Origin of the sequence: Rufibacter hautae, from assembly GCF_008271695.1 — a bacterium.
GTDB lineage: Bacteria > Bacteroidota > Bacteroidia > Cytophagales > Hymenobacteraceae > Nibribacter > Nibribacter hautae.
The window spans coordinates 1,210,003-1,439,120 of the sequence record NZ_VKKY01000002.1; the positions used below are offsets into that span (position 1 = coordinate 1,210,003).

General features: G+C 51.2%; 216 protein-coding genes, 3 tRNA genes, 1 other RNA gene and 1 pseudogene (2 of these 221 only partly in view). 116 read left to right on the forward strand and 105 right to left on the reverse strand.

From position 1 onward, the window contains the following. Positions 1 to 61, reverse strand: the start of a protein-coding gene (locus FOA19_RS13845) for a peptide MFS transporter (RefSeq protein ID WP_149091387.1). It extends 1,523 nt beyond the left edge of the window; the window shows 61 of its 1,584 coding nt (coding positions 1–61); the start codon lies at positions 59 to 61; its stop codon lies beyond the left edge, outside the window. 219 nt (positions 62 to 280) lie between these two features. Between FOA19_RS13845 and pckA the strand changes: the two genes are divergently transcribed. The 3 genes from pckA (at position 281) to FOA19_RS13860 (ending at position 3,425) form a co-directional block, all read left to right on the forward strand. Continuing rightward, on the forward strand, positions 281 to 1,894 hold the full coding sequence (gene pckA, locus FOA19_RS13850; RefSeq protein ID WP_149091388.1) for a phosphoenolpyruvate carboxykinase (ATP): 1,614 nt from the start codon (positions 281 to 283) through the stop codon (positions 1,892 to 1,894). Between the two features lie 124 nt (positions 1,895 to 2,018). After that, complete coding sequence (locus tag FOA19_RS13855) at positions 2,019 to 2,732, forward strand: 16S rRNA (uracil(1498)-N(3))-methyltransferase (RefSeq protein ID WP_149091389.1); 714 nt, start codon at positions 2,019 to 2,021, stop codon at positions 2,730 to 2,732. 27 nt (positions 2,733 to 2,759) lie between these two features. Next, entirely contained in the window at positions 2,760 to 3,425 is a 666-nt protein-coding gene (locus tag FOA19_RS13860; protein ID WP_149091390.1) for a DUF4159 domain-containing protein, read from the forward strand. A gap of 158 nt (positions 3,426 to 3,583) precedes the next feature. On the opposite strand, the gene wrbA is transcribed toward FOA19_RS13860, so the two are convergent. Continuing rightward, positions 3,584 to 4,210 carry an NAD(P)H:quinone oxidoreductase type IV gene (wrbA, locus tag FOA19_RS13865; protein WP_149091391.1) on the reverse strand — a complete coding sequence of 209 codons (627 nt, stop codon included), beginning with the start codon at positions 4,208 to 4,210 and terminating at the stop codon, positions 3,584 to 3,586. A gap of 417 nt (positions 4,211 to 4,627) precedes the next feature. On the opposite strand from wrbA, the gene smc reads away from it, so the two are divergent. Further along, the gene (gene smc / locus FOA19_RS13870; protein ID WP_149091392.1) at positions 4,628 to 8,188 is read left to right on the forward strand and encodes a chromosome segregation protein SMC; all 3,561 of its coding nucleotides are present in this window, start codon (positions 4,628 to 4,630) and stop codon (positions 8,186 to 8,188) included. A 384-nt stretch (positions 8,189 to 8,572) separates the two neighbouring features. Here smc and FOA19_RS13875 read toward each other — a convergent pair whose 3' ends face one another. The 5 genes from FOA19_RS13875 to FOA19_RS13895 form a co-directional block, all read right to left on the reverse strand. After that, positions 8,573 to 9,058 carry a 1-acyl-sn-glycerol-3-phosphate acyltransferase gene (locus FOA19_RS13875; protein ID WP_223808896.1) on the reverse strand — a complete coding sequence of 162 codons (486 nt, stop codon included), beginning with the start codon at positions 9,056 to 9,058 and terminating at the stop codon, positions 8,573 to 8,575. 142 nt (positions 9,059 to 9,200) lie between these two features. Then, positions 9,201 to 9,818, reverse strand: a complete 618-nt coding sequence (locus FOA19_RS13880) for a hypothetical protein (RefSeq protein WP_149091394.1) — start codon at positions 9,816 to 9,818, stop codon at positions 9,201 to 9,203. 133 nt (positions 9,819 to 9,951) lie between these two features. Beyond that, on the reverse strand, positions 9,952 to 10,719 hold the full coding sequence (locus tag FOA19_RS13885; protein WP_149091395.1) for a patatin-like phospholipase family protein: 768 nt from the start codon (positions 10,717 to 10,719) through the stop codon (positions 9,952 to 9,954). 3 nt (positions 10,720 to 10,722) lie between these two features. After that, a complete protein-coding gene (locus FOA19_RS13890) occupies positions 10,723 to 11,565 on the reverse strand; it encodes an MBL fold metallo-hydrolase (RefSeq protein WP_149091946.1) in 843 nt (280 codons plus the stop codon). A 54-nt stretch (positions 11,566 to 11,619) separates the two neighbouring features. Next, the gene (locus FOA19_RS13895; RefSeq protein ID WP_149091396.1) at positions 11,620 to 12,567 is read right to left on the reverse strand and encodes an acetyl-CoA carboxylase carboxyltransferase subunit alpha; all 948 of its coding nucleotides are present in this window, start codon (positions 12,565 to 12,567) and stop codon (positions 11,620 to 11,622) included. A gap of 233 nt (positions 12,568 to 12,800) precedes the next feature. On the opposite strand from FOA19_RS13895, the gene FOA19_RS13900 reads away from it, so the two are divergent. The 3 genes from FOA19_RS13900 to FOA19_RS13910 all read left to right on the forward strand — a co-directional run bounded on the left by FOA19_RS13900 (position 12,801) and on the right by FOA19_RS13910 (position 14,178). Continuing rightward, positions 12,801 to 12,874: transfer RNA gene (locus tag FOA19_RS13900), tRNA-Asp, on the forward strand. 466 nt (positions 12,875 to 13,340) lie between these two features. Beyond that, positions 13,341 to 13,670 carry a hypothetical protein gene (locus tag FOA19_RS13905; protein WP_149091397.1) on the forward strand — a complete coding sequence of 110 codons (330 nt, stop codon included), beginning with the start codon at positions 13,341 to 13,343 and terminating at the stop codon, positions 13,668 to 13,670. Positions 13,671 to 14,104: 434 nt separating this feature from the next. Beyond that, positions 14,105 to 14,178 (forward strand) — tRNA-Asp (locus FOA19_RS13910). Positions 14,179 to 14,720: 542 nt separating this feature from the next. Here FOA19_RS13910 and FOA19_RS13915 read toward each other — a convergent pair. Further along, a complete protein-coding gene (locus tag FOA19_RS13915) occupies positions 14,721 to 15,161 on the reverse strand; it encodes a hypothetical protein (RefSeq protein WP_149091398.1) in 441 nt (146 codons plus the stop codon). 650 nt (positions 15,162 to 15,811) lie between these two features. Further along, positions 15,812 to 17,485, reverse strand: coding sequence for a L,D-transpeptidase family protein (locus tag FOA19_RS13920; protein WP_190300405.1), 1,674 nt, complete (start codon positions 17,483 to 17,485; stop codon positions 15,812 to 15,814). Between the two features lie 278 nt (positions 17,486 to 17,763). On the opposite strand from FOA19_RS13920, the gene FOA19_RS13925 reads away from it, so the two are divergent. Then, positions 17,764 to 19,572, forward strand: a complete 1,809-nt coding sequence (locus FOA19_RS13925; RefSeq protein ID WP_223808897.1) for a M1 family metallopeptidase — start codon at positions 17,764 to 17,766, stop codon at positions 19,570 to 19,572. An 84-nt stretch (positions 19,573 to 19,656) separates the two neighbouring features. Here FOA19_RS13925 and FOA19_RS13930 read toward each other — a convergent pair whose 3' ends face one another. Next, positions 19,657 to 20,151 carry a YciE/YciF ferroxidase family protein gene (locus tag FOA19_RS13930; protein WP_149091400.1) on the reverse strand — a complete coding sequence of 165 codons (495 nt, stop codon included), beginning with the start codon at positions 20,149 to 20,151 and terminating at the stop codon, positions 19,657 to 19,659. 178 nt (positions 20,152 to 20,329) lie between these two features. Here FOA19_RS13930 and FOA19_RS13935 point away from each other — a divergent pair, with 178 nt between their 5' ends. After that, the gene (locus FOA19_RS13935; RefSeq protein ID WP_149091401.1) at positions 20,330 to 21,211 is read left to right on the forward strand and encodes a cyanophycinase; all 882 of its coding nucleotides are present in this window, start codon (positions 20,330 to 20,332) and stop codon (positions 21,209 to 21,211) included. A gap of 51 nt (positions 21,212 to 21,262) precedes the next feature. Here FOA19_RS13935 and FOA19_RS13940 read toward each other — a convergent pair whose 3' ends face one another. Further along, positions 21,263 to 22,204, reverse strand: coding sequence for an isoaspartyl peptidase/L-asparaginase family protein (locus FOA19_RS13940; RefSeq protein ID WP_149091402.1), 942 nt, complete (start codon positions 22,202 to 22,204; stop codon positions 21,263 to 21,265). Between the two features lie 186 nt (positions 22,205 to 22,390). Here FOA19_RS13940 and FOA19_RS13945 point away from each other — a divergent pair, with 186 nt between their 5' ends. From FOA19_RS13945 to FOA19_RS13955, 3 genes are all read left to right on the forward strand, one after another. After that, positions 22,391 to 22,780 carry a DUF3127 domain-containing protein gene (locus FOA19_RS13945; protein WP_149091403.1) on the forward strand — a complete coding sequence of 130 codons (390 nt, stop codon included), beginning with the start codon at positions 22,391 to 22,393 and terminating at the stop codon, positions 22,778 to 22,780. Between the two features lie 146 nt (positions 22,781 to 22,926). Beyond that, entirely contained in the window at positions 22,927 to 23,775 is an 849-nt protein-coding gene (locus FOA19_RS13950) for an SDR family oxidoreductase (RefSeq protein WP_149091404.1), read from the forward strand. 42 nt (positions 23,776 to 23,817) lie between these two features. Continuing rightward, complete coding sequence (locus tag FOA19_RS13955; RefSeq protein WP_149091405.1) at positions 23,818 to 24,441, forward strand: RNA-binding domain-containing protein; 624 nt, start codon at positions 23,818 to 23,820, stop codon at positions 24,439 to 24,441. A 17-nt stretch (positions 24,442 to 24,458) separates the two neighbouring features. Here the strand turns inward: FOA19_RS13955 and FOA19_RS13960 are convergent, their stop codons facing one another. From FOA19_RS13960 to FOA19_RS13970, 3 genes are read right to left on the reverse strand one after another with little or no spacing between them, the layout of a single operon-like run. Continuing rightward, on the reverse strand, positions 24,459 to 24,647 hold the full coding sequence (locus tag FOA19_RS13960; RefSeq protein ID WP_149091406.1) for a hypothetical protein: 189 nt from the start codon (positions 24,645 to 24,647) through the stop codon (positions 24,459 to 24,461). A 43-nt stretch (positions 24,648 to 24,690) separates the two neighbouring features. Next, positions 24,691 to 25,467, reverse strand: coding sequence for an ABC transporter permease (locus FOA19_RS13965; RefSeq protein WP_149091407.1), 777 nt, complete (start codon positions 25,465 to 25,467; stop codon positions 24,691 to 24,693). Positions 25,468 to 25,469: 2 nt separating this feature from the next. Then, positions 25,470 to 26,432 carry an ABC transporter ATP-binding protein gene (locus FOA19_RS13970; protein ID WP_149091408.1) on the reverse strand — a complete coding sequence of 321 codons (963 nt, stop codon included), beginning with the start codon at positions 26,430 to 26,432 and terminating at the stop codon, positions 25,470 to 25,472. Between the two features lie 205 nt (positions 26,433 to 26,637). Here FOA19_RS13970 and FOA19_RS13975 point away from each other — a divergent pair, with 205 nt between their 5' ends. The 4 genes from FOA19_RS13975 (at position 26,638) to FOA19_RS13990 (ending at position 30,559) form a co-directional block, all read left to right on the forward strand. Further along, positions 26,638 to 27,687, forward strand: a complete 1,050-nt coding sequence (locus FOA19_RS13975; protein ID WP_190300406.1) for a sensor histidine kinase — start codon at positions 26,638 to 26,640, stop codon at positions 27,685 to 27,687. Between the two features lie 17 nt (positions 27,688 to 27,704). Continuing rightward, on the forward strand, positions 27,705 to 28,433 hold the full coding sequence (locus FOA19_RS13980) for a LytR/AlgR family response regulator transcription factor (RefSeq protein ID WP_149091410.1): 729 nt from the start codon (positions 27,705 to 27,707) through the stop codon (positions 28,431 to 28,433). A gap of 258 nt (positions 28,434 to 28,691) precedes the next feature. Then, positions 28,692 to 29,570, forward strand: a complete 879-nt coding sequence (gene dapA, locus FOA19_RS13985; protein WP_149091411.1) for a 4-hydroxy-tetrahydrodipicolinate synthase — start codon at positions 28,692 to 28,694, stop codon at positions 29,568 to 29,570. Positions 29,571 to 29,602: 32 nt separating this feature from the next. After that, positions 29,603 to 30,559 (forward strand): alpha/beta hydrolase, encoded by a 957-nt coding sequence (locus FOA19_RS13990; RefSeq protein WP_149091412.1) that lies wholly within the window; start codon positions 29,603 to 29,605, stop codon positions 30,557 to 30,559. Positions 30,560 to 31,332: 773 nt separating this feature from the next. Here FOA19_RS13990 and FOA19_RS13995 read toward each other — a convergent pair. Beyond that, positions 31,333 to 32,070 (reverse strand): (Fe-S)-binding protein, encoded by a 738-nt coding sequence (locus FOA19_RS13995; protein WP_149091413.1) that lies wholly within the window; start codon positions 32,068 to 32,070, stop codon positions 31,333 to 31,335. 5 nt (positions 32,071 to 32,075) lie between these two features. Next, the gene (locus FOA19_RS14000) at positions 32,076 to 32,927 is read right to left on the reverse strand and encodes a hydroxymethylglutaryl-CoA lyase (protein ID WP_149091414.1); all 852 of its coding nucleotides are present in this window, start codon (positions 32,925 to 32,927) and stop codon (positions 32,076 to 32,078) included. A gap of 109 nt (positions 32,928 to 33,036) precedes the next feature. Here FOA19_RS14000 and FOA19_RS14005 point away from each other — a divergent pair, with 109 nt between their 5' ends. Then, positions 33,037 to 33,702, forward strand: coding sequence for a DNA-3-methyladenine glycosylase family protein (locus tag FOA19_RS14005; RefSeq protein WP_149091415.1), 666 nt, complete (start codon positions 33,037 to 33,039; stop codon positions 33,700 to 33,702). Between the two features lie 72 nt (positions 33,703 to 33,774). Here the strand turns inward: FOA19_RS14005 and FOA19_RS14010 are convergent, their stop codons facing one another. Beyond that, positions 33,775 to 34,692: a DUF58 domain-containing protein gene (locus FOA19_RS14010; RefSeq protein WP_149091416.1), complete on the reverse strand. Its 918-nt coding sequence runs from the start codon at positions 34,690 to 34,692 to the stop codon at positions 33,775 to 33,777. Between the two features lie 189 nt (positions 34,693 to 34,881). Beyond that, complete coding sequence (locus FOA19_RS14015; protein WP_149091417.1) at positions 34,882 to 35,082, reverse strand: hypothetical protein; 201 nt, start codon at positions 35,080 to 35,082, stop codon at positions 34,882 to 34,884. 129 nt (positions 35,083 to 35,211) lie between these two features. On the opposite strand from FOA19_RS14015, the gene FOA19_RS14020 reads away from it, so the two are divergent. Next, positions 35,212 to 35,544, forward strand: a complete 333-nt coding sequence (locus FOA19_RS14020) for a DUF3276 family protein (RefSeq protein WP_149091948.1) — start codon at positions 35,212 to 35,214, stop codon at positions 35,542 to 35,544. Positions 35,545 to 35,772: 228 nt separating this feature from the next. Here FOA19_RS14020 and FOA19_RS14025 read toward each other — a convergent pair whose 3' ends face one another. Together FOA19_RS14025 and FOA19_RS14030 are read right to left on the reverse strand one after the other, a co-directional pair. Then, positions 35,773 to 36,519 (reverse strand): DNA-formamidopyrimidine glycosylase family protein, encoded by a 747-nt coding sequence (locus FOA19_RS14025; protein ID WP_149091418.1) that lies wholly within the window; start codon positions 36,517 to 36,519, stop codon positions 35,773 to 35,775. 72 nt (positions 36,520 to 36,591) lie between these two features. Further along, positions 36,592 to 37,578: an aldo/keto reductase gene (locus tag FOA19_RS14030; RefSeq protein WP_149091419.1), complete on the reverse strand. Its 987-nt coding sequence runs from the start codon at positions 37,576 to 37,578 to the stop codon at positions 36,592 to 36,594. Between the two features lie 221 nt (positions 37,579 to 37,799). Here FOA19_RS14030 and FOA19_RS14035 point away from each other — a divergent pair, with 221 nt between their 5' ends. From FOA19_RS14035 to FOA19_RS14050, 4 genes are all read left to right on the forward strand, one after another. Continuing rightward, positions 37,800 to 41,198 (forward strand): S41 family peptidase, encoded by a 3,399-nt coding sequence (locus FOA19_RS14035; protein ID WP_223808898.1) that lies wholly within the window; start codon positions 37,800 to 37,802, stop codon positions 41,196 to 41,198. A 271-nt stretch (positions 41,199 to 41,469) separates the two neighbouring features. Then, positions 41,470 to 42,567 (forward strand): redox-regulated ATPase YchF, encoded by a 1,098-nt coding sequence (ychF, locus tag FOA19_RS14040; protein WP_149091420.1) that lies wholly within the window; start codon positions 41,470 to 41,472, stop codon positions 42,565 to 42,567. Between the two features lie 277 nt (positions 42,568 to 42,844). Then, positions 42,845 to 44,338, forward strand: a complete 1,494-nt coding sequence (locus FOA19_RS23725) for an OmpA family protein (protein ID WP_149091421.1) — start codon at positions 42,845 to 42,847, stop codon at positions 44,336 to 44,338. 84 nt (positions 44,339 to 44,422) lie between these two features. Beyond that, positions 44,423 to 44,947, forward strand: a complete 525-nt coding sequence (locus FOA19_RS14050) for a DinB family protein (protein WP_149091422.1) — start codon at positions 44,423 to 44,425, stop codon at positions 44,945 to 44,947. Positions 44,948 to 45,057: 110 nt separating this feature from the next. On the opposite strand, the gene FOA19_RS14055 is transcribed toward FOA19_RS14050, so the two are convergent. Further along, on the reverse strand, positions 45,058 to 47,208 hold the full coding sequence (locus FOA19_RS14055; protein ID WP_149091423.1) for a dipeptidyl-peptidase 3 family protein: 2,151 nt from the start codon (positions 47,206 to 47,208) through the stop codon (positions 45,058 to 45,060). Positions 47,209 to 47,448: 240 nt separating this feature from the next. On the opposite strand from FOA19_RS14055, the gene FOA19_RS14060 reads away from it, so the two are divergent. From FOA19_RS14060 to FOA19_RS14080, 5 genes are all read left to right on the forward strand, one after another. Next, positions 47,449 to 48,948 carry a hypothetical protein gene (locus FOA19_RS14060; protein WP_149091424.1) on the forward strand — a complete coding sequence of 500 codons (1,500 nt, stop codon included), beginning with the start codon at positions 47,449 to 47,451 and terminating at the stop codon, positions 48,946 to 48,948. 149 nt (positions 48,949 to 49,097) lie between these two features. Continuing rightward, positions 49,098 to 49,568, forward strand: coding sequence for an Mpo1 family 2-hydroxy fatty acid dioxygenase (locus tag FOA19_RS14065; RefSeq protein WP_149091425.1), 471 nt, complete (start codon positions 49,098 to 49,100; stop codon positions 49,566 to 49,568). 196 nt (positions 49,569 to 49,764) lie between these two features. Beyond that, on the forward strand, positions 49,765 to 50,142 hold the full coding sequence (locus tag FOA19_RS14070) for a hypothetical protein (RefSeq protein ID WP_149091426.1): 378 nt from the start codon (positions 49,765 to 49,767) through the stop codon (positions 50,140 to 50,142). Positions 50,143 to 50,243: 101 nt separating this feature from the next. Continuing rightward, entirely contained in the window at positions 50,244 to 52,538 is a 2,295-nt protein-coding gene (locus tag FOA19_RS14075) for a TonB-dependent receptor (RefSeq protein ID WP_149091427.1), read from the forward strand. Between the two features lie 118 nt (positions 52,539 to 52,656). Continuing rightward, the gene (locus FOA19_RS14080; RefSeq protein WP_149091428.1) at positions 52,657 to 53,910 is read left to right on the forward strand and encodes a sialidase family protein; all 1,254 of its coding nucleotides are present in this window, start codon (positions 52,657 to 52,659) and stop codon (positions 53,908 to 53,910) included. Between the two features lie 189 nt (positions 53,911 to 54,099). Here FOA19_RS14080 and FOA19_RS14085 read toward each other — a convergent pair whose 3' ends face one another. Continuing rightward, positions 54,100 to 56,637, reverse strand: a complete 2,538-nt coding sequence (locus tag FOA19_RS14085) for an ABC transporter permease (RefSeq protein WP_223808899.1) — start codon at positions 56,635 to 56,637, stop codon at positions 54,100 to 54,102. 217 nt (positions 56,638 to 56,854) lie between these two features. Further along, the gene (locus tag FOA19_RS14090) at positions 56,855 to 57,538 is read right to left on the reverse strand and encodes an ABC transporter ATP-binding protein (RefSeq protein WP_149091429.1); all 684 of its coding nucleotides are present in this window, start codon (positions 57,536 to 57,538) and stop codon (positions 56,855 to 56,857) included. Positions 57,539 to 57,690: 152 nt separating this feature from the next. On the opposite strand from FOA19_RS14090, the gene FOA19_RS14095 reads away from it, so the two are divergent. Further along, positions 57,691 to 58,368, forward strand: a complete 678-nt coding sequence (locus FOA19_RS14095; protein ID WP_149091430.1) for an arylesterase — start codon at positions 57,691 to 57,693, stop codon at positions 58,366 to 58,368. Between the two features lie 351 nt (positions 58,369 to 58,719). Next, positions 58,720 to 58,890 carry a YciI family protein gene (locus FOA19_RS23570; RefSeq protein WP_223808900.1) on the forward strand — a complete coding sequence of 57 codons (171 nt, stop codon included), beginning with the start codon at positions 58,720 to 58,722 and terminating at the stop codon, positions 58,888 to 58,890. Positions 58,891 to 59,116: 226 nt separating this feature from the next. Here FOA19_RS23570 and FOA19_RS14105 read toward each other — a convergent pair whose 3' ends face one another. The 9 genes from FOA19_RS14105 to FOA19_RS14145 all read right to left on the reverse strand — a co-directional run bounded on the left by FOA19_RS14105 (position 59,117) and on the right by FOA19_RS14145 (position 68,295). Then, a complete protein-coding gene (locus FOA19_RS14105; protein ID WP_149091431.1) occupies positions 59,117 to 59,872 on the reverse strand; it encodes a hypothetical protein in 756 nt (251 codons plus the stop codon). 539 nt (positions 59,873 to 60,411) lie between these two features. Continuing rightward, positions 60,412 to 61,425, reverse strand: a complete 1,014-nt coding sequence (gene aroF / locus FOA19_RS14110; RefSeq protein WP_149091432.1) for a 3-deoxy-7-phosphoheptulonate synthase — start codon at positions 61,423 to 61,425, stop codon at positions 60,412 to 60,414. Positions 61,426 to 61,536: 111 nt separating this feature from the next. Beyond that, entirely contained in the window at positions 61,537 to 62,313 is a 777-nt protein-coding gene (gene trpA, locus FOA19_RS14115) for a tryptophan synthase subunit alpha (protein ID WP_149091433.1), read from the reverse strand. Continuing rightward, on the reverse strand, positions 62,300 to 63,496 hold the full coding sequence (gene trpB / locus FOA19_RS14120; RefSeq protein ID WP_149091434.1) for a tryptophan synthase subunit beta: 1,197 nt from the start codon (positions 63,494 to 63,496) through the stop codon (positions 62,300 to 62,302). Before trpB ends, trpA begins: the two co-directional genes overlap by 14 nt. Positions 63,497 to 63,565: 69 nt before the next feature. Then, positions 63,566 to 64,201: a phosphoribosylanthranilate isomerase gene (locus FOA19_RS14125; protein ID WP_223808901.1), complete on the reverse strand. Its 636-nt coding sequence runs from the start codon at positions 64,199 to 64,201 to the stop codon at positions 63,566 to 63,568. A gap of 142 nt (positions 64,202 to 64,343) precedes the next feature. After that, a complete protein-coding gene (gene trpC / locus FOA19_RS14130) occupies positions 64,344 to 65,165 on the reverse strand; it encodes an indole-3-glycerol phosphate synthase TrpC (RefSeq protein ID WP_149091952.1) in 822 nt (273 codons plus the stop codon). Positions 65,166 to 65,179: 14 nt separating this feature from the next. Then, complete coding sequence (gene trpD, locus FOA19_RS14135) at positions 65,180 to 66,166, reverse strand: anthranilate phosphoribosyltransferase (protein ID WP_149091435.1); 987 nt, start codon at positions 66,164 to 66,166, stop codon at positions 65,180 to 65,182. Further along, positions 66,163 to 66,786: an anthranilate synthase component II gene (locus FOA19_RS14140; RefSeq protein WP_149091436.1), complete on the reverse strand. Its 624-nt coding sequence runs from the start codon at positions 66,784 to 66,786 to the stop codon at positions 66,163 to 66,165. Before FOA19_RS14140 ends, trpD begins: the two co-directional genes overlap by 4 nt. Before the next feature lie 96 nt (positions 66,787 to 66,882). After that, a complete protein-coding gene (locus FOA19_RS14145; RefSeq protein ID WP_149091437.1) occupies positions 66,883 to 68,295 on the reverse strand; it encodes an anthranilate synthase component I family protein in 1,413 nt (470 codons plus the stop codon). Positions 68,296 to 68,703: 408 nt separating this feature from the next. Here FOA19_RS14145 and FOA19_RS14150 point away from each other — a divergent pair, with 408 nt between their 5' ends. Further along, positions 68,704 to 69,645, forward strand: a complete 942-nt coding sequence (locus FOA19_RS14150) for a DUF2279 domain-containing protein (protein ID WP_223808902.1) — start codon at positions 68,704 to 68,706, stop codon at positions 69,643 to 69,645. Between the two features lie 165 nt (positions 69,646 to 69,810). Here FOA19_RS14150 and FOA19_RS14155 read toward each other — a convergent pair whose 3' ends face one another. Next, positions 69,811 to 70,470, reverse strand: a complete 660-nt coding sequence (locus FOA19_RS14155; RefSeq protein ID WP_149091439.1) for an acetoacetate decarboxylase family protein — start codon at positions 70,468 to 70,470, stop codon at positions 69,811 to 69,813. Positions 70,471 to 70,688: 218 nt separating this feature from the next. Here FOA19_RS14155 and FOA19_RS14160 point away from each other — a divergent pair, with 218 nt between their 5' ends. After that, positions 70,689 to 71,648, forward strand: a complete 960-nt coding sequence (locus FOA19_RS14160) for a Smr/MutS family protein (protein ID WP_149091440.1) — start codon at positions 70,689 to 70,691, stop codon at positions 71,646 to 71,648. 107 nt (positions 71,649 to 71,755) lie between these two features. Here FOA19_RS14160 and FOA19_RS14165 read toward each other — a convergent pair whose 3' ends face one another. Further along, positions 71,756 to 73,609 (reverse strand): pyruvate kinase, encoded by a 1,854-nt coding sequence (locus tag FOA19_RS14165; RefSeq protein WP_149091441.1) that lies wholly within the window; start codon positions 73,607 to 73,609, stop codon positions 71,756 to 71,758. Between the two features lie 278 nt (positions 73,610 to 73,887). On the opposite strand from FOA19_RS14165, the gene rnpB reads away from it, so the two are divergent. From rnpB to FOA19_RS14215, 10 genes are all read left to right on the forward strand, one after another. Then, an RNA gene (rnpB, locus tag FOA19_RS14170) (RNase P RNA component class A) lies at positions 73,888 to 74,276 on the forward strand. 197 nt (positions 74,277 to 74,473) lie between these two features. After that, on the forward strand, positions 74,474 to 75,367 hold the full coding sequence (locus tag FOA19_RS14175) for a bestrophin family protein (protein WP_149091442.1): 894 nt from the start codon (positions 74,474 to 74,476) through the stop codon (positions 75,365 to 75,367). Between the two features lie 247 nt (positions 75,368 to 75,614). Then, the gene (locus FOA19_RS14180; RefSeq protein ID WP_149091443.1) at positions 75,615 to 76,244 is read left to right on the forward strand and encodes an START domain-containing protein; all 630 of its coding nucleotides are present in this window, start codon (positions 75,615 to 75,617) and stop codon (positions 76,242 to 76,244) included. A 343-nt stretch (positions 76,245 to 76,587) separates the two neighbouring features. Beyond that, the gene (locus tag FOA19_RS14185) at positions 76,588 to 77,478 is read left to right on the forward strand and encodes a prephenate dehydratase (protein WP_149091444.1); all 891 of its coding nucleotides are present in this window, start codon (positions 76,588 to 76,590) and stop codon (positions 77,476 to 77,478) included. Further along, positions 77,475 to 78,668, forward strand: coding sequence for a pyridoxal phosphate-dependent aminotransferase (locus tag FOA19_RS14190; RefSeq protein ID WP_149091445.1), 1,194 nt, complete (start codon positions 77,475 to 77,477; stop codon positions 78,666 to 78,668). The genes FOA19_RS14185 and FOA19_RS14190 overlap by 4 nt, the downstream gene beginning before the upstream one ends. Continuing rightward, positions 78,665 to 79,768 (forward strand): chorismate mutase, encoded by a 1,104-nt coding sequence (locus FOA19_RS14195; protein ID WP_149091446.1) that lies wholly within the window; start codon positions 78,665 to 78,667, stop codon positions 79,766 to 79,768. The genes FOA19_RS14190 and FOA19_RS14195 overlap by 4 nt, the downstream gene beginning before the upstream one ends. Positions 79,769 to 80,143: 375 nt before the next feature. Next, entirely contained in the window at positions 80,144 to 81,808 is a 1,665-nt protein-coding gene (locus FOA19_RS14200; protein ID WP_190300407.1) for a family 16 glycosylhydrolase, read from the forward strand. Positions 81,809 to 82,079: 271 nt separating this feature from the next. After that, positions 82,080 to 82,961: a phytanoyl-CoA dioxygenase family protein gene (locus FOA19_RS14205; protein ID WP_149091447.1), complete on the forward strand. Its 882-nt coding sequence runs from the start codon at positions 82,080 to 82,082 to the stop codon at positions 82,959 to 82,961. Positions 82,962 to 83,061: 100 nt separating this feature from the next. Continuing rightward, entirely contained in the window at positions 83,062 to 83,820 is a 759-nt protein-coding gene (locus FOA19_RS14210; RefSeq protein ID WP_149091448.1) for a DUF1835 domain-containing protein, read from the forward strand. A 138-nt stretch (positions 83,821 to 83,958) separates the two neighbouring features. Then, complete coding sequence (locus FOA19_RS14215) at positions 83,959 to 84,435, forward strand: hypothetical protein (RefSeq protein WP_149091449.1); 477 nt, start codon at positions 83,959 to 83,961, stop codon at positions 84,433 to 84,435. A 244-nt stretch (positions 84,436 to 84,679) separates the two neighbouring features. Here FOA19_RS14215 and FOA19_RS14220 read toward each other — a convergent pair whose 3' ends face one another. Both FOA19_RS14220 and FOA19_RS14225 read right to left on the reverse strand, forming a co-directional pair. After that, a complete protein-coding gene (locus FOA19_RS14220) occupies positions 84,680 to 87,448 on the reverse strand; it encodes an outer membrane beta-barrel family protein (protein ID WP_149091450.1) in 2,769 nt (922 codons plus the stop codon). Between the two features lie 32 nt (positions 87,449 to 87,480). Then, on the reverse strand, positions 87,481 to 88,212 hold the full coding sequence (locus FOA19_RS14225) for a GLPGLI family protein (RefSeq protein ID WP_149091451.1): 732 nt from the start codon (positions 88,210 to 88,212) through the stop codon (positions 87,481 to 87,483). 263 nt (positions 88,213 to 88,475) lie between these two features. On the opposite strand from FOA19_RS14225, the gene FOA19_RS14230 reads away from it, so the two are divergent. The 8 genes from FOA19_RS14230 to FOA19_RS14270 all read left to right on the forward strand — a co-directional run bounded on the left by FOA19_RS14230 (position 88,476) and on the right by FOA19_RS14270 (position 100,605). Continuing rightward, positions 88,476 to 89,804 carry a PQQ-dependent sugar dehydrogenase gene (locus FOA19_RS14230; RefSeq protein ID WP_149091452.1) on the forward strand — a complete coding sequence of 443 codons (1,329 nt, stop codon included), beginning with the start codon at positions 88,476 to 88,478 and terminating at the stop codon, positions 89,802 to 89,804. A 110-nt stretch (positions 89,805 to 89,914) separates the two neighbouring features. Then, positions 89,915 to 90,910 carry an alpha/beta fold hydrolase gene (locus tag FOA19_RS14235; protein ID WP_149091453.1) on the forward strand — a complete coding sequence of 332 codons (996 nt, stop codon included), beginning with the start codon at positions 89,915 to 89,917 and terminating at the stop codon, positions 90,908 to 90,910. 21 nt (positions 90,911 to 90,931) lie between these two features. Then, positions 90,932 to 91,183, forward strand: a complete 252-nt coding sequence (locus tag FOA19_RS14240) for a hypothetical protein (protein ID WP_149091454.1) — start codon at positions 90,932 to 90,934, stop codon at positions 91,181 to 91,183. A gap of 200 nt (positions 91,184 to 91,383) precedes the next feature. Then, positions 91,384 to 94,254, forward strand: a complete 2,871-nt coding sequence (locus tag FOA19_RS14245; RefSeq protein WP_149091455.1) for an outer membrane beta-barrel protein — start codon at positions 91,384 to 91,386, stop codon at positions 94,252 to 94,254. Positions 94,255 to 94,330: 76 nt separating this feature from the next. Then, positions 94,331 to 94,870, forward strand: a complete 540-nt coding sequence (locus tag FOA19_RS14250) for an SRPBCC family protein (protein ID WP_317132038.1) — start codon at positions 94,331 to 94,333, stop codon at positions 94,868 to 94,870. Between the two features lie 168 nt (positions 94,871 to 95,038). After that, positions 95,039 to 95,872: a hypothetical protein gene (locus FOA19_RS14255; protein WP_149091457.1), complete on the forward strand. Its 834-nt coding sequence runs from the start codon at positions 95,039 to 95,041 to the stop codon at positions 95,870 to 95,872. Between the two features lie 283 nt (positions 95,873 to 96,155). Then, positions 96,156 to 99,098 carry an FAD-binding and (Fe-S)-binding domain-containing protein gene (locus FOA19_RS14265; RefSeq protein WP_149091459.1) on the forward strand — a complete coding sequence of 981 codons (2,943 nt, stop codon included), beginning with the start codon at positions 96,156 to 96,158 and terminating at the stop codon, positions 99,096 to 99,098. Between the two features lie 214 nt (positions 99,099 to 99,312). Beyond that, the gene (locus FOA19_RS14270) at positions 99,313 to 100,605 is read left to right on the forward strand and encodes a hypothetical protein (RefSeq protein WP_149091460.1); all 1,293 of its coding nucleotides are present in this window, start codon (positions 99,313 to 99,315) and stop codon (positions 100,603 to 100,605) included. 588 nt (positions 100,606 to 101,193) lie between these two features. Here the strand turns inward: FOA19_RS14270 and FOA19_RS14275 are convergent. Both FOA19_RS14275 and FOA19_RS14280 read right to left on the reverse strand, forming a co-directional pair. Further along, positions 101,194 to 102,393 (reverse strand): porin, encoded by a 1,200-nt coding sequence (locus FOA19_RS14275; RefSeq protein WP_223808903.1) that lies wholly within the window; start codon positions 102,391 to 102,393, stop codon positions 101,194 to 101,196. A 135-nt stretch (positions 102,394 to 102,528) separates the two neighbouring features. Further along, complete coding sequence (locus FOA19_RS14280; protein WP_149091461.1) at positions 102,529 to 103,161, reverse strand: alpha-ketoglutarate-dependent dioxygenase AlkB; 633 nt, start codon at positions 103,159 to 103,161, stop codon at positions 102,529 to 102,531. Between the two features lie 597 nt (positions 103,162 to 103,758). On the opposite strand from FOA19_RS14280, the gene FOA19_RS14285 reads away from it, so the two are divergent. From FOA19_RS14285 to FOA19_RS14320, 8 genes are all read left to right on the forward strand, one after another. Further along, on the forward strand, positions 103,759 to 105,555 hold the full coding sequence (locus tag FOA19_RS14285) for a class I adenylate-forming enzyme family protein (RefSeq protein WP_149091462.1): 1,797 nt from the start codon (positions 103,759 to 103,761) through the stop codon (positions 105,553 to 105,555). Between the two features lie 401 nt (positions 105,556 to 105,956). Next, positions 105,957 to 106,328, forward strand: a complete 372-nt coding sequence (locus FOA19_RS14290; protein ID WP_223808904.1) for a DUF1569 domain-containing protein — start codon at positions 105,957 to 105,959, stop codon at positions 106,326 to 106,328. A gap of 277 nt (positions 106,329 to 106,605) precedes the next feature. Continuing rightward, positions 106,606 to 106,848 carry a hypothetical protein gene (locus tag FOA19_RS14295; RefSeq protein ID WP_149091463.1) on the forward strand — a complete coding sequence of 81 codons (243 nt, stop codon included), beginning with the start codon at positions 106,606 to 106,608 and terminating at the stop codon, positions 106,846 to 106,848. 89 nt (positions 106,849 to 106,937) lie between these two features. Continuing rightward, positions 106,938 to 107,375: a VOC family protein gene (locus FOA19_RS14300; protein ID WP_149091464.1), complete on the forward strand. Its 438-nt coding sequence runs from the start codon at positions 106,938 to 106,940 to the stop codon at positions 107,373 to 107,375. A gap of 309 nt (positions 107,376 to 107,684) precedes the next feature. Beyond that, positions 107,685 to 108,455: a poly(ethylene terephthalate) hydrolase family protein gene (locus tag FOA19_RS14305; RefSeq protein ID WP_223808905.1), complete on the forward strand. Its 771-nt coding sequence runs from the start codon at positions 107,685 to 107,687 to the stop codon at positions 108,453 to 108,455. 250 nt (positions 108,456 to 108,705) lie between these two features. After that, a complete protein-coding gene (locus FOA19_RS14310; RefSeq protein WP_149091465.1) occupies positions 108,706 to 109,071 on the forward strand; it encodes a DUF2200 domain-containing protein in 366 nt (121 codons plus the stop codon). Between the two features lie 446 nt (positions 109,072 to 109,517). Further along, on the forward strand, positions 109,518 to 109,952 hold the full coding sequence (locus FOA19_RS14315) for a hypothetical protein (protein ID WP_149091466.1): 435 nt from the start codon (positions 109,518 to 109,520) through the stop codon (positions 109,950 to 109,952). 65 nt (positions 109,953 to 110,017) lie between these two features. Then, positions 110,018 to 110,602, forward strand: coding sequence for a c-type cytochrome (locus tag FOA19_RS14320; protein ID WP_149091467.1), 585 nt, complete (start codon positions 110,018 to 110,020; stop codon positions 110,600 to 110,602). 78 nt (positions 110,603 to 110,680) lie between these two features. On the opposite strand, the gene FOA19_RS14325 is transcribed toward FOA19_RS14320, so the two are convergent. Continuing rightward, positions 110,681 to 112,519 carry a glycoside hydrolase family 10 protein gene (locus FOA19_RS14325; RefSeq protein ID WP_149091468.1) on the reverse strand — a complete coding sequence of 613 codons (1,839 nt, stop codon included), beginning with the start codon at positions 112,517 to 112,519 and terminating at the stop codon, positions 110,681 to 110,683. A 251-nt stretch (positions 112,520 to 112,770) separates the two neighbouring features. On the opposite strand from FOA19_RS14325, the gene FOA19_RS14330 reads away from it, so the two are divergent. From FOA19_RS14330 to FOA19_RS14350, 5 genes are all read left to right on the forward strand, one after another. After that, positions 112,771 to 113,598: an ion transporter gene (locus FOA19_RS14330; RefSeq protein WP_149091469.1), complete on the forward strand. Its 828-nt coding sequence runs from the start codon at positions 112,771 to 112,773 to the stop codon at positions 113,596 to 113,598. 79 nt (positions 113,599 to 113,677) lie between these two features. After that, positions 113,678 to 114,025 (forward strand): MmcQ/YjbR family DNA-binding protein, encoded by a 348-nt coding sequence (locus tag FOA19_RS14335; RefSeq protein ID WP_149091470.1) that lies wholly within the window; start codon positions 113,678 to 113,680, stop codon positions 114,023 to 114,025. Positions 114,026 to 114,721: 696 nt separating this feature from the next. Further along, positions 114,722 to 115,807: a 3-oxoacyl-ACP synthase III family protein gene (locus FOA19_RS14340; RefSeq protein ID WP_149091471.1), complete on the forward strand. Its 1,086-nt coding sequence runs from the start codon at positions 114,722 to 114,724 to the stop codon at positions 115,805 to 115,807. Between the two features lie 49 nt (positions 115,808 to 115,856). Next, the gene (locus tag FOA19_RS14345; RefSeq protein WP_149091472.1) at positions 115,857 to 116,993 is read left to right on the forward strand and encodes an FAD-dependent monooxygenase; all 1,137 of its coding nucleotides are present in this window, start codon (positions 115,857 to 115,859) and stop codon (positions 116,991 to 116,993) included. A 264-nt stretch (positions 116,994 to 117,257) separates the two neighbouring features. Further along, positions 117,258 to 118,145 carry a DUF3822 family protein gene (locus FOA19_RS14350; protein ID WP_149091473.1) on the forward strand — a complete coding sequence of 296 codons (888 nt, stop codon included), beginning with the start codon at positions 117,258 to 117,260 and terminating at the stop codon, positions 118,143 to 118,145. 173 nt (positions 118,146 to 118,318) lie between these two features. Here FOA19_RS14350 and FOA19_RS14355 read toward each other — a convergent pair whose 3' ends face one another. From FOA19_RS14355 to FOA19_RS14365, 3 genes are all read right to left on the reverse strand, one after another. Then, entirely contained in the window at positions 118,319 to 118,951 is a 633-nt protein-coding gene (locus FOA19_RS14355; RefSeq protein WP_149091474.1) for a cytochrome c oxidase subunit 3, read from the reverse strand. A gap of 204 nt (positions 118,952 to 119,155) precedes the next feature. Continuing rightward, the gene (locus tag FOA19_RS14360) at positions 119,156 to 119,509 is read right to left on the reverse strand and encodes a hypothetical protein (RefSeq protein WP_149091475.1); all 354 of its coding nucleotides are present in this window, start codon (positions 119,507 to 119,509) and stop codon (positions 119,156 to 119,158) included. Positions 119,510 to 119,512: 3 nt separating this feature from the next. After that, the gene (locus FOA19_RS14365) at positions 119,513 to 119,719 is read right to left on the reverse strand and encodes a hypothetical protein (protein WP_149091476.1); all 207 of its coding nucleotides are present in this window, start codon (positions 119,717 to 119,719) and stop codon (positions 119,513 to 119,515) included. Between the two features lie 161 nt (positions 119,720 to 119,880). Between FOA19_RS14365 and FOA19_RS14370 the strand changes: the two genes are divergently transcribed. After that, a complete protein-coding gene (locus tag FOA19_RS14370; RefSeq protein WP_149091477.1) occupies positions 119,881 to 120,624 on the forward strand; it encodes a TapB family protein in 744 nt (247 codons plus the stop codon). A 66-nt stretch (positions 120,625 to 120,690) separates the two neighbouring features. Further along, positions 120,691 to 121,188: a DUF4920 domain-containing protein gene (locus FOA19_RS14375; RefSeq protein WP_190300408.1), complete on the forward strand. Its 498-nt coding sequence runs from the start codon at positions 120,691 to 120,693 to the stop codon at positions 121,186 to 121,188. A gap of 116 nt (positions 121,189 to 121,304) precedes the next feature. On the opposite strand, the gene FOA19_RS14380 is transcribed toward FOA19_RS14375, so the two are convergent. Together FOA19_RS14380 and FOA19_RS14385 are read right to left on the reverse strand one after the other, a co-directional pair. Beyond that, entirely contained in the window at positions 121,305 to 121,721 is a 417-nt protein-coding gene (locus FOA19_RS14380) for a hypothetical protein (protein WP_149091479.1), read from the reverse strand. A 93-nt stretch (positions 121,722 to 121,814) separates the two neighbouring features. Continuing rightward, complete coding sequence (locus FOA19_RS14385; protein ID WP_149091480.1) at positions 121,815 to 122,603, reverse strand: alpha/beta fold hydrolase; 789 nt, start codon at positions 122,601 to 122,603, stop codon at positions 121,815 to 121,817. A 486-nt stretch (positions 122,604 to 123,089) separates the two neighbouring features. Between FOA19_RS14385 and FOA19_RS14390 the strand changes: the two genes are divergently transcribed. Then, a complete protein-coding gene (locus FOA19_RS14390; RefSeq protein WP_149091481.1) occupies positions 123,090 to 123,806 on the forward strand; it encodes a 3-ketoacyl-ACP reductase in 717 nt (238 codons plus the stop codon). Between the two features lie 112 nt (positions 123,807 to 123,918). Here FOA19_RS14390 and FOA19_RS14395 read toward each other — a convergent pair whose 3' ends face one another. Both FOA19_RS14395 and FOA19_RS14400 read right to left on the reverse strand, forming a co-directional pair. Next, on the reverse strand, positions 123,919 to 125,064 hold the full coding sequence (locus tag FOA19_RS14395) for a DEAD/DEAH box helicase (protein WP_149091482.1): 1,146 nt from the start codon (positions 125,062 to 125,064) through the stop codon (positions 123,919 to 123,921). 62 nt (positions 125,065 to 125,126) lie between these two features. Beyond that, positions 125,127 to 125,645 carry a gluconokinase gene (locus FOA19_RS14400; protein ID WP_149091483.1) on the reverse strand — a complete coding sequence of 173 codons (519 nt, stop codon included), beginning with the start codon at positions 125,643 to 125,645 and terminating at the stop codon, positions 125,127 to 125,129. Between the two features lie 388 nt (positions 125,646 to 126,033). Here FOA19_RS14400 and FOA19_RS14405 point away from each other — a divergent pair, with 388 nt between their 5' ends. From FOA19_RS14405 to FOA19_RS14420, 4 genes are all read left to right on the forward strand, one after another. After that, positions 126,034 to 127,131 (forward strand): hypothetical protein, encoded by a 1,098-nt coding sequence (locus FOA19_RS14405; RefSeq protein ID WP_149091484.1) that lies wholly within the window; start codon positions 126,034 to 126,036, stop codon positions 127,129 to 127,131. Between the two features lie 136 nt (positions 127,132 to 127,267). Further along, complete coding sequence (ligA, locus tag FOA19_RS14410; protein ID WP_149091485.1) at positions 127,268 to 129,319, forward strand: NAD-dependent DNA ligase LigA; 2,052 nt, start codon at positions 127,268 to 127,270, stop codon at positions 129,317 to 129,319. Positions 129,320 to 129,595: 276 nt separating this feature from the next. Further along, on the forward strand, positions 129,596 to 130,603 hold the full coding sequence (locus FOA19_RS14415; RefSeq protein ID WP_149091486.1) for an amidoligase family protein: 1,008 nt from the start codon (positions 129,596 to 129,598) through the stop codon (positions 130,601 to 130,603). Continuing rightward, complete coding sequence (locus FOA19_RS14420; protein WP_223808906.1) at positions 130,591 to 131,532, forward strand: gamma-glutamyl-gamma-aminobutyrate hydrolase family protein; 942 nt, start codon at positions 130,591 to 130,593, stop codon at positions 131,530 to 131,532. Before FOA19_RS14415 ends, FOA19_RS14420 begins: the two co-directional genes overlap by 13 nt. A 212-nt stretch (positions 131,533 to 131,744) precedes the next feature. On the opposite strand, the gene FOA19_RS14425 is transcribed toward FOA19_RS14420, so the two are convergent. Continuing rightward, positions 131,745 to 133,670: an OmpA family protein gene (locus tag FOA19_RS14425; RefSeq protein WP_223808907.1), complete on the reverse strand. Its 1,926-nt coding sequence runs from the start codon at positions 133,668 to 133,670 to the stop codon at positions 131,745 to 131,747. A 3-nt stretch (positions 133,671 to 133,673) separates the two neighbouring features. Then, on the reverse strand, positions 133,674 to 134,255 hold the full coding sequence (locus FOA19_RS14430) for a 7-carboxy-7-deazaguanine synthase QueE (RefSeq protein ID WP_149091956.1): 582 nt from the start codon (positions 134,253 to 134,255) through the stop codon (positions 133,674 to 133,676). A 565-nt stretch (positions 134,256 to 134,820) separates the two neighbouring features. Between FOA19_RS14430 and FOA19_RS14435 the strand changes: the two genes are divergently transcribed. From FOA19_RS14435 to thrC, 3 genes are all read left to right on the forward strand, one after another. Beyond that, positions 134,821 to 136,227, forward strand: a complete 1,407-nt coding sequence (locus FOA19_RS14435; RefSeq protein WP_149091488.1) for an aspartate kinase — start codon at positions 134,821 to 134,823, stop codon at positions 136,225 to 136,227. Between the two features lie 113 nt (positions 136,228 to 136,340). After that, on the forward strand, positions 136,341 to 137,306 hold the full coding sequence (locus FOA19_RS14440) for a homoserine kinase (RefSeq protein WP_149091489.1): 966 nt from the start codon (positions 136,341 to 136,343) through the stop codon (positions 137,304 to 137,306). After that, positions 137,303 to 138,622 (forward strand): threonine synthase, encoded by a 1,320-nt coding sequence (thrC, locus tag FOA19_RS14445; protein ID WP_149091490.1) that lies wholly within the window; start codon positions 137,303 to 137,305, stop codon positions 138,620 to 138,622. Before FOA19_RS14440 ends, thrC begins: the two co-directional genes overlap by 4 nt. 92 nt (positions 138,623 to 138,714) lie before the next feature. Here thrC and FOA19_RS14450 read toward each other — a convergent pair whose 3' ends face one another. The 7 genes from FOA19_RS14450 to lepA all read right to left on the reverse strand — a co-directional run bounded on the left by FOA19_RS14450 (position 138,715) and on the right by lepA (position 147,456). Beyond that, positions 138,715 to 139,596: a bifunctional 5,10-methylenetetrahydrofolate dehydrogenase/5,10-methenyltetrahydrofolate cyclohydrolase gene (locus FOA19_RS14450; protein WP_149091491.1), complete on the reverse strand. Its 882-nt coding sequence runs from the start codon at positions 139,594 to 139,596 to the stop codon at positions 138,715 to 138,717. 386 nt (positions 139,597 to 139,982) lie between these two features. Beyond that, on the reverse strand, positions 139,983 to 141,530 hold the full coding sequence (locus tag FOA19_RS14455; protein WP_149091492.1) for a DHA2 family efflux MFS transporter permease subunit: 1,548 nt from the start codon (positions 141,528 to 141,530) through the stop codon (positions 139,983 to 139,985). 3 nt (positions 141,531 to 141,533) lie between these two features. Further along, entirely contained in the window at positions 141,534 to 142,574 is a 1,041-nt protein-coding gene (locus tag FOA19_RS14460; protein WP_149091493.1) for an HlyD family secretion protein, read from the reverse strand. 18 nt (positions 142,575 to 142,592) lie between these two features. After that, positions 142,593 to 143,966, reverse strand: coding sequence for a TolC family protein (locus FOA19_RS14465; protein WP_223808908.1), 1,374 nt, complete (start codon positions 143,964 to 143,966; stop codon positions 142,593 to 142,595). Further along, the gene (locus FOA19_RS14470) at positions 143,950 to 144,594 is read right to left on the reverse strand and encodes a TetR/AcrR family transcriptional regulator (RefSeq protein ID WP_149091494.1); all 645 of its coding nucleotides are present in this window, start codon (positions 144,592 to 144,594) and stop codon (positions 143,950 to 143,952) included. Before FOA19_RS14470 ends, FOA19_RS14465 begins: the two co-directional genes overlap by 17 nt. A 265-nt stretch (positions 144,595 to 144,859) precedes the next feature. Then, entirely contained in the window at positions 144,860 to 145,618 is a 759-nt protein-coding gene (locus FOA19_RS14475) for a DUF4184 family protein (protein ID WP_149091495.1), read from the reverse strand. A 50-nt stretch (positions 145,619 to 145,668) separates the two neighbouring features. Next, on the reverse strand, positions 145,669 to 147,456 hold the full coding sequence (gene lepA / locus FOA19_RS14480; RefSeq protein ID WP_149091496.1) for a translation elongation factor 4: 1,788 nt from the start codon (positions 147,454 to 147,456) through the stop codon (positions 145,669 to 145,671). A 310-nt stretch (positions 147,457 to 147,766) separates the two neighbouring features. On the opposite strand from lepA, the gene FOA19_RS14485 reads away from it, so the two are divergent. Then, positions 147,767 to 148,324: a DUF1003 domain-containing protein gene (locus FOA19_RS14485; protein ID WP_149091497.1), complete on the forward strand. Its 558-nt coding sequence runs from the start codon at positions 147,767 to 147,769 to the stop codon at positions 148,322 to 148,324. A gap of 65 nt (positions 148,325 to 148,389) precedes the next feature. On the opposite strand, the gene FOA19_RS14490 is transcribed toward FOA19_RS14485, so the two are convergent. After that, positions 148,390 to 149,016 carry a trimeric intracellular cation channel family protein gene (locus tag FOA19_RS14490; RefSeq protein ID WP_149091498.1) on the reverse strand — a complete coding sequence of 209 codons (627 nt, stop codon included), beginning with the start codon at positions 149,014 to 149,016 and terminating at the stop codon, positions 148,390 to 148,392. A gap of 289 nt (positions 149,017 to 149,305) precedes the next feature. On the opposite strand from FOA19_RS14490, the gene FOA19_RS14495 reads away from it, so the two are divergent. The 3 genes from FOA19_RS14495 (at position 149,306) to FOA19_RS14500 (ending at position 153,931) form a co-directional block, all read left to right on the forward strand. After that, positions 149,306 to 152,716: a methylmalonyl-CoA mutase family protein gene (locus FOA19_RS14495; protein ID WP_149091499.1), complete on the forward strand. Its 3,411-nt coding sequence runs from the start codon at positions 149,306 to 149,308 to the stop codon at positions 152,714 to 152,716. 358 nt (positions 152,717 to 153,074) lie between these two features. After that, a complete protein-coding gene (locus FOA19_RS23680) occupies positions 153,075 to 153,203 on the forward strand; it encodes a hypothetical protein (protein ID WP_262713906.1) in 129 nt (42 codons plus the stop codon). Between the two features lie 104 nt (positions 153,204 to 153,307). Further along, positions 153,308 to 153,931 (forward strand): FKBP-type peptidyl-prolyl cis-trans isomerase, encoded by a 624-nt coding sequence (locus FOA19_RS14500; RefSeq protein WP_149091500.1) that lies wholly within the window; start codon positions 153,308 to 153,310, stop codon positions 153,929 to 153,931. A gap of 220 nt (positions 153,932 to 154,151) precedes the next feature. Here FOA19_RS14500 and FOA19_RS14505 read toward each other — a convergent pair whose 3' ends face one another. Beyond that, the gene (locus FOA19_RS14505) at positions 154,152 to 154,463 is read right to left on the reverse strand and encodes a hypothetical protein (protein ID WP_149091501.1); all 312 of its coding nucleotides are present in this window, start codon (positions 154,461 to 154,463) and stop codon (positions 154,152 to 154,154) included. A gap of 483 nt (positions 154,464 to 154,946) precedes the next feature. On the opposite strand from FOA19_RS14505, the gene FOA19_RS14510 reads away from it, so the two are divergent. Next, positions 154,947 to 156,905 carry a KUP/HAK/KT family potassium transporter gene (locus FOA19_RS14510; RefSeq protein WP_149091502.1) on the forward strand — a complete coding sequence of 653 codons (1,959 nt, stop codon included), beginning with the start codon at positions 154,947 to 154,949 and terminating at the stop codon, positions 156,903 to 156,905. A 105-nt stretch (positions 156,906 to 157,010) separates the two neighbouring features. Here FOA19_RS14510 and FOA19_RS14515 read toward each other — a convergent pair whose 3' ends face one another. Then, positions 157,011 to 158,807 carry a M61 family metallopeptidase gene (locus FOA19_RS14515; RefSeq protein ID WP_149091503.1) on the reverse strand — a complete coding sequence of 599 codons (1,797 nt, stop codon included), beginning with the start codon at positions 158,805 to 158,807 and terminating at the stop codon, positions 157,011 to 157,013. 125 nt (positions 158,808 to 158,932) lie between these two features. On the opposite strand from FOA19_RS14515, the gene FOA19_RS14520 reads away from it, so the two are divergent. Then, positions 158,933 to 159,535 (forward strand): C40 family peptidase, encoded by a 603-nt coding sequence (locus tag FOA19_RS14520; protein WP_149091504.1) that lies wholly within the window; start codon positions 158,933 to 158,935, stop codon positions 159,533 to 159,535. 612 nt (positions 159,536 to 160,147) lie between these two features. Here FOA19_RS14520 and FOA19_RS14525 read toward each other — a convergent pair. Beyond that, positions 160,148 to 160,516 (reverse strand): hypothetical protein, encoded by a 369-nt coding sequence (locus FOA19_RS14525; RefSeq protein WP_149091505.1) that lies wholly within the window; start codon positions 160,514 to 160,516, stop codon positions 160,148 to 160,150. Positions 160,517 to 160,633: 117 nt separating this feature from the next. Between FOA19_RS14525 and FOA19_RS14530 the strand changes: the two genes are divergently transcribed. After that, on the forward strand, positions 160,634 to 161,065 hold the full coding sequence (locus FOA19_RS14530; protein ID WP_149091506.1) for a DUF2147 domain-containing protein: 432 nt from the start codon (positions 160,634 to 160,636) through the stop codon (positions 161,063 to 161,065). 133 nt (positions 161,066 to 161,198) lie between these two features. On the opposite strand, the gene FOA19_RS14535 is transcribed toward FOA19_RS14530, so the two are convergent. The 3 genes from FOA19_RS14535 to FOA19_RS14545 all read right to left on the reverse strand — a co-directional run bounded on the left by FOA19_RS14535 (position 161,199) and on the right by FOA19_RS14545 (position 165,079). Then, entirely contained in the window at positions 161,199 to 161,669 is a 471-nt protein-coding gene (locus tag FOA19_RS14535) for a hypothetical protein (protein WP_223808909.1), read from the reverse strand. 220 nt (positions 161,670 to 161,889) lie between these two features. After that, the gene (locus tag FOA19_RS14540) at positions 161,890 to 163,878 is read right to left on the reverse strand and encodes a M1 family aminopeptidase (RefSeq protein ID WP_149091508.1); all 1,989 of its coding nucleotides are present in this window, start codon (positions 163,876 to 163,878) and stop codon (positions 161,890 to 161,892) included. 103 nt (positions 163,879 to 163,981) lie between these two features. Continuing rightward, the gene (locus tag FOA19_RS14545) at positions 163,982 to 165,079 is read right to left on the reverse strand and encodes a T9SS type A sorting domain-containing protein (protein ID WP_149091509.1); all 1,098 of its coding nucleotides are present in this window, start codon (positions 165,077 to 165,079) and stop codon (positions 163,982 to 163,984) included. A gap of 415 nt (positions 165,080 to 165,494) precedes the next feature. Here FOA19_RS14545 and FOA19_RS14550 point away from each other — a divergent pair, with 415 nt between their 5' ends. Both FOA19_RS14550 and FOA19_RS14555 read left to right on the forward strand, forming a co-directional pair. Next, a complete protein-coding gene (locus FOA19_RS14550) occupies positions 165,495 to 165,806 on the forward strand; it encodes a hypothetical protein (RefSeq protein ID WP_149091510.1) in 312 nt (103 codons plus the stop codon). Between the two features lie 449 nt (positions 165,807 to 166,255). After that, positions 166,256 to 166,453 carry a hypothetical protein gene (locus tag FOA19_RS14555; protein WP_149091511.1) on the forward strand — a complete coding sequence of 66 codons (198 nt, stop codon included), beginning with the start codon at positions 166,256 to 166,258 and terminating at the stop codon, positions 166,451 to 166,453. A gap of 268 nt (positions 166,454 to 166,721) precedes the next feature. Here the strand turns inward: FOA19_RS14555 and FOA19_RS14560 are convergent, their stop codons facing one another. From FOA19_RS14560 to FOA19_RS14620, 14 genes are all read right to left on the reverse strand, one after another. Next, complete coding sequence (locus FOA19_RS14560) at positions 166,722 to 167,327, reverse strand: hypothetical protein (RefSeq protein ID WP_149091512.1); 606 nt, start codon at positions 167,325 to 167,327, stop codon at positions 166,722 to 166,724. Between the two features lie 70 nt (positions 167,328 to 167,397). Then, complete coding sequence (locus FOA19_RS14565) at positions 167,398 to 167,979, reverse strand: hypothetical protein (RefSeq protein WP_149091513.1); 582 nt, start codon at positions 167,977 to 167,979, stop codon at positions 167,398 to 167,400. A 27-nt stretch (positions 167,980 to 168,006) separates the two neighbouring features. Further along, complete coding sequence (locus FOA19_RS14570; RefSeq protein WP_223808910.1) at positions 168,007 to 168,303, reverse strand: hypothetical protein; 297 nt, start codon at positions 168,301 to 168,303, stop codon at positions 168,007 to 168,009. A gap of 204 nt (positions 168,304 to 168,507) precedes the next feature. Next, on the reverse strand, positions 168,508 to 168,798 hold the full coding sequence (locus FOA19_RS14575; protein ID WP_149091515.1) for a hypothetical protein: 291 nt from the start codon (positions 168,796 to 168,798) through the stop codon (positions 168,508 to 168,510). A gap of 134 nt (positions 168,799 to 168,932) precedes the next feature. Further along, positions 168,933 to 169,577 carry a hypothetical protein gene (locus FOA19_RS14580; protein ID WP_149091516.1) on the reverse strand — a complete coding sequence of 215 codons (645 nt, stop codon included), beginning with the start codon at positions 169,575 to 169,577 and terminating at the stop codon, positions 168,933 to 168,935. After that, positions 169,459 to 170,463 (reverse strand): hypothetical protein, encoded by a 1,005-nt coding sequence (locus FOA19_RS14585; RefSeq protein ID WP_190300442.1) that lies wholly within the window; start codon positions 170,461 to 170,463, stop codon positions 169,459 to 169,461. The genes FOA19_RS14580 and FOA19_RS14585 overlap by 119 nt, the downstream gene beginning before the upstream one ends. Positions 170,464 to 170,495: 32 nt before the next feature. Continuing rightward, entirely contained in the window at positions 170,496 to 171,434 is a 939-nt protein-coding gene (locus FOA19_RS14590; protein WP_149091518.1) for a SprB repeat-containing protein, read from the reverse strand. Between the two features lies 1 nt (position 171,435). Continuing rightward, positions 171,436 to 171,849: a DUF6712 family protein gene (locus FOA19_RS14595; protein ID WP_149091519.1), complete on the reverse strand. Its 414-nt coding sequence runs from the start codon at positions 171,847 to 171,849 to the stop codon at positions 171,436 to 171,438. Between the two features lie 9 nt (positions 171,850 to 171,858). Then, a complete protein-coding gene (locus FOA19_RS23395; RefSeq protein ID WP_190300409.1) occupies positions 171,859 to 172,011 on the reverse strand; it encodes a hypothetical protein in 153 nt (50 codons plus the stop codon). After that, positions 171,992 to 172,393: a hypothetical protein gene (locus FOA19_RS14600; RefSeq protein WP_149091520.1), complete on the reverse strand. Its 402-nt coding sequence runs from the start codon at positions 172,391 to 172,393 to the stop codon at positions 171,992 to 171,994. Before FOA19_RS14600 ends, FOA19_RS23395 begins: the two co-directional genes overlap by 20 nt. A gap of 39 nt (positions 172,394 to 172,432) precedes the next feature. After that, positions 172,433 to 173,359, reverse strand: a complete 927-nt coding sequence (locus FOA19_RS14605; protein ID WP_149091521.1) for a hypothetical protein — start codon at positions 173,357 to 173,359, stop codon at positions 172,433 to 172,435. A gap of 3 nt (positions 173,360 to 173,362) precedes the next feature. Beyond that, positions 173,363 to 173,941, reverse strand: coding sequence for a hypothetical protein (locus FOA19_RS14610; protein ID WP_149091522.1), 579 nt, complete (start codon positions 173,939 to 173,941; stop codon positions 173,363 to 173,365). 113 nt (positions 173,942 to 174,054) lie between these two features. Next, the gene (locus FOA19_RS14615; RefSeq protein ID WP_149091523.1) at positions 174,055 to 174,537 is read right to left on the reverse strand and encodes a hypothetical protein; all 483 of its coding nucleotides are present in this window, start codon (positions 174,535 to 174,537) and stop codon (positions 174,055 to 174,057) included. Between the two features lie 19 nt (positions 174,538 to 174,556). Next, entirely contained in the window at positions 174,557 to 174,880 is a 324-nt protein-coding gene (locus tag FOA19_RS14620; protein WP_149091524.1) for a hypothetical protein, read from the reverse strand. A 93-nt stretch (positions 174,881 to 174,973) separates the two neighbouring features. On the opposite strand from FOA19_RS14620, the gene FOA19_RS14625 reads away from it, so the two are divergent. From FOA19_RS14625 to FOA19_RS14635, 4 genes are all read left to right on the forward strand, one after another. Beyond that, positions 174,974 to 175,546, forward strand: coding sequence for a hypothetical protein (locus FOA19_RS14625; RefSeq protein ID WP_149091525.1), 573 nt, complete (start codon positions 174,974 to 174,976; stop codon positions 175,544 to 175,546). A gap of 6 nt (positions 175,547 to 175,552) precedes the next feature. Next, the gene (locus FOA19_RS23400) at positions 175,553 to 175,714 is read left to right on the forward strand and encodes a hypothetical protein (protein ID WP_190300410.1); all 162 of its coding nucleotides are present in this window, start codon (positions 175,553 to 175,555) and stop codon (positions 175,712 to 175,714) included. A gap of 83 nt (positions 175,715 to 175,797) precedes the next feature. Continuing rightward, positions 175,798 to 176,268, forward strand: coding sequence for a hypothetical protein (locus FOA19_RS14630; RefSeq protein ID WP_149091526.1), 471 nt, complete (start codon positions 175,798 to 175,800; stop codon positions 176,266 to 176,268). Between the two features lie 138 nt (positions 176,269 to 176,406). Continuing rightward, positions 176,407 to 176,712 carry a hypothetical protein gene (locus FOA19_RS14635; protein WP_149091527.1) on the forward strand — a complete coding sequence of 102 codons (306 nt, stop codon included), beginning with the start codon at positions 176,407 to 176,409 and terminating at the stop codon, positions 176,710 to 176,712. Positions 176,713 to 176,747: 35 nt separating this feature from the next. On the opposite strand, the gene FOA19_RS23405 is transcribed toward FOA19_RS14635, so the two are convergent. The 4 genes from FOA19_RS23405 to FOA19_RS14645 are packed head-to-tail and all read right to left on the reverse strand — an operon-like array spanning position 176,748 to position 177,759. Continuing rightward, a complete protein-coding gene (locus FOA19_RS23405) occupies positions 176,748 to 176,897 on the reverse strand; it encodes a hypothetical protein (protein WP_190300411.1) in 150 nt (49 codons plus the stop codon). Positions 176,898 to 176,948: 51 nt separating this feature from the next. Continuing rightward, the gene (locus FOA19_RS23765; protein ID WP_149091958.1) at positions 176,949 to 177,179 is read right to left on the reverse strand and encodes a DUF4468 domain-containing protein; all 231 of its coding nucleotides are present in this window, start codon (positions 177,177 to 177,179) and stop codon (positions 176,949 to 176,951) included. Positions 177,180 to 177,185: 6 nt separating this feature from the next. After that, a complete protein-coding gene (locus tag FOA19_RS23685) occupies positions 177,186 to 177,308 on the reverse strand; it encodes a hypothetical protein (protein ID WP_262713907.1) in 123 nt (40 codons plus the stop codon). A gap of 7 nt (positions 177,309 to 177,315) precedes the next feature. Next, entirely contained in the window at positions 177,316 to 177,759 is a 444-nt protein-coding gene (locus tag FOA19_RS14645; RefSeq protein ID WP_149091528.1) for a hypothetical protein, read from the reverse strand. A 354-nt stretch (positions 177,760 to 178,113) separates the two neighbouring features. On the opposite strand from FOA19_RS14645, the gene FOA19_RS14650 reads away from it, so the two are divergent. From FOA19_RS14650 to FOA19_RS14660, 3 genes are all read left to right on the forward strand, one after another. Beyond that, complete coding sequence (locus FOA19_RS14650; protein ID WP_149091529.1) at positions 178,114 to 178,641, forward strand: hypothetical protein; 528 nt, start codon at positions 178,114 to 178,116, stop codon at positions 178,639 to 178,641. Beyond that, the gene (locus FOA19_RS14655) at positions 178,613 to 179,713 is read left to right on the forward strand and encodes a hypothetical protein (RefSeq protein ID WP_149091530.1); all 1,101 of its coding nucleotides are present in this window, start codon (positions 178,613 to 178,615) and stop codon (positions 179,711 to 179,713) included. The genes FOA19_RS14650 and FOA19_RS14655 overlap by 29 nt, the downstream gene beginning before the upstream one ends. Before the next feature lie 500 nt (positions 179,714 to 180,213). Next, positions 180,214 to 180,885: a class I SAM-dependent methyltransferase gene (locus FOA19_RS14660; protein ID WP_149091531.1), complete on the forward strand. Its 672-nt coding sequence runs from the start codon at positions 180,214 to 180,216 to the stop codon at positions 180,883 to 180,885. Positions 180,886 to 181,092: 207 nt separating this feature from the next. On the opposite strand, the gene FOA19_RS23410 is transcribed toward FOA19_RS14660, so the two are convergent. Beyond that, positions 181,093 to 181,266 (reverse strand): ribbon-helix-helix domain-containing protein, encoded by a 174-nt coding sequence (locus tag FOA19_RS23410; RefSeq protein ID WP_190300412.1) that lies wholly within the window; start codon positions 181,264 to 181,266, stop codon positions 181,093 to 181,095. Between the two features lie 210 nt (positions 181,267 to 181,476). On the opposite strand from FOA19_RS23410, the pseudogene FOA19_RS23575 reads away from it, so the two are divergent. The 3 genes and pseudogenes from FOA19_RS23575 (at position 181,477) to FOA19_RS14680 (ending at position 183,215) form a co-directional block, all read left to right on the forward strand. Next, positions 181,477 to 181,965, forward strand: a pseudogene (locus FOA19_RS23575) (ATP-dependent Clp protease proteolytic subunit). A 44-nt stretch (positions 181,966 to 182,009) separates the two neighbouring features. Beyond that, positions 182,010 to 182,543: a hypothetical protein gene (locus tag FOA19_RS14675; protein ID WP_149091534.1), complete on the forward strand. Its 534-nt coding sequence runs from the start codon at positions 182,010 to 182,012 to the stop codon at positions 182,541 to 182,543. A 12-nt stretch (positions 182,544 to 182,555) separates the two neighbouring features. Beyond that, the gene (locus FOA19_RS14680; RefSeq protein WP_149091535.1) at positions 182,556 to 183,215 is read left to right on the forward strand and encodes a hypothetical protein; all 660 of its coding nucleotides are present in this window, start codon (positions 182,556 to 182,558) and stop codon (positions 183,213 to 183,215) included. On the opposite strand, the gene FOA19_RS14685 is transcribed toward FOA19_RS14680, so the two are convergent. From FOA19_RS14685 to FOA19_RS14725, 9 genes are all read right to left on the reverse strand, one after another. After that, the gene (locus FOA19_RS14685) at positions 183,197 to 183,403 is read right to left on the reverse strand and encodes a hypothetical protein (protein ID WP_149091536.1); all 207 of its coding nucleotides are present in this window, start codon (positions 183,401 to 183,403) and stop codon (positions 183,197 to 183,199) included. The two genes, FOA19_RS14680 and FOA19_RS14685, sit on opposite strands and share 19 nt — an antisense overlap. After that, positions 183,400 to 183,954, reverse strand: a complete 555-nt coding sequence (locus tag FOA19_RS14690) for a hypothetical protein (RefSeq protein WP_149091537.1) — start codon at positions 183,952 to 183,954, stop codon at positions 183,400 to 183,402. The genes FOA19_RS14685 and FOA19_RS14690 overlap by 4 nt, the downstream gene beginning before the upstream one ends. Positions 183,955 to 184,119: 165 nt before the next feature. Then, positions 184,120 to 184,932: a hypothetical protein gene (locus FOA19_RS14695; RefSeq protein ID WP_190300413.1), complete on the reverse strand. Its 813-nt coding sequence runs from the start codon at positions 184,930 to 184,932 to the stop codon at positions 184,120 to 184,122. An 81-nt stretch (positions 184,933 to 185,013) separates the two neighbouring features. Continuing rightward, positions 185,014 to 185,238: a hypothetical protein gene (locus FOA19_RS14700; protein ID WP_149091539.1), complete on the reverse strand. Its 225-nt coding sequence runs from the start codon at positions 185,236 to 185,238 to the stop codon at positions 185,014 to 185,016. An 18-nt stretch (positions 185,239 to 185,256) separates the two neighbouring features. Beyond that, positions 185,257 to 186,090 (reverse strand): hypothetical protein, encoded by an 834-nt coding sequence (locus FOA19_RS14705; RefSeq protein ID WP_149091540.1) that lies wholly within the window; start codon positions 186,088 to 186,090, stop codon positions 185,257 to 185,259. Then, positions 186,087 to 186,512 carry a hypothetical protein gene (locus FOA19_RS14710; RefSeq protein ID WP_149091541.1) on the reverse strand — a complete coding sequence of 142 codons (426 nt, stop codon included), beginning with the start codon at positions 186,510 to 186,512 and terminating at the stop codon, positions 186,087 to 186,089. The genes FOA19_RS14705 and FOA19_RS14710 overlap by 4 nt, the downstream gene beginning before the upstream one ends. A gap of 239 nt (positions 186,513 to 186,751) precedes the next feature. Then, positions 186,752 to 188,041 (reverse strand): hypothetical protein, encoded by a 1,290-nt coding sequence (locus FOA19_RS14715; protein ID WP_149091542.1) that lies wholly within the window; start codon positions 188,039 to 188,041, stop codon positions 186,752 to 186,754. After that, positions 188,041 to 188,385 (reverse strand): hypothetical protein, encoded by a 345-nt coding sequence (locus FOA19_RS14720; protein WP_149091543.1) that lies wholly within the window; start codon positions 188,383 to 188,385, stop codon positions 188,041 to 188,043. The genes FOA19_RS14715 and FOA19_RS14720 overlap by 1 nt, the downstream gene beginning before the upstream one ends. 153 nt (positions 188,386 to 188,538) lie before the next feature. Beyond that, positions 188,539 to 188,967 carry a hypothetical protein gene (locus FOA19_RS14725; protein WP_149091544.1) on the reverse strand — a complete coding sequence of 143 codons (429 nt, stop codon included), beginning with the start codon at positions 188,965 to 188,967 and terminating at the stop codon, positions 188,539 to 188,541. Positions 188,968 to 189,179: 212 nt separating this feature from the next. Between FOA19_RS14725 and FOA19_RS14730 the strand changes: the two genes are divergently transcribed. Further along, the gene (locus FOA19_RS14730) at positions 189,180 to 189,638 is read left to right on the forward strand and encodes a hypothetical protein (protein ID WP_149091545.1); all 459 of its coding nucleotides are present in this window, start codon (positions 189,180 to 189,182) and stop codon (positions 189,636 to 189,638) included. A 15-nt stretch (positions 189,639 to 189,653) separates the two neighbouring features. Here FOA19_RS14730 and FOA19_RS14735 read toward each other — a convergent pair whose 3' ends face one another. The 5 genes from FOA19_RS14735 to FOA19_RS14755 form a co-directional block, all read right to left on the reverse strand. Next, the gene (locus tag FOA19_RS14735) at positions 189,654 to 189,854 is read right to left on the reverse strand and encodes a hypothetical protein (RefSeq protein WP_149091546.1); all 201 of its coding nucleotides are present in this window, start codon (positions 189,852 to 189,854) and stop codon (positions 189,654 to 189,656) included. Between the two features lie 23 nt (positions 189,855 to 189,877). Further along, the gene (locus tag FOA19_RS14740; RefSeq protein WP_149091547.1) at positions 189,878 to 190,336 is read right to left on the reverse strand and encodes a hypothetical protein; all 459 of its coding nucleotides are present in this window, start codon (positions 190,334 to 190,336) and stop codon (positions 189,878 to 189,880) included. Between the two features lie 58 nt (positions 190,337 to 190,394). Then, on the reverse strand, positions 190,395 to 191,090 hold the full coding sequence (locus FOA19_RS14745) for a terminase large subunit (RefSeq protein WP_149091548.1): 696 nt from the start codon (positions 191,088 to 191,090) through the stop codon (positions 190,395 to 190,397). A 100-nt stretch (positions 191,091 to 191,190) separates the two neighbouring features. Further along, positions 191,191 to 191,577, reverse strand: coding sequence for a phage terminase large subunit (locus FOA19_RS14750; protein ID WP_149091549.1), 387 nt, complete (start codon positions 191,575 to 191,577; stop codon positions 191,191 to 191,193). Next, positions 191,577 to 191,888 (reverse strand): hypothetical protein, encoded by a 312-nt coding sequence (locus FOA19_RS14755; protein ID WP_149091550.1) that lies wholly within the window; start codon positions 191,886 to 191,888, stop codon positions 191,577 to 191,579. Before FOA19_RS14755 ends, FOA19_RS14750 begins: the two co-directional genes overlap by 1 nt. A gap of 499 nt (positions 191,889 to 192,387) precedes the next feature. Here FOA19_RS14755 and FOA19_RS14760 point away from each other — a divergent pair, with 499 nt between their 5' ends. The 4 genes from FOA19_RS14760 to coaD all read left to right on the forward strand — a co-directional run bounded on the left by FOA19_RS14760 (position 192,388) and on the right by coaD (position 197,298). Then, positions 192,388 to 193,278 carry a tyrosine-type recombinase/integrase gene (locus FOA19_RS14760; RefSeq protein ID WP_223808949.1) on the forward strand — a complete coding sequence of 297 codons (891 nt, stop codon included), beginning with the start codon at positions 192,388 to 192,390 and terminating at the stop codon, positions 193,276 to 193,278. A gap of 172 nt (positions 193,279 to 193,450) precedes the next feature. Next, positions 193,451 to 195,595 (forward strand): sensor histidine kinase, encoded by a 2,145-nt coding sequence (locus FOA19_RS14765; RefSeq protein WP_149091552.1) that lies wholly within the window; start codon positions 193,451 to 193,453, stop codon positions 195,593 to 195,595. 31 nt (positions 195,596 to 195,626) lie between these two features. Next, positions 195,627 to 196,364: a response regulator transcription factor gene (locus FOA19_RS14770; protein WP_149091553.1), complete on the forward strand. Its 738-nt coding sequence runs from the start codon at positions 195,627 to 195,629 to the stop codon at positions 196,362 to 196,364. A gap of 442 nt (positions 196,365 to 196,806) precedes the next feature. Next, positions 196,807 to 197,298: a pantetheine-phosphate adenylyltransferase gene (gene coaD, locus FOA19_RS14775; protein WP_149091554.1), complete on the forward strand. Its 492-nt coding sequence runs from the start codon at positions 196,807 to 196,809 to the stop codon at positions 197,296 to 197,298. Here coaD and FOA19_RS14780 read toward each other — a convergent pair. After that, positions 197,249 to 197,980, reverse strand: coding sequence for an NUDIX hydrolase (locus tag FOA19_RS14780; protein WP_223808911.1), 732 nt, complete (start codon positions 197,978 to 197,980; stop codon positions 197,249 to 197,251). The two genes, coaD and FOA19_RS14780, sit on opposite strands and share 50 nt — an antisense overlap. A 56-nt stretch (positions 197,981 to 198,036) precedes the next feature. Between FOA19_RS14780 and pyrE the strand changes: the two genes are divergently transcribed. Together pyrE and FOA19_RS14790 are read left to right on the forward strand one after the other, a co-directional pair. Then, a complete protein-coding gene (pyrE, locus tag FOA19_RS14785; RefSeq protein ID WP_149091555.1) occupies positions 198,037 to 198,675 on the forward strand; it encodes an orotate phosphoribosyltransferase in 639 nt (212 codons plus the stop codon). 257 nt (positions 198,676 to 198,932) lie between these two features. Then, positions 198,933 to 199,430, forward strand: coding sequence for a metallophosphoesterase family protein (locus FOA19_RS14790; protein ID WP_149091556.1), 498 nt, complete (start codon positions 198,933 to 198,935; stop codon positions 199,428 to 199,430). Positions 199,431 to 199,531: 101 nt separating this feature from the next. Here FOA19_RS14790 and FOA19_RS14795 read toward each other — a convergent pair whose 3' ends face one another. Beyond that, positions 199,532 to 199,711, reverse strand: coding sequence for a hypothetical protein (locus tag FOA19_RS14795; protein WP_149091557.1), 180 nt, complete (start codon positions 199,709 to 199,711; stop codon positions 199,532 to 199,534). A gap of 76 nt (positions 199,712 to 199,787) precedes the next feature. Here FOA19_RS14795 and FOA19_RS14800 point away from each other — a divergent pair, with 76 nt between their 5' ends. After that, positions 199,788 to 200,816: a threonine aldolase family protein gene (locus FOA19_RS14800; protein ID WP_149091558.1), complete on the forward strand. Its 1,029-nt coding sequence runs from the start codon at positions 199,788 to 199,790 to the stop codon at positions 200,814 to 200,816. A 73-nt stretch (positions 200,817 to 200,889) separates the two neighbouring features. On the opposite strand, the gene FOA19_RS14805 is transcribed toward FOA19_RS14800, so the two are convergent. Further along, complete coding sequence (locus FOA19_RS14805; protein ID WP_149091559.1) at positions 200,890 to 202,404, reverse strand: hypothetical protein; 1,515 nt, start codon at positions 202,402 to 202,404, stop codon at positions 200,890 to 200,892. Between the two features lie 202 nt (positions 202,405 to 202,606). Between FOA19_RS14805 and FOA19_RS14810 the strand changes: the two genes are divergently transcribed. From FOA19_RS14810 to FOA19_RS14875, 14 genes are all read left to right on the forward strand, one after another. Next, positions 202,607 to 203,332 (forward strand): hypothetical protein, encoded by a 726-nt coding sequence (locus FOA19_RS14810; RefSeq protein ID WP_149091560.1) that lies wholly within the window; start codon positions 202,607 to 202,609, stop codon positions 203,330 to 203,332. Between the two features lie 350 nt (positions 203,333 to 203,682). Next, entirely contained in the window at positions 203,683 to 203,925 is a 243-nt protein-coding gene (locus FOA19_RS14815) for a hypothetical protein (protein ID WP_149091561.1), read from the forward strand. A gap of 377 nt (positions 203,926 to 204,302) precedes the next feature. After that, entirely contained in the window at positions 204,303 to 205,337 is a 1,035-nt protein-coding gene (locus tag FOA19_RS14820; RefSeq protein ID WP_149091562.1) for an aspartyl protease family protein, read from the forward strand. After that, complete coding sequence (locus FOA19_RS14825) at positions 205,328 to 206,809, forward strand: glycogen-binding domain-containing protein (RefSeq protein WP_149091563.1); 1,482 nt, start codon at positions 205,328 to 205,330, stop codon at positions 206,807 to 206,809. The genes FOA19_RS14820 and FOA19_RS14825 overlap by 10 nt, the downstream gene beginning before the upstream one ends. Positions 206,810 to 206,879: 70 nt before the next feature. Continuing rightward, the gene (locus FOA19_RS14830; protein WP_149091564.1) at positions 206,880 to 207,587 is read left to right on the forward strand and encodes a hypothetical protein; all 708 of its coding nucleotides are present in this window, start codon (positions 206,880 to 206,882) and stop codon (positions 207,585 to 207,587) included. A gap of 189 nt (positions 207,588 to 207,776) precedes the next feature. Then, positions 207,777 to 209,399 carry a CTP synthase gene (locus tag FOA19_RS14835; protein ID WP_149091565.1) on the forward strand — a complete coding sequence of 541 codons (1,623 nt, stop codon included), beginning with the start codon at positions 207,777 to 207,779 and terminating at the stop codon, positions 209,397 to 209,399. Positions 209,400 to 209,414: 15 nt separating this feature from the next. Beyond that, a complete protein-coding gene (yidC, locus tag FOA19_RS14840) occupies positions 209,415 to 211,238 on the forward strand; it encodes a membrane protein insertase YidC (protein WP_149091566.1) in 1,824 nt (607 codons plus the stop codon). A gap of 850 nt (positions 211,239 to 212,088) precedes the next feature. Further along, positions 212,089 to 212,769, forward strand: coding sequence for a metal-dependent hydrolase (locus tag FOA19_RS14845; protein WP_149091567.1), 681 nt, complete (start codon positions 212,089 to 212,091; stop codon positions 212,767 to 212,769). 8 nt (positions 212,770 to 212,777) lie between these two features. Continuing rightward, positions 212,778 to 213,557 (forward strand): ParA family protein, encoded by a 780-nt coding sequence (locus FOA19_RS14850; protein ID WP_149091568.1) that lies wholly within the window; start codon positions 212,778 to 212,780, stop codon positions 213,555 to 213,557. Between the two features lie 23 nt (positions 213,558 to 213,580). After that, a complete protein-coding gene (locus FOA19_RS14855) occupies positions 213,581 to 214,507 on the forward strand; it encodes a ParB/RepB/Spo0J family partition protein (RefSeq protein WP_149091569.1) in 927 nt (308 codons plus the stop codon). A 1-nt stretch (position 214,508) separates the two neighbouring features. Then, on the forward strand, positions 214,509 to 215,162 hold the full coding sequence (locus tag FOA19_RS14860) for a DUF5683 domain-containing protein (protein ID WP_149091570.1): 654 nt from the start codon (positions 214,509 to 214,511) through the stop codon (positions 215,160 to 215,162). A gap of 4 nt (positions 215,163 to 215,166) precedes the next feature. Continuing rightward, on the forward strand, positions 215,167 to 215,886 hold the full coding sequence (gene dapB, locus FOA19_RS14865; RefSeq protein WP_149091571.1) for a 4-hydroxy-tetrahydrodipicolinate reductase: 720 nt from the start codon (positions 215,167 to 215,169) through the stop codon (positions 215,884 to 215,886). A gap of 10 nt (positions 215,887 to 215,896) precedes the next feature. Then, complete coding sequence (gene lepB, locus FOA19_RS14870; protein WP_149091572.1) at positions 215,897 to 217,003, forward strand: signal peptidase I; 1,107 nt, start codon at positions 215,897 to 215,899, stop codon at positions 217,001 to 217,003. 290 nt (positions 217,004 to 217,293) lie between these two features. Continuing rightward, positions 217,294 to 218,016: a class I SAM-dependent methyltransferase gene (locus tag FOA19_RS14875; protein ID WP_149091573.1), complete on the forward strand. Its 723-nt coding sequence runs from the start codon at positions 217,294 to 217,296 to the stop codon at positions 218,014 to 218,016. A 128-nt stretch (positions 218,017 to 218,144) separates the two neighbouring features. On the opposite strand, the gene ung is transcribed toward FOA19_RS14875, so the two are convergent. Continuing rightward, positions 218,145 to 218,807 (reverse strand): uracil-DNA glycosylase, encoded by a 663-nt coding sequence (ung, locus tag FOA19_RS14880; RefSeq protein ID WP_149091574.1) that lies wholly within the window; start codon positions 218,805 to 218,807, stop codon positions 218,145 to 218,147. Between the two features lie 106 nt (positions 218,808 to 218,913). On the opposite strand from ung, the gene apaG reads away from it, so the two are divergent. Further along, positions 218,914 to 219,300, forward strand: coding sequence for a Co2+/Mg2+ efflux protein ApaG (apaG, locus tag FOA19_RS14885; protein ID WP_149091575.1), 387 nt, complete (start codon positions 218,914 to 218,916; stop codon positions 219,298 to 219,300). 29 nt (positions 219,301 to 219,329) lie between these two features. Then, positions 219,330 to 220,100, forward strand: a complete 771-nt coding sequence (locus FOA19_RS14890; protein ID WP_149091576.1) for an O-methyltransferase — start codon at positions 219,330 to 219,332, stop codon at positions 220,098 to 220,100. Between the two features lie 77 nt (positions 220,101 to 220,177). Here the strand turns inward: FOA19_RS14890 and kdsA are convergent, their stop codons facing one another. Together kdsA and FOA19_RS14900 are read right to left on the reverse strand one after the other, a co-directional pair. Next, positions 220,178 to 220,990 (reverse strand): 3-deoxy-8-phosphooctulonate synthase, encoded by an 813-nt coding sequence (kdsA, locus tag FOA19_RS14895; protein WP_149091577.1) that lies wholly within the window; start codon positions 220,988 to 220,990, stop codon positions 220,178 to 220,180. Between the two features lie 173 nt (positions 220,991 to 221,163). After that, positions 221,164 to 221,781, reverse strand: coding sequence for a methyltransferase domain-containing protein (locus tag FOA19_RS14900; protein WP_149091578.1), 618 nt, complete (start codon positions 221,779 to 221,781; stop codon positions 221,164 to 221,166). A 105-nt stretch (positions 221,782 to 221,886) separates the two neighbouring features. Here FOA19_RS14900 and FOA19_RS14905 point away from each other — a divergent pair, with 105 nt between their 5' ends. Further along, positions 221,887 to 222,828, forward strand: a complete 942-nt coding sequence (locus FOA19_RS14905) for a hypothetical protein (RefSeq protein ID WP_149091579.1) — start codon at positions 221,887 to 221,889, stop codon at positions 222,826 to 222,828. Between the two features lie 149 nt (positions 222,829 to 222,977). On the opposite strand, the gene cphA is transcribed toward FOA19_RS14905, so the two are convergent. The 4 genes from cphA to rpsA all read right to left on the reverse strand — a co-directional run. Continuing rightward, positions 222,978 to 225,617, reverse strand: coding sequence for a cyanophycin synthetase (cphA, locus tag FOA19_RS14910; protein ID WP_149091580.1), 2,640 nt, complete (start codon positions 225,615 to 225,617; stop codon positions 222,978 to 222,980). A 40-nt stretch (positions 225,618 to 225,657) separates the two neighbouring features. Then, positions 225,658 to 226,557, reverse strand: coding sequence for a cyanophycinase (locus tag FOA19_RS14915; protein WP_149091581.1), 900 nt, complete (start codon positions 226,555 to 226,557; stop codon positions 225,658 to 225,660). A 686-nt stretch (positions 226,558 to 227,243) separates the two neighbouring features. Beyond that, a tRNA-Cys gene (locus tag FOA19_RS14920) sits at positions 227,244 to 227,314 on the reverse strand. 135 nt (positions 227,315 to 227,449) lie between these two features. Then, positions 227,450 to 229,118, reverse strand: the 3' portion of a protein-coding gene (gene rpsA / locus FOA19_RS14925) for a 30S ribosomal protein S1 (protein WP_149091582.1). Its footprint extends 224 nt past the window's final position; the window shows 1,669 of its 1,893 coding nt (coding positions 225–1,893); the start codon falls outside the window, past its right edge — the gene reads right to left on this strand; it ends in the stop codon at positions 227,450 to 227,452.

The window sequence follows — 229,118 nt, forward strand, 5'->3', positions numbered from 1 at the left end:
CTCCGTAGGGAATGTTATGCTTACTGACTTGGTCATTAAGCGGATGAACTCTCTGAGACATAAATAAAGGATTAAAGTATTGTTTGTTTAAGAAGAGGGTTTTACCACAAAAGGTAAATATACCATAATCGCGCCAGAAGGGCAAACCTCCCCCGGGGCCAACCCCCATTTCAATTAATTTTGCAAAAAGGATAACATACGTTAGTTTTTTTATAATTTTGAAAATCAAAATTCTTATCAACTCTTCCGTTTTGAAAATTTAAAAATTAAACCTTCCTTTATGAAAGAAATTGGCAAAAAGTCAGGCACCATGGAATTATCAGGCGTAGGGATTGTGCAAGCGAAAGAGGTCCTTTGGAACCTATCCCCCGCAGAGTTAGTGGAAGAAGCTCTGAAGAACGGGGAAGGCTGCCTCACGGACAATGGGGCGCTGATGTGCGACACCGGCACCTTTACCGGCCGGTCCCCCAAAGACCGCTTTGTGGTAAGGGATGCAGAGACGGAGAATTCTGTATGGTGGGGCGATGTGAACATTGCCTTTGACCCAGCCAAGTTCGATGCCCTGCACCAGAAGATGCTGGCCCACCTGGAAGGCCGCCGTTTGTACGTGCGCGATGCCTATGCGGGCGCTCACCCAGAATACCGGCTCAACCTCAGGATCATCAACACCATGGCCTGGCACAACCTTTTCTGCCACAACATGTTCCTCAGGTTAACAGAAGAAGAACTTGAGCACCATACCCCCGAGTTCACTATCATCAACGCCCCGGATTTCATGGCTGATCCGGCTGTGGACGGTACCCGCCAGAGCAATTTCGCCATCATCAACTTCAGCCGCAAGATGATCCTGCTGGGCGGCACGGGCTACGCCGGTGAGATGAAGAAAGGTATTTTCTCGGTGCTCAATTACCTGCTGCCGCATACCCGCAACACCTTGTCTATGCACTGCTCAGCCAACGTAGGCCAAGACGGCGACACGGCCATCTTCTTCGGGCTGTCCGGCACGGGCAAGACCACCCTTTCTGCCGATCCTAACCGCGGCTTGATTGGGGACGATGAGCACGGCTGGACCGAGGACAGCGTCTTCAACTTTGAGGGCGGATGCTACGCCAAAGTCATTGACCTCACCCGCGAGAAAGAGCCGCAGATCTGGGACGCCATCCGTTTTGGGGCCATTGTGGAAAATACACGCTTTAAACCCGGCACCCGCACCGTAGACTATACAAACAATTCCGTTACCGAGAACACCCGCACCGCCTATCCTATTCACCACATTGACAACGCGGTAGAACCCTCTAGAGCTGATATTCCCAAGAACATCTTCTTCCTCACCGCCGATGCCTTCGGGGTGCTGCCTCCAATCTCGCGTTTGAACAAGTGCCAGGCCATGTACCACTTCATCTCGGGCTATACCGCCAAGGTAGCCGGCACTGAGGTGGGCGTAACAGAGCCGCAGACCACGTTCTCGGCTTGTTTCGGAGCCGCGTTCCTGCCATTGCACCCCACTACCTATGCCGAGATGCTGGGTAAGAAGATGACCGACCACAACGTGAACGTATGGCTGGTGAACACCGGCTGGACCGGCGGGGTGTACGGCGTGGGTTCTAGAATGAAACTGAGTTACACCCGGGCCATGATCACCGCCGCCCTTAATGGCGATCTGCAGTATGTGTCTTTCAAGAAGCATCCGGTGTTTGGCGTGGAGATGCCCACCACCTGCCCTAACGTACCCGCAGACATCTTGGATCCGCGCAATACCTGGTCTGATAAAGACGCCTACGACCATAAAGCCAACGACCTGGCCAAAGCATTTGTCAAGAACTTCAACAAATACGCAGACTACGCCAACCAGGAAATCCTGGCGGGCGCCCCTGAGATTGCCGTTGAAGCCTAAGATCTTAATTATTTCCTTCACCTTATTAAAGCCTTCCATCCTATGGAAGGCTTTTTTTATTTACCGCGTCACCCTGAAAGTTTTTGCCGTATTTTTGAGAAATCGGCTCTTAAACTTTACCCTAATGCACCTCTTCTTCACCCCAGACCTGCAACCCACAAACACGTCTTACACCTTGTCTGGGGAGGAGTCCAAGCATTGCGCGCGGGTGTTGAGATTGGGCCAGGGCGATGCGGTGACACTGGTAGACGGCCGGGGCGGATTATTTGAAGCGGAGATTGCAGAGGCTAACCCTAAGAAGACCAAATTAAGCATTTTACAAGTTCACTCAGAGTACCAGAAGCGGGGCTATAGCATCCATGTGGCGGTGGCGCCCACCAAGAACATGGACCGCATGGAGTGGTTCGTGGAAAAGGCCGTGGAGATGGGCATTGACGAGATCACCTTCCTGCAATGCGCCCGTTCTGAACGCAAAAACCTTAATCTAGAGAGGCTGGAGAAAATTGCCATCAGCGCCATGAAGCAATCGGTGAAAGCGTATCTGCCTACCCTGCACCCGTTGACCCGCTACGCGGATTTCCTGCAGCAGCCCATTGCTGGACAACCGTTCATCGCGCACCTGGTGGAAGGCCAGGAACGACACTCGTTGGCTAAAAGCGTTTCCGGACAGGATACGTACACCATTTTAATAGGCCCGGAAGGGGACTTCAGTCCGGAGGAAGTGGCGCAGGCATTGGAGGCCGGTTATAAACCCGTTACATTGGGCCAAAGTCGGTTACGGACCGAAACCGCGGCCTTGGCCGCCTGCCATACCATTCACGTGCTTCTAGACGTTTAATGTTTTAAGCTTCTTTTCTGAAATACCATGCAAAAACGGCTTCTTCTCTGGTGTTTGCTTTTCCTACTGGCTGCCGGCACATCCTGGGCCCAACGCCCTAGTTTCCGGATTGCCCGCCTCAAGTACGGCGGCGGCGGCGACTGGTACGCCAACAAAACCTCCTTGCCCAACCTGATCTCTTTCTGCAACCGAGAGCTGAAGGCCAACATCGCGCCGCAGGAAGAGACCGTGGAGCCCGGCAGCCCCGAGTTGCTGGACTATCCTTTCGTGCATATGACGGGCCACGGCAACGTGATCTTTACGGAGGCCGAGGTCCAGAACCTGAGGAAGTATCTCACCGGCGGCGGCTTCCTGCACATAGATGACAACTACGGCTTGGACAAGTTCGCGCGCCGCGAAATGAAGAAAGTCTTCCCCGAACTTGATTTTATTGAGTTGCCCTTCAACCACCCTGTTTATCACCAGAAATTCGATTTTCCCAGAGGTCTGCCCAAAATCCATGAGCACGACAACAAACCGCCGCAGGGTTTCGGGATTATCTACCAGGGCAGATTGGTGTGTTACTATTCTTATGAGTGTGATTTAGGAAACGGTTGGGAAGACCAGTCGGTGCACAATGACCCGGCCGAAAAGCACCAGGCTGCCCTGCGCATGGGCGCTAACCTGATCTCGTACGCCTTGACTAATTTTTAGCGTAAACGACTATCAACTAGTTATTTATTAGCTAACAGGTTTTTACAAACTTTAAGTGCGTTTCGCATAATTCAACCGTTTTTAAAATCATAAATAGAAAAGGGCCAGTTGCAAAAAGCAGCTGGCCCTTTTCTATTATAGGTCTTGGCTTGTTCAGGTTAGCCTTGCACGCCTTGTGTTAAGCCTTGTTTCACCCAGGAGGCAACCATTACCGTACGTCTGGCTTGGTGCTCTACAGCGCCGCGGGCGTCTGGAGAGATGCTTCCGTCCTGCCCTACCGTAACACTGGTGCCATAAGGGTTACCGCCCGCCGGGAAAAGCGACTGATCGGTGTAGCCGGGTGCGGCGATGATGGCTCCCCAGTGGTACATGGTCGTGTACAGGGCCAGCGTAGTAGCCTCTTGCCCGCCGTGCGGGTTCTGGGCGGAGGTCATGGCGCTCACCACTTTGTTAGCCAGTTTGCCATGGAACCACAAGCCGCCGGTACTGTCCAGAAATTCTTTCAGCTGCGCCGGCACGTTTCCGTAACGCGTGGGCATACTGAAGATGATGGCATCGGCCCATTCTAGATCATCCAGTGATACCACCGGTACATCTCTAACGGCCTCAGTATGCGCTTTCCAGGCTGGGTTCTTTTCAATGGCCTCGGGCGGAGCCAATTCCTGAATCCGGAGAACCTTCGCCTCGGCGCCGGCGGCTTTGGCACTTTCCGCGGCCCACTGAGCCAGTTGGAAATTTGTACCGGTAGCGCTATAATAGATGACCGCTAATTTTACATTTGCCATAATTATATATAAATGGTTAGAAAATGTGAATGCACTTCCTGAGTCCTGGCTTCTCGCCAGCACATGTCGTTTTCTATACGGGGTTATGTACCTACAGTTATTTTGAATCAGGTTTAAACTGGTCATACTCTTATAGTTGCAACCAAGCAGGTCTTGCAAGCGAGCGGTGACTGAACACTTTCGCCGATCTCAGGGTTATGTCTTCCAACTTAGGTGGACATAGAAGGCAGGAAGATAAGTTGGTACAAGGAGGTTTAAGGACGAGGTTCTGCCGGCCCAATTGATTTCTGATTTGAAGCTAGTTTCCGGAAAATGGCCCTAAAACAAACATCCTCCTCAATCCAGCTCCTGAATTGTTTAACTCAACACTCTTTTTTGTATTTTTGAAGTTGGGGTCGGGTTTTCTGGCCGATGCGTATGGAATTAGCAAGATTAGAGATCAAAGGCTTCAAGAGTTTCGGCGACAAAGTCACCATCAACTTTGACAGCGGCATTACGGGAATCGTAGGGCCCAACGGCTGTGGCAAGTCCAACATCGTGGATGCCATCCGGTGGGTGCTGGGCGAGCAGAAGACCCGGAACCTACGCTCCGACAAAATGGAGAGCGTGATTTTCAACGGGACCAAAAACCGGAAGCCGCAGCAGATGGCCGAGGTGTCGCTCACGTTCAACAACAACAAGGGCATCCTGCCCACCGAGTACTCGCAGGTGACCATCACCCGCCGCTACTACCGGTCCGGAGAGAGCGAATACCTACTCAACAACGTCACCTGTCGCCTTAAAGACATCAACGACCTGTTCCTGGACACTGGGATCGGCTCTGACTCCTACGCCATTATCGAGCTCAAGATGGTGGATGACATCCTCACCGACAAAGACAACTCGCGCCGGAACCTGTTTGAGGAAGCCGCCGGTATCTCTAAGTTCAAGGTGCGGAAAAAACAGACCCTAAAAAAGCTGGAGGAGACCGATGCTGACCTGGAGCGCGTGGAAGACGTGTTGTTTGAGATTGGCAAAAACCTCAAGAGTCTGGAGCGCCAAGCCAAAACAGCCGAGCGTTACCTCAACCTCAAAGACGAATACAAAAAATTGAGCCTGGAGTACGCCCGCCGCAACATAGGCCACCACCAGGAAGCCTTGGAGCGGCTGGAAAACGAACTCCAGAAAGAAACTGACCGCAAAGGCTCCTATTCTGAGGAATTGGCTATTCTGGAAGATACCCTGCAGGAGCAGAAAACCCTACTAGACCGCACCCAGCACGAGCTGCAGAACAAGCAGAAAGAAGTCAACGACCATACCAGCCAACTGCGCCAACTGGAGAACGACATCAAGCTCAAGAGCGAGCGCAACATGTACTTGCAGGAGCGCGTGAAAACCCTCCACACCCAGATCAACCAGGACACCACCAACATCAACCAGACCGAGCAAAGCCTGGGCCAACTGCAGAACGATTTGGAGCAGATCCAGGAAGAACTGCTGATTTCAGAGGAACAGCTGGGCCTGACCAAAAAAGAGCTGGAGCATGTGAACCAGCAGAAAGCCGATCTGAACAAGCAGCTGCAGGAGAAAACCATGGCCCAGCGCCAGGTGCAGAACGAGGCGTTCACGGTAAACAAAAGCATTGAGATTACGCAAGTGCAGATCCAGAGCCACCGTCTGGAGCTGGAGCGCCTGCAGGAAATGGAAGGCCACGAGAACGAAATCGCGCAGCAGCACGAAGCCTCTCTCGCCGACACCAAGATCCTACTGGAAGAGGCCCAGGAAAACCTGGCCGAGCTGCAGGAAGCGGAAAACCAGCTGCGGGCGGAGATGACCCAGACGGAGGAGACGCTGCACGAGCATCGGCAGCACCTCATTGACCTGAACCGCGAGCACGACGCCAAGAAAAACCAGTACAACCTGATGAAGTCGCTGGTGGACAACCTGGAAGGTTTCCCCGAGGCCATCAAATTCCTTTATAAATCTGAGAACTGGGAAAAACCTGCCCCGCTCCTCTCCGACATCATCTCCTGCGACCCCGAGTACAAAAACCTCATTGAGACGTACCTGGAGCCGTACATGAACTTCTTCGTGGTAGACTCGCCGGAGGAAGCCGTGGAAGCCATTGAACTTTTGAAGGAGCAGAACAAGGGCCGCGCCAGCTTCATCATCCTCTCAGAGGTAGAGGAAATGGAGATCCCGGATACTATCAGCACCCCTAAGTACAAAGCTGCCTTAGAAGTGGTGGCCGCCGAGGAGAAGTACCATTCCCTCCTGCGCTTCATGCTGAGCGAAGTCTACCTCACGGATTCCGCTGAAACCGAGCTTTACCTGAACGACGGCCGCACCTACATTCTCACCGATGGCACCGCCATTAAGAAGCCACTGAGCTTAGCAGGCGGATCTGTGGGCTTGTTTGACGGAAACCGGCTGGGCCGCAAGCAGAACCTGGAGCAGTTGGCCGAGGAACTGGAAGAGCTGCAGGAAGAGCAGGAAAAGATCAAGTTGAAGATCACTACGCTGCAGCAGGTGCTCCAAAACCAGAAGGAATCTACCCAACAGGAACAAATCAGGCTGCAAGAGCGCGACATCAACAACCTGCAGCAGGAACTGGTGAGCCATAAGGTACGGTATGAGCAATTCCTGTTGAACCAGCAGAACCAAGCCAGCAAGAAAGACGAGCTCTTCGAGAAAATTCAGGACCTGGGCGACAAGCTCGCCGACCTGATGCCTGATGCCGAGAGCAAGAACCTGGCCTTGAAAAGCTTTGAGCAAGAGCTTTCCGGTTTAAGCCAGGTTTTGGAAAAACAGAACGAAATCATCACCGAGGTGAGCGGAATCTTCAACCAGGAGAACATCAAGTTCCACCAGTTAAAGAACCGCCTGCAAAGCATTCAGCAGGAATTAGCCTACAAGCAGAAGACCGTCATGAACCACCAGGAACGACTGGTGCAACTGCAGGACGAGTTGAACCGCGCCGAAGACGAGACCGTTTCCCTGGACCAGTTTGTGGAAGACCAGAACCACCTTCTGGAGGAAGGTATGGTAGCCCGCAAGGAAATGGCCCGCGAGCTGGAGGAGATTGAGAAAACCTATTTCATACTGCGCGGCGAGATTGACGAGAAAGAGAAGAATATCCGGGAGCTGCAGCGCAAAAAGCAGAACACTGATGAGGTCTTCCAGTCCATGAACCAGGCCATCACCGATACCCGCATCAAACTGGTGGCGGTGATTGAGCGCTTGTCCGCGGAATTCAACATGAATCCCGACGACCTGGCCGAAGCCCCTACCGAGAAACTGGACATCAGCAACGAGGAACTGAGCCAGCAGGTGCATGCGGTGAAACAGAAACTGGAGAACATCGGGCCGGTGAACCCGATGGCCGCCGAGGCTTACCAGGAAATCGACACCCGCAATCAGTTCATCCTTACCCAGAAAAATGACCTGCTGGATGCCAAGACCCAGCTAATGGACACCATCGCGGAGATTGACTCTGTGGCGAAGGAGAAATACCTGGCTGCCTTTGACCAGATCAAGGAGAACTTCATGCGCGTGTTCCGGTCGCTCTTCTCTGATGAAGACACCTGTGACCTGTACATCGCGGACCCCAGCAACCCGCTGGAATCGAAGATCGAGATCATGGCTCGTCCGAAGGGCAAGCGTCCGTTGACCATCAATCAGTTGTCGGGTGGGGAGAAAACGTTGACGGCCATTTCGCTGCTGTTCGCCATCTACCTGCTCAAGCCGGCGCCTTTCTGTATCTTTGATGAGGTAGACGCCCCGCTGGACGATGCCAACATTGACAAGTTCAACAACATCGTGAAGAAGTTCTCCAATGACTCGCAGTTCATTGTGGTGACGCACAACAAACGCACCATGGTCTCCACGGATGTGATCTACGGTATCACCATGCTGGAAGTGGGCGTGTCGCGGGTAATCCCCGTTGATTTACGAGACCTGGCTCCAGAACCTGAGACTGAAGCGGCCTTATCTGCCTAGAATATCAGTATAGATTTAAACGCGTCTGCCGTTTAGGGCCTGGTTTGTGAAAACAGGTTCTAAACGGCAGTCGCGTTTTTAGTGGAATAGAGTTTCAAGATGCATTTTACTTTCTGCCCTCTTGTTCTTCCCTCTTTGTCATCTTAGTTTGGTACCTAGAATAACGTAGAGGAAAACTTATAGCCGTTGTGCGCAAGATTCTTCCAGAATGACATGGACGGGAAAAGGTTAGGTTATCTCCGGCAATCTAAGCGGCGGAGGCAAGCGCAAGGGCAACCACAAGGGATTGCCCCTACAAAAGATAAATCCTTAAAATAAAAAAGTGTTTTCAGACCGATTTATATAAAACAGTCTAAAAACACTTTCCTTATTTCTGTAGCATGTTTACCGAACGCCTTGGCTCGGGAATTTAGGAGTCACGGTGCGGTAGAACGCCAAGATTTTTTGCATGTCGGCGTCAAAGTCTCCGGTGGGGTAAATGGTTGGCCCGATGCCGGCCTCTTTTTTGGCGTAGTCCAGGTAACCAAGCATAATGGGAACACCAGCGCCTACGGCTGTGTGGTAAAAGCCTTTTTTCCAACGAGGTTGATACTTTCTAGTTCCTTCTGGCGTGACCATCATCACCATCTCCTCATGTTCTTTGAAGATGTCAATCATGGCGGCGACCAGGTTGTTGTTCTTTTTCCGGTCTACGGGCACGGCGCCCATGGAGCGCAACAAAGCACCCATCGGGAAAAAGAAGGCTTCCTTTTTAATGGTGAGCTTTACCGGAACATCCATGAGGTAAAAAGCGGCGCGGGCGTAGACAAAATCCCAGTTACTGGTGTGCGGGGCGGCCACCATAATGGCTTGTCTCAACCCGGGAGGCATGGCTCCTTTCAACTTCCAACCTGCAACTCTAAAGATGACCTTTGCTAAAGCCTTTCCAAACATAACTTATAAGTGAGTCCAACAACAATATTACAAAAAAACCAGCCGTTCAGCTGGTTTTCCTTTATATTATGTTTACCGATTACCGGGTCAACTGAAACTTTCGCTCCCTGAACAGGTACACCTGCAGGCCTACGTTCACCGATGGTCCCCATTCCGTCACCTTGCGGTTCGCCTCGGCGGGTCTTTTTTCCTGGTAGTAAGAAAACATGAGGGCCGGCTCCACGGCTACTTTGGGGTTAATGAAAATGATGTACCCCACGCCGCCTCTGTATTCCGCTAAATCTGTTTTGTTCACGTTAGGCCGGTTGTTAATTCCTATGGCGGCGCTGGCCTCTCCAAAAAGTCCGTTGTTCAGGTAATAGCGCACGAACGGACCAGCCAGGATGTTGGTAGACTGGGTAGGCACCTGGCCAGACATCTTCTCTTTGTAATGGTAAACAGATCCTTTAAGTCCCACTGCAAAATCGCTCAGCACAAAGTACCCTACCTTGGCATCCATGTCATACTGCTGCCGGTGCCCCGAGATGGGTTCACTGTTACTGGTAATGTTGATTCGTTTATAGGAACCAGACACACTTCCGCCCAACATGAGGGAGCGCTGGAAAATTTTGGCGGGCACCAAGGTACCCCGGTTTTCCTGGGCCCAGGCCTGCGTAAATACCAGAAGGAGAGCACTTAAGTAGAGGAACTTTCTCATATAGTCAAATAAGGTGGAACCTAATACCCTTAAAACGGGCGAACCTATCCTTTATTTTGACTAATACGGAGGAGCACCTTTAAGAAATTTGATAATTCAAACTATCTTGTAGGATTATAAAAATATATAAATTTTATATTTTTATCCCTAAAACCGCCTCTATTTCAGGTTGTAAGCCCAAGGTATACTCGTAGCCTACGTTGTACAATTCTTTGGCTTTTTTCAGGTCATAAATATGGAACCCACTAAGTTTTGGTGGCTCCAGCAGCAGGTCACAGAGGGCAATACGGCTTTGAATATTGGCATGTAGCGCCAAGTTAAAGATTCGTTCGGTCACCTGTTTAATGCTGTTGATCTCGGCATGGTGTGGTGGAGGGTTCACGTGCACCCCGATGATTTTATCGCATTCGCCAGTAATGCACTCCACTGGTAGGTTATTGACGATGCCCCCGTCTACCAACAGCCTTTTCTCCAATTGCATAGGCCTGAACAGCACCGGCACCGCTGATGTAGCTTTCAAGGCATCTACCAGCGATCCCTGCGTGAAATAGACTGTGCTGCCTTCAACCAAATCCAACGCCGAGATGATGAGTTTGACGGGGAGTTCCTCAAAGGTGCGCCCTCGCAGGTGCTCCTCGAAAATCCGGTGCAGGGCTTGGGTGTGGAGAATACCCCGGTTCAGGGCCGGTCTGATCAACCTGGGCAGCGGCAACCCGCAGACCATTTCCAATACTTCGGTTGGTGCGTAGCCGGCCGCAAAAAAAGCCCCGGCTATGGCCCCGGAGCTAACCCCTGAGATGGCGTGAATGGGAATCTTCATTTCGGCAAATGCCTGCAAAACCCCTAAATGGGCTACTCCCCTGGCGGCCCCACCAGACAAACATAGTCCTAATCTGTGCATTCTTTACAAAGCCGACAAAGGGAAAACCTGGTCTACCCTTACTCCTTTGTCGGTATGCTGTACGGTGCAGCACTCGTTTTGGACATCGTGCTCAAAAAATAAAACCCACTTTTCATCGGCGGCCTGCTTCAGGAATGCTTCCTTTTCCTGCAACGTCAGCAGTGGCCGAGTGTCATACCCCATTACGTAAGGCAACGGCAAGTGCCCCACTGAGGGCAACAAATCGGCGGCAAATACCAGGGTATGGCCTTTGTACTGGAGCTTGGGGAGCATCATTTTGTCGGTGTGGCCATCGGCGTAGAGCACGTCAAAGCCGGGCAAAAACTTTTCCTGGCCCACGGTCAGAAACTCCAGTTGGCCGCTCTGCTCAATGGGCAAGATGTTCTCTTTGATGAAACTTGCCTTTTCCCTGGGGTTGGGCTGGGTGGCCCAGTGCCAATGGTCCTTGTTGCTCCAGTAGCGGGCTGTAGGGAAAACCGTTTCCAGGGTGCTGCCGTCTTTGCCGTAGCGCACAGATCCGCCGCAGTGGTCAAAGTGCAGGTGCGTGAGAAAAACATCGGTGATGTCTGAAAACCCGAAGCCGGCTTCTTTCAGGGACTTCTCTAAGGAGTAATCGCCGTGCAGGTAATAGTGGCTGAAGAACTTGGCGTCTTGCTTGTCCCCGATGCCGTTGTCAATCAATACCAACCGGTCACCGGTCTCCACCAAAAGGCAGCGCATGGCCCAGGAACAGAGGTTGTTTTCGTCTGCCGGGTTCGTGCGCTGCCAGATGGATTTTGGCACCACCCCAAACATGGCGCCGCCGTCTAATTTAAAATTACCGGTATGGATGGGGTAAAGCGTCAATGCCATGCAAGGTGGTTTTATAGCCTGTTTTTAGAAAAGAGCCTGTAAACGGAATTACTCAGATACCACGCCCATCTCCCCGAACTTCTCAATGCGTTGCATGATGCGTTCTTCCGAAGAAAGGGCCTCCAGTTCTTCCAGGGTGGAAAGGATCTTTTTCTGCAGGGTTCTCACCATCTTCTCTGGGTTCACGTGCGCGCCTCCCAGTGGTTCTTTGATGATGCCATCCACCAGCTTATTGCCCAGCATGTCTTTGGCGGTAAGTTTAAGGGCCTCTGCGGCCTGCTCTTTGTAGTTCCAGCTGCGCCATAAAATAGAAGAGCACGACTCCGGCGAGATCACCGAGTACCAGGTGTTCTCCAGCATGTAGACTCTATCCCCAATGCCAATCCCCAGGGCTCCACCCGAGGCGCCTTCCCCAATGATAATGCAGATTACGGGTACTTTGAGCATGAACATCTCTTTCAGGTTACGGGCGATGGCCTCTCCCTGGCCTCTTTCCTCGGCTTCTAGTCCTGGGAATGCGCCGGGCGTGTCAATGAAGGTGATGATGGGCTTGTTGAATTTCTCGGCGAGTTTCATCAGGCGCAGCGCCTTGCGGTACCCCTCGGGGTTGGCCATCCCGAAATTCCGGTACTGACGCTCTTTGGTGTTGCGGCCTTTCTGCTGGCCAATGAACATGACGGTTTTTCCGTTGATCTCGCCAAACCCGCCCACCATGGCTTTGTCATCGCGCACGTTGCGGTCGCCGTGCAGTTCCACGAAGGTGGAAGACAGTCCTTTGATATAATCCAGGGTGTAAGGTCTTTCAATGTGACGGGAAAGCTGCACCCGCTGCCACCGGGTAAGGTTGGCGTAGGTTTCTTTCTTCAGAGACTTTATTTTTTCCTCCAGAGCTACAACTGCCTCGCTTACGTCTACCTGGCTCTCAGAGGCCAGTTTCTTCATTTCGGCTAGTTTCCCTTCCAGAGAAGCAATAGGTTGTTCAAAATCTAACAGCATAGTAATGCCCCTTACGTTTAGCTAAAGTGTGACTACAAAGGTAAACGAAACTTGCAAAGTTTAGTAGCACCAGTTTTTTCAAGTTTAGATGAATTTTTTTCGTTTGAAAATGAACCCGTTACCTCCAAAAGCGGTTTTCTTTTGCTCTTTTTTAGGAAAGGCTGTTGTGTGGTAACATTCTGCCCCCCATATTTGCATCATCAAACGGGGACAATAGGTCTCCAGAAGATGTTGGTCCGGTAGTTCAGTTGGTTAGAATGCCGCCCTGTCACGGCGGAGGTCGCGGGTTCGAGTCCCGTCCGGACCGCAAAAGCCCCTCAAAAACTTGAGGGGCTTTTTTTATGCTTTGGAATGTTTGATTGCTGCTTCCTTTTCCTTTGCAACTCCTTCTACCGCTTCACTTACCTTTTTATCAATTCTATTCTGGCGGCCTTTTTAACGTTGTTCTTCATTAGGTAGTCAAAGTCCTCCTAAGGGTAATAAGTCAGGAAATTGGTTTCCACCAAGACGCCGGCGTTATTAATGAAATGTAGGAGAGCATATAAGCTAAACCTCAATATTTAGGTAATGAAAATGGTAGAAGTACTTTGTTTGTTTTCATCTATATTAAACTTCTACATGGCTTATAGAAACTCAGAAATAAGCATATCTTTGTCATACAGTAAATCAGCACCCTTTCTCCCCCAAGTAACTGCCGATCAACTAGTAGCAAATCTCTTCCTGATTAGAAAAGATATTTGACATATAACCTCAAAACAGAATTGTACAAGGCAATGGAAACACAGGAGAAAAGCTTAGAGGAGTTGCAGGAGATTCTGGCAAAGCTGAATTTATTGAAGGCGGAGGAAGCAGAAACGGCATCGATGCTACTGGCATATCTGCATAATTCCTTGGATGTATTCAAGTACATGTTCCGAAACGGGTATACTGAGGAACAACCCAGCCACGTGATCAATTACTGCATCATGAAACTTGAGTTCGCCAAAAAGCAGATTGAGAACGAAGAGGTGGAAGAAGGGCTTGCCTTCACCAAATCTGTAATCATGTTCTTCATAAAAGAAACTACTTTGGCAGAACTTACCGAAGAGCCAGAAACCTTCTAAGCACCACTATTAGCACCATCACCAACCCTCCTCCTTCTTATTACAACAACTATATTCTAGGCAGTAAAGAGTAGCTTAAATAGGCCAAAGCCATCTTAGAACTATATGGCCGGTAAATCTGCTAGTAACTAGGCAGTTTGTATTCCTAATTTATTGTTGGCTTTATTTCCCATTATATATAGAGAAGGAAGAGTAATCCTTGTTGATGGTTTGGCTTTTTTATTAATATGGAGTGAATTCACCTTTGATTGAGTTAGAACCAGTTACAAAGTAGCAAGGTGAATAAGGCATACTTTTATAAAAGAACGCTTAAAACAGAAACTAAAAGGTGATGGATAAATTTTAACGTTTTAGAAACTTTCGTTTGCATCGTAAAATATAAACCTACATATTTGCAGCATCAAAACGGAGACAGCTGGTCTTCAGAAGATGTTGGTCCGGTAGTTCAGTTGGTTAGAATGCCGCCCTGTCACGGCGGAGGTCGCGGGTTCGAGTCCCGTCCGGACCGCAGTTTACAAGAAAAGCTCCTTTGCTACATGCAGAGGGGCTTTTTTGTTTTAAGGCATTTCCCTCCTATCAATATCCTTTGCCAACGATTAACTTTCCTTAATCACTAAGCCACACTACTTGGAATTTGTCTTCATCCTTTTGAGCCTCTTTTCTAAATAACTGCTCAAAACAGCTATTCATGCTAAAACCTACGATAGGTAATTAATAAGGACAGAGTTTCTGCTTCCTCAATTTCAATAGCTTACTGAAAGACCATTCTAATCACTCAATTTACAACTTGAAGTAAAATAATTAGGAAACCGAACAGAGAAGGTGGGTGAAACCAAAAGTGCAAGCAAATCAGCTTTGACTAACCCACTGTTAATTTAAGACCCTTTCACATAAGTAAACAGGAAACTTCAGGAAAGAAGCACTTTGACCTTCCTAAGTTGTTATAATGATAAAGGGCAATCAAATTAGGTTAACAATCTTTTTCTATTTCGATATAGGAAAATGCCTTCAATTAAAAGGGCCGCCCAAATACTCCCTTGGTTTTTACAATCAAGAAGGTTCGTAACTCTCAAAACTTCCATCTGAGTAGAGCAGCATCACCTTTACTACTTCCCTCTTTGGTGAAAAGAGGATTTCATCCTGTACTTTTTTCATCACATCCGACTTTTGCACTTCATGCTTTATTTGTCCAATTCTCGAGGTTTTCACTTCGTGAGCATCGAGGAAAGGTTGCACTTTTCTTTCCTGGGAAGATCCTGGATCCATTGCTAATCCATTTAGCATCTCTCCTTCCCCAGAGATTAACCAAAGCGCCGATACTTCAGGGAATCGGCTTAGGATTTTCTGGACTACCTCTAGACTGGCTTTGTTCCTGGCAGAAAGTATATGGCTGATGACAGGACGACCCACTTCAATCTCATCGGCAAAAGCAGCGGGGCCTAAAGCACACCAGCTGATAACTTCCTGAATTCTTGTTAACAGATCAGACACTTATTAAGAGTAAAATGGTGAAACAACTGTAACAGCAATCTTTTACATTGATATAGATTTTGGATAACTGTACCTAAAACATTCCCCTATCATACATTTTCGGATTACCTATTTATCGCAATAAGCTACCAGCTAAAAGCTATGTAATTATGCTTAAGCTACAGGCAGTATTTACAAGCACTAATATACAAAAGTAAACTAAATTTCACATTTTACAATTGTATATTAAGTTTACAAAAGTAACTTAAAGGCAAAATTTACAATTGTTGTATCCTAAATATTGACTATTTACATAATGCCCCTATTTAGTTTATCCACCTAGTTCAAATAAGGATTTTATGCAGTATGCACATTGTTGCAGGCTCTATATTCTAGTAAATTATTTATAATCAATTCTGTATAACCAAGGAGATTTCCACTATTTATCTGATCTTCTAACAGGCTTGTAGTTTATCTTTCAACTACATACCATGGCCTGGAGACCTACATCATGTGCTGTTCTTATTCTACTCTACATTTTAGTAGTTGCACAAAACCTGTACTACCAAATTGTAAAGTACCCTAAAAGTAAGAAGCCCCGGGGCTGCTCAAAGTTTGAGCAGCCCCGGGGCTTCTTACTTTTGCTAGGCTTAGTTTAAGCCTTATAGAGATTATCTAAAATAAGCCATTTCTAAATCACGGTCATGGCCGTAGATATCATCACGGAAATTCACGACTCCTTTGTCATCTACCCACGCGGTGAAGTACACAATGTACACCGGCACCTTAGCCGATAAGTTCACGTACTTTTCCTGACCTCCGTGCATGGCGGCATTGATGGTAGAGGGAGTCCATTGTTTCTGATCCTTCAACAGGTACTGAGCCAGCTCAAAAGGCTTTTCAATCCGGATACAGCCATGGCTGAACCCGCGCTCCGTTTGGTTGAACAAATGGTCGGCGGGGGTGTCATGCAGGTACACGTTGTGCTCATTCGGGAAAATGAACTTCACGAAGCCTAAGGGGTTCTTCTTGCCCGGACGTTGACGCACCCGATATTTGAAATCCTTGTCAACAGAATACCAATCTACGGATGACGGGGACACCACTTCTACTTTATTGTTCCCTATATCTTTCACCAACTCCATGTCGTTTTTGGCTAAGTAATTAGGGTTGTTTGCCTGGGCAGGGGCGATCTCCTCTTCCAGGATTTGCGGCGTGATGTTCCAATAAGGATAGAACACAATGTACTCTAACTTATCACTAAAGACAGGGGTGGCGTGCATCTCTTTCCCTACCACTACTTTCATGTTCATGACATCCTTGCCTTTCTCCACCACGTGCAGCATGTATTCCGGAATGTTGATGAACAGGTAACGGTCCTCGAACCGTTTGGGTACCCAACGCCACCGCTCCATGTTCACGATGATCTGGTCAATTCTTTCCTCTATAGGAATGTTCATGACGCGCAGGGTCTCTCCTCCTACCACCGCGTCTGGTTTCAAGCCATGACGAATCTGGAAGTTCTTTACCGCAGTAGCCAGGGCATTGTCATACATTCTGCTTTGGGGAGTATTCTCGGCTGGTTTGCCCAGGATTCTGTGCCGAAGAGTGAGTACCGCGGCAGCGGAATCCCCAGGTTTGATCATTTTAGAAGCCAACTCAATCTTAGGCCAGCCTCCTTGCTGTTTCACCTGACGGTATTGTTTTAAGGCATCGCGCAAACGAATGTAGTCGGGGTGCAAAGCCTCAAACTCGTAGTAAGGGTAGCGGCTTTCGCGCTCCTTTAAAATAGTTTGCAGGGCCTTGTTCAGCTTGATTTTATTTTTCTTCACCTCCCATTCAATGTTATCCATGCTGCGCGGGTCCACCGTGCCGCGGTAGAAGTCGCTGGCATAAGTGAAGTAAGAGGCCGTAAGGGTCACATCCAGTTCCTCTTGGAGTTTATGGCGCACCGAGTCATTCTTCGCCTGCTCCAGGTTCTGGAACATCTGCTTCAAATCTTTTCTGGCGTAATCTTGAGGGTTCAAACCCTCTTCGTGGGCCTTGTTCAGAACCTCCACAAATTTGAAGGCCTGCGGCACTAACTGGCCGTCTTTAAACCAGGCAAAACGGTATTGCCGCTCCCGGTAGAAAAGCTTCATCAGGTCCAGGTGTTTCTTGAATTCAGCATCGCTTCTGGTGAAAGACACCACGTACACGCTATCGGTTTGCTGCGGGAAATCTTTGGCCGCCGCCAAGGCTACCTTCTTCTGCTGTTTATCTCCAGACTTGGCACAGGCGGTCATCACCAGCAGGCCAACAAGGAAAAACAGGAAAAGAGGTAAAACAGGTCTATTTGATTTCATAAGGGTTGTTCCTATCATTGAATTGTAGTACTTATACTTGCCTGGCCCAGAAAAGTTAAGCGCAGGAAACCTAATAAAATTGGATAAAATCAATAAAGATGTACTTACATATAAGTGGCACCAGATAGTCACGTGGTGCATCTCTAAACCGGATTCAAACGCGAAACATGAAACACCAAAGCTCCTTCACATTTCTCTGGTGCTCCTACATAAAACAGGCGCTTACCATTTGAAAAGCTCCGTATGTCTATGATCAACCTTGAACTAAACTTCTAAAAATGGATTTTAGCAATAACCTTACCAATCCCTTCCCTGAAGATCCGCACAGCTTCTCTACCCCCAATGCGGCCCATATGCACCATGTAGATTGGGACCTGCAGGTTGATTTCATGCAGAAGAAGATCACGGGCAGCGGCGTGTACCACATAAGGCATCAACAAGCCCCGGAGGTCATATTTGACGTGCACCACCTTAAGATTACGGGTGTTTGGCTGGAGGATGAACCGCAAGCTGTGGATTTCTCCTTCACCCAGGAAAAACCGTTTTTGGGCCAGGGTTTGAAAATCCCGCTAAAACCAGGCACACAGAAAATCAGGATTGCGTTTGAGACTACCGCCGAGGCAGCGGCCTTGCAGTGGCTGGAGCCTGAACAGACAACCGGTAAAAAGGAGCCTTTTCTTTTCACGCAGTCGCAGGCGATTCTGGCCAGAACCTGGCTCCCCTGCCAGGACAGCCCCAGTGTCAGGTTCACCTATACGGCCCGGGTGCAGGTTCCGCCGCACCTTTTGCCCCTGATGTCCGCCGATAATCCGCAGGAGAAAAACGAGGACGGGGTGTACTTCTTCCGGATGGACCAGCCCATTCCCTCTTACCTTCTATCATTGGCGGTGGGCGACTTGGCCTTCGCGCCTTTGGGCGAGCGTTGCGGGGTGTATGCGGAGCCCGGTAGCCTGAAGGCCGCCGCCTATGAATTCGCCGAAACGGAACAAATGCTGCTGGCCGCCGAGAACCTGTACGGACCTTACCGCTGGGGACGCTATGACCTGCTGGTGCTTCCGCCTAGTTTCCCCTTCGGGGGCATGGAGAACCCTAAACTCACCTTCGCCACGCCTACCATCATTGCCGGAGACCGTTCGCTGACCAGCCTGGTCGCGCATGAACTAGCCCACTCCTGGTCGGGGAACCTGGTGACTAATGCCACTTGGAACGATTTCTGGCTCAACGAGGGCTTCACCGTGTACTTTGAGCGCCGCATCATGGAAGCGCTGTACGGCCCTGAGTACGCCCAAATGCTCCACACCCTAGGCTACCAGGATTTACAGCACACGTTGGAAGAACTGAGCCAAAAACCGCAAGACACCTGTCTGAAACTGAACCTGGAGAACCGTGATCCGGACGAAGGCCTGACGGAGATCGCCTACGAGAAAGGCAACCTGTTCCTGTGCCGGCTCGAGGCGCTGGTAGGCCGCGCCCGCTTTGATGCCTTCGTGAACAAGTATTTCGGCACGTTTCAATTCACGTCTATGGACACAGATCGTTTTGAGCAGTTTTTGGAAAAGGAGCTCCTAAACGGAGACGATGCGGTAAAGCAACAGCTAAACGCCGAAGCCTGGATCCACTCCCCGGGTATTCCCGAAGGCATTGTTCCTTTACAGGCCAGGCTCTTTGAGAAAGTGGCCGCTGAACTACAGCGATGGGAAACCGGGACCCCAGCCAACCAACTCGCAACTGAAAACTGGAGTACCCATGAGTGGCTGTACTTCCTGAGCAACTTACCCAAGACCCTTGCCCATGCCAAAATGCGTGAACTAGACAATGCTTTTGGCTTCACCGCCTCGGGCAACGCCGAGATCCAGGCTGAGTGGCTGAGGCATTCCATAAAGCACGGGTACAAAGAGGCCTATCCGGCGCTGGAGGCTTTTCTGGTGCGGGTAGGTCGCCGTAAATTCTTGATGCCGCTGTACAAGGCCTTGCTGGAGACTGAAAGTGGAACTGACTTGGCCCGGGAGATATACCGGAAGGCTCGCCCCAACTACCATTCCGTATCCACCAGCTCCCTGGATGCGCTGATCCAGGCTACACCATAACCTAAAAAACAGCGCAGCCCGCTGGTTTTGAACCAACGGCCTGCGCTGTTTTGGTGAGGTGTTTTTGGTGTGTGTAAGGGATGATTAGTGGTTTTCGGCTCTCCGGTTCACGGCGGTTTCCGCAATCATGGTCAGCTTCTCATCGGTCATTTTCTCCTCGTTCAGGATTTCCTTCAGGTGGTTCAGGACCTCAGTATGGCCCAGGAATTTGGCGTAGGTGCAGGCGGTTCCGTAACCGGCAATCTCATAGTGCTCCACGCGCTGGGCGCAGGCGATGATTCCGGCATCCATTACTTCCTGATCGGCGTCATGTTTCATGAACTCACGGGCTTCTTTGATGATACCCTCCATGGCCATGCATTTTTCACCACCGCCGCTGATACCCAGAATCTGGAAACAGTTCTCCAACCGGGCTATCTGCTGCTCTGTCTCCCGCATGTGGGTTTCCAGGGCATTGGCCAGCTCGGGGCTAGAAACCATTTCCATCATTTCGGGCATTGCCTTCAACAGTTGCTGCTCAGCATTATAGAGATCCTTCATCTGGTGGATGAACAAGTCATTCAAGGATGTTAATTTCATAGCTCTTCTATTTAGTTAAAAAATCAAGCGTGTCATTTTTATACGGTCTTGGAGAAGGGTAGTTCAGTGGATGGGAGAAGATTCTAGGCTTATTTATGTACCTTGGCTTAGTCTGTCCGTTACCAGCAGTACACCGTATAAGCAGCAATCAAAGCTTTACCAGTAAATAGTAGCATACATGACCAAACTTGAGCTAGCCCCCAAAGGCATTCTCATCGCCGTAGGCGGAAACGAAGACAAAGGCACCTACCCTCGAGATAAAAAGCAGTTTCACCTCAATTTCTTTGAACTGGGCATTCTAAAGCGCATTATTGATGCCATGGGTGGCCACGAGGCGCAGGTAGAGATTATTACCACCGCGTCTATGATCCCCGAGGAGTTGGGCGCCCTTTACCTGCATGCGTTTGAGGTGTTGGGCTGCAAGAAAGTGAGCGTTATGGACATACGGGAGGAAATTGACGCCCAAAAGCCCGAGTACCTGGAGCGGCTGAAAAAAGCCAGCGGCGTCATGTTCACCGGCGGCGACCAGTCCCGCCTGTTCCGGATCTTCTCAGGCACGGCCTTTCACCACATTCTGCTGCACCGCTACCACCACGAGAAAGGCTTTGTCATTGCCGGCACCAGCGCGGGCGCCATGGCCATGTCAGACATCATGATCAAGGGAGGCAGCAGCCAACGCTCCCTTTTAAAAGGCTCGGTGAAACTTGACCGCGGACTGGCCTTTCAGGAAAACGTCATTTTTGACTCCCATTTTGTAAAACGGGGTAGATTCGGGCGGCTGATGGAGGCTGTGGCCACGCACCCGTTCAAGATCGGCATCGGGCTGGGGGAAGATACCGGCGTCATGATCACACAGGGCAATGTCATTGAAACCATCGGCAGTAATCTGGTCATTGTGGTGGATGGGCATCACATCAAGCACAACAACGCCTCTTACGCCGCTCCGGGTACGCCCCTCTCCATTGAGAACTTCCGGATGCACGTACTGGCCTTCGGGAATTACTATGATATCCGGGAGCGCCGCTTCTTTGTGGGGGCGAAGCAACTGGCCAATGAATAGGCGACTACATAGTTTTAAAGCCGATTTTAAAAAATTAGCCTTGAAACAGCGTCAGTCCTGGTAAATGGCCACGACCGGCTCTTGGCCAGCCACCCAACTGCCGCGGTACATGCCTTCTGAGTTGAAGGGCAGCGCCACGTTTCCTTTGGCATCCACAGCGATGAGCCCGCCTTCTCCGCCCATCTTTTTGAGTTTGTCCATCACCACCAATTCAGAGGCTTGGGTCAGCGACAGCCCTTTGTATTCCATGAGGCAGGAAATGTCATAAGCTACCACGCTGCGCATGAAGAACTCGCCGTGGCCGGTACAGGAGACAGCGCAGGTGCGGTTGTTGGCGTAGGTTCCTGCCCCTATAATAGGAGTATCCCCGATGCGGTTGAAGTTCTTATTGGTCATGCCGCCGGTAGAAGTAGCCGCCGCTAGGTTGCCGTGTAGGTCCACCGCCACGGCCCCTACCGTCCCGAATTTTTTCTCTTTCGCCTGGGAATGGTCCAGCATGTACACGTCCGAATCTCGCAGGGCTTGCCACTGGTCATAGCGCTGCTGGGTGAAAAAGTACTCATCCGGTTCAAAGGCGATGCCCCGGTTCCGGGCAAATTCCTCGGCGCCTTGCTGGCACAGCAGCACGTGGTCTGAATGGCGCATGACCTCATTGGCCAGCCTAATGGGGTTGCGTACATTCCTCACCCCGGTGATGGCCCCGGCCCCCAGGGTTTTGCCGTCCATGATGGCGGCGTCCATCTCGTGGGTACCGCGCTTGTTGAACACAGAACCCCTCCCGGCATTGAACAAGGGACAATCCTCCAGCGAGACCACGATGGCTTCCACGGCCGCCAAGGCAGATCCTCCCTTCTGCAGAATGGCATGGCCTATGGCCAAAGCTTCGTGTAAAGCCAGCCGGTACTCCTGGTCCATTTGCTGGGTTAAGGAGGCTCTGGTGATGGTTCCGGCGCCGCCGTGCAGGGCAAGGGCAAATCTTTGCTTGTTCTCCATATTTCTGGTGTCCTTTGGTTCAGGGAGTTATGAATCAGACTTAAAAAACTATCCTTTACAGCCCCAGGCGCGCCCTAAAGAAGGCCCCGGATGGTTGATAAATTTAAGTCCGGCTGGTGGAATCTTAACCCCCTATTCTTTGTATATTTGTATAGTTACTTTACTAATCTATTAAAACTATCACCTATGTCTTTTGATGTACAAGGAAGATTGCACGAAATCTTTGACGAAACCCAAGTGAGCGAAAAATTCCGTAAACGCGAATTCGTTTTGGAGATCCCAGACGGCTCTTATACGCAATATGCCAAGTTTCAGCTTACCCAAGACAAGTGCGGTATTCTTGACAACTACAAAACAGGCGATGAAGTGAAGGTTGCCTTCAACCTGAGCGGGAAACCCTTCACCAAGAACGGTACCACCATGTACTTCACCAACCTGCAGGCCTGGAGAGTAGAGCACGCCGGAAGCGCCGCCCAGCCGCAAGCGTCAGGAGGAAACCCTTACGCCGCTCAGCAGCCGGTTAAATCCAGCTCGTCTTTCATCAGCGATGACATGGACAACGATCTTCCTTTCTAAGTTTGATCCTTCGTTAAAATCTATAGAATGCGGCCTCCCAAAGGGCCGCATTTTTTATGCCCTCAGGATTCCTTTCCCGGAAGACAGCGAAAAGTAGGTTTTTTCCGTAGTGCCCAATATCCAGGTAAACTGGAGCAGCAGCGCACATGGCAACAGACAAAGAAACGAAGGTAATGATAGTCACCGGGGCAAGCTCCGGAATTGGGAAGGCCACCGCAGAAGCATTGGCCAAAGAAGGCGCTCAGGTGGTGATGGTCTGCCGGAACGCTCAAAAAGGGGAACAGGCCATTGCCGACATCAAAAAGAAGGTGCCCGATGCCTCCCTTGACCTCTACCTGGCGGACCTTTCTTCCTTAGAAGAGGTAAGACGCGTAGCCCAGGACCTGAAGGAGAACTACCCGGTCATTGATGTGCTCATCAACAACGCCGGCCTCATTCCCGGTCACCAGGAAACCACGCCAGACGGTTGGGAAATGGCTTGGGCCACAAACCACCTGGCTCCTTTCCTGCTCACCAACCTGCTCATGGACTCTCTTTTGGCTTCTGAGCAGGGCCGCGTGATCAACGTGACCTCAGAGGCGCACCGCTTGGGCCAGATAGATTTTGAACACGCAGGCAAACCCGTGAAGTACAGCGCCATCACCGCCTACGCAGACTCCAAGCTGGCCAACATCCATTTCACTTATGAGCTGGCGCGCCGCACCGAGTTCACCAACCTGACCGTCAACTGCCTGCACCCGGGCGTGGTAGCCACCAATTTCGGGAGCAACAGCAATTTCTTTATCAGGAGCCTCTTTCGGTTTAGCCGGCTTTTCATGAAAACGCCCGAAAAAGGTGCCCAGACCACCGTGTACCTGGCCACTTCTCCGTATCTTAAGTTTATAAGCGGCAAATACTTCAAGAACAGCAAACAGGTGAATTCAGCCGCCGATTCCAACAACGCGCACGTAGCCCGCCGCCTGTGGGACCTTAGTGCCGAACAAACCGGCTTTTAGCCTGTTTTTGATAAATCACCGCTAAACCAACACGTCGGTTACATGCAGGAAATGTATCTGTTGATTCTTCAGGGCGAAGGCGAGAAATTGGAGTTCAAGAAAACCATCACCCACCCGGCCCGTATCGCGCGTACCTTGGTTTCCTTCGCCAATACCCGCGGCGGCCAGATTCTGGTAGGCGTGCAGGACGACGGCACCATCTGCGGCGCCGATCCCGAGGAGGAAAAATACACGCTGGACAAGGCCATCCATTCTTTCTGTGAACCGCCGGTACAGGTGATCTACGAAGAAGTGGATATGGACGAGGGCACCATCCTGAAAGTCATCATCCCGGAGAGCGACACCAAACCGCATTTGGCCAAGGTGAAGGAAGACGACTGGCGCAGCTACATCAGGGTCAAGGACGAGAGCGTGCAAACCAGCAAAATGGTAGAGAAATCGCTCACGCTGGAACCCGCCACCGAGAGCATTGAAGACGTGGTGGACCACCAGCAGCAGCGCATCCTGGAGTTACTCAAAAAGTACCGCAAACTCACCATCAAGGATTTCATGCACATGGCCAACCTTTCCAAACAGCGAGCCCGCCGCCTATTGGTGTACATGGTGCTGCAGGGCCAGATAAGGATGCACGACAAGGAAAAAGAGCCGTTCTACACCTTAAGCTAGACTTTCAATATATTGCCTCAAGGCCACACGAAGGAGAAGAAGCCACTGGTCTCCACCTCCTCTACTTTTTGCGTGAGGTCTGCCAGGTACATGGACTCGTTTACTTTTTCCTGGTGCAGCTCCAGCGCCAACTGGCCGTCTGGGTCAAACCACGCGGAGGCCCAACCTACCACCACTCCTATCCCAAGCGTAAATAAAACCTTCATAGCTGTCTGTTTTTAAGCTGATTTAAGGAAAACAAGGCATAAACTACCGGACCTCGCGGCGACAGGAATCCCACAGTCCCACCAGGAAAACCAACCCGCTGGCGGCCAGGCTGTACCACATCTGCGGCACGAACCACGCGGATCCTTTCGCTTGGAAAGCCGCCGCCGAGAACGTGGGCCAGCTGTACGGATAGTACCCGATGTGCTCCCAACGCGACCCAATCAGGAAAGCGAGCGTGAACAGAATGCCTAAGCCAATGCTCAAAGCGATACTCTTGAACCGGAAACTAAGGCAGAACTGCAGTGTGAAGATGCAAAGGGAGCCCACCAGAATCCGGAAAGCCCCCAGGCTGATGCTCTGCACGTGGTGGAAGTTCTGGAAACCCAACTCCGGCCGAAGCCAGCCCAGCAGGTAACCGCCTCCCAGCATGCCCAGCCAGAAAGTACCATAAGCCAGGATTACCAGCGCCAGCAACAGCAGGTACTTGTTCAGAAACACCGTCCACCGGGGCACGGGCAGCGCGTACAACTGCTTCCACCCCCCAGATTGGTGCTCAGTGCCGTTCACCAGGGCCGTGAGCAAGGCCAGAAACAACGGAACGAGCAGCTGCGCCGTGGCCAGGAAATTGTTCGTTGCCCAAACTAACCAAGGATCAGAATTAGACTTCAGGAACAGGTGTCCCTTGAAGAAAAACACCAGGAACGTCATGCCTACTATTGAGAGCGGCGCCAGCAAAGCCAGCCACAGCGCCCAGGTGTGTTTGATTTTCAAGGCTTCCGCCGACAAGCCTCGGCTTGCAAAAGTGAGTGCGGTGTTCATGGTTAGGCTTGCAGGAATGGTTGAAGATGGAGGCTGGCGGAAGAATCAAAGGCGGGAAGCTCTGTCATGGAAAGGAACACTTCCTCCAGGCTTTGGGCGGAAAACGCCAGGTTATATACCGCCACGCCGCCTTCTACCAGAAACTGGTTCAAGGCCGCAGCCTCTTCTTTTTCCTGCACCGCTACCCGCAGTCTTTGGTTGTCCAGGGTTTCTACGGCGTGGCCTAAGTAAAGCAATATCTCTTTCGCCAGCAGCACGTTACCCACTTCCACCTCAACGGTTCTGGCTTGCTGCGTGGCTTTCTGCAGTTCCTGTATCCTTCCCTGGAACCTGAGTTGCCCCTGGTGGAGAATGCCCACGTGCGTCACCGTTTTCTCCATCTCGCTGAGCAAGTGGCTGGACAAAAAAATGGTTTTACCGTGCTCCTGGTTTAGGTCTTTGAGCAGTTCCCGCATCTCCCTGATGCCGCTGGGGTCCAAGCCGTTTGTGGGCTCGTCCAGAATCAACAACTCGGGGTCAGGAAGCAAGGCCAGTGCAATGCCCAGCCGCTGGCACATTCCTAGCGAGTACTGTTTTACCGGTCGGTGGGCGTCTTGCCGCAGGCGAACAATCTCCAGCACCTCGTCTATGCGGCTTTTCTTCAAACCAAGCATTCTGCGCATGACCTCCAGGTTGTCTCTTCCCGAGAGATGCCTGTACAGGCTGGGCGTTTCTATCAAGGCCCCTACCCGCTGTAATACCTGCACCCGATTGCGCTCCAACTCCATCCCAAATAACCGGATGGTTCCGGCAGTTGGTTTTAACAGTCCTAAAAGCAACCGAATGGTAGTTGTCTTGCCGGCGCCGTTGGGTCCCAGGAAACCGTAGATGCTACCCTCCGGAATGTCAAGGTCCAGGTCTTTGAGTATCTCCAGAGCGCCGTAGCGGCAGTGAAGCTGGTGGGTGGATATGAGCGGTTCTTTCATGGTCTTGCGGGTTGGATAGTCCAAATGAACACCTTCCCTTCGCCTGCTGCAACTAAACTATACCAACGGCCCGTCCACCGGGACCAACCCCGGGATTCTCCCCCTCAACCCTTTCGTCGATACAAAACCAGGCTTGGTCTAGTTCTTGGGAAATGTGCAGGATAAGCTCCGCTGAATGGTTAGTTTTGGGCTCGTTTCTAAGAAAATGATGAAAAAACGGCTTCCGGTTCTATTGCACCTGTTACTTTGGTTTGCCCTGTTGGCATTCGCCCTCTGGGTGCATTTCAGGGTAGACCGATTGGATTTGCCTTTGTCCTGGGTGGCTATGGACGTGGTGCAGACCTTTGCGTTTCACCTGGCGCTCTTTTACTTCAATTGGTTTGTATTGCTCAGGATTTTGGCCAAAGGCAACGTGCTAGGGTATGCTCTAGCGGTGGTTTCTACCATCGCCCTTTTCGCGGCGGTGCGCAGCCCCATTGAGGTGTTCCAGATCACGCAGGAGGCGAGCGTAACCCCCAAAATGGCCGAGCAGATTGCCAAGCACCCCAGCATGCTGGACTTCAAAACTCAAATGATGCAACTGGGCGTCATGGGCCTGATGAACGTCTTTTTAAGCTCGGCTCTTAAAGTAACCGGAGACTATCTGCGCACGGAGCGGCGGCGCAAGGAACTGGAACTGCAGCATACCACCACCGAGCTGGATCTGCTCAAGGCGCAGGTAAACCCCCACTTCCTATTTAACACGCTAAATAACATCTACTCACTCGCTTACCAGAACGCACCCTCAACGCCAGATGCCATTCTCAAGCTCTCTCTCCTACTCCGGTACCAGCTCTATGAAACCAACACGCCCGTGGTACCGCTGGCCCGCGAGTTGGAGCACGTTGAACACCTCCTTGACCTGCACCGCCTCCGGCTCACCCAACCAGAGTTGCTCACGCTGGAGGTTCAGGGAGACATCTCAGGGCTTTTACTGCCGCCCATGCTCCTGATGCCGCTGGTGGAGAACATGTTCAAGCATGGCCTTTCCTCGGCACCCATGCAGGTGCACCTGTCAGCCCAAAACGGAGCGCTGACCTTTACCACCAGAAACCGAATCAAAGCCCTAGCCGGTACCCAGGACAACTACGGCGGCATAGGATTGCAGAACCTAAAGCGCCGACTAGAACTGCTGTACCCCGGAGCCCACACCATTTCTACCTGGCAGGAGGACCAGGATTATATCGCGGAGCTTTCCTTGACCAGACTTTCCTAAACCGCTACCTTCACCAGATGCAACTGACCTGCCTCGCCATTGACGATGAACCGCTCGCGCTGGACATCATGCGCTCCTACATCGGGAAGATTCCTTTTCTACAGTTGGTGCAGACCTGTTCCAGTGCCCTGGAGGCCATGGCGGTTTTGCAGCGGCAACCGGTAGACTTGCTGTTCCTGGACATTGAGATGCCTGAGATCACCGGCGTGCAGTTTGTGCAGTCGCTCTCGCACCGGCCAGCGGTCATCTTCACTACGGCCTATCCGCAGTATGCCCTGGACGGTTTCACCCTGGATGCGGTGGATTACTTGCTCAAGCCCATCCCCTTTGACCGGTTCTTCAAGGCGGTGAACAAAGTCTACGAGCGGGCCCAACTGCAAGCCGCCACTCCCTCACCTTCTTTGCCAGTTCTGCCCCAGACAGACACCGAGGATTTCATCTTTGTGAAGGCAGATTACAAGACCTTGCGGGTAAACCTGAAAGACATTCTTTTCATTGAAGGTTTGAAGGACTACGTGATCATCCACACGGTAAGTCGCAAGATTATCACGCTGTTATCCATGAACAAGATCATGGAGAAAATACCCGAGCAGGACTTCGCGCGCGTGCACCGGTCCTATATCGTGTCGCTGGCGCACATTGAGAGCATTGAGAAAGGCCGGCTCAAGATCAAGGACCAGGAAATCCCTATTGGCGACAGCTACAAAGAGGTTTTCATGCGCTGGGTGGAAAGCAAGAACCTTTAACAGACCGTTTGTTTTAGGTGTGTTTTCCCAAAATCAGTCCTAAAAAGACTTTTCTAACCAAGGGTAAAAGGTGACCATTCTGGCTGGATTTCTGTAGCATCAGCGCTGTTTTCAAGATTTCGATTTAGGGCCTCTTTTCTGAAAACAGGAGCTAAACGGCTCTTCCATAAGTCCTGAACAAACGTTTGTCACTCGTACGGATTACCGATGCAATCCTGTATCTTTGGGCGCTTTTAAAAATCCTTCAAAACAACAGACATGCAAGCATTAAGAGGAACAGGTGTGGCCTTGGTAACTCCCTTCCAAGCCGATCTTTCCGTAGACATTGAAGCCTTCGGGCGCCTGATTGATTTCAACATTGAGAATGGCGTGGATTACCTAGTGGTGAACGGCACCACCGGCGAATCGGTGACCACCTCACCCGAAGAAAAAACCCAGCTACTGGCTTTTGCTAAGGAACGCATTGCCGGCCGCAAACCACTGGTATATGGCCTGGGCAGCAATGACACGCACTATGTGCTGGAGCAACTCAAAAAAATAGATTTCACCGGCGTAGACGCCATTTTGTCGGTTTGCCCTTATTATAACAAACCCTCGCAGGAAGGGGTGTTCCTGCATTACACCGCCATTGCCGATGCCTCTCCCGTGCCGGTGATTTTGTACAACGTGCCCGGCAGAACCGGCATCAACATCTCCGCGGCTACTACCCTGCGCCTGGCCAAGCATCCCAATATCATCGGGACCAAAGACGCCAGCGCCAACATGGAACAGTATATGACCATTCTGGAGGAAAGACCAGAGGGGTTCCTGGTGATCTCCGGCGATGATATGCACACCGTTCCGTTGATCTCCGTGGGCGGGGATGGCATTATCTCCGTGTTGGGCAATGCGTTTCCAGAACGGTTCAGCCGTATGACGCGCCTGGCCCTGGAAGGCAACTTCACCGAGGCCGGGGCGCTACAACGTTCCTTCGGGAAAATCAACCCGCTTATGTACGAAGAGGCGAACCCTGTGGGCATTAAACTGGCCTTGAAGGAAGCCGGTATCTGCGAGCCCTTCGTTCGCCTACCCCTGGCTCCTGCCTCTGCCAGCCTGGTGGAACGCGTGCAGGTTGCGGCGGCTCCTCTATTACGGTAAGCTTAGTTTTAAGCCCATTTTTCAGGAAACAGATGAAAAACCCTCTGCTGCTGGCGCTTATGCTATTTTGGCTAGTGACCAAATCCTATGGTCAAACGGAAGCGCCAGCCGTTGGGGCGCCAATTGACCTGGAAACCCAGAAAGGCACCATCAAAGGCACCTTGCTCCTGCCCGCCACGGCCGGAAAGATGCCGGTGGTGCTGCTTATTTCAGGCTCCGGTCCCACCGACCGCGATGGCAACAATCCCGCCATGAAAAACAACAGCCTGAAAATGGTGGCCGAGGCCTTTTACGCGCAGGGAATCGCCTCGGTACGATTTGACAAACGCGGAATTGCAGCCAGTAAAGAAGCGGCCCTGTCAGAGTTCGATCTCCGGTTCGATCATTACGTGCAGGATGCCGTCGCTTGGATCCAGAAGCTGAAAGGCGACCCGCGGTTCAGCAAAGTAGTGGTGCTGGGCCACAGCGAGGGTTCTCTTATTGGCATGGTCGCTGCCCGCCAAGCGCAAGCCGATGCCTTCATCTCTGTTTCCGGCGCCGGCCAATCCGCCGATAAGGTCCTCCGGCATCAATTGCAGGGTCAGCCACCCATGGTGAAGGAAGCCGCTTTCCCTATCCTGGACCAACTGGCGCAGGGCAAAGCCGTGCCGGAAGTTACCCCCATGCTGGCCTCGCTGTTTCGGCCCAGCGTGCAGCCGTATCTTATCTCATGGTTCAAGTTTGATCCGCAGGTAGAGCTGGCCAAATTAAAGATTCCAGTGTTGGTGGTACAAGGAACGGCAGATCTGCAGGTGAGTGTGCAGGACGCCCATTATCTTATGGGTGCAGCAGGCAAAGGCCAACTCGTTCTCCTTGACAACATGAACCATGTGCTCAAGGAAACCACCTCTGACCGCAACGCCAACCTCAGCACCTACTCCAATCCTTCTTTGCCGCTGGCCGCTGGCCTCACGCCCGCACTGGTGACGTTTGTGAAGGCTGTTAAGTAGAGGAAATCAGGCAGTGAGAAGACTATTCAGAACTTACCACAGGCAATTCACCTTCGAGTTTCACCAACCGAGGAAACTGATTCGAGAGTATATCTTACACCAAAAGCACCGAAACAAAAGCTTACTAGACGCGCTCACCGCCTTTCCGCTCGTCTACAGCCAGGTCACCATTACCGGAGACAACCTATTGGAGATCAGTATTCCTCAAAAAGGGAGGATTGTGATTTCCCTAATCAGCAACCAAGATAAGTTGAGCACTCGAATGGATTGCGAGATCATTCCCTACTTTAACGGGAACATCTATGGGTTTTACTTCTTTAATATCTTTCTCACCCTACTATCAGCCATCGGTCTTCTCCTACAAACCAACTGGTTTATGGTGACTGGGCTTATATGCACTTGGGGTTTACCCTTTATAATCTTCCACTTGACGAGAAAATGGAACATAGACCAACTAAGGGAGGAGTTGGAGGGCTTTGTAAAAGATATTAGCCTGCAGACAAGCAAAAAGAAATCTAGCTACAGGTCCTCCTGAAAAGATCTTGTGGGCTAACGTTTATTGCTTTTCTCCAGGTCTTCTGAATTCAGCGCCACCGTTTTAACAAGTCTGCCCGATTAGGGGCTGTTTAATTGAAAACAGCCCCTAATCGGGCAGACTTGTGTTTGGGGCAACGTTTAGCTAAAGCACACTTAATTCGCCCTCACGATCCTTTCAGGATGACAAAAATCAGGGAACACCTATAAATAGTAGGTAACCAGATTAGGAGGACTATCTACCAGCCGCTGGTCAACACATCAGCGATGTGGAGGACTTTGATGGGCTTGCCTTGTTTGCGGCTGTAGGCGTCCAGGTGCATGAGGCAGCTGGTATCGGTAGAGACAATGTACTCGGCGCCGGTGCTGAGGGCGTTCTCTACCTTCTGTTCTCCCATGGCCACGGAGATGGATTCAAACTTCGTGGCGAAAGTGCCCCCGAAGCCACAGCAGGTCTCGGTGTCTCGCATTTCGGTCAGTTCCAGGCCTTGCACCATGCCCAAAAGTCGGCGCGGACCTTCTTTGATGCTGCACTCGCGCAGGGCGCTGCAGGAATCATGGTAGGTGACTTTGGCATCCAGGCGGGCACCGGGGATTTCCTGCACTTGCAGCACATCGGTGAGGAACTCGGTTAACTCCAAGACTTTGCGCTCCATGGCGCGGTACCGCACGAAGTTGGAAGAGGTCATGAAGATGTTGGAGTAGGCGTTCCGGATCATGCCCACGCAGGAGGCCGAGGGCGCCACAATGTAGTCGCTGTCCTCTGAGGAGAAGTCTTCCAGGAACTTGTCTGCCACCTGGCGGCACTCTTTTTGGTAACCGGCGTTGTAAGCGGGCTGTCCGCAGCAGGTCTGGTTAGTGTTGTAGCGCACGGTGCAACCCAAAGACTCTAACAGTTTCACCATGTTCCAGGCCGTCTGCGGAAACAGCTGGTCTATGAAACAGGGAATAAATATATCAACTACCGGCTGTGCCATCTGGTTTAATGCAAGTGGAATACATGGGATGCCTGGGCCAGGGACCGGCCAAGCGCCGCTTGGTTCAGGTTCAAAGGTACGCCTTTCTCCTGTAAATAAGAGAGCATTTTCTCGGTGGGCATGTTGCCTACCAGATCGTCTTTGGCCATGGGGCAGCCGCCATATCCCAGCAAAGCGCCGTCCATGCGCCGGCAGCCGCTTACGTAGGCAGCCTCCACCTTCTCGCGCCAGGTATTGGGTTTGGTATGCAGGTGCGCCCCGAACTCAATCTGCGGGAAAGCCGGAATCAGCGTAGAAAACAAATCCTGGATTGTGCCCGGATCAGAGACCCCAATCGTATCTGACAGCGAGATGATCCTGATGTCCAGGGCCGCCAGTTTTTGGGTCATCTCCCCCGCTAAGGCAGGCTCCCAGGGTTCCCCATAAGGATTCCCGAAACCCATGGACAGGTACAACACCAGTTCTTTGCCATGTTTTAAGCACAGCTCCTGCATCTGGGCCACTTCGTCCAACGCCTCAGCGATGCTCTTGTTGGTGTTGCGCCGCTGGAACTCCTCGGACAAAGACAAGGGAAACCCGATGTACCGGATTTGGGGCTGCTCCACTGCCTGTTGGGCCCCGCGAAGGTTAGCTACAATGGCCAGAAGTTTGGTTTGCGATACGGAAGTAACAAGTTGGGCCAGCACCTCGGCGGTATCCGCCATCTGCGGAATCGCCTTAGGTGAGACAAAAGACCCGAAATCAAGGGAATCGAACCCAACCTCCAGCAGGGTTTGCAGGTACTTCACTTTTTCCTGGGTAGGCACAAATTGGGACAAGCCTTGCATGGCATCGCGGGGACACTCAATTATTTTCATAGGACAAGTTTAGTCATTGTGGCGCGCTTTGGCGCCAGCTTTCGGCTAGAATATTTGCCCTAGCATACGGATTACCCGGCACAACGCTTATTTTGCAGAGGCGGTGCCGATGACCGTCCGCCTAAAACCTACCTCCAGCACCATGGCCAACGCGCACGCCTCCCTTTTCCGGCAAGATCCTATCCTGTACCAACTGGTATTGCAGGCATCAGAGATTAAAATATCTGATGCTTCGCGGCCCATTTACGAGGCGCTGTTCAGTTCGGTCATCTCGCAGCAACTATCGGTGAAGGCGGCGGCCACCATCAAGGCGCGGTTTCTGGCCTTGTTTCCGGAAAACTATCCAGATCCGGGTTTGGTCCTTTCCCTCTCGGTGGAGCAGATGCGGGCGGTGGGGCTGTCGCGCCAGAAAATAGGCTACCTGCAGAACATCGCGGAACACAAAGCCGCCGGCAAACTGGAAGACGACCAACTGGCGCACCTCCCAGATGAGGAACTCATCACGCAGTTAATAGAGATAAAAGGAATCGGCCGCTGGACGGCAGAGATGATTCTGATGTTCGCGTTGCACCGCCCCGATGTCATGCCAGTGGATGACCTGGGTATTTACAACGCCATGAAACGCCTGTACAGCCTAGAGGACGCCCACAAAAAAGCCCGGGCCAATATGATGAAACTTTCAGAGCCGTGGCGCCCCCATCGGACACTGGCCTGCCGTTACCTGTGGCAGTCCTTGAACAATGTGCCGGAGGTGAGTTCTGAGATTAAAGAATAAAGTCCTGAGTCTTGCGTTCTGAGTCCTGAGTTATTTAGGGGCTGTTTTTAAGAAATCGGCCATAAATCAGGTTTACCGCACTTTCTGGCGTTTGACAAGGTAGGCTTGCAGGACTTTGTCGATGGGCTCCTTGAGGTCCACGGAAACCAGGTCAATGCGGTACTGGCCGCAGCGCAGTTTCAGTTCGTTCTTGAATTGCTGCATGGCCTTCACATAGGCGTCCCTGATTTCGGCAGGCTGCACTTTTATTTTCTCGCCGTTCTCCAAGCCATGGAACATGAAAGGCTTATCGGGGAAATGGAATTCTTCCTCCGTCTCTGCGTGGGTGATGTGGAACAGAAGCACCTCGTGCTGTTGGTGCCGCAGGTGTTGCAGGGCTAGGAATATCTCATCTAACTGCTCGTATTGGCTAAGTAGATCACTGAATAAGATCACCAGCGAGCGCTTGGGCAACTGTTGGGCCACGTGGTGCAGCATGGAAGCCACCCGGGTTTCCTTCTGCGGCGGAGCGGGTTTCTGCAATTGCTGTTGCAGGGCCAGCAAGAGCGTATGCAAATGCGCACCGGTAGATTTGATGGGCGTCTGGAACTCAATACCGTCGGCGAAGGTGGTGAGTCCTACGGCATCGCGCTGCCTCTGCAGCAGGGTGGCCAATGCGGCGGCGCTCAGCACCGCGTAAGAAAGCTTCCCGTAATTATTAATGGGGTAATACATGGACCCAGACACGTCTAAAAGAAGCTGGCAGCGCAGGTTGGTCTCCTCCTCGTAGCGTTTCACGAAGAGCTTTTCGGTACGGGCGAAGACTTTCCAGTCCATGTGCCGGGTACTCTCGCCGGAATTGTAGAGCCGGTGCTCAGAGAACTCCACCGAGAAGCCGTGGTACGGCGATTTATGCAGGCCCGTGATAAACCCTTCCACCAACCGCTTGGCCAGAAACTCCAGGTTCTGGATGTTCCGGACACTGTTTAAATCAACGTCTATTCTACTCATGCGTCTTTGTTTACTTTTTGGCTTGGGCCAAGGTGGTTTTCTTGTTTATTGTATTGAGCTTCACCTTCCCATATATTCCCCTATGATGCCCTGATGTTGGCGGCTTTGCGGGAAACATTCATCACGTCACCAGATTTGCGGCTCATGCGGTCCTTGATCCCTCCCACAACGCGGCAGCCGTTCTCCAGATTATACCCCTGTACGCAGGAAATTAGAGGCAAGGTGCCGTGAGCGGCAGTGAGTTCTGCAGGTGGAAGGTTCTCCGCTGTAGGTGTTGTGCTCGGGATGAGAGGCAGCAAAGAAGGTGGCCTCCCCTACTTTCAGCTTGGTCTCGGCGAAGCTTGTCCAAGGCAGCATGCTGAGAGATAGCCAGAATTGCTTTATTCTCATGTAGTTTTGTTCATTACAAACATTAGTACATTCGAATTTACCTATTAAAATTAATCTTAAAAATTTTTAGATGTGAATCTGTTGCTTTAAATTGGCTACTTCAAATAAATAAGGAACCTTCAAGTTATGGTGGAAGAGAACAACGACAAAGCAGAAATCTACTCGCAGAGAGTAAGGGCAGGAAAGCGCACCTATTTCTTTGATGTGAAATCAACCCGCTCCAATGATTACTATCTCACAATCACTGAGAGCAAAAGAAAATTCAAGGACGACAACTACTCTTACGAGAAGCACAAGATTTTCTTGTACAAAGAAGACTTTGCCAAGTTCATGGAAGCGTTGCAGGATACCGTTAACCATGTAAAAGGTGAGTTATTGTCTGAAGAGGCACTGGCGGAACTTGAGCGTTTAGACCATGCTCAATCTGAAGCTGCGGTGGATGAAGAACTAAAGTGGGAATAGTTTCCCCTTGATTCTCCTCAAGCTCATGCCTCGCGTGAGCTTTTTTTATGCTTTCCTGCGTTCTTAAGCCGTTTTTACCAAAACAGCCTTAAAATCTCCGTCCTGTTACCTAGCCGAAGGTTCCTCCTCCAAACTAAAAGCAGCTAGGTATATAACAGAAGGAGGTTGGTTTGGTATGTCCGAAAAAGACTTCTTTGGTCCTTTGTTTCTTGGTTTCCTAAAGGCCACTTAGCCTGTTACGGGATGAAACAAGACCTGGCACTTCTCACAGAAGTACCCGGACCTCTGCCCCTTCCCTATTTTTTCTTTGCGTAAGGGAAGGTGGTCTCGGGGACATTCTTTCTGTTGGTACACCAGCCAGTGTTCTTTTACGGTGCCTTCTCGTTTGCTGTCCAGGTACCGGAAGCTTTGCGTCACGCATTCCTGGATGATGCTTCTGAGGATGGCTTCTGGGATATGGTCTACCTGACTCTCGGGGTGCAGCCGGGCCCTGAACAGCACTTCGTTCTTGATACCGTTCCCCACCCCCGCCAGGATGTTCTGGTCCAATAGCGCGTCACAGATAAGTTGGGTAGGCTGGCGCATTAATTTCTGTAAGGCTTTCTCCTGGTCAAAAGATTCACTCAGCACGTCCGTACTCCAGTCATACATTCTTTCTAATGGCTCTTGCAAGTACCGGCAATCACAAGCGTAGAAGTTGAGGTCACCGTCTTCAAAGGAAAGCCCTAGCTCCAGCGGCCTGTTGACCTCTCCGTTTATGGCGTACTTTCCGAAAAACATCAGGTGAACGCGCACCACGTTCTCCTGAAAGCAAAACAGGATTTCCTTGCCAAAGGTCTTGATCTGGGTAAGTTCCTGCCCTTTCACAAGATCAAACGGGATGTTCCTGGTTTTACCTTTTACCTCCAGTACAACCTGACCGATGAACTGCTCGGTTTGTTCTTTCACGAAAACCATTTGAGGACCTTCGGGCATAGGCTACTTTAAAAAAAATCCCTGCTGCACTGCCCACCTCGGCAGAACAGCAGGGATTCTGGTGGAATGATCTTACACGTTTAAGTTGCCCATCTGCGGGGCGGCATAGCGCTGTCCGGCGGCTACGCCTTTGGGTGCGATGAACTCAATTTCTTCCAGCTCCTCCAGGGATAACGAAACCTGCAACGCACCCACGTTCTCTTCCAGGTACTTTCTTCTCTTAGTACCGGGAATGGGAACAATGTCCTCGCCCTGTGCTAAAAGCCACGCCAAAGCCAATTGACTAGCCGTACAGCCTTTTTTAATGGCCATCTCCTCTATCTTCTGCACCAGATCCAGGTTCTTCTGGAAGTTCTCTCCCTGGAATCGGGGTGAATGCCTGCGGTAGTCATCTTCCGGAATGTCTTCCAGAGTTTTGAATTGACCTGTCAGGAAACCACGTCCTAACGGACTGTACGGCACAAACCCGATTCCCAGTTCCCGGCAGGCGGGCAGAATCTCATCTTCCACGTCGCGGCTCCAGAGCGAATATTCAGTTTGTAGGGCACTGATGGGGTGCACACTGTTGGCTTTGGCGAGCGTAGCGGCTGAGGCTTCGGACAAACCTAAGTACCGCACCTTGCCTTCTTTCACCAGCTCGGCCATGGCGCCCACGGTTTCTTCAATGGGTGTCTGTTTATCTACCCGGTGCTGGTAATACAGATCAATGTGGTCTACGCCTAACCTTCTCAAACTGGCCTCGCAGGCTTTCCGCACATAGTCCGGGGTCCCGTTGATGCCCATGAAATTGCCTTGCGCATCACGCACGTTCCCGAACTTGGTGGCCAATACCACTTGGTCGCGCCTATCTCTGATGGCTTTACCCACCAGTTCCTCGTTGGCTCCTACCCCATACATATCGGCGGTGTCCAGGAAGTCAATGCCCAGGTCCAGCGCGTGGTGAAGGGTGGCAATGGATTCCTGGTCATCACGGTTGCTGTAGAAGTCAGACATGCCCATGCAGCCCAACCCTAACGCCGACACGGTTAACCCCTGGGTACCTAATTTTCTTTTTTCCATAGGTGTATTCACTTGATTGAACAAACGCAGAGTAATCTTTTCTTTACGAGTCCTTCTTATTTGTGGCTGTTTTTGACAAAACAGGCGCTAAACGCCAGGGGTGATTGGGCCTGCTTTCCCTCATAGGTCCTTATTTCATTTAAGGGTTTTATTTAGGCTATGAGTTACCTAAGTCTTGGCAAAGTATTTCTATATTCAAGAAATCTACTAAACCCCTTTCTATGGTGATAAAGAGACTCTTACAAATGACGGTGTTGGGCAGCGCGTTGTGTGCTTTACCGGCTACAGGCCAGGCACAAGGCACGCGGCTCCTGCGCCAGCCCACCCTTAGCGCGAACCATATCGCCTTTGTCTATGCCAATGACATTTGGGTAGCCGAACGCCAGGGCAACAACATCAATCTGGGCTTCGCCCGAAGGCTTACCTCAGATGAAGGCGCTGAAACGAACCCGCATTTTTCACCGGATGGGAAGTGGCTGGCCTTTACCGGCCAGTATGACGGCAATTCTGATGTGTATTTGGTTCCGGTAGAAGGTGGCCAACCCAAGCGCCTGACCTGGCACCCGGGCAGTGATGAGGTCACCGGCTGGACCCCAGACGGCAATTCGGTGCTGTTTGTCTCGGAGCGAGATGGGTACCCAACAGCTGATTCAAAGTTCTTCACCGTGTCCATAAATCAGGGCATGCCCGAGGCGTTGAAAATACCGCAGGCTTACAACGGAGAGTTGTCAGAAGACGGGCGGTTTGCGGCTTTCCAACCCATAGAGTTCTGGGACCCGGAATGGCGAAATTACCGCGGTGGCCAAGCCCAACCCATCTGGATTGTAGACCTGAAAAACTATGCGTTGCAGCAAACGCCCCAGGCCAATAAAGAGCGGCACACCAGCCCAGTGTGGCTTGACGGCATCGTCTACTTCTTGTCTGAACGGGATTATGCGAACAACATCTGGTCTTATAACCCGCAGACCAAAGAAGTAAAACAGCATACCTTTCATAAGCAGTTTGACACCAAGAACCTGGATGCCGCCGCGGGCATGCTGGTCTACGAACAGGCGGGTTACCTGCATCTGCTCAACCCCAAGACCAACGAGACCAAGCAGCTCACCATTGAAGTCCGCGGCGACTTTGACTGGGCCCGTCCCAGGTGGGCAGATATTTTGCCTACGAAGTTAATCAATGCCTCTTTAAGCCCCGGCGGAAAGCGCGCTTTGTTTGAATCAAGGGGCGAGGTGTTCACTGTTCCCAAAGAAGAAGGCGATTGGCGGAACATCTCCCACTCTCCGGGGGCTGCGGACCGCTATCCTACCTGGTCCCCAGACGGTACCAAGATTGCCTGGTTCTCTGATGCCACCGGCGAATACCAGCTCATGATCGGGGACCAGGAAGGGCTTTCCAAGCCCCGCAGCATCGCCATTCCGAATCCCACGTTCTTCTTCAAGCCGGAGTGGTCGCCTAACAACCAGTATGTAGCCTTCACCGATACCGATTACAACCTGTGGTACGTGGAAGTGGCCTCGGGCAAAGTGAAGAAAGCAGATACCGAAGGCTACGCCCACCCAGACAGAACCTTGAACCCGGTTTGGTCGCCCGACAGCAAGTGGCTGGCCTACACCCGCCTGCTGCAAAATCAGTTCAAGGTGGTGAAGGTGCACAACGTAGAAACAAACCAGAACTACCAACTCACCGATAAGATGGCCGATGCCCTTTCTCCGGTGTGGGACGAGAGCGGCAAGTACCTGTATTTCCTGGCCAGCACCAACTACGGCCTGAACACCGGCTGGCTGGACATGAGCAGCTATGACCGTCCGGTTACCCGCAGCTTGTACATGATCGTGCTCTCTAAAGACACGCCTTCGCCGCTGCTGCCCCGCAGCGATGAAGAGGTAGCCCAGGCAGAGGAAACCCCACCTCAGAAACCTACCACCGGCTTGCAGGATACGCCACCCCAAAACAGAAAAGCAGAACCTAGAACCAGAAGCGGGCAGAAAGGCGAAGCAAAGGTGGTGAAACCTACGGTGCAGGTGAAGATTGACATGGAGGGTCTGAGTCAGCGCATTATCCCCATCCAGGTACCGGAGCGCAATTACACTGCCCTCCTCGCAGGGCCTGAAGGCCAGGTCTTCTACCTGGAAACCGTGCCCAACCAGGAAGGAGAAAACCTGCATAAGTACAGCCTCAAAGAGGTGAAGTCCACTGAGTTCCTGACGAAGATCACAGACGCTTCCATTTCCTTTGATAGGAAGAATCTGCTGTACCGCAGCGGCAGTTTCTGGAGCATTGTGTCTACGGCGGCCGTTCCCAAAGCTGGCGAGGGCAAGTTGAAACTCACCGACCTCAAAGTGAAAGTAGACCCTGCCGCGGAATGGAAACAGATCTTTCGGGAAGGCTGGCGCTACCAGCGCGATTTCCTGTACGTGAACAACGTGCACGGAGCACCCTGGAATAAAATCTATGAATGGTATAGCCCCTGGCTGGAGCACGTACGCCACCGCTCAGAGCTGCATTACTTAATAGATATTTTGGGCGGCGAAGTTTCCGTAGGTCACTCCTACACCTCAGGCGGCGACTTCCCCGAGGTGAAACGCGTACCCGTGGGCTTGTTAGGTGCCGACTATGAAGTAGACAAAGGGTTCTACCGCATCGGCAAGATCTACAATGGCGAAGCCTGGAACCCAGACATGCGGGCTCCGCTTCGGGCACCGGGCCTCAACATTAAGCAAGGCGACTATATTCTGGAAGTGAATGGCGTGCCGGTAAAAGCCCCCGAGAACCTCTACAAATTCTTTGAAGCTACCGCAGACCGCCAAACCGTGCTGCGCATCAACAGCAAACCAACCTTGGAGGGGTCTCGCCTGGTGACCGTGGTGCCTGTTCCCAGCGAAGCCAACCTCCGCCGGATTGCCTGGGTTGAAGGAAACCGCCGCAAAGTAGACGAACTCTCGGGCGGCAAACTGGCCTATGTGTATGTGCCTAATACCGGGCAGGGCGGCTACACTTCCTTTAACCGGTACTACTTCGGGCAGCAGGACAAACAAGGTGCCATCATTGATGAACGCAACAACGGCGGAGGCTCCGCCGCCGACTACATGGTAGACATCATGGGCCGCGAGCTGCACGGCTATTTCAACAGCAAAGTAGGTGACCACCGGCCTTTCACCACGCCTATGTCTGGCATCTGGGGACCAAAGGTGATGATTGTGAATGAAATGGCGGGTTCTGGCGGCGACTTGCTTCCGTTTTTGTTCCGGAAAATGCAAATCGGCCCCATTGTAGGCACCCGCACCTGGGGCGGCTTGGTGGGCACTTGGGACACCCCTCCTTTTATAGACGGCGGCCGCATGGTGGCCCCCCGCGGCGGATTTGTGGATGCTAACGGGAATTGGGCTGTGGAAGGCGAAGGCGTTGCGCCAGACATTGAGGTCCTGAACAAACCCGCCGACGTGATTGCCGGGAAAGACCCGCAGTTGGAGCGCGCCGTGGCCGAAGCCCTGGAACTTCTAAGAACCAAAGAGATAAAACTGAAGCCTGAACCAGCCGCCCCAGTTAGGTGGCGCCGACCAGAAGGCTGGGAAAAAGAAGCCGGTTCACTCTCCAAAGAAGTGGGTTCCTCTACTAAATAAGAATTGGTAACCAAAAAGCGGCTGTTCCTAATCGGGCAGCCGCTTTTGTCTTTTCATTATAAGCCTTTTCAAGCCCTGATTTTAAAAAACACGTCTAAAGCAGACCTCAACAAATGGTACTTAAAACCTGCCTCAGAAGCCTTTTACTATTTAGGCGGTGGACCGCTTAGGAATCTGTATATTTGCACCCGCTTCTAAAAAATAGTCTTAGGATAGGCCAACAGACCAGAAGCAGATACATCAACCTTGATTTTAGACCAACCTTATCAATATGGGACTTCGTTGTGGAATAGTGGGTTTGCCAAACGTAGGTAAATCTACGCTGTTCAATGCCTTGTCAAATGCCAAAGCCGAATCGGCTAACTACCCTTTCTGTACCATTGAACCTAACGTGGGCGTGATCACTGTGCCAGATGAGCGGTTAAAGGTGCTGGAAGAACTGGTGCACCCAGAGCGCGTGCTGCCTACCGTGATGGAGTTCGTAGACATTGCCGGTCTGGTAAAAGGTGCCAGCAAAGGCGAAGGCTTGGGCAACAAGTTCCTGGCCAACATCCGGGAAGTAGATGCCATCATCCACGTGATCCGCTGCTTCGATGATCCTAACATTGTGCACGTGGCCGGTGGCGTTGACCCTGTGTTTGACAAAGACGTGATTGACACCGAGCTTCAGCTGAAAGACCTGGAGTCTATTGACAAGAAGATTGCCAAGGTAGAACGCACCGCCAAGTCTGGTGATGCCAAAGCCAAGAAAGAGTTTGCCAGCCTGCAGCGTTTCAAAGACCATCTGGAAAGTGGCAAGAACGCCCGCTCTTTAGATTACTCTGAAGAAGACCTGGAAGCAATTGAAGATTTGCAATTGCTGACCATTAAGCCGGTAATCTATGTTGCCAACGTAGACGAGGAGTCTATCCAGACCGGGAACAAATTCCTGGATGCCTTGAAGGAGCACGTGAAGGATGAGAACGCCCAGGTGGTGGTCATTTCCGCGGCCATTGAAGAGCAGATTGCAGACTTCACCGAGCCAGAGGAAAAAGAGATGTTCCTGGCTGAGTACGGCTTAACCGAGTCTGGTCTGAACCAATTGATCAGAGCCTCTTACTCCTTGCTGGACCTGATCACCTACTTCACGGCTGGGCCCAAAGAAGTACGCGCCTGGACCATCCGCAAAGGCTGGAAGGCTCCGCAGGCGGCTGGTGTCATCCACACAGACTTTGAGAAAGGCTTTATCCGGGCCGAGGTCATCAAACTGAAGGATTATGTAGAATATAAAACCGAAGGCAAGATCAAAGAGGCCGGTAAAATGGCGCTGGAAGGAAAAGACTACGTGGTGCAAGACGGCGATATCATGCACTTTAGATTCAATGTGTAATTGATTACTAGTACTTTATAGAAAAAGGGGAGCCGATGGCTCCCCTTTTTCATTTTACCGATTTGTATAAACCTACCCTCTTGGAAAGGCTCTCCTCAACGAAAGAAGCCTAATTTTTAGTATTGGAAGTAGAATAAAAATAACTTTTACAAAAATTAATCGTCTCATTATATGGGACTTACTAAATATTAGAATTCCTTTTTATTGATAAAAGGAAACATTTTGCCGTAAAACCTGTAAATATGTGCAGATTACTATATTACAACTCTCTAAAACTATGAAAAAAACCTTACTTAAAGCTTCTGTACTCGGCGCGATGCTGCTGTCTATGGTTGCTCCATCGGAAACAATAGCGCAGTCTGCCGACAGACCTTGGGGCTTATCGCTCTACGGTAGCGCCAACCAGGCCCGGACAAACATGAGAAATGATATCTGGGATATGAGCAATTCTTCATGGGGTGGTGGTTTAGGCATTAACCGGTACTTGTCGCCTTCTTTCGATGTGGCCTTGCAGTTGAACTATTTCAACCTGAAGCAAGATGCCAACAACGTAACCTACAACGTAACTGGTTTCGGGCCGGGCCGTTTTGACGACGAAGTTGGAACCGCTAACCTGGGTCTTAAACTGAAGTTGAACAACGGCAAGATCCTGAGCGAAACTGCTTTCCTGCAGCCTTACCTGATTGCCGGTATTGGTGCCCAGTACGCCAGCGTAGAAGCCTACCTGCCGGTAGCCAGACCAGGCGGAACCAATGAGTTCAAGTACGATGAAGGCATGCTGCGCATGAACTACATGGGTGGTGCCGGTATCGGTTTCAAAATCACCGAGGGTATCAGCATTTTTGCCCAGTCTACCCTCAACTACCCAAGCACTAACCTGCTGGACGGTATCTCTCCTGCTGGGTCAGATGAGCTGAACGACCGTTACCTGCAGCACCAATTCGGTCTTACCTTCGGTTTAGGCAAAGCCACTGATACAGACGGTGACGGTGTTTCTGACCGCCGCGACAAATGCCCAGACACTCCGGCTGGCGTGCAGGTAGACAAAACCGGTTGCCCGCTTGATGGCGATGGTGACGGTGTTCCAGATTACCAAGACAAATGTCCTACTGAAGCCGGTACTGCTGCTTTGGAAGGCTGCCCAGACAAAGACGGCGACGGTGTGCGTGACTCAGAAGATGAGTGCCCAGACCAAGCTGGTCCTGCTGCTACAAGAGGTTGCCCAGATGCAGACGGTGACGGTGTAGCTGACAAAAACGACACTTGCCCTAACACTCCTGCCGGAACTCGCGTTGACGCCAGCGGATGTCCAGTAGTAGTTGACCGTGACAATGATGGTGTAAACGATGATGTTGACCGTTGCCCAGATGTTGCCGGTTCTGCCGCTAACATGGGTTGCCCAGGCTTAGATGTGGAAGACAGCACCTACATGGCCCGCGTTCCTAAGATTGAGTTTGAGTTCAACAGAGCCGTTCTGAAGAGAACTTCTTACCCAACTCTGGACAGAATGTCAACCATGTTGTCTAAATATCCGCACTACAACCTGCGTATCTCTGGCCACGCTGACCACATTGGTTCTAACGAGTACAACCAAGAGCTTTCTGTTCGCAGAGCAGACGCCGCTAAGTCTTACTTGACAAACCAAAAAGGAGTAGCTTCTGACCGTATCATCACCGAAGGATTCGGCGAAGAGCGTCCGGTTGCCCCTAACACCACCAACGCCGGCCGTGCTAGAAACCGCCGCGCTGAGTTCCGCCTCTTCATCCAGTAATGGAAGAGTGGCTTGATTGAAAGCTAGAAAATGCCCAGCCGTTTGGCTGGGCATTTTTATTTTAGGCCTGATTTTTTGAAAACGATGGAAAAAGAACAGAAACCAGAAGTCTGGCTGCGCGGTCCTCTTCCAGATGTACCCGCGCCGCTGCAACCAGTGGCCCATGCCCTGCTCCAGGCCCGGGAAGAAGTGCAGAGATACCTGGCCGGGTTCCCCGATCACCTGCTTTGGGAAATACCCGCAGGGGTGGCTTCGGTGGGCTTTCACCTGCAGCACCTTGCGGGAGTACTGGACCGTCTCTGCACCTATGCCCGCGGAGAGACCTTATCTGAGGCGGCCCTCGCTTACCTGAAATCAGAAGGAACTCCTCCACCAAACGGCACCACTACAGAAGATTTAAGGCTGATTTTCGATAAACAGGTAGAAAACACCTTGCAGCAACTGAAGCAAACAGGTCCTGAGACGCTAACCCAGTTCAGAGGCGTAGGTAGGGCGCAGCTACCGTCTACGGTAGGCGGGCTGCTCTTCCATGCCGCGGAGCACACGCAGCGCCACGTAGGCCAACTGCTGGTCACCACCAGAATCCTGCTGGCCGATGTGCTCCAATGAAAAAAAAGCTATTCATCCCGTTACCTAAGTCTAGAAACAGAAAATGCCTGAACTGAGTCAGGCATTTTCTGTTTACGGGCCGTTTTGCTAAAACAAGGCCAAAACGCAGGTTAGTTGTAGTGAGGCAGGACGTTGTATACCTCGCCGTACTCCAGCATTTGCTGCGTGAAGTTTTCTGGGTAAACCAGCAGCACGTCTACCACCTTTCCGTCTTTCACCACCGGGGTAAGTTTTGGCTGGATGAATCCTTGGTACGGGGCAATATTCAGTTTGCTGTACCGCTGCAGCACCTCTTGGTGCAGGGCTTTGTCTACGTTCACTCCGTAGGTCTCCACCAGGTTCTGGGCAGCTTTATAATCGCCTTCTGAGGTGATGCGCTGGGTCTCGCGCAGCAACTGCCCAAAAAGGTCCCGCAGCTTGGCGTAGTCGTTGATCTTGAAATAGGTTTTGCCCTGGCGGCTCACGCGCTCAATCACCTTGTCTTTCTTGCCTTTCTCGTACGCCCAGGCGGCCACCATTTGGCGGTTGCGCATATGGTCTTCCTCAATCTTCTCACCGGGCGCTAGGCGCGATAACTGCGTCATAAGCCCGTTGCGGATGTAGGCATCATACTCGGCTTTGCCCACCTCCAGAGAAGGCATCACGCCAATCTGCACCAGTTTGGGATCTAGCACATAATACAGGGCCACCAGATCGGCACGGCCTTCTTCCATGGTGCTGGCGTAGTTCTTCAGGGTCTGCTTGGGCGTTCCCACCCCGGGATTGATCTGCCCGGAGGCGTGGCCTATCACCTCGTGCATGTCGGTATGGAGGTCGCCGGCAAGCGAGGCGAACTTCTTGCCGCGATCGATCTCTTCCTGGTTGAAGGCGAACTCGCTCAGGGCGCTGCCGCCCGTGTTGGCCGACTCAGTGTACGCGTGCACGATGTTGCCCAGGTTCACCGACTTGGAGCCGTGCTCTTTCCTGATCCAATTGGCGTTGGGCAGGTTGATCCCGATAGGCGTTGCTGGGGCCGCATCGCCGCTTTCTACCACCGTAGTGATAACTTTGGCCGTGATGCCTACCACGTTCTTTTTCTTGTGCTGCGGCAAGAGCGGCGAGTTGTCTTCAAACCACTGGGCCTGGTCGCCTATGGCTTTGATGCGTTTGGTCGCCTCCACGTCCTTGAAAGACACCACCGATTCAAAGGAGCCCTTAATCCCTAAAGGATCGTCGTAGACCTCAATAAACCCGTTCACCACGTCAATCTGCGAATCCACGTCCTTGACCCAGGCAATGTTGTACTCGTCAAACACCTTCAGGTCGCCGGTGCGGTAGAACTCGGCCAGTTTCTGCAAGGCCAGACGCTGCTGATCGTTCTCAGCTACGGTGACGGCTTTGTCCAGCCAGAACACAATGCGCTCAATGGCCGGCCCGTACATGCCGCCCACTTTCCAAGATTTCTCCACCACCTGGCCGTTCTCTTTCACCACCTTGGAGTTGAGGCCGTGTGAAACTGGGCGCGGATCGTTCTTGTTGTCTTTTTTGGCGTAGAACGCCTCCACTTCTTTCTGGGTGAGGCCCTCGTAGAAATTTACCGCCGAGGTTTTGATCAGGTCCTGCCCGGCGGATTTGTTTACCTGCTTGGCATCCAGGTTTGGGTCGAACAAGATGGGCGTGATCCATTTGATGAAGGTTTCCACGTTCTCGCCGGGCTGCAGGGGCAATTGATTTGCCGGCACCTTCCGGATTGAGGCGGCCAGGAACTCCTGGCTGAACTCAGGCATGATCTTGTTGGCCGAGTAATGGTGGTGGATGCCGTTGGAGAACCACACACGCTTGGTATACTCCATGAACTTCTGCCAATCCACGGACGTGGAGCGGTCGCGCTTGTTCTGCACCAGGGCGTCCAGCGTGCGCCTGATGCGCAGATTGTGCTTGTAGTTCTGGTCATAGATGATGTCGCGGCCAGAGAGGGCGGCTTCATAGAGGTAATACAGCAACTCCTTCTGTTTGGCGGTCAGGTTCTCAAAACCTGGCACGCGATAGCGCAGGATACGCAGATCAGCAAACTGCTCAGAAACGTAATTGAAGGCAGTATCCTCCACTATGACCTGGGGCGGGGAAGTGCGGGAGATGGGACCGATTTCCTGGTTTTTGACGATGCTGGATTCACCGGGCATCATGGCCGGAGAGGAAGCTGCCGTGGTTTTCTTGCCGCAACTACCGGCCAGCAAAGAGGCCAGCAGCAGCGCCGATGCGGCTATGGGGGTTTTCTTCATGTTATTTTCTAAGGTTTGATCCTTTAAAAGTAAGGAATTAGGAACTGGCAGGCAAAAACCGGTCCGGCTGGGCTATTTTCTTGACTCTTTCTAAGTTTTAGATCCACTTTTGAGAAATCCATCTCAAAACGTCAGCCTTAAGTTCCTTTGCGCAGAAAATGCTCCAAAAATCGAGAGAATGAAATACCTTTAAAAGCAAAAGAAACTGGCGGGAGCAATGACGACTGCCACACCCTCTACATGGAGCCTCGGACCACCCTTTCCCTGAACAGCCGTATTCTTCCTTTCTTCTTGATTGTGGCCTTGTTCCTGGTATATGCGTTGCTTCCTACCCAAAACTCCACCTCAGACGCTTATGATTACGCCGCCAGCGTAAAGTGGCAAGTAGATCTTTGGCGCCCCCACCACCTGTTTTACAATATCACCGGCCTGGGATTTCACAACTTCTGCCAGGCCCTGGGATGGAGGGCGCAACCGCTAGAAGTACTCAAATTGATGAACAGCTTGGCAGCCGGAGGATGTCTGCTGGTGCTCTGGCGCATTCTGGCCCAGCTACAGTCAACTGCCAACATACAGACCGGATTGCTGTTGGTGGCAGGTGCCTCTTTTGGTACCATGCGCTACGCCACCGAGAATGAGACCTACCTCCTGCCCATCTTCTTCTCGCTGCTTGGCTCCTATTTTATGCTACGCCAACAAAGGCAAGGCAAATGGATGGATGTTGTTTGGAGTAGTTTCTGGGCGGCTTTTGCCTGCCTGTACCACCAGGTGCATTTCTTCTGGTGGCTGGGTTTAGGCCTAGGTTTTCTGGTTTCGGGTCAAAAACGGGGTAAACTGACTATGGCGTTTCTGCTGCCGGCTGTCCTCGTACCGCTGGCTTATGCCTTGGTAATGCATCTGCAGGAGTATCCCTTTTCCCAATTCCAGCGGTTCGTTTTCCAGGACTTTTATAAAAACAGCGTGGAAACGACCGTATCAGCCCAAAACTTTCTGCTCACCTTCATCTCATTTATAAGAACGTTTTTTGAGGTGCACGGCCGAATGTACTTCTTATTGAAGCAGCATTTAGTTTACATAATTCCTGCAATAGTCACTTTCATCATTGCATTGGCCTTGATCAGTAAGATGTTTCTTTATCGGACTAAGCCAGTTCTATTACAGAAGTTATTTTTCCAGGTTCACCTGATCATCTTAGGCTTGCACATGCTGTTTGCCTGGTATGCGGTGGGCAACGCCGAGTTCATGGTCATAGTACCTTTTCTGGTGGCTATTCTGGCGGGTTGTTTTAGATGGAAGAACCATGCCTCCTTTTGGTTGGTGGGCGCCGCTTTATTCCTTTGGAACATGGCCTATGCTGTGGTACCGAACCACTTGTACACCTACACGAACCAAGCCTGCGTTTACCAGGTGGTGCAGCAAAAACCTGGGGCCTTGCTCCTGCTGCAAGACAAGAATGCGTTTGAAGCTTACCACTTTTACCAATCCGGTAAGTACTATCCCAACGCTTATGAAAGCTGGGCATCAACTGAAGTTTTGACCTCTGCCTTCACCCAGGCCCAGCTAAGGAGACAACTTATTTACACGGATTACTCTCCAGCAGATTCGGTGCTCAACCGCGCCTGGTTCATGCGACACAGGCCACCTTCCTCCTTTTTCCAACAGTTCCGGTTAGAACCTGTTACCTCCTGCCCCACCCTTTTCGGCGACAAAGGTTTAAAGCAGATTTTTGAAAAGCCATAAACGGCACATTAGAAGTTTATTAACATTTAAGATTTTACATCGCCTGAAAACACCAAAAGACTTTTATAGCTGTTGAGTAACAGGAATTTAGGGCTGTAAAAACGCTTTACTTCCTTCAATGGATTTTGTACATTGAAGCAAAAAGCACTATGGCTGCCATCCACCAACTGCTTGACGAGTATGCCGAGAGCCACCGCAACGGCACGAACAAACTCATCCATTGGATCTGCGTCCCGGCCATCATGATCAGCCTGTTGGGTTTGATCTGGGCCATCCCTGTGCCCGATTTCCTGGAGAACCTGCCTTTTCTCTTCAATTGGGGCATATTGTTCGTCCTCCTTTGTATGGTGTACTACTTCCTGCTCTCGCCCAGTTTGGCCTTGGGCATGGTGCTGGTCACCTCGTTCTTCCTCTGGATTGTGTACCAACTGGACCAGGTGCAAAGGCTACCGCTCTGGGCCTTATGCCTTATCATCTTCGCGGTGGCTTGGGTGGGACAGTTCATCGGGCATAAAATTGAAGGGAAAAAGCCCTCTTTCCTGAAAGATGTCCAGTTCCTGCTCATCGGGCCGGTGTGGCTCCTGAGCTTTATTTATCAGAAAATAGGTCTAAAATACTAAACGCCTACCCTCCTCAGGTCCAGCTTTTCCGTGCATTGATTACTTTTCAACTAGCGAGTTAGGTTTTGAGCCTGTTTTAATGAAACCAGCCAAAAAACCAATTTTACCAAAGACAAGGCCACCCTTCGGTTATTAAGGCCGTCTTGGTTCCAGAAGTTTAAAGATGCTTCTTTACCTTTGCGCTGATTCAGACCCCTTGAAAAACCTTGCCACCATACTGCTTCTGTCGGTGATGCTAACCCAGGCATTCAGCAAATTTTTCATTGTCCTGGACTACGAGGCCAACAAAGACTTCATCTCCAAGGTCCTATGCATTAACCGCGAAAAGCCCCAGCTGCACTGTAACGGGAAATGCTACCTCATGAAAAAACTCAAGAAGGCCGAGCAGACGCAAAACCCTGGCAGAGACAAAACCCAGAAGCAAAAGCAGGAAATCACGCTGTATTATCAGCCTTTCATTGCCACCATTCCTTGCCTCATCAAGACACCTACGGGTTCCCTAGCACCCGTTATGGAAGGAAGACCGGTTGGAGTCCATATTTCCGTCTTCCACCCACCCAAGTTGACAGCCTGAAAAATATTACTTCGGTTTTCCTGAGCCGAAGCGGATACCCGTACCCGGATTTTCCCCGGTGTTGCTGCTATCGCTGTTTTTCTTACTGTAAATAACTTTTCATGCAAAAAAGACTTTTTGCCGGCATCTGTACGCTCCTGATGCTGGCACACTATGCCCATGCCCAATTCACGGTAAAGGGCCGGGTGCTGGATGCCTATACCAAAGAGGCCTTGGTGGGCGCCTCCGTCCAACTGGGCCAAAACACCACCGGAACCATCACCGGTTCTGATGGGTCCTTCGCCCTCCAAACCATGCAGAAGCCCACTTCTTTACTAGTTTCTTACCTGGGCTACAACCCAAGACAAGTTCCTTATCAAGAGCAATTTACGCTGGTTTCCTTAACGCCCACCTCTAACCAACTAAACCAGGTCATAGTCTCGGCTAGCCGGCAGGCCCAGAGCAGAACCGAGGCGCCGGTAGCCATCAGTATCCTCTCCAGCCAGGTGTTGCAGGAGACCAAGGCCACCACCCTGGATCAGGTTTTGAACAAGGTGAATGGCGTGTACATGGTGAACCTGGGGAACGAGCAGCATACCATGGCCATTAGGCAGCCCATTGGCTACAGCAGCCTTTTCCTGTACCTGGAAGACGGCATCCCCATTCGCACCGCCGGTGATTTCAACCACAATGCGCTCATTGAGATCAACATGGCGGCCCTGAAGAACATTGAGGTGATCAGAGGACCCGCTTCCTCGCTGTACGGGAGCGAGGCCATTGGTGGGGCCGTCAACTTCATAACCCAAGCCCCGGCTCCGGTGCCTATGGCCAAAGTACAGGTAGAAGGCAGCAACCAGGGCTACAGAAGAACCGATTTCAGCGTGTCCAACACCTTTGGGAAGGTGGGCATCTTTGCCGGGGGCTATTACGCCGCGCAGCGGGACGGCATCATCAGCCACAGCGATTTTGACAAACTGGCGTTCACCCTGCGGGCCGATTACCGCATCAAACCCAGAACCAAGCTCACCACCTCCGCCAGCCTGGTAGACTACAAAACCGACCAGACCGGCGGCCTGGACAGCACCCGATTTTATAAGAAGGAATACAGCAGCCTGCACACCTTCACTTACCGCAAGGTCAACGCCCTGCGCCTCAGAAGCACCCTGGAACACGCTTGGAACGATCAAAACCAAACCCAGGCCACGCTGTTCTTCCGGAACAACGCCATCGGGCAGAACCCGTTTTACGCCATCGGGAACGTACAGGGAAACGCCCGCAAAGCCAAAGGCGAGATCAACGAAGACGCTTTCTCTAGCTACGGCCTCATTGCGCAGCACCGCAAAATCTTTTCGTTTCTGAACGCGAGCCTGATTGCCGGCCTGAGCGCCGATTACAGCCCCGCCACCTACACCGCGCGGTACATTGCCATTGACCGGGACGAAAATGGCCTGTACACAGGCTATACCCCTTCAGATTCGCTCCTCACCCACTACTCCGTGGACTTGCTGAACACAGCCGTTTACGCCCAAGCCGAGCTCTCTCCGCTGGAGCGCCTGAAACTAGTGGCTGCCCTGCGGTACGATCGGCTGGACTATACCTTCGACAACTACCTGCCGTCTTCCTCCTTCACCGGCGCACCCGATGAGGAGAACGGCTACCGGCAATTTTCGCCCAAGCTGGGCCTGACCTATGATTTCGGGAAAAGCAACGGGGTGTACGCCAACTACAGCCTGGGCTTCGCGCCGCCGCAGATCACGGAGCTGTACCGCGGCGTGAAAGTACCCACCCTGCAACCCTCTGATTTCCGGAGCTACGAAGTGGGCGGCTGGTGGAGTTTCCTGCAGCACAAAGCCTATCTGGAGGTGAGCCTGTACCAGATGGACGGCAAAGACGAGATCATCTCGGTGCGGCTGGACGACGGCTCTTACCAAAACCAGAACGCCGGCCGTACCCGCCACCGAGGCCTTGAATACACCCTGAACTACGCTCCCTCCGAGGCGCTTTCCATTAGGGTGAGCGGCACCAATGCCCGGCACTGGTTTCTGGATTACGTAGAGCGCGGCGCAGATTATTCCGGCAACGAAATGGCCACCGCCCCGCAGTTCATCGGCAATGCCGAGGTCACCTACCGTCCGGTTTTCCTGAAAGGGATGCGTTTTGGTGTGGAGTGGCAACGGGTGGGCAAATACTACATGGACCCTCTAAACTCTGAGACCTACGGCGGCTACCATCTTTTCAACGCCCGGGTGGGGTACGCCTTCAAAGGCTTTGAGGCCTGGATCAATGCCATTAATCTAACCGATAAACTCTACGCTACTACGGTAGATAAATACTCCTACGGCAAGAGTTACCGGCAAGGCGTGCCTCGCACCTTCAACGTGGGCGTGGGGTACCAATTTATCGGAAAAGGTGGTTGATAACTTACCACACCCACTTACCTTTTTAGTTGAACAGGATTGTGTTTTGTAGCTGATTTACAAAAAGTAACCTAGAAACAAGATCATTCCATTTTATACATTTTCTCTAACGGATTCTATGCATTTCCCATATCGCCTTTCCATCCTTTTGTTCTACTTCTGTCTCCTATCAATTGTAGGTTGTCAGTCCAAAGCTGGGCAAGATTTACCGCAGGAAAGCAGGATTTCTCAGGCAAACCTGAAAGCCTCTTGCCCTTACCTCACCAAGGACCACCAAGGCAATCCGGTGCTGTGCTGGGTGCAGGCGCAGGACACCACGGGCAATTACCTGCTCATGTACGCCCGTTCTCTGGATGGAGGCAACACCTTTGAAAAACCTGTGGCAGTGCCAACTTCTCAGGGCGTGTACCCGCACGATGAGAACCTGTCCAAGATCCTTTTCAAGAAGAACGGCGACATCCTGGCCATGTTCGCCGTGCAGAATCCCAACCCAGACAACAGCTACGCCGGGCTGGTGAAGTACACCCAATCGTTTGACGCCGGGAAAACCTGGACCCAACCCAGGCAACTGGCGCAAGACGCAGAGAACAGCATAGATGAGCGGTACTTTGACATCACCTTATTGCCCACCGGCGAGATTGCCGCCATTTGGCTCGATTCGCGCAAAAACACGCCCAAAGAAGGTTCCAGTCTCTACTTCTCCAGCACCACCAACCGGGATGGGTTTACCTACGAGAAAGTCATTGACCAACAGCTCTGCCAATGCTGCCGCACCGATCTGTTTGTAGACGGGAAAGGCCAACTACACGCTGCTTATCGGGCTATCCTGAACGACAGTATCCGGGATATGATGCACCTGGTTTCCGCGGACAACGGGCAGACTTTCGCTCCCCGCGAGCGCATCAGCGTAGACAATTGGGCCATTAAAGGATGTCCGCATACCGGGCCTACGCTGGCCTGGAACCAGAGCGGTCTGCACGCCGCCTGGTACACCATGGGCGGAGGCAGTGGCGTGTTTTACAGCCACAAATCAGCAGCAGACGCCTTTGCCCCGAGAGAAGCCGTGAGCCAGCTCCCTTCGGCCAAACATCCGCAGCTCACCTGTTTCGGGGAAAACCAACTAGCCTTGGTGTGGGATGAGCAGATTCCCAGTTCAAAGCAATTCAACAGCCGCATTGGCCTACAGATCAGGAATGCCACCGGAAAACCCGTGCAGCAAACGTACCTTACCGCAGACTCCTCCAGCGCCACCCATCCCGTGGTACTTGGGCTAAGCGCGTCAAAAATCCTTGTAGCATACACCCAAAAGCAGGGCGAGAAAAGCGAGGTATGGTACAAAGTGGTAGAAACAACCCCGAAAAAGGAGCTGTAATCCTCCTTCTTAAGAAATGGACAGGCTAATAATTTTGGGGCTATTTTTAAGAAAATAGGCTCTAAACAGGGAAATGTGGGTATCGTGAAGTTCTAGTTACCTTGGAAAGTCGAAACAGTATATCACATGTCAAAAACGAATCGGGGCTACTTTTTAAAAAGTAGCCCCGATTCGCTTTTGAATAAATTCTTAACCTTCTGCCCTTAGCACCTCCAGCGGCGATTGATTCACCACGGCCCGGCTGTTGAACAGCCCAATGACCACGGTAAGCGAGGAAATGATGATAAACAAGACCAATACCGGCAAAAGCTCAGGGTTGAACGTGGTCTCAAAGGAGTATTTGGCCAGCGCCCAGCTTCCCGCCAGCGACAGCACAATGCCGGTGCCGGCAGCCAAAGCGCCCAAGAAAAAGTATTCCAGGGCCGTGATGGCGAAGATCTGCTTCCGGTTAGCGCCAAGTGTCCTCAGCAGCACGCTTTCCTGCATGCGCTGGTACTTGCTGATGAGCACCGAGGAAATGAGCACCACCAACCCCGTAATGATGCTGAAGGCCGCCATGAACCTGATCACAAACCCTATCTTGTCCAGCAGTTCGTCCATCACGCTCAAGATCAGTTCCAGGTCAATGATGGAGATGTTGGGGAACTGCCGTACCACCGCCTGCTGGAATCTGGCCGAGGTCTGGGGGGTACCCACCCTGGTGAGGAGCACATGGAACTGCGGCGCCGCCTCCAACACCCCTTCCGGAAAGACCACCCTGAAGTTTGTCTGGATGCGGTTCCAGTCTACTTCGCGGAGACTGCCCACCACCGTAGGGATGAGCGCACCCTGCACGTTGAACACGATCTCATCTCCAACCTTTACTTTAATCCACTCGGCATAACGATCATCGAGTGAAACATATATCGTATCATTGGGAGAAGCGACTTTCTTTTGCCAGGCCCCTTCAATGATCTTTTCTGAGTCTGACAATGCGCTCCGGAAAGTAGACCTGATCTCCCGCTGGAACGCCCGCGGTGAAACGCCCAAGGTGCTGTCTTCCTTGACATCCTCGGCGGTACGGCCGTTGATTTCCTCTATGCGCATGGTCACAATGGGCACCTGCTGGATCACGGGAAGGCCCTGCTGTTTGGTGAGTTGAGCCACCGCCTGACGCTGCCCTTCCTGTATATCAAACAACACCATGTTGGGCTGGTTCTCGCTCGCCGACAAGGTCACCTGGTTCAGCAGGATGTTCTGCACAAAGTACAACGTGGAAATAAAAGCCGTGCCCAGCCCGATGGAGATGATGAGGATGAGCGTCTGGTTATTGGGCCGGAACAGGTTCGCCAATCCTTGCCGCCAGATGTAGCCCAGTCTCTCAGGGAAGAACCGCCGCACGGCCCACATCAGGGTCCAGGCGATGCCGGCCAGCACCAGAAACCCTACCAAAACGCCTAAGGTGAAATAAACCGCCTCTTTCCATTTCTCGGTCTGCAGGTAGGTAAACCCGAAGATGAACAACAGGATTAGCGCGTACACGGCCCATTTCAGCGGATCTCTGAACAAACTAGTGCTCTCTAGGGAGATGCGTAAGGTGTTCAGCGGCGAGACATTCCGGATGCTTACCAGCGGCAGAAGCGCGAACAACAGAGAAATGATCAGCCCTAACCCAATCCCCTGAAAGATGGCCAGCCACGAGATGCCCACGGTGATCTCCACGGGCAGCAAATCCTGCAACACCTGCGGCAGCAACTGCTGTACCACCGTGCCCAGCACCGCCCCAATGATAGAACCAAGCAACCCGATGCCCAGAATCTGAATCACGTAAATGAGAAAGGCCTGCGTGGCGCTCACGCCCAGGCAGCGCAGAATGGCAATGGAACGCAGTTTCTCCCGGATGTACACGTGAATGGCACTGGCCACGCCAATGCTGCCCAGCAACAGCGCAATAAAGCCCACCAACGCCAAGAAGCTGGTCAGGTCCTTGAACGAACGGCCCATGTCCTCCCGCTGCGTCTCAATGGTCTCAGTGTTTAGGGCTTCTTTTTCCAAACGAGGCTCTAAACGCTCCACCAGCTTTTTGACATCGGTTTTCTGGTCAAACTTGTAGTAGAAGAGATAATTGATGCGGCTGCCTTTTTGCTCTAAACCGGTTTGGGGCAAAAACCGGAGCGGAATGTACACCGCCGGTGCCACCGTGGCCGAGATACCCGTCTGCCCCGGGGCCTTATTCAAGATACCCACAATCTGGAAAGTAACCTCCCCTACTTTGATAGAATCACCTACCCGGGCATCGAACTGCAGCATGAGCGTCTTGTCTACCAGTGCCTGCTGACCTTCCCTAAACCCCTGTGCTGCCGCTTTGGGTACCGTCTCCAAGGCTCCATAATAAGGAAATTGCCCTTCCAGCGCCCTGATCTGCACCAGCCGGGTACCCTGGCTTTTGGGGAACAGGATCATAGAAGCAAAACTCCGCTCCTTAGATCGTCTATTTCCCAGAGAATCCAACAGGGGCAGCATCTTAGGATCTACCGGTCGGTTACTAGTAATCACCAGATCAGCCCCGATCAATTCCATGGCCTGGCTGTCAATGTCCTGCCGCAGGTTGTACCCGAAAGAGAAGATTGCCACCAGTGCCGCAATGCCCAGGATGATGGAGGAAATAAACAGAAACAACCGCGAGCGGTTCCGGCGGCTGTCTCGCCAGGCCATCTGCACCAACCACGGGAAATTAAGTTTATCCATTCTTTAATGTGCCGATTATAATGTGCTAGTTAAATAATGTGCTGATGTGCTAATTGATGGTGTGCTAATGGTTTGATGTGTTGCTGTGCTAATTGGTTGATGTTTAAGGCTCAGTTTTGAAAAAAGAAGCAGGAAACAGCAAAGGTTGACGCTGCTTTAAGCCTTAGTACTACAGCCCCAATTTTAAAAAGCTTTAGCACATCCGCGCAATAAAAAATTAGCCCATTATATCATCTCCTATGATTTTGCCGCCTTTCATCCTGATGATGCGCTGGGTCTTGGCGGCCAGTTCGGCATCGTGGGTGACCAAAACCAAGGTGGTGCCTGCCTCCCGGTTCAGGTCGAAGATCAGTTTGACTACTTTTTCGCTGGTCTCGGCGTCCAGGTTACCGGTGGGTTCATCGGCGAACAGAATTTTGGGACGGTTGGAAAAGGCCCGTGCCAAGGACACGCGCTGCTGCTCTCCCCCTGATAATTGCGTGGGGTAATGGTGCGACCGGTCGGCGAGGCCAACTTTGTCCAGCAGTTCCAGGGCCTGTTGCCGGATGTGCTTCTCACCCCGCAGTTCCAGGGGCACCATCACGTTCTCCAGCGCCGTAAGCGTAGGCAGCAATTGGAAGTTTTGGAAGATGAAGCCCACGTACTGGTTTCTGACCTGCGCGCGCGCATCTTCGTTCAATGAATCTAGCCTGATGCCGTTCAACTCCACCATGCCGGAACTAGAGCGGTCCAGGCCGGCGCAAAGACCCAGCAGCGTGGTTTTCCCGCTTCCCGAGGGACCGATGATGGCATTGGTGGAGCCCTCCTCCAGAGAGAAGTTGATGTTGTCCAGCACGGTAAGCGTTTGGCCGGTACTTTGGTAGGTTTTGGTAAGATCCTGGATGTTCAGAATTGGTGTCAAGGCGCTTGGTTAGATAAGGAGGATTTGGTTCTGGTGCCGAATAAGCAAACGGTAAATTACAGAACAGGATTTAAATTCCATTGTTTAAACCCCAAACGCCCTAAACAAGGTATAAGTACTTTCTTTGCAGGTGAAAAAGAAAACGACCCCGTATGCATAAACATTCATTCATTTACCTGTTGCTCTTTGTCTGGCTGGTTTCCGGCTGCTCCGGAAACGGCGGAAAGGACGAGGCCACTCCCGGAAAAGACAAAGAAGCAGCTAACAAGGCGCCCCAACCTATGAAAAACATTCTCTTTTTTGGCAACAGCCTCACCGCCGGCTATGGCCTCAATCCCTCAGAGTCATTCCCGGCGCTTATTCAGAAAAAGATAGATTCCCTGGATCTTTCCTATAAGGCCATCAATGCGGGCCTGAGCGGAGAAACCTCCGCCGGAGGCAAAAACCGGATTGACTGGCTTCTGCGCCAACCGGTAGACATCTTTGTCCTGGAACTGGGCGCCAATGACGGACTCCGGGGCATTCCGCCAAGCGAGACGAAGAAAAACCTACAGGCCATTGTAGACAAGGTGAAAGCCAAATACCCCGATGCCAAACTGGTGATGGCGGGCATGGAGGTGCCCCCCAACATGGGCGGCAAATACGCGAGTGAGTTCCGGGTGATTTTCAGGCAGTTGGCCGAGGAGAACAACATGGCCCTAGTGCCTTTCCTGCTGGAGGGCGTTGGAGGGGTCCGCTCCCTTAACCAAGCCGATGGCGTGCACCCTACCGCCGCCGGTCAGAAAATATTGGCTAATAACGTGTGGGAAGTTCTGGAAGGCTTGCTGTAACCCAGCTCTCCTATATAGATAAGCTCTCGTTTCAGGCATGTTTTTCAGAAAACTTCCCTGAAACGAGAGCCTGTCTTTTATATGCCTGTCGTCTTTTAACTTCGGCACAAGGTTCTTTCTGCTGGCTTTTACTCGCGCACCCAAGTTCTACAAACTTTGACCTGCAGGACTGTCCACCACTTAAGTCTTCTTCTACCTGACTTGTTTATAAACATAAAAGCTCCAGAGCATCATGCATACAGAGAGGAAATGCTTTGCCTGAAGTTGAATCCGCCCAGGCCAAGTTTCGCGATGGACATGAATGTAGAGGAAAGGCAAGTGATGCAGGCGCATGTTGCGTATTAGCAGCCTTTGGTACAAGAGGGCACTGCCCTGATCTTGGGGCCAGTGCTGGACCTTGAAGGCGAATACGGTGCCGGAGTAGTGCGGGTAGACAAGGAAGAAGAGGTAATCACTCTCATCCAAAATGACCCGGCCAATGGGCTGAACACTTATGAATATCACCCTGCTGGCGGTAACTAAGTTTTAACTGCTGCTAAGCTAAGAGGATTTTTTACCCACCCCCGCCCCTCCAAGTAGGGGAATAAAAATGCCTGCCAGGTGAATTGCGTTCTTCACGCATAAATCATCTGACAGGCTTGGGTTTTCATGATAAGGAAACTATACAGCACTCAGCGAGTCCACCCTCCTGTTAGGAAACAACAAAAGAATACTGCACAGTTTGTCTAAATCTTTTCAAATCATCACCTTACCCCACCAGCAATTGCCATTGGGCCGGGATCTCTACTACTGGCAAGCCTTCTTTCTCCAATTGCTCCGCTAATTGGGTCAGGTCTGAGAGACTTTCCAGCACGAAGTAAGCCTCTGGAGCCTCACCTGCTTTGTAAGGCTGACCCAGAATTTCCTCCAGCGCAATGGGGTGCCAGGCATTCTCACGCTTCAGGGCTAGCTCAGCTTCTGGAGCATTGGAAATCAAGTTCGCCCCAAACAAGGTGATGTTTCCCTGGGCATCGCGCATGAGGCCGTTGCCCAGCACGTGCTGCACCAAGCGCCACAACAGATCAGTAGCAGCCGGGTCTTTGTGCTGGAGCGACAGTTTTCCCAACTGTTCCATGAAATCGGCTACTTCAGGCTGGAGCAACCACGGCAGTTGGCTGAACACATCCTGGAACAGGTCTTTGTCGCCCTGCAAACGCAGGTCGCTGTCTGGGTGCAGGCGTAGAGACGTCACCGCCGGAAACTTCCGTTTCGCCCACTTGGCCAATACCTGGCGAGGACGCAGCGGCTCTTCTACTGCTACCAATTCCCAGTCCGTGAGGCTCTTCAAATGGAAGTTCACCTTCTGGAAATCGGGAATAAAATAAGCCTTCAGATCAAGGGCGTTGATTCCTTGCCAGAAAGGCAGGGAAACCACGGCAGAAAGTGCTTCTGCCCGCTTCGTGTACAAGATGTTCCAGGTCTGTTGTTGCCTGATGCTGTACTGATGATACTGTTGCTGATACATGGCTTTGGTATGAATAAATAAAAAAAGCCTGGTTCCGTTACCGGAGCCAGGCTTTATATTGGGTTTTTAACTTCTAAACTGGTTAGTTAACTATTGCCCATACTGTCCTGGCTCCGGTTTGCATCGCAAACGGTTTGCAGTTGACAATAATGAGTGACTGGGCAAATGTTTTCATAACTGAAACTAATATAAAGGGCCTGACTCAGAAAACCAAGAACTTCATATATTTTAACGCTTAAATCAAATCTGCCTTGGGCGATAATTCCTTCCTGGTTCACGAGCAATTATACGGCCCTCTTTCTAAAAAGATTCCTCTGTAGCCGTTTCAAGCCGCTTTTTAGTAAAACACCGTAGAAACAACAACCCTTATCAGGAGCATCAAAAAGAATTTCAGCTGGCCTGCTTTTTACAACCTTTTGCTTCTAAGGGTTTTAAGCTTGGTTTCTCAAAAACGGCCTCAAAACACCATCTCCTGAAAAATTTTCTCCCCACCCAAGAAGTTTCACAAAGGCAGGAACAGGGTAGCAACTGACGTCTTCTTACGCCAGCTCTTTCCGTAGCTCGAAGGTTTTCTGCATCTTCCTGATCAGGCGCTCCGACTCCGAGAAGCTCAGGGTCTGGGCTCCGTCTGAGGCGGCTTCCTCGGGTTTCTCGTGCGTCTCGTAGATGATACCATCGGCACCAGCCATGATCGCGGCCAAAGCCATAGGCTCCACGTACTCCCGGATGCCGATGCCGTGAGACGGATCCACAATCACCGGTAAGTGCGTTTTCTCTTTCAGGATGGGAATGGCGTTCAGGTCAAGGGTATTGCGGCTGGCTGTTTCGTAGGTTCTGATGCCGCGCTCGCAGAGCATCAGTTTCTCGTTCCCGCCGGAGAAGATGTATTCCGCGGAGTACAGCAATTCGTCAATGGTGCCGGAGATACCGCGCTTGAGCAAAACCGGTTTGTCTACTTTACCCAGTTCATCTAGCAGGTTGAAGTTCTGGGTGTTGCGGGCGCCTACCTGGAACACATCGGTGTAGGGCTCCATGGGCGCAATCTGCGATACCTGCATCACCTCGGTCACAATCTTGATGCCGTGGGCGCGGCACATGTCATAGAACAGCTTCAGGCCTTCCAGACCCAAGCCGCGGAAAGAGTACGGCGAGGAACGGGGCTTGAACACGCCGCCGCGCATGAACCGCACATTGTTGGCTACCAGGTGCTGAATGGTTTTCTCAATCTGGTCTTCGTTCTCAATAGAGCAAGGACCGGCCATAATGGTCAGGTCTCCCTCCTGCACGGTTAGGCCGTCACCAAAATCAATGACGGTGGGGTTTACCTTCCATTTTCTGGAAACCAGCCGGTAATCATCAGAGACAATGTGAATGTCCTTGATGCCGGGCAGATGCCCGATGGCGCGCACGTCAAAATCGGCTTTGCCGGTGCCCACCAGGTAATGGCCTGCCTGGGTCACCACCTCCGTGGTTTTGTATTTCAACTCCTTGGCCTTGTTTTCAATGGCCGCTTTGTCCTCAGGACGTATATCTTGTTGTAGCTGAATAAGCATGATTTTCTGGATTTGGAGATGGGGTAATTTGGAAATTTGAAGATGTACAAATTTAGAAATGAGGAGATTCATTCTCCATTTTTCAAATCTCCTCATCTTCAAATCTCCAAATTAGCGAAGTGTTTGTAGGAACGATCTTACGTTTTCGCGGACTTCCTGAGGTTTCTGCAGGGCTTTGATGAAGGCACTGCCAATAATGGCACCGTGTGCTGACAAACAGGCCATTTCAAACGAAGGCTTGTCGCTGATCCCGAAACCGATGAGCAAAGGATTCTTCAGGCCTAGGCCTTTCACTTTGGAGAAATATGCCTTCTGGGAATCTGAGGTTTGCACCTGGCTTCCGGTGGTGCTGGCGCTGGACACCATGTAGATAAAGGAGTTGGTGAGCTTGTCTATCTGCCGGATGCGGTCTTCGGAGGTCTGCGGCGTGATCAGGAAGATAAGGCTGAGACCGTGTTTCTCCAGGACGGGCTTGTATTCTTCCTCGTACTCAGCAAAAGGCAGGTCGGGCAAAATCAAGCCGTCTACCCCTACCCTGGCGGCATCTTCGCAGAAACGCTCAAAGCCGTACTGCATCACTGGGTTCAGGTAGCCCATGAGAATGATAGGCACCGTTACCCGCTCCCGCACTCCTTCTAGTTGCTGAAGCAGAGTCTTAATGGACATGCCGTTTTCCAGGGCCACCATGTTACTGGCCTGGATGGTGGGGCCATCGGCGAGGGGATCAGAGAAAGGCATGCCAATCTCCACCAGGTCTGCGCCGGCGGCTTCCAGTTCCTCCAGAATGGTGACGGTGTCTTCCAGTTTCGGGTAACCGGCGGTAAAGTAAATGTTGAGTAGATTTCCGCTTTTCTCCTGAAACAGGCGCGATAGTCTATTTTGGGCCATCTTGTTGTTCAAAATAAGTAAGAATGGTGTTAAGGTCTTTGTCGCCGCGGCCGGAAAGGTTCAGCACCACCACCTCCTCAGGACCGGCTTTAATCTCTTTCAGGGCTGCCAGGGCGTGCGAAGTCTCAATGGCTGGGATAATGCCTTCCAGACGGCTCAACTCACGAAGGGCTTCCATGGCATCGGCATCGGTGATGGCGATGAAGCGGGCCCGGCCGGTCTGGGCCAAGTGCGCATGCAGCGGGCCAACGCCCGGGTAATCAAGCCCCGCCGAGATAGAGTAAGGCTCGGTGATCTGGCCATCCTCGGTTTGCATGAGCAGGGTTTTGCTGCCATGGATGATCCCGGTTTTGCCTAGCACCGAGGTTGCCGCCGAGTGGCCGGAATCCACGCCCAGGCCTGCAGCCTCTACGGCAATCAGGTTTACGCTAGGCTCATCCAGGAAATGGTAGAAAGCGCCGGCCGCGTTAGAGCCGCCGCCCACACAGGCCACCACGTAGTCTGGCAACTCCCGTCCCTCTTTCTCCAGGAGCTGTTTTCTAATCTCTTCTGAAATAACGGACTGAAAACGGGCCACCATATCAGGGTACGGGTGCGGCCCCACCACCGAGCCGATGATGTAGTGCGTGTCCTCGGGGTGGTTGATCCAGTCGCGGATGGCTTCATTGGTTGCGTCTTTCAGGGTTTGGGAACCGGAGGTGGCCGGCACCACGGTGGCGCCCAGCAGACGCATTTTTTCCACGTTGGGACGCTGCCGCTCTATGTCAACGGTACCCATGTACACAATACACTCCAGGCCTGCCAATGCGCAAACAGTAGCCGTCGCCACGCCGTGCTGCCCCGCTCCTGTCTCTGCGATGATGCGCTTTTTGCCCAGCCGTTTGGCCAACAAAATCTGTCCCACGGTGTTGTTGATTTTGTGGGCACCGGTATGGTTCAGATCTTCCCGCTTGAGGTAGATTTTGGTGTTATACAGCGCTGATAGGCGTTTGGCATGGTACAGCGGCGTGGGCCTTCCCACGTAGTCATGGAGCAGTTCCTGCAACTCCTGCTGAAACTCTGGTTCTGCCATGATGGACAGATATTTCTCCCGCAGTTCCTCAACGTTAGGGTACAACATTTCCGGGATGAAAGCCCCTCCAAATTGGCCATAATAGCCGCGTTCGTTTACTCCGTATTCCATTCCTGTAGGGTATAATTCAGGAAGCTCAACACATGATCTTCGCTCCCTTAACTTCTTGTTAATTAATAATTATGCTTTCACTTCTTGAATAAACTGTTTCAACCGGTTGATATCCTTCAAGCCCGGCTGAATCTCGAATTTGCTGTTCAGGTCCAGACCGTGCAGGTTGGACAATTGCAGAGCTTTAATCTCCTCAATGTGCTCCAGGTCAATGCCGCCGCTCAGGAAAAAAGGAACATCCAAATGGTAGTTCTGCAGCAGATCCCAGTTGAACCGCACCCCGTTGCCACCGGGGCTGGCGCCGCTGGCGTCGAAGAGGAAATAGTCGCAGGTACCGGCGTAGGGCTCCAGTTGCCCGAAGTCAAAGTCCGCGCCCACCCTGAAGGCCTTCATCACGATCAATCCGGCAGACTTGAGTTCAGCGCACACCTGCGGTGATTCATGCCCGTGCAGTTGCACCATCTCCAAACCCAGCTCAGTTACTTTCTGCAGAATGGCACTAGGGTCCTCATCTACAAACACGCCCACCTTTTTGGTCTCTTTCGGGAAAACCGACGAGAAAACGGCCCACTGGGTATTGAAGTAACGCGGCGACTTCTCATAGAAGATAAACCCCACGTAATCTGGCTGGAGCACCATGAGTTCCTGGATGTTCTCACTGTACTTCATGCCGCAGACTTTTATCTTCAGGTGGTGCTCTGCCATGTTGGTTCGTTTTGTTTGTCTTTGGGGCTGTGCTTCTGGAAAGGTTCTTAAATCTTTCCACCTCTAAACCGTTTCAGGTTTGTTTTCCAAAAATCAAGGCTAAAACGGTTATCAAACCAAGCCCAGATTTTTCATAACTAATTTACCCGTTGAAGCTTAGCTGGCTTACTACGTGCAGTTTCTTTAACTCCTCCACAAAGGCGGCGCAGGCTTTCTCAGGGCGGCTCTGGCGCATGAAAGTCTCTCCCATCAGAAAGCCCTCGTAGCCGTATTGCCGAAGCTCCATCACACTGCTGGCCTCACTCAAGCCACTCTCTGATACTTTCACAAACTCGTTGGGAATGTGCTGGGCCAGGTCAAAGGAAGTCTGCAGGCTCACGGAGAAATCATGCAGGTTGCGGTTGTTCACGCCCACCAGGTCCACGTGCGGAGTGATGGTGCGCTCCAGTTCCTCGCGGTTATGTACCTCCAGCAACACCTCCAACCCAAGTGAATGGGCGAACTGCGCCAGTTGGCTTACCTCCTCTTTGGTCAGCACCGCCGCGATGAGCAAAATAGCATCGGCCCCGATGGATTTGGCCTCTAAAATCTGGTACTCCTCCACCACGAAATCTTTGCGCAGAATGGGGCAAAAATTGAATTTGCGGGCGGTGGTGAGGTCCTCGTTTTTGCCCCCGAAGAAGTTGGTATCGGTGAGGATGGACAAGGCCGAGGCGCCCGCCTGCATGTACCCGATGGAGGTGCGCTCCACCGGCGCGTAGGCGTTGATAATTCCTTTGGAGGGCGATTTGCGCTTGAACTCGGCAATGATCCCACTCAGGTCCGGGCGCTGCACGTACTTGCGCAGCGACACCGGCTGTGAGCCGAAATAAATGCTGCGTTCCAGCAGCGCCGTAGGCACCAGGCTTTTCCGGTCGGCTACTTCCTGCCGCTTATGGGCGATGATGTTGTCAAGGATGGTCAAAGACATATAAGGTGTTAAGCTAAAAGCGTCTGTAATGTTTTAAGGGCCTGCCCATTGTCCAAGGACTGACGGGCCTTCTGGATGGATTCCTGCAGCGTCAAGCGCACATCAGAGCAGAAAATCCCCAGTCCGGCGTTGGCCACCACGGCGTCTTGCTGGGCCTGAGTGCCGCGGCCTTCCAGCACGTTCATAAAGATCTCCGCGGAGGCCTCAATTGTGCTGCCGCCCGCCAGATCGCTTTCCTGGTAAGTAGGAAGCCCTAAATCGGAAGGCTGAAGGATCTGCTCGCCTTTAGGCGTCACCATCTTGAATGGCCCCGTGAGCGAAACTTCATCATACCCGTCCAAGGCGTGCAGCAACACAAAGCGTTTGCCGGTCTGCTGGTAAAGGTACGTGTAGAGGCGCAACAATTCCAGGCTGAACACCCCTACCATCTGGAAATGCGGCTTGGCCGGATTGATCATGGGCCCCAGCATGTTGAAGAACGTCTTCACGCCTAGTTCTTTTCTAATAGGAGCTACTTCCTTCATGGCTGGATGGAAAAGCGGCGCGTGAAGAAAGCAGATGTTGGCCGCCTCCAGTTTGGTGCGCAGCGCGGTGCTGTCATTGGTGAAGTTGTAGCCCAGGTGCGCCATCACGTTGGAGGAGCCACAGATAGACGAAACCCCGGTATTGCCGTGTTTGGCGACCTTGTATCCCGCCCCGGCCACCACAAAGGAAGCCAAGGTAGAGATGTTGAACGTGTCTTTGCCGTCGCCGCCGGTGCCGCAGAGGTCAATGACCTGATCGGTGCCCAGCTCAGGGAGCAAGCAGAGTTCCAGCATGGCCTCTCTAAATCCCTCCAACTCGTGCACGGTGATGTTGCGCATGAGGTACACGGTCATGAAGGCGGCCATCTGGCTGCTGTTGTACTGGCCCCGCCCAATGTTGAGCAGAACCTGTTTCGCGGTTTCCTTAGAGAGCGCTTTGTGGTCAATCAGTTGCTGCAGTACCTGTTTCATAGGGCAAGGGAGGCAGCAAAGGTCGTCCATTGGTTTACGCGCTTGGTGGGGTTCTGCAACCAGTTCTGCAGCATCTCCCGGCCATAATCCGTCAGGATGGATTCAGGGTGGAACTGCACGCCGCACACATCATACTTGCTGTGGCGCAAGGCCAGCACCTCGCCGGTCTCGTCCACGGCGGTGATTTTCAGTTCTGTGGGCACAGACTCGGGCACCACGGTCCAGGAATGGTAGCGGGCCACGTTGAAGGTAGAAGGCAACTCTTTGAACATGGGCTCATTGTTGTTCACCACCCGCAAGGTGGAAGACACGCCATGAAACACTTCCTTGAGGTTAGACAACTCCGCCCCGAAAGCCTCGGCAATGGCCTGGTGGCCCAGGCACACGCCCATTATGCGTTTGGTGGGTGCGTATTTCTTGAGCAAAGCCGGCATGATGCCCGCCTCGTTCGGCACACCCGGACCCGGCGAGAGCAGGATCACATCGTATTTTTCTACCTCTTCCAGGCTGATCTGGTCGTTGCGGTGCACTTCCAGTTTGTCTCCGTAACCCAACTCGCGCAGCAGCTGCACCAGGTTGTAGGTAAAGGAATCGTAGTTATCTAAGACAAGGATTTTCATGGTACTAAAGGGTATTCGTCTGCTGGTATGATTCTGCTTCTCTGCGTTTTAGGGTCCTTTTATTAAATAGAGCCTTAAATCGCTTCTTCTTTTATTCTATATGCTGGCGGCTTTCTCCAGGGCCTTGCGCAAGGCGGCCAATTTGTGGTGCACCTCATTAAGTTCGCTGCGGGTATCCGACTTGGCCACCACCCCGGCACCCGCCTGGAAATGCAGTTTGTTCTCCACGCTCAGGAAAGACCGGATCATGATAGCATGGTTGAAATCACCCCCAAAACCCAGGTACCCGATGCATCCGCCGTAATAACCCCGGCCGGTGGGCTCAAGTTCATCAATCAAGGTTAAAGCGCGGTGTTTGGGCGCCCCGGACAAGGTCCCGGCCGGGAATGTATCGGCTACCATCTGCACCGAGCCGTGCACCTGCGGCAGGTTGGCGGTCACTTTGGACACCAGGTGAATCACGTGCGAGTAATACTGAACCTCTTTGAAAACCTCCACCTGCACGTTGTCGCCGTGGCGACTGAGGTCGTTGCGGGCCAGATCCACCAGCATCACGTGCTCTGAGTTCTCCTTGGGGTCATCGTAGAGTTTCTGGGCCAGCTCGGCATCGGCGGCATCGTTGCCGGTGCGCTTGAACGTTCCCGCGATGGGGTAAATGGTGGCCACGTCGTTTTTAATGGTGAGCTGCGCCTCGGGCGAAGATCCGAAGATCTTGAAGTTGCCGTAATCAAAGTAGAACAGGTACGGAGAGGGGTTAATGGAGCGCAGGGCGCGGTACACGTTGAACTCATCTCCCTGGAAAGACTGGGAGAACCTTCTGGAAAGCACAATCTGGAACACGTTGCCCAGGTGGCAGTGGCGCTTGCCCTCCTCAATCACGTGCAGAAACTCCTCATCGGTTTGGTTCGTGCTTTCCTCGCCGGAGAGCGAAAAGTGGAACATAGGGAAGTTCTTGTTCCGGATGTGGGTCTCCAACTCGTCCAGTCCGTCGTTTTGAGGCTCGTTTCCGAAAAAGTGCTCAAAAATGTACAGCTCGTTTTTGAAATGGTCAATGGCGATGACAAACCGAAAGGCCTGGTACAGAATCTCGGGCAACTCGGGGTGGGCGGTCTCTTTCTGACGCAGGTTCAGGGTTTCATAGTACTGCACCGCCTCAAATGACATGTACCCGAACAACCCGTTTTGGATAAACCCGAAAGGACTGGCCTCCGTCTTGAACGACTCACAATAGGTCTGCAGCAATCCTACGGCATCGCGCTTGTTGGTAAGTACCTCCTCCTCTACTGTGCCGTCTGGGTACGAGCGGCGGAGCACGCTGTCTTTCAGTTTGAACTCCGCGATGGGCTCGCAGCAGATGTAGGTGAAGCTGTTCTCGTGCCCGTGGTAGTCAGAGCTTTCCAGCAAAAGGCAGTTCCGGTACTTGTCGCGCAGTTGCAGGTAAATGCCCACCGGCGTCACAGTGTCGGCGAGGAGTTGGCGGTATTGCGTTTGTAGGGTGTACGTCTTCATAAAAAGTATAAAAAAAGGCTTGCCGTTTGGGATGAACAGCAAGCCTTTTATAGTATGGGCTAGTTTAGTTTAGGCAATAACCTGCTGTTCACAAATTTCTCGATTGTGCCACCACCAAATCATTTCGCTAAACATCACTTTTTTCATTTCTGCTCTTTCTTATTTTCTGAACGGTTATAAAACACCAAAGGCCCGGGTGAATCCGAGCCTTTCATTAGTTGCATTTCTGCACAGCAAGCGGTTCACCCATCAGTCTTGACGTGTGTGCCACCAGGCTTTGTGAGAGAATTGCGTCTTGTTCATGATGCAAATGTAGGGGCCAGAAAATCATTTGCAAGAAAACAGGTAAAAAAAGATGCAATTTTCATGAGAGCGGCAAAATGAGCGTGGTTTACGTACTTTTAACCCGTGCTAACCAGATTTTCCCACTACCCTTTCTTCTTCCTTGTGCTTCTTGCCTGGCTGAGTTTTTCTCCTTCCGTTGCGGGCGCGCAGTCTACCTACACCTTTGAAACCGGGGAACCGCAGGACACCGTCAACCAGTTCAGCCGCCGCTTGCCCTGGCTCGCCGCCGGCGGCGCCACCCTGTACGTGGGCGGGCTGGCATTGCTCAACCAAGCCTGGTACAGTGAAAAAGAGCGGACCTCCTTCCACTGGTTCAACGATGCCCACGAATGGAAACAGCTAGACAAAGCCGGCCATCTTTGGGGCGCCTTCCATGAAAGCCGCGTGTTGGTGGATTTGCTGCGAAAAGCGGCCGTGCCCGAGAAAAAAGCCATCTGGTACGGCGGCGCCCTGGGCTTCGTGCTGCAGACCCCCATTGAGTACTTTGACGGCCGCTCACCGGAGTACGGCGCCTCCCTATCTGATATCGCGGCCAATGCCGCCGGCTCCCTGCTAGTCATAAGCCAGCAACTGGCCTGGGGCGAGAACCGAATCACACCCAAATATTCTTTTCACCGCACCCGCTACGCCGCTCTGCGCCCCAATGTGCTGGGTAAAGGCCTTTCCGAGGAATTCCTGAAAGACTACAATGGGCATACGTATTGGTTAAGCGTAGACCTTACTAAATTCTTGCCCAAGGAAAGCCGTTTTCCCAAATGGCTCAACCCTGCCGTAGGCCTGGGCGCTGAGGAAATGGTCTATAATGATGCGGAAGCTAACCGCGCCATCGGGTTGGAAGCGTACCGGCAATATTACCTGAGTGTGGACCTTAACTGGAAAGCCATCCCCACCCACAGCAAGTTTTTAAGAAGCGCTTTCTATGTGCTTTCCATCTTCAAGTTCCCGACTCCGGCGCTGGAGTACAACAGAAGAAAAGGCTTTAAAGCGCATGCCCTCTACTTTTAAGGTGTTTTCTAGAAAAGACCTCTAAAACACCTCTCCTATGTCGCTACCGCAAGTTTGAACGCAGTGGTAACTTGTGGTACATATCAAGGCAAGTTTTCAACTTGCGCCAGTTGCAAACTGGCACCAAGGCAACCACAAGTTACGCTTTGTTAAACTTGCGGTAGATTAACTAATTACCTCCGGCACCGGAAAAGACATCAGGAAATCACTTAACCTTACCGTAGCCAAAGGCTTTAACAAGTGAATGGGCGGGAAGAAACGAGCATCGCTGTTGAGTTTGACGGTAGAGGCAAACCGGGCGTACCCGTGGGTTTCTGGTTTGGTAAGCAGTAGCTGGTTTTGGTGTTTCTGCACAATCCGGTTCCAAGGGAAAAGCTTAGTGGTGAACGGAAACTTGGGACCCCAGGGCTTCACCTGCGCTAAAAAGAACGTTTGGCTATCGGCGCTTACCTCCACGGTTCTGGTGCCTTCCTTGAAGTTGAGGAAACTGAAATCTGCCACTTCCTTGGGGATGCCCCAGTTCGCGCGGCCGCTGAGGGCACTGGCCTGGGTAGACACGAAGATTTTGGAGACGGAAAAAGTAAGCTTCCCGCCCAACTTGAAAATGGCCGGCAGATAGAGCAACTCCTGGTAAGGCCCCACGTCCGAAGTCATGTAGTCCATCAGCATTACAGCCCCCAAGCGTCCGTGATAGCCTTCTTTCTGGTAATCGGCTAGGAAACCATGCTGCAGGTTGAAGTCTTTGGGAATGGAATACAGCCAGACCACGCCGTTGCCGGTTAATTCCCAAGGAGCAGGAACAAGGTTGTAAGGTGGCTGCATCATTTAGTTAGAAGTTCTCCATTTTCAACGATTTACCTTCACCACTGTTGCCCAAGTCTTAAAAGCAGTCAATACGACCACTTACCTTTCCATAGAAGTCAAATCAAAAGGCCTGGTGCCGCTTGGTAGAACTCTTCCTGCCATGCCCGGTTCCTTTTGCGTATCTTTGCGAATGGCCCGTGTTTTAGGCCTACTTTCCAGAAAACAGACCATAAACGAACATGAATATAGGAGACCGCGTGCGCCTCATGCACGGCAAAGAACAAGGTGTGATTACCCGCTTCCTGGACAACAACCTAGTGGAGGTGGCCATCGACAATGATTTCACCATTCCCGTGATGCGCCGCGAGGTAGTGGTGATTGCCCCCGAGGAAGACCAGATGTTCCGGAACGCCCCGGCGCCCGAGCCTCCTAAAAAGAAGGAAGCCCCAGTGGTGCCTTTCACCGCGGTGGCGGGTATCTACGTGGCCTTGGTGCACCAAACCCCTGAGCTTTTGGCAGTGCACATCGTGAACAACTCTGAATTTGACCTGCTCTTCACCTACGGCGAGGAAACCGAAAAAGGCTACCGCGCCCAAAACAACGACAAACTCCCGCCCAAGAAAACCAAGCCGGTGGCACACCTGCACCTCAACGATTTTGAGCGCTGGCCCGATCTGGTGGTGCAGTACCTGCAACATAAAACCGGGGCCAACACTTTGCTGGAACCCGTCACCCGCAAGCTCAAGTTCAAGGCCTCTTCTTTCTACAAGAGCAAGAAAACCGCTCCAGTGCTGCAAAAAGAAGGCTATGTGTTCCAACTAGATTCCAAGCCAGCGCTCATCAACCCAGACCAAATCCAGGAGCAGCTGATTGAGTCGGCGGCCGGGCAAGAGAACAACAAGGTAGCAGTGCCCAACCACGAGGTGGACCTGCACATTGAGAAACTGCTGCCCAACCAGGACCCCAAACAGATGAGCAACTCTGAGATCCTGCGCCACCAGATATCCGTTTTCCAGGACAACCTGGACCGGGCCCTTGCCGCCAACATGCACGAGATCATCTTCATCCACGGCACCGGCAATGGCGTGCTCAAAAAGGAAATCCAGAAGGTCCTGAGCCGCAACCCGCACATAAAGTTCTACGAAGACGCCCGCAAGGAGAAGTTCGGGTACGGTGCCACCAGGGTGCAGTTGAAATAAGTTTTTCAATAGCCAGAAAATCCTTCTGACAATACTTGGAGAGCCGGTGTTTTAAGCTTCCTTTTGGAAAAAAGGGCTTGAAACACCGGCTTTTGTTTGGCTAAAATCTAAGATTTGGCCGGATGGTCAATTTCTGAGACGTGCAGGTGACGCAGCAAGGCGAACTTCTTGTATTGGTGCTCCTGCATCCGCTTGAGGATATCGTCCAGCACGGCCACAGATTTGAGGATGAACGGACCTTTGTTGAGCATGACGCAATCGGCGCGCTGGGCCATGGCGGCATCGGTGATCTCGGCGCGGGAGGGCCGACCCTTCTTGGTGAGTTTCTCCAGCACTTGCGTGGCCCAGACCACGGGCAAGTGAGCGGCTTCGGTGATCCAGAGGATTTCTTCCTGCACCTCGGCCAGGCGCTTCCAGCCCATTTCCACCGCCAGGTCGCCCCGGGCAATCATGATGCCCGCCGGATGTTTCTGCATTAAGGTGAGCAGCAGCAGGGGCAGGTTCTTAAAAGCAGCCTTGGTTTCGATCTTGACCATGATCCCGATGTGGGTGGCCTCCAGCCGCTGAAGTTCCTGCTGCAGTTCCTCTACCATGGCAGGTTTGCTCACAAAGGAAAGGTTGACCACATCGGCATGTTTGACCACAAACGCCAGGTCCTCGCGGTCTTTCTCGGTGAGTTTGTGCAGTTGCAAGTCGCTTTCGGGTAGGTTGATGCCTTTGTCGGGCCGAAGTTTGCTGCCTTCTGCATCGGCGGCGGTGATCTCCACCCACAATTCATCGGGGGTGACTTTTCTGATAATGCCCTCAATTTCCCCGTCATCGAACAGAATAGGCTCGCCTTCTTTCACCCGGCTGAACACCTCGGGCAAGGTGCAGGAGATGTGCGCCGGCGCAGTCTGGTGACCGTCTTTGTCATAGCGGGCCGGCTCACCGGGGATGCTCTCGCGGTGCAGCACCAACTCCTGCCCTACTTTCAGGTTCAGCGGGAAAACCACCGGCGGTAAGGTACTCAGCTTTTCGTTGAGCTCCTCCCCGTTTTCCTGCACCAGCTTCAGCTCCGTGCCCTGGCTCAGGTACGCCGACCTCCGAAGATGCACCAGGGCACCGCCGCCTTTTACCTCCACCACGGCCAAGGTGCGTTTCCGCCGGCGGGTGTCTTGAAAGGTGATCTTATCTCCGGCTTTCAGGTGTGCGAACCATTCTTCCGAGACCCGCAGGGTTTTGTCTGCCCCGCCGGGGGCCGGTACTCCCTGGGGCGCCAACCACACCGTTGCAGAAGCGGATATCTGGCCCAGTTCATCTATTTTGGGGTGAATGCCTACTACTTTGGGGCCGGGTTTCAAAGCGCCGGTGCGCAGTTTGGGTCCCATGAGGTCAAAGAGGATGATGCAGCGGCGGCCTACTTCCTGCTCGGCTTTCCTGATTTGCCCTACCATTTTCTCCCAGACGGTGTTGTCATCATGGGCACAATTGATGCGGGCGCAGTTCATGCCGGCCTTGAGCAAGTCACGCACCATCTGGTAATCATCCGCCATGTCGGCGGAGAAGGTGATCATGATGCGGCTTTCCCTGCCGGGCGAGGGTTCTCCCAGTAAGTCAGTGATGTGCGAGGGCAGTTCTGAGGGGATGGAGGAAAAAGGCACCACCTCCGGCGCGGTGTGGGTAAGATGCGCCTCCAGCAAGCGCAATTGGTTCCTGACGGCCAAGAGCGTGGCTTTGACGTGGCTTTCGGCGCGGCCCAGCGAGGACAGTCCCATGCTGGACAACTGCCCCTGCAGTTCCCGTATATCATGTTTGCGCAAAGCCAGGTAGTGCAGGAGGTTCTTGCTGCTTTCTATGTACGCCGGGTGCACTTTCTTTATCATCGGCCCGAACTCCTCCTCCAGCGCTGCCGCCTCCTGCAACAGATCCTCCAGCTTCTGCAGTAAATCTTTGATCTTTTGTTCCGAAACGTTTTCCATGGCAGCTTAGCCTTTATCCTTCCTCCCTTTACGTTTGGCGCAGGAGGTCAAGCAATACCAATGCTGTATTTTTTGTTTGATGCTCCCAGATGAAGGTGGTTTTAGGTCTGTTTTGATAATTTCCGGTTGAAAACGGATGATCCAACCTTGCCTCCAACTAAGCATTAATGGCAGGAATCCAGTTTGGAGCATTTTAAAGCCGATTATTAGAAAACAGCCTTCAAACAGAACCTGAGTTTCCGGGCAAATCTGAGGTAAAACCCTACCTTTGTAAAAAATCGGTGAGCCGGCTTATCGCTGCGCCTTCGGGTGGGGAGGAAAGTCCGGGCAACGCAGAGCATCCTGCTTCCTAACGGGAAGGCACCTGGCGGGGAACGGCCAGGTGACAGCCAGTGCCACAGAAAAGTACCGCCGGCTTGCCGGTAAGGGTGAAAAGGTGCGGTAAGAGCGCACCAGCGGCTAGGCGACTAGTCCGGCTGGGTAAACCTCAGGAGTTGAAAGACCAAATAGGCTGACAGCGCCATGCCTTAGGGCAAGGCTAAGGGCTGCTCGTCCGATGTCAGCGGGTAGGTTGATGGAGCCCCTCCGTGAGGGCGGGCCTAGATAAATGATAAGCCATTTGCCTCTGGGCAGAAGACAAAACCCGGCTTACAGGCTCACTGATTTTTTTATTTTTTCCTTTCTCCTGCCTTCCTTCTTTTGTAGACTATCCTCAATAGGCGCCTTAGTACGCGCAAGGCAGGACAACAACAAGCCAGAAGTTTCGCGTATAAACAATAGTCCGGTAACCTTGATTTTGCCAAAAAAGGCGGTGGTTGTGCCCAAGTCCTCCGGCTGCCGCGTAACTTTATATCACTTCTGGGTATGTTATTAGACAAGAGAATTCCCGTATCCTACATCTACAATAAGATCAAATCTGACTTATTCATCATCATTATCATTGGGGTTTGTGCCCACTTTCTTTCCTCTGCTTTCGTTGACAATATCCCCTCCATGCCCAGCAACATCCCGGCTTTTTTAGGGACTGCCATTACGGTTTTATTGTCCTTCAAAATAAGCCAGTCGTATGATCGATGGTGGGAAGCCCGCAAAGTTTGGGGCGCCATTGTAAATGATTCCAGGAGCTTTGTCATTCAGCTCCAATCATTCCTTCCCAACCCTAATTCGCCGGTGATTACCACGTTAGCTTACCGCCAAATTGCCTGGTGTTATTCCCTGGGTCAGTCGCTCAGGGGCCTTGACCCGCTGGAAGGAACCGGTGCATTCCTGTCTAAAAATGATGTAAGCCATTTAGCCCAGCACAAGAACAAACCCTTGGCTTTAATTCAGCTAAATGCCTTGGATATCAAACAACTATACACCTATAACGAAATTGATACTTTCAAACACACGCAGCTTGATTCTACGTTGGTACGGTTGGTAGATTCCATGGGAAAAGCCGAGAGAATCAACAGCACAGTATTTCCTAAAACCTACCGGTTATTCTTGCATTTAGCTATTTACCTTTTTGTGATCACCCTGTCTATTTCGTTGAAGGAAATAGCGCTGATTTATGAGCTTCCATTGCTGGTAATTCTTTCCTCTATTTTCCTTTTGCTGGAAAAATCTGCGTACCATTTGCAAGACCCTTTCCGCAATAGACCAAGTGACACCTCGGTAACTGCCATTGCCAGAACCATTGAAATTAACATCCGCCAATTGCTGGGCGAAAAAGACATTCCTGATCCTTTATCCCCACAAGGATTTTACCTTTTGTAATTCTGATAAATATCAGCGCTCCGCGTCTTATCAATGCTTGGTCATGAGAATTATAAATGTTTTTGTAGGAGGCCGAGTACATAATGCGAAATTGACTTTAATATTCTCTTTTTAGAAGTAAAACCAAAAAACAGCCTCAAAACCGATTGGCTGTCATAATTTTGCCTTTGGAACGTTGACCTTAAGTAACCAGGCATACCGCGGCATTGCTTTTGCTGAAGACTTGGGAGAGTGAAGCGCTTAATAGATGAAGAATTCAATTATAACCTTGGGGCTTATGTGGGCGCTGCTGAGCGGCACTTCCCTTTGGGCCCAAAGCAAGTGGGAACTGCAGAAAAACGAGGACGGCATTGAGGTGTACACCCGCCAGGGAGCGGATAACAACTTCAAAGAGATAAGAGTAGTGTGTGAGTTGCCGGGCACTGCAAGCCAGTTGGTGGATTTGCTCAAAGACGTGGCGCACCATTCAGATTGGGTGTACCTGAACAAGAAAACCGAGCTGCTGAAACGCAAAAGCGAAAACCGGCTCATTTATTATACCCTAGCCGATATGCCCTGGCCCCTCACCGACCGCGACATGGTGGTAGAGGCCGCCTTCTCCCCCATTAAGAACAACCAGGCGCACGTAGAGGTGAAAAGCATCCAAAATTTCCTGCCGCAAAAGAAAGAATTCATCCGGATTCCTTCTTCCCTTGCTGTGTGGGAGATTACCCCGGCCAGCGGCGGCAACATTAAGGTAGACTATACCTTTAAGGTAAACCCCGGCGGGTCTGTGCCGGCCTGGCTTGTGAATACCACGGTAGCCATCGGGCCGCTTAAAACCTTCCAGAGACTCAGAAAGACCCTTGTCCAGCGGGCCTTGGCGCAGCGTAACTAGGGTGCTGATGAGTTTAAGCCTTTTCGGGTATGTTTTTATAAAACGAGGATTAAATCAAAATAAGGCTAATAAACTACTAACGACTGTTTGCTTATACCGCTAATTTCTCAAACTAACAAGTGTTTTTATGAAAGTTTCTAAACTTTTTTAGCAAAAGATTTGGAAGTGAGTAGAGGAGGGCGTATGTTTGAGCATCCTTAAGACAAGACAATGATTCAGCGCAATTCTTACTTTTACGGTTTTTACTTTTTTGGACCTCAGCCGGGGCTCAACAGGTAAGACTTTGCGTTAAGAAACAATAAGAAAACCTCAGAGCCCCGCCTAAAGCGGGGCTTTTTTCGTTATGAACAGAGCCTTAAATATCGCCATCCAGGGAGGCCCCGCCTCTTTCCACGAAACCGCCGCCAAGCAGCTTTTCCCGGCGGCCCACCTCCAAATGGTTTCCTGCGCCTCCTTCCCGGAGCTGTGCGAAGCCCTGGAGTCGGGTCTGGTGGATTTCGCCGTGATGGCCGTACAGAATTCTTTGGCAGGTCCGCTGTTGCCTAACTACGGCATGATGGACCAACACGGACTTTCTGTGCTGGCGGAACGCTGGCTCTTGTTAGACCAAACCTTGATGGCGTTGCCGGGCCAAAAACTGGAAGACATCAAAGAGATCTGGTCCCACCCCATCGCCCTGCTGCAGTGCTGCGACTACATCAATAAACAGGCCGGCGTGACCACCAAAGAAACCTCTGACACCGCCGATACTGCCCGTATTCTGCAGGAAGGCCAGATTACCGGGGTTGCTGCCATCGCCAGCCGCAAAGCCGCAGAACTTTACGGACTGGAGGTGCTGCACCACAACGTAGCCAATGACGTGGAGAACTACACCCGCTTTGTGGTTCTGTCCCGCGAGAAATCTACGACCGAAGGAAACAAAGCCACGGTTATCCTGTCCGCTGCCGAGGTAAAGGATTCCATGGAAACCATCCTGGAGAGAGTGGAGAACGGCCTGGAATTGACCATGCTGCAGCCGCTTCCTCTGGAGAACCCAGGCCAACCAGAGCATTGGGTGCTGGAACTGGAGGGCGATCTGGCCGGCGAAATCGCTCAGGCTTTGGAAGCGCTTTCTGTAGTGGCTCCTAACCTGAACGTGATCGGCCGGTATCCGAAGGCTGAGGCGCCGCTTCCGCAGGACCGCCTGGCCGGCTGCCTGTCTCCTATTGTGAAGGCTCAAATTGAATTGGTATGATCATCTCCAGCGCCAACCGACTACAACACGTGCAGGAGTATTACTTCTCGCGCAAACTGGCCGAAGTACGAGCCCTCAACGCCCAGGGCCGCAACATCATCAACCTGGGCATCGGCGACCCAGACATGGCTCCCTCAGAGGAAACCATCAATGCCTTGGTAGGCACCAGCCGCAAGCCCGGCGTGCATGGTTATCAACCTTACAACTCCATTGCCCCCCTTCGGCAGGCCATTGCGGGCTGGTACCAACGCACCTATTCCGTAGACCTGGACTCAGAGACAGAAGTGTTGCCGCTCATGGGCTCCAAGGAAGGCATCTTCCACGTGTCCATGGCTTTCCTGAACCCCGGCGACAAAGTGCTGGTACCCAATCCGGGGTATCCCGCCTATGCCGCGGCCGCGAAGCTGGTGGGCGCTGAACCGGTCTTCTATTCTTTAAAGGAAGAGAATGGCTGGCTCCCAGAGGAACAGGAACTGGAGCAGTTGCTGGCCGGAGGAGATGTGAAACTTATGTGGGTGAACTACCCGCACATGCCCACCGGGGCTGAGGCTACCGCGGAGGTCCTGGAGAAATTGGTGCAACTGGCCCTCAAACACAGATTTTTGCTGGCCAACGATAATCCATATAGCCTGGTGCTGCCTAATGAAAAACCGCTGAGCCTGCTGTCTCTGCCCAACGCCAAAGAGTGCTGCCTGGAGTTCAACTCATTGAGCAAATCGCATAACATGGCCGGATGGCGCGTGGGCATGGTGCTGGGCCGCCAGGATTACCTCCAGTGCGTGCTGCGGGTGAAAAGCAACCTGGACTCTGGTATGTTCTTGCCGGTGCAGCACGCCGCCATTCAGGCCTTGTCTAACCCAGATGCCTGGCACGAGGCCCGCAACGCGGTGTATGCCCAACGCCGGCAGAAAGTATATGAACTGTTAGACCTCCTGGGGTGTTCCTACGAGAAAAACGCGGTAGGCATGTTTGTCTGGGCGCGGGTGCCCGATCAGGTGACCGACGTAGAGGCTTATCTAGACGAAATACTGTACGAAGCCGGGGTGTTTCTTACCCCTGGCAAAATATTCGGAACGCAGGGCGAGCGCTATCTCAGAATCTCCCTTTGCCTCCCCGAAACCAAGATTGAAGAAGCAACAAACAGAATCTCAAAACACTTAACCTCGGCCAAAACCGAAATCTCCTTATGAGTACGAAGCACCTAAACCTGTCGCCTAAAACCATCTTCAAACGGGCCGATGGACAACCCTTGATTATTGCCGGTCCTTGCAGCGCCGAGAGCGAAGAGCAGATGTTGGCCACCGCCCGCGGTTTGCAGGCCGTGCCGGAAGTAACCATTTTCCGTGCCGGTATCTGGAAACCACGTACCCGCCCAGGCGCTTTTGAGGGAATTGGCAAAGTAGGTTTGAAATGGCTGAAGACCGTGAAGGAAGAGACCGGCCTTTTGACCGCCTGCGAAGTAGCCACCGCGGAGCACGTGAACGATGCCCTGAAACAAGGCGTGGATGTGCTGTGGGTGGGCGCCCGCACCACGGTAAACCCTTTCTCGGTACAGGAGATTGCCGATGCGCTGGAAGGCGTGGACGTGCCGGTACTGGTTAAAAACCCGGTAAACCCAGACCTGCAGCTTTGGCTGGGAGCGCTGGAGCGCCTGAACCGCGCCGGCATCACCGATCTGGCCGCCATTCACCGGGGCTTCTCGGCCTTCGATAGCCGTCCGTACCGGAACCACCCTAAGTGGAACATGGCCTACGAGTTCAAGAAACTGTTGCCGGAGATTCCGTTGATCTGTGACCCTAGCCACATCGCCGGTAAGCGCTCTTTGCTGCAACAAATCAGCCAGGAAGCCCTGAACCTGCAGGTAGACGGCCTCATGATTGAAACCCACTGCAACCCAGACGTAGCCCTGAGCGACGCCGCCCAGCAGGTAACGCCAGAAGGCCTCAAAGACCTGTTGGCTTCCCTGGTAGTGGAGCGCGTGGTTGCCTCTGTCACCCAGAACGAGGAAGAACTGAGCGAGCTCCGGAACCTCATTGACTACCTGGACAACGAGCTGATCAACGTGTTGGCCCGCCGCTCTGCGGTTGCCAAGCAGATTGGTCTCCTCAAAAAGGAAAACAAGATGAACCTGCTACAAACCGGCCGTTGGGAACAAGTAATGGAGCATCGCCTTAAGGCCGCTGCCCGCGAAGGTTTGGAGGAGGTATTTGTAAAAGCCATCTTCCAAGAAATCCACCAGCATTCCTTGCACGTGCAGGCTGCCACAGAGCCAACCAAAGTAGTTTTGTAAATTCGTTTTTGAGCCGTTTTACCTAAATCGGTCTAAAAACGAATCACGGAAACCCCGGTCTGAAAAGGCAGGGGTTTTCTGTTTTTAGGCGTAAAACATAATCGAGAACGGCCAATTTTGAATGAGCCACTATCCAACAGTTGAGAAATTAATCTTTGGATTATTTACCCGCCCATCCCAATCCGGAAACCTAAACGCCTTGATTTTGAAACAAGAAATACCTTGATGTAGAATTGTTGTAGTAGTCTCCTAAACCCTGATGTAGTATTGTAGTAGGTTAAATAGAGCCTGGAACTACGGAGAAGAGTACATTTGACAGTAAAGCTGTGCTTTCATAGCTAGCATCATTCCCCCAAAAATTTACAAAACCACTGTATGATCAACCATTACTATAAACACCCTTTCAAAAGAAAAACCCTTAAGAAAACCTTCGGGTCCCTGGGGTTGCTTTTAGCCCTTGCCCCTTTGAGCCAAGCCCAAACGGTGGTGTGGGAGGAGAACTTCAACGGACCCAACATCAATACGAACAACTGGACTTTTGAAGTAGGCGACGGCTGTAACCGCAACCTCTGCGGATGGGGTAACGCCGAACTGCAGTATTACACAGACCGCCCCGAAAACGCGCGCATAGAAGACGGGAACCTGATCATCGAAGCCCGCCGCGAGGCTTTCCAAACGCGCCAATTCACCTCGGCTCGCCTGAAGACCGAGGGCAAAGTGCAGTTCAAGTACGGCACTGTGGAAGCCCGGATCAAAGTCCCCGACCTGCAGAACGGTTTATGGCCGGCCCTTTGGACCTTGGGCACCGTAGGCGGCGTGTGGCCCAGAAATGGGGAGATTGATATCCTGGAGATGGGCATCAGAGAAGCGATTCAGGCGGGATTGACCAACAGGCGCGTAGGCGCCGCCGTGCACTGGGAGCACAACAACAACCAGGCAGACTACGGCACCCACTATGACACCCCGGCCAACCTAAACAACGATTACCACACCTACAAAATGGTCTGGACGGCTCAGTCCATCAAAATTTTCGTGGACAACCATGAGTTCTTCACCTTCAACACCGCCGGGGCCGCCGGCAGTGACCTGGAGGAGTTCCATAACCCGCATTTCCTGGTGCTGAACCTGGCTGTGGGCGGCAACTACCCGGGCATCAATAATCCATCGGGCGTTACGGCTCCCCTGCCGGCCAAGATGTATGTAGATTACATCAAGCTGTACCAGAACGACGGGGATGGTCTCTCCACTGGGCAGCCAATCCCGGCCGCGGGCAACTACGGTATCTACACCGAGACTACCCCTACCACCGCCAAGCTCAGCTATACCAATGACGCCCAGCTTTACCTGTGGGAAGGAACGCTCTCCCCTATCACTACTCCCGCCCCCGTTTCCTTTGAAGGAACCGAGGTCATTGCCGTGAAAGAAACCGGCAGCAAAGGCTGGTACGGATTCGGGATCGCGAACGGGGCCAAAAACCTGTCGGCCTTTGCTGCCACCGGCTCCTTGAGATTCCACATGAAAACCACTGCCACCGGAACCATCAAGGTAGGCATCAAAAGCGGCGAGATAGAAAGCTGGGTGAACATCCCGGAGACCGGCGACCAATTCGGGTTGGTGCGGGACGGAAACTGGCACCAGGTGTCCATTCCTTTCTCCCGGTTCATGACCGTAACGGGCTTCAACCTCAACAACGTGACCCAATCGTTCATGGTGGCCTCTGTGACGGCTCCGCCTGCCGGCGCCGAATTATACTTTGACAACATCTACTACAGCCCGGGGCCTTTGGGGGTGAAAGAAGACGCCGAACTGAAAGCCAGCGTGCGCCTCTACCCTAACCCAACCTCCGGAGAGCTTTACTTCTCGGCTCCTAAAAGCCTGGAAGGTAGCACGGTGACGGTCATGGATCTGGCCGGCCGTGAGGTAATGAAGACCAAAGTAAAAGGAAGCAAAGTAAACGTGCAGTCTTTGGCCGCTGGCCTGTACACGCTCACCCTGGAGCAGAACGGCAAAGTGACCTACAAGAGATTTATCAAAAATTAAATGCCCGAGGTATAGAACATTGAATTAATAGAAATAGGATTAGGTAAAAAGGAGGCTCCCCGTGGGAGTCTTCTTTTTTTATGCCCTTTTGGGCCTGTTTTCTAAAATCAAACTATAAACAGGATCGCCTAAAAAGGTTATATCATCACTCCGGAAATAAAGTCATGGAGGAGAAAATCGAAGTTCCGCTCTCGAAACAAAACACCTAACGGCTCGTTCTAAATTACTTTACCATGGTTTTCATCAGGTGTGGTTATAAAAGCGGAGAGATATGAAAAACGGTTGGCAAGAACATCAGCAGGGTAACACGGTCATATCAAACTGGCAGGAGAGCAAGACGCTTGCCTACGATATAGCCCAAATCATGGGTGGACTTTACGGTGAGGGAATCATCGGGTTAAAAGGCGCTTTCAGCCGCGAGTGGGTGCAGCAGTTACACCAGGACGTGCTGGCGCTGTACGAAGATGCCCTGCAAAGGCCCGGCGGCGCGGTGGGCCGGGGGCCCAAACGGCACTACGTGGAAATACACCCCGAAAACATCAGCGGCTTTATTGACCTGGTTACGCACCCTTGGGTAACCACCGTGTGCGAGGCCGTGCTGGGACCAGAATACAAGATCGTGGAGATAGGGTTTGACGTGCCCAACCCGGGGGCGGTAAACCAACCCTGGCACCGCGACTTCCCAGCTCCCGAAGACACCATTGCAGGTCGCCGCCTCAATTCCCTGGCCTTTAACCTCACCACCGTGGATGTGTTTGAAGACATGGGTCCGTTTGAGATAGCGCCCGGCACCCAATGGGATTTACCCGATGGCTTTGAGCATGGCATGTTCCCGCCCAAGTCTCTGTACCCCCGCTACGAGGCCCGGGCCCAACGCAAAATGCCCCAGATGGGCGACATCTCAGCTAGATCGGCATTGACCATCCACCGGGGTACCACCAACCACTCAGACAAGGCCCGTCCGGCTCTGGTGTTAGGGGTAGACGCGCCAGGAGGCATCAACGCTGAGCGCCACGACCTACAGGTTACCAGAGCCTTTTTCGAAAAACTCCCCGAAAGCGTCCGCCAGCACCTCACCTACCGGTTGGTTGATACCTTAGAACCTATTGTGCAGGCCCACACCATTGAAGGGCTTATGATGGGCGAAGCTTAGGCTCAAATGGAAAATGAAATATCCAATGCATAAAGGTCATTGTTCTTTACTGAAGAGCAATGACCTTTTTACTTCCGGGCTAAAATCCTTATATTAAATCATGGTATACCACATCTTAAACGGCGATGCGCTAACTGATCGGTTTAAAGCCACGGGTTTAGGCGGGCAGGTGGTAGTGACGCGGGAATGCCTGGTAGATGGAGACTTGTCAGGTGACACCTTACCGGAGTTTTTCCAGACTCGGGCACGCTATATCAACGCTGCCTTTCAGGCTCCCGAAGAGGAGTACGCGACAGCCGTAGTAGCGGAAATGAACCACCTGCTCACTGCGCCGAATAATTCAGAATTCAACCTGTGGTTTGGCTACGATCTTTTCTGCCGGGCCAACATGTGGTTTATCTTGTCCTTGCTGCAGGATCTGCCTGAGCCGAAAGTGGTCAACCTCGTTTACCCGGCAAATCTGAAAGAGCCAGAGGTTTGGCGCGATTTCGGGGGAGCCACGACAGAGGACCTGCGTTACTGCTACGAGCAAAGAATCACATTAAGCGAGGCAGACCTGACTTTGGGCCGGGACCTTTGGTTGGCTTTCAAGCAGAAGGACTTAGAGCGCCTAAAAAAACTGTCTGAACTCTCTTCTCCTGCTTTTCCCTACCTGCGGGAAGTGTGCCAAGCGCACCTGGACCGATTCCCAACAGACGGAGAAGCACCGAGGCCTGAGCGAGTTATCCGGGAAATCCTCCAAACCTCAGCCCAGGATTTCCCTTCTGTTTTTAGGGCGTTTTCTAAAAAAGAGGGTATTTACGGGTTTGGGGATGCGCAGTTGAAAAGGATTTACGACAAGGTGGTGCAAAGCAACTGAATCAAGTGTTTTTCTAAACAACCAAATCCTCAACTTCTCCATCAGCCTAAACTCTAGTAATTCACTTCTAAGCAGGGCGGATTATTTGCTTTTTTTGAGTAAATAGTGGCAAACTTTTTACTCAAAAAAACTTCGCCTATGAAGAAAGCATTACTCATCTGTTTTATGTTCCTGGTGTATGCTCCGCTATTTGCCCAATCTGCGGCAGACACCATTGAAGTGAAAAAAGGATTCTCCCCAGCGTTTAAGTATAATGGCGAGAACCTCAATTTGAACCAGCTTCTGGAAATCACGAAATCAAACCCCGAGGCTTACAAAGAAATGAAGATCGCCAAGGGCAAAGCCACTATGGCGAATGTTCTGGGGTATGCCGGTGGCTTTTTGTTAGGTTACCCCGTAGGAACGGCCATTGGCGGCGGAAAACCAAACTGGGGCTTAGCCGGAGTGGGTGCCGGTATCATTGCACTGGCCCTTCCTTTCAATGCCTCTTTGACAAAACACGCCCAAAACGCCGCCAGAATCTACAACAACGGACCTACCCAAACCAGCCTGAAACCCGTTGATGTGAAACTTGGCTTTACCGGCAACGGCTTGGGTTTGAACCTCCTATTCTAAGCATAATCGGTTCTTGCCTGTTTCTTAAAAATTGAGCTTAAAACGGCTTTATCTCAAAAGCTCTGGAAGTTGTTTTAAGCCTATTTTATTGAAAACTGCCTCAAAACAGAAGTCTGTAGAAACAGCGTCAGTTTCCATGTAATAGAATCCATCTAAAGGAGGCTTACTTCTAACAACCAAAACAAAACGCCCGGTAGCTATCCTGCCGGGCGTTTTGTTTTTATAATGCTTGATGTAATTCTCACTAGCGCACAATTCTTATGCCGCCCCGGCCGGCCATGGGGTTCAGGTGCTTGTTGAGGCTGTAGGTGAATTGGAGCATAAAGTAGCGGCCCAGGGAATTCAAGGTCTCGGTCTGTACGTAGTTGGGGCCGATGGTTTGGGTTATGCCCAGGTTCTGGTCCAGCAGGTTTACGGCCGTGAGGCGCAGCTCGCCGCTGTTGTTCTTGAGAAACTGCTTTGCGATAGAAGCGTTGAGCAATGGGATGTTCTGCCGGAAACCCAGTTGCGGGTTGTGATACACCAGGTACTCCAAGGTAGAAGTCAGGTAGAATTGGTGCGGCAGGTACACGTTGGTTTCCCCGGAATACGTTTGGTTCACGAAGCGCTGGTTCTGGCTGCCTTCCGCGTTGTAATCCGTGGTTTGCAGGCTCAGCTCGGAGCGCAGGCTCAGGTCAAATTTCTGGTCCAGCCGGTACTCGTAGCGCAGATTGCCTGAGTACGTGCGGTTGTCCACGGTGGTGGCGATTTCGTCAATGAGGTTGATGCCCTGCTGCTCCTGAACGCTCGCGCCCACGTTGAGGCGGCTTTTCAGCTTGCGCAGGGGGTAGCCCAGGCTCAGGTTCAGGTTAGACATCCTGCTGTATTTCACATTCACCGGCTGCGTGGTGCGCACTAGGTTCTGGTCATACCGCACCGAGTTGGTGATGGCATCGGTGGTGTAGTCCAGGAATCCGAAGGCGAAGAAGCTGATCATGGACGTGGGGTTGAACATGCTGAAATTGACCCGCACCTGGTGCTGGTAGGCGGGTCGTAGCCCAGGGTTGCCCACGTACACGTTCAGCAGGTTGCTGCTGTCTGGGAGCGGTTGCAGTTGGCGCACGCTGGGCTCCTGGATGGAGGTCTCGTAGTCTACTTCCACCCGTCGGTTGTTGCTGAACTCATAGTTGAAGCGGGCGGTGGGCAGCACGTTGGTGAAGGTCTTCCGGACGGGCATGTTCTCTTTCTGGCGCACGTAGCCAACCAATTCTGAACGCTGGAACGCCGGCCCGATGGCAAAGCTGAAGGCATCACGGTTGATGCGGAAATTGACGCCCGCCCGGTGGTACCGGAAATCGCTGTTGTAACGGTTGCTCTGGCTTTGGTTTAAGACACGTTCCCCTTCCTGCAAGTCATACACCTGCTGGTCAGATGCATTGTGGTTTTGGTTAAACAGGTAAGTGGCTTCCAGGTAGCGCCGGTTGCCCAGCGGCTCGGTGGCATTCAGGGTGCCGCTGTAATTATAGGAATTCGTCTCATTTACCCTAAACTGGTTTATTTCTTGTCGGGGCTGGCTCGCGTACTCGTTCACCCCGGTGAGGCGGTTCTCGTTGTCGTTGTTGTTCAGGCTGGCTTGGGTGGTAAACGAGAGCGTGCGGCCTTTCTTCGGGAATTTGTGCCGCAGCAGCAAGCTGGCGTCTAGGATCTGGCCCTGGCCGGTGGCGTTGCTTTTACTGTCGCTGCGGTTCTGAAACTGCCCTTCCCCGGTTCTGGTCTCGCTCAGGGAGTTTCCCAACCCCTCCGTCTGGTTCATGACTAGGGAAGTGGTGAACTTGACGGAATTGGCCGAATCTATTTTATGGTCAATGGCCAGGTTCAGGCGATGGTTGGTGTTGGTGTTTTCCTGGCTTCCGCTCTGGGTGTACTCTAGCGGACCGGTGGGGCGCACCTCGTCCCGGTCAATGGTGCTGCGCACGTCGTGGTTCAGGTGGTTAAAAAAGTAGTTGCCGTTTACCTCGGTGTTCTTGCCCACCGATTGTGCGAAGTTGAGGCCGCCGCCGTAGGTACGCATCAAGCCGTTCGTGCGGCCGCCGTTGTTCAGCGGGATTCCGGAGTTACCGCCAATCTCAATCCTGAACCGTCCGCCGGAGGCCATCTGCTGCATACCGCCCGAGAAAGCCAGGTACTCGTCAATTCCGAAGCCTTGGGTGTTTACGTTGTTGCCCATGCCCAGCACCGAGAACTGCTTTCCTTTCTGGAACCGGTTCAGGTTGAACTTGCTCTGGAAACGGCTGTTGGTACCGGCGCCGGCCATGGCATTCCCGAACATGCTGTTCTTGCGATCTTCCTTCAATTCCAGATTGATCGTTTTGGTGCGCTGCCCATCGTCAATGCCAGAGAAATCGGCCTGGTCTGATTTCTTGTCGTAGACCTGTACCTTGTTCACCGCATCGGCGGGCAGGTTCTTGGTGGCGATTTTAGGGTCTTTTCCGAAAAACTCTTTCCCGTCTACCGTCACGCGTTTCACCTTCTCGCCCTGCACCGATACGGAGCCATCGGTCTCCACCTGCACCCCGGGCAACTTCTTCAGCAGTTCCTCCACGGCTGCGTTGGGTTGCGTCTTAAAAGAGCCGGCGTTGAACTCCAGCGTGTCTTTCTTGATGGTCACGGGGTCCTGCTCGCCTTTTACCAGCACCTCGCCCAAGGCATTGGTAGCCGGCTTCATCCGAATAAGGCCCATTTCAACCGGTCCTGGCATTTCAGGCGTCTCAATGGTCTGGTATAAAGACCTGTAACTCACGAAGGAGATTTTGAGCAGGTAGGTGCCTTTGTTTATGTTTTTAAGCTCAAAAGCGCCCTGGGCATCTGAGGAGGTAAAGGAAACCAGCGTGGAATCTTTGGGGTGCAAGAGCAGCACCGTGGTAGAAGGCAAAGGGCTGTCTTTCTCGTCCAAAACTCTCCCTTTGATGGAAAACTTTTGGGCAAGGGCTACCTGGCCTACCAAAAGGAAGGCAAAAAGTAAAAGTTTTTTCATACAGAATAAGACTGGGTTGAGTAAGAAGGTGATTAGTTCCGGATGATCATATTTCCGCCGTTCTGGCGCATGCGTTCCATCTGCTCACTTATCATGGCCTGGAATTGCTTCTCGGTGATCTTCTCTCCTTTGGTCGGTTCCACCAGTTCACCCTTTTTGAGCGGCCGCAGATCTACTTGTAGGGCTTTTACCACGCGCTCGCCGTTGTTCACGTCAATCTCCAGCACGGCACCCGGCAGAGAGGCATAGGAATCAGGCCCCAGGAAAGGCCGCAATTTGTCGGTGTACCAGGCCACCACGGTCTGTTTCCGCTTTTCGTCAACGAAAGTGGCTTGTTTGCAGGGATAGCCGGCCACGGTTTTGGTTTCCTCCCCCATTTTCCAGGGCAGCAGGGTCAGGCTGTCCTGCACCAGGTATTTCTTGCCATTAAAATCGCGGAGCGACACCCTCTTTGACTCGGCTGGTTTCAGGTACAGTTCACCGTTGGCATTCCGCATCCTGAACACCACCCCGCCTGAGCCGGCGGTGGCCTCCTCTTCTTCGTCTACCAGGCGCTTGTACAAAGAAGCCTCTGGGCTGAAGTACAGGGCCTGCTTGCTCACGTTGTACTCGGGGATCATGCTCTTCATGCCTTCCCGGTCTTTGCCTAGGGTACGGTGCATGTTCATTTTCACTTCGTACACAATCACCCCTTCCTGCGCCCAAGCCAGGGAAAAGGTGCAGAAGAACGCTAGTAGGCCGAGGGTGAATATGCAAGTTTTCATAGGTAGGTTGTTTTTTGGTAAAGATAGCGGGGCGCTCTATGCCAAGGTGTTAAGGCCTGCCTAATGAAAAGTTAAAGTATTGTTAAAGTACCCGCCTCCTGATTGTTCCCCTTAAAAGTCCTGCCTAGGCTTGGTGTTTTTAGTCTTCTTTCCGAAAATCGGCCCCGAAACGAAGGCCTGAGATCCGCCAAACCCGGGAAGATAACTTCTCTCCTCACCTGCGTATATACACGTAATTAATACGGACCTATTCTCTTGCTTCCATGAAAATTATACGAATTTCGGCCGCCTGCTTCCTTTTGGGAGGCCTCCTGTTCGCCTGTAACAAACCAGCCAAAGAAGAAACGGCAAATGGCACCAGCCAGGAAACCACTGCCCAGAACTCGGCCGCAACGCCGCTCCCCCAGCCTTACGCCACTGAATCGGTGAAGAACTACAGCAAAGTGATTGGCTGGCCCGCCGATAAAACGCCCATCGCACCCGCGGCTTTTACGGTCACCAAGTTCGCCGATGGCTTGCGCAATCCCCGCTGGATCTACGAGGCGCCTAATGGCGACATCTTTGTCTCTGAGGCCGAAACGGAGAAAAAAGGTGCTGAGAAAATCGCCGCCAAAGTCACCGGCCAGGCCATGTCCCAGAACATGGGGAAAAGCGCGAACCGGATAACCCTTTTCCGGGACACGAACCAGGACGGCGTACCAGAGGCGCGGTACACCTTTCTGCAACGGCAGAACCAGCCCTTCGGGATGCTGGTGCTGGACAACTATTTCTACGTCGCCAACACCGATGCGCTGTGGCGCTTCCCCTACCAACCGGGGCAAACCAAGATCGCCGGCAAAGGCGAGAAGATTCTGGAATTACCGGCCGGCGGCTATAACAACCACTGGACCCGCAACCTGCTGGCCCACCCCAACGGCTCTAAAATCTACGTAGCCGTGGGGTCTGGCAGCAACAACGGCGAGAACGGCATGGAAAACGAGGTACGGCGCGCCAATATCCTGGAGATAAACCCAGACGGTTCTGGGGAGCGGGTGTTCGCCAGCGGCCTCCGCAACCCCGTAGGCATTGACTGGGTGCCCGGCTCCAACACACTTTGGGCCGCCGTGAACGAGCGCGATGAACTAGGCGATGAACTGGTCCCCGATTACCTGACCAGCGTGAAAGAGGGCGGCTTCTACGGCTGGCCTTACGCTTACTTCGGGCCGAACGAAGATCCCCGCATGAAAGGCCAACGGCCGGATCTGGTGAAGAAAACCCTGGTGCCCGAGGTGCCACTGGGCGCGCACACTGCCTCTTTGGGTTTGGCCTTTTACAAGAAATCTGCCTTCCCGGGCAAATACCGGGGCGGGGCGTTTGTGGCGCAGCACGGCTCCTGGAACCGATCAGACTTGGTGGGGTACAAAGTGGTATTCGTACCGTTCCAGAACGGCAAACCCAGTGGTCCGCCCGAGGATTTCCTAACGGGTTTTGTCTCTGATACCGCGAAAAGCGAGGTGCATGGCCGGCCTGTGGGATTAGCGGTACTTCGGGATGGCTCGCTGCTGGTCGCCGATGATTCCAGCAACACGATCTGGCGGGTAGCGGCCAAATAAGCCTCTTAAATATTTTCTGGCAGGATACCGAGCGCGTTTAGGGGCTCTTTCCGTAAAACAATGTTCAAACCTGTTTTACGTTTTCCCTGCATTTAGCACAAGTGTTAAACATGAAATCTCTCAGAATACTTCTTATTGCCTTCTTCCTGCTGGGTACCTTTTACTCACAGGCACAGTTAAAAGCCTTAGACGCAGAGCTAACCAACTATACCTACCCTTTTCCGGTGGCGTTTCACCCGGTGAAAGTGCAGCAGCAATCCTTCAAAATGGCCTTTATGGACGTAAAGCCGCAAAAGCCCAATGGCAAGACGGTGGTGCTGCTGCACGGGAAAAACTTCAACGGCGCCTATTGGGAACAAACCGCCCGTGACCTGTCTAAAAACTGCTACCGGGTGATCATTCCAGACCAGATCGGGTTTGGGAAATCGTCTAAGCCGCAGAACATCCAGTACTCGTTCCAGATGCTGGCCCAGAACACCAAGGGCTTGCTGGACAGCCTGGGGGTAAAGAAAGCCGCGGTGCTGGGCCACTCCATGGGCGGTATGGTGGCTACCCGTTTCGCGCTCATGTTCCCTGATTTCACCGAAAAATTGATCTTGGAAAATCCCATCGGGTTAGAAGATTGGAAGCGCTGGGTGCCTTATCAGAGCGTAGAGAAATGGTATGCCGGGGAGCTGAAACAAACCCAGGAAGGCATCAAGAAATACCAATTGGATAACTACTACGGTGGCCAATGGAAACCCGAGTACGACCAATGGGTGAACCTGCTGGCCGGTTGGACCATCAGCCCAGACTACCCCAAGATTGCCTGGAACGCAGCCCTCACCTATGACATGATCTTCACGCAGCCGGTGGTCTATGAGTTTGACCAGTTAAAGATGCCAACCCTGCTGGTCATCGGGCAGCGCGACCGCACGGCTCTGGGCAAAGCCAACGCGCCGGCTACCGCCCGTGAGAAGTTGGGTAACTATCCTGCGCTGGGAAAAGAAACAGCGAAGAAAATCCAGAATTCAAAGCTGGTAGAGTTGGACAACGTGGGCCACCTGCCGCATATTGAGGCGTATAACCGGTTCATTCAGCCATTGCTGGCCTTTTTGAAAGAGTAACTCCCTACCTAGTTGCCCCACATGAAAAGGAGAATGATTCCGGTACTTATACTCATTCTGTTAGGACTTGCCTTCAGGTTATGGCTGGGCCTGTACCACCACGATGAATTCGCCGAAACGCACTTGTTTTTGAAGCACCGTCCTATTTGGAAGTGGATCTTTTACACACCCTTGGGCCTGAGTGATTTGACCATGAAAGACCTTTCTCCGGAAGAGCAGGAAGAACAACGGCTGTTTGAGGAGTTTTTCAGTAGCAAAGGATTGAGTAAGTAAAAGGAAATCCTAAAAAGAGGCTTCATCTTGAAGAAATGTTAGCAATTTAAGAGCAAACCACCGGCAGATTAGCTACTAAGGCAAAGAACCTCCCCTCACTGTTTAAAGGTTGATTTTGAGAAAACAGCCTTTAAACAGTTTTTTTTTGCCTGTATTAAACCAAGTCCTTTGGTAATGGTCTAAATCCAAACTATGAGGCAATGAGAAAAATACCTTTACTCTTTTTATTTCTTTTAATCTCTTATCTAGGGTACAGCCAGACTACCTCCGTGAGAGGACAGGCCGTGGGCGGCGGCTCTCCGCTCATTGGGGCCACGGTGGCGCTTTTGAATGCGCAGGACTCCTCGGTCTACAAGGGCGCCGCTACCGATGTGGAAGGTCGCTTTGAAATTGCCGGAATCCAGAACGGCCGTTTCGTGCTGAAGATCTCTTACCTGGGCTTCGGGACGTTATACCGCTCTGTGACGGCCACGGGTGCTCCCATCCAACTGGGCACGCTTACCCTTACCTCCGGCGCCACTACGCTGCGCGAGGTAGAGGTAGTAGGTCGGGCCGCTACCGTGATCCAAAAACAAGATACCGCCGAGATGAACTCCGCGGCTTTCAAGGTGAACCGCGATGCTAATGCCGAGAACCTTATCCAGAAAATGCCGGGCATTACCATCCAGAACGGACAGGTGCAGGCCCAGGGAGAGCGGGTGCAGCGCGTGCTGGTAGACGGTAAAGAATTCTTCGGGGAAGACCCCAGCGCGGTGCTGAAAAACCTACCCGCCGAGGTGATCTCCAAAATCCAGGTGTTTGACCGCCAGAGCGATCAGGCGCAGTTTACCGGCTTTAATGACGGAAACGAGCAGAAAACGATCAACATCGTGACCAAGCCTGAGTTCAGGACCGGCCGTTTCGGGCGCATCAGCGCGGGTGCCGGTACCGACGGGCGCTACAGAATCAGCGGGAACATCAACCAGTTTGAAGGCGACCGCCGCATCTCTATTGTGGGGTTGAGCAACAACGTGAACGAGCAGAACTTCTCTTCAGAAGACCTGGTGGGCGTAGCCAGTGCCTCTAGCCGGGGCGGTGGAAACCGCGGTGGAGGTGGTGGTCCCCGTGGCGGTGGTGGCGGACCAGGCAGCGGAGGCTGGGGCGGCGGTAACAATACCGGCGATTTCCTGGTGAACTCCAATAACGGAATTGCCCGCACCAACGCCATCGGGTTAAACTACTTGGACAAATGGGGCAAGAAAGTAGACGTGCAAGGCAGCTACTTCTTCAATCACTCCAACACCGGGGCCAACTACTCCCTCTTCCGCCAGTACGGCATTGACGGTTCAGACGAAAGCACCTACGGCCAGAACGGCAACTCTGACACTAGGAACATGAACCACCGCGCCAACCTGCGGTTGACGTACAACATTGACTCAGCCAACTCCATCATCATCCGTCCGAGACTTAGCTTCCAGAACAACACCGGCACCAGCTTTGACCGGGGCGCTACCCTGGCAGGATCTCCTTTCACCAGCCTGCTGAACAACTTCGGGTCTGACCTGGACGGGATGAACTTCAACAACAACATCCTGTACCGCCACAGCTTCCCTAAAAGAGGCCGTACCATCAGTTTGGACGTGACCACGGGTTACAACCAGAACAAGGGCAATAGCGAGTTGTACTCAGAAACGGTGACCGATGAGGATATCCAGATTCAGGACCAGATCTCGGTGCTGGACAACAAAGGTCTGAACCTGGGCGCCAACCTGAACTACACCGAGCCACTGACCAAAAACACGCAGTTGCAGCTGACCTATACCACCAACTACAGCAACTCAGACGGCGACAAGCGCACCTATGAGCGCGCCGAGAACAGCGAAGTGTATGACAACCTGCTGGCCAGCCAATCCAGCACGGTGGAAAACAGAACCATGACCCAGGAGTTTGGCACCGGTTGGCGCTACAACACCAAAGATTTCCAGGTGATGCTGAACGGCCGCTACCAGTTCCTGAACATGCAAACCGATCAGTTGTACCCTACCCCTATCAACCCGGAGTACAATTACCACAATGTGTTGCCGTTTGCCATGGTGCGTTACAACTTCAACCAGGACCGTAACATCAGGATTTTCTACAACGGCCGCTCCCAGACACCTAACGTAGAGCAGCTGCAGAGCGCCATTGACAAGTCTAATTCCTTGATCTGGAACCAGGGTAACCCAGGCTTGGGCCAGGCTTTTAACCATAACTTCAACATGCGGTACTCGTCTGCCAACCCAGGCCGGTCTTCTTCTTTCTTCTTTGTGCTGGGTGGCTCAAAAGCCCAAAACTACATTGGCAGACAGACCATCACTGCCAGAAGAGGTGAAGTGGTTGTTTCTCCCGGCGATACCCTGAGAGGAAACCAGCAACTGAACAGACCCGTGAACCTGGACGGCCAGTACTCTTTGCGGTCCTTCCTGACGTATGGTCTGCCCCTGCCGTTCATCAAGTCTAACCTGAACCTGAACCTAAACGCCACCTATAACCAAACTCCGGGTTTGATTGATAACGCGGAAAACAACACCACAACGGCCAACGTGGGTGGCGGCGTGGTCATCAGTTCTAACATCAGTGAAAACTTTGACTTCCTGATCTCCACCAACGCTACCTACAACGAGGCCACTTACTCTTTGCGTAAGGAGCAGAACAACAACTACTACAACCAGAGCAGCCAATTCAGACTGAACTGGATTCTGTGGAAAGGCCTGACCCTGACTTCTGAGCTGAACCACCAGTACAACGGCGGTCTTTCTGAAGAGATTGACCCTACTTTCTTGCTCTGGAACGGCAGCATCGGCTATAAATTCCTGAAAGACCGCCAGGCCGAGATCCGGTTGTCAGCGTTTGACATTTTGGGTGAGAACACCAGCATCCAGCGGAACATCGCCAATGCCTACATTGAAGACGTGCAGACCACCGTGTTGCAGCGCTACTTCATGCTGAGCTTCAATTACAACCTGCGCATGTTTGGGGGTAGTGGTGCGCGCCCTAACAAGGACATGAACCGTCCGGGTGGTGGGTACCCAGGTGGCGGAAGAGGATTTTAATTTCGTAGTATATCCCCCAATTTGCAGAAAGCCGTTTTCGGGCTTGTTTTTAGAAGAACAGCCCGAAACGGCTTTTTTGTTTCCAAGCCTTATCTTAGCGCCTTACCCTAACCCCATTGCCATGCCCATCATCCGGCTGCAAACTATTATCAAGGCGCCCATTGACCGCTGCTTTGACCTCTCCCGCAGCATTGACCTGCACACGCTTTCCACGCAGCAAACCAATGAAAGAGCCGTGGCGGGCGTAGTGGCCGGGTTGATTGACCTGCACGAGACCGTCACCTGGGAAGCCACCCACTTTGGCATCCGGCAGAAACTCACGAGCAACATCACGGAACTGGAAAGGCCGCACCGGTTTGTAGATGAAATGGTAAAAGGGGCCTTTAAACGCATCTGGCACGAGCACCGCTTTGAGGCCCTCTCTGCGGATGAAACCCGCATGACAGACACCTTCGACTACACCTCACCCCTGGGCTTTCTGGGGAAATTAGCCGATGTCCTGTTTCTGGAAAAGTACATGACGCGCCTGCTTCTGACGCGCAACCAGGTGATCAAGGAAGTAGCCGAATCAAACCAATGGAAAGCGCTCCTGCAACGGGAAAAGGTTCTCAAGTAGCTCCGCCCAGAAAGGAGGTTGAACAGTTTTAACAGTGATTCTAAAAAATGGGGCTTAAAACAATTTTGGAAAGTTCTTTCCTCCTAAAAAGGGTAAATTCAATATAGCCCTTTCCTAATTTTTGAGTAACATTAGCCCAAAATAACCTACTCCTCACCTGCCCTAGCCATGGACAAACTGACCACCTACAACCAAAGACTTTTAGCCATCATCGGGACCCTGATAGTGGGTGGCTTGCTGATCGTTCTCCTGATTGGGGCATTTGTTTTAGGGTCAGAACTGTTCGGCTCACGCAGGGCTGATGATGACGAAGATAGCTCCAGGGATTCCTTTAGCTTGAGGCCGTCCGGCAACCGAAACGATGGAGACACCAACAGTAAGGGGGCAGGTCCAAAAACAGATATAAAACTCACTTTCGAGTCACCAGAATTAATTGACACTGTAAAACAACTTTATCTGATTCCGGTAACTTTGGCCGACCCTGACCAAGCGCTTGTCACCGACTCTTATGATGTAACCAACGAGCCTGATATAGAGTCTTCTGCCAGAACCGGGGTTTTTGAGCACCAAGGATCTTACCTCAACATCATTGTATACAACCAACTAGCGGGAAATGGCCAAATGGTGTATAAGAAGCCCGTTCACATCAATGGTTTTAGGAATTACCTATTCAAGGGCAAACAGTACCTCCTGATCAAAGCCAGTAATCAAGACACCGACAAGAATGGGCGTTTGAGTTATAGAGACCTGCAAGCCTTCTATGTCTACGATGTGGAAGTCAACCAACTTCAGGAAATCAGCTTTCCAAACATGGGCTTGCAGGAATACACCCTCCTGCACAACTCAGACGAGATTGCCCTTACCTTTGGCGTAGACCAAAACCAAAACGGCAAGTTGTGGGACGAACCTACCGTGCTCAAGAAGTACTCGCTTGCTACCCGCCGCGCCACTGATCTCCTGGACAAAAGGTTAGTCAACCAATTGCAGCAAATTGGCAAATAAACGCTACTGATTGGTATTGTTTCAGGCCTGTTTTGCTCAAATCAATCGTAAAACGGACTGCAAATTTCTCCTTGGAAATAGTACAGCGCCGCATTTCTCTTTTTGAGTTTCCCGCTTGCTGCCTTACATTAGGGATTCTTGTTCCGGGAATGCCTGTACCCTCTTCTTTGCCCTGTTTGGCGTGCAGAAAAGGAACCATCCTAAACAAGTTTGCGCGTTAGCCAATTAACCCGGTAGAAGGAATTTAGGCCATCACCCAGGTTCCTGAACCCGATGAAAGTACATGAGACCAGAGAAATTACTACACCTCGCCCATAAATTAGAAGGAGAACTTCATTACGACAACACCATGCGGACGCTGTACGCCACCGATGCCTCGGCGTACCGCGAGAAACCGTTGGCGGTGGCGTTTCCGGCTTCCATCCAGGATCTGAAAACGCTCATCTTATTTGCGAAGCTGGAGGGCACCTCCCTGATTCCCCGGACGGCGGGTACGTCGCTAGCGGGCCAGGTAGTAGGCAGTGGCATTGTGGTGGATGTGTCCAGAACTTTTACCAAGATTCTGGAGGTAAACCCCCAGGAAGGTTGGGTGTGCGTGGAGCCGGGCGTGATCAGAGACGAGCTGAACATGTTTCTGCAGCCACACGGCTTGTACTTTGGGCCGGAGACGTCCACGGCCAACCGCGCCATGATTGGCGGCATGGTGGGCAACAACTCCTGCGGCTCCAACTCCATTGTGTACGGCAGCGCCCGCGAGCACCTTATATCTGTGAAAGTCCTTCTGAGCGATGGTTCTGAGGCTGAATTCGGGGTTTTGACGCGGGAAGAGTTTGAGGCGAAATGCCGGGGTGAGAATACCTCGGGTGACCTGGAGACGCGCATTTACCAGGCCACTAAAGCCATGCTGAGCCATCCGCAGACGCAGGAGAACATCCGCGCCGAGTTCCCCAAACCCAGCATCCAGCGCCGCAATACCGGCTACGCCATCGACCTGCTCTTGGAAACCGAACCGTTTACCGAGACCGAGGAGCGCTTCAACTTCTGCAAGCTCATAGCGGGTTCTGAGGGTACCCTGGCGTTCCTAACCGAGATCAAGCTGCACGTAAACCAACTTCCGCCCAAGGAGATTGGCTTGCTGTGCGTGCACTGCCAGAGCGTGGATGAATCATTGCGGGCAAACCTGGTGGCCTTGCTGCACAACCCTAGCGCGAGCGAGCTAATGGACCATTACGTGCTGGAGTGCACCAAAACCAACATTGAACAGAGCCAGAACCGCTTCTTCGTGCAGGGCGATCCCGGGGCCATCCTGGTGGTGGAACTCTCTGATTATTCCCTGGCCAACATTGAAGCGCGGGCGCAGGCGCTCGTGCAGGACCTGCAGCAAAACAACCTGGGCTACCACTACCCGCTTGTGACCGGCGCCGATACAAAGAAAGTCTGGAACCTGCGCAAAGCGGGCCTCGGGTTGCTGTCTAACATCCCCGGAGATGCCAAACCGGTGGCTGTGATTGAAGACACGGCCGTGGATGTGAACGATCTGCCCGAGTTCATCCGGGAGTTCAACCTCATTCTGGAGCAGTATGACCTGTATTGCGTGCACTACGCCCATGCCGGTACCGGGGAATTGCACCTGCGCCCCATCATCAACTTGAAGACCGAGGAAGGAAACCAGTTGTTCCGGTCCATCGCCACGGAGATTGCCACGCTGGTGAAGAAATACCGCGGCTCTTTGAGCGGCGAGCACGGCGATGGTCGTTTGCGCGGCGAGTTCATTCCGTTCATGATTGGTGAGGAAAACTACAAGCTGCTGGAAGAAGTGAAGCGCGTGTGGGACCCGGGCAACATCTTCAACCCGGGTAAAATTGTGAACACGCCCTCCATGAACACCTTCCTGCGCTACGAGCCGGGCCAGGAAACACCCGAGTTCGACACCGTCTTCAAGTTCAAAGAAGCGGGCGGCGTGCTGCGGGCCGCTGAGCTTTGCAACGGCTCAGGCGACTGCCGCAAAACGCACCTCACCGGCGGTACCATGTGCCCCAGCTACATGGTGACCCGCCACGAGCGCGACACCACCCGCGGCCGGGCAAACACTGTGCGTGAGTTCCTGACCCGCTCTCCCAAAGCCAACCGCTTTGACCACGAAGAAATCAAAGAGGCCATGGACCTGTGCCTCTCCTGCAAAGGCTGTAAGTCTGAGTGCCCGTCTAACGTAGACGTGGCCAAGCTTAAAGCCGAGTTCCTGCAGCACTACTATGACGCCAACGGCATTCCGTTCCGTACGCGCCTCATCAGCAACTTCAACAACGCGAACAAACTGGCCTCGCTTTTGCCGGGTGCCTACAATCTGCTGTTTAAGAACTCTTTAACCGCAAACGCCTTCAAAAAGGCCGTGGGCTTCGCGCCCAAACGCTCCCTCCCGCTCCTGCACAAAACCACGCTGCGTAGCTGGTTCAAAAAGCACCAGGCCGAGAAAGTAAAGGAATGTGCCGCGCCCAAAAAGAAGGTGTACCTGTTCTGCGACGAGTTCACTAATTACAACGACACGCCCATCGGCATTAAAGCGGTGCTGCTGCTGGAGAAACTGGGCTACGAGGTGGTGCTACCGGAACACGAGGAAAGCGGCCGTACTTACCTGTCTAAGGGATTGGTGCGGGAGGCCAAGAAACTGGCCCAGAAGAATGTGGCTATGCTGCACAAACTGGTCTCTTCTGAGACGCCGCTCATCGGCATTGAACCCAGCTGCATCCTCTCCTTCCGTGATGAGTACCTAGACCTGGTAGACGAAGACCAGCTAGAAGACGCCAAACACATGTCCATCCACTGTCTGCAGTTTGATGAGTTTATTGCCCGCGAGATCCTGAACAAGAACATTGACCGGAACCTCTTCAAAAGCGAGGCCCGCCTGATTAAACTGCACGGCCACTGCCACCAGAAGGCGCTTTCCAGCGTGCTGTACACCCAGCAGATGCTGAGCTTACCGGCCAACTACAAGGTAGAGGTCATTCCCTCGGGTTGCTGCGGCATGGCCGGCTCCTTCGGGTATGAAGCCGAGCATTACGAGGTCTCCATGAAAGTAGGCGAACTGGTGCTCTTCCCTACCGTGCGGGCTGTGGCAAATGACGTGATCATCGCCGCCCCGGGCACCAGCTGCCGCCACCAAATCCACGACGGCACTGGTAGAGACGCCCAGCACCCGATAGAGGTGTTGTATGAGGCGTTGAAGTAGATATTTCCGCTTTCGGGTTGTTGTTTAGGGGCTGTTTATATGAAAACAGCCCCTAAATAAGGAATATAATTCGAGTCATGTATGATGTGATATTATGTGCAGTTCTGGTTGTCAAGCTACCGTTGGGTGAATAAACTGAAGTTTGGCACCATTCAAGGTGTTAATAACCGGAACGACTCCCTATACACAGTAGTTAAAGGCTACTTATAAAATTATGAAAATATATTTGTCTCCAAGTACAGCTGGAAGATATGGTGGTAGCTTAAATAGAAGTTTAAGAAATTTCGATAGATTTATACAAAGCCAACTAGATAATTTAGGTTTTAAATCTTCCTTTGATGAGCTTTGGTTGACCTTATCCTATCCACCAATGTATGTACTTCCAGGGGTTATTGGAATCGAGATAGAGCACAAAAAATATTATATTACATTTCCTTATTCAAGATTAAACAGAAGGTACAAAAAGATTGATATTACTTTAAAAGCACCTGAATTCTCAGAACACTTTGACAAAGCCGAGCAAACAATATACCAGCATCAGTTTGATATAGAAAGCCAATATAAAAACATACAGGAAGCTGAACTAGCGCAAATATTAGTTGACAAGTTTTTAGAGGCCGGTGAAATTATCAATTCTAAGCTAAAAAAGAATGATGTATTTGATTATGATTTATTTAGGAGAATACTGCTTAATATTAAACACAGCATAAATCCTTATTTCCTTGAATCAATCAGTTCTAAACAGTCTATTCAGGAAGAAAATAATAGGGTTAAAAGGGCAATTGAACTTCGGGAGAAAAGGAAAAATTCAAATTTGCCAAAAGATAAGCTACTTAAAGATTTGCGCATTTATTATGTCGACCTACCAAAAAAAGCACTTTACCCATATGATTATCAATACACCGAAATATTTTTAAACCTACTAATTAAGAAAAATTTTAAATGCCCCCAATATAACCACCTGTATGTTCAAGTTGCTAAAACCTTAAATGATGCCTTAATGAATTCGATTAATATTGAAGATTGGTATGTATATGGACTAGCAACAATTGACTTTGACAACTATTTAAAACAAACCGAAAAAGAAAAAGAAAATATAGTTGTCCAAACTATTATTGATGGGTTAAGAGATATTGCAATAATAGATGACCTAGATATTTCAATAATGAATAAAATATTCTCGGAAGTAAGATTAAAAGGGCTCGATACTGAATTAGAATACCGAACACTTGAAAACACCTATTATAAGTTAAAAATTACTTATTATTCTAGAAGTATGGAGGAACAGTGCCCTATTTATTTCAACTTAACCGAAAAGGCAACAAACAAGACGAAACGAGTACAAGTGGGCAAAGCTGATAATTCTCAAATAAATCTTTGGCTACAAAAAATTAATTTAACTAATAAGCTGATAAAGGTTAAATCAAGTGATTCCATTAGAGCTGGAGTTTATTTAGATGATAAGCCCAAGGAAATGGTATTTGAAATTGCTGAGTTATTAAAATAAAAAACAGCCTATAACCATAGCTGAAGCACACTAAAGCGTGCCTTATCCCAACCGTTAGCTACAATTTTAAAAATGAATTATCGCTAACTCACGTATAAGGAAGTTCTGCAATTCGACAAAGCTTAGAGCATGACGGGGAAAACAAAAAGCGGCTTCTGGATTATCGCCACTGCAACTTTAATAATCTTGGCAATTCTTACGACCACGGGTGATATTCTAGAAACTCACCATAGTGACAGTGGATTTGTTGGACTACTGATATTGCCTTCCATACCAGGATTCATAGTATATGTCTTACTCACTGGTGATATACATGGGTGGCAACCGGGACCAATCGGTCAAGCTGGGCGAATCATCGTTACCACAGTAGGAGCATGGATGTTTTGGACACCTTTCATTTATTGGTTTTATAAGAGGAGAATGAGAGATAAGCAGAGTTAAAATAGTAAATACTTTATCAGTAGAAGTATTGTTGTTTTCGGGCTATTTTCTGAAAATTAAGTCAAAAACAGAAAAGAGTTGTATGGTTTTACTCTGCCAGCTGCTTCTTGTTAATAATACCGGTTACTTTTTTAAAAGAAACTGCTGTTAAAGGGCGATATCCATTTGCATCCTGAATTGTATTCTGTCGTTTCTGCCCTGCTCTTTGATCAGGGTTAGATCGCTCTGCACCTTCAGGCTGTGGTCTACAATGTATTTTGATACTCCGGCGGTGTATTGTTTTTGCGCACCTATCCCGGTGACAGCAGTAGGATCGAAGATAGAGTAGCGGCCTGCCAGCTCCCAGTCGGATGGAAGCAGATAGCCAGCTTGTAAGTTAAGGGCTTTACCTGTCACAAATGTTTCGTCTACGGTACCATCGGGTTTGTAACTAATTACAGGAGTTCCATTGGGTACTTTACGGTCTGCGTACTCACCCATGGCCGAGAAACCTTTGTACTTAAACATAGCATCTGCAAACCAGGTACTCAAATTGCGCTGACCACTTAGAAAGCTCCCTAACTGTCCACGTGAACGAGAGGCATTATTGTTAAAATCATAAGACACGGCCAAGGCTAGTTTTGGGGTTTCTTCCCGTTCAATATCGCCTCCCACATAATCTCCGTCCCCTTTGAATTCGCCAAGGGGCAATATTTCTACACGTCCGGTATAGTCATACCCTCCGGCATTATTTACAGTTATATCACGGCCCTCACCCATGGATATGGATGCCATTTCGCGCAACAATACGGTTCCAAGGGCATGTTCATGGCGTAACTGGAAACCGGCATCGCGGTCAAGATTGATTTGCGCATTCAGCAAACTTCTGTCTACAAACTGGAGCTTTTGGGAGGAGATGACACGCTCACGGTTTCCAGGCAACTTTGTCTGACCAACCCATACCCACAGCGTTGGGGTTAGCTGGTACTTCGCTACGGCATCAAGAATAATGTTATCGGCATCATTGGTCTGGCTGATGTCTCCCCCACCACCGGCACCTATATCGCTGTTGCTTAAGCCCAGCTCAATTTTGTATACCAGCCTGGGCGTGAAGGCGAAGCCATCAAACTTAAGACGGGCTCTTCGTATCAGGAAACGATCATCCCAGCCCTTGGTACCTCTGGTATGCACGCCTTGGTAAAGCGTCTGGAACCGTATCCCGAATTTTAAACTGAAGGAAGAATCTTCTGCTACGAACTGAAGTCCTTTCCCAAACTTTGTTTTGTTTAGACTTTGGGCCTGCGCATCATACACAAAGAACAAGGCCATAGAGAGCAGACATACTACTCTGGTGAGCTTTATAGTCACAGTATGAAAAGGTTTAGGTGAGAAATAAGCCTTGTATTCTGGTAAAGCCCTATAGCGCAGGAAAGCTCATCAGGTAGTCAGGCTGAGAAGCTTTTGGTTTTAACTGCTTTCGTTCAACACGTACGGAAGCAAAAACTAGGTTGTTCTATTGAATTGTTCGTGTAACATCTTCGCTACTTTCCCTTCAGGGCTGATGGGTTTTACTTTCTTCATGATCACTTTGCGGTACGTGATAGAGAGCCTTCTTTCCCTATGCTTCACGTTTCCGTCAACCACATCTTTTTTTCTGGAAGGGATGGAGTGATTCCACTTATACCTGGCATCATCCTGCATTACATACACTGAACGTCTGGGAACCTCCACATCTACCACGTCTTTATTTTTGATATGGATGAATTTCATGATGCAACCACTTCCCAGGTTGACCCCACAGATCTGATTTTCGAAGTAGTTTCTGTCCTTATGAGGTCTAAGCCCCTCTCCCGGAAAGTACTCATTGATGATGACCTGGTCTGGTTTGAGAGAAACAATCCCCTGTTCCGTGATTTGTTCTGACACTTTATGAATCAGCGGGGGCATAGGAATTGGAAATTCGACTAGATTATAGGGAGATTCCAATTCATTTCTGTACCCATAATATTGCAACCTCCTGTCGTAATCAACCACCCATATTTGGTTGTCAATTTCCTTTATCAGTTCCTCCTCCATTGATTCACTGATAAAATCATGGTATAGTAGCAATCCTGGTACAGCTGTCTCTACTCTCATATCATTGAAGGTGCTCTTGACTAAAAGGTTATCTGTTAAAGATTTAGGTAACGGTTGCTATTAAGTTAAGTTGAGATTGGTTTACACTAATCTTAAGCAGGAAACAACAGTGGCTCCCTGGTTCGCGGACGTTACGGAATCAGCCGAGTTAATCCCATTTATTCTTCCACATTCCTTACGCGTTCGCTCATCAGCAACCTCCATCATAGCACCTCATAAGCTTTAGTTACACCTATCCTCTGCCTAGTTCTGAAGGCTTTAAGGCATCTAATTATCTTTTCTCAACTGCACTGCTGCCAATGCCACACCTGACAGCAATGTGTTAGCGTTTGTATTAGACACCTGAATGCAAATAGAAAAATGGGCAGGCATCCAATTCTATATAGCTGAAGGAAAGATTGACTTAATCAAAAAGTAAACTGGTATAGGTCACAAAAAGCACACGATCAAAATTCCATCCGGAAAAGAAGGGAGTTATTATCATATTAGATGCACGGAAGGACTTTGATGCTCTTGTCCAGCACATCATGTTTGCTCTTTATCCTGTGTAGCTTCCGTTACCATATGTAACCCTTGCAACTTCTTTCTTGAAAGAAAATGATCATATACCTTCTTCTAGCTATTATCATAGGTTACCTGGTTTTTGTAGCCATCCGGATAGGCCTTCATCAACGTCTTCCGCTTGCGCTAGGCCCTATTTCTCTGGAGTTGATTCCTGATAGAGCAGCAAAAAAGTATCGGGAAAGGCCTATCTTCACGATAGACATACCCTGCCATTGGGAGATTGAAGCCCTCAAAACTCGGTATATAGACCCATTGGCCTGGAGCGCGAAACGTATTCAATCCACTGCAGGGATGCTGGCCTCCCTCCTACAGCACCAATTCAATCTCCAGTATGGCGAGCGCGTCGCCATCTTTAAGCAGAACCATTTTGATATTCATCTTTTTACGATTTCCATTATCCGGGCCGGGGGTATTGCATGTCCGGTAAATGGAAAGCTCTCCATTAATGATTTTGATCCCTATTTGGCTAATTTATCTGCAACTATCCTCATTACTGATAGCGCGGCAATCCTCAAGTTCCTACAAAGCGGCATAGATTTTGGATGCTGCAGGAAGCTAATCATTGCAGAAAAAAGAGCCCTAAAATCAGAGATCGAGGTTACTGCATTAGAGGAGCAAATGGCGCGTAGCTATCCTGATATTCAGATCTACTGGTTAGAGGAGGCGCTTTTGTCTGTTCAAAAAGAAAGTCCGGCTGTTCCCAGGGGAAAGGATGATCCCTTGTACCTGGTTCATTCATCCGGGACAACAGGTTTCCCCAAAGCGGTTATTCTAAAAAATGGACCTCAGGCTCATGCCGTCCGCGGATGGCTTTGTTATGTGCACCTGTCCCGCACCTGGGATAAAGGGTTTGGAGCTTTACCCAATAATCATCAGGCGGTCATACTTTCGTTTAACAGCCTGCTTCTGCTAGGATTCCCTGCCCATTGGAGCAGTAGCTATGACCATCTTGATTTTAATGCAGAGGAAGTAATGCGAGCCTTGGCCGACGGGAAGTTTACAGGGTATTTTGGATTCCCTGTTACCTACACCCAACTTAAAGAAGTCCCAGCAGAAAAGTATGACTTAAGTGCCATGCGGATTTGGGGCTCTACGGCTGATGCTAGCCATGAGGTGATTCAGCGTAAGTTTGTCTCTATCGGGAATGCATTTAAAGCATTTGGTATTCCCTTGAAAGGTTCTATTTTTTTAGATGCACAGGGATCCAGTGAGGTAGGCACCCCCTCTGTCATCAGGTATTTCACCAGGTACACAAATACATTTGACCGCAGAATAGGACGGATTGGCTCCACTCCTTTTGGCCCCAAAATAAGAATTGTGAAGGAAAACGGAGAGAAAGTAAAAAGAGGAGAAGTTGGTAAACTGGAGGTAAAAGGAAAAACTGTGTTTGCGGGTTATTGGAACAATCCTGCATTAACGTATCAGGCTATCCATGGCAATTGGTTTTTTACCGGAGATGTAGTCCGTTTGAACAAAGATGGACATCTTATCCAATTAGACCGGTTAGTAGATGTCATTCATACCAGCGATGGAGAGGTGTACAGTCTGCCTATTGAAGAAAAATTACACAAGCATCCTGCTGTCTTTGATGTTTGTGTATATGCTCACCAGCAACCAGACGGCACCTATCTGCCTTCGGTGGCTGCAGCACTTAAAGTGAAAAATAGTATAAGCAATAGTCTCCTTCTACATGAATTCAATCAGATGCTAGAAGGAAAAGAAAAATTATGTCGCTGTGAAATCATGGAGTGGTCTGAGTTTCCCATTGGCGTGACTGGAAAAACATTAAAAAGAGTATTCCGGAATAGAAGTGAGCAAATGATGAAATGATTTTTAATGAAATTTCATCCGATGGAAGCGACCTATTTACTGCTTTAAAATTAACCTCGCTATTCAAAACCAGGTTCTGACACTTTTGTACATAGTGCAAATAACCGTATGTTCACGTACATCTGCTTGTTACGGTATTTGTCAAACAACACACATTAAATATAGAAAAAGGGGGACTGCTGTCGCATTCACCCCCTGATTTTGTCAAATGAACACCCCTTCGCTTCCTTTATATTGTCCGTAATTTGCCTAGAAAATAATAGTCACATAGGTTATTACGCCTAGGAGCTTGCATCAATCTATAAAAAGCTATCAAGAAGCATGAAGACAATCTTTGACAAACCAACCAGAGATGGACTTATTGACAGAATCAATTTGCTAAATACTTATAGCATGGCTCAATGGGGCAAAATGGGGTTTTTCAAATGGTAAAGCACAATACTTATTGGAACGCTTGGATTTTGGGAGAGGATAAACATACCTATAAGCAAGTTTTTCTGGGTAAAATATTTGGGAAGACGGCATTGAGAAAGATGATAAAGGATGAGAAACCTTTAGATAAGAATATTCCTACTTCCTCCCAATTCAAAGTGAAAGTTAAAATTGGAGACTTGGAAGCAGAGAAATTGAAATGGATTTCATTAACGAAGGCTTATGAAAATTATGATAACCCAGAATTCATACATGATTTTTTTGGAAAAATGACTAAGGAACAGATTGGCATTTTAGTATTTAAGCATTCTGACCATCATCTGAAACAATTTGGTATATAACCAAACTACGGCCAGCTAACATCGGCTTGCTGCAAGTGGGGGTGAGATTCATTGTTTGACTGTTTTTCTTGAAATTGAGCTTTCGGCTTCATTTGAATGATAGTGCTGAAAAGCTCCGCCTGACAGAAAGCCGCAAAATGTTTGTGATTAAAGAAATATATAAGGGTTCAATTTCACAGAAAAGCTAATTATTGAAGATGTTCATCTTTGGATGGACGGAGGAACGGTAACTCTGGTTCTGCAAGACCAAAATTCTCAAACTTGCGAAATTGAGTTTGTGCAGAAAGTAGCTTTAAAAAGATTTGACTACCTTCCCCGGCCAGGAAGCCTTCTGCTAAACAGAAAGGAAGTTGAAATAAGGTCAGACCTTGAAAAAGAAATCTTGATTGCAATTCAACAAGCAGAATGGGGAAATGGAGTAGCTCACAATGAAAGATACTTTCTAAAAAGAGCCATAGAAGAGTGTATCGATTTTACTAAAAAAATACACTACATAAAACTAGCCAAATCACTTAGATAAAATATATTTAAAACCAAGACTAATGAAAGCTTTGGGTTTTGAGTGTGATGAATGAGATAAAATAAAAGAATTTAATAATTATAATAACTATGGCAAATATCAACCCACACATTAATTTCAACGGCAATGCAGAGGAAGCATTTAACTTTTACAGGTCAGTATTTGGCGGAGAGTTCGCGAGAATAATGCGTTTCAAAGACTTAGCTAGTGCTGAATTTCCAGTAGCAGATCATGAAGCGAATAAAATCATGCACATTGCTTTACCAATCGGTAAAAGTGTTTTAATGGCTAATGATGTACCTGAAATACTGGGACGTACAAACGAAAACGAAAATAGAAGCAAAATCTCTATAAGTGCCGAAAGCAAAGAAGAAGCAGACAAACTGTTTCATGGGCTTTCAACAGGCGGCCAAATTGAAATGCCTATTACTGACAGTCCTTGGGGTTCTTATTTTGGTATGTTTAGAGACAAATATGGCATTGAATGGATGGTGGACTTTGACCCAAATGAAATAGGGCCAATGTAATTGAAGTAAAACAAGGAACCGCTAACCGCACCTACCCGCAAGCGGGTTTTCGTACCTCGTTTAGGACAAGTGAGTACAAAATTAGAGGTTCTATGCTTCTTAAGAGGTTCAGTATAATAAATCACTGCCTGGGAGGAGCTGCAAACCGTTAGCTTCAATTATCCCTCCTATCTTAATATGCGTTCAAAAATGAGACCTTGCCTTGTCCCTTTCTATTTGGTGCTTCTTTTTGCTTCCTTCAATTCATTTTCGCAACAGGTCAACTCACGAATGGTGGAAGACGGAGGTACAGGAAAGTACAGGGCCGTCATGATGACAGAAGCCGCACTACCCACGCACACCATCTTTCGGCCAAAGAATATGAGTCTTTTTGGCAAAAAGGACAAGATGCCCATTATTGCTTGGGGGAATGGCGGCTGTTTTAACTCGCCCTGGGAGCATGTGAATTTTTTAAACGAGGTAGCCTCTCACGGCTTTCTTGTCATTGCCATTGGAACAATGCCCAAGGACTCTAGCGATAAAGTAAGAGATCCATCCAAAGCATCTCTTTTGGTAGATGCTGTGGATTGGGCCATTGCGCAGAACAAGGATAAAAAAAGCCCTTATTACAGGAAATTAGACATCACTAAAATTGCCGTCAGCGGGATGTCCTGCGGTGGTTTGCAAACGCTGGAGGTTGCTGGTGATCCTAGAATCAGCACTATTGGCGTATTTAACAGTGGGATTTTTAACCAACCAATAGAGGGAATGCCCGTGCTGCCCAGGATAACAAAAGAGCAACTCAAGAAAATACACACTCCTACTCTGTACCTGTTGGGCGGCCCTTCTGATATTGCCTATAACAATGGCATGGATGATTTTAAGCAGATTAACCATGTGCCTGTTTTGGTAGGCAACCTTAATGTGGGGCATGGCGGTACTTACGCCCAACCACACGGGGGTGATTTTTCCCGAGTAGCAACGGCCTGGTACAAATGGCAGTTGAAAGGAGACCAAGAAGCAGGCAAACTATTTACTGGCAACCCACCGGGGCTTTCACAATTACCAGGATGGACGGTTGAGAAAAAGAACATGCGTTGAGCGGCTAACATCCTGATGCTGCTGTGTGTGCTGGAGATTACGTGCATCCCATAAAACTCGATCTTCTATAGAAACAATGGCTAGCTGGAGCTCTCCCATTAAATCTACTGACACCAAAACCCCACCTTATGGGCATCGCAAATTCTTGAAAGTGCAATATCATAAATCTATAGACGTCAAAATTAACACGCTGTAATTAGATTTATAGCCCAAACACCAGCTGAAAGGAAACTGAAAAGATTGGACGAGCATGAAACCTACCCCCGAACACGATGCCAGGATGGCCAGCATGACCTTCTCCTCGGTCTACCCGCACTATGTCACCAAAGTGGAGCGCAAAGGCCGCACCAAAGAAGAACTGCATCAGGTCATTACCTGGCTCACGGGGTTTGATGACCAAAAGCTGCAGGAACTGGTAAACGAGAAAGTGACGTTCAAGACCTTCTTTCGGGATGCCAACCTGAACCCTAACGCCCACCTGATCGCTGGCACCATCTGCGGCTATAAGATTGAAGAAATTGACAATCCTTTAACCAAGCAAGTCAGGTACCTGGACAAGTTGGTAGACGAACTAGCAAAAGGAAAAAAGCTGGAAAAGATTCTGCGGCAGGGATAATTGCAATAGGTGCTAGGTAAGCGTTTTTCTAGTATTCAATCCTATAAATAAGACAGAAGTCATCCTATAAGTAAATCAACCTTTTACAATTCAATATAAAGCAGCACGGCCCAAGCACAAAAATGCTTGGGCCGTGCTGCGAAAGTGGTTCTTCGTTTCCGGCCTGTTTTCAGCAAAATGGGCCTGAAATGCTGGCGAATATAAAAAACAGTAGTCTCTAATAGTGGAAACCTGTTTTCAAGCTGTCCTCCTGATAAGAAGGCCAAAGTAGAAGCGCATCACGGACTGTCCTCTTTTTAAAAAGGTGCATCAGCTAATCAGGTTGACAAGCCCTTCTGCATAAAGCCTTCCTTTCCCGATATGTACTCTTGCCCAAAGTCAGTCATGAACCAATTGATTTTACCGGTCTAAAAAGAAACCCTTAGTACTTCCTAAAACCTACGGATATGCAAGTAAAAGCACTTTTCTCAAATTGGACCCGGGTAGCAGCCCTATTGCTGATTGGCGGCGCCTTGGCCTGGACCATCAAACTAGGGGTTATTATTTCCACGGATGGTAGAATCATTGACACCGGCGCCGCGGCCTTCCTGATGAAGGTGGGGATTATCCTGCTGGCTATAGGATCGACCGGCGTAGGTTATCGGCTGAGTGTCCACCAGGCAATTTGGGTAAGAGTACTGGCGACACTTCTTTCACCGGTAGTGGTTTTTGGCTTGTTTTTGCTTTTCGCGAAGATAGTGGCGCCTTTCCTGGTTGAACCGCTGATCAAGAATAGCAACCTCTGGTATGCCCAACAAGAGGCTCCCATCGGATTGGCCGTGTTGTTTTTCTCCGTAGTGGGATTCCTGCTCCTAAGAAGTTACAAGTCCGTTGCGCGCTAAACCTAAATAATCCCCACATACCTTATTCATAAGTCCATTCCACAGCCTACCTCCTCTTACATATAATGGCTCGTAAAATTATTAAGTTTACCAGCTTATTCTTGTTGGTCTTGATTGCCGGAGTTTCCGTAGCCACCATGTTACGGCAGCACCTTACCTACGAAGCGCCCTACCCTGCTATCACGGCTTCTAAAGACCTGGTAATGATTGAACGCGGGAAGAACCTGGTGATGGTCACGCATGGATGCGTGCAATGCCATAGCCCCGTGCAGAACGTAGACTCGGTGCTGAAGATGGGCCAGGAGCCGTCGCTAGCTGGGAACAAGAAAGTGGAAACGCCCTTCGGGACGATCTTCACCACCAACCTCACCCCTGACGTGAAAACCGGCATAGGCAGCATGACCGATGCAGAGATTGCCCGCGTGCTGCGGTACGGGGTAAAAAAGAACGGCGAGGCAGTACTGCCGTTTATGCAAGGCCAGAACATGAATGACGAAGAACTTACCGCGGTGATCTCTTACCTGAGATCCGTGAAGCCGATAGAAAACAAAGTGCCAGACCATGAATTCACCTTGCTTGGTAAATTTGCCCGGGCGTTTGTTCTGAAACCCTCTCTCCCGGAGAAGACTAAAACCCTGGCAAAGAATTAACATACCTCTCCCCCCAAAACAGAGAAAGCTTACCCTTAGGCAAGCTTTCTCTGTTTTGGGGCTAAAAAGCAAAAAACCTTACTCAAACACCACTTTCTGCACGCTTCGCTGGCCAGCGTACTCCAAAACCAGCATGTAAGTGCCGGGCGCCATTTTGCCTCTCGGGATAGACAAGGTGTGGTTACCGGCTTTGTATTTCTCTTTCAAAACGCGGGTTTTCTTTTTGCGGTCCATGGTGTAGAGGTCAGCCTTCACCCCAGATTTTTTCTTCAGGTTGATGGTGACATAGACGTTGTTGGAGGTGGAAGAAATAGGCGCACCGGGAGAAGGTACAGTTTCCGGGGTTCCCCCATTGCCAAGCCCTAACTGGTCTACCGTTAAAATCGGTTTCTCCTGCTGGGCCAGCACCGGCACGGTGTTTCCTACCATGGCAACGTTGCTCAACTCACTCTCCTGGTTGGCGGGGCTCAGCTCTGTGACGGTCCAGAAAGCAGTAGGCGCAGGAACCTCGGCCGCGGCAATGGTCACAGACTCAGAGGTGGTGAATGCCCGCACAGAACCGTCTGGAATGAGCGCGCCGGTAGCTGGCATGGAGGCGGTGGTATACACCAGGTAACGTTTAAAGGCGTGCGTATTCAACGGATTTCTGGACCAGCGCACCTCATAGTTACCCGTGGCTTCGTTCAGGGTTACGGTAAGTCCGGAGGGGGCCGCCGGCGCTTTGCCCGACATCCAGGGCATGGCAGGTGGAGCCGCCGGTAACCGGAACGTGGCCGCTTTGAAGGAGGTGGCAATGAGGTTGGAGTTGTTGAGGATATTGGCGGCCCGGAAGATCACACTTCCCAACGCGTTTTTCTCCTGGTTAGAGCGCGAGATCTCAATCTGGTGCGGCACTTCTTCTGGGGTGAAGCCCGTTTGCTGCACAATGTGGCCCGGGTACAGATGCCGCGAGGCATTGGCCGCTTTGTCTGACCACCAGTACAGCAGTTTGCGGTAATCCTGGCGGCCGCCAATGGCCCAGTAGAGCTGGGGCGTGAGGTAGTCTACATAATGGTTGTCCAGCCAATAGACGGCATCGGCGTAGATGGCGTTGTAGGCATCCATGCCGAAGACCCCGGCAGGCTCGTTGTTTTTCCAGATCCCGAAGGGGCTCACGCCAAACCGTACCTGGGGCTTGGTTTCTTTGATCTGGGCATTCACCAGGCGCAGGGTCTCGTTCACGTTGTGGCGGCGCCAGTCTTTGATGTTGGCAAAGCCAGAACCGTACTGCTGGAATGTCTGCGCGTCTTCGTTGGAGATGCCGTTGAAGGTGCCTTCGGGATACGGGTAGAAGTAATCATCAAAATGGACGCCGTCAATAGCGTAGTTCTGCGTCACTTCCTTGATCAGCGAGGCAATGTACTGGCGCACTTCGGGCAAGCCCGGATTCAGGATTTTCTTGCCGTTAGAGAAACTCAGGAGCCACTCAGGCCGGGACTTGGAAACGTGCTGGGCATTGTACACCGCCGGGTTGGGCACGGTGCTCACCCGGTACGGGTTGAACCAGGCGTGCAGTTCCAGGCCGCGGGCGTGGGCCTCTTCAATGGCGAAGGCCAAAGGGTCATAGCCGGGGTCTTTGCCCTGCGTCCCCGTCAGAAACCTGGACCAGGGCTCCTGGCTGGAGCGGTAAAAGGCATCGCACTCGGTTCTTATCTGAAAGAAGACCACGTTAAGGTTGGCTTCCTTTATCTTGTCAAACATATTCCGGAGTGCTGCTTTCTGGCTCTCAGCAGAGGTGCCTCGCACGGGCCAGTCCAGGTTGGCCACGGTGGCCACCCATACCCCCCTGAACTCGCGGTTAGGCAGTTCCTGGGCAGAAACGGTTTGAAAACAGAGAAGAAAGGCAAGTGCAAGGAGACGGCAAAGGTGCTTCAGCATAAGCGGTGAAAAGTGAGGAAACAGGGCTTAGATTCTGGAGATGGTTCTACAAAGGTAAGGATAAGGGAGTTAAATACAGGACCTCTCACTATTTTTAGGGGCACTCACCCCTTTTCAGAAGCTTGCCGTAGAAACCAACATCATGCCTTCCTTAGGAAATAAATGAGGTCCAACGCGCCACGCTGCCGTATTTTCTATGTAGTATTGGTCCTTCATTTTTATTCTTCGCCAGGGTATCAAAAGAATCATGTATGGGAAATGCCGCGCTGAGGAAAAAGATCTACATCATCATCCATGGCACAGACACGCCCGCCGGTAGACGGTTTGACGTAGTCCTGCTCTGGATGATTCTGCTTTCTACCCTCATAGTTTGCCTGGAGAGTGTTCCTTCTTACCGGAAGCTGTTCAATGAGTACTTCAGGATTTTGGAGTTGGTCTTCACCGCGGCTTTTACCCTGGAGTACTTTCTCCGAGTTTACAGCAATCCCAGACCGCTGAAGTACATGTTCAGCTTCTTCGGGATCATTGATTTTCTTTCCGTCATTCCCACGTACCTGGCTTTCTTCATCCCCAGCCTCCGGTACATCATGGCCATCAGGATTCTGCGTTTACTGCGCGTTTTCCGTATTCTAAAGCTCACCAGCTACGTGGAGAACGCTCAGCTCATCAAGAGTGCGCTGTCTGCCAGTCTGCAGAAGATTACGGTTTTCATCCTCACCGTCTGTGCCCTGGTGCTGGTCATCGGGACGGTGATTTACGTGGTGGAAGGGGAAGAAAACGGGTTTACGAGCATTCCGCAGAGCATCTATTGGGCCATTGTGACCATCACTACGGTAGGTTACGGAGACATCACCCCGAAGACGGCCTTCGGGCAGGTGATTTCCTCTTTGGTGATGCTGATGGGCTACGCCATCATTGCCGTCCCCACGGGTATAGTGACCGTGGAGCTTTCCAAGGCGAAAGTTCCCGGTGCTCTTTCCGTGGGCCCTCCCCTCACCTGCGACAACTGCTCCCGGGAAGTAAACAAAACCGACAACTACTGCTCCAACTGCGGGCAGGCCCTGGTGCGCATGAAGTAAGCTTCCCCTTTTAAGGCTGTTTTTAGTAAAAGTGGCTTAAAACAAGCTTATCTTTCGGCACTTTACTTGAAGCTATTACATGAACCTTGAATCATTACGGGCACTTTGCCTTTCCTTGCCGGCGGTGACCGAAGACATCAAATGGGGCCACGACCTTTGTTTTTTGGTGGGTGGCAAGATGTTTTGCGTGGCCAGCATGGAACCGCCTTTCACGTTCTCCATGCAGGTGCTGGACCAGGAATTTGAAGAACTGATCGCCCTTCCCGGCATTATTCCGGCCCCCTACCTGGCCCGCTACAAATGGGTCCTCCTGGAAAATCCCTTCGCCCTGGAGAAAAACCGATTGGAAGCCCAGATCAGGCAATCCTATGAACTCAAGAAAAGCAAGCTTTCCAAGAAGGACCTGAAAACGGCAGGCTTGTTGTAGCCAAATCTTGAACAGTCCAGAGCAATCCTATAGTTTTGGTAGGCCAGCCTTTCAGGTGGCGATGATCCGCTTTCCTATAAGGATTAGCCAAAGCTTGGAAGAATAATTTCTGACTTTTCCGCGTTAAGGGGCTTTGGCCAGGCTGTTTCAGTTTTTGAACTGTTTTAGGTAAATTGGCTTTAAAACACGTTCCATCTGGTTAGCTTTGGACGGGCGTTTTATCGTATAATGCTTATTTTAGAAAGATGTCAAACTGGAAAAAAGGCTTAAAACGGATAGGCATTGCAGGCTTCCTGTTCTTCCTGATCAAGGGCTTGATTTGGCTTTTCGTGCTGTTCGGCGGTTGGAAACTTATCTTTGAGTAGTAGCCTGATGGTGCTCTGTCCTGCCTATTATGGCGAGTACTTCTACTTGGTTTTTAGGTCAACTGTCCGTAGTAATGCCTACGCCAACGTTTTCGCGGCAATTTCTTAAAACAAGGCAAAAACCTGTCTACCAGCTTGTAAACCAACTTTCCTTCATTTTTCTGTTGCGGGCTTATTTTGTTTTCGGAAAATAATCTGCACCTTGACTAAGCGGCGGACCACAAGCGGGCTTCTTCTTCCCACCAGCTGGGCGGGAACACCCCTTCAGGCTACTCCCCCCGATTGCCTGGAATCCTGCCGCTGCCCTTAACCACTTGCCATACCACCCTTTATGTTGCCCCATACGCTTTCTACTGTCATCACCGGCTCCGGAAGATTCCTGCCTGCCAAAGTAGTACCCAATGAAGATTTTCTGGAGAATGTATTCTTTGATGCTTCGGGTAAAAAACTGCCTAATTCCAACGAGGTCATCATCCAGAAATTCACCCAGATCACCGGTATCAAAGAGAGAAGGTACGCCTCTGAGGACATGGTGGCCTCAGACCTGGGTTTCAGGGCGGCGCAGGAAGCCATCGCTGATGCCGGCATAGACCCCGAGACCCTGGACTACATCATTGTGGCGCATAATTTCGGGGATGTGAAGGCCTGCTCGCTTCGGGTAGACATGATGCCGCCCCTGGCTGCGCGCATCAAAAACAAACTCCAGATCGCCAACCCCTACACCGTAGCGTATGACCTGCCTTTCGGTTGCCCGGGTTGGTTGCAGGCCGTAATCCAAGCCCATTATTACCTGCAGTCCGGTGATGCCAAACGCGTGCTGGTCATCGGGACGGAGACATTGTCCCGGGTTTCCGATGCGCATGACCGCGACAGCATGATCTACTCAGACGGGGCCGGTGCCGTGATCATGGAAGCCCAGCCGGGAGAAGCCAAGCACGGGATTCTGCAGCACCTCACCGTGTCAGACACCATCACACAGGCCTTCTGGCTCAACTCCTCGCCGTCTTACAACCCAGACCTTTCCCGCGAGGACCTCTACATCAAGATGGATGGCCGCAAGATCTATGAATACGCCTTAACGCGCGTGCCCCAGCTGATCAAAGACTGCCTTGACAAAGCCAATATCTCGCTGGCTGAGGTGAAGAAAGTGCTCATTCACCAGGCCAACGAGAAGATGGACGAAGCCATGCTGGAAAGGCTCTTCAAACTGTACGGAGAAGAAAACATTCCGGTAGACATCATGCCGATGACCATTGGTACGCTGGGCAACAACTCGGTGGCCACGCTGCCGGTGCTCTATGACTTGGTGGCGCACGGAGAACTGGACGGCCATGTATTCCAAAGCGGCGAAGTGCTGGTGTTCGCCTCCGTAGGGGCTGGCATGAACGCGAACGCAGTGGTGTACAGAATTCCTTAAATGCTTCCTGCGGCGTACATTTGAGGCGGAGTAACCAGAAGTAGAGCACATGAAGATCGGAATCATCGGAGGCGGAATTGCCGGGCTGACGACAGCGATTGCCTTGCAACGGCTTGGCCTTACAACGCACGTGTTTGACGCCGCGCCCCGGTTTGAACCCGTGGGCGCCGGGCTGGCCCTGGCGGCTAATGCCATCAAGGGGTTTCAGCGCATCGGGATTGCCGAGGAAGTCATTGCCGAGGGCAACTGCCTGGACGGATTCCATATCTTTGACGAGCACGGCCGCCTTATCAACCGCACAGATAGCCGCAGAATCAGCGAAAAATACGGCCTGGACAACTTTGTCATTCACAGGGCGTCGCTGCACCGGGTACTGGTAAACCAATTGCCCGGCCATAATCTGCACCCTAACAAACGCGCCCTCAGCACCACTTCTACCCCTACCGGAATCACCGTTCATTTTCAGGATGGGAAACAAGAGACTTTTGACCATTTGCTGGTGTCAGATGGCATCAATTCCGCTATCCGGAAGCAGTTGCTGCCGCAGTCGGTGACCCGGTACGCGGGCTATACCTGTTGGCGCGCCATCATTGGCAATCCAGGGCTGGACAGCATTTACGCTTCTGAGACCTGGGGGAAGGCAGGCCGCGTAGGCTGGACCCCACTCAAGGGAAACAAAATCTACTGGTTTGCCTGCATCAACGCGCGGGAAAACGACCCCAACATGAAAGCCATGCGGGTAGAGGACCTGCAGCGTCATTTCCAGCATTACCACGCTCCCATTCCTGCGTTGTTCCGGCACACCAAATCCGAGGAACTGCTCTGGCACGATCTCCATGACTTGGCGCCTCTACCTCAGTTCGCGTTCCAAAATGTGCTGCTGCTGGGCGATGCCGGGCACGCCACCACCCCCAACATGGGCCAGGGCGCCTGCCAAGCCGTGGAAGACGCCATTGTCTTCGCCGATGAACTGAAGAAAGACTTTGACTTCAATCTGGCAGCCAAGCGTTTTGAGGCCCGCCGCATGCCCCGCACCCATTGGATCACCCGCCAGTCCAGGTTCCTGGGCGAAGTGGCCCAATCTGAGAACCAGTTGTACATAAAGGCCCGCAATTTTGCGCTGCGCCACCTGCCCACCTGGATCAATGACAAGCAACTGGAGAAAATCTACTCGGTGGATTTCTGACCTGCTTTCTTAAACTAAGGCCAAAACCGCAGTCAACGTTTAGAACCTATTTTCACAAAACCAGAAGGAAAACGGAGATGGCCACTTTTTGTAATTAGGGCCTCTGGTATTCCTTTGCGGGGCTCATTTGCCTGGCATCTGGTTCACCAACAAAGGTTTGCGTTTTACCCAACGAGGCTAATCCGCAGCAATCTGCCAACACTGCATGGGGAGTAGGCATAAATTGAGTAATATTGTAGTTCATTTTTCACCTAATACTTACCCTTGACTACGTCCGTGCCGGCTTTCAGACAGACGCAACGCGTCCTTGATGACGCTTTTGACCCTAGCTCCAGTGCCAGCGCCCACCTATACATCAGTTTCGGGGCCCATCGCATCCGATTGGGGGTGCTGGATGCCCAACGCAACAAGTTCGTGGCCTTGGAAGACTATGAGGCTGAAAGTCCTTCCTCGGTAGAGAACGCGATCTCGCAATTGCAACAGCTCCGCACCGTGACTCCCCTGCTGGAGGAAAGAAAATGGCAGCAAGTGCGCATCGGGATCAAGAATCAGCAATTCACGCTTATCCCGGAGGCCCTATTTGACCTGAATGCCCGCGAGGAATATTTGAAGCTGAACGCCGTGGTAGAGCCGGATCTGGAGGTAGTACACCACCATGAGCACCCTCGGTTAGAACTCATCAACGTGTTCACAGTGCCTGCTTCTCTGCAAGCCTGGTCAGGTGCCCAATTCCAGGGAAGCCCCGTGGAGTACGTGCACCAGACCTCGGCGTTGATGGAAGGGATTCTGCACATGGCGGAGCGCAGTTCACGACCCCAGCTATTCATCTACGTAGACAAAAACTACGTGACACTGGTGGTGCTGCAAGGCCTGAAACTGGAGTTCTGCAACTCTTTCTTTTTCACCTCCTCAGAAGACTTCATCTACTACGTGTTGTTTGTGCTGCAGGAAAAGAAAATGAACCCCGACCAGGACCAAGTAACCGTCTGGGGAGAATTGCTCCTGGACTCAAAACTACATGAGGTTCTCCGGACCTACATCCGCCACGTGCAGTTCGGGAAAAAGCCTACGGGCGTGGGGTTCAGTTACCGCTTTGATACTCTGTTCAACCACCGCAACTTTGACCTCTACAGCCTTCACTTTTGTGATTGAGAGAATGAGGGATTGAGTGAATGAAGGAAGGTAGAAGTGAAGGTTTATGGCCTGAAAAAGTAAAATCCACCAATATCTGATGAAAATAAAGAGGCGAGGCCGGTAAATTCAGTTTACCAACTTCGCCTCTTTATTTTTTACTTTATTCTCTCATTCTCTAAATCACTCCTTCATTACAGCGCAAACAGGAAGATGAAGAAGAGCGCGATCCAGATCACATCCAGGAACTGCCAGTAGCTGCGCAGCATCTGTACCTGCATGAGGCGGTAAGGGTCACGGTTGAAGATGAGCGACCGGATGGGGTCGGTAGAGGCTCTATTCACTTTCACGTAGAGGTAAGAGGCAAACGCCAATCCGCCGGCAATGTGCAGTAAGTGCAGGGCAGACAGAAGGTACAGGAAAGTGCCCGCCGGGTGCCCGTCAAAGAAAACCCTGGCCGAGGCCATTTCATACCAGGCCACAATCTGCGCCACGGCAAAGGCCATGCCCAGCACCAGAGACCACATGAGGCCTTTCTTCATTTGCCCCAAGTCATCCTGCAAGTAAAAACTAGGCACCTGCTGCATAAAGAACCCACTTATCAGAATCAGGACAGTACTTACAGAGAAAAGTTTAGGTAAGACAAAGGAAGTAGCAGAGACAGATTCCCCCGTTTTGTAGAGAAACATCACCGTGAGCATGAAAAACAACATCGCCATCCCGGCCATGCTCACATAAAGGAGCATTTTGAGGGGTGGTACCTTCTCTATCTTCTCAAAACTGGACATTTTGCCAGCGCCAATTTTATTTTGATTTTCAGATTTCATGACTTAAAAGTTCATTCGCCCTACATGCTTACGAGACTATTTGAAACACTTGCTTTTCTCTTCTGTATTACCTTGAAAATCAATAGAATGTTTACAGGTTTTCTCATATTTGATGCACTTTTCTGCAAGAACGTTGCATCCACCTATTTTTATATTAAATAATCCATTTTGGGCCTAAATTCAGGGCTGTTTAGGTAGCGGAGATCAGCTTCTTTTAAACCAGGACCCTACTTGCCCAAACACCGCGCTGGCGGTTATTCTGGGCATGTTCCCGGTCCCGAATTCAACGTATGTTTTGTTGTTGACGCGTACATCCACCACTATGCCGGCCCGCAGCATCCAGCCGTTCAGTTCCTTGGCTTTCTCCATCTTGGAAGCGAACCCGCCGCTGCTCTTGCCCGGGCCCGAAGGCGGCAATACATTCTGGAGCACCCGCTCCAAAGCCGGGTGGTCTTTGAAATTCACGATGACGTAATTTTCCTCGGCCACTACCAGCACATGGTCTTCCAGTACGGTGAGCACCAGTTTACCCGATATTTCAAACGGAAATGCATCCATAAGTTATGCCTGCTGAGAGCCAGTGGATTTCGTTTTGAGCGTGAGTTTGCCGTTGAGTTTCCATTGGCCGGGCTGGCCCGCGGGGCCTGGTCCCTGCACCGACATTTCCTGGAAATCCAGGGTGATGTCTGTTTGGTTGGCTTTTAGCTTTTCCAGGAGAAGGGCGGCCAGGTCAGAGAGTTTTTGAACGGGTTGGGTAGCGTTATCCATAGTCTTAAAGTTTGTTTGCAGATGGGGTTACAAAGACAAAAAATACGAAGCTTAAAACGCCTCGTTTCATTCCGTATTATAATTTGAAAAGTCCAATATATCTAAGCAGGGAGCAACTACGTATAAATAGCAGCTATCTACCCTGGTTTGGGGTAAACTCTATGAAAAAAAACTACTTCTATGTGCTAGGCCTGGTATGGCTTCTGGCTTCCGGCGTGGTGCCCCACCAGGTACTTGCCCAAAATTGCCTGCAACCCCTGGGTATGGCCAAAAACACCGAGTTCGTCTTCCAGGTAACTGACAAAGGACACAACAAGGGTACCCTCAACAACAAAGTGGTGCAACAGGTAACTGACCAGAAGGGCGATTACGTGACCACCTTCAAAACCGCCCGCAGAAACAAATCTAACCGGCCCGAGACCGCTGAGGAGTACCGCATCAGATGCGTCAATGATACCGTTTACTTGGATGCCATGCTGCTGCTCAGGGAACAGGTGATGAAAGCCTTTGAAGGAAAGGATTTTGACTTCACCCCCGTTGATATTGCCTATCCGCAGCAGATGAAAGTAGGCCAGAAATTGCCCGATGGAAAACTAGGCGTCAAGGTCCGCTCCTCTTCAGTAAATATAACCCAAATTTCCATGCTTGCAACAGACCGCACCGTGGAAGCCATGGAAAAAGTGACCACCCCAGCCGGCACCTTTGACTGCTATAAAATCACGTACAACTACGTGGTGGATCTAGATGCCATGGGCATGCCCCTGCGCGATGTGTTCAAGGTGGAGGAGTATTTCTCCCTAGAGCACGGCCTCATCAAATGCCAGTACTACAACAAGCGCGGGAAGAAAGGCAAAGGCCTGGAGCTCATCTCTAAGCGGAACGCTGCGCAGGCATTGCAGAAATAAACCTTTCTGTCTTTGTACCTTAGGCGAAGTTGAGTAGATTTACTCATGGTTAAATCCCACATCGCTATGAAAAAGCTCCTTTATCCTTCCGCATTGGTTTTGGCCCTACTTCTTGCAAACTGCGCCAGAAACCCAGAGACCCCTGGATCTGCCGCCAAGGCTGCTACCCAACCGGTGAAAACCTTCGGTACGAAGGTAACGCCTACCAACGCCATTACCGCCGCTCAGTTACCTGTCATGCTGGAGCGCCAGGACTCGGCGAAGGCCACTATCGCCACCAATGTGCTGGAAGTGTGCCAGGCCAAAGGCTGTTGGATGAAAGTAGCCGTGGAGGGGCAAGAACCCATGCGGGTTACCTTCAAGAACTACGCGTTCTTTATGCCCAAAGACATAGTAGGCAAGGAAGTGGTGTTTGAAGGCGTGGCTTTCAGGGATACCGTGAGTGTGGCAGACCAGCGCCACTTCGCGGAGGATGCCGGGCAAAGCAAAGAAGAGATTGCCGCCATCACCAAACCCAAAGCCTCTATCACGTTTGTCGCCTCGGGCGTTCAGGTCAAACAATAACCTTCAGGCAAATAAACTAAAGCCTCCGTTTCAGAGCTGTTTTATGAAAAACGGCTCTGAAACGGAGGCTTTGGTTTAAACGCGTCTTGAACTGGAAGAAAGCCTTGTTAATAGGATTACGTCAATTGCCGAAGAAGCCATTGCTCGGCCTGGGTTTGGTTTTCAAAAGCCCGCACGTTTAGGAGCGGCTCTTTCAATTGTTTCTGGAAGGAGTCAAAGGACCTCTGCCCGAAGATTCCCGGGGACAGGACATGGGCGAAGTAGCGCAGGCCCAAAGCGCTTGCGGCAGGTCCCCACTTGAAAGCCATGTACGGCACGGCCACCTCCCAGGGGCCAATCAGCTCGCGGTTGCTGTTGAGTAATCCGCGGGTAGGTTTTTCGCGCAGCATAGCCAGGATTTGGTTTCCGCCCATCACCACTGTTTCAAGCGTTTGGATCCCAATCCAGTTCACCAGGATGTACCCATCCAGGGGCAGCCATTGCGCCTCAAAATATACATCACCATTCGCTTTCTTGAGCTCCGTTTTATCCATGCACTTAATTTACCGCCTCCTGTCCAGCCTAATTTTGGGCAGAACAGTAAGAAAAACACCTTTTTGCTATCATGCTCAGGGATAGAACCAAGGCTATAAAAATTCTTTTATGGCGGCGATGGTTTCTTCCGGGGCACTCAGGTTAGGGCAATGGCCGGTGGCTTTCAGGAGTTTGAACTTGCTGTTGGCCACGTTCTTGTGCATGTACTCCCCTACGGGCAAAGGGGCGATCACGTCATCAGAACACTGCAGAATCAGGGTTTCTGTTTTAACGTTCTGCAGGTCGGCGCGGTTATCTGAGAGGAAAGTAATACGGGCAAATTCCTTGGCCACCTCAATGTTGCTTTGGCAGAAGCTCTGGGCAAGCTCCTGGCCTAGCTCTGGCCGGTCTTCGTTGCCCATGATCACGGGCGCAATGCTGTGCGACCAGTTCAGGTAATCGCTGTCAAGGGAAGCTAGCAGGCCATCAATACTCTCCTGGGTGAAGCCGCCGGTGTAGTCCTCGTCATTAATGTAGCGGGGCGATGGTCCGATCAACACCAATTTGGAGAACCTGGCGGGGTCAATGATGGAAGCGAGCACCCCAATCATGGCACTCACGGAGTGGCCCACAAAGATGACATCCTCCAACTCCAGTTCTTCGCAAATTTCCAGAATGTCTACCGCGTAGGATTGCAGCGAGGAATAACGCTCCAGAACATACGCTGAGGTATCTGCTTTCCCGAAGCCGACATGGTCAAAAAGGATGATCTTATACTCCTCCTCAAATGCGGGCGTAATGTAGCGCCACATATTCTGGTCACAGCCATAGCCGTGGGCAAACAGCATGGGCTTCTCCCCCCTGCCTTTGACTTGTACGTAATTTCTTTTGATCGCTTTCATGGTTAGGGGGGTAAGAAAGGGCAAGTACAAAAGTCCACCAGTGAAGGAGGGCGGCTTAAATATACGAATCTTCTATATAAGATTCTCTTTTAAGTCCTTTTTATCAAAACAGCCATGGTTCTGATTTTAAATCTGCCAAGTAAAGACTTGATAAAGTAAGGCTCTGATAATTAAGGGATTATTTACTTTAAAGCTTGTGATTAAAATTCTATCATAAAAGCAATATTAGGTCCACGGATGAAAACTGTTTTACCCATGATTCAAAGAAAACAGGACCAAAAAAGCTTTTAAAGGCTACGGTTCTTTACCTCTCGCTCCTGTAAATAAGCGAATGAAGCTCTACTAACCTTCCCCTAAAAGAAACAAAACTACCAGAAATTTTGCCCGTTTAACCTTGGACCAGAAGCACACGTTTTGGCTTTATAGGGCCATGAACCTGGTGCGGAACGGCGTAGCTGCCGGAGTTTGACATTATAAGTACACTGTATGGAATCTTTAAAAGGGAAAACTGCCCTCATCACGGGCGCTGGCAAGGGAATAGGGCGCGCGGTAGCCCTTGCGCTGGCGAAAGAAGGAGTAAACATAGGGTTACTGGCCCGCACGCAGAGCGACTTGGAGAAAGTGGCCGCTGAGATAGAAGCGCTTGGCGTAGAGACCTCCATCGTCACCGCCGATGTCACCCAAATCTACAGCGTGAACCATGCCGTGGAGCAGGTACAGCAGGAACTGGGCTTTATTGACATCCTCATCAACAACGCCGGCGTTGCTTCCTTCGGGAAGTTCCTGGACCTGGAGCCGGATCAATGGGAGCACATCATTAAGGTTAACCTGATGGGGCCTTACTATGTGACCCGTGCCGTGCTACCGGCCATGATCTCCAAGAAGACCGGCGACATTGTGAACATCTCCTCCACTGCCGGGCAACGCGGCTCGGCGGTCACCAGTGCCTACAGCGCCTCCAAATTCGGGTTAATAGGACTGTCTGAGTCGTTGATGCAGGAAGTCCGGAAGCACAACATCCGGGTGACCACCCTCACTCCCAGCACCGTGGCCACCGAGTTGGCCGTTGGCCTCAAACTCACCGACGGCAACCCCGAGAAAGTCATGCAGCCGGAGGATTTTGCGGAGTTTGTGGTGTGCCAGTTGAAACTGAACCGCCGGGTGTTCCTGAAAGATGCGGGCATCTGGTCCACCAATCCGTAGGGAACCAACATCGGCTACAAGCCGATCTAAAAAGAAAAGGGTTTCGGGGCTGTTTTATGGAAAACAGCCCCGAAACCCTTTTTAGCTAGACTTCAGTTTCTGTTTACTTGATCTAAAAGCCTTTCAGGTCTATGTCTCCGGTCTCCTGGGTGGAAATCACGCGCTTGGTTTGCTTCTGGATGATCTTGAAATGGTGCGCATCCTCGGGAGTTACCAGCGTGATCGCCTCTCCCGCCGATTCCGCCCTACCCGTACGACCGATCCGGTGGATGTAGTCTTTGGAGGAGCGCGGCAAGTCATAATTGATCACGTAGGGCAGGTATTGCACATCAATGCCTCTGGAAGCCAGATCAGTTGCCACCAGCACCGCCACTTTCCCTTTCTTGAACAAGGCCAAGGCCTCGGTGCGGGCGCCCTGGCTTTTACCGCTGTGCAGCGCCACCGCCTTGATCCCGTTATTGGCGAGTTTGGTCACCAGGTGATCGGCGCGCTGGGTAGCGGAGACGAACACCAGTACCTGCTGCATGTTGCGGTGCTTAATGAGATAGCGCAGGAACGGACCTTTTTTCTCGGTGGCCACCAGATAGGCCATTTCAGAGATGAGGGAGGGTCCGGAGGTTTCCTCTTCCTTGATTTCCACCAGGATGGGCTCATGCAGCAAAGTCTCCTGGATGGCGTTCACCTTATTATCCAGCGTGGCCGAGAACAGCAGATTCTGACGTCTTTTTGGTAAAAGGGCCAGAATCTGGCGCATCTCCTCCTCAAAGCCCAGGTTCAGCATTTTATCGGCCTCGTCCAAAACCAGCGTTTCCACTTCAGACAGATGCACCGCTTTAGATTCCACCAGATCCAGCAAACGGCCCGGCGTCGCCACCAGGATATCGGTCCCCTGCAACTTCATCATCTGCGGATTGATGGACACGCCCCCAAATACCGCCAGTGTCTTGATCTGAATAGGTATATGCGCGCTGAAGGACAGGAACACCTCCCCTACCTGCAAGGCCAGTTCCCGCGTAGGAACCAGGACCAGCGCCTTCACATAACGGTTCTTGAAAGCCCGGTTCGTCTGCATTTTGTCCAGGAGCGGCAAAGCGTAGGCTGCCGTTTTCCCCGAGCCCGTCTGCGCGATGCCCAACAGGTCCCGCCCATTCAGAATCTCCGGAATGGCGACTTTCTGCACCGGAGTGGGCTGAGGAAACTTCTGGGCGGCCACGGCTTTCACAATGGCGGGCGATAAACCTAACTCTGAAAAGGACATACTTTTGTCTTGAAGGAAATGGAAGCCCCAAAGATAGCCTTTAAAAACGGGTTCTGGATTGCTCAACCATCAGTGGCAGCCACAGCGGTACCACCAGGCGGAAAGCCCTTGATGATTTCCTGCACCAGCACCTCCGGGGAATGCACCACATCCAAAGACAAGGCATTGCGCGGCACTTCCAAAGTGTTCAGTTGGGAGGTCAGCAGCGTACCCGGCATGAAGTGCCCGGCCCGGGCGCTCAGCCGGCTCTGGAGTAAGGCCGGGTCGCCGTGCAGGAAGGTTATTTTAAGCTCATTTTTAAGGTTCTGCTGCAAAACCAGCCGGTACTTCTCTTTGAGCGCCGAGCAGGCCAGTACAATCTCTTGCCCCGCTTTTTCGGCTTCCTGCAGAAGTCCGTTCAGCTTTACAAGCCACTCTGAGCGGTCCTCGTCGGTGAGCGGTATGCCGCTGCGCATTTTCTCAATGCTGGGCGCCAGGTGGTAATCATCGGCGTCAAAGAAATGGAAGCCCAGTTCCTGCGCCAAAAGCTTTCCTACCGTGGTCTTTCCGCTCCCCGATACACCCATTACCATGTATGACATGTTCTGTTCTTATGTAAAATACACTAAAGTACCATAACCAGCATAGATGCCCAAGTGTTGTACTGGTTCCTTGCCCGTCAAAGTACCGAATTAGCCTAAAAAAAGAAAAAAGCACACCATAAGACTTTCTCTTTCAAGGTTGTCAGTTGTTTATTAGCCTGTTCTTCAATAGGTTAAATCATTTATAATATGTAATTTAAAGTATACTTCTACCACGTAAACCCCTCTGATTTTGGAAACAGAAACCTCTACCCTAAATCAATGGAGTGCGTGGAAGAAGCTATTGTTCCGGTTTTTCGCCCTCTACTTTGCTTTATACATTCTAGGTCCCTTGCTTTCGTCGTGGTGGGGTCCTTTGGTTAGTTTCTTGGCGAAGCATGTGTTGCTTATGGAGCAACCGGTAGTGGATACCCCTTCAGGCAGTGGGGATACCCTGTTTTACTACGTCCAGTTATTAGGGATTATTCTGCTGGCTTTGGTTGGGTTTATTGTTTGGACCCTCCTTGACAACAAGCGCAAAAACTACGATAGCCTATTCTATTGGGCAATGGTGCTGGTTAGATACTCCTTGGCCGCTACTTTGATAGGCTATGGCTTCGCCAAAATCTACAAAACACAATTTCTTTTTCCGGCCCCCAGCTATCTTTTTACGCCTTTGTGGCAAAGCTCCCCCATGGGTCTGGTTTGGAAATTCATGGGTTATTCTACGGGCTACAACTATTTCACGGGCTTTGCCGAGGCCCTGGGCGGAGTCTTACTGCTCTTCCGGCGGACAGCCACCTTTGGTGCGCTATTAGGGTTTGGGGTGATGGCAAACATTGTGGCCATCAACTTCTTCTATGATGTGCCTGTGAAAATATTTTCTTCGCACCTGCTGTTCATGGCGTTGTTTGTAGCGGCACCAGATCTAAAACGGCTTTTCACCTTCTTCTTCTTAAACAATCCAGTACCTGCAGCTACCCTGGCAGCGCCAGATTTCCAGAAAAAATGGATGCACCAGACGCACTTTTGGCTGAAGCTGTCACTCTTGTGCTACTTTGGGTATTCCACCATTGTCATGGGCTACCAACAGTATAAATCCTACACTACTTCAATCACGAAGGCACCTTTGCACGGTGCCTTTCAGGTAACAACATTTATCCTTAACGGAGATACCTTACCGCCTCTCACCACCGACACCATCCGCTGGAAACTGTTTCTGGTGAACAACGAAAATTCCATATCCGCCAGAATCATGAACGATTCCGTCCAGCGGTTAAAGGCAACGGTAGATACAACCCAGAAAAGCCTCTCCTGGTATTCGCCCTTGGATAGTACCCAAACCTCCAGCCTCCGGTACTATCAAACAAACAGTAATCTCCTCACGTTACGGGGGCACCTGAACAAAGACTCTGTCAAAATCGACCTCAGGAAAATCGATCTTCGAAAACTGCCGCTGGCCCGAAGAGGCTTCCATTGGGTGAATGAGGTTCCTTACAACCGCTAAAAATCTGGGGACCTTCATTATTGAAAAAGAGACGTTTTTTCAAAAACAGGCTTAAAGCAGAGACTTCCTCCTCTCCTGAATAGACAAGGCAAGCGCCCTTTTTCCTACCTTTGCTCAAAGACCAAAACACGCACCCATGCTTGAGCAGAACCCTGAAGCCCGCATCTTGGAGCTTACCCAACGCCTGAACTACCTCAACTACCAATATTACCAGAACAGCGTCTCAGAAGTGTCTGACTATGAGTTTGACCAGATGCTGAAAGAGCTGCAACACCTGGAAGAACAACACCCCGTTTTGCGCTCAGACAACTCCCCCACCCAGCGGGTGGGCGGCACCATCACCAAGAACTTCCCTACGGTCAAGCACAAATACCCCATGCTTTCTTTGGGCAACACCTACTCTGAGGAGGAGGTACGGGAGTTTGATACCCGCGTGCGCAAAGTGACCGGTGACCACGTGGAGTACGTCTGCGAACTCAAGTTTGACGGCGTGGCCATGAGCCTCACCTACACCAATGGGGCTCTCACCGCCGGTGTCACCCGCGGAGACGGCACCCGCGGCGATGACATCACCCCCAACGTGCGCACCATCCGCACCATTCCCCTGCACTTGCACGGAGAAGACATACCAGCGGAGGTAGAGGTACGCGGGGAGGTGTTCATGCCGTTCACCGTTTTTGAGGAACTGAACAAAGAGCGCGAAGAAATCGGCGAGGCCTTGATGGCCAACCCCCGCAACGCCACCTCGGGTACCCTGAAGTTGCAGGACTCCAAAGAAGTGGCCCGTCGCCGCCTGAGCATGTTCGCCTACAGTTTGCTCAGCACTCCTACCCTGTTTGACAGCCATTCCCAAAGCTTGGAAGCGTTGCAGCGGTGGGGACTGAACGTATCGCCTACTTGGCGCGTGTGCGGCACCATTGAAGAAGTGATGGACTTTATCCACGAATGGGAAACCAAACGCTTTGAGCTGCCCATCGCCACGGATGGCATTGTGGTGAAGGTGAATTCCTACGCGCAGCAAGAGGAACTGGGCTACACGGCCAAGAGCCCGCGCTGGGCCATGGCCTACAAATACAAAGCCATGGAAGCTGTCACCGATCTGCTGGGCATTGAGTACAACGTGGGCCGTACCGGCGCTGTCACCCCCGTGGCGCTTATGAAACCGGTTCTGCTAGCCGGCACCACCGTAAAACGCGCCTCCTTGCACAACGCGAACGAGATCGAGCGTTTAGGCCTGAGAATCGGGGACAAAGTAGTAGTGGAGAAAGGCGGCGAGATCATCCCGAAAGTAACGGCGGTTAAAACCGAATTACGCCCCGAAAACGCCGAAGCGATTGTCTATCCTACCATCTGCCCGGCCTGTACTACCGCCTTGGTCCGTACCGAGGGGGAAGCCAACCATTACTGCCCCAACGAGAAAGGCTGTCCGCCGCAGGTGAAAGGTAAACTGGAGCACTTCATCAGCCGCAAGGCCATGAACATCATGAGTCTGGGCGAAGGCAAGATTGAACTGCTGGTGGAACAAGGCCTAGTCACTAGCCCCGACCACCTGTATGACCTTACTTATGACACCCTGTTCGGGTTGAAGAAGACCTTTGTGAACGAGGAAACCGGTAAAAGCCGCGTGGTCACGTTCCAGAAAACCACCGTGGAGAACATCCTCAAAGCGTTGGAAAACTCCAAAGAAGCACCTTTTGACCGCGTGCTGTTTGCCTTGGGCATCCGGTTTGTAGGCAATACCGTGGCCCAGAAACTGGCCCAGCACTTCCGGAACGTAGACGCCCTGCGCGCCGCCACTGAGGAAGAACTCATTGCGGTGCCCGAAATTGGGGGCCGCATTGCCGCTTCGGTGCGGGAGTATTTCCAGGATGTGGCCAACGTGCATTTGGTGGAGCGCCTGCGCTTTCATGGCCTGCAGTTAGACTTGGGCGAGGTAGCCGTGGTAGAGCCGCAATCAGATAAACTGGCGGGCCTTACTTTCGTGGTGTCGGGGGTGTTCTCCGGCTACTCCCGCGAGGAACTGCAGGATACCATTGTGGCCAACGGCGGGAAGATTGTCTCGTCTATCTCCAAAAAGCTCTCTTACCTGGTAGCCGGCGACAAAATGGGCCCGAGCAAACTAGAGAAAGCCACCACCTTGGGCGTGAAGATTGTGTCTGAAGAGGAATTCAACCAGATGTTGGCTTAAGCTGACAAAGGCAGAAACTACAGATGGTTTGACAACCCGCCGTTGATCTACGGTAGAGGTTAGGAGCCACTGATTTAAGATAAAACCCGTTTAGGGGCTGCTTTCTGCAAAACAGCCCTTAAACGGGTTCTTTGTTTCTGCTTCATCAGGCATTTGGTTTGAATTTCTATAAGCCGTTGAAAGCATTGGAGCCTACTAGGCAATAAAATAGTACAAAAAGTGTAACGCTATGCTATCAGTCTCGTTCGTTTAGGAAACTGCGTAGACAATAACATTATGACTTTCAAACCCCTGCCAATTGAGAAGAATAAGGAAGGACAGGTGCGCACCGTGGGCTTTGAATTGGAGTTCGCGAATGTGGGCATCAATGAATGCCTGGAGATTGTCCAGGTGCTGTACGGAGGCGAGATAGAATGGGAAAACCGCTTTTCGGCGAAGCTGGTGAATACGCGCCTGGGAGATTTCAGCGTGGAGATAGACCTGAAGCTGCTGACGGAGAAACAGTACAAAGCGCTTTTTGAGAAGCTGAACATAAATGTGGAGCACATCAAATTTGGAGAGGAGACTTTGGAAAATCTCATAGATGATACCCTGGAGGCCGTGATCCAGAAAGTGATTCCGTATGAAATTGGCGTGCCGCCTCTCCCCTATGACCAACTGGAGCAATTGGAGGTTTTGCGGCAGAGCCTGTATGAGCACCACGCCAAGGGCACTGAGGCTTTCATCACCAACGCCTTCGGGACGCACATCAACGTGGAAATCCCTGATACCGAACCAACTACCATTCTGCGGTACATACGGGCGTTTCTGCTTTTGTACCCCTGGCTTTTGGAAGCCGGCGAAACCGATTTTGCCCGCAAGAACCTCACCTCGTTCATCAATCCTTTTCCCGCTGAGTACAACCAACTGGTCCTGGATCCGGCGTACACGCCCACCTTGGAGCAACTCATTGACGACTACCACCAGTACAACCCAGACCGGAACCGTCCGTTGGATATGTACCCGCTCTTTGCCCACGTGAGGCCTGACCAAGTAAACCAATTCACCAATTTGGGTAGCGTAAAAGCCAGAAAGACTTTCCATTACCGGCTGCCCAACTCCTGCGTCTCAGACCCAACCTGGACTTTGGCCCAGGAATGGAACAACTGGGTAGTAATAGAAGAACTGGCCAATGACCCAGACCGGATTACCCAGATGAGCAAAGAATACCTCAACCTGAAAGAGAATACACTTATCGGGTTTGAGAAAAAATGGTGCAAACAAACCGAGCAGTGGCTACCGTAAAGCAGACCAACCCTAAGATTCACCGCAACAGGCCTACCATTGGCATCACCGGCCCTGACAAGGGAGGCGAGGTGGCGTGGGTTTTCACGGCCTTCGGGGTATTGCTGGCCGGTGGCCGACCTGTGCACATCACCCCTTCTAACCCCCGCACCGCCGATGGGCTGCAGGGCCTCATTGTGGGCGGCGGCGCCGATGTGAACCCGCAGACCTACCAGCAGGAATCGGTGTTCCAGGAGTACCTCAAACGCACGCTCCAGAACCCTAAGAAAAACTTCTTCCAGCGCATCTGGCGTTTCACCCGCTGGATCTATTACCCCGCCCTGTTTTTCGTGCGCAAACTCTTCAGCCGCAAGCCGCAGTGGTCCCTGGACCATGACCGCGACCATCTGGAGTTTCAGCTCATAGACCAGGCCGTAAAGAAAAATCTGCCGGTGCTGGGTATCTGCCGTGGCTCTCAGCTTTTGAATGTGTATTTCAGGGGAACCCTGCACCAGGACATCAGCAATTTCTACAAGGAAGAGCCTAACCCGTCCAGCGTTTTCCCGGTGAAGAAAGTCAGCTTTAAGCCCGGCAGTAAGTTGGCGCAGATTGTAGGTGTGACTAAGCTCAAAGTGAACGCCCTGCACCACCAGGCGGTGGACACTCCGGGCAAAGGCCTGGAGATAGTGGCCAAAGAATCGAACGGAGTGGTGCAGGCCATTGAACATGTGAGCCGGGATTTTATCATGGGCGTGCAATGGCACCCTGAATACCTTCCCCGCCGGCAGGAACAACGCCGGCTCTTCCAGGCCCTGGTGCAGAAAGCCCGCGAAGTGAACCGGCAGATTGAAGAACCAGACATGGCTGCCGCCCTGGCCCAACCCCGTGATGCCGCCCTGGTTTCCCTGGACCAACAAGTGGCCGAAAGCACCGAAAAAAGCACCCTGTAAGTTTCACCTGCGAAAGCTTTCCTTCTAATGGCAAAGTGATAGCCGCTTTAGCCTTGATTTGGTAAAAACAGCCTAAAAACAAAAAAAGCGGCCGGATATAATCCGGCCGCTTTTCCTTTCTACTAAATCAATTAAACAACTAAACCTTAAGTTTCACTTACTATAACAACCAGCCTTTGAGCAGATTGTTTATAGGTGGCTTAATTTATTTCTTACAAAATACGCATTTCTATGCGGCGGTTAAGCTGGCGGTTCTCTTCTGAGGTGTTAGGGGCGTCTGGTTGGGTTTGACCGTAGCCTTTGGCCTGGAAGATAAAGGCCGGAGCGCCTTTGGAGACCAGGTATTTTACCACCGCTTTGGCCCTGGCCTCGGAGAGTTTCTGGTTGGCGGCGGGCTGGCCCACGTTATCGGTGTGGCCGGCAATCTCCACCTGTATCTTGGGGTTGGCCTTCAGGAACTGGAAGATTTTGTTCAGCTCCGTCTGGGACTCAGGACGAAGTTCGGCCTTACCGGTGTCAAAGAAGATGTTGCTGAGCACGGCTTTCGCGCCTTTGCCCAAGGGTTGCAGGTAGAAATCCAGCGCCAGCGGCGCAGAGGTGGAGGTCGCCGAGATGTGGCGGCTTTCCAGCACGTGGTTGGGCGCCGTCACGTACAAAGCGTACCGCTGCTTCTGGTTCAGGACGATGGTGTACGCCCCCGAACTTCCGTCTGAGTTCACCTGCTGCGAGATCACGCTGGCCGAATCCAGGTCATACACCTGCACCGTGGCTTTGAGCGGTTTTTTGGAAACAGCATCAAAAACGCGGCCCTGGGCAAAGGAAGAAACCGTTTTGCTTTTCCAGACCTCGGGCACCTCAAACTGCAGCAAGGCCACTTCGACTTTGGTCCCGGCCACGGCCTGACCTGAGTAATAGCCGGTTTTGTTGTCAGGGGAAATAAAGATGGAGCTTTCGTCGCGGTGGGTATTCAGCGGGTAGCCCATGTTCTGGGGCGTTCCCCAGCCGTTTTTCTCCCGGTTTACCTTAAACAGATCCAAACCGCCCATGCCCTGCAACCCATCAGTAGCGAAGTACAGCGTGTTGCCGCTCGCGTGCAGGAAAGGTGAGTTCTCGCGGCCAGTGGTGTTTACCTTCGGACCCAAGTTCACGGGCAGGCTCCAGTTGCCGTCCTCCTGCTGTTTGGTCACCCAGATGTCTTCGCCACCCTGCCCGCCCTTGCGATTAGAGGCAAAGTAAATGGTGCGTCCATCCGCTGACAGGCTGGGCTGGGAATCCCAGGAACTGGTGTTCACGGTGCGGCCCATGTTCTTGGGTTTGCTCCACTCATTGCCCTCGCGGTAGCTGATGTATAGGTCGCAGGAGCCGTAAGAATCCTGGCGGTTGCACGAGGTGAAGACTAATACCCGGCCATCGCCGGAAAGCGAAGCGGCCCCCTCGTTCAACTCTGAATTGATGGCTTCTGAAATAGGAACCGCTGCCTGCCACTGCCCGTCCTTGCGCGAGGCCAGGTACAGGTTCTCATCGTCCAGGTCACCGCTGCCGTTCCGGGCAGTGAAAAGGAGGGCCTGTTGGTCGGCGGTGAGCACCGGAGAATACTGTAGGTTGAATTTGTTTACGCCCTCGCCCAGGGGTTGAGGCTTGAAGTCTACCGGTGTTTTGATGGCGTACTGAGCAAACTTGGCATTTTCCAGCTGCTGAGTCGCGCGCTGCATTTGCCGGCTGTTCTTCTTCCCGAACTGGACGTAGTGCTGGTAATACGTGGAGGCGTTTTCATACTGGCCGCGGGTAAACGCCAGATCGGCGTAATTGTAGTAATCCGCGGAGCGGCCGGGTTTCAATTCCATCTGGGCCAATCCCCGCCGGTAATACTGGTAGGCCTCCTCTTCTTTCTGCAGGATGCGGTACAAACCGGCCGCTTCCAGGTACGCCTCGCCGAAGGTAGAATCCCGCTTCACGGCATCATTGAACGCCACCAGGGCCTTCTCAAAATCGCGGGCCTGAATGTATTTCAATCCTTCCTGGTAGGCGTTCTGGGCTTTCTTGTTGGCAGACCCCTCGGCTGGTTTCTGGGCGGTGGCCGGCGCAGTTAGCTGCAAAAAGAAAATGATGAAAAGGCAAAGAAGCGGGAGACGCGGCATGGGTTAGGGGATATTCAGGAATTTATGGGTTTGCAGGGAAATGCGCCATTTGGGGTTGCTTTTCACATACTCCACTATCTGGGGCATCATCACATCGGCTTTGCTCCACTCGGGTTGCAGGTAGAGGCGCGTGTTGGGGCCCACCATGGCGGCATGTTCCTCGGCCCAGGCAAAATCGCTTTTGTTGAACACAATCACCTTCAGCTCTCCGGCATGCGGCTGCACGCTGGGGTGCGGGCCCTTGAATTTCTTAGGCGAAAGGCAGATCCAGTCCCAGGTGCCGCTTAAAGGGTACGCCCCTGAGGTTTCTATGAACGTCTGGATGCCGCGTTTCTGCAGCTCTGAGGTAAGGTAATCCAGGTTGTAGATCAAGGGCTCACCGCCGGTCACCACCACGGCTTTGCCGGGGTACTGCTCGGCCTGTTGTACAATCCAATCGGTATCGGTGAGGGGGTGCAGGTTCGCATCCCATGATTCTTTTACGTCACACCAGTGGCACCCAATGTCGCAGCCGCCCAGCCGGATGAAGTAGGCGGCTTTGCCGGTGTGGTACCCCTCGCCCTGGATGGTGTAAAAGTGTTCCATCAAAGGCAGTTTGGTGCCGTCTTTGGGTACGGTGTGCACTGAGGCAATCTTGATATCTGCTGTCGCTTCCAATTTCTGAGTAATAAGCTAATCTGTTTAGGAGCCGTTTTCTTGAAAACTGCCTTTAAACGGAATTGTTGTAAAAGCCCAACATCTATTCAACGGTATAAGTTGCCGCACAAGCTCTGTTTACTGAGCTGGCTTTTGGTTGGGGCCGCAAAGTTAACTATTCCTTCCCAGAGTTGCAGGTCGGCTTTTTCCCGCTGCTTACACCGGCCAAATAAAGTTTTTTCATCTTTTAAGTTTGTCCTTTGATAATTTTTCAGATATTGCCGGCACCAATGCCTAAAACTCTCAACATAGTATCCCTTTTGCTTTCTCCTTCTGTTCAGGAGACGGGTACTGGTGTGTTGGCGTTTTCCATTACCACCTGCATTATCACGATTACCCCTCCGGGGGTATAGCTGCACATATCGTCCCTTCCAAAGGCCTTGTTCTACCGGGTCTCTTCGGCCAATGGCCGGAAATCACCGTAACAATAATCGTGTTCTAAAAGCCTGACCATATGCTGGTTTTGAAATTTGGAGGTACCTCCGTGGCCAATGCCGGGGCCATCCGGCAGCTGATCTCCATTCTGCAGGAGAAAAACAACCCTAAAATGCTGGTGGTGGTCTCCGCCATGTCCAAAGTCACCGATCTGCTCATCAGCCTGTACCAGAAGGCCGCCGACCATGATGTCACCTACCTGGAGCTTCTTTCCCAGTTGGAGGGCAAGCACATGGAGGCCATTGAGGACCTGGTGCCCATGAGCCAGCAGATTGACATCAAAGGTCGCATCAAGATGATTTTCCGGGAACTGGAAGACGTTTGCCGCGGCATTTACCTCTTGGATGAACTCAGCGACGGCACCAAGGCCCGGGTCATGGCCTACGGCGAGCGGCTGTCCTCGGCCATTGTATCTGTGGCGTTCCAGCACCACGGCCTTCCCAATGCACTGGTAGACAGCCGCGACTTCATCCAGACCGATAGCAACTTCCTCAACGCCAAGGTAAACCTCAAAGCCACCTACGCGCTTATGCGCGAGAACCTACCGCAGGCGAACCTCATTGTGGCCCCCGGTTTCATCGCCCGCTCCGTGGATGGCAAGACCACGGTCCTGGGCCGCGGCGGCTCTGATTACACCGCTTCTCTGTATGCCGCAGCTTTAAATGCTGATCTGCTGGAGATCTGGTCTGACGTGGACGGCATGTACACCACCGATCCACGCAAAGCCGCCGCAGCTTACTCCATTAAGGAACTTAGTTACGAGGAAGCCATGGAGCTGGCGTATTTCGGGGCGAAGGTTTTGTACCCGCCCACCATTGCGCCTTTAGTGGCGGCCAAGATTCCGCTGGTGCTCAAGAACACCTTTAACCCGGCCCATAAAGGAACGCTCATCTCCGCGAACCCCGCCCCTAGCCAGCAAAATGTAAAAGGTATTTCCTGCATTGACCACATTGCGGTGCTTACCATCAGCGGAAGCGGCATGGTGGGCGTGCCCGGCGTGGCCATGCGGATGTTCAAGGCCGTGGCCCTGGAGTGCATCAACGTTTATTTCATTACCCAGTCGTCCTCAGAGCAAAGCATCACCATTGGCTTGGCTGAGGCCGAAGGAGAAAAAGCTGCGCAGGCCATCACCGAGGAGTTTGCCGGTGACATTGAACAGGGACAGCTGAACCCGGTGAGCGTAGAGACGCCCATGAGCATTGTAGCCATTGTAGGAAACGGCATGGTGCAGCAACCTGGCATCGCGGGCAAGGCTTTCTCGTTGTTGGGCGACCACCACATCAATATCAGGGCCATTGCCCAGGGAGCCACCGAGCGGATTATCTCCGTAGTCCTGAACACCAATGACGCTCACCGCGCCGTGAACCTGCTCCACGACCGGTTCTTCGTCACCGTCCCTGAGAAACCAACTGCCACGCTGGCTTAAATGCTTTATCCCACGTTTTCTGAATTCACCTTAAAAACCAAGAACTAAACCGATAACCAGACCTCTACTTTTTGGGTAGTTACCGTCTGACACCCTGTTACAGCGCCTTACCTATGGATAACAACAATTTTGTCAAAGCCTATGCCCCGGCCACCGTGGCCAATGTGTGTTGCGGCTTTGACGTGCTGGGGTTTGCCCTGGACGCTCCCGGAGATGAAGTGTGGGCCCGTAAAACTGAAGCCCCGGGCATCACCATCTCGGCCATCCACGGCATTGCGGGACTTTCCTCCGATGCCAAGGAGAACGTGATTGGTGTGGTAGCCCAGAAAATGCTGGAGGATTTGAACATTACCCATGGGCTGGAGTTGCAATTGCACAAAGGCATGCCCGTGGGTAGTGGTTTGGGCAGCAGTGCCGCCAGCTCAGCCGCGGCCGCCTTCGCTGTGAACGCTTTGTTGGGTTCACCCTTCACTACCCAGGAACTGGTGATGTACGCCATGGAAGGCGAACGCAAAGCCTCTGGTTCTGCCCACGCCGACAATGTGGCCCCTTCCCTGCTGGGCGGTTTTGTGTTGGTGCGGGACTACGAGCCACTGGATGTAGTGCCGTTGGGGGTGCCGCTGGAATTGTACTGCACCATCCTGTACCCACAGATAGAACTCAAGACTTCGCTCTCGCGCAGCATCCTAAAACAGGAAATCCCGCTTAAAAAAGGCATCCGGCAGTGGGGAAATCTGGCGGGTTTAATGGCCGGTTTACTGAAAAAAGACTATAATCTCCTCTCGCGGAGTTTGCATGACGAGATCTTTGAACCAGAGCGCTCAGTGCTTATTCCTTTGTTTAAGCAGGTGAAAGAAGCTGCCCTGGCCGCTGGTGCTTTGGGCGCCGGGATCTCGGGCTCGGGTCCGTCCATTTTTGCTTTGTCGGCAACGCTGGAGCAGGCTCAATCGGTAAAAGAAGCCATGGAAAGTGTTTACGCCGGCAGCGGAATTGAAACCAAAACGTATGTATCACAGGTGCCAGACCAGGGAGTACGCTTGGTGGCCCAGTCAACCTTCCAACCCGCCGTATCGCTATGAACTACTACAGCACCAATGACTACGCCGCCCAAATGAGTTTCAAGGAAGCGGTCATCAAAGGATTGCCGAAGGACAAAGGACTCTTCTTCCCGCATGAGATTCCTACCCTTGGCGAGGACTTTTTTGAGTCGCTCCCCAGCCTATCGCTGCCCGAGATCGCTTTTGAAGTCCTGCAGCCGTATGTCACTCCGGACATAACCCCCGAGGACCTCCGGAAGATCTGCGGCGAGGTATTCACTTTCCAGATTCCGCTGGTGGAAGTGGAAAAAGACGTTTATGCCTTGGAGCTGTTCCACGGACCTACCTGCGCCTTCAAAGACGTGGGCGCCCGATTCATGTCCCGCTGCTTGCAAGCCTTCGCGGAGCCTGACCGTCCGGTCACCGTGTTGGTGGCTACTTCCGGAGACACCGGCAGCGCCGTGGCCAATGGGTTCCTGGGCTTGGAGAACATTGACGTAGTGGTGGTCTATCCGCAGTTTGGCGTGAGTGAGATCCAGGAAATGCAGTTCACCACGCTGGGGCAGAACACCAGCGCCGTAGGCATTGAAGGCACCTTTGACGATTGCCAAACCCTTGTTAAACAGGCTTTTTCAGACGAAGACTTAAACCAGAAAAAGAACCTCTCCTCGGCCAACTCCATCAACGTGGCGCGGTGGCTTCCGCAGATGGTGTACTTCTTCCATGCCTGGGGCCAATGGAAAAAACTGAATCCTGATGCCGCTGAAATCACCATCTCGGTGCCCAGCGGAAACTTCGGGAACCTGGCCGCCGGGTTGCTGGCCCGCCAGATGGGTCTACCCATTACCTACTTTGTAGCCGCCACCAACCGCAACCGCATTGTGCCCAACTACCTGGAGACCGGCGAGTATGCTCCCGCCCCATCCGTGGCTACCATCGCCAATGCCATGGATGTAGGAAACCCAAACAACTTCCCGCGCATCCAGGAGTTATTCCGCCACGAATTAGAGGCAATGCAGCAGGTGGTGAAAGGCTTCTGGGCTGATGACGAGGAAATCAAAGGCACCATTAAACTGGTGCATCAGGAAAACGGCTATTTATTGGACCCACACGGTGCCATTGGGTACCTGAGCTTGCGCCAGTTACTACCCGAACTGAAAACACCAGGTATTTTCCTGGAGACTGCCCATCCTGCCAAGTTCAAAGAAAGCATGGAAAAAGTCTTAGGCCAGGAAATAGAGTTACCAGAGCAACTGAAGGTCTTCCAGGGACGGCAGAAACAAGTCACCGATATGCCCAATGATTTTGCCGGGTTCAAGCTGCTTTTGATGCAGGAGCACAAAGAAGGAACCCTGTAGAAGCCTTTTAATGCTTATTTTTAGAATATAGCCTCTAAACGGAAAAGCCTCACCATTTAAGAATGGTGAGGCTTTTCCGTTTTATTAAGGGCTTATGAGTAGACTTCATTCTTGGCTGCCCGCAAGGTGTTCTTCAGCAGCATGGAGATGGTCAGTGGCCCTACACCGCCGGGAACCGGGGTGATGTAGCTGCATTTAGGGGCTACTTTTTCAAAATCCACGTCGCCGCGCAAGCGCCAGCCCCTCTCGCGGGTGGCATCGGTGACGCGGGTGGTGCCTACGTCAATGACTACGGCACCTTCTTTTACCATGTCCTCGGTGATGAGCCCTGGTTTGCCCACGGCCACGATGAGGATATCGGCCTGTCGGGTGTGGTGCGCCAGATCCACGGTGTTGCGGTGGCAGATGGTGACAGTGGCCTCGCCTGGCAGAGTGCATTTGCTCATGAGGATGCTAATGGGTGTTCCCACGATGTTGCTGCGGCCCACCACCACGCAGTGTTTGCCTTTGGTGTCAATGTTGTAGCGCTCCAACAGTTGCATGATGCCGTAGGGCGTAGCAGGCAGATAAGCCGGAAGGCCCGCCACCATGCGACCTACGTTCACCGGGTGGAACCCGTCCACGTCTTTCTTATAATCCATTACCTCCAGCACTTTGTCTGAGCTGATGTGTTTGGGCAGCGGTAACTGCACAATCAGGCCGTCTATCTCGGCATCCTCGTTTATCTCTTTGATCTTGGCTAGCAGGACTTCTTCGGTGATATCGGTCTCGTAATGGAGCAAGGTAGAGGCAAATCCAACACGCTCGCAGGCCAGAACTTTGTTGTTTACATACGTCATTGAACCACCGTCCTGGCCCACTAAAATAGCGGCTAAGTGTGGCACCTTTCCTCCTTGTTCTTTGATGTGGGCAACTTCTGCGGCAATCTCGCTTTGGATGGCTTCAGAGGTTTTCTTTCCGTCTAAAAGGGTCATGGGTAAGAGAATGAGAGATGATACGAAGCGCAAAAGTACAAGCCAACTTGGAAAGTGCCTCGGGTTTTATGACTTATTTCCTGAGCCTGAGTTATATGTAAGAAAAAAGATATTTCAGTTTGGTCCAGTGCAAGTCCCTCGGCAGTTAAGGCCTTCTATGTCTGCTACTTTGTAGTTCTTTAGGGAAAAACAGCCCTAAAACAGGAACAGCGAAAAGCCTTGAGGAAAAGCATCTGCCAATGTTTTATACTGCGATTAGGTTGATCTGTCTTAGGTTTCCATCACCTAGCGCCGATACAAGAGTAACGGCAAAAGAAAATCCCTTTCGAGGCGGTTTTTGTAAAAACAGCCCCAAAAGGGATTTAGGTTATTGGTGCTCAGAGAGATTAATGCACGTCCACCGGCACGTTGGTGTTCTTCTTGAACTTTTGCAGGTACAAGAGCGGAATGGAGCAGAGCATGATCATGCCTGATACCCAGAACGCGTCGGTGTAGGACAAGAGCGCGGTCTGTTTCATCACCATTCCTTCAATGGCTTTGTAGGCGGCTTTCTGCGCATCCATGAACGTGTAGCCTTTGCTCAGGAAGTTCTGCATGAGGCCTTGTAGCCGTTGCGTGAACACCGGGTTGTACTCGTTGATGTTCACCAGCAGGTTGTTGCGGTGGAAACCGGAGCGTACGTGGATGAGCGTGGTCAAAGCCGCAATCCCGAAGGAGCCGCCCAGTTGCCGCATCATGTTGTTCAACCCGGTCCCCTGCCCTACTTCCGCGCCTTTCAAATCCTGAATCGCCAGCGTGGTCAAGGGCACGAACAGCAAGGCCATCCCGATACCCCTGATCGCCAGCGGCCAGAAGAAGTCTTCGGTGCCCGAGAGCAAGGTGGAGTGGTTCATCATCATCGCGAAGACAAAGAACAGCAGCATGCCTCCGGTAGCCATGAACTGGGCCGGAACGCCGCGCTGCAGCATCTTGCCAATAAAAGGCATCATCATGATGGTGAACAAACCACCCGGCAACAGCAGCTTACCCGATTGCTGCGCCGTGAAGCCCAGCAAGCCTTGCGTGAACACCGGGAACACGAACATGGAGCTGTACAACCCGAAGCCTAGCACAAACGAGGTGAACATGCCCACGGAGAAACTCCGGTGGCGCATGATCTTGAAGTTCACAATGGGGTACTCAAACGTGAGCTCGCGCCAGATGAAGAGCAGCGTCCCGATGAGCGCCGTGGCCGACAGCACAATGATGTAGGTGGCGGCAAACCAATCCTCGGTCTCGCCTTTCTCCAGCACAATCTGCAGACTTCCCACCGCAATGGCCAGGAGCGCAATGCCCCACCAATCCACCGGTTTACCTCCCAGCTCGCGCGGGGTTTTCTTGATGAACAGGTACGTAGCAATAGAGGCCAGAATCCCTACCGGAATGTTCACGTAGAATATCCAGGGCCAGGAGTAGTTATCGGTGATGTACCCCCCGATGGTGGGTCCCAACGTGGGTCCCACCACGGCGCCCAGTCCGAACAAAGCGGTCGCGGTTCCTACCTGTTCCTTAGGCCAAGCCTCCAGCAGGATGGATTGGGAGGTGGACAACAATCCGCCCCCGGCCAACCCTTGAAGGATTCTGAAGATCACCAGTTCTTCCAGGCTGGTCGCGTTTCCGCAAAGGAACGACACCGTGGTAAACACGATGATGGAGAACAGAAAGTAGTTCTTCCGGCCAAAGCGGCTGCCTAACCACCCCGACATAGGCAGGATGATCACGTTGGCTACCGCGTAACCCGTCACAATCATGGCCACGTCTTCCAGCGTCGCGCCCAGGTTACCCTGGATCTGCGGCATGGCCACGTTCACGATGGTGGTGTCAATGAGTTCCAGCAGTGCCGCCGAGATCACCGTAATGGTGATGGCCCATTTTTTTAATCCAGTTTCAGCCATGGCTTATTCTTGCGTCAGGACCGATGTTTTCACGCTCATGCCGGGGCGCAGTTTCTTCATCAGTTCAGGAAAAGCTTTGATTTTGATTTTCACGGGCACGCGCTGAACCACTTTCACGAAGTTACCGGTCGCATTGTCCGGCGGCAGCAGAGAGAACTTGGCGCCGGTGGCGGGTGAGAAGTTGTAGATCTCCCCTTCTACATTGGCCTCGGGGAAAGCGTCTACCTCAATCTTCACCTTCTGTCCCTCGCGGATTTTCTCTAGTTGGGTTTCCTTGAAGTTGGCGGTCACGAAGATGCTGTTGTCGTTCACAATGGAGAACAGGCTCTGGCCGGCTTGCACCAACTGGCCTTTCTGCACATTTTTCTTGGACACAATGCCGCTGGCCGGTGCCGTGATGGTGGTGTAAGACATCTGCAGTTTGGCAAAGTCCACATCGGCCTGGCGCTGGTTTACGCTGGTATTGGTCACGGCCAACTGTGAGCGAGTGGTACCCACCTGCTGCAAAGCGGCTTTGTATTGGTCCTGCGCCGCCTGGTAGTTCGCCTGGGCTACGTCGCGGTCAGCTTTTGCCTGGTCAAACTGCTGCTGCGTGATAGAGCCGTCTTTGATCAGGTTCGCGAAACGGTTGTAGTCCTGGGTCGCTTTCCAGAGGCGTACGCGGGTCGCCTCAATGTTGGCCTTGGCAGTAGTGGCCGAGGCAGCCGTGGCGGTGATCTGGGCCTGGTTGACGCCGGTGCTGGCGCTGGCACCTTGTGATGCGGCCAAGGCCTGCTCTACTTTAATGGCGTAGTCACGGTCGTCCAGTTTCACCAGTACCTGGCCTTGCGTTACGTGGGTGTTTTCCTCAAACATAATGGTATCCACGTAGCCGCTCACGCGCGCCACCACCGGACTAATGTCCGCATCGATCTGGGCGTCATCAGTGTCTTCGTGCTTGCTGAAATACAGGTATTCTTTCACGCCAAAGAATCCGCCAATGATCAGGACCAGGCCTAAAATGATGGGAATTACTTTGTTCGATTTCTTTTTCTCAGTTTCCATTTGGGTTGTATGCGGTAATTAGTGAAGGATATTTCCGGTTGATTTTATTAGTGTATAATAAGCCAGGCCAGCGTCCGCTTTGGCTAGTTCCAGGTTGATGAGCGCCTGGTACAGGCGGGTCTGCGCCTCTATTCTATCTGTAGCCGAAGCCACTTTGTTTGTATAGCGGGAGGCCTCGCTGCGGTCGTTCTCCTCCGCTTGCGCAATGGAGGTCTGCAAGATGTTGATTTTCTCCAGCGCCAGCAGATAACGTTGGTAGCTTTGGTTCACCTCGGTTTTCAATTGGTCCGTGGTCAGCTCGCGGCTAATGTCCAGCTGGGTCTTCTGGATTTTGGCTTCCGCGATCTTGTTTTTATTGGTCCAGAGGCGGTCAAAGTTCCAGGCGGCGGTCAACCCTACAGTCCCGATGGCCAATGAGCCATGCGTAGGCGGAATGATGGACCCGCTGGGATTAATATGGTAAGCATCCGCAGAGGCAACCAACGCCGGAAGCGCATCGGCTTTAATGGACTTGATGTTGTTCTCGGCGGCGCGGCTGTTGAGGTCAATGGCCTGCAGTTCCTCGCGGTTTGCCAAAGCAGAATCCACATAAGCGGCCAGAGACACATTGCGTCCGTCCGGGGCAGCGGCGTTATCTACCACCAAGTCATTGTTCTCCGGCAAGCCCAGTAGCACGTTCAGGTTATAGACCACAATCTTGCGGTTTGTCTCCAGGTCGGCGCCGGTGAGTTCCACGTTGCTACGCTGCAGTTTGAAGCGCAGCACATCGTTTTTGGTCACAATTCCCTGTTCAAAGAAGCGTTGCGCCTGTTTGATCTGCTTGTCTATGGCCTGCAGGTTCTGCGCCACCACTTTCTGGCTCTGCTGCAGCTTGTACAGGTTGAAGTAAGCGTTGGTCACGTGGTAGGCGATCTCGTCTTTGTCTTTTTCAGCATCCAGACGGGCCACCTGCGCCATGAGGTCAGTTGATTCTTTGGCGTACTTCAGTTTGTTACCGGCAAAGATGACCTCCTGCACAGAAATGGTTCCTAAGAGGGCATCGGCGCGCTTGGGCAGGAAAAAAGGCTCCGCGTTCTCAGACATCTGCAGGATGTTAGACGGGATTTCGGCGTGGTTATAGGTATAGCTGGCGCTGGCTTTGGGTTTGGCCTCGTCTTTCACCTGGTTGAATCGGGAGATGGCCTGGTCAATTTTGGTCTGGGACAAACGCAGCACTTTGCTGTTCTGCACCCCCAGTTGCACGGCTTCCTGTAGGTTCAGGTGTTTGGCTTCCTGGGCCGCCACTGGTTGGGCAAACGCCATAATTAGGCTAAGCCCGCCAATCAAAGCGGCCGATCTAACGCCCCGTCCTGGAGCAGGAAGTACGGCAGAAGCATTACTTCTCGGTTTCATGTATTAGTAAGTGTGTTTTTAAGGAATCTTGTAAGTAAGCCAGCAGGCGCGGCTTCATTTCCTCCTGCAGCACGTGGTCGTCCATCAAGTCCATTTTCAGGATTTTGGAGGCCAACCGGCGGGAGTTGATGAGGTAATTCACCGTCCCGAAGATGCCGGCCACGGTCATTTCTATGTCTACCTCCCGGAATTCGCCTTTCCTGATGCCTTCTGCCAGCACCCGGTGCACCAGCATTACATTCTGATAAAGGTTCTCCAGCACGAAGTCGGTCACCTCGGTCCCGCTGCGGATCACGGAGATTTCCCGGAAGATGATCTTGTGGAAGTATTTGCTTGTGGCCACCCGGCTCACGTACAACTGCACGATCTGGTTGATTTTCTCCCAGCACGGCATGTCCTGATGGGCGATCTCCTCAAACTCTTTTCTGGTTGAGGACATCCGGCGCTCTACTACCGCTTTCAGCAATCCGTCCTTAGACCCGAAGTAATAGTTGAGCATGGCCATGTTCATGCCTGCCTCCTGGGCCAGCAGCCGGGTAGAGGCACCGTCGTAGCCCATCTCCCCGAACACGCGTTCCGCCACATTAAGCAGGTGCTCTTTCTTGTCTATTTTCTCTTTCTCTGCCATTTTCTTAAGGTGGCGCAAAGTTAATCAATCGATTGATTAATTAACAAGGTAAGATTATGTTTTGTTTCAGGTACTCTGATAATTGTCTAAGAATGAGGACGGAAATTTTGTGAGTAGCCTGCAAAAAGCAGGCGAGTGGCAGTTTGGAGTAATCTTAACGAAACTTCTTTTAAAAAACCTATTAGGGGACCTGCCCTAAAATCTTAAGCAGGGAGTGTTCTGTTTTAACCCTATTTTGATAAAAACAGGACCTAATCACACCATCCTACAGATTGCTCCACTGGGTACGTTGCCTTCTTCTAGCCAGCTGAGCGATGGAGGAAGCCAGTATTACCCCAAGTAACCCAGCCGCGATGGCCGTCATAATCATGTCATTCATGATCATCTCGCGGTCCCGCAGGGCAAAACGCAGGAAAAAAGTTGGAATAGAAATCAGCGCCACCAGACCCCAATACCGGAAGAAAGCCGCTCCCTCCTCTGCAGGATGAATAGCTGGCATTCGTAGGGCATCTATAATTAGATAAAGGCCCAGGACCAAACTGCTCAGGTATTGGTTGATATGGTACCCAGGCACTTCCCTGCCCAAAATCTCATAGCTGGCGGCTAGCACCGGAATGTGCTGCGCGGTGTAGCCATAGTGGTGGGTAAAGTCATCGCAGAGCAGGTGCAGCACCACGCCCAGAAACGCCGAGGTGATTACCACCACCCAATTCTCTTTGAAGTAAGCCGGCCAGTTAAACCGTTGGAAATGGGAAAACCGTTTCTGCAGGAAAACCGGTAAATGGCCCAAAAACGGATTTCTGACCCAGCAATGGTACAGAAACGCCATGATTACCACCACCGGAATGTCAAACAGGAAAATCCCTCGCAACGTGTGGCTGATGTCCGTTTCGGCCCTCATTCTGAAAAAGAACTCAAAATCTGGGGCCATGCTGCCCAGCACCATGGCGGTAAACGAGACTTTCTGACCAGAGACTGACTTGAACGGCAAAACCACCGCGGGGTGCGAAAAGGTGAACGGCATGGCAAACGGCGTAAAAGAAAAACCCGGTGCGGTGGCACCGGGCTCTGATATCAATCTAGTTTAAGAACTGCAAGGAAGGCTTCCTGCGGAATTTCCACGTTGCCCACTTGGCGCATACGCTTCTTCCCTTTCTTCTGTTTCTCCAAGAGCTTGCGTTTACGCGAGATATCCCCGCCGTAGCACTTAGCCAACACGTTCTTTCTAAGGGCTTTCACCGTTTCACGGGCAATGATCTTCTGCCCAATGGCCGCCTGGATCGCAATTTCAAACATCTGGCGCGGCAACAACTCACGTAGTTTCTCGCAGAGGCGCTTGCCCCAGTCATAGGCTTTGTCGCGGTGCACAATGGCGGAGAGCGCATCCACTTTCTCGCCATTGAGCATGATGTCAAGTTTCACCATGTACGACTCCCGGAACCCGATGAGTTCGTAGTCCAGGGACGCGTAGCCGCGGCTGATGGTTTTCAGTTTATCGAAGAAGTCAAACACGATCTCGGCCAGGGGCATCTCAAAGATCAGCTCCACCCGGTCTGAGGTCAGGAAGTTCTGGGCTTTCAGGATTCCGCGCTTGTCCATACAAAGAGAGATAATCGGGCCGATGAACTCGGCTTTGGAGATGATCTGCGCTTTGATGAACGGCTCCTCAATGTGGTCAATGAAGTTAGGCTCCGGCATTTCAGACGGGGCGCTTACCGCCACTTCGCCGTCTTTGGTGGTGAAGGCCTTGAACTGCACAGACGGCACCGTGGTAATCACGGTCATGTCAAACTCGCGCTCCAGACGCTCCTGCACAATCTCCATGTGGAGCATGCCCAGGAACCCGCACCGGAACCCGAAACCAAGGGCCGCCGAAGTCTCCGGTTCCCATACCAGGGAAGCATCGTTCAACTGCAGTTTCTCCATAGAGGAGCGCAGTTCTTCGTACTCGGTGGTTTCTACCGGGTAGATCCCCGCAAATACCATGGGCTTCACCTCTTCAAAGCCTTGGATCTGGATGGTGTCCGGGTTGGCGGCGTGGGTGATGGTATCCCCTACTTTTACCTCTTTCGCGTTCTTGATTCCTGAGATCAGGTAACCCACGTTTCCGGCGCCCATTACCTGCTTCGGTTCCTGGTTCAGTTTAAGCACGCCAATCTCGTCTGCCTCGTACTGTTTGCCGGTGGCGATGAATTTTACCTTGTCGCCTTTGCGCAACGTACCGTTCATGATCCGGAAGTACACCTCAATACCGCGGTACGAGTTGAACACCGAGTCAAAGATCAAGGCCTGCAACGGCGCCTCAGGATCGCCTTTGGGCGCCGGGATGCGGTCACAGATAGCGGCCAGAATCTCCTCAATCCCGATACCCGCTTTTCCTGAGGCATGGATGATGTCTTCGCGCTCACAGCCAATCAGGTCAATGATCTGGTCGCTCACCTCCTCAGGCATGGCGTGCGGCAGGTCAATCTTGTTCAGCACCGGGATAATCTCTAGGTCGTTGCCTATGGCCAGGTACAGGTTAGAGATGGTCTGCGCCTCAATCCCCTGCGAAGCATCCACAATCAAAAGAGCGCCTTCGCAGGCGGCAATGGAGCGTGACACCTCGTAGCTAAAGTCTACGTGGCCGGGCGTGTCAATCAGGTTGAGAATGTAGTCCTCGCCTTTATAGTTATAGTTCATCTGGATGGCGTGGCTCTTGATGGTGATGCCGCGTTCCCGCTCCAGGTCCATGTTATCCAAAAGTTGGTTCTGCATTTCCCGCTCGGTCACCGAGGAGGTAAACTCCAGCAGACGGTCGGCCAGGGTACTTTTGCCGTGGTCAATATGCGCAATGATGCAAAAATTGCGGATGTTCTTCATAAACGAGATATTACAAGAGAACAAAGATACAAAATAAAGCGCGCTGCCGGAACGGGTTTCTTTAGGTGTACGCTACTTTTTCTAGGGAGGTAAGCGTTTGTGGGCTGTTTTTGGCAAAAGGACCCAGAAACGGAATAGTACCTTTCCTAAGTATCCGAAGGATTGAACCTTGGCAAGGCCTTCTCTTCTAACTTATTTGTCTGTAGTTCTACGTAGTTCTGTCAGTTTATACGGTATCTTTTCATTTCCCCTTCCTTCAGGCTTACCTAATCAATTGCCAAACGTATACACCGCATCAAAAGTGAAATTTATGGCAGAGAACAGAGGTAACGGGGTGTTCAGAGGAACTGAGGGGCACATGGCCGAGGTAGTGGAACGCAATATCAAAGCGTTGTTGAACCGCCGCAAACAAGAGGATCATACCAGAACCGCGTCTGAGCGGATTTCAGACGCGGTGACCAAATTCACGGGCAGTATGCTGTTTGTGGTCATCCACCTTGTGATGTTTGGAACTTGGGTGGTGTGGAACCTGGGGTGGTTGGGTCTGCCGCCGTTTGATGAATCATTTGTGGTGCTGGCTATGTTTGCCTCGGTGGAGGCTATTTTCCTGTCTACCTTCGTGCTCATCAGCCAGAACCGCTCCAACATCCAGGCCGATAAACGCGCCGACCTAGACCTGCAGGTCAGCCTGTTGGCTGAGCACGAAATCACCCGCCTGGTCACCCTGGTCACCGCCATCGCGAAGAAAATGGACATTGACGAGGCCCATGACCCTGAAATAAACGAACTCGCCAAGGATGTCCAGCCCGAGAAAGTGATGGATACCATGGAAAAGCACCAGGAGAGCCTGAAAAAGGAAAAAGCGTAAAACAAATAACTCTATGCGGCCTGCCGTTTTTGGCCTGTTTATCAAAAAGAAGCAGAAAACGGGTTCTATTCCTCGGGCTTCAGGTTGGGGAAAGCCCACTTCAGGCGCACGGCCAGTATCCTAATGAAGATGATGATCCCGATGGCAATCCAGACGGGCACGCCGGGCGGAACCGGGGCCAAGCGCATGAGCAGGTAAGAAGCTCCGCCTGCCAGGCAAGCCGTGGCATATACCTCTCTTCTGAAGATCAGGGGAATCTCGTTACACAGGATATCCCGCACGACGCCCCCAAACACCGCCGTAACCACGCCCATGACCAAGGCAATCAAGGGCGGCACATCCAGCCTGAGCGCTTTCTCCATGCCCAGGATGGTAAACAAAGCAATACCCACGGTGTCAAACAAGAACATGGTTCTTCTGAACCGGCCAATGCTTTTCCTGAAAAACACCGTCACCATCACCGCCACAAAAACCGTGATCAGCAGGCGTTCGTCCTGCACCCAAACTGGGCGCAGGTTCAGTAACAAATCGCGCACCGTTCCTCCCCCCAGAGCCGTTGCAAAGGCAATGACCGTGGCGCCAAAGGGATCCAGCTTCTTATCGGCGGCTGTGAGGGTACCGCTGATGGCAAACACGAAGGTACCTACCACGTCAATAAAGGGAATGAGGGCGGGGGCAGGAAGATCAGGCATAGGCAGAAATTTTTGGTAAACTACGCAAAAGCAAAGGAGTTGGGCACCTATCTCTGAACGAAACCCGTTTAGGAGCTGTTTGAAAGAATTAAGCCCAAAACACCGAAAGGAAAGCCTCCGTACCTGCCTATACCTCTGGTTGCCTTATAGCTAGGTTTAACCTAGGCAAATGGAAGTCTTAAATAGAGCTCAGAAAATTCTGACTTGCCCGAACTGCTCCCAGGATTGCGCCTCCACCATTCACCTAAAATTCGTACTTTCGCACAACGTTCACCAGCTAAGCTAACAAATGTCAGTTACTACTGTACAACCCTACAAACCGGTCAACCATATCCGCATTGTCACCGCCGCCTCTTTGTTTGACGGCCACGATGCGGCTATCAATATCATGCGCCGCATCATCCAGGCGTCTGGCGCCGAGGTCATTCACCTGGGCCACAACCGCTCCGTGCAGGAGATTGTGGACTGCGCTATTCAGGAAGATGCCCAAGCCATTGCCATTACCTCTTACCAAGGCGGTCACCTGGAGTATTTTAAGTACATGTATGACTTGCTCAACGAGCGGGGCTGCGGCCACATTCGCATTTTTGGCGGTGGCGGCGGTGTGATCCTGCCCACTGAGATTGAGGAACTGCACGGCTACGGCATCGCCCGCATCTATTCTCCCGATGACGGACGCGCCATGGGCTTGCAGGGCATGATCAATGACATGCTGCAGAAGTGCGACTTCCCCACCGGTCAGAACCTGAACGGCGAGGTGAAGCACCTGAAAGAAAAAGACATTAAATCCATTGCCCGGCTTATTTCCGCGGCCGAGAACTTCCCTGAGGAGTTTGCTCGCGTGAAAGAGCAGTTGATCTCCGGCATTGACCAGCAAGCTGCCGCAAACCAACCCCAAACCGCTACTCCTGTCTTGGGCATTACCGGTACGGGCGGAGCAGGTAAATCATCGTTAGTGGATGAACTAGTGCGTCGGTTTCTGATGGATTTCCCTACTAAGACCATCGCCATTATCTCGGTGGACCCAAGTAAGCGGAAAACGGGCGGCGCCTTGCTGGGCGACCGCATCCGGATGAACGCCATCAGCAACAGCCGCGTGTACATGCGCTCGCTGGCCACGCGCCAAAGCAACCTGGCCTTGAGCAAATATGTACAAGACGCCGTAGACGTGGTGAAAGCCGCCCAGTTTGACCTGATCATTCTGGAGACCTCGGGCATTGGCCAGTCAGACACCGAGATAATTGAGCATTCAGACGCCAGCCTGTACGTGATGACGCCGGAGTACGGTGCCGCCACCCAGCTGGAGAAAATTGATATGCTGGACTTCGCCGATATCATTGCCTTAAACAAGTTTGACAAGCGCGGTGCCCTAGATGCCCTGCGCGATGTGAAAAAACAATACAAGCGCAACCACCAGTTGTGGGACGTGAGCGATGACCAGATTCCGGTGTTCGGGACTATTGCCTCGCAGTTCAACGACCCCGGCATGAACCGCCTGTACAAAGCCTTGATCGCAAAAATCTCGGAGAAAACCGGCGTCACTTTTGACTCCAGTCTGCAGGCCACCGGCGAGATGTCTGAGAAAGTCTACATCATCCCTCCTGCCCGCACACGCTACCTTTCCGAGATTGCGGAGAACAACCGCAGCTACGACAAGTGGGTGCAAGACCAGGCTGCGGTGGCCCAAAAACTCTACGGTATCCGGCAGTCCATTGAAGCCATCCAAGCCATTGAGGTGGAAGATAAGGACCGACTGATTAAGGGATTAGAGTACGCCTTTGAAGAAACCGCTTTAAGGCTAGACGGCCAGAACAAGAAACTGCTGGAGCAGTGGCCCGAGAAGCGCCAGAGCTACAAAAACGAGTTTTATGAGTTCAAGGTGCGGGACAAGGTACTCAAGGTGAAAACCCATACCACCAGCTTGTCGCAACTTGAGATTCCGAAGGTAGCCACGCCGCGCTACGAGGCCTGGGGAGACTTGCTGAAGTGGAACCTGCAGGAGAATGTACCGGGCGAGTTCCCGTACACCGCGGGCGTGTTCCCCTTCAAACGCGAGGGCGAAGACCCTACCCGCATGTTTGCTGGCGAAGGCGGACCAGAGCGCACGAACCGGCGTTTCCACTACGTAAGTAAAGGATTGCCTGCCAAACGTTTATCTACCGCCTTTGACTCTGTTACTTTATACGGCGAGGACCCGGACCTGCGTCCGGATATCTACGGGAAGATCGGTAACTCAGGGGTAAGCATCTGCTGCCTGGACGATGCCAAGAAGCTGTACTCCGGCTTTAACCTGGCCGATCCAATGACCTCGGTGTCCATGACCATCAATGGTCCGGCCGCCATGCTCACCGGTTTCTTCATGAACGCTGCGATTGACCAGCAGTGCGAACTGTACATCAGGGAGAACGGTCTAGAGGCAGAGGTGAACGACCGTATGGATGCTATTTTCCAGAAATCGGGCCAGAAACGCCCTACTTACCAGGGCGAGTTGCCAGACGGCAACAATGGCTTAGGTCTGATGCTCCTGGGCGTGACCGGAGACCAGGTATTGCCGGCGGATGTCTATGCTCAGATTAAGGAGCGTACGCTGGCCTCAGTACGCGGCACCGTGCAGGCCGATATCCTCAAGGAAGACCAGGCGCAGAACACCTGTATTTTCAGCACCGAGTTTGCCCTGCGGTTGATGGGTGATGTGCAGCAGTACTTCATTGACCACAACGTCCGCAACTTCTACTCGGTGTCCATCTCTGGGTACCACATCGCGGAGGCGGGCGCTAACCCAATCTCGCAGCTGGCCTTTACCCTGGCGAACGGCTTCACTTTTGTGGAGTATTACGTGAGCCGCGGCATGGACATCAACGCCTTTGCGCCTAACCTGAGTTTCTTCTTTTCCAACGGCATTGACCCAGAGTATGCGGTAATTGGCCGCGTAGCCAGAAGAATCTGGGCGAAAGCCATGAAACTGAAGTACGGTGCCAACGCCCGCTCGCAGATGTTGAAGTACCACATCCAGACCTCGGGCCGCTCACTGCACGCGCAGGAAATCGACTTCAACGACATCCGAACAACCCTGCAGGCGCTGTATGCGATCTACGACAACTGTAACTCGCTGCACACCAATGCTTATGACGAGGCTATCACCACACCTACTGAGGCTAGTGTGCGCCGGGCTATGGCTATCCAGCTCATCATCAACCGTGAGTTAGGCTTGGCCAAGAACGAGAACCCGCTGCAAGGCTCCTTCATCATTGAAGAACTGACGGACCTGGTAGAGGAAGCCGTGTTGCTAGAGTTTGACCGGATCACCGAGCGTGGTGGAGTGTTAGGTGCCATGGAGACCATGTACCAGCGTGGAAAGATCCAGGAGGAAAGCCTGTACTACGAGACCCTGAAGCATACCGGTGAGTACCCTATTATTGGCGTAAACACCTTCCTGAGCAGCCAGGGCTCCCCTACCGTGATTCCTTCTGAGGTGATCAGAGCTACGGAGGAAGAAAAGCAGTACCAGATCTCCATGCTGCAGGAACTGCAGGACCGCCATGCGGACAAAGCTCCTACCTGGTTGAAGCAGTTGCAGGAAGTGGCCGTGCAGAACGGCAACATCTTTGAAGCCCTTATGGAAGCCTCTAAGTACTGCTCTTTGGGTCAGATCACCAATGCCTTGTTTGAGGTAGGTGGCCAGTACCGCCGGAACATGTAATTTAAGACTTGAGCCAAGCCTTCGTTTTTGGCCTGTTTTTATGAAAGGAGCCTGCAATTGCAGGCTCCTTTTTTGTTATCTTAGGAATAAATCTTTCGAGATTCTAACCTTTTAAATCCTGAAGGAAAACAGATGCTGTCGAAAAGAAAATACAGGCTATTTTGAAGGTCTTCTACCCATTTCCAGGTCAAATTCTAAGCGCATCCTTTCCATGGATTTGGCAAAACGGCCTAGGCACCTTGACCACAAAAATATTCTTGTGCTTAGGTGTTTAATTTAATACAAGAATAATGTAAATTTTACCTTGAAGTTAACAAGATTGAAGAATTTTACGTTTATACTATAAACGCAACAAGCCATGAAAATTATCACAACCGTTACCTCTATCCTCGTGATCGGTGCCCTCGGCTTCTTGGCAACTACCTGGTTGTCGCCCGGAAATATCCCGCTGGATCTTTCTGATGAAGATTATCACCTGTATTTATAAACAGGGAAACTCAAGGGCCTTTCACTCCACCGAAGCGTGGATTTGCGTTCTTGTACCATCCAAATTCCATAGAAACCGTACCTTTACCTAACAAAAGATAAACTATGGAATTAAACGACCTTTCAAAAAGAATCAGCTACATCATTGGCCGGGACATGGCAGCCAACTTTGCCAAACAGGGCATTGAAGTAGAACCAGAAGCCTTGCTTTTCGGGCTGAAAGAAGCCATCAGCGGAAATCCCTCCAAGCTGGACCAGAACGAGGTGCAACAGGCCATGATGCAACTGCAGGAGCAGATGCAGGAAAAACAACAAGGCATGGCGGGTGCGTCTGGAGAGCAAAACAAAAAAGAAGGGGAAGCTTTCCTGGAAGCTAACAAGGTAAAGGAGGGTGTTCACTCCCTGCCTAGCGGACTGCAGTACCAGGTACTGGAGAGCGGCTCCGGAAAAACCCCTACCAGAAACTCAAACGTTACCACCCACTACCACGGCACTTTAATAGACGGAACCGTATTTGACTCTTCCTACGAGCGCGGTGAGCCGGCTTCGTTCCCAGTTAGCGGCGTAATTGCCGGTTGGACAGAAGCGCTCCAGCTCATGAAAGAAGGTGATAAATGGCGTCTGTTTATCCCAAGCAACCTGGCCTACGGGACCAGAGGCGCGGGCGGAGACATCGGTCCGAACGCCACCTTGATCTTCGACGTGGAACTTATCACCGTCAATAACTAAGCCTTCTTGGCAGAATAAATAAAAAGGAGAATGTGCCCAACGGCCGTTCTCCTTTTTTTTAGAGGAAAGATGGAAAGACTTCAAATTTTTCCTGAATGCTTCTATCCTTGGCTTAAAAATTAAACGAGGTGAAAAAGTTACCTATAACTTAGGACAGGAGCGTTTTAAGCCCGTTTTCTAAGTTCTTGCCCAAAAATAAAAGGCTGGCTCCTAAGGTTGGTCAGGAGGGCATGGTGGACTCGTGCTCTAGCCAATCAATGGCTTCTTCTACCTGGGTAAAGTAATGGATGTGGATGGGTAAATTGATCTTGCAGACCTTGTTTAAGGAATAGTCATGGATCATCTGCTGGTATCGCTCCTCAGACATAACCAAGGCAACTTGCATACCCTGGGGCACAGCAGGATTGGCCTCGCTTTGCAGGATGCTTAACTCCCACTCCTCGGCTTCCATGGAAAGAGCTCCCCTGCTTGAGGTGTTGATAAGGCATTTTTCCAACTTTTCAGCAGAGATCAGTTTGAATAGTTCGTTCATTCCTTGCTGACACACTTCCAAACCAATATCCTTTTTCCACTTCAACATTGCAACATTCAGGGAGGTATCTAACCAGACTTTGAAAGAATCAGTCTCAGCTTGAACCATAGAATCAACTTTAATTGAATTATAATTTTTCAAAGTATTTAATAGTAATATTTAATTATATAATATGCTTATTTTAATCAAGATATGATGTCTATACATTAAATGCAAATTATTTAAAGAATATCACAGTTGGCATTTCTATTATCAATGCACAATCTTAGGCCAGGTGTCTTGAAAGGCAATTTTGGTTGTTCAAATAGGTTAAAATATAAACCTTGAAATTCAGGGGCTAACTGCATTGAAATTACAGTGCACCTGTTAATTTTGCCCGCCTTCTTTGAAGGGATGTTTTCGGTTTCCCGTTAGGAGAAATCAACGAGTTGCCTCTGCAGCAATGAACAAGGCCGAAGAGGAGAATTTTACCAGCATACTATAATGAATACCAACAGTCACTCTCACAGTCACTCCCAGCGAGTATCGGGTGCAGGTTTACTTATCGCCTTAGGTATCATTTACGGTGACATCGGGACTTCTCCGCTGTACGTGATGAAAGCCATCATCGGGTCTACCCCTATCAATGCCACCCTGGTGTACGGCGGCATTTCCTGCGTGGTCTGGACCCTTACCCTGCAAACCACCATCAAGTACGTAGTCCTGACGCTTCAGGCCGATAACAAGGGCGAGGGCGGGATTTTCTCGCTGTACGCGCTGGTAAGGCGCAAAGCGAAATGGCTCACCATACCGGCCATGCTGGGCGGAAGCGCTCTGCTCGCCGATGGGGTCATCACCCCGCCCATCTCCGTTTCCTCGGCGGTGGAGGGTCTGCTGCTCTTGAACCCTGATATCCCTACCGTTCCCATTGTCATTGGCATTCTGGTGCTCCTGTTCCTGTTGCAGAGTTTCGGGACGCAGATTGTGGGCAAAGCCTTTGGGCCGGTGATGTTCGTCTGGTTCAGCATGCTGGCCACGCTGGGCATTTTATCGGTGATGGACCACCCCGAGATCCTGAAGTCGCTCAATCCATACTACGCCTATGACCTGCTGGTGAACTATCCGGGCGGTTTCTGGCTGTTGGGTGCCGTGTTCCTGTGTACTACCGGGGCCGAGGCACTTTACTCAGACCTGGGCCACTGCGGCAAGGGCAACATCAGGATCAGTTGGGTATTTGTGAAGACCTGTCTACTGCTCAACTACTTTGGACAGGGCGCGTGGCTTATGCAGTTCGAGGGGAAAGAATTGGTTTCTTTGGGCACCACCAACCCGTTCTATGGTCTCATGCCTGACTGGTTCCTGCTCATCGGGATTATCATTGCCACCATTGCCGCTGTGATCGCCAGCCAGGCCTTGATCACCGGGTCTTTCACCCTCATAGGCGAAGCTATCAGGTTGAACATGTGGCCCAAGGTGCGCCTCATTTATCCTACCAACGTGAAAGGCCAGTTGTATGTGCCCAGCATTAACCTGCTGCTGCTCTTGGGCTGCGTGGGCGTGGTGCTGTACTTCCGGGAGTCGGCCAACATGGAGGCGGCGTATGGCCTGGCCATTACCGTGACCATGTTGATGACCACCACCCTGCTCAGCTATTACCTGATCACTAAAAAGGTGGCCAAAGTAGCCATTTTCCTTTTTCTGCTGGTGTACCTGGGCATTGAGGGCTCTTTCCTGCTGGCCAACCTCATCAAATTCCCGCACGGTGGCTGGGTCACGCTGCTGATTGGCTCCCTGCTGATCTCGGTGATGTACATCTGGCTCAGAGCTTTCTATATCAAGCGCCGATTAACCGAGAATGTCTCTTTGACCGAGTATGTAGAGGCGCTGCGGGAATTGAGCGAGGATGAATCCATCCCGAAATACGCTACCCACCTGGTGTTCATGACCAGCGCCGACCGTCCGACCGAGATTGAGTCCAAGATCATTTACTCCATCTTCCAGAAACGACCCAAGCGCGCCGATATCTATTGGTTTATCCACGTGAATACCGTGGATGACCCGTATACCATGGAGTACAAGGTAAAGGTGCTGGCCAGCCAGGATGTGGTGCGCATTGACTTTAACCTAGGTTTCAGGGTAGAGCAGCGCATCAACCTTTTCTTCCGGAAAGTGGTGGAAGACCTGGTAAAAAACAAGGAGGTGGATATCACCAGCCGCTACAGCTCTTTGAACAAGCAGAACCTCATCGGGGATTTCCGGTTTGTGGTGCTGGAGAAATTCCTGAGCTATGAGAACGACCTTCCGTTCTGGGAGAATACCATCATGCAGTCGTACTTCAACATAAAACAGTTCACCACCTCAGAGGGCAAATGGTTTGGCTTGGACACCAGCTCGGTTAAAATTGAGAAGGTGCCGCTCATCATTAAACCCGCCCGCGAAGTAGAACTGAAACGCATCAAGTAAAAACCTGATTTCGGGCTCTTTTCCAGAATTCTCTAAAACAGAAAGGCCGCTCTCATGAGCGGCCTTTCTGTTTTAGAGCTGTTTTGGGGAAAGTAACCCTAACACCTATTTAGCGCTGGTCCACTTGAGGTAGCTTTTCTTCTGGGCCTCGGTTGCGGTGGGTGCTAAGTCAGCTCTCAACTTAATGGTCTGGTCTTTAAGCAAGGTCACCGGCAGAATCATCAGCTGACCACTTCTATTAATCACCAGCTCCAACACATCGCCCACGGCGTAGGCCGGAATGGATTTGTTGATATCATCCGCCACGCGGTACCCGTTCAGGCCAATAATCTCATCATTGACGTTAAGGCCCGACTGCCAGGCGCTGCCATTGCGGTTAACGGTGGTCACCACGGGTTTGCCGGTGGTGGTGGAGATGCCCGCGCCCAGCAAAGGATTGTTGGTGCCTTTGTTCACATCCGTAAGGGTAATGCCCACGGCGCTGAAGAAGGTGTTGTAATCCGGGGTTTCCACGCCGTACACGTAGCGGCGGAAGAAATCATTCATGGAGCCGCCCGTGAGCTTCTCTATGCCCTGCTGGAATTCCTGATCGGTGAAGCCGCGCTTCTTTTTCTTGAAGTACTCGTCATACATGGCTTTCATGGCATCATCCAGGCTTTTGGTGCCATTGGTGGCCTTCAGGATCTCCATGTCCAGGAGCATGCCGAGGAGCGCGCCCTTGCTGTAGTATGAGAGGTGCGTGTTGTAAGAGTTCTCATCTGGGCGGTACTGCTTGATCCAGGCGTCAAAGCTGGACTGGGCTGCCGATACTACTTTGTTCCCCGGGGTGTTTTCCACGCTGGTGATGCTGCTCCCGATCTTCTCCAAATGCTCCCGCTCTGAGGTGAAACCGGCCCGGCGCATAAGGATATCGGCGTAGTAAGAGGTAAAGCCCTCAGAGACCCACAGCATACGGGAGTAGTTTTCCTGATTGTAGTCAAATGGACCCAACGCAATGGGCCGCAGGCGCTTCACGTTCCAAAGGTGAAAATATTCGTGGGCCACCAGGTTCAGAAAGCCTTCATAGCCTCTCTCGGTACCGTAGGCGGTGCGGGTGGCGTGCAGGGTAGTGGAGTTCAGGTGCTCCAATCCGCCGCCGCCGCCCTGCAGGTTATGGACGATGAACAGGTAGTAGTTCACCGGCAACTCTCCGAACACCTTGGCCGCTTCCTCGGTCACCTTCTTCATATCGGCGGTGAGGCGCTGGGCGTCATAGTTGGCGTCGCCGTACATGGCTACCTCGTGCTTCACGCCATTGCTTTCAAAGGAGAGGATTTCATGGTTCCCGATCTCAAAAGGAGAATCGGCGAGGACATCATAGTTGGGCGCTTTGTAGGTGAAAGGCTGCCCCGCTACGGCCGGCAAGCCCGTGGACACTTTGCTCCAGCTTTTGAATGGCACCACGGTCACGGTAGAAGGCAGGTCTTTGTGGCCCTCGGGGTACATGAACACGCTGGTGCCGTTCAGGTAGCCGTGGCTCGCGTCAATGAAGCTAGTGCGCACACTCAGTTCAAAGGCATAGACTTTGTATTTCACAGTGACGTCTTTGCCGCCTGAGGCCACGCGCCAAGTATTTTTGTCCAGCTTTTCAGAGGAGACGCGGTTACTGCCTACATACGCCTCAAAAGCCTCCACGTTCTTGGGAAATTCACGAATAAGGTAAGAGCCCGGGGCCCATACCGGCAAGGTAAGGTCCAGGTTTTTGCCTTTGAAGTCCTCCAGCCGCATTTCCACCTCAAAGTAGTGGGTCTGTGGCTCGGGCATGGAAAGGCGGTAAGAGAGTTTAGGCGCCGCGGAGGCCGAGAAAGCCACTGCCAACAGCAGAAACACTCCGGCCGCCCAGGAATGGATTATTTTTTGCATAAGGTTGTTTGGGTAGTAAGTACAAGGACGCATAATACGGCTAAAAAGCGGCTTAAACAAGGAAATGACCGTCCTTGGTAACCACAGCCCGCGGCAAATACGTATGTACAACAAAGGAAAATTATATGAAGAAAATATGGATCCTCTTTGGGGTACTCCTTTCTGTGCTCATTCTGTACAAAGTCTTTTTCGCGTCTGATACTTCTATGGGCGGAGCCGTAAAGCGAACCAGTTCTGACGGAGGTGACCACGCCTTCCACAATGACTCTACGCTGGCGCACCCTGTCCGGAACGAAGCCGCTGCTCCTGGGCTTAAGGTTCTCAAAGGAAACTACGTTTCTAAGTCAGACAGCCTCGTGGCTTTTGCACTACAGCGCTATGGAACGGAGTACACGTATGGCGGAGTCACCGAAGAAGGGTTTGACTGCTCTGGCTTTATCACCTATGTCTATACCCATTTTGGGATGAACATTCCGCATGGCTCCTCGGCGCAGGCTAAGTTAGGCGAAAGCGTACCCGTGCAAGAGGCAAAGAAAGGCGACCTGGTCATCTTCACCGGCACAGACCTTAAGGACCGCACGCCCGGCCACGTGGGCATTGTGATCACAAACCCACCCAAAGCTGTGCAATTTGTGCACTCTTCTTCTAATGGCGGCGTGAAGGTAAGCGAACTGGAAGGAACCCTTTACCAGGACCGCTTCCTGGATATTAGGCGGGTAATTCCTTGATTATGGTGCGGCTGTTTAGGGCTTTAGTTTAGAAAATCGGCCTTTAAACAGTCTAAACCGGGTCTTTGCCTGTGGGCTGGAATCTGCTTTCAGGTTAGGTATTCTCCAACTGAAAACTTCTTTTCTCTCCTTCTCCTTAGCAAGCTGTATTTTTTTGGGGTACAGGTTGAGATTCTTACTTAGCCTCATTCGTTAAATACAAATTACAACTTGCTGACAGTCAACTAAATCAAAACAAAATCAAAAAATAAAGGCAAAAAAATACCCGGCCACTGCAGTAGCCGGGTATGGAATCCTTTGAAATGGTATCAAGCGACACGAAAGAGAACTGCCTCTCAGTCGCATTTGGCTACCTCATGCCGGATTCGCCAGTAGACGAAGTCTAGTTAGCAAGCTTCAACACGGTTAACGGTTGACACATGAGCTAGGCTTAATACATTTTTACTGGGATTAGACACTTTTACCTCCTTTCTTTTAGTCCGACATAAACCCGACCGCTCACACCAAGTAAATTATGGGTTTGCCAGAAGGGCCCGGAGCACTCGCTTCCGTTTTATAAAGTTAAAAGACGGAAGGATAGTTCAAAAGGTTTGATGAAAAAATTTATGTTTTTTATTTACCGGCAGAATCCCTGGATTTGAAGAATACATAGACCCAGGCCAAGGCCAGCATAAACTCCCCCACCGCGTCTAACAGGTAGACATCTCTGATGACTTCATGGGTGGCATACCGCACGTCAACGGCACCCAGGCCCACGGCGCTGAAAAAACCCAACACCCCGGCGCTCCGCTCCTCCTGCCGCTGAAAGGCCGCCGTGAAAAGGGCTGCCCCAATGGCCAGCACCAGAATACCCACTGTTACCACCAGCCACACTTCTTTCTTGGGCCCCGTGACCGCCAAAAAACTGGGCATGTGCACCAAGGGCCAGATTCCGGTAAGAGCATAATAAATGGCTTGTATGATGAGCAGCGGTTTTCGCATGAATTGTCTGTTTTTAGGCTACTTTCAACTAATCTACGGCAAACCGCACCGGTTGATTATTTTTGGATTATAATTTGCTTATATTTAGAAAACCATAAAAAACAAACAACAACACGTATGAGAAAGATCTTTTTGTTTGCCCTTTTCCTTTGCCTTACCTCCACCCTTGGTTGGGCTCAGAAAAAATCTCCAATTGGCGTTTGGACCAACGAAGAGAAAGAAGCCCGCTTTGAGATTTACCAATGCGGCGATAAACTGTGCGGAAAGATCATTTGGCTCAAAGAACCCAATCGGGATGGCAAACCAAAAGTGGATCAGTTCAACCCAGACCCTAAACAGCAGAAGCGCCCGATCATGGGCTTGGTTTTCCTGAAAAACTTTGGCTCTGTAGGCGGTGACAAATGGGACGATGGTACTATCTACGACCCTAAATCTGGCAAGACCTATTCTTCTTACATGAAACTGCTGGGCCAGGACAAACTGGAAGTGAAAGGCTACATTGGCATTTCGCTTATCGGGCGTTCTCAGACCTGGACGCGGGTACAATAATCGGTTTAAGGCCTAAAAGCAAAGCGGGAACCTCTGATGGGGTTCCCGCTTTGCTTTTAGGCCCGTGCTTCAATTGGGGGAAAGAGCACCAACTTAAAATCTTTTCTGGTGATAGAATGAGGTGAAGAGAATACTACAGTAGGTCCAGGATGGTGATCTTTTTGTCTCTGAAGATAAAAGACTCTCCCTTGGTTTTACCGGCCATGGCCTGGAAAACCGGCGAGGCCGCCGAAATAGCGAAGTACTTCTCCCCATCCACGTTGATCTCCCCCAAACTCACCGAGATAAAGTAGTTTTGGGCGTCTGTGCGCACAATGGAGCCTAGAGAAACATCCTCGTTCACTTTGCTGCGCACAATTCGCTTAAGGATACTCAGTTTCCCAATGGCCTCATCCAACTGCTTGGCAAACATATCCCGCTGGATCTGGCAAGCCTCCCTGAAGGACTCAAACTTATCTTCAATAGCCCCCTGGCTTTCATTGGCGCTGGATTGGGCTTCTTCCATGGCTTGCCGGGCGTGGTCTACAAAATCGGTCTGCTGGCGCAGGCACTCGTCTAATAACCTATGTTTTATATCTAGGTCAAGGGCAGTTTCAGTAGTCATAGACATAGTTTTATAAGGTACAATTGTTTAATATATCCAACATGATTTTAGCTGTCTGCAGAAGGTAAAACCTCTGACTAAAGACAGGGCGTTTACAGGCTATTTTGAGGAAAAGAGACGTAAAACAGCAAAGGAGCAATTCAGAAGAACTTGCAAAGCTTTAAACTGATAAACTAAACTTTTGTTGGCAAAAAACAATCAAAAAAGAAGAATAATATTATTACAGTTTTAAAACACGCAGTTGTTTGTACGTGCTGCCGTATATAAGCCGCAGGATATAAGCCCCGGCACCCATATCTGCGATGGAAAAGGAGGAACCCGCAGGCACGAACGTGCGGATGTGCCGGCCAGCCATGTCATAGATGGAGACCTGCGCAGGCACGCCCTGCCCTCCTTTGAGATTCACCACGTCCTGGGTGGGATTGGGGTACACCAGCACCGTCTCCAAGTCAGTGGGAATCACCGAGGCATCTTGTTGTACCGCGCTAACTGATTCCAAAAGCCATTGGTCTGGGTCTACCTCAATACTGAGGACCTCGCCGGGTAACGTGAATTGGTAATCCTGGCTTGGCTGGTTCTGCTGCACTACCACCACCGTATCTTTCACAGATGTACTGATCTTGTATTCCACCTCGGTGGTGAAAAAAGGCGTGACCTGGCTGGAACCTGTCTGTTGGCTCCTGAGGAACAGCTGGTTTCCTTTTTGGGCCCAGGAGATATTGAAGACTGGGAATCCTTCGCCGTACACCCATTGGTCAAAAAAGTACTGCAGCGAACGGTCGCTTACGCGCTCCACCACTTTCTGGAAATCACGGGTAGTGGCCACTTTGTGCCTGAATTCATTTCGGTAAGCCTGCAGTGCCTGGAAAAACAGGGCATCGCTCTGTAGCGTGTGGCGCAGCATGTGCAGTACCATGGCGCCCTTGCGGTAAGAAAGGGCAGCACTGAAGATGCGGTTCACGTTGGTGCTGTCTTTCACAAACACCGATCCCTGCGGTTGGGTCAAGGCACTCTGAACGGAGCGGTTCAGCCAGTTCAACCTTTGCGCTGGTAGAAGCCTTTCAATGGCCAGGAACTCGCCATAGGAGGCAAACCCCTCATTAAGCCAGATGTGGCTCCAATCGGCGCAGGTGACTTCGTCTCCCCACCACTGGTGCGCCAGTTCATGGGCTGTTAGGGAAAACTCGAAGGTAGATTGGGTGGTCATGGTCTGGTGCTCCATACCGCCGCCAATGGGTGCCATGCTGTGCCCGTACTTCTCTTTGTAAAAAGGATATAGCCCGAACAACTCAGAAAACAACTGAAGGAACTCCCCGGTGCGGTCTACCTCGGCTTTGTAGGTGCCCAATGCCCCCGGATACAAGTAGTTCTGCACCAGCATGGGCTGCGCCGCACCCGGCAAAGGCACCTGGTAAGAATATTCCTCGTACTGGCCCACCGCCACTGAGATCAGATAATATGCAATAGGATAGTTCGATTTCCACTCATAGCGGTGTTTCTGGTTGCCCATGGGCGTTACCCGCTGCAGCAGCCCGTTAGAACCTACTTTGTTAGACACATCGGTGGTCACCCACACTTCCACAGAATCGGCTTTGTCTTCCAGTATTTGTTTCACCGGGAACCACTCATGCGCGGCAAACGGCTCACTCAGGCTCCAAGTCACCTGCTGGTTCCAGGGTTGGGCCAACTCGGTATTCAACCCGTTCCCAATGGCGGCTTTGGCCCCCGAAGGTGCCCTGCCGGCATAGAACACCTGCACTTTGAATTTATCCTGCCTTGCTTTAATCGCGGGCAGCACCACCACTACCTCAGACCCGCTCCGGCGTACGGGACAAACTACTCCGTCCAGCAGCACCCGCTGGATGGTGAAATTGGGGTGCAATTCAAAGGCGAACTCGGTTAAACTATTGGCCTGCACGGAGGCATACATCGTTACACTACCGCTTATGTCCAGCGCGTTTCTTTCCAGCCCCAGGTCCAGTTTATACCAGTGCATGTCATACTGGCGCATGAGTTCCCGGTGCTCCTCAGAGGTGATGCCATCGGCGAGTAATATGGGGGTGCCGGTGATGCGGGCAGCGGCGCAGGAGTGCTCTTCCACCCTTTGAGCAAAAAGGCAGGTAAACGCACCTATCAGCCAGAAAAACAGGGCTAATAATAGGCGCTTAGAGGCATGAATGTAGGAATGAGTGGGTAAGGGTGCTATCATACTCCTGCTATACGGTGGTGCGTGTAAAAATAGTATGTAGTAAACGCACAAGAGGCCTGAAAATTACTTCCAGGCCTCCTTACCAAACCTATTGATAAAACTTTTACTGCACCACTACTTTTCCAGATTGGGCGGTCTTCCCCAGCTGTAGCTGCACCACGTAAATGCCTTTGCCGTATTTGGCCAAATTCAGCCGTTTGTAGTATTGCCCCTGCACCGCGCCTAGGTCTTCCTGGTGCACCGTCTTGCCCTGGCTGTCTACCACTCGTACTTGTGCTTTGGTCTTCTTTTGCGAAAAGAAGGTAAGATTCACCTCCCCGTTGGTGGGGTTGGGGAAGAACTGCAGGTCCAGTTTGGCCGGCACTTCGGCCTTTTTCTTCTTGCTCTTCTTGGAAGCTTTCAAAGACTGCTTCTTATCAATCGGGCTACTCGCTTTAGATGGTCTGAGGATGATGATGTTGTTCTGGTCAGAGTTCCTGAGTCTAATGACGTTGTATTCTCCGGTTTCCAAGGCTTCTCCTGCCCTTCCAGGCCTAACTCTTATAACTTTCAGGTTGCCCTCGGCACCTTCCTTCTCAACCCTTATGGTTTCGTTCAAATGAAACGTATCGGCTTGCAGTTGAAGGACGCTGTCTATCCTGATGAACCTATGCGGACCTATGAGGGAATCAATCCTGGTGGTTTCGCGGAAGACCGCCGGATGGCCCATCATCCTTACAGCCTGGATCCTGTCTCCTATCAGACTGTCAATCTCTATGGTGCGGGCCTCAAAGATTCTGCAAGGGTTACCTTTGGTGAAAATGGTATCTGAAATCGCTCTCCTGAACACCACAGCTCTAAGGGAATCCTGACCTCCGGTGGCAAGGTAACGGGTGCTTTCAAATCCTTTAGCGGTAGATAACCTCAGAGGTTTCAGCTCTTTTGCTCCCATGCATTTGAAGGGGACGCCGCTGGCCTCCAATCTTTTCACTGCCTCCTCATACGTCATTCCCTCGGCAATGGTGAGGGTAGTGTCCAGCACAAAGTAGGTGTCCCCTTCCTGCTTCACTATTTTCACCCGGGCCTGTTTGCCTTGGCTAGCCTTGGTTCTCTCGTTGTCTTTCTCCTTCGCCTTCTCCTGGGCCTGGGCTGGTAGAAAGGCGGCTGAGGCAAGCAGCAGCAGGGTGAACATGCTTAGCAATGTGTATTGTTTCTTTCTCATAACAATTGTAATTTAGGTGGAGCTATGGTGTTGATTCATACAATATTACCGGGTATCTTCTTGGAAAGAGGTTAAGACTCCGTTAAAGTCTGTTAAAGAAAAGTTAAAGTACGCTTGGTCGAAACACCTTCATTAGACTCATTAAACCCAGTTTTTGGCCGCTCTAGGAAGTTCTGGTAAAACAATGGCAAAATATTTTCCCCGAGAACGAGAAAACCCCAGCCAATGGCCAGGGTCTTCCTACGAAACAATGGGTTACCCCATCATTCCCTAAAGATACGGATTCTGCTAGAATTTCTGTTGTTTCAAATGTAGAGGTGCTACCTACAGTACATACTATATTTTGGGTAGCTGTGAACCCCATTTTTCTATAATCCACTTCTTACCCAAAGGCACCTCCCAAAATTAATTTCAAATGGAAACTACTATTGATAAAATAATGAATCCAAGTAACTGGGAGGCTTATGCAGCAGTGTATGCTGCAGTCCTTTCCACAATTTTAGCATTAAATAGTACTTTAAAAAAGAGAAAGTATTCCTCAATTAGATTGTTTATTGAGTGCAGAGAAACTAAAGACAAAAAAGAAATAAATATTCTAAGTATCTTAGTTGCTAATGTATGTTTTAGACCTGTTACTATTACAGAAATCAGTTTTGGAATTGGGAATGACTATTACTTTCAAACAATTATATACACTCATAAGTGTGAACCAGCAATAGAATTATAAGAAAGTGAACAGTTTATAACAGACATTTAAAAGCAAAATATTACCAGTAAAGCTGAATTCATTTCAAACGATGAATTAATGTTTAAGAGATTATGGGTAAGTGTAAAATTAAGCTCAGGTAAAAGAATTTTTAAACCTGTCATTTTAGATCCCAGATCATATAATATACCTTCTCCACGTAACAACAAAGATTATTTAATAACTGCTCAATTTTTCAGCAGAGACTTATTGCCTAGGTATGATAAGCTTTGGGAATTAAGAATGAGATATCGTCATAAGTAGAAGTAATCATAGGTTGAAGTCAAAATACCCAGTTCCCTAACCCGCATCATGACTAAACCCTTAACTAATTTTCTTATTAATCAAATCAATGATCTTTAGTTTATTCTTTTAAGAATATTCACATCAAACTACCTAAATTGAATATTTGAGACTTAAAACTTAAAAATATGATTCTTGGATTAGAACACCTTCTACATCATCTCCTTACGGATGGATTAGGATATTTGGAGAAGAAATACATTGAACCACCTATATCAAATATATCAAAACAAGAAACAGGATTTATTAGGGTCTCTCAAGAAGGACGCAATTATATTAGTCAATTAATTGAAACAATAAAGAAAGAAAAAAGAATTCCAGAATAAATTTTCAAAAAAAGACCCAAAAAAAAGTTTATAACTTTCTTAAAGATTGCAATCAACTCAAGTTAATTACAATGAATTATATTTCTAATTAACTAAGAACAAAACATATTGAATTTGGTAATTTATATAAATTACAAAGAAGACAAAAACATAATTCTAACAATCAATAAAACTCATAAAACAACCTATTTAAAATATTATCCATGTATAAACCAAAATAGTTATTTAGAATTATCTTGGAGATAAATCCTGAAATAAGTGAATAGGTTTAGGTTAAAGCATTGTAAAAAGCCTGGGCCTCCTCTGCGACCTTTGCCGCTTTGTCGGTCCCGTTGATGATCTTTCTGGCGCCCAGGTAATCCGTCCCTTGGGCATTGATGAAGTCGCTCAGTTTGGCCCCGGTGAACCAGCCGTCCCGCATGCCGCACACGATGTTGCAGGCGGCAATGGCCGGCTCCATGATGCGGTCAGGGAACTGCACCAGGTCCACCCCGGCATGCACCCCACAGCGGCGGTAATTGACCTTACCCGTGGTCTGGCAAAGGTCCCGGCCGCGGTACTTCCACCCGTCCCCACTTGCCTCATCTCCGTTGCCCATCCGGTTGGCGTAGCAGTTATTGGCAATGGCCTTGGGGTTGTGGGCCAGTTTCTTGACCAGGGCGGTGGGCACCTTCACCTTTGCCTTGGGCACCACGGCGTAACGGCTGGGCCAAGTGTTGGCCAGGCCTTGGGCCGAGTAGTTCAGGTTCTCTAACACCGGCTGCATCCGTCCGCCGGTCTCGTGGAAAACGGTGGCCAGCACGTAGGCGATCTGCATTAAATCGGTGACGTTCCTTTTCCGGCACTCAGCGATGAGGGCGTTGATGGTGTCCACCTGGGGTTGGGCCAGTTTTCCCTAAAACAGGCCCTGTTTGTTCTGGTTGTAGAAGGCTGCGGTTGCCATGTTATTCAGCTTTGATGGGTACAGATTCCTTTTGTTCCTCCAGTTGGATGTTGTCCACGATGTGCGCCCCTACCTCGGAGCGAAGCCGGTTCATGAGCCAGCGCCTAAGGAAGCCGGCCAAGCCCCCGTCCTGCAGCTTCAAGTCCGTCATGTGCTTGAGAATATCCTGCGCACGATGTAGGAATAGCCAACCGAAGAGCAGATGGCTCAAAGGGCTGTAATTTGGGTAGAACTTGATGGCGTGATGGATCATGGAGAGCAGCAGCACATCAGATGCCACCATCCCGAAGGTGCGGCGGAACTTCTTCACGCTGAATGGTTCTCCTTTGATCTTTTTGGAGACCAGGTAGCCGTAGCGGGCGTTCAGCAGTTCCATGCCGATGATAAGCAGCGCGGCCCCCGGCGGCTCCCACACCCACTTGGCCATGAAGACGAACAGGCCGGTAACGGCGGCTCCCACCAAGTTAAGGAGCAAAGACCAGGCAGGCATGGCTTTGATGCCCAGGACCGTGATCAGATAGTCCCGGCCGTTGGTAAAGCCCCATTGCTGGAAGATCTCCGATAAGAAGCCGCCTTTGTTCATTTTTAGTGGAGCGAGGTAAAGTTTAGTTTAAGCGGTGATCCGGTACTTTTTGAAATAAGTTTTGATGATGGTACTTTCCTCCAGAACCTGGGTCTCGGTCTTCCCGGTGTTCTTCACAATGAAAATCTCCCCGTAGCTGCCCAGGTAGGATGCCGTGGAAACGCCTGCCGAAAGGTTGAAGGCGTTGGTGGAGTAGCCCGCCACGTCGGCCACGGTCGTAGTTGTCGCCGCACCGACCGATACTCCGTTAACGAACATCTCGAACTTGCTTGTGCTGCCGGTCTTTGTGTGCCGCAACTCTATCAGGTTGTTTTGCCCAGGCATGTAGGCGTTCACGGCGCTGTTGAAGTTGTTGCTGCCCTACCGGCTGACTACGATTCTGTTCGGGCTGCCGGAGCTGTATGGGAGCTGAACCAAGAAACCGGCCGCCGTTCCAAGCGTCTGCTTGGTGCCCAACAGGTTCCGGGTGGTGGCCCCTATCAGCAGACTGTTGGGATTGAACACGGCGAACAGGGAGTAACTCTCCTCCTAGTGCAGGAAATTCCAGTTTGTCCGCGTGCCGTCCGTGATGTCCGCTGCCTGATCTATGGTCGTTATGTATGGCCTGCCGTTCTGGTAGGTGGTCTCGTACACGTTCCGGTCACTGGCCCCGGTGAGGGTGATACCATTTATCAAAGACCGGATGGACTGAATGCGCAGGCCTTGGAAATACGCGGTGTTCTCACTGGGAACCATCCAGAAGTAGGCCCCCGGTATGTCGGCCAGGTTGATCCCGGTGTACCGGCCCCCCCTTAGTTTGAACCCTTTGATCTTGGTCATTACAGTTTCATGTACTGGTTATAACATCACCCAGGTCAGGGCCGTGGCGGTGGCAGGCACCACGTAGATCTTCACCCCGTCGTTCGCGGCGCTCGCCTCCACCCCAGCCGTGGTGCCGGTCACGCCAGTCTCCTTCACGATGGTGGTCGCCCCACCTGGGAGACGGCCCCGCCCGACTTACGGAAGGTGGATTTCATCTCTATGGAGGCCATGATCAGCCCGTCCGCGTCCACCCCCATGATGTTGGTCACCATCAGCAGGGCATTCCCGTTGAAGGGCATGGTGATGAGGATGTCAGATGAGGTGTTGGGCTGCTGAAGGAACGCCTTAACGGTGGAAGTGGTCACCACCTTACCCTGCCGCACCTTGTAAGATACGCCAATGAGCGCATCGGTGTCGAATTTCTCCACCGCCACGATAACCTCATCGTTGGTCTTGGTGCGGGCCTTCAGGAACATCTTGCCCGTTGTTTTGTCCTTGATCTCCAGGGCGCTTTCCATGTTGGTGTTGAGCAGGATCTCCAGTTTCTGGTTGTCCTGCGCCTCCAGCACGGACTCCGAAGCCACCACCTCGAACTTGCCGGAGAGGCCGGCAGAGCCTACCTTCAACACGCGGGAGGTGGTACCAAACTGAAGCAGGTAAGTACCGGCCACTTTACCATCAGCGCCCCGGTATTGCAGGGCCCCGGTGGCAGTCCCGCCCGCCGTGGCCACGATGGCCGCCCAAACCATCTTCAGGGCCGAGTTCAGCGTGAGGGCGTACCCCTGTTGCCCGGCCACGGGAGTAGGCAGACTGGAGTTGTCCGGAGCCGCCCCCCCCCCCCCCGTCTGCCACGTTCACGAAGCCTACCAACAGGCCCCCTGCAGGGAGTTCCGGGTCTGGGGCAGCTTTGGTTACCTCCACCTCATCTCCTAGCTTCTGCTTGAAAACGGTAGGACTGAGGGTGGTGTCCAGGTAATAGAGGTCTCTTCGGCGTTTGCCAGCGGCAGCGTTGTTAAAGGGGAAAGAGGTCGCGGCCTTGTCTGTGGTGGTCCCGTTGTAGGTCACCTTGGAGGCGGCAAGGTTTACTGTGCCTCCCCCGGTTCCGTTGGTTACTGTCAGGTCTGGTTCCTTTGACCAAGAGTACCCGGCCGGGGCATCTTTTATGTCGGATTTAAAGGCGACAACCCCTAAGTCAGTCTCGTCCACCGTCACCTTCAACCCTTTGTCGCTCCATTCGATCTTTACCACATTTGAGGTGTTCTGCCCGATGCCCGTCCCCATGAAGACGCGCTTGCCTACGGAAGTCACCAGTTCATTGATGGCCTTTTTGATAGTAGTGGCAGTTGTGGTGAGTTTGGCTGTCCCTAAGAAGTTCTTAATATATGACCATATTCCACCGGAGCTAACCAGGTTCACGCTGTTTTCGGTTGGGGCCTCATCTACCAGTAGGATCTCAGCCGTGGCGCTGGTGGCGGTTAGGCCCATGCCGGGAAGGTCAAAGCCGGGAAGGTCAAAGCCGGGAAGGTCAAAGGCCGTGGCAACGTCCAGAAGGTAGAAGGTGCCGGTCTCCAGCTGGGTCACCGCCGGGAAAGCGGAACTCGGTTTGTAGGAAACCCACCCGTTGCGGGTGTTGTTCGTTTTGTAGACGGCCCGTAGGTTGGTTTTCCATGTCTGGTCCGCCAAGACCAGATTGGCTCTTGTGAAACTGCCTATTATTAAGCCGGTAGGTAATTGCGCCATTTTGCTAGGATGTTAAGCTGTCCGTTGACGAATGTTTTGTGGTAAGTCACCCCGTTGTAGGTGATGCCGCATATTTGCCCGATGTAAGGCGTGTTGAAGTCCACCGAGCCGATGGGCGTGCTTCCCGCGAACAGTTCCATGGTGGCGGGGAATGGGTCGCCTGCCGGTTGCGGGCTGTTATACTTCAGCACCACTCCGGCCAAAGCCGTCAGGGTGATCCCGTCCGCGCTCTGACCATGGGTCAGCTGGAGGTTGTAGACCGGCTCCGGCGCGGCGATGGTCACCGGCGCAGGGTTGCTGAGGTAGTTGGAGGCGCTATAGGTACTGCCCGATTTGATGCGCAGGCGCAGTGCATTGGCCGCATAGGTGCCAGGTGCCAGCACCGCAGGCTTTGCCGCAGGCGTGGCGTAGGAGCCGCCGTTGTTGGTGCTCAGTTCGTAGTCGGTTCGGTTGGTGAAACGTGCATCAAAAGGCCAGTCCAGCGTCTTGGCGGCGTCAATGGTCAGGTTGCCCGCCAGTACCGGGGCAGCCTGGCGCACGGTGACGGTGGACTGGGCGGTGTTGCCGTCGCTGTCCTGCACATAGACGGTGGTAGCGCCAGGGGAGTAACCAGTGAAGGTGAAAGGCCCGGACTGTGGCGTTGGGGTCCATGGTTGGGAAGTATCACGTCGGTACCGGTACATGCCAGACCCTCCCGATGGGGTGATGGTCACCTGCCCGTTGTTGCCGCCGTAGGTGGTCGCCTGTACTTGGGATGCACCTACCGTTAATGGGGTGCCAGGCGTCAGACTCTTCACCCATCCCATCAGGTTGGTGAACAGGTCAGCGATCCGGCCGCGGGTGTTGCCGCCTTCCAAGACCTCATTGCGCACCTCGGCAATCTTATCTAAGAGTTGTTGTTCTGTAAGGGCCATGTTATCTTCTTCTTTTGGCGATGAAAACCCCGATGTTTAATTTCCTTGGAGCCTCATGACAGGCATCCACCTTTGGCAGGAAATTATTGGCCCGCATGTATGTCCCTAGTTCTGACTGGTAGAAATGGACCTTGGAGCGGATCTGCCCCAGGATCTCCCCTCTCCTTTTGTCGCTGATCTGCTCATAATCCTGTCCTCTCGGTGAGGTGATACCTGCCTGCGTCACGTCTATGCCATGGATGAAGAACAGGCGCTTGTAGGCGCACATGGCCCAGAAAGGCACCACGGCTGCATAGAAAGCGTGCAGGTCCACTACGAGCACTGGAAGCAGCTCTTCTGTGGGTACTTCTTCGGCGGGTACTTCCTCCAATGGGGTAAGCACCGGTTTAGTGGGCTCCTCTACAGGCGGCTCCACCGGCAAAGGCTATAAATCCAGAAGCAGGTTGTAGTTCTCCCGGTTTATGACTGGCGCCACGTCCATGAGACCGTCGTCCTTGATCTGGAAGTCCACCTTCGCATCAGGGATGTTGACGGTGAAGTCAGCGTAAAGCGCGATATCAGCCTTGGTTATCTGCATTGTTTGAGCTGTTTTCTGGTAAAAGGCCTGCTAAGGCAAGAATCTGGGCCGCACTCATAGCGTCCATTACCTTGCTGCGCACATAAGAAGGAAGTGTGTTCAAGGCCTGAAGGGTTTTGTCGGCTTCCTTGGAGCGGGTGCTATCTAAAGGAGACATTCCCCCGAAGTTGCGCTTCTCCTCATCGGTCATCATGGCCCAGATTTCCGGAGGAATGACCTTTAATGGAGAAAGAGTGCTCACGGTCCACTCACCGTCCGGCAACAGTTTCTTAAAAATACGCTGAATCACGCGCTGCTTGCCGTTGATTTCGTTCTGCACCAGGGAAATGGCATTCAGCATCTCCTGGTTGTTGCCCAGCTGCCCTTCAGTTGAAAAGCCCACTAGCACCGGAGGAAGCCCGAAGTGGCGGCAAACAGCACGTCAAATGGTGCCCCGCTTGCCGTCGATGGAAAGCAGTGCCTTTGTATTGTCAAAAGGAAGAATCTGAGGAGCTGCTTCTTTTACATCTGCAGTTATCACCACAGGGTCACCTTCATTCTCGGGGTCAATCATTTCTGCGACAACTTCAGTGGCATAATCCACCTCTGTCTTCCCGTTCTCATCCTCTTGGGTGGCATTGAGGCCCGGAATGAACATCACGAACGGCGGGCGGAAGTTCTTCTTTAGCGCCTTATGGTCTGACTTGCTGATCTGAGCGTCTGATTTAATGTCCAACCTCCCGGCCTCAGTCCAGAAGTCAGGAACAGGGTACACCGGAGCGTCAGTGGCAGGCCGGTAAACATGGAACAGCTGCCCTTTCTGGCTGCCTTCCACGTTCGGGTCTGCCATAGCAATCACCTCGTCCCAGTTCTCAGGGTCATAGGCAGGGACTATCTCATCCTGGTCTTTCTTGTACTGCTTCTTGCCGTAGGTAGGGTTTACGAGGTACGTGCCGTCATCCATTTTGCGCACCGTCTGAAACGGCACGTGGTAGATCTCGCCCACATTGCCGGCCAGGTCATACTTCACCCGCAGGGCAAAGCCGTCCAAAGCGGCGTAGTCTGAGCTGATCCAGTCCAGGATGGTGTCGGCGATCTCGCCGTTGGGGTTCACCTGGCGCTCTGCCTCATCAACATCGGCGAAACCGTCTGCTTGGATGAAGGAATTCAGCTTCTTCCAGCACCGCTTGGCGTTACCGGAGGCGCGCAGGGCGTCAATGATCTCATGCGGCAGCTTGTCGTTGGCGCCGAACTTAATCACCTTGGCCTCCCCTACCTTTACCGCAGGGGCATTATTTGCCGAAGGCCCAGAGTTTTTTACGTTCTGGGCCTTCGCCTTCTTCATCCTTTTGTTGATGGGAGCAAGCATGAATTATTCTCCGCCGTTTTCTTTGTTACCTAGTTCTTCCAGCTCTGTAATTTTCAACTCCAATTGTGCGATGGTGAGTTTCCCGTCTGGCTTCTCGCCGGACAACTCTTCGTACTGAGCCTGAAGCTTTTGCTTTTCAGTGAGTTTTGGCGCATCATCTTCGTCAGAAGAATGGTTTACCAACTCCACGTTATGCTTGAACTGCTCACTGTTAGCGATTCCGTCCGCCTGCTCATCTGTCATGGAGGCAAGAGTGATTGCCTCTGTTGCGCCATTATCGTGCACAAGGACTACCGTGCCCACGTTATTGGCTTTTGCTGCTTTAGAGATTTGGTATTTGGTGGTTTTATTAGCCATGATTTCCTGCTGTGTAGGGTAAACAATGATTGAATCAGGGTTGAGGGTGTACCGCTGCAGCTCGCTTGCCATGGCATTGAAGTTGCAGCTGGTACAATCCACATTTCTTCCGGTAATTGCGTTGAAGAGGATGTTCAACTCCTGAATGTTGGCCGTTGCCCTGTTCTTAGGGTATGGTATCTGTAGCCACAACCTAGCCCGTTCCAGTAGCTCCTCTTTGCTCATTAGACAGCCGCAGCGGTATGCATTGCCTCAAGTGCTGCCAGGGTAGATATTTCGTCAGCACCCAGCTCCACGTTGAGAGGAAGCTTGGTCTCTGAACCAAAGAAGCCTAAGTTTCAAGGTCTTCTGTCTGTTAAGGCTGTACCTGAAGCATGCTCAAGGCTAGTCATGGAAAGACCATTGCCCAAGACTCCGTTCTCACCGGCTAAACCGAAAGCCTCAAAGGTGCCGTCATTGTTGTGCACGATGGCAAACAAGTCTTCCACCTTGGAAAGCTTCTCAATGGTTTCCTTGTCAAGCTGGCTTTTGGCATAGGCCACGAAGTTGAAGTTGTGCGGGAACAAGGTGATATACTCATTTACCTCAAGACCGGTGCTGGTGCTGTTCTTCAGCTTGCGCCCAATGAGTTTACCAAGCTTAGCACCTGATTTCAAGGTCAAAGTTTTCAGAGCCTTGCTAGTGGCGTCCAGCGTGTAACCGGCTACCTCAGAAAGGCTACCGATGTACGCTTCTTTTTTCACCCCGCCGGGAGCCCGTAGGGCATCGCAAGGGGGATCTAATTTGATCCCTCCTACTGGTACTGCGCAGTTATCTGCCATTTCTTATACCTCCTTTGGATTAGTAACCAACTGTAACCAGGGCACCGTCAAAGTAACCCACGCCCATCTTGTAGCGAATGCGCAGGTAGTTCTTGTCAGTGGTTTTGTCGTACCAGAAGTCCATCACCGCGTCTTCGGTGTCGGTGTCGTTCCAGATCTGCACTGCGTCCTTCAAGAACAACACACCACGGTGAGGCAGTACGCCACCTAAAAGGCTCTTGACTTTCTGGTCCCAGATAGCAACCTTAACCACCGGAATTCCCATGAAGGACACGGTTTTAACACTGTCTTGCATGGTGATCCATGAGCTTTCCAGGGCTTTGTTTTTAGTCAGTGACTGCACAAAGGCCTGACTACCGTCTTCACGTTCCTGACCGATAAACTCGCCGGCTTTGGGAAAGTGATCTTTGATGCGTTTGACAATCCTAAGCAGGCCTTGAAAGACCTGATAGGCTTCATTGAAACCAACCTCATGAACCGGATTAAGGCCTTTGCCATGATCTGGGAAGGCATGCAGAACCGGGACCTGAAGAAGGTGAATAACGGGCTCTTCCAGATGTCCCCGGGGGTGGAGGATGTGATAGGCAAAACTGCCCAGTTAGGCAAGGAGATGGCGGCTGTGGCGAAAGCCGGGGAGAATATTGAGCGCCAGCAACAGCGCCTTGAGAAAGACCGCATCAACAACATTGCCACAAACAAAACGCTGTTAGGCCTCATTGAGGCTCAGAAGAACATCCGGGACAACGAGTTCAACAGCATAGACAAAAGGAAGAAAGCCAAGGAGGAAGCAGCTAAATTGGAACAGCGGCGCCTGAAGACCTTGGAAGACCTTGCCCAACGGCAAGTGGATATCCTGATGCAGGAAGCCAACCTGTGCGGCGGGATTGACAAGCTCCGGAATGATGAGGTGCAGAAGATCAAAGAAGCGGAAAACGAGCAGGCAGATATTCGGGAGGACTCACTTGGCCGGCAGAATGAGACCATCACCAACCGCTACCAGTTGGAGTAGGAGGCTTTGCAGAAGTCTAAGGAGCTGGAGATGCAGCGACTGGAAGCCGCCAAGGCGCGCATTGAAGCTGAGTTGCTATTTGCCAAGGAAGGCACCCGCGAGTATCTGGACATTCAGGAACGTCTTATTAAACAGCAGCTGAGATTGAGAACCGGGGTGACGGGCTGAGCCGTGAGCAACGCAAGCTAAATGAGCTGAAGGCCAATGCGGAGATCCTTAAGCTACGCTCTGAATTTTATGAGAAGTCAGCCTTGCAGGAGTTGAAGTACCTGGGCGAGATGGACGTGTTCCATGAGAATAGCAATCAGGGGGTAAAGGATCAACTTAGGGATATGAACCAAGCCACCTTTGCCGCCATGGAAGAGCGCCGGAAGAAGACGGAGGAAGAGGCTGCCCTTCGTGCCCAGGCTAAGATTGACGCTGCCAAATACACCAAGGAGAAGTTGCTTGAGATTGAGAAGATGAATGTGGCAATCCAGACATCAAATGCTTTATCAAGTCTTATTGAAATTGCTGCAGGTAAGAGTGAGCAGGCGGCAGAGTTTCAGCGGGCCATAGCCATCTTCCAGATTGGGGTGAATTCAGCGCGTGCCATCACCGCGGGTATTGCAGAAGCCGCAGCCGCAGGACCTTTTCCCGCTAACTTGTTGGCCATTACCACCACCGTGGCCACTGTACTGGCAAACATCGCCCAAGCAAAAGCTCTACTGTCAGAGGATTAGGCCCCGAGAGCGCCCAAGTTCAAAGGGGCAAGAGGCGGTGTTTTGCGCGGCCCGTCCCATGCGCAGGGAGGTATCAGAGGAACTGGCCGGTTCAGCAATATTGAGGTGGAAGGGGATGAGGCGGTTTTGACTAAAGGCGTGACCAAGGACCCGGTGCTCTTCTCAATGGCTTCCATCATCAACCAGTTGGGCGGCGGCGTTCCTTTAGGGCCAACCAATTACGGCGCTTTAGGTGGGATCATCTTGCCGGCATCGGATAAGCAAATCACCATGGAACAAGCTTTGAGCCCTGCAATGGTGCCGCAAGTTGTGCCGCAGCAAATTGACTACGGAAGGCTTGCCGCTGCCATGGCTAAAATGCCGCGGCCTGTTGTAGGTATTTCTGATATTTGTGCAGGGTTGAAAAATGAACAGTGGGTTCAGGCCAGAACTTCACAGAGGTAAAAGAAAAGGGGAGATGCTTAGTCTCCCCTTTTCTTTTACCAGTCTTCTTTTTTCGCCGCTGTACTTTGCGCCATTTCTGTTTTAAGACTTTCAATCAGTCTTTTTGCAGTTTTGTTAAATTCAGCTTTGTACTGACCTGGTAGGCTCTTCTCTCTGCCTTTTTTAACAAGAAGGCCTTCTACCACAAACTTTTCTATTGGTGCAGGTGGCGCCGGATTGGGGAAAGTGGAGTTCGGTTATCCCTCATACTTGAAATCAGTCATTTGATACCGGTATCTACCGTCCTTCACTTCAACTTTTACCGTGTACCAAAGTTTCAATTTCACAGGGATGAGAGTGGTAACGATGATATCACTAAACCCTTTGCCCATTAGCACTCCCGTTTCCTTGTCATCAATTTCAAATTCTGATTTTGATGAATTGAAAGTGCTGGCATACCATGAGCGGGCAGGGGTATACAGTTGTATTTGGGTTTAAGATTCCACGGGTACAACTTCTGTGAAGTTAACCTTGCCGGTTTCTTTGTCAATTGGTAAATCTTGCCCCATAGCCAGGAACGGCAGCAACAGCATCAGGAAGGTTAATAGTCTTTTCATTAGGTATTTATTTACGGGTATAGTTTAAGATTAATACAGCTTTGTGATATTCCGCGGTAGTTGGATAGATTGCCTGCAGTGTAAGGTTTTCTTTAGTGATTGATATTACCTCAGATTCACTTCCAAGCGGACCTTCCAAGATCAAAAATACCTTGCCTTGCCTTTCTTCTATTGTGTAAGTGAGTTGGAGGCTTGGTTGGTTGGCAACATAGATATCTAGCTTGGTTTGGGAAAACTCAAACTCTACTCCGTTTGCAACATGAGGCCCGGTTTCAAATAATTGCCCTTTGGAGTCGTAGAACTCCTCTTTACCCTCTGCTAAAATCCAACGACCTATCAAAAGCTTCTTGGTTTCATCGATTTTTGAGATAGCCTCATTCTTGTCTTTGTCTCCGCAGCCGGAGAATACTGCTAAGAATACGAAGAAGATCAGCGGTAATAGTCTTTTCATTGAATTGAATATTGGGATTATTTGAAGTTTCCCAAAGATAGCGTTTGTTTTGATTGGGGACATTGGGGAAAGCAGTTAAACCAAAACATTGCTTTTCAGTGTAAGTGAGTTGAAGCATTGTCTTACTGATGATTTAGAGTAGTTAAAAAAAACAAGGAAAAGCATTATTTATGACACATTAAAAAATGCATTACTATTTTTGTGCTTATAATCTTAAAAAACTTTAATTTTGAAGATTATAATATCTGCTTGTTTCTTTAAATGTATTTTTTCAATAATTATTAATGTTTAAAAATTGGTTGAATACTTTAATGGCTGCGCGTGCGGCTTTGTGTATATCCCATACAAAAAAATATGTTCTCGGTAAAATCTACCTTCTTTTTATTTCTGATTTTATTTTTTCCATTTATTTTAAGAATCAAAACCCAGCATTTGGAGCCTTATCCAGCATTACTATTGCCGTCAGGAGCTACCAAACTGGAGCTAATGTCTGATACGTTAGAGGTTAATAGTACTGAATTATATGGATTGACACCAAACGGTACTTTGAAAGAAGTGAATCCCGTCCGTTTCTTCTTTCCCATTCCAGTACAGTATATGAATCCAATTTTATTAAATGATTTTGGCCGAGTAAACCCGCTTGAAAATGATAAAGGAGGCTTGGTTCAATTGTTGAAAAAATTTAAAGTCTTAAGAGACAAGATTATAGATGCCAATGATGAGGAGGAACTCTCCAAATGGCTTGATTCTAAACTGGTTGAGCAAGGATTCACTCCTGGGTTTTTAAAAGCATTTAAAACTACATCAACATTCTCTGTTAAAGCCAACCGATTGTTAAGTAAGAAACTCTCAAATGAAAAAATTATACTACCTAATAAATAAGCAGAACGAAAGGTTTTGGGAGAGAATTATCAAATCTACGAGTTCCAGTATAAGTTCACTCTGCGCTTTTCGTATAATCGCAGGTTTATTTATTTTATTTTTCAGCATACGCACCTATGGGTGGATTGAGACTATTCCCTCTATTTTGTTTGATCCGCCTTTATTGAGTATCAGCAACCTATTTAGCAGTTTCCCTTCAAATGGCTTACTGCAAACCATTGATTTTATTTTATTGGCAAGCATTATATGTATTACCTTAGGCATTAAAGCGAGGTTGTTTACTATTATCTTCTTAGTTTTAAGTAGCTTAGGCAATAGCTTCGTTTATTCTTTTGGTAAGATTGACCACGATATATTACTATACATTTTTTTGATGTGCATGTCCTTCTCTGGTTGGGGATCTGACTTAGCTTTATACCCAGACAAGCCAGTTAAAGAAGAAACATTTTATAAAAGCCTTTCTTTGTTAAGCGTTTTTATTTGCTTCGGGATGTTTACTGCGGGTTATGAGAAGGCTCTTAATTGGGTTGACTTTGATTTTAGCACAAATGGCTTTGCTTCATGGATCTACCCAGGGTTCTATCAATTAAAAAGAACCTTAGCATTAGCTCCCTATATATTTACAGTTCCTTTTGTTTACTTAGATGTGTTCGATTATGCCGCAATAACTTTTGAACTTTCAGGCTTTTTATTTCTGCTTGCCTCCAGGAAAGCGTGGAATTTATGGCTTTTAATTGCCTGTGTATTTCACTTAGCTAATGCATTGTTTTTAAATATACCATTTACTGTTAACCTTTTGCCATATTTATCTTTCATAAATTATTCTAAACTTTTTAGTTTTATGAAAAATAATTCAAAGAAGCCATGGCTAAAAACTGGCATTGGTTTTCTTCTTGCATCTGGTACATTGATTGTCATTCCATATATAATTTCTAAAGATAGATATATGGGAATTATATATTTTCTTCCAGAAAAAAGTAGTTTGTATATTATCTGCTTAATGTGGGTTACGGCCGCTTTTATTTTTTTCAAGGAATTGTTGGCAATGAATCGGAAGCTGGCTGGTGTTTAAGTGATAAATTATTATATTCAAAAAATAAAAAGCCTCAGGAGATCGGGGCTTTTCTTTTGGCTTAAAATAAAAGGATGGCCCAACCTCGTGGTTTCCTCGGAAATCCTCACCGCCTCGCGCAAGAAGCAGCTTAATTTATGGCAACCCCTTTCTATGCTCTCCGCTAATCAGGGTTATTAATAAGATAAATATATATAGTAAAACAAAGTTCCATTCTGACTCCGCAAAATTGCGGGCTCATCCAAACACCCACTTCACTAGTTTCCACAACCCAAACAGCGCAAAAATCAATAGGCCCATGACAGCTTCGGTTTATTGCTGTCCCAGAACCAATCGTTGCGGTCCCATTCACGGCAATCTTTATTCCTAGGATTCCTCAATAAAGATGTATTTTGACTTTTATAGAAAAAATAATTTAATTAGAAGGAAATTATCTCAAATGGGGGAGGATTGGTAGCGAAAACATGACCAAGTAATTATTCTTTAAAACTGCTAAGGAAATGATCAAGAAGTTAGTCCCCGGCTGGTTGAAAAGTAAAGTATACCGGGCTGTGGTAGCTCAGGTGAAAGAGAATAATAAGGCCATTTCCCAAAGCATCCCCCGAACCAATATCCCTTCACAAAGTATAAAGAACACCAAATTGTTGTCTAACCGGGTAGAACTACTCAGGTTGCTGCCCAAACACGGGGTAGTTGCCGAGCTAGGGGTGGACCAAGGAGGCTTTTCAGAGTTGATCCTCAAGCTATGTGAGCCACAGAAACTGCACTTGGTTGACTTATGGGACAGCGAGAGGTATAACCAGAACAAACGGAAGCATGTTGAGGATAAGTTCAAGACCGAAATCGGTTCTGGCCGGGTTAAGATAAACCTTGGTTTTTCCACTGAGGTGGTGGCTAGATTCGAAAATAGCTATTTTGATTGGGTCTATATTGATACCGACCACTCCTATAAGACAACCATCAAAGAGCTCGAAATATTGAGGCCTAAGATCAAGCCGGGGGGCATCATCGCTGGCCATGACTTTATAATCGGCAACTGGGATGGTATAGTTAGGTACGGTGTGATAGAAGCCGTATATGAGTTCTGCTCAAAGTATAATTGGGAAATCCTTTACTTAACCATGGAGATTGATAACCATCCAAGCTTCGCGATAAGGGAAATATTCCAATAGCAAAGGCCCGATTAAAGCCTTTTTTTTCATAGAACTACCTTCATTTTTTTTCTGCCTCGGTCAAAAGCTGCTTCATCTGGCGGCACGGTTCCCGATGGTTGTTGAACTCGGCAAAGGCCACCATGGCGTTAACGGCTTCCAGTCTCCTGACCGCTGCGTCCCGCTCGGCTTATAGCTGGTCGTAGCTGGGTTTCTCCTCAGTCTTCTTCATGCCGCCTTCTTCTCCTTCCATTTCTGCACGTCCCTTCTGACCACGTGCCGGATGTATTCCGTCTGGTTATAGCCCAAATCCTTGCACATCTCCAGGAACTCATTCTTAACCGGCTCAGGCAAATTAGTAACAGGTATATAAGTCTCCTTTTTAGCCAGTTTTTCTGGCATAAACACCTGTATATGTATTGTATATAGAAATATAACTAAACCATAGCTTTCATACAACTAAAGTGCCAATTTTGTGCTACTTCTTCATGAAGAAAGTACACAAACTTGGCGAAAGATCTACACATCAAAATTGATTCCCATATCGGCCTCCTGGATGAAGGGTAGGGATGGTGGCCGGGTTTTATGGCCTATGAACTGGAGTGGCACCTGATGGATCTGCCGAACCCTGAACGGGTAATAGTGCACATAGGGAGCCCCGGCGGTGACGTTGCCGAGGGAATTAAGATTTTTAACAGACTCCTGGACCTGCGCAAAGCCGGTTCCATCATTGAGGTGATCAACGAAGGGGAGTGCTATAGCATCGCCACTTTCATCGCCATGGCCGCGAGCCCGGGGATGCTGAAAGCCCTCGAGGCTTCTACCTGGTGCGCCCATAAGCCATAAATGCCAGCCACGGGCGGTACAGCCGATGACCTGCGCAAGGACGCCGCCACCCATGATTCTTTTGAAAGCATCCTGGTAGGCGCCTATCTATCCAGAACAGGCAAGCCAAAGGAGGAGATTGAGGGGCAACTTAAAATGGACCAAATCATCTCCTCTTCTGAGGCACTGGCCCAAGGTTGGGTTGATTCCATTATCCTCAACGCAGACTTAGCCTCCGCACCTGCGGCAGGGCAAGGGCAGCCGCCAAGCCACTAGCCTTCTACCGGCCTGAAACCAAGCATAATCAACCTGAAAATACAATGACTGAAGAGCAACAATCCAGCCTTGCTGATAAGATCGTGAACGGCCTTAAAGGCTTGTTTTGGAATGGGGCCAAGAACACCGTGGAAGAAACCACTGTAGTGGCAGCCTCGACCACCCTGGCAGATGAAAGCACCATCTACTATGACGGTGAATTGGCGGTTTGCACCGCGGTCTTCACTTACGAAGTCTTGGAAACCCCGGTAGCCGATGGCACCCACGAGCTGTCTGACGGCCGCACCATAACGGTAGCTGAAGGCGCTGTGACTAAGATCGCCGATGCCTCAGAAGGCGGTGAAGATACCGCTGCTGCCTTGGCTGCCAAAGACCAGGAGATTGCTGACCTGAAAAGCCAGCTGGAGGCGGCCAACGCCACAGCCGCTAAGGTGCCCACCTTGGAGAGCCGGATTGCTGCCCTTGAGAAGAAAGTACCAGGCGGTGGGCAGAAGCAGACCACGCCTCCCCAGAACTTCTCCGGTGACAAGCCGGAACCCGAAAATTTGTCCAAAGAGAAAAACGCCTATAAGCCCTAGCAAATAAGTAACATGGCAACAACTATTGACTTAAACGTTACCTACAACGGTAAAGAGCCTGAATCAATCGGTCAGGCCATCATCAAAGAGGTTCTGAACTCACCGGAACTGACTTCCTTGGGCTTTACCGTTCTGACGGACAAGAAGACCAAGGAGAAGATGTACATGCTCTCAATGGTTGAGGATGTTACCCGCAAGCGTACCGGCTGCGGTACTCCTGACGAGGGCGGCGTGCACATGTGCGAGAAGTTCATGGACCTTACCAATCTGGAGATTTTTCAGCACTATTGCGCCGAAGACTTCGCCGGTACAATCGCTGAGCTTGCCCGTAAAGTTGGCGCCGATGTGAGCGACCTCACCGACACCGACATTGAGGCTATCCTGAAAGCTTTAGGAGGCCCTTTTTGTAAACGTGACAAAGTGACCATTGCCACTTTGGGCGATACCGCCAACGCAAGCGCAAAAATCAACCAATTGGATGGTTTCTGGAAGCAAGTACTTGCCGGAGTTGCATTGCCTGACAGTGACCAGGATAACATCCTTCGCCCGGTGACTGTGCCAGCTGGTGATTTGGCCGTGGATTATGCAATGAATGTGTTCCTGCCCGGCCTTTACTATGGCCAGTCTGATTTCCAGGAGCAGGTTGACGATAATCAGAAGCAGTTCAACTGACGGCTTCCATCTACAACAACTTTAGTTTTGGCGCTCACCCAGTCTATCCCTTCCTGCGTCCTGGTAAGGAATGCAACAAGGCCGGCCAAGGCAGTGATGACAATGCCCAGCACGTTGGCCTTCATCACCAAGTTCAGCGCTTTCCAGCCGGTCACGTTACCTGCCAAGGAAGCCTTGGTGAAGTTCATGGTAGCGGTGAAGGTCTCCTGCGCGCGCCTGTGGCTACTTGGGTCACCGTAGCTAATAAGCCGTTGCCATCCACCTCCTGTAGAATGCTGCCGGCATAGTTCCCCACGTTGCGGCGGTTGTCACCTACGGCGCTTTCATTCTCCTTCAAGGCATCAGACAATTCCCGTATCTGTTTTTGCAGCACGCCGCCGATCTCAGCATTCTCCCGCTCCTCTTTGCTCAGGGCATTGTACTGCTGGGTAAGGCTCAAGAGCTGCGCACGCATCTGGTTATTGGAGCCTACCGCCTCTTTGGTCTGCTTGGTGTGCATGGCCAGTATCTTGGTCTCTGCCCCAAGCTCCGTGGTCAGGGCAGTAGTGGCACGCTTGTTCTCGGCGGTCTGTTTCCCGTACTCCTCGGCTGACAATTCACCAGCTTTGTACTGCTTATCCAATGCCGCCTTGGCTTCTTTGGCCTTAATCAGGTCAGTGGTGAGTTCCGCAATCCTTTTCTCCGATGCGCCGGCGTCTATCTTCAATTCGAAGATGGCTGTTTCTTTCATGTCTGCCATAGCTGTTATTCAAAGAACCCACCCCAAATCAAAAGGGCAAGAGTGATTATAAATGATTATACTGAAGGCCATGCATTGTGCATGCATTCTTTGGGTTTCCCATGTTGCCCAAGGCTAATACCTAAGGAGATAAGCCCAAGGGCCAATAGAATGATTTGTGGCATGTTAGTTCAGTTTTATCAGTTCAGCCTCGCAAGGCACAGCCTCGGAGGTGTAGTCGGTTACTTTATTCAGGTAATAGTAGTCTTTGAACTGCTCAATCCAGATGGGCACGGTGCTGTCCAGTTCTGCAAAGTCTTGGGCAGTCAACAGCACGTTCACGGTAAAGAGCTGCACCCGGGCAAGCACCCGCTGTGTTATCTCGTGGTACTTGGGCAGAAGCACGGCAAAGTGCAGGCCTGTGAAGTCCGCTACCCTGCGCGTTACCTGTTGAGTGATAATGCCTTGTTTGAGTGTAAAAGTCCGTGTGGTATCGGTGAGAAGGGCAATCCTTGGCTCTATGCCATTGATGTAATACTCTTCCTGTTCCTCCTTTACCCAGGTATCTGGTTGGTCAGAAGACACCTGCCGGTAAAATGTGTAGATGGCACTACCACTGGGCACGGTAGGGTCATCGCTGGCATCCTCTACCAGAACGGTTTCCATGTCCCCAATCTCAGGAATCTGCTCCCGAGCCACCATATTGGGCACTGTCATGGTGTAGGGTGTCTCCAGAATGGGGTTGTTTCTGTAAAACTGGCCTATTTTAAGCAGGTCATTGAGCATTTCAGAGGCGGCAAAGGGCAGCTCCATCGCTTTTCGTTCCTGCTCCAGGTGCTCATTGGAGGCAATCTGCACCCCGTCACCTAGTCCGGCGGGCACGGTTTCGTCCTTTGCCCAGGTGTAAAGGTTTTTGATGGCTATTTCAGGTAGCATATAGGCCAGTTTCGGGCGGGTGGAGTAGTCAATCTTCCCGCTCCAATCCTTTGCCTGAGGCATATTCCCAAGCACATCAGCCAACGGCTTCACATGGATGGCGCCTTAGTAAGGCTCATACACCAAAGACCAGCCGAACATCTTTCAAAGGGCTAATACAAAGTCCTTCTGCTTCAGGTCAGGCAGGTTCAAGGCAAGGTCCCACTCGGTGCCGTAGTAGACTTCCTCCTCATAGGACACGGTGAAGTCGAAAGAGGAATAGGCATAGGTGGTATCTGAGGAAGAAGGCAGGTGCGTTTCCACGGTTAGCCCGCTCAGGTCCGTGCCCATCTCAATCGGGATGGTAGCCGTGAAGGAATGGGCGCCCAACGTGTTGAAGGTGGTCTTCTACTGGGAGAAAGGCACCGGCACGCCGTTGCGGAATAAACCAAAGAAGCCGTCCACCGGGCCTTCCATGCTGTTCAGCACCACGTCCATGGTCAGCTTCAGCACACCATGGGTAGGCACGGGCACTTCCTTCTCGGTGTAGGTCTCGCCCTTGCGCACGGTGGAGGTGACCGGGTAGGTAGCGGTATGGGCCTCAATCCAACCTTGGTTGTGCACCGGCTTCTCGTTGCAGAAAGGCAGCACCAGGCGCTCAAGGTCATCATGGGCTTTCATAACCACACCCACACCCGCTTCCAGGAAGATCCGCACCCAGATGGCTATGGCGAAAATAGACGGGTACAGGAAAGACGGGGGCACCTTGGAAAGGTCCAGCGGCTTGCCCCGGTCAATCAGGTCATAGATGTACATCCCATCCAACCCACCGGTGGCAACATGGGCGAAGTTCCACATGTGGTTGTGCTGGCTCAGGTCCAGCTCCTGCAGTGTCTTGTCTCCCAAAAGCTCAAAGAACGGCACCGCGCCGGCGAACACCTGCACCTGGTAAGCGCCTTCCTCAAAGCCCTGCACCTCGGCAATGGAGTTGGGAAACTGCTCAATGCCGTGCTGCCTGATCACCGTGTCCAGTTTCACATAAGGCTTGTCTGAGAGGCTGGTTGGATCTTCAGGGTTCTCCAGCACCCGGGCGTTGTTTTTCGTGTAAGGCAGGCTGAAGGAGTTGGTGTACGGGCTGTCAACGCTTCCCTGTGAGGAAAGCAAGTTCTGCTGGAAGGTACGGGCAATGATGGTATCCGGCCCCAGGTCCATGCGCTGGCCTTCAATGTAAAGCTCTATCATCGTACCAGCGCATTAGGTTTGGGCAGAAGGATTTCCAGCGTCACCAAGCGCTTCTTCTCGCTTTCGTTGATGATGGTGAAGGAACCTGCTACCACTTCCACATCAGTAAAGGAACCGTCCGGATTCCACATCTGCACCTGCGGGCTCTGGTAGAGTTGGCGTTTGGCCTCAACCTGGTCAACGATCAGGCCACCGCACCGCACGGTCCAGAACTCGCGGGCTGTCTTGCCGGTGCTGCGCTCTTTGCGGCCGTCATGGCTTACCACCGTGGCAATGCTCTCAGTATCCAGGCGGGTGCTCTTCTTGCCGCCGAAGTACCAGCCATCAATGCCGCCGAGTTGGTTCTTCCAGTGTAGGAAAACGCCTTTCTCCGGACAGACCGGGTACAGGGCAACGGTTAGGGTTTGTGATACTTTTTCCATTACTTTAATTTCTCCTTCAATTATTTGCAATCACATGGTCTTCCAAGCACTTAGGGAAAGATTGAGGTACGGAAAGACGTACCAATCTTTAGAAGAGTCAGAGAAGGAAGCTATCCGCCTTTTCATTGACTCTGGGATGTCTAAACAGGAGGCCTACCACTCCCTGAGACATATTCTCTCATCCACTAGCTCTAAAACAGAGCGATTCAAACCACTTATTTTGGAAACTATTGAAGGCTTTATGAACCTGAGGTAACAATTACTCTTTTAAAGCTGAAGTCAAACGTGTTGTCAAATATCTTGATACCCTCCGCCACAGGGCATGAGCCGTGGTAGCTGCGGTCAGTATCCACAATGGAGAGCTCCACCTTCCAGGCGCAATCCAGCGGGAAAGCATCCATGCGCAGGCGGGCCATCTTCCCGGCCATGGCATCAGGGATAGGCGTGCTCAGGATCTCCAGCTCAGAACCGCAGGCGTCGATGTAGCGGCGCTCAAAGAACATGGGCTTGCCGGCCATGGAGGCATCAATGAGCATGCTCACCTCAAAGGGCAGACCGCTGAAGCAAACCGGGTTCTTGTAAGGTGTGGTGAAGGCGGGCAGGGTATCGCTTTCCCGTAGCACGTAAGGCTCTAGGCTTCCGGAGTACTTATCCAAGGCACTTTCCACCGCCAAACGGACAGGGCTGGCAAGCGTCACCTCAGCGGATTCAAGGCCGTTGTAGTGCTCCTTGTACTTGAGGTAGAAAGGCTCCACCGCTCCGGCTTGCTCGGCTACCTGTGAGACTGCCGTAGTGATCTCCGTGCCAACTAAAGGGCGCAGGTAGGAAGACACCTCCAGCGTTGCCTTGCCGTTGCGCACGCGGGCCTGCATGGTGCCGATGACGCTATAGTCCAGCCGGTGGATGGTAGCCCTGATGAAGTGGTTCTTCTTGGGTGTGCCGTTCAGAAGCGGGTCTACCGTGATGCTGTACTCAATTGGGTTGGGCAGCACGCCGCCTACAGCATGGTATTGCGCCGGCGGGATAACACAGGAGCCATCATCCACCGTGGCCAGTGGATTGTAGTTGGAGGCCAATGGGTTGGTACAGCCAGACACTACAGGTGCCACGTAGCCGCATTCAGTAGCGTTGGCCTTCACCAGTGCGCCTTGCCTTTCCCCTCCGGTGCCGTTGGCTACAACCTGGTACTGATTTACCCCATAGCATTGATTGCGGATGAAAGTCCCATCAGCCGAATAGGTTGGGCCTGATCCTCCTGAAGTGTAGCCACAGTCAACCGAGTTCTCCTCAGGCAGGTAGCGGAACCGGGTAGAGCTGAACTTCACCACGTCCTTGGTGTAACTACCGGGCGTAGCGTCGCAGATGGAATAGACCACCTGCCCTTCCACCGGGGGTGGCGAGACCACCTGTGAGCTGTAGGGCTCATTCAAGGTAGACACCGTTTTGGTGTCAGGTTCAAAGTACACGGTGACCACATCACTGAGCGGGTCACTTGGGTTCTGCTGGTAGCTGTAGATGAGCTGCTCCATTATTGAATCGCTTCTAAAAGTCTGCTGCTGATGGTGGTCCCTATCTCAAAGAACAGCATCTGTTCCATTTCCTGCACCGTGCCTTCGTTGATCACATCGCTTAGGACACCGCTTTGGGTTTGCGTGCGGTAAAGCAAGGTTCCCTGTTGGTGGATCTTCCTTGAAAGGAAGAAGGCCAAGGTCTCCTGATCCATGGGTGAGCCGTCTGCCAATAACCCCTTGGGTTTGATTCCTTCCTCACGGATGAAAGCTAGGGCATTCCTGCGCACGGCACCCTCACCGTCATTCACCGTGAGGCCGCGGCCGTAATCGTAGGTAAAGACCCACTCCCCGCCGCAGATCACCAGCCCTTACTTGGTCACCTCAAAGCGGATACTGGCGGCCATCTTCTGGCGCTCAGATAACGGGATGTAGTTCTTGGTGTTAGGTCAGGATGTTCTCCTGGATCATGGCCACCCACTTCTGCCCGTACTCCTGCAGCATTATGTGCGTCTGCATTAGCATAGGGCAACCGGGGTGCTGATGGTGAAGGAAACGGTCATGCCGGTAAGCCGTGCCTGGCCATAGCCGTAGATGGGCTTTCTCGTGGCCAGGATGTCATCAAACAGGTCCTCTTCGCTCAGGGCAACCATGAACCTGTCAGATATTGAAACCATCCGGTCAATTATCGCCGCCTGCTGTGAGGCGTTGCTTTCACCGGTGTCCTGGTCCAGAAAGCCGATGGTGATCGGCACGCGGGTATTGCCGCGGCCGAAGTCTACCGAGTCCTGCAAGGGGTCTAGGTGAATCTGCGGCATGGGGCCGTTGTAGCCTTCCTGCGCATGCTGCGGGGTCTGCCCATAATGGAAAAGGCCAGTCCCTCCGTTTTCGGAAAGAATGGCCTCTGCGGTTTGCCGGATAAGGGATACGATGCCTGCGTAGTTCATTTGCCTATGTTGTATAGACAAAAATACGTAGTTCACAAGCCTATATAAAGAATTGAAAAAGAATCAAGTATGCGTTTTTAATGAAGTAATTATTGAGTCATAAAATAAAATTTTTTTACAGTCCACCTTACAAACCGCTCCTACCGAATAGATTACCTTGAAGCAAACCAATAACTTAGCGTTTCAAAATATCCTAAACCCTGATTCACATCATGAAGAAGCTTCTTTCGATCTTCTTGCTTATGTTCCTTCTTTTCTCTTGTTGCAGTAAAGCTGAAGATGAGGAAGATGCAGTAGTTCCTGAGGACCCAAAGACAAAGGCACATACCATGTTGATGGGCAAGTGGATGATGACGAGCTTTAAGCACACAGAGCATGAAGCTAATTCCACAACACCCGATTGGCCTAATTCCTATGGGACTACTAATTTGGGGGCAGATTCTTTTTTTGAGTTTCCAAGGACTCAAGTGACGGAATCCCTTAGAAGCTCGGTGAATACCGATAACTATGCAATGATTGATGCTTCTAGCTTTACCAGATACCCAAATGCAGGTTATAGACCATATACAGTAACAATCCAAGAACTAAAGCCAGATCACCTGATAATATTTTCGAAGACTGATAGGCCATTTGGCGGAACCACAGTAGTGGAGTATGAATTCAAGAGGTAAGTTTTATAAACCTTATTAGTTCGATTTATTTTTCTGTATCCCTTGTAAGTCTTTCTGGCAGTCGTTGGCAATGGCATCGTGCACCAGTTCCATATAGAACACATCGGCGGGCCTTTGCAGGAACTCCGCTTGACTTATTCCCTCTGCCCTGCACCGCTGCACCATCGTACCAAAAAAGCCGAACTGGTTTAGCCTCTCAAATCCTGCCGCAAGCATATCGGGTTATGGTTCCCGGTAAATCATTGGGCCGTAGAAGGCTGCCTTCTCCAAAATCTGGCCCATGAAAAAACCGCTGGTCCTAGCACCTGGGAAACAGGCAAGTCCCGCACCTCCTCCACCACGTTCTCCGGAAAGTCCTGCACGAAGGCAAGCTGCAAATTGTTGCGCTCGGGCATCAGGTAGATGGCGTACAGGTAAGGGATAGCGGCAAGCTCCCCATGCTCTGCCGTGTCCTGGATGGCTTTTTTGGCAAGCTCCATTTGGCCTATTGATTCAGCGCCCAGGTTCTTGGGGTAGTCAAGGCCTTCCTCTTCCAACGGCTCCTCTGCGATGAAGGAGAGCACGGCGGCTATGCACTCCACAGCGTTGCTGCTCAAGGCAAAGTACTGCTCCAGGGTAATGACGCACAGCAAGGCGAACTGCTCAGGCTGGGCTTCTTCTGCATGGCAAGGAACGTCCGCAGGCTCACCTCTCCCCATTGGGTGGGCACCTGCACCGTCAGTGATTCGCCCGAGGCGGCGTGTAGTTCTAGGTTCTTCATCGTTTAGATGCTTTTTTCATTCTGTTCTGGATTGGGGCAGTGGTCGGTTTACCGATTTTGTTCAGGGCCACGGATCGCAGCGGGTCTATCAAGTGGTTAAAGGCATCAATGGGTTCGTTGGTGGGCCTACCGGTGGTTTTATCCACCTCCCATTTGTAGTTATTCAGCTCTTTCCGGAGGTTGACACTGCGGCGGGTCACGTTGATGTGGTAGCGCTTCAAAATGTCTATACCGTTTAGGATACTGTCAGGGCCTTTCATCACGCCTTCGATCCGGAAACCCATGTCTTTAATCTCCCTCATTGACTTAGGCTCTGAAGAGTTGGCAATGATGTCCTTGCGCCGGTCAAAGCCCAGCTCATCCAACTTCTTGCAGATGGCCGGGTTGGTGAGACCATGGTCATACATGAGCTCATCTACCCACAGTTCCCCGTTCTGCATGTAGACATCAGGAACGCCTGTTGGGTCGTTGGTGAAACCGAAGTCCATGCCGGTGCCGATGTGCTTTGCGTCTGTCGGTATTTCATCACAGAGGGACCAGTTGCGCAGCACCAGGCCTTCAATCTTTCCAGTGAGCCCACGGGCATACACCCGCCACAGCTCCTCGTCTTCGTCACGCAAAGCCTCAATGGTGGCCCGCTGCATATCGGAGAGGAAGGGGTTGTGCCGGTGGTCAGAGATGAAGGTCTGCACGAAGGGTTTGCCTATCAGGTGCTCATGGACCCAGAACTCTGCGTTGGGGTTGTAGTCAATGTAGGACTGATACGGGTACGGAGGAACAGCTCCTTCCAGATCAGGTACTCCACCCCGTTGCCTCGTTCACAAACAGGTAGTCCCGCTTCCCTGACTTTGCATCCTGCGGCCCGTCATAACTCTTGTACTCCATAATGGAGCCGTTGTTGAAGGTGAAGATCCGGTCTGACTTGTTGTAGGACTTGATGAGCCGCTGGAGCATTGCCGTGTTGTCGTAGATCTCCACGGCATCACGAAGCGCACCGGCTTTTAGGTTGGTAATGTCCTGCCCTAACACTGTGCAGACCTTGCGCGGCCGCTCGGACAGTTTGGTGAAGAGCACCTGCAGGATGTTGTAGGTCTTCCCCGAGCTGGTGCCGCCCTGACCCACCACCACTTGGGCCGTGGCGTTGTAGTTGGCTTCGTACAGTACGGAGGTCTCAAACATTACAGGCTGACTTCTTTCTCACTGGAGGCGATCTTTGCCTCGGATGGCAGGATTCGAACTTCCGTCTGCATGACAGGCAAGGCAGCGGTTGTCTCGCTTTCCGTCTTCTTAGGCACTACGTAGCTGATGAACTTGGCCAGCGTCTCCAGGTACTCCTTAGGGTCTTCAATCTCCTCCAGCTTCTGCATGGCTTTGGCCATACCGGCCGAAACCAAGTCAGTCACCAACTCCTTTGCGGTACGGGTAACTTTGTTGGGTGAGCCTTTCTCTCTCCACCCGGTCTTGGGCTGTCCCTTCTTCTTACCTGGCATTTCTATTTCAATCTATTTTAAATTAGCGCTTACCTTAACGCACGCCGTCATTGTAACCTTAATGGTTAGAACTGAACCAACGGGTTTAAGCTAAACATTTAAATTATTGTTATTGTTTTACTTTCAGTATACCCATCTAAGATACACAAAAATAATGTATTATGCAAATAAATAAACCGGAATTTGAATCAAAACACGCCCCTTAATTTTATTATTTTGACTTCTTCGTCCTGAAGAAGTACTGGCGGGAGAACTGGGACTACCGGAAAGAGAACTAGCTAAAGGACTACTCACAGTCGGCAGTAGACAATAACAGCCTGAAGAACGACCTGGATGCACTCAGTGCTTTGGGTAAGAAGAACCCTTCCCTCACCTCTGCGGAGCTGGTGAACCTCTACAAGGAAAGCAAGCACGGCACCCGGGATTTAAGGGAACCCTGCTTCCTGGACCTGTTCAAAAGGGAGATAGCGCGTAAGCACGCTTTGGCGCCTCCAGCCTCATCACCTACTCTTCCCTCTACAACACCCTGCACGGCTATTGCTCCGGCAGGCTTCCCATGACGCAGCTCACAGTGGGCTTCCTGAAGGACTACATCCTGCACCTGCAGACCATCGGCAATAAAGGCACGAAGCAGAAAATGCGGCCCTGCTCCAACGTCACCATCAGTACTTACCTCAAGATCATGGGCAGCGTGGCCAAGTCAGCCATGCAGGAAGGGCTCCTGGACTATGCCGCCAATCCCTTTACCAATGCGGAAGAACTGATCAAGGGCAAGAAAGGATTCAGGAAGAAGCAGCCGCTCAGCATGGAAGCCTTGGGCAAGCTGGCCGAAGCTGATTTCTCCGGCATCAAAAAGGGGAAGAACCTGACTTTGTCCCGCGACATCTACCTTGCCCAGTACTACATGCACGGCTCCCGGGGCGGCGATGTGCTGGAGCTCAAGGTTGCGGACGTGCAGGACCGGCTACGCTACACCATGCGCAAGAACCGTAAAGGAAAGTCCATTGTCCTTACCCCTGAGCTGATGGCCATCCTAGATAGGTACATGCCTAGGAAAGGTGAAAGCCGGACCTTTGTTTTTCCGGTCCTGGAAGAAGATTACCTTTCTTTTAATAAATTCACGCAGAAGAGCATTCGGGACAACCGGAAGGCCACCGTCAACCGTAATCTGAAGCGCATTGCAAAGCTTTTAGGCCTGGAGCCCTTCACCATGCACACTGCCCGGCACACCTTCGCCAACGAGGCGCTGAAGCACACGGACCTGCGCACCATTAAGGCAATGCTGAACCATTCCTCGCTGGCCACGACCGAGGTTTATGTGAAGGACCTGCTGGAAGGGGAAGACGATCTGGCCACCGCCGCCATTTACTCAAGGGTGAAGCTCGAGTAAAACCATAGTAAAACAACGAGGGGTATTCTAAGGACAAATCGTGTACGCTTCCTCCTATCAACCCCTCATTTCTACCCCCTTTAACCCATTATTTAGTCCCGCAATATGCTTATCTTGTTAATGAAAAGTTAAAGTAAGGTTTGCCCTCATTTAAGCCTTTATCTTTGTAGGGATGAGAAAGAAAACATTGCTTTGGGTCATTGTGCTGATGACTATCTCGCTCATAGGGCTGATAGGGTTCCAGGTCTACTGGATCCATCATGCAGTACGGATGGAGGAAGAGGTTTTTGACCGGAACGTGCACGATGCCTTGCAACAGGTAGCCCGCCGGTTAGAAACCAAGGAGGCGGTGTTTTACCTCCAGGAAAAAGCTCCCCAGATCAGGGCGGCGGCATTATCCCCCGAAGCACCAGTGGTGATTGATAAGGTCCGCCCGGCAATCACCATTAAACAGAAAAAACAGGCTAAAAACACCCATCCTACTCCTGCCCCCGCGGCTCCAGCCAATGTTACTACCGTGGCTCCGGCCCGGCTCACCTTGTCTCCTGTGAAAGTGATGGTGACCCAGGCAGAAGCCCTGACCATGGCCCGCGCCCAGGAGCCAACCAGGTACCAGGAACTGCACGGCAGAACGTACGTGCGCGAGGCCCAAACTGGAAGCCAGGGGAAAGACAACCAGGACCTCTTTGGGAAAGGCCCCGCCGATTCGGTGATTGTCTGGAAAATCCTGGCCTCACAGAAATCCCAGATAGACTCCCTTTTCCGGAAAAGCAACTCCACCCACTTTATGCGGTCTAAGGTGGACTCTGCCTTTGTCCTGCGCATGAGCTATGACTCCCTCACCCGGGCCAAACAGCAGCAACTGCTACGGCTTCCTTCCAAGAACATCAAGGCCGTGAACGTGCGCGGCAACGTCATAGACGTGGTTACGGATACCCTGCTGGGCAAACAGGTATGGCAGGCCATTGCTTTTTCCCAGGATTCTGTGGTGAATGGCCAGAAGATGGTACGGTACTACCCGTCTATTAGAAGTACGGCTAAGTCAGGGACTATTGTGCTACAGGGCGCCAAGTCCCTTACGCCTTTGTCCCTTCCTTCCGCTGTTCAACCCGCCAAGGCACCCGCCCAAGCCCTTCAGCCGCAGGTAAGCCCCGAAAAAAACAAACACCAGAAAGCCGTAGCCAAAGTACAGTCGCTGAACAAGGTGATGCAGCAGATGGCGGTGGAGTACGTGCGGAAAGAGAAACCATTGGCCGAGCGCCTGCAGGAACTGAAGGTGAATGACCTGCTCACCACGGAACTGGCCAACCATAACATCAACATCCGCTACAACTGCACCCTGCGCACGGCAACCGGGTCTGGGAACCTCAACCTGATTCTGACCTCTTCCCCTAACGTACTCATCCCTTCTAATCTGCGGGAGAACGAATACGCGGTACGCCTTTTCCCCAATGACGTAATGACGGATCCCGGCTTCCTGCTCCTGAACTTCCCGGACCGGAACCTCTATGTGTGGCAAAGCCTGTTGATTCCGTCGGCTATTTCGGTGCTGTTCACGCTCATTATTATCCTGACGTTCTCCTTCACGCTGTACACCATCCTGCGGCAAAAGAAGATTTCCGAGATCAAGAATGACTTCATCAACAACATGACGCACGAGTTTAAAACACCTATTGCCACCATTTCGCTGGCGTTGGATGCACTGGTGAACCCCAAGGTGCGGAAAGACGAGGTGCGGGTAGACTATTACGCGCGCATCATCAAAGACGAGAACCGGCGCATGCACCAGCAGGTGGAGAAAGTGCTGCAAACAGCCCAGATGGAGCGCCGCACCCTGCAACTGGCCTTTGAGGAAGTAGACGTGCACCAACTCATCAAGAAAGCCGCCGAGCCGTTCCAACTGCACATTGAGCAGCGCCAAGGCACCCTGGATTTGAAATTGGACGCCCGCACGCCTTATGTCTGGGCCGATCCGGGCCACCTGGCCAACATGATCGGTAACCTGCTGGACAACGCCAACAAGTATTCGCCCAACGCGCCCAAGATCGTGATCCAGACCACCACCATTTCCAAGGGGCTGCACATCTCCGTGGAAGACCAGGGCTCCGGCATGTCGCGCGAGGCGCAGAAGAAAGTATTTGAGAAGTTCTACCGGGTGCCCACCGGCAACGTGCACAACGTGAAAGGCTTCGGGCTGGGGCTGAGCTATGTCAAAACCATGGCCGAGGCCCACGCGGGCAGTATCCATCTCCGTAGTGAACTAGGCAAAGGCAGCAAATTCACGTTGTGGCTTCCTTTCCAAAAACATGTGGCTTAACGCAAATTCAACCTCCTTAACGTAAGATTTCATGACAACAAACCCTGACACCCGCCTTTTACTGGTAGAAGATGACCCCAACTTTGGGATGGTTCTGAAAGATTACCTTGAGCTGCATGACTATGCCGTTACGCTCTGCACCGATGGCATGCAAGGATTGCACATGTTCCAGAAAGAAACCTTTGACGGCTGCATTCTGGACGTGATGATGCCCCTGAAAGATGGCTTTTCCCTGGCCGCCGATATCAAAAAAGCCGATCCTTTAATGCCCGTTATCTTCCTGACCGCCAAAGCCATGAAGGCCGATATGCTGGAAGGCTTCCGGATTGGCGCCGATGATTACATCACCAAGCCGTTTGACTCTGAGATCCTGCTCTGTAAACTCAAAGCCATTCTGCAGCGCAAAGCCACGCCGGCCCCGGCCGAAAAATTAACCGCTACCGAGTACAACCTAGGCTCTTACCATTTTAACTTCAAAACCCGGCTCATCACCCGCGGTGCGGAAACCCAGAAACTTTCGCCCAAAGAAGCCGAGTTGCTCCTGTTGCTGTGCCAGTACCTGAATGACGTGCTTCCGCGCGAAGTGGCCCTAAGCAAAATCTGGAAAGACGACAATTACTTCACTGCCCGCAGCATGGATGTCTTTGTGACCAAACTCCGAAAATACCTCAAAGGCGACCCATCCGTGGAGATCATCAACGTCCACGGCAACGGTTTCCGGTTGGTAGCGCCCGTCACCGAGGCTCACGTTCTAGCTCCTATTGCCTAGAGCCAGCTATCTTCCTCCAAAACAACAAAGCATGTTCTCTGCCCGATTTTATAAAAAGAGGCATAGAACACGCTTTTGCTTTATACACGGGTTAATTGAGACGAGATCATGCTTCCCTCCCATTCAGCTCAAATTTCAAAAGTAGGGAAGACACCTTTATTCCCCAACCAGAAATCACAACATGGCAAAGAAAGTAGGGGCAATCCCAAGTGGTTGCCCATTTAGGTGCAGAACGTAAAGGGCAACCACTTGGGATTGCCCCTACAAAGAAGGGATCAGCATTTTGAAAATGACACCATCGGTTTTGAGGCTATTTTTCCAAAAAGAGGCCTTAAACAGCCAACGCGGAAACATTTGGGGTAATTGAGGGGTACAGGAACAGAATATTTTCAGCATCTTCACCGCCGAAAATCCTTTAGCCCAACCCCTCATCTGCTATTTTATGAAGCGCATCGCCATCTTCCCTGGTTCTTTTGATCCTTTCACCAACGGACACTATGATGTGGTGCAGCGGGGTTGTGAACTGTTTGACAACATCATCATCGCCATTGGCAACAACAGCAGCAAGAACCGCTATTTTCCGGTACAGGAGATGGTGTCCATCATTGAAGGGGTGTTCAAGGATAATCCGCAGGTGTGGGTGCAGGCCTACAAAGGCCTTACCGCCGATTTCGCGAAGGAAGTGGGGGCCAAATTCCTGCTGCGCGGTTTGCGTAACACCACTGATTTTGAATACGAGAACACCATTGCGCAGGCCAACCGGCACATCAATCAGGAGTTGGAGACGGTGTTTCTAATCACCTCGCCCTCACTGGCGGCCATCAACTCTTCCATTATCAGGGAGATTCACCGTTTCGGAGGCAACGTGCAGGAGTTTATACCGTTCAGCCTTTCTTCATTGCCTTCAAATAGTCCCGCACCACAAATTGAATAGAGGTGTAAGACTCCGGCAACACCTCCAGCACTTCGTCTGGGGTCATGAAGCGCACTTCTTCAATGAACTCCTCGGCCTGCGGCTTCATGTAGGTGTCATCTAGGCACTGCATGGTAAACCAGCTGGTCTTCTTCAGGATTTTGTTTCCCTTGTAAGCGTAGGAATGCCAGGTGTTGGGCAACTCTCCGGTGATGGCCACCTTGATGTTACACTCCTCCTCTACCTCGCGCAGGGCGCCCAGGGTAGTTTCCTCAGACTTCTTGATCTTGCCTTTGGGAAGGTCCCACATGCCCATGCGGTAGATCATCAGGATTTTTCCGTCCTTCACCACCAGGCCACCGGCCGCCTTAATAATCTTGAACTGATCTTTCAGGTGCTCAATGAGTTTCTTCTTCTTGTCGGTGACCAGCGTGAGAGACTCCAGTTTCTTGAGTTTCTTTACTTCCATGAGCCGCACTAGGCGGTCAATGAGCACAGAGTCAACGTCGCGGATGAGCACATCGCCCACCAGGTCCTTGGAGGTAAACTGATCGTCTTTACCGAGCACTAAATCGTATTTGTGCTTAAAGATCTTTTCACTGCTTTTTTTAATAATCAGTGGGATGTCGTTGATAAAGACATTCATGAAGTTGTCGCTTATGTAAGGCGCGTAAGGAGGTACAAAATAAGAAAGAATTTTCATAGGGCACAAGACGTAGGAGGCAGGAAAACATTCCTACTATTTGTGTAATTTCGCCCATGCCACACACAGAAACCGCCGCCCAGATTGCGGCTTACCTCCTTGAAACCCAAGCCGTGCGCCTCCGTCCGGAGCAGCCTTTCAAGTGGAGCTCCGGCTGGAACTCCCCTATTTACTGCGATAACCGCGTTACGCTCTCTTATCCGCATATTCGTTCTTATATTAAAAGTGCCCTGGCCCAGGCTGTCCAAGACCGATTTCCGGGCGTACAAGCCATTGCCGGGGTAGCCACCGCCGGCATTGCCCAAGGTGCGCTGGTAGCAGATATACTGAACTTGCCGTACTTATACGTACGTCCTGAGCCAAAAAGCCATGGAATGGGCAACCAAATTGAAGGAAAATTACAGGAAGGCCAGCGGGTTGTACTCATTGAGGACCTGATTTCTACGGGCGGCTCCTCGCTCAAAGCAGCAAAAGCGGTACAGGCCGCCGGTGGCGAGGTCATTGGCATGGCCGCCATTTTCACCTACGGTTTCGGCCAGGCTGATGAAAACTTCTCCGCCGCAGGCATCCCCACCATTTGCCTCAGCAACTACAACGCCCTCCTGGAAACCGCCGCTACCCAAGGCTACATCTCCCAGGAAGCCATTGCTACACTGGAGCAATGGCGCCAGGCTCCCGAGACGTGGGGAAAGTAGTTTATTGAGAGAATGAATGATTGAAGGATTGAATGAATGTGGGAATTAGTGAGTGGCGAAGGCAATTAAAGTAAAGATAAAATCTCCCAAGCTCTCGGTTGTTCACCATTTTAATCGGATCCAAAACCTGTTTTGGGGCTACTTTTCAGAATTTAGCCACTAAACAGGTTTTGTTCCGTAAAGTCCCCCATGAGCCTTTTACTTCTATATTTTTAGAATATTCTCTCATTCATTCAACCTCTCATTCCTTCAATAAAATGAAAATAGGCCTGCTCTCTGATACGCACAGTTACCTGGATGACCGCATTCTGGCGCTGCTGGAGGGGGTTGAGGAAATCTGGCACGCGGGCGATTTCGGGATTGCGGCAGTTTCTGAGCGGCTGGCCACGGTGGCGCCGGTGCGGGGGGTGTACGGGAACATTGACGGGCCCGATGTACGGGCGCTTCACCCCAAGAACCTTCGTTTTGATTGCAATGGGTTGGATGTGCTCATGACCCACATAGGGGGCTACCCCGGCAAGTATGCGCCCGAGGTGCGTGCGATGATAAAAGAGAATCCTCCTGGCCTGTTTATCTGCGGGCACTCCCACATTTTGAAAGTGATGCACGACCCCAAGCACGGCAACCTGCTGCACCTCAACCCCGGGGCGGCGGGGCGGCACGGTTTTCACACCATGCGGACCATGATGCGGTTTGAGGTGGAAGACGGCAAGGTGCAGAAACTCCAGGCCATTGAGCTTGGCAAAAGGGCATAAAAAAAGTGTAACCAACAGAGGTTACACTTTCAACTATCTTGTAGTAAGAGTAATCGCGTACAGTTTGCCGAAAGGCAGTAGGCGAACGAAAAAACGCAGAATTACTCAGCTGTAGCAACTTCCGCGCTAGCGGCTGGAGCAGAAGTGAAGCGAGCTTTAAGCTCTTCAACATCCACGTTCTTAATTACAGGAGTCATCAACAATTGCTTGATCACACGCACTTTGTTGTTCTGTCTTGCTTTATTCTTACGGTCTTTTCTTTTTAATCTAGTAACTGCCATCGGTCAATATTTAAAATTGAATCGCAAAAGTAAGTTATTACTTTTACATTCTCAATAGTTCAGCCTAAAAAATCACATGAATACTTTGATAGATCTCCGGAGCGACACCGTCACCAAACCCTCCCCTGCCATGCTGGAAGCCATGTTCCAGGCCCCGGTGGGCGATGATGTGTACAGTGAAGACCCCACCGTGAACGAGCTGCAGGAGTACGGCGCAAGCCTGTTTGGCATGGAAGCAGGGCTCTTCTGCCCTTCGGGCACCATGACAAACCAGATTGCCATCAAAATGCACACCCAACCCCTCACCGAGGTGATCTGTGACCGCACCAGCCATATCTATTTGTATGAAGTGGGCGGCATTGCCTTCAACTCCGCTGCTTCGGTTAAATTGATAGAGGGCGTGCGGGGCCGAATGAGCCCAGAACAAATTGAAGCAGCCATTAACCCAGACAATATTCACTATCCGGTCACCAGCCTGGTTTCTCTGGAAAATACCAGCAACAAAGGAGGCGGTTCTTATTATACGGGAGCAGAAATTGCGGCCATCTCAGAAGTGTGCCGCCGTAATAATTTGCCCTTGCACTTAGACGGAGCCCGGGTGTTCAATGCCTTGGTAGCTACCGGAGAGAAGCCGCAGGATTACAGCCGATACTTCAACACCATCTCGGTTTGCCTTTCCAAAGGATTGGGCGCACCGGTAGGCTCTCTGCTGCTGGGACCAAAACGCATGATTGAACAGGCCAAAAGAGTGCGCAAAGCCTTGGGCGGTGGTTGGCGCCAAGCTGGTTTTCTGGCCGCGGCCGGATTGTACGCCCTCCAAAATAACATCCAGCGTTTGCAAATAGACCATGACCGGGCCAAACAGCTAGGGAAAGCGTTAGAGGCTGCGCCTTACGTAACCGAGGTGCTTTCGGTAGAGACTAACATCGTCATCTTCACCCTGGCACCAGAGATTAACCCAGACGGCTTCATTAATTACCTGGAGACACAAAACATCTTAGCCACTACCTTCGGGCCACAGCAAATCAGGTTTGTGACCCACCTGGACCTAACGGATGAGATGATCTCCGCTATTATCCACGCCATTTCAGATTTCAAGGCTTAAAACCAGCCGATTAATGTTATTCCCGTTTAGGGGCTGTTTTGACCAAAACAGCCCCTAAACGGGAATTTTTCTTTTAAGAAGCATGGGCCAGTTCCAGCAGCACGTCATAATACCGGCGGCCCAGCATTTTGGCCTTGAGCCAGGCATAGAAACTCATGGCTTGCAAATCCTCCTGCTCGGCGGGCACAAACGTGAGCATGGATTCCACTTGCTGCAGAAACAGTTTGCGGGTGGCCAGGTCTGGCTGTTCTATTAAGTAGGTAATCAGTTGCAGGAAAGAGCTGGCGTTGCTATAAGCTGGCAAAGCCAAAAGGTCTTTGTAGCTACGCCCGATGCCTTTCGCCCGGTCCAAGGCCAAGTCCAGGTTCCCGAACTCGTATTGGATAATCAACTCGCCCAGGTTCTTCTTTAGCACCCACTCCCGGCCCATGATCCGCTCGCACCACTTGTCTGAGTGGTTGATGTATACCAATAGGTTGTTGGCCTTCTGGAAATTATCCTGCGCGAAATACAGAAAGCTAAGTCCCAGGCGGGCGGTGAGCATGTCACGGTGGGGCAAATTGATGGTTTTAGCCTGCAGCAGTTCCTCTAGCAGTTGAATGGCCTGGGGCAGGTTCCGCTGGAAGGCCCCGTTGGCGCTTTTCAGGAAAAGGTATTTGGGGTAGAATGTGGTGTGATGACTCCTCCCCTGGGTCTGCAGCACCGCCCGCATCTCCTCCAGGTACTCGTTTGACTGGGCAAACTTCCGGTTACGGTAGAGCACGTGCGCGATCATGTACAGCAACCTGATTTTATAGTATTGGTGAGTCTGGGTCATGTTCAGGTGGGGAGCCAGGGCCCGGAAGCGCTCAATAATATAGGGTTCAAAGGTATAATAGTCGCGGCGGGCCAGCACGGCGGTACGGGCGATGGACAGTAGCTTGAAGAGCAACGATGGTCGCTGGCTCACGGCCTCCTGCAAGCCGTACGTCTGCAGCACCGAATGGATGGTGGCCGCAAACTGGAGGTCCCGCCCCTCTCGCCGGGAACTCTCCAGGCGCTTGCTGATGATACTGCTGGCGATATTGGCCCGCTCCACCTCATCGGCGGCGGCCTTGTTTTGGTTCCGTTTTTTAATAATCAGGTCTAAATCATCGGCGAATTCGCTGTCGGCTTTTTCAATCTGGAGGTTGTACACCGCGTTCAGGAGATCGAACTGCTCATGGGCCGTGGCCAGGTTTTCGGCTTTCCGGAGGAGGTTCCAGGCCTGGCGGTCTGCCTGCGCCCCAAACAGGTAGCGGGCCATGGAAAGCGCGCCCATGATGCTGGAGTCGGCGGTGGGGTCTTCCTGCATGCGCTTGAGCACAATGAAATCGGTGAGGTGCTGCATGAGCCGCTTGCGCAGGGCGTAGTACGCCGATGGATTCACCTCTGCCCCATACAGTCTGCCCATGATCTGGGCCGGACTAAGCTTCTGTTTTTGCAGCAGCAACTTGAACAGCTCGTAGTCCTTTCTATCCCTCCTTTTTTTGTGCCGCTGAATAAAAGAGGCAAACTCCTGCACATCCTCCGGGGACAACGTGGAGATGGTGATCTTCAAATCATCCATGGGTTTCCATAATGCAAGGTTTGTAGCAAATCAGCATCCTTTTACAAGTCACAAAACACACATACAAAATATTGAATTACAATTACTTATAAACTACACTATTTAAATCTAAAAGTAAGGATTCTATAAACTTAATATTCTTTCCCTGAAAACACAACCTACCTTCACTGCACCTTCTGGTTGAACCCTTATCTGTTTCATTATGAAAAAAACTTTACTTCTGTTGGTGGTCCTCTTTACCTGGGGTGTGGCCCAGGCGCAGGATTTGATTATCAAGCGCAACGGCGAAGAGATCTCGGCCAAGATCCTGGAGATCACCCCTGAGTTGGTGAAGTACCAACGGGCTGATTACCTAGAAGGACCCCTCATCTCAATCCTGAAGAAGGAGGTGTTCATGATCAAGTATGCCAACGGCAACAAAGAAACCTTCAACGCGCCGGCACCCGCGGTGAGTACCAGTATGGCTCCTTCCAATGCGACTACCTCTGAACCCCAGTTGATGCCTCACGTGAAGCTAAGCGGCCCCAGGCTGGGGTTCACGCTCATCTCCGGCTCCCTCGCCGACAAAGCCAAAGAGGAGTTCAGCGTTAACCCGTTTCTCACGCAATTCGGCTGGCAGTTTGAGACCAGGATCTTTACTACCTCCAAGGGCTTGTCTGGGTTGTTTGAGTTCATCCCGTTGGTGGGTGGCCTGGAGCAGGGGAAGTTTGTGCCCAGTCTGAATGCCATGGTGGGTCTGCGGGGGCCCAAAGGCTTTGAGTTCGGGGTTGGACCCAACCTGACGCCGGCCAGCGCCGGAGTGGCCTTCGCCATAGGCACCAATTTCAAATCCGAGGGAGTGAATTTCCCGGTGAACCTGGCCTTTGTACCCGGCAACGGAGGCGCGCGGTTCAGCCTGCTGTTCGGGTTCAACTCTAGACAATTCTAACCTTCTACCACTAGGAAAGCTATCTTATCCATTGTATTGCAATTCTGTTTGGTTGTCTGCTACCAGGCAAATGCCCAAGACATTATCTTTAAGAACTCGGGCGAGGAGATAAAAGCCAAGGTAATGGAGATCTCACCAGAAAAGGTGCAGTTCACCCAACCAGACAAGTTCGCAGACAGTCTCTTCACCCTTCCCCGGGCAGAGATTTTCATGGTGAAGTACGCCAACGGGAAAAATGAACTTATGCGTCCTCCCGTAGAGGAAAAAGAAACAACTCCTGTCCTTTCATCCCAGGATAGGTACCGGCAGGGCCAGATGGACGCCCGGCAGTATTACAGGGTACCAATGCTGTGTTGGGGTCTATTGGGGCAACGCTGCTGTTGGGCATACCGGGCACGGTGCTCATTGCGGCCATCCCTCCGAAGGTAAATCCCAAGGAAGTACCCAACCCAACTTTGCTAAGCGATCAATACTATTATAATGGCTACCGGCACCAGGCCCATAAACGAAAGGTAGGGAAAGCGGCCATCGGTGGAGGCATTGCTTTGGCAGCGTTCGTGGCTATTCTGGCTTCCACCACCTCCACCCAGTAACAGAACCTGTTTTAGGGCCTTATTCTAAAATCCGATTCAGAAACAGCTTTTCATATTTTAAGCCGCCTTGTGTTTTGCGCCTGCTTTTGCATAAACAGGTCCAAAACACAAGGCGGCTTCGTTCAACAGGTAATTGGAGATACTTCAGACTATTGGTGCCTTCATACTATCTCAGGGGAAAAAAGTCAAATCAAAAAGAATTGAATCGACCCAAATGGTAAAGGATGGAGACGTTAATCTTGTGTTAAAATGGAAAAGGTTGTTTATTCAATATAAGGATTTTGCTATCTTTTATGCTACTTTGCTTTGGCAACCCCCAGCCCTGCGACACTACTAGCCCCAGACTTTCCTAAAGCATATAGCAAGTTCCTTTTTGTATGTCTTCTCCGTTCCGTTCCCTTGTGCTGAAGCTTATGGCGTTGCTCCTGCTGCTGCTGGGCAATGGCGTGCTGGAAGCGAAATCAAAGGAGAAAGAAAAACCCCAGAGGCACCTCACGTTTGCTTTGCCTGGCCTGGGCCGAACACTATCGACGTTCTCCATCCCCTACCTTTTCGCCGGCAACGATTCTGCGTCCTGCGTTATCCCGTTCACGCGGGCCGGGAACCTCATCTTGCTGCAAGCCCGTGCAGACACCACCCAAGGCAACTTTATCCTGGATACGGGCGCCCAGAACCTGGTACTCAACATCACCTACTTCCGGGATTACCCCAAAACCCGGGACAGCGGTGCGCAGCGCACCAGCGTAACCGGCTCCACGGCGGCGGTAATCAAGACGGTAGTGAAGAACTTTAGCCTGGGAACCCTTCGTTACAACCGGCTCAGAGCAGATTTAACCCCTTTGGGGCACTTAGAGAACACCAAAGGGGTTAAGATACTAGGGCTGCTGGGCATGGAGCTGTTCAGGCAGTGTGAGATGATCATAGACTACGAGCGAAGCCTCATTTACCTGCACCAGATAGGCAAAAAAGAAGCCGATACGTACCAAAGCACCTTTTTGCAAGACACGTCCACCTTCCACAGAATCCCTATTGACCTCAAGGACAACCGCATCATTGCCCATACCGAGATGGCTGGCAAGAAAATTGATTTCATCATTGACTGCGGCGCCGAAACCAATATCCTGGACAGCCGTCTGCCCAACAAGGTGTTTGAGAATGTAGTCATCACGGGCAGGGTCATGTTGAGCGGCACCGGCAACCGGAAGATTGAGGCCCTGCGCGGGGATATGAAAAACGTGCGGTTTGGTACCCAGGACATCCCCAACCTGCCCGTGCTCATCACCAGCCTGGAGAATACCTGTTTCTCCTACAACGGCTGTATCAACGGGGTGCTGGGGTTTGACTTCTTGGCAGTGAACAATAACAAAATAGGCTTTAATTTTGTGAGGCGCGAATTATACATATGGAAATAAACATCAACCGGTCCTTTTTGCTGCGGCTTCTCCGCCTCTGCTGGTGCACCCTCTTGTTGGGAGTAGCCCTGCAGTGGCAGACGTATGCTCAGGCTCCGGTCAAGAAGTACACCGTGAAAGACGGCAAGATGTTTATTGAGCTTAGTAAACAGATCTCCACCGCCACCCTGGATTCTTTTCTGGTGCAGTTCAACCTCACCGATGTCGGCCTGCACCAGTACTTCAAGACCCAATCCGCTGATTCGCTTACGCAGCAGGGCTGGCGTTTGGAGCAGAACAACAACCAAATTGTAGTCTTCAGCAAGCCGCTTATGGTGTTCGGAGACATCAAAGACCCGGTAGACCGAATCATCTTCAGCGGGAAAGACGGCGCCGATCTGTCCCTTTTCCCGGTCATCAACCAGCATGTGGTCTTTGGCAGTAACCGGTTCAAAAACAAGAAATTCTTTCCTGAGAAAGACTCGGTGGTCACGTTTTACCTCCGAAATGCCTTACAAGCCAGAAAAGTGTTTCTGGCGGGCAGCTTCAATAGGTGGGTGCCTGACAACCTGCCCATGACCAAAACCGACAGTGGCTGGGTTGCCCGGGTGCCGCTCCAGGCCGGAAAGCACTGGTACAAGTTTGTGGTAGACGGCAACTGGAACATTGACACCGATAACCAACTGCGGGAGAACGATGGCCGCGGAAACGTGAACTCGGTTTACTACAAGACCAATACGGTTTTTCGGCTGCCCGGCTACACCAACGCCAAACGGGTGTACCTGGCGGGTTCCTTCAACAACTGGAAAGAACGCGACCTGCTCATGAACAAAACCGCCCGAGGCTGGGAGTTGCCCCTGTTCCTGACCCAGGGAACCCACATTTACAAGTACATTGTGGATGGCGATTGGCACCACGACCCCACCAACCCTGAAACCGTCCCCAACGAGCACAACAGCGTCAACTCCATTCTGCGGGTAGGAAAACCCCGCTTGTTCAAACTGGAAGGGTACACCTCAGCGAAGCAAGTATTCTTAGCGGGTTCCTTCAACAACTGGCGAGATTTTGAGCTGCCCATGAGGAAAACCGCCACCGGTTGGGAACTGCCCTATTCCATCGGGCCGGGGAACCATGCTTACAAGTTCAAGGTAGATGGCAAGTGGATCCTGGACCCCGCTAATCCTCTGAAAGTGGGCAACCCCGAGGGCTCAGGCAATTCATATCTCATCATCTCGCCAAACCACACCTTCCGACTGAAGAATTTTGCCAAGGCGCGGGAGGTTTTTGTGGCCGGAGATTTTAACAACTGGGATCCCAAGGCGCTGCTCATGAAACGGGAAGGAAATGACTGGGTGTTCAACGTCCATTTACCGGCGGGCAAGAACCGGTACAAATTTATAGTGGACGGGGAATGGATCATTGACCCCAACAACAAACTCTGGGAACAGAACGAGCACCAAACCGGAAACTCCATCATTTGGGTGGAACAATAAATCCTTGTTTCACCCGAAAGTACCCTTGCCACATCCTCCCTGTTTATAGGCCCTTTTTCGCAAAACACCCATGAAACGAAACCTCGCTGCTGTCCTTTCCTGCCTCCTGCTGAGCGCCTGTACCGTTAGCCAACCAACAGGGCCGTATGTAGAACAGCAGGGGATTAACAGCTTCACTGATCCCTTGACACAATCCCTGTTCGCTGACAAGGCTTCCACCATTTCAGAGGAGAACATCCAGCGGATGCTGTTTGCCCCTTACAAGTTACCCTCCCCCATAAGGGTGGCTTTGGTGAACCTGGAAAACGCGTCGGTAAAAAGGTACCAGTGGAATGATGAGGCCTATCAGAAAAGTCAGCAAGCCTACGCAGATTTGCTGGAGGATCAGTTGAAAAAATCGGGCAAGGTGACCAAAGTGACCATCGTTCCTGATCTGCTGTTGCCGCAGCCTACCTCTTTCACGGGCCTGCGCGAAGCCGCCGTGCGGATGCAGGCAGACATGGTGCTCGTATACTCCACCACCCACGATGTGTACGCCCAGTACAAGCTATTTTCCAAGTCAGACATCAAAGCTTTTGCCACCACGCAGGCCCTGCTGTTGGACGTGAGAACCGGCATCGTGCCTTTCTCCGCCATCGTGACCAAAGACACGCTTAGCCAGAAAAAAGACAACGAGCTAGACCAGCAGGAAGCCAGAAGGCGCATCCAGCAGGAGGCGGTTCTGCTGACCTTACAGGAAATGGGCAAGCGGCTGCAGGATTTCCTCAAAGGCAGCTAGATGCATTAAATGCGAGGACTTCCCTAGGGTTCTGTCAAGACTTTGTGGTTTTGAGCCTTGTTTTGGTAAAACAGCCTTAAAACCCCAACCCTTGTCCCAGATGGTGCACTTTCCTGGCAAAGCCAAACATTTTCCCCGCTGTTCAAATAATTTAGAGTAACTTTGCAGTCCATAAGACAAACTCAACTTATGGCTTCTGCTAAATACATTTTCGTTACGGGAGGTGTTACTTCTTCACTAGGAAAAGGCATTATCTCTGCTTCTTTGGCTAAACTTCTGCAAGCGAGAGGCTTCTCTGTAACCATCCAAAAATTCGATCCTTATATCAATATCGATCCGGGCACGCTGAATCCCTATGAACACGGGGAATGCTACGTGACCGAAGACGGCGCCGAGACGGACCTTGACTTGGGCCACTACGAGCGCTTCCTGAATGCCCCTACTTCCCAGGCGAACAACGTGACCACCGGCCGGATCTACCACAACGTGATCACGCAGGAGCGGAAAGGCGAGTACCTGGGCAAAACCGTGCAGGTGGTACCCCACATCACCGATGAGATCAAGCGCCGCATGCTGTCTCTGGGCCAAACCGGAGAATTTGACGTGGTCATCACCGAGATTGGCGGTTGCGTGGGCGATATTGAGTCTTTGCCTTTTATAGAGGCGGTGCGCCAGCTGCGCTGGGATTTGCCCTCCAATGACACCGTAGTCATCCACCTAACCCTGCTCCCCTACCTGAAAGCTGCCGGCGAACTTAAAACCAAACCTACCCAGCACTCGGTGAAAGCCTTGTCTGAGTCGGGCGTACAGCCAGACATCTTGGTTTGCCGTTCAGAACACTCCATCCCTTCAGAGATGCGCCGCAAGATTGCCTTGTTCTGCAACGTGGCGCCAAACGCCGTGATTGAGTCTCTGGACGCCGAGACCATCTATGACGTGCCGCTGCTCATGAAAAAAGAGAAACTGGATGAGCGCGTGATCAAGAAACTGAAACTCACCAGCCGCCAGGACATCAACCTGGACTCCTGGAAAGAGTTTTTGGGCCGCTTGAAGAACCCCACCGAGGAAGTCAGCATTGCGCTGGTAGGAAAATACGTGGAGCTTCCAGATGCCTATAAATCCATCATTGAGTCGTTCATCCACGCAGGAGCGGCCAATGAATGCAAAGTGCACCTGAAATCCATCCAGTCTGAGTTTATCACCGCCGAGAACGTGCACATGCACCTGGAAGGCATGAACGGCGTGTTGGTGGCCCCGGGCTTTGGCGAGCGCGGCTTTGAAGGAAAACTGGAGGCCATCCGGTACGTGCGCGAGAGCAACATTCCTTTCTTCGGGATTTGCCTGGGCATGCAGTGCGCGGCTGTGGAGTTTGCCCGCAACGTGCTGGGCTTGAAAGATGCCGCATCCACGGAGATGAACCCCCATACGCCCCACCCTGTTATTGACATGATGGCGGAGCAGAAGAACGTGACCCAAAAAGGCGGCACCATGCGCTTGGGCTCTTATATCTGTGACTTGAAGAAAGGCTCCAGAGCGCACCAGGCCTACGGTAGAGGCCACATCTCAGAGCGTCACCGCCATCGGTATGAATTCAACAACCAGTACCTGCAAGCCTTTGAAGATGCCGGCATGGTTGCCTCCGGCACCAACCCAGACACGGGCCTGGTGGAGGTGATAGAATTGCAGAACCACCCCTGGTTTGTGGGCGCCCAGTTCCACCCAGAACTGAAAAGCACGGTGCTTGCCCCGCACCCACTGTTCGTGCGCTTCATCAAGGCGGCCATTTCCCAGTCTAAAAACAAAAACAAATAACCCTTCTTATCACTTATGGATAAAAATTCCGCAATAGGCATGGGCCTGATTGCCATTCTCATACTGGTTTACAGTATTTTCTTTATGAAAGGGCCGGAGGAACAACCGGCGCAAAAAGTAACAAAGTCAACCACTGCCGCAGCGGCAACCCCAACCCAGGCTCCCGTTAACGATTCCTTGGCCAACGCCCAACGGGCGGCTCAGTTAGGCGCCTTCGGGGCGGTGGCTACTGGCCAGAACCAGACCATCACGCTGGAGAACAAGGTGCTTCGCGTTTCTTTGGGCAGCCAAGGAGGTAAAGTGGAGGAAGTAGAACTGAAGAACTACAAAACCTGGGACAAAAAGCCGTTGGTGCTGTTTGACACCCAGTCAAGCCAGCAGGAATTCAGCTTCCAGACCAATGACGGAAAAACTATCCGTTTGTCTGACCTGTTTTTCCAGCCATCAGCGGTATCTAATCTGACGGTGAACGAGAAGCCGGCCAAAGCCATCACCTTCACGGCGCAGGTAGCCCCGGGCCAGTCTATTGAGCAGGTGTACACCTTGCAGGAGGACGCGTACGAAGTTGGTTACCAGTTGAACTTCAGAGGCATGGAAGGCCTGGTGGCCCAGCAGCCGATCAATCTTACCTGGACCGACAAACTGAAACGTCTGGAGAAGGACATCAAGCAGAACCGCAGCCACTCCACCATCAACTACTACACCGCCGACGAAAGCTTTGACAACCTGTCTGCCAGCGCTACAGAGACCGAGACGGAAAAATTGGAGGAGCCGGTGAAATGGGTGGCCAACAAGCAGAACTTCTTCACCGCCGCCATCATCGCGCAGAACAACTTCGCCAATGCCGAAGTAACGGTGGAACCGAACGATGCAGACACTACACAAGTAAAGACCCTGCGCTCCAAACTGACCATTCCGGTGGCCGATGCGTTGACCGGTAAAGCCAACTTCACCTACTTCTTCGGCCCGAATGACTATGATGTCCTGAAGAACGTAACCGATGGCTTTGACCGTAACCTGGAACTAGGCTGGGGCATCTTCTCCTACGTGAACAAGTACCTGATCATACCGGCGTTTGACTTCCTGGAGGATTTCGTGCCATCTTACGGCATCATCATCATTTTGCTGGTACTGTACATCAAATTGCTTTTAAGCCCGCTGACGTACAAGTCTTATATCTCCATGGCCAAGATGAAGGTGTTGAAGCCAGAGATTGACGCCATCAAGGAGAAGAACGATGGAGACATGCAGAAGACACAGGCTGAGACCATGTCATTGTACTCCAAGATGGGCGTGAACCCGATGAGCGGCTGTATTCCTATGCTGCTGCAGATGCCTATCCTGTTCGCGATGTTCAACTTCTTCCCGAACTCCATTGAGTTACGCCAGGAGCCGTTCTTGTGGGCCCATGACCTGAGCACCTACGATGTGTTTGCCATGCTACCGTTCACCATCCCGTTCTATGGAAACCACGTGAGTATGTTCACGCTTTTAATGACGGCCTCCACCATCTTGTACACGTGGTCTAACAACCAGGTGAGCACCGTGCAGGGCCCAATGAAGTTCTACTCCTACCTCATGCCGGTGATCTTCATGTTCGTGTTGAACAGCTTCCCGGCCGGTCTGAGCTTCTATTACTTCGTGTCAAACATCGTTACTTTCGGGCAGCAGGCCCTGATCAGACGCTTCGTAGACGATGCCAAGATCCGGAAGAACCTGGAGGAGTACCAGGAGAAAAACAAAGGCAAGGAGCCGAAAGGAGGCTTCCAGAAACGCCTTCAGGACGCCATGAAAGTAGCCGCTGAACAAGAAGCAAAACGCAAAAAAGGCACCAAATAAGCATTACAACATCAATGAGAAAAGGCCCGGTTTTCACCGGGCTTTTTTGTTTTCAAACACAACAACAGCAACTTATATAATACTGTTTTTAAGCTACATATCACAATTCAACAACAAAATACCTTTAATTAAAGTGCTCCCATTTTTTGCCGTTTACATACTTTAGAAATGAAGTTAAATCTTCTACTTGGAGATGCCATTGCCTGCAACACCTCGTTCATCTCAAAGCTTACTAAGGCTTTTGTAAGGAGGAGTACCGCATCTTCAAGCTCCTCTTCTGGTTTGCCCCAGTAAAAGATTCTCCTTCCCTCATGTCATCAATTGCACACCTAAGAAGGGGCAAATAACTGGGCTAAGCGGCATCCCCTATACAAGGTAGATTGCTCTTCTATTTTGAGCTTAGTTTGGCTAAAACAGGCTCAAAATAGCTCAAACAGCATAATTATTAATAGAACCGGATCTAAGCCTCACAAGGGAACACCAACCTCAATAGGCCTTTCCTCCAGTCGTTTTTTGCCACATTAGCATAGCTGGTGCAACAATTCCACCGGCAGCCACTTCTCTCCGGCAGGAGCCATGAACCGCCGTGGAACATGTGGAAGTCCTAAGCAAGCAACCTCAAGAAACAGTCTATGTAGGCTTGTTTGGTTTGCCACCTAAGAAGATATAGATCAGGCAACTAACATGATTTGATTCAACCTGTGTACCAAGCCGGAATTCACCTGAAAATGGGGATAAATAACTGCAAAGTGTTAATAAGTCGGGGTTAGAAGTCTCTCCATTTTACCTTATCTTTGTAAAAGCGTATGCTTGATCTTGTAGTTAATCGTCTACCTTGCCTTTTACACAGATGAAAATCACTTATTACGGACAGTCCTGCTTTCTCTTTGACATGGGTGGTACCAAGGTTCTTTTTGACCCTTTCATCACCCCCAACCCTTTGGCGTCAGAGATTGATATAGATTCCATAGAATGCGATTACATCCTGCTCTCCCACGGGCACACAGACCACGTGGCAGACGCTGAGTACCTGCTCAACAAAACGGGCGCTACCCTGGTAGCCACATTTGAGATTGTGAGCTGGTATCAGAAAAAGGGCATTGAGAACGTTCACCCTATGAACACCGGCGGCAAGGTGCATCTGCCCTTCGGGACGGTGAAGATGGTGAACGCCATCCACTCCAGTTCCTTGCCAGATGGTTCCTACGCCGGGTCGGCGGCAGGCTTTGTGGTGGAAAGCGCAGAGAAGTCCTTCTACTTCGCCGGTGACACAGCCCTGCACATGGATATGAAACTCATCGGGGACCGCTACCATCTGAACTTCGCGCTGATGCCCATTGGTGACAACTTCACCATGGACGTGGAAGATGCGTTGGTGGCCGCCAACTACGTGAATGTGAAAAAAATCATCGGGATGCATTATGACACCTTCCCGTACATAGAAATTGATCATATGGAGGCCCTGGAACTTGCCCGGCGCCAGCAGAAGGAGTTGATTTTGATGGAGATTGGTCAAACTTTAGAACTGTAACCTGAAGAATGGGAAAGATAATTGCCGTTGCCAACCAGAAAGGCGGAGTAGGGAAAACCACTTCGGCCATTAACCTGGCAGCCAGCTTAGCCGCATTAGAGTACAAAACCCTGCTGGTAGATGCTGATCCGCAGGCCAATGCCACCTCTGGCATCGGGTTTGACCCGAAAGACATTGAGAACAGCATCTATGAGTGCATGGTGGACGGCGTGAAAACCGAAGACATCATCCTGACCTCTCCTATTGATTTTCTAGACCTTATCCCTTCCCACATTGACTTGGTAGGTGCTGAGGTAGAGATGATTAACCTCCCTAACCGCGAGGAGAAGATGAAGCAGGTGCTGGTGCCGTTGAAGGAGAAGTATGATTTCATCATCATTGACTGCTCCCCTTCACTGGGTCTTATCACCGTAAACTCTTTAACTGCCGCTGACTCGGTGATCATCCCGGTGCAGTGCGAGTACTTCGCGTTGGAGGGTTTGGGCAAGCTCCTGAATACCATCAAAATCATCCAGTCTAGGCTGAATCCTGATTTGGAGATTGAAGGCCTGCTGCTGACCATGTACGATGTGCGTCTGCGCCTGTCAAACCAGGTGGTGGAGGAAGTGAAAATGCACTTCCAGCAGATGGTGTTTGACACCATCATTCCTAGAAACGTGAAGTTGAGTGAATCTCCTAGCTTTGGAGTACCGGCCATTCTCCACGATGCCGAAAGTAAGGGAGCTATTAGCTACCTGAACCTGGCGCGTGAAATTGTGGAGAAGAACGGTGTGGCAGTTGCCCAATAGTACCTTTAGAATAGAAAAAGTACATGTCTGATAATTCAGCTAAGAAAAAAGCCGGGGGCCTTGGAAGAGGCCTCAATGCCCTTATCACAGGGCAATATGATCGTAAAGCACCAGAACAAACAGAAACCACATCATCCACCCTTAGCGCTGTCAACACCATCGCAGATATTAGCTTAAACCAGATTGAGACCAACCCCTTCCAGCCGCGTACCCACTTTGACCAAGTGGCCCTGGAAGAATTGGCTGAGTCTATCCGCATCCAAGGCATTATCCAGCCCATCACGGTACGTCAGCTTAGCGCCGAGGCGTACCAGCTGATTTCCGGAGAGCGCCGTTACCAAGCCGCCAAGATGGCTGGGCTGGAGACCATCCCGGCGTACATCCGCAAAGCCGATGACCAGCAGATGCTGGAGATGGCCCTCATTGAGAACATCCAGCGAGAAAACCTCAACGCGATTGAGATTGCCTTGAGCTACCAGCGCCTGCTTTCTGAGTGTAGCCTGAAACAAGAGGAACTAGGCGAGCGCGTGGGCAAGAAACGCACCACCGTCACCAATTACCTGCGTCTGCTTAAATTACCGCCAGACATCCAGATTGGGATACGGGACAACCTTATCTCCATGGGCCATGCCCGGGCGGTCATCAACATCGATGATGTGGACAAGCAATTGGAGGTGTACCGAAAGATTGTGAATGAAGAACTGTCGGTGCGGAAAGTGGAGGAACTGGTGCGCAACATTAACCTGGCGAACAAAAAACCAGACCCACAGACCAAACTGGATCTTCATCCGTTAGAAAACGAAGTGAAACGCGTAGAGTCAAGGTTGTCTTCTTACTTTGGCACCCGCATTCACGTGAAAGCCTCTCCAGAGGGCAAAGGGGAAATCAAGATCCCGTTTGTGTCTGTAGATGAGCTGAACCGTATTCTGGAAATCTTAAACTACGCTTAACATGCGGCAGCTCGCGGCCCTGTTCCTTTTTTTGGGTATTTCTTTAGGTAGTAGCCTCACCAGCACCGCGCAGGTCGTGACCACCGGGGCAGACTCCGCTAGGGTGGCTACTCCGGCCGCGGTAGAGGTGTCAGATACCACCCGGAAATGGAAGCCCCTGAGCCAATGGAGCCGCCCTGCCAAAGCAGCCTTCTATTCTGCCGTTCTGCCCGGCCTGGGGCAGGCCTACAACAAAAGCTACTGGAAAATACCTTTGGTGTATGTGGCTGGTGGGGTCCTAGGGTTCTTTATCTATGATAACAACCGCAAGTACCAGGATTTCGCGAAAGCACTGCGCATCAGGTTGGACGGTGACTCCACCACGGTAGATGCTTATGCCACCACAGAGGGTGTGTATTCGGCTGATCTGGCCAACAACCAAGGGACCCTTAACCTGCGTCGCTCCCGTGATTTCTTCCGGAAGTACCGGGACCTTGACATCATCTTAGGAGTGGTGGCCTGGGGCCTGAACATTATGGAAGCGCACGTGGATGCCCACCTCAAAGCCTTTGACGTGAGCGACGAACTTTCCCTGCAACTAAAACCCAATCTTCAGCACATGGGCGGCACCACCTCCTACTCGGCAGGTCTCACCCTCCAACTGAACCTCAAATAAAACTATGCGCATATTACTTATTGGCTACGGCAAAATGGGCCAAACTATTGAGCGCCTGGCTTTGGCCAAAGGACATGAAATAGTGGGGGCCCTGACCGTTCATGACGCCGATAAACTTTCTGGCTATACCGCAGACCAAGTGGACGTGGCCATTGAATTCACCAGCCCAGACGCAGCTTTGGGCAACATCCTCACCTGCTTCGAAAAAAAGATTCCGGTGGTAGTAGGCACTACGGGTTGGTTGCAGCACTTGCCCCAGGTGAAAGAAAAATGCCAGGAACTGCAAGGTAGCCTCTTCTATGCCTCCAACTTCAGCGTGGGCGTGAACCTCTTCTTCCACTTCAATGAGTACGTGGCCCAAAAGATGCAGCAGTACCCAGAGTACCATGTGCAGGTAAAGGAGATTCACCACGTGCACAAACTGGACAAACCCAGCGGTACTGCCCTCTCTATTGCCGATGGTATCCTGAAGCACTTCCCAGAGAAACAAGGTTGGATCAATGACGTGTCCCAGGAATCAACGCTATTAGGTGTGGTTTCTGAGCGTGAGGGCGAAGTTGTGGGAACGCACATTGTGCAATACACCTCAGAAAACGATACCTTTGAGTTACACCACATTGCCCACAGCAGAGAAGGATTTGCCTCCGGCGCTCTTTTGGCCGCTGAGTGGTTACCAAGTCAACAGCCTGGTATTTACGGCATGACTGATCTGCTACAACTCTAACCTTGATTACATGAGTATCCGATTCTGGACCAAGAAAGAAACCAAGCCTAAACAGAAGAAGGGCTTTTTTAGAGAATGGGGAGACGCCATTCTTTTTGCCGTTGTAGCGGCCACCTTAATCCGGTGGGCTACTTTTGAGGCCTATACCATTCCAACACCCTCCATGGAGAAGTCTTTGCTGGTGGGGGATTATCTCTTTGTGAGCAAACTGCACTACGGACCGCGCACGCCTATCACGCCGTTGCAGGTGCCGTTGACGCACCAAACCATTTGGGGCACCAACATTCCCTCCTATTCAGACGCCATTCAACTGAAGTCTTACCGGCTGCCGGGTTTTTCCACCGTGAAGAACAACGATGTGGTGGTGTTCAACTGGCCTGCCGATGTGGCCCATCCCACTGATCTCCGGATGAACTACATCAAACGCTGCATCGGTATTGCCGGCGATAAGATTCAGATGAAGGACATGCAGGTGTACATCAATGACAAGTTGGTGCCTGAGCCGGATAGAGTACAGTATGCCTATGGTTTGCTTACCTCTACCCCCGTCAACGAGAAGTTCTTTAAGGAGAACGACATCACCGATGTGCAGGAAGCCTTTGGCGGTGTGGGCTACGTGGTACACACTACCCCGGCCACAGCGGCTAAGCTTAAAGGTTTTGATTTCATCAAGGAAGTGGTGCTGTACAAAGACAGCATAGGCTCTGTACGGGCAGATGTTTTCCCGTTCAAGCCGTCTATGTACCCCTACAACAAAGACAACTTCGGTCCTTTCATCATCCCTAAAAAAGGCATGACCGTGGACATCAACCCGCAGACCATTCCTTTTTATGAAATGGCGATCCGGAAGTACGAAGGCTTCGGCAAGGATGAAGTGACCGTTTCAGATGACAAAATCCTCATCAAAGGTCAGGAAATTAAGCAATACACCTTCCAGCAGAACTACTACTGGATGATGGGCGACAACCGCCACAACTCAGAAGACTCCCGCTACTGGGGATTCGTACCCGAGGACCACGTAGTAGGAAAGGCAGTGTTGATCTGGATGTCCGCTGATCCTACTGAGACCTTGTTCAACAAAATCCGCTGGAGCCGCATCTTCAAGGGCATTGAATAACAAATTTTACAGGAAAGTTCTTTAGCTGGATCATTCTTAAATCAATAAACCCCTTTCGAATCGTTCACCTTAGGTGGTCATTTCGGGAGGGGTTTTTCCTTTTCTATACTTTCAAAACGCATTGACTGCCTTCCTCCTCTGCTCGGTTAATGAGGAGAATTACTCCGCCCTAAAACTCGTTTAGAGGCCATTTTTAGTAAAATAAGCAGATTACAATAAAAGGTTCAACAGCAAACATGTAGATTGTCCTGGAAAACAGAACCGCATAGAACAGTTTAAATCCCTCTGCTATGACCATAGGCTTACATGAAAAATCCACCCCGAAAGAGATAGAAGAAAGGTTTGACAACGACGTGGACCGCTTCTCTAATTTAGAGACGGGGCAACTCTCCACCATTGACGCTCCGCTTTGTTTAGAGTTGATGACGGCCGCTGCCCAACACGCCACCCCGAAAGCTAAGCACCTCCTGGATATTGGCTGCGGTGCCGGTAACTTCACCTTGAAAATGCTTTCTAGAATCCCTGATTTGAATTGCACATTGTTAGACCTGAGCGGACCTATGCTGGAGAGGGCACAGCAACGGGTGCAGCAGGAAACCACGGGTGAGATAACTCTGCTGCAAGCAGACATCAGAGAAGCAAACCTCCCTGAAAACCACTTTGACATTATCCTGGCGGGGGCAGTATTGCATCACCTTCGGGAGGAGAAGGAATGGGAATTTGTGTTCCGAAAACTCTTTAACCTGCTTAAGCCTGGTGGTTCTCTCTGGATCTCTGACTTGGTTGTGCATGATGATCCGGGGATTCACCAACTCTTCTGGAACCGCTATGCAGAGTATTTAATAAGTGTGGGCGGGGAAATCTACAAAGACCAGGTTCTGGCCTATATAGAAAAGGAAGACTCTCCCCGATCTGTCACTTTCCAATTAGAGCTCTTACGCAAAGTAGGGTTCAAACACACCGAGATCCTGCACAAGAACGCCTGCTTTGCCGCCTTTGGGGCTATCAAGTAATTTAGCGAAAGGTTATATGGGTTAAATTCCATTCAACAACCCTCTTGAAGGTAATCTACCTTATTAAATCTACTTCAAACCGTTTAAGAGCTGTTTTTACCAAACAAGCCCCTAAACGGTTCTTCAAGTTACCAGTCTATCTCAGGTAAACCATGTTCGCGCAGGTAAGCGTTGGCTTTGCTGAAATGGCGTGTCCCGAAGAAACCTTTGTCAGCGGCGAAGGGCGACGGGTGGGCTGCCTTTAGAACCAGATGCTTTTTTTCATCGATGATCAATCCCTTCTTTTGGGCATAGGCACCCCATAAAAGGAACACCACGTGCTCTTTCAGGTCTGAGACCTTCTGGATTACCGCATCGGTGAACTCTTCCCAGCCTTTCTTCTGATGGGAACCTGCCTGGTGCGCGCGCACCGTGAGCGTGGCGTTCAGCAGCAGCACCCCCTGCTCTGCCCAGCGCTCTAGATTTCCTGACCGTGGAATGGGTTTCCCCAAATCGGCCTCTATCTCTTTAAATATGTTCAATAGAGAAGGAGGTGTCCGCATTCCCTCGGCCACTGAGAAAGCCAGTCCGTTGGCCTGCTTCGGGCCATGGTAAGGGTCCTGCCCCAAGATGACCACGCGCACCTGGTCAAAGGGACATTCATCAAAGGCATGGAAAATCTGTTTGCCCGGCGGATATACTTCTGTGGTGCTGTACTCCGTTTTCACAAACCCGATCAGGTTCTGGAAATAGGGTTTCTCAAACTCATCGTGTAGCACCTCTTGCCAGCTACTTTCAATTTTTACCTGCATATGGGAGGTATAGGTTAACGGTTTTTGCGTATTTTTACTTTAGAATCCGGCTGGTCAAACTAAATGGCCAGAAAGCCTGTTCCAATTATACCAAAATAAGGCACGCATGGATACGAAAACAACCCAAGGAGTCACTGTCAACGTCACGACAAATTACCTCCCTGACTATTCCAGTCCGGCTCAGCAGCACTTTGTCTTCGCCTACAGGATCACTATCCAGAACAACAGCGAATTTACGGTAAAGTTATTACGGCGCCACTGGCACATATTTGATTCCAATAACGAGGTACGCGAGGTAGAGGGCGAAGGTGTGGTAGGCCAGCAACCGGTGCTGGAACCCGGCGAGAGCCACCAGTACGTTTCGGGCTGTAATCTTAAAACCAGCATCGGGAAAATGGCGGGCACGTACCTCATGGAACGATTGGTAGACGGCCGTCAGTTCTACGTGACCATTCCGGAGTTCACGCTAATCATTCCTTATAAGTTAAACTAATCCCGCTTCTGGCTTTGCAGCACGCCGCCATGATCTACAGGTACGCCTCCTTCTGGTGGCGTTCAGGGAATGCGCATGGTCTGCACTCCCCTTTCGTTTTCAATCTTTATTGCCACATCATCCACCACAAAGGCCATTTTCCGGCGTACGACGCCGTGGAAAGCCTGCGGGAAGAATTGCAGCAGGACCAGACGGCGCTGCAGGTCACCGACTTTGGGGCTGGCTCACATTCAGGCGCTACCCGCGAGCGCAAGGTTGCGGACATTGCCCGTACGGCGGCCAAACCCGCCCGCTTGGGACAGTTGCTGTTCCGGTTGGCCAACCATTTCAAACCCGGTACCATTCTGGAACTGGGTACCTCTCTTGGTCTGACCACGAGCTATCTGGGCCTGGCCCGCAAAAATGCCGATCTGTACACTTTTGAAGGATGCCCTGCCATTGCCGCGGAGGCTAGGAAGAACTTCAAGAAACTAGGCCTAGAGAAGGTACAATTAGTAGAAGGCAATCTGGATGTGACGCTTTCCCAAACGCTTAACCAACTAGAGAAAGTAGATTTTGTGTTCTTTGACGGGAACCACCGCTATGAGCCTACCCTGCGGTACTTTGAACAGTGCCTTGCCAAAGCCCACGAGGGCACCGTCTTTATCCTAGATGACATTTACTGGTCTGGCGAAATGGCGCAGGCCTGGCAAAAAATTAAGCAGCACCCGCAGGTACTGCTCACCGTTGACCTTTTTTACCTGGGCCTGGTCTTCTTCCGGACAAACCAACCCAAGCAGCATTTCACGCTGAGGTTCTAATTCATCCTTTCCATTAAGCTTTAAAGGCGTTTGGGGCTGATTTTTGTAAATCAACCCCCAAACGCCTTTTCCATTTTCTAGCGGATTGCTTCTCTGATTCTAATCAATTGTCTCATCAGACCTTCCAACTCGGCCAGGGGTAGCATGTTAGCACCGTCTGAGCGGGCCGTCAGGGGCTCTGGGTGCGTTTCAATGAAAAGACCGTCAGCGCCCACAGCGATAGCGGCTTTGGCGATAGTCTCGATCAAGGCGGGACGGCCGCCGGTCACCCCGGAGGATTGGTTAGGTTGCTGCAGGGAATGCGTCACGTCCATCACCACGGGCACCTGGTTTCCGCGCATAATGGTGATATTCCGGAAATCTACCACCAAGTCTGAGTACCCAAAGGAGTTGCCCCTATCCGTAAGGATTACGTTGTTGTTGCCTGATTCTTGGATTTTCTCCACGGCAAACTTCATGGACTCCCCGGAAAGGAACTGGCCTTTTTTGATGTTCACCACTTTGCCGGTCTGGGCAGCAGCGATAAGCAGATCGGTCTGGCGGCAAAGAAACGCCGGAATCTGGAGCACATCCACGTACTCAGCGGCCATAGCGGCCTCGTGGGTTTCGTGGATGTCTGTTACCGTAGGGATGTCAAAGGTCTGCCCTACCTTGGCCAGGATCTTCAGGGCCTTCTCGTCACCGATGCCGGTGAAAGAGTCTTTTCTGGAGCGGTTGGCTTTGCGGTAAGATCCCTTGAAAATTAACGGAATCTGCAGCCGGTCAGAGATCCGGACCAGCTCCTCGGCTATGCCCATGGCCATTTCCTCGCCTTCAATGGCGCAGGGACCCGCCATGAGAAAGAAGTTGCCCGACTCTGTATGCTTTAGTTTGGGAATATGAATCTTCATAGGGTAGAAAGAATAAGTTCTTGAGAGTTAGCTTTTGGTATTCAAACGGCCAGCAAGGCCACAGAGGCTTTGAGGATGTTTTTACAAAATCAGGCTTTAAACATGTTTTACCACTTAGCTGCCTTTTGGGACGCCTTACCGGTGTCTGCCTGATGACCCAAAAGTACAGAATTCTACGCGATAAACTGCGGCCTGGGGCGGCGCTCCAATTCTATATACAATTCCCTTCCCTGCCGGGGCGGAATGGAATTAGTGCAGGGCTCAAAGTGCAGGAACTTAAAATAAGGCTCAAAATACGCCTGGTACTCCATAGCGGTTCCTCCGAAGGGCGGGCCCGGATTCTGGAATTCCTCAGAGAAAAGGACGCCAACCAATTTGCCTTGCGGTTTGAGCACCTCATACATTTGGCGGGCATAGTGGGCGCGCAGCCCTCGGGGCAGGGCGCAAAAGAATGTCTGCTCCAATACCAGATCATACTGGCCCGGCGTTACTTGGAAAAAATCCTCCTGCAGTAAGTGATCTGACGGGAAAGACGGAACCCGCGCTTGGAAGTTGGCCAGCGGTGAGGCCGCAAAATCCAGGAGGAAGACATTGGAAAAACCGTTCTGGTGCAGGTACTCGGCTTCGTAGCCGTTGCCGCCGCCTGGCACCAGGATCTTGATGCGCTTATCCGGCAGTTGGTCAATATAGGACTTTATTGGCGGGGTAATGTCGCCTACATCCCACTGGGTGTTATTCTGCCTATACCTTTGCTCCCAATATGCCTGGTCTAAATTGTCTTTTTCACTCATGCCCGGAAGTAAGTATTTTACCCTCTTATTTGCAAAGGATAGATGAAAACGTATTTTTGTAAGAATAGGTAGTGCCTTAAAAACCCTAAACCACCTTCACCCGCTATGTCGACTGAAACACCCGAAAAGGATAGCAACCGCAAACTGTTAGTAGTAGGCCTCATCATTGTGCTGCTCAGCATTAACGGTATCCTTATTTACATGCAGCAACAGAAAACCCAGGAAAACGAGGAGCAGAAGGAAATCATAAAGGTGAAGAGCACTGAGCTGGAGAACCAAATCAAAGTCTACGAAGACCTGAAAGCCAGCTACGAAAAACAAAGCACCGAACTGAGCGCCATGGGCATCACCAACGACTCCTTGGAATCAAGAATCGCGGCCATCAACGCAGACCTGGCCCAGCTCCGCTCCTTCAGAAACAGCTCCTTCACCGTGGCGGATCAGAGACGTTTCCAGCAGAAGGCCCAGAACCTAGAACTGGCGCTTAAAAAGAAAGACGAGGAAGTAGCCAAACTGCATGACGACAATGAAGAACTGTTCACCGAGGTAAAAGGCCTGAAAACCACCCAGAACAAACTCACCGACTCCATCACGACCCTAGCCACCGATAAAAAAGCCTTGGAGGAGAAAGTCAGCCTGGCCTCTAAGTTGGAAGCCCAGAACATTACCGTCTCTGTCATCAACGCCAAAGGCAAAGAGAAAGAAGACACCGAGGAAGAATACAAAGCCAAGCGTGTTGACAGAATCAAGCTCTCGTTTAGATTAGGTAGAAACGAGGTAGCGCCCAAAGAAAGCAAAGAGATTCTCATGCGCCTGATTGAGCCAGATGGCTCGGCGCTCTATAACTTGGCCACCGGCTCCGGCACCTTTGAGTTTGAAGGCAAAGAGCAGTTCTACACCGCCAAGCGCGATATAGTGTTTGACAATACCCAGCAGCAGGTTTCCTTCATCTACTCCAAGGGCACGCCGTACAAAACCGGCAAGCACCTGATTGAGATCTACGCCGATGGTTTCCTGATTGGTACTACTTCTTTCACCCTGAAATAGGTTTTAAGCCTGTTAAACAAAAAAGAGCCCCGAAACGCACAAACGTTTCGGGGCTCTTTTTTGCGATTTGAATGAATGAGAGATTGAGTGATTGAGAGAATGTTGTGTATCCAATTCTCTCAATCATTCAATCTCTCATTCTCTCACTATTAATCCACCATCACGCGGCGGTCCTGGATGACTTTGAAGTTCTCAATCATCTTGATCGCCTCCGGGATATCCTCTGAGAAGATGGTGATAAAGGAGTTGCGCTCGGCGTGTTCCAGCGCGTAGGCGATGGCAACCATTTCCTGGCTGATTATCTTGTAAGGTTTGTTCGGGTCAATCTGCTCAATGCCCTGGATCACGTAATGGTTGATTTCCTCGGCGGTGCGGCCCCTCAAGTCTTTGTCTGACCGGATGATGATCTCATCGAACATTTGGGCCGCCATTTTTCCTAGTTCCACCATGTCTTCGTTGCGGCGGTCACCCACGCCAGCCACAATCCCCACGCGCTTGCGAGCATCTACGTTTTGCAGAAAATCAGCGACACCTTTCATGCCCGCTGGGTTGTGGGCGTAGTCTACCAGCACCTCAAAGGTCGGGAACTTGAACAGGTTCATTCTACCCGGGGTCTTGCTTGCCGAAGGCAGGAACGTACGCAGCGCCGTCTTGATCTCTGATATTTCGAAGCGGGAGACATACCCGGCCAAGGTGGCCGCCAGTACGTTCTCTATGTTGAACTTGGCGCGGCCCCCGAAAGTAAGCGGGATATCGGCCACGCGGTCTACCCGTATTTTATAGGTGTTTTTGAAAATAGAGATAAAACCGTTCTCAAAGACCGCCGCCAAACCGCCTTCGGCCACATGCTTTAGAATGCGCGGGTTGTTCTCATCCATACTGAAGAAAGCCACCTTGCACTCCAGTTCCTTGGCCATATTGAAGACGTTGTCATCATCGGCGTTGAGAATGGCGTAGCCGGTTTTGCTTACGCTCTTCGGCACCACGGCTTTTACGCGGGCCATATCCTCCAAGGTATTGATATCGCGCAAGCCCATGTGGTCTTCGGCCACGTTGGTCACAATCCCGATGTCGCATTGCTGGAACCCAAGGCCCGAGCGTAGCATCCCGCCCCGGGCGCATTCCAATACTGCGAAGTTCACGGTAGGGTCCCGCAGCACGAACTCGGCGCTTTTTGACCCCGTGGTATCGCCTTTCTCTAAAAGCGTATCCTGGATGTAGATGCCGTCTGTAGTGGTGAACCCTACCTGGTAGCCCACTGATTTCACCATGTGGGCGATGAGGCGGGTAGTGGTGGTTTTACCGTTGGTACCTGTGATGGCGATGATTGGAATACGGGACGGACAGTTATCTGGGAAGAGCATCTCAATCACGGGATCTGCTACGTTACGGGGCAAGCCCTCGGTGGGCGACACGTGCATCCGGAAACCGGGCGCGGCATTCACCTCAATTACGGCTCCGCGGGCTTCGGGTAACGGAATAGCGATGTCTGAGGTCACCACGTCAATCCCGCAGATATCCAAGCCAATGGTGCCGGCAATCCGCTCGGCCATCAGGACGTTGTAAGGGTCAATCAGGTCGGTTACATCAGTGGCGGTACCACCGGTAGAGAGGTTAGCGGTGCTTTTCAGGAAGAGTTGCTCTCCGGCTGGCACTACGGTCTCCAGGGTGTAGCCTTTCTTCTCCAGCATGCTGTAGGTGTCTTTATCCACGTGAATGCGGGTGAGCACTTTCTCGTGCCCTACCCCGCGGCGGGGATCACTGTTGACCTGGTCAATAAGTTGTTGTACGGTAGAGGCACCATCCCCCATCACCATGGCAGGCGTGCGTTTGGCCGCCGCAATGAACTTCTTGTTCACCACCAGTAACCTGAAGTCATAGCCTTCAATAAACTGCTCTACGATCACGGCTTTGTCGGCCTTGCAGTACTGCTGGGCTACCTCAAAACCGGCCACGGCATCATCCCAGTTCCGGATGTTGATACCGGCTCCTTTGCCGTGGTTTCCGTCTAGTGGTTTGGTTACGATGGGGTATCCTAGCCATTGGATTGCCTCTTTCAGCTCCTCAATGGTGTACACGATCTCTCCCTTAGGCACTGGAACGCCCGCCTCGGCTAACATATCCTTTGTGGCGCTTTTATCGCCGGCAATCTCCACGGCAAAAGCGGCGGTACGGCAGGTCATGGTGGCTTGGATGCGTTTCTGGTGTACGCCGTACCCTAACTGAATAAGTGAACTTTTGTTCAACCGGATATAAGGAATACCCCGCGCGACCGCTTCTGAGACGATGGAATAGGTACTGGGCCCGATGTGCTCATCTTCGCGTATTTCGTGGAGTTCCTCTACATCAGGGGAAATATCATAGGGTTCGTCTTTGGCGAGGGCCGTGGTTACCCTAATGGCTGCCTCGGCAGCGTACTCCCCTGCTTTCTCTTCCTGGTAGGAGAAGACTACGTATTCAAAACCGGGCTGCGGCGCAGGATAGGTCCGCCCGAAGCCCGAGTTCATGCCGCCCAGGGTTTGGAGTTCTAGGGCCACGTGTTCCACCACATTGCTCAGCGGTACGCCTTCTTCTCTCACTCTCTTAAGGTAACCTCCTTCCACGCCTTCGGTGCTCCGGTGAACCACCATTCCGGGGAACATGGCTTCCAGCCTATCCGGAAAACCGGGGATGTCAGTGGTAAGTACCCCTGCAAATTCATCCATGTCCAGTTTGAGCACTACAATTTTGGGGTGTTTTACAGACCAGTAGTTTGGTCCTCGCATGATGCGTAGTTCTGCGATTTTCATAGATTGTTTAATCTAATATGAATGCGGGGATGTTGAATAATTAAATAATTTCCAGCGTGTACGTATCTCCTTTTCCAAGGAGATGCACCTTTAGGTCTCTCATGGTGACAGGAACTCCTTCCTCCACCTCATATATATTGGTATGCGTACTGCCGCGGCCATCTACTATTACTACCAGGCCACTTCCTACTACTTCCATTTGGTTTCCTTTTTTAACTAAGATACCGGTGTCTTCCTCCAGCCCAACTCCAATAAAAGTAGGGTTGGTGGCCAGCATCTGTACCATACGTACTATACGGCCCCGGCTGATAAAGTGGGTGTCTATGGCCACATCATTCAAAAGCTCCAGGCCAGCCGTAATGCTCACTGATCCTTTGATGAAACCACCGCCACTCAGGCCCTGGTAGATCATCTGGGTAGACATAGCGGCCGCTCCGGCACTGGTCCCGCCCACCACTAAAGAATCATTGTAGTAGCGCTCTTTAATCACCCGCATAAAATCTGTTCCGCCCAGGATAGAAGTAAGCTTGAGTTGGTCCCCGCCCGTGAACATGATTCCGGCCGCTTTCTGTACCAGCTTTATGTATTCCTCCTTACAGGCATCCTCCCGATTACGGATGTCCAGCACCTCCACCTTTTTTACTTGGAGATCATTGAAAACCTTCACATAAGTGGCTCCCAACTCCCCTGGTAAAGCTGAGGCCGTGGGAATGACCAGCACCAAGGGGTTTGTTCCTTTCAACTCCTTCACAAACCGTGTCAGGATCTCAGTCTTCTCAAAGTTGACGTTTTCTGCGTTCATGGAGTCATCCTTTGGCTCGTCTCCTTTGTTCTCCGCGCCCCCTATGGCAATCAAGGTCCCGTTAGGAACTTTACCTTCAATAGCTTGTCTTAATCTGTCATTACTAGAGGCAGCTTTTTCTGTTTGTTTTTTGCTCATATTTATGCAAATGTCAAATACCAGAACCTTAAGGCATTGTGCTTATCTTCTAATTATCCCTCTTCCTTTTAAAAAGTAATTAGAAGCTTTCTTGCCTAATATAGTCCTGGCGGATGTCTCGACATACGCATAAATAGGCCAAAAGATTGCAGAATTAGAATATATAGGATTTACCGTAAAATAAGCTGCGGGAACTACTTAGATGATGGGTAAGTACAGCCCAAAAATAAAGTTTATCCCAAATTATACGTAAAAGCTTGAAAAAAGTGTAATAAACCCCTCTTGAAAGAACCTACAATTTACAATTTGCTATTTACCTGTACTTTATGCCTTTGCCGACATTAACTGGAAAGCAAACAAAATGCTTCCTCATAATGGCCCTAATTACCTCAGCAACTTAAGGGCTATTGATTATGAAGCACTTACTATAAATATTTAGTTTTAATAGCAGGTAATATGAATTTGATAAGCCAGATAAAACAAAAGAAAGAAAAGCCGAATAGCCAAAAGAAAGGTAGAATTCAGGATGGTCAATTAGAAGATATATTGGCTTGCAATTAAGTTGGAAACAGCAGAACCGCTCTTCCGAAAGGAAAACTTAGAGAACCTGGAATACGATTGATGACAACCGTTTTTGGCCCTAAAACAGAAAAGCCTGCTTAAAATAAGCAGGCTTTTCAAGGAAGAGGTAACGAGCGGATTCGAACCGCTGTACGAGCTTTTGCAGAGCTCTGCCTAGCCACTCGGCCACGTTACCGTGATTGGGAGTGCAAATATAGTCAGGAACTATTACTATCCCAATTTTGAAGCAAATTTTTCAAAAGAAGCATAAAAAAAGAGCCTCTTTGCAGAGGCTCTTTCCTGTAAATAAGGCAGTTACCTACCTAAAAAATTATTCAGCAGCATCAGTTGAATCAGCGTCAGCAGCGTCGGTAGACTTGTTAGCGCGGGCCTGAGCGGCAGCGGCTAATTTCTTCTCACCGGCTTCTTTTTCGCTTTCCATCATCTGGTCTTTCAGCGCAGAAAGGGCATCCAGGTCACCTAAGGTAGAACGAACTTCTTCTTTCTTAGGAGTTGCTGGGGCTGCGGCAGCTTTAGGGGCACCAGCAGCAGGAGCGTCTTTCTTCTCAAACTTCTTACGCTTGGCGTCTTCTGGCTGAGCAGTGTGAACCGCAGTGTGCGACAAGATGATCTTACGATCTTCTTTAGAGAACTCAGTTACTTTGAATTCTACTTGCTCACCAGCTTCAACGGCAGAACCATCTTCTTTCACCAGACCTTTAGGGAAAGAGAATCCTTCAATACCGTAAGGCAGTTCCAGGGTAGCACCACGGTCAGATTTCTCTAACACGGTAGCTCTGTGTACTGAACCTACGTTGAATACGGTAGCGAACGTATCCCATGGGTTCTCTTCCAGTTGTTTGTGACCAAGGGCCAGACGACGGGCAGAAGCATCAAGCTCCAGAACCACTACGTCTAATCTGTCACCAACTTTCACGAACTCAGATGGGTGCTTGATTTTCTTCGTCCAAGACAAGTCAGACACGTGAACCAGACCGTCTACGCCTTCTTCCAGCTCAATGAACAGACCAAAGTTCGTCAGGTTTCTAACCACACCTGTGTGCTTAGTTCCAACGGCATATTTGGTCAATACATCTTCTTTGGTCCAAGGATCTTCAGTTAATTGCTTAATGCCCAGAGACATTTTGCGGTCGTTACGGTCCATGGTTAACACAACGGCCTCAATCTCGTCACCTTGTTTGATGAAGTCTTGTGGGTTGCGCAGGTGCTGAGACCATGACATTTCTGACACGTGGATCAAGCCTTCTACGCCTGGCATCAGTTCTAAGAACGCACCGTAATCGGCTACGTTCACGATCTTGCCGCTCACGCGTGAACCAACTTCCACCTCGGCAGGAAGAGCATCCCAAGGGTGAGCAGTCAATTGCTTCATACCCAAAGAAATACGTTTCTTGTCGTCGTCGAAATCCAACACTACCACGTTTACCTTCTGGTCTAGCTCCAACACCTCTTGCGGGTGGTTGATGCGTCCCCATGAAATATCGGTGATGTGCAATAGACCATCTACACCACCAAGATCGATGAACACACCGAAGTTGGTCATGTTTTTGATCACACCTTCCAGAACCTGACCTTTTTCCAGGTTGTTCAGGATGGCGGCGCGCTGCTGCTCCAGATCTTTCTCGATCAGGACTTTGTGCGATACTACTACGTTATCAAAAGCGGCGTTTATTTTTACCACTTTCACTTCCATCTTACGACCAACATAGATGTCGAAGTCGCGGATAGGTTTCACGTCAATTTGTGAACCTGGTAAAAAGGCTTCTACGCCGTACAGGTCGGTGATCAGACCACCTTTGGTTCTGCGTTTCACTACACCTTCCAGTACAGTGTCGTTCTCCAAAGCGCCGTAGATCATTTCCCACGCTTTCACGATTTTGGCTTTCTTGCGGGACAGGATTAATTGGCCGTTAGGGTCTTCCTGGTCCTCAATGAATACCTCCACCTCATCCCCGATTTTCAGGTCCGGCATGTCGCGG

Excerpts from the sequence above, each read along its gene's own strand:
- FOA19_RS13975 (WP_190300406.1), top strand. The coding sequence starts at position 26,638 with ATGATGAAAAAACGGCTTCCGGTTCTATTGCACCTGTTACTTTGGTTT.
- FOA19_RS13880 (WP_149091394.1), bottom strand. The coding sequence starts at position 9,818 with ATGAGAAAGTTCCTCTACTTAAGTGCTCTCCTTCTGGTATTTACGCAG.
- FOA19_RS14550 (WP_149091510.1), top strand. The coding sequence starts at position 165,495 with ATGGAAACTACTATTGATAAAATAATGAATCCAAGTAACTGGGAGGCT.
- FOA19_RS14065 (WP_149091425.1), top strand. The coding sequence starts at position 49,098 with ATGGCTGCCATCCACCAACTGCTTGACGAGTATGCCGAGAGCCACCGC.
- FOA19_RS14425 (WP_223808907.1), bottom strand. The coding sequence starts at position 133,670 with ATGCCGCGTCTCCCGCTTCTTTGCCTTTTCATCATTTTCTTTTTGCAG.
- FOA19_RS14450 (WP_149091491.1), bottom strand. The coding sequence starts at position 139,596 with ATGACCCTTTTAGACGGAAAGAAAACCTCTGAAGCCATCCAAAGCGAG.
- FOA19_RS14705 (WP_149091540.1), bottom strand. The coding sequence starts at position 186,090 with ATGATAGAGCTTTACATTGAAGGCCAGCGCATGGACCTGGGGCCGGAT.
- FOA19_RS14845 (WP_149091567.1), top strand. The coding sequence starts at position 212,089 with ATGAAAATCACTTATTACGGACAGTCCTGCTTTCTCTTTGACATGGGT.
- FOA19_RS14915 (WP_149091581.1), bottom strand. The coding sequence starts at position 226,557 with ATGAGCAAAAAACAAACAGAAAAAGCTGCCTCTAGTAATGACAGATTA.
- ung (WP_149091574.1), bottom strand. The coding sequence starts at position 218,807 with ATGCAGGTAAAAATTGAAAGTAGCTGGCAAGAGGTGCTACACGATGAG.
- FOA19_RS14050 (WP_149091422.1), top strand. The coding sequence starts at position 44,423 with ATGGAAAAAGAACAGAAACCAGAAGTCTGGCTGCGCGGTCCTCTTCCA.
- FOA19_RS14740 (WP_149091547.1), bottom strand. The coding sequence starts at position 190,336 with ATGGGGAGAGGTGAGCCTGCGGACGTTCCTTGCCATGCAGAAGAAGCC.
- smc (WP_149091392.1), top strand. The coding sequence starts at position 4,628 with ATGGAATTAGCAAGATTAGAGATCAAAGGCTTCAAGAGTTTCGGCGAC.
- FOA19_RS14240 (WP_149091454.1), top strand. The coding sequence starts at position 90,932 with ATGAAAAGGAGAATGATTCCGGTACTTATACTCATTCTGTTAGGACTT.
- FOA19_RS14305 (WP_223808905.1), top strand. The coding sequence starts at position 107,685 with ATGATGACAGAAGCCGCACTACCCACGCACACCATCTTTCGGCCAAAG.
- FOA19_RS14735 (WP_149091546.1), bottom strand. The coding sequence starts at position 189,854 with ATGCTTGCGGCAGGATTTGAGAGGCTAAACCAGTTCGGCTTTTTTGGT.
- FOA19_RS14005 (WP_149091415.1), top strand. The coding sequence starts at position 33,037 with ATGACCGTCCGCCTAAAACCTACCTCCAGCACCATGGCCAACGCGCAC.
- FOA19_RS13895 (WP_149091396.1), bottom strand. The coding sequence starts at position 12,567 with ATGCTGTTAGATTTTGAACAACCTATTGCTTCTCTGGAAGGGAAACTA.
- FOA19_RS14825 (WP_149091563.1), top strand. The coding sequence starts at position 205,328 with ATGGAAATAAACATCAACCGGTCCTTTTTGCTGCGGCTTCTCCGCCTC.
- FOA19_RS14615 (WP_149091523.1), bottom strand. The coding sequence starts at position 174,537 with ATGGCAGATAACTGCGCAGTACCAGTAGGAGGGATCAAATTAGATCCC.
- FOA19_RS13935 (WP_149091401.1), top strand. The coding sequence starts at position 20,330 with ATGACCAAACTTGAGCTAGCCCCCAAAGGCATTCTCATCGCCGTAGGC.
- FOA19_RS14820 (WP_149091562.1), top strand. The coding sequence starts at position 204,303 with ATGTCTTCTCCGTTCCGTTCCCTTGTGCTGAAGCTTATGGCGTTGCTC.
- FOA19_RS14145 (WP_149091437.1), bottom strand. The coding sequence starts at position 68,295 with ATGAAGACGTACACCCTACAAACGCAATACCGCCAACTCCTCGCCGAC.
- FOA19_RS14530 (WP_149091506.1), top strand. The coding sequence starts at position 160,634 with ATGAGAAAGATCTTTTTGTTTGCCCTTTTCCTTTGCCTTACCTCCACC.
- FOA19_RS14080 (WP_149091428.1), top strand. The coding sequence starts at position 52,657 with ATGCATTTCCCATATCGCCTTTCCATCCTTTTGTTCTACTTCTGTCTC.
- FOA19_RS14455 (WP_149091492.1), bottom strand. The coding sequence starts at position 141,530 with ATGGCTGAAACTGGATTAAAAAAATGGGCCATCACCATTACGGTGATC.
- FOA19_RS14385 (WP_149091480.1), bottom strand. The coding sequence starts at position 122,603 with ATGAAAGCGATCAAAAGAAATTACGTACAAGTCAAAGGCAGGGGGGAG.
- FOA19_RS13965 (WP_149091407.1), bottom strand. The coding sequence starts at position 25,467 with ATGAACACCGCACTCACTTTTGCAAGCCGAGGCTTGTCGGCGGAAGCC.
- FOA19_RS14510 (WP_149091502.1), top strand. The coding sequence starts at position 154,947 with ATGAATACCAACAGTCACTCTCACAGTCACTCCCAGCGAGTATCGGGT.
- FOA19_RS14460 (WP_149091493.1), bottom strand. The coding sequence starts at position 142,574 with ATGGAAACTGAGAAAAAGAAATCGAACAAAGTAATTCCCATCATTTTA.
- FOA19_RS14430 (WP_149091956.1), bottom strand. The coding sequence starts at position 134,255 with ATGGAACACTTTTACACCATCCAGGGCGAGGGGTACCACACCGGCAAA.
- FOA19_RS14195 (WP_149091446.1), top strand. The coding sequence starts at position 78,665 with ATGAGTACGAAGCACCTAAACCTGTCGCCTAAAACCATCTTCAAACGG.
- FOA19_RS14175 (WP_149091442.1), top strand. The coding sequence starts at position 74,474 with ATGTTATTAGACAAGAGAATTCCCGTATCCTACATCTACAATAAGATC.
- FOA19_RS14570 (WP_223808910.1), bottom strand. The coding sequence starts at position 168,303 with ATGCCTGGGCAAAACAACCTGATAGAGTTGCGGCACACAAAGACCGGC.
- FOA19_RS13955 (WP_149091405.1), top strand. The coding sequence starts at position 23,818 with ATGCAGGAAATGTATCTGTTGATTCTTCAGGGCGAAGGCGAGAAATTG.
- FOA19_RS14345 (WP_149091472.1), top strand. The coding sequence starts at position 115,857 with ATGAAGATCGGAATCATCGGAGGCGGAATTGCCGGGCTGACGACAGCG.
- FOA19_RS14375 (WP_190300408.1), top strand. The coding sequence starts at position 120,691 with ATGAAAAAGCTCCTTTATCCTTCCGCATTGGTTTTGGCCCTACTTCTT.
- FOA19_RS14795 (WP_149091557.1), bottom strand. The coding sequence starts at position 199,711 with ATGGCAGTTACTAGATTAAAAAGAAAAGACCGTAAGAATAAAGCAAGA.
- FOA19_RS14335 (WP_149091470.1), top strand. The coding sequence starts at position 113,678 with ATGAACCTTGAATCATTACGGGCACTTTGCCTTTCCTTGCCGGCGGTG.
- FOA19_RS13940 (WP_149091402.1), bottom strand. The coding sequence starts at position 22,204 with ATGGAGAACAAGCAAAGATTTGCCCTTGCCCTGCACGGCGGCGCCGGA.
- FOA19_RS14290 (WP_223808904.1), top strand. The coding sequence starts at position 105,957 with ATGGGGCAAAATGGGGTTTTTCAAATGGTAAAGCACAATACTTATTGG.
- FOA19_RS14515 (WP_149091503.1), bottom strand. The coding sequence starts at position 158,807 with ATGCAAAAAATAATCCATTCCTGGGCGGCCGGAGTGTTTCTGCTGTTG.
- FOA19_RS23395 (WP_190300409.1), bottom strand. The coding sequence starts at position 172,011 with ATGCAGATAACCAAGGCTGATATCGCGCTTTACGCTGACTTCACCGTC.
- FOA19_RS14495 (WP_149091499.1), top strand. The coding sequence starts at position 149,306 with ATGTCAGTTACTACTGTACAACCCTACAAACCGGTCAACCATATCCGC.
- FOA19_RS14190 (WP_149091445.1), top strand. The coding sequence starts at position 77,475 with ATGATCATCTCCAGCGCCAACCGACTACAACACGTGCAGGAGTATTAC.
- pckA (WP_149091388.1), top strand. The coding sequence starts at position 281 with ATGAAAGAAATTGGCAAAAAGTCAGGCACCATGGAATTATCAGGCGTA.
- FOA19_RS14265 (WP_149091459.1), top strand. The coding sequence starts at position 96,156 with ATGAGACCAGAGAAATTACTACACCTCGCCCATAAATTAGAAGGAGAA.
- FOA19_RS13925 (WP_223808897.1), top strand. The coding sequence starts at position 17,764 with ATGGATTTTAGCAATAACCTTACCAATCCCTTCCCTGAAGATCCGCAC.
- FOA19_RS14680 (WP_149091535.1), top strand. The coding sequence starts at position 182,556 with ATGGCAACAACTATTGACTTAAACGTTACCTACAACGGTAAAGAGCCT.
- FOA19_RS14300 (WP_149091464.1), top strand. The coding sequence starts at position 106,938 with ATGGCAAATATCAACCCACACATTAATTTCAACGGCAATGCAGAGGAA.
- FOA19_RS14285 (WP_149091462.1), top strand. The coding sequence starts at position 103,759 with ATGATCATATACCTTCTTCTAGCTATTATCATAGGTTACCTGGTTTTT.
- wrbA (WP_149091391.1), bottom strand. The coding sequence starts at position 4,210 with ATGGCAAATGTAAAATTAGCGGTCATCTATTATAGCGCTACCGGTACA.
- FOA19_RS14500 (WP_149091500.1), top strand. The coding sequence starts at position 153,308 with ATGGAATTAAACGACCTTTCAAAAAGAATCAGCTACATCATTGGCCGG.
- FOA19_RS14220 (WP_149091450.1), bottom strand. The coding sequence starts at position 87,448 with ATGAAAAAACTTTTACTTTTTGCCTTCCTTTTGGTAGGCCAGGTAGCC.
- FOA19_RS14105 (WP_149091431.1), bottom strand. The coding sequence starts at position 59,872 with ATGTATCAGCAACAGTATCATCAGTACAGCATCAGGCAACAACAGACC.
- FOA19_RS14030 (WP_149091419.1), bottom strand. The coding sequence starts at position 37,578 with ATGGAAAAAAGAAAATTAGGTACCCAGGGGTTAACCGTGTCGGCGTTA.
- FOA19_RS14770 (WP_149091553.1), top strand. The coding sequence starts at position 195,627 with ATGACAACAAACCCTGACACCCGCCTTTTACTGGTAGAAGATGACCCC.
- FOA19_RS14415 (WP_149091486.1), top strand. The coding sequence starts at position 129,596 with ATGACTTTCAAACCCCTGCCAATTGAGAAGAATAAGGAAGGACAGGTG.
- FOA19_RS14160 (WP_149091440.1), top strand. The coding sequence starts at position 70,689 with ATGAATATAGGAGACCGCGTGCGCCTCATGCACGGCAAAGAACAAGGT.
- FOA19_RS14270 (WP_149091460.1), top strand. The coding sequence starts at position 99,313 with ATGAAAATATATTTGTCTCCAAGTACAGCTGGAAGATATGGTGGTAGC.
- FOA19_RS14650 (WP_149091529.1), top strand. The coding sequence starts at position 178,114 with ATGTTCTCGGTAAAATCTACCTTCTTTTTATTTCTGATTTTATTTTTT.
- trpA (WP_149091433.1), bottom strand. The coding sequence starts at position 62,313 with ATGGCCCAAAATAGACTATCGCGCCTGTTTCAGGAGAAAAGCGGAAAT.
- FOA19_RS14605 (WP_149091521.1), bottom strand. The coding sequence starts at position 173,359 with ATGCTTGCTCCCATCAACAAAAGGATGAAGAAGGCGAAGGCCCAGAAC.
- FOA19_RS13950 (WP_149091404.1), top strand. The coding sequence starts at position 22,927 with ATGGCAACAGACAAAGAAACGAAGGTAATGATAGTCACCGGGGCAAGC.
- trpB (WP_149091434.1), bottom strand. The coding sequence starts at position 63,496 with ATGGAATACGGAGTAAACGAACGCGGCTATTATGGCCAATTTGGAGGG.
- FOA19_RS14185 (WP_149091444.1), top strand. The coding sequence starts at position 76,588 with ATGAACAGAGCCTTAAATATCGCCATCCAGGGAGGCCCCGCCTCTTTC.
- FOA19_RS14655 (WP_149091530.1), top strand. The coding sequence starts at position 178,613 with ATGAAAAAATTATACTACCTAATAAATAAGCAGAACGAAAGGTTTTGG.
- FOA19_RS14440 (WP_149091489.1), top strand. The coding sequence starts at position 136,341 with ATGGATAACAACAATTTTGTCAAAGCCTATGCCCCGGCCACCGTGGCC.
- FOA19_RS14200 (WP_190300407.1), top strand. The coding sequence starts at position 80,144 with ATGATCAACCATTACTATAAACACCCTTTCAAAAGAAAAACCCTTAAG.
- FOA19_RS14085 (WP_223808899.1), bottom strand. The coding sequence starts at position 56,637 with ATGGATAAACTTAATTTCCCGTGGTTGGTGCAGATGGCCTGGCGAGAC.
- FOA19_RS14210 (WP_149091448.1), top strand. The coding sequence starts at position 83,062 with ATGGTATACCACATCTTAAACGGCGATGCGCTAACTGATCGGTTTAAA.
- FOA19_RS14505 (WP_149091501.1), bottom strand. The coding sequence starts at position 154,463 with ATGAACGAACTATTCAAACTGATCTCTGCTGAAAAGTTGGAAAAATGC.
- FOA19_RS14730 (WP_149091545.1), top strand. The coding sequence starts at position 189,180 with ATGAAGAAGCTTCTTTCGATCTTCTTGCTTATGTTCCTTCTTTTCTCT.
- FOA19_RS14230 (WP_149091452.1), top strand. The coding sequence starts at position 88,476 with ATGAAAATTATACGAATTTCGGCCGCCTGCTTCCTTTTGGGAGGCCTC.
- FOA19_RS14835 (WP_149091565.1), top strand. The coding sequence starts at position 207,777 with ATGGCTTCTGCTAAATACATTTTCGTTACGGGAGGTGTTACTTCTTCA.
- FOA19_RS14725 (WP_149091544.1), bottom strand. The coding sequence starts at position 188,967 with ATGAACTACGCAGGCATCGTATCCCTTATCCGGCAAACCGCAGAGGCC.
- FOA19_RS14395 (WP_149091482.1), bottom strand. The coding sequence starts at position 125,064 with ATGTCCTTTTCAGAGTTAGGTTTATCGCCCGCCATTGTGAAAGCCGTG.
- FOA19_RS14590 (WP_149091518.1), bottom strand. The coding sequence starts at position 171,434 with ATGGCCCTTACAGAACAACAACTCTTAGATAAGATTGCCGAGGTGCGC.
- cphA (WP_149091580.1), bottom strand. The coding sequence starts at position 225,617 with ATGAAAATCGCAGAACTACGCATCATGCGAGGACCAAACTACTGGTCT.
- dapA (WP_149091411.1), top strand. The coding sequence starts at position 28,692 with ATGCAAGCATTAAGAGGAACAGGTGTGGCCTTGGTAACTCCCTTCCAA.
- FOA19_RS14905 (WP_149091579.1), top strand. The coding sequence starts at position 221,887 with ATGTCGACTGAAACACCCGAAAAGGATAGCAACCGCAAACTGTTAGTA.
- yidC (WP_149091566.1), top strand. The coding sequence starts at position 209,415 with ATGGATAAAAATTCCGCAATAGGCATGGGCCTGATTGCCATTCTCATA.
- FOA19_RS13855 (WP_149091389.1), top strand. The coding sequence starts at position 2,019 with ATGCACCTCTTCTTCACCCCAGACCTGCAACCCACAAACACGTCTTAC.
- FOA19_RS14755 (WP_149091550.1), bottom strand. The coding sequence starts at position 191,888 with ATGCCAGGTAAGAAGAAGGGACAGCCCAAGACCGGGTGGAGAGAGAAA.
- FOA19_RS14315 (WP_149091466.1), top strand. The coding sequence starts at position 109,518 with ATGCAAGTAAAAGCACTTTTCTCAAATTGGACCCGGGTAGCAGCCCTA.
- FOA19_RS14470 (WP_149091494.1), bottom strand. The coding sequence starts at position 144,594 with ATGGCAGAGAAAGAGAAAATAGACAAGAAAGAGCACCTGCTTAATGTG.
- FOA19_RS14875 (WP_149091573.1), top strand. The coding sequence starts at position 217,294 with ATGACCATAGGCTTACATGAAAAATCCACCCCGAAAGAGATAGAAGAA.
- lepB (WP_149091572.1), top strand. The coding sequence starts at position 215,897 with ATGAGTATCCGATTCTGGACCAAGAAAGAAACCAAGCCTAAACAGAAG.
- FOA19_RS14850 (WP_149091568.1), top strand. The coding sequence starts at position 212,778 with ATGGGAAAGATAATTGCCGTTGCCAACCAGAAAGGCGGAGTAGGGAAA.
- FOA19_RS14690 (WP_149091537.1), bottom strand. The coding sequence starts at position 183,954 with ATGGCAGACATGAAAGAAACAGCCATCTTCGAATTGAAGATAGACGCC.
- FOA19_RS14890 (WP_149091576.1), top strand. The coding sequence starts at position 219,330 with ATGATCTACAGGTACGCCTCCTTCTGGTGGCGTTCAGGGAATGCGCAT.
- FOA19_RS13970 (WP_149091408.1), bottom strand. The coding sequence starts at position 26,432 with ATGAAAGAACCGCTCATATCCACCCACCAGCTTCACTGCCGCTACGGC.
- FOA19_RS14435 (WP_149091488.1), top strand. The coding sequence starts at position 134,821 with ATGCTGGTTTTGAAATTTGGAGGTACCTCCGTGGCCAATGCCGGGGCC.
- FOA19_RS13990 (WP_149091412.1), top strand. The coding sequence starts at position 29,603 with ATGAAAAACCCTCTGCTGCTGGCGCTTATGCTATTTTGGCTAGTGACC.
- FOA19_RS14805 (WP_149091559.1), bottom strand. The coding sequence starts at position 202,404 with ATGGATGATTTGAAGATCACCATCTCCACGTTGTCCCCGGAGGATGTG.
- FOA19_RS14035 (WP_223808898.1), top strand. The coding sequence starts at position 37,800 with ATGGTGATAAAGAGACTCTTACAAATGACGGTGTTGGGCAGCGCGTTG.
- FOA19_RS14900 (WP_149091578.1), bottom strand. The coding sequence starts at position 221,781 with ATGAGTGAAAAAGACAATTTAGACCAGGCATATTGGGAGCAAAGGTAT.
- FOA19_RS14235 (WP_149091453.1), top strand. The coding sequence starts at position 89,915 with ATGAAATCTCTCAGAATACTTCTTATTGCCTTCTTCCTGCTGGGTACC.
- FOA19_RS14855 (WP_149091569.1), top strand. The coding sequence starts at position 213,581 with ATGTCTGATAATTCAGCTAAGAAAAAAGCCGGGGGCCTTGGAAGAGGC.
- FOA19_RS23410 (WP_190300412.1), bottom strand. The coding sequence starts at position 181,266 with ATGCCAGAAAAACTGGCTAAAAAGGAGACTTATATACCTGTTACTAAT.
- trpD (WP_149091435.1), bottom strand. The coding sequence starts at position 66,166 with ATGAAACAGGTACTGCAGCAACTGATTGACCACAAAGCGCTCTCTAAG.
- FOA19_RS14330 (WP_149091469.1), top strand. The coding sequence starts at position 112,771 with ATGGGAAATGCCGCGCTGAGGAAAAAGATCTACATCATCATCCATGGC.
- FOA19_RS14465 (WP_223808908.1), bottom strand. The coding sequence starts at position 143,966 with ATGAAACCGAGAAGTAATGCTTCTGCCGTACTTCCTGCTCCAGGACGG.
- FOA19_RS14545 (WP_149091509.1), bottom strand. The coding sequence starts at position 165,079 with ATGAGAAAGAAACAATACACATTGCTAAGCATGTTCACCCTGCTGCTG.
- FOA19_RS23680 (WP_262713906.1), top strand. The coding sequence starts at position 153,075 with ATGAAAATTATCACAACCGTTACCTCTATCCTCGTGATCGGTGCCCTC.
- FOA19_RS14645 (WP_149091528.1), bottom strand. The coding sequence starts at position 177,759 with ATGAAAAGACTATTACCGCTGATCTTCTTCGTATTCTTAGCAGTATTC.
- FOA19_RS14095 (WP_149091430.1), top strand. The coding sequence starts at position 57,691 with ATGCATAAACATTCATTCATTTACCTGTTGCTCTTTGTCTGGCTGGTT.
- FOA19_RS13885 (WP_149091395.1), bottom strand. The coding sequence starts at position 10,719 with ATGCACAGATTAGGACTATGTTTGTCTGGTGGGGCCGCCAGGGGAGTA.
- ligA (WP_149091485.1), top strand. The coding sequence starts at position 127,268 with ATGCTTGAGCAGAACCCTGAAGCCCGCATCTTGGAGCTTACCCAACGC.
- aroF (WP_149091432.1), bottom strand. The coding sequence starts at position 61,425 with ATGCTTATTCAGCTACAACAAGATATACGTCCTGAGGACAAAGCGGCC.
- FOA19_RS14675 (WP_149091534.1), top strand. The coding sequence starts at position 182,010 with ATGACTGAAGAGCAACAATCCAGCCTTGCTGATAAGATCGTGAACGGC.
- FOA19_RS14400 (WP_149091483.1), bottom strand. The coding sequence starts at position 125,645 with ATGTCATACATGGTAATGGGTGTATCGGGGAGCGGAAAGACCACGGTA.
- kdsA (WP_149091577.1), bottom strand. The coding sequence starts at position 220,990 with ATGAAGATTCATATTCCCAAACTAAAGCATACAGAGTCGGGCAACTTC.
- lepA (WP_149091496.1), bottom strand. The coding sequence starts at position 147,456 with ATGAAGAACATCCGCAATTTTTGCATCATTGCGCATATTGACCACGGC.
- FOA19_RS14490 (WP_149091498.1), bottom strand. The coding sequence starts at position 149,016 with ATGCCTGATCTTCCTGCCCCCGCCCTCATTCCCTTTATTGACGTGGTA.
- FOA19_RS14660 (WP_149091531.1), top strand. The coding sequence starts at position 180,214 with ATGATCAAGAAGTTAGTCCCCGGCTGGTTGAAAAGTAAAGTATACCGG.
- FOA19_RS14340 (WP_149091471.1), top strand. The coding sequence starts at position 114,722 with ATGTTGCCCCATACGCTTTCTACTGTCATCACCGGCTCCGGAAGATTC.
- FOA19_RS13960 (WP_149091406.1), bottom strand. The coding sequence starts at position 24,647 with ATGAAGGTTTTATTTACGCTTGGGATAGGAGTGGTGGTAGGTTGGGCC.
- FOA19_RS14810 (WP_149091560.1), top strand. The coding sequence starts at position 202,607 with ATGAAAAAAACTTTACTTCTGTTGGTGGTCCTCTTTACCTGGGGTGTG.
- FOA19_RS14380 (WP_149091479.1), bottom strand. The coding sequence starts at position 121,721 with ATGGATAAAACGGAGCTCAAGAAAGCGAATGGTGATGTATATTTTGAG.
- FOA19_RS14155 (WP_149091439.1), bottom strand. The coding sequence starts at position 70,470 with ATGATGCAGCCACCTTACAACCTTGTTCCTGCTCCTTGGGAATTAACC.
- FOA19_RS14390 (WP_149091481.1), top strand. The coding sequence starts at position 123,090 with ATGGAATCTTTAAAAGGGAAAACTGCCCTCATCACGGGCGCTGGCAAG.
- FOA19_RS13995 (WP_149091413.1), bottom strand. The coding sequence starts at position 32,070 with ATGGCACAGCCGGTAGTTGATATATTTATTCCCTGTTTCATAGACCAG.
- FOA19_RS14485 (WP_149091497.1), top strand. The coding sequence starts at position 147,767 with ATGGCAGAGAACAGAGGTAACGGGGTGTTCAGAGGAACTGAGGGGCAC.
- FOA19_RS14540 (WP_149091508.1), bottom strand. The coding sequence starts at position 163,878 with ATGATAGCACCCTTACCCACTCATTCCTACATTCATGCCTCTAAGCGC.
- FOA19_RS14015 (WP_149091417.1), bottom strand. The coding sequence starts at position 35,082 with ATGAGAATAAAGCAATTCTGGCTATCTCTCAGCATGCTGCCTTGGACA.
- thrC (WP_149091490.1), top strand. The coding sequence starts at position 137,303 with ATGAACTACTACAGCACCAATGACTACGCCGCCCAAATGAGTTTCAAG.
- FOA19_RS13875 (WP_223808896.1), bottom strand. The coding sequence starts at position 9,058 with ATGCCTCCCGGGTTGAGACAAGCCATTATGGTGGCCGCCCCGCACACC.
- FOA19_RS14575 (WP_149091515.1), bottom strand. The coding sequence starts at position 168,798 with ATGACCAAGATCAAAGGGTTCAAACTAAGGGGGGGCCGGTACACCGGG.
- FOA19_RS13980 (WP_149091410.1), top strand. The coding sequence starts at position 27,705 with ATGCAACTGACCTGCCTCGCCATTGACGATGAACCGCTCGCGCTGGAC.
- FOA19_RS14610 (WP_149091522.1), bottom strand. The coding sequence starts at position 173,941 with ATGAGCAAAGAGGAGCTACTGGAACGGGCTAGGTTGTGGCTACAGATA.
- FOA19_RS13860 (WP_149091390.1), top strand. The coding sequence starts at position 2,760 with ATGCAAAAACGGCTTCTTCTCTGGTGTTTGCTTTTCCTACTGGCTGCC.
- FOA19_RS14180 (WP_149091443.1), top strand. The coding sequence starts at position 75,615 with ATGAAGAATTCAATTATAACCTTGGGGCTTATGTGGGCGCTGCTGAGC.
- FOA19_RS14245 (WP_149091455.1), top strand. The coding sequence starts at position 91,384 with ATGAGAAAAATACCTTTACTCTTTTTATTTCTTTTAATCTCTTATCTA.
- FOA19_RS14215 (WP_149091449.1), top strand. The coding sequence starts at position 83,959 with ATGAAGAAAGCATTACTCATCTGTTTTATGTTCCTGGTGTATGCTCCG.
- FOA19_RS14525 (WP_149091505.1), bottom strand. The coding sequence starts at position 160,516 with ATGCGAAAACCGCTGCTCATCATACAAGCCATTTATTATGCTCTTACC.
- ychF (WP_149091420.1), top strand. The coding sequence starts at position 41,470 with ATGGGACTTCGTTGTGGAATAGTGGGTTTGCCAAACGTAGGTAAATCT.
- FOA19_RS14365 (WP_149091476.1), bottom strand. The coding sequence starts at position 119,719 with ATGGATAACGCTACCCAACCCGTTCAAAAACTCTCTGACCTGGCCGCC.
- FOA19_RS13930 (WP_149091400.1), bottom strand. The coding sequence starts at position 20,151 with ATGAAATTAACATCCTTGAATGACTTGTTCATCCACCAGATGAAGGAT.
- FOA19_RS14205 (WP_149091447.1), top strand. The coding sequence starts at position 82,080 with ATGAAAAACGGTTGGCAAGAACATCAGCAGGGTAACACGGTCATATCA.
- FOA19_RS14695 (WP_190300413.1), bottom strand. The coding sequence starts at position 184,932 with ATGCCTCAGGCAAAGGATTGGAGCGGGAAGATTGACTACTCCACCCGC.
- FOA19_RS14355 (WP_149091474.1), bottom strand. The coding sequence starts at position 118,951 with ATGAAATCTGAAAATCAAAATAAAATTGGCGCTGGCAAAATGTCCAGT.
- FOA19_RS14325 (WP_149091468.1), bottom strand. The coding sequence starts at position 112,519 with ATGCTGAAGCACCTTTGCCGTCTCCTTGCACTTGCCTTTCTTCTCTGT.
- FOA19_RS14790 (WP_149091556.1), top strand. The coding sequence starts at position 198,933 with ATGAAAATAGGCCTGCTCTCTGATACGCACAGTTACCTGGATGACCGC.
- coaD (WP_149091554.1), top strand. The coding sequence starts at position 196,807 with ATGAAGCGCATCGCCATCTTCCCTGGTTCTTTTGATCCTTTCACCAAC.
- FOA19_RS14830 (WP_149091564.1), top strand. The coding sequence starts at position 206,880 with ATGAAACGAAACCTCGCTGCTGTCCTTTCCTGCCTCCTGCTGAGCGCC.
- FOA19_RS14225 (WP_149091451.1), bottom strand. The coding sequence starts at position 88,212 with ATGAAAACTTGCATATTCACCCTCGGCCTACTAGCGTTCTTCTGCACC.
- apaG (WP_149091575.1), top strand. The coding sequence starts at position 218,914 with ATGGATACGAAAACAACCCAAGGAGTCACTGTCAACGTCACGACAAAT.
- FOA19_RS14860 (WP_149091570.1), top strand. The coding sequence starts at position 214,509 with ATGCGGCAGCTCGCGGCCCTGTTCCTTTTTTTGGGTATTTCTTTAGGT.
- FOA19_RS14060 (WP_149091424.1), top strand. The coding sequence starts at position 47,449 with ATGGAGCCTCGGACCACCCTTTCCCTGAACAGCCGTATTCTTCCTTTC.
- FOA19_RS14370 (WP_149091477.1), top strand. The coding sequence starts at position 119,881 with ATGAAAAAAAACTACTTCTATGTGCTAGGCCTGGTATGGCTTCTGGCT.
- FOA19_RS14780 (WP_223808911.1), bottom strand. The coding sequence starts at position 197,980 with ATGAAAATTCTTTCTTATTTTGTACCTCCTTACGCGCCTTACATAAGC.
- FOA19_RS14555 (WP_149091511.1), top strand. The coding sequence starts at position 166,256 with ATGATTCTTGGATTAGAACACCTTCTACATCATCTCCTTACGGATGGA.
- FOA19_RS14475 (WP_149091495.1), bottom strand. The coding sequence starts at position 145,618 with ATGCCGTTCACCTTTTCGCACCCCGCGGTGGTTTTGCCGTTCAAGTCA.
- FOA19_RS14055 (WP_149091423.1), bottom strand. The coding sequence starts at position 47,208 with ATGAAGAAAACCCCCATAGCCGCATCGGCGCTGCTGCTGGCCTCTTTG.
- FOA19_RS13905 (WP_149091397.1), top strand. The coding sequence starts at position 13,341 with ATGGAAACACAGGAGAAAAGCTTAGAGGAGTTGCAGGAGATTCTGGCA.
- FOA19_RS14310 (WP_149091465.1), top strand. The coding sequence starts at position 108,706 with ATGAAACCTACCCCCGAACACGATGCCAGGATGGCCAGCATGACCTTC.
- FOA19_RS14075 (WP_149091427.1), top strand. The coding sequence starts at position 50,244 with ATGCAAAAAAGACTTTTTGCCGGCATCTGTACGCTCCTGATGCTGGCA.
- FOA19_RS14405 (WP_149091484.1), top strand. The coding sequence starts at position 126,034 with ATGGAGCAACCGGTAGTGGATACCCCTTCAGGCAGTGGGGATACCCTG.
- FOA19_RS14710 (WP_149091541.1), bottom strand. The coding sequence starts at position 186,512 with ATGGAAAAAGTATCACAAACCCTAACCGTTGCCCTGTACCCGGTCTGT.
- FOA19_RS14520 (WP_149091504.1), top strand. The coding sequence starts at position 158,933 with ATGAAGAAAATATGGATCCTCTTTGGGGTACTCCTTTCTGTGCTCATT.
- FOA19_RS14320 (WP_149091467.1), top strand. The coding sequence starts at position 110,018 with ATGGCTCGTAAAATTATTAAGTTTACCAGCTTATTCTTGTTGGTCTTG.
- FOA19_RS14000 (WP_149091414.1), bottom strand. The coding sequence starts at position 32,927 with ATGAAAATAATTGAGTGTCCCCGCGATGCCATGCAAGGCTTGTCCCAA.
- FOA19_RS13945 (WP_149091403.1), top strand. The coding sequence starts at position 22,391 with ATGTCTTTTGATGTACAAGGAAGATTGCACGAAATCTTTGACGAAACC.
- pyrE (WP_149091555.1), top strand. The coding sequence starts at position 198,037 with ATGCCACACACAGAAACCGCCGCCCAGATTGCGGCTTACCTCCTTGAA.
- FOA19_RS14010 (WP_149091416.1), bottom strand. The coding sequence starts at position 34,692 with ATGAGTAGAATAGACGTTGATTTAAACAGTGTCCGGAACATCCAGAAC.
- FOA19_RS14750 (WP_149091549.1), bottom strand. The coding sequence starts at position 191,577 with ATGTTTGAGACCTCCGTACTGTACGAAGCCAACTACAACGCCACGGCC.
- FOA19_RS23725 (WP_149091421.1), top strand. The coding sequence starts at position 42,845 with ATGAAAAAAACCTTACTTAAAGCTTCTGTACTCGGCGCGATGCTGCTG.
- FOA19_RS14140 (WP_149091436.1), bottom strand. The coding sequence starts at position 66,786 with ATGAAAATCCTTGTCTTAGATAACTACGATTCCTTTACCTACAACCTG.
- FOA19_RS14025 (WP_149091418.1), bottom strand. The coding sequence starts at position 36,519 with ATGCCCGAAGGTCCTCAAATGGTTTTCGTGAAAGAACAAACCGAGCAG.
- FOA19_RS14360 (WP_149091475.1), bottom strand. The coding sequence starts at position 119,509 with ATGGATGCATTTCCGTTTGAAATATCGGGTAAACTGGTGCTCACCGTA.
- FOA19_RS14280 (WP_149091461.1), bottom strand. The coding sequence starts at position 103,161 with ATGAGAGTAGAGACAGCTGTACCAGGATTGCTACTATACCATGATTTT.
- FOA19_RS14800 (WP_149091558.1), top strand. The coding sequence starts at position 199,788 with ATGAATACTTTGATAGATCTCCGGAGCGACACCGTCACCAAACCCTCC.
- FOA19_RS14125 (WP_223808901.1), bottom strand. The coding sequence starts at position 64,201 with ATGGCAGAGCACCACCTGAAGATAAAAGTCTGCGGCATGAAGTACAGT.
- FOA19_RS14565 (WP_149091513.1), bottom strand. The coding sequence starts at position 167,979 with ATGAACAAAGGCGGCTTCTTATCGGAGATCTTCCAGCAATGGGGCTTT.
- FOA19_RS23685 (WP_262713907.1), bottom strand. The coding sequence starts at position 177,308 with ATGAAAAGACTATTAACCTTCCTGATGCTGTTGCTGCCGTTCCTGGCT.
- dapB (WP_149091571.1), top strand. The coding sequence starts at position 215,167 with ATGCGCATATTACTTATTGGCTACGGCAAAATGGGCCAAACTATTGAG.
- FOA19_RS14685 (WP_149091536.1), bottom strand. The coding sequence starts at position 183,403 with ATGAACTTCACCAAGGCTTCCTTGGCAGGTAACGTGACCGGCTGGAAA.
- FOA19_RS14715 (WP_149091542.1), bottom strand. The coding sequence starts at position 188,041 with ATGGAGCAGCTCATCTACAGCTACCAGCAGAACCCAAGTGACCCGCTC.
- FOA19_RS14165 (WP_149091441.1), bottom strand. The coding sequence starts at position 73,609 with ATGGAAAACGTTTCGGAACAAAAGATCAAAGATTTACTGCAGAAGCTG.
- FOA19_RS14535 (WP_223808909.1), bottom strand. The coding sequence starts at position 161,669 with ATGACTACTGAAACTGCCCTTGACCTAGATATAAAACATAGGTTATTA.
- FOA19_RS14255 (WP_149091457.1), top strand. The coding sequence starts at position 95,039 with ATGGACAAACTGACCACCTACAACCAAAGACTTTTAGCCATCATCGGG.
- FOA19_RS14765 (WP_149091552.1), top strand. The coding sequence starts at position 193,451 with ATGAGAAAGAAAACATTGCTTTGGGTCATTGTGCTGATGACTATCTCG.
- FOA19_RS13920 (WP_190300405.1), bottom strand. The coding sequence starts at position 17,485 with ATGAAATCAAATAGACCTGTTTTACCTCTTTTCCTGTTTTTCCTTGTT.